This window comes from Jiella avicenniae, assembly GCF_021390325.1.
Lineage (GTDB): Bacteria > Pseudomonadota > Alphaproteobacteria > Rhizobiales > Rhizobiaceae > Jiella > Jiella avicenniae.
Window position 1 is genome coordinate 111,516 of record NZ_JAJUWU010000007.1, and the last position, 168,105, is coordinate 279,620.

The 168,105-nt window shown below is 66.9% G+C and carries 128 protein-coding genes, 3 tRNA genes, 3 pseudogenes and 1 riboswitch; of the genes and pseudogenes, 58 read left to right on the forward strand and 76 right to left on the reverse strand.

From position 1 onward, the window contains the following. Nucleotides 1-162: 162 nt before the first annotated feature. From LZD57_RS08305 to ppdK, 3 genes are all read left to right on the forward strand, one after another. The gene (locus LZD57_RS08305; protein ID WP_233719146.1) at nucleotides 163-699 is read left to right on the forward strand and encodes a DUF721 domain-containing protein; all 537 of its coding nucleotides are present in this window, start codon (nucleotides 163-165) and stop codon (nucleotides 697-699) included. A gap of 131 nt (nucleotides 700-830) precedes the next feature. Beyond that, on the forward strand, nucleotides 831-1,616 hold the full coding sequence (locus LZD57_RS08310) for a DsbA family protein (protein ID WP_233719147.1): 786 nt from the start codon (nucleotides 831-833) through the stop codon (nucleotides 1,614-1,616). Nucleotides 1,617-2,005: 389 nt separating this feature from the next. Further along, nucleotides 2,006-4,666, forward strand: a complete 2,661-nt coding sequence (gene ppdK, locus LZD57_RS08315) for a pyruvate, phosphate dikinase (protein ID WP_233719148.1) — start codon at nucleotides 2,006-2,008, stop codon at nucleotides 4,664-4,666. Between the two features lie 48 nt (nucleotides 4,667-4,714). On the opposite strand, the gene LZD57_RS08320 is transcribed toward ppdK, so the two are convergent. The 14 genes and pseudogenes from LZD57_RS08320 to LZD57_RS08385 all read right to left on the reverse strand — a co-directional run bounded on the left by LZD57_RS08320 (nucleotide 4,715) and on the right by LZD57_RS08385 (nucleotide 21,733). Further along, complete coding sequence (locus tag LZD57_RS08320) at nucleotides 4,715-6,496, reverse strand: SLC13 family permease (protein ID WP_233719149.1); 1,782 nt, start codon at nucleotides 6,494-6,496, stop codon at nucleotides 4,715-4,717. Between the two features lie 310 nt (nucleotides 6,497-6,806). Further along, nucleotides 6,807-8,927: a catalase gene (locus LZD57_RS08325; RefSeq protein ID WP_233719150.1), complete on the reverse strand. Its 2,121-nt coding sequence runs from the start codon at nucleotides 8,925-8,927 to the stop codon at nucleotides 6,807-6,809. A gap of 232 nt (nucleotides 8,928-9,159) precedes the next feature. Beyond that, complete coding sequence (locus tag LZD57_RS08330; RefSeq protein WP_233719151.1) at nucleotides 9,160-9,555, reverse strand: cytochrome C oxidase subunit IV family protein; 396 nt, start codon at nucleotides 9,553-9,555, stop codon at nucleotides 9,160-9,162. Next, a complete protein-coding gene (locus LZD57_RS08335; protein ID WP_233719152.1) occupies nucleotides 9,552-10,226 on the reverse strand; it encodes a cytochrome c oxidase subunit 3 in 675 nt (224 codons plus the stop codon). The genes LZD57_RS08330 and LZD57_RS08335 overlap by 4 nt, the downstream gene beginning before the upstream one ends. Further along, nucleotides 10,219-11,829, reverse strand: a complete 1,611-nt coding sequence (gene ctaD / locus LZD57_RS08340; protein WP_233719275.1) for a cytochrome c oxidase subunit I — start codon at nucleotides 11,827-11,829, stop codon at nucleotides 10,219-10,221. The genes LZD57_RS08335 and ctaD overlap by 8 nt, the downstream gene beginning before the upstream one ends. A 70-nt stretch (nucleotides 11,830-11,899) precedes the next feature. Further along, nucleotides 11,900-12,844 carry a cytochrome c oxidase subunit II gene (gene coxB, locus LZD57_RS08345; protein ID WP_233719153.1) on the reverse strand — a complete coding sequence of 315 codons (945 nt, stop codon included), beginning with the start codon at nucleotides 12,842-12,844 and terminating at the stop codon, nucleotides 11,900-11,902. Next, a complete protein-coding gene (locus LZD57_RS08350) occupies nucleotides 12,837-13,676 on the reverse strand; it encodes a thioredoxin domain-containing protein (protein WP_233719154.1) in 840 nt (279 codons plus the stop codon). Before LZD57_RS08350 ends, coxB begins: the two co-directional genes overlap by 8 nt. Further along, complete coding sequence (locus LZD57_RS08355) at nucleotides 13,673-14,254, reverse strand: hypothetical protein (RefSeq protein ID WP_233719155.1); 582 nt, start codon at nucleotides 14,252-14,254, stop codon at nucleotides 13,673-13,675. Before LZD57_RS08355 ends, LZD57_RS08350 begins: the two co-directional genes overlap by 4 nt. Further along, nucleotides 14,251-15,330, reverse strand: coding sequence for a hypothetical protein (locus tag LZD57_RS08360; RefSeq protein WP_233719156.1), 1,080 nt, complete (start codon nucleotides 15,328-15,330; stop codon nucleotides 14,251-14,253). Before LZD57_RS08360 ends, LZD57_RS08355 begins: the two co-directional genes overlap by 4 nt. A 131-nt stretch (nucleotides 15,331-15,461) precedes the next feature. Next, a pseudogene (locus LZD57_RS08365) lies at nucleotides 15,462-15,875 on the reverse strand (c-type cytochrome); the annotation flags it as partial. A 248-nt stretch (nucleotides 15,876-16,123) separates the two neighbouring features. Continuing rightward, nucleotides 16,124-16,675 carry a DUF3341 domain-containing protein gene (locus tag LZD57_RS08370; RefSeq protein ID WP_233719157.1) on the reverse strand — a complete coding sequence of 184 codons (552 nt, stop codon included), beginning with the start codon at nucleotides 16,673-16,675 and terminating at the stop codon, nucleotides 16,124-16,126. Next, nucleotides 16,672-18,060 (reverse strand): NrfD/PsrC family molybdoenzyme membrane anchor subunit, encoded by a 1,389-nt coding sequence (gene nrfD, locus LZD57_RS08375; protein WP_233719158.1) that lies wholly within the window; start codon nucleotides 18,058-18,060, stop codon nucleotides 16,672-16,674. Before nrfD ends, LZD57_RS08370 begins: the two co-directional genes overlap by 4 nt. Further along, nucleotides 18,057-21,080: a 4Fe-4S dicluster domain-containing protein gene (locus LZD57_RS08380; RefSeq protein ID WP_233719159.1), complete on the reverse strand. Its 3,024-nt coding sequence runs from the start codon at nucleotides 21,078-21,080 to the stop codon at nucleotides 18,057-18,059. The genes nrfD and LZD57_RS08380 overlap by 4 nt, the downstream gene beginning before the upstream one ends. Then, a complete protein-coding gene (locus LZD57_RS08385) occupies nucleotides 21,077-21,733 on the reverse strand; it encodes a cytochrome c3 family protein (protein WP_233719160.1) in 657 nt (218 codons plus the stop codon). The genes LZD57_RS08380 and LZD57_RS08385 overlap by 4 nt, the downstream gene beginning before the upstream one ends. A 509-nt stretch (nucleotides 21,734-22,242) precedes the next feature. On the opposite strand from LZD57_RS08385, the gene pdhA reads away from it, so the two are divergent. The 11 genes from pdhA to LZD57_RS08440 all read left to right on the forward strand — a co-directional run bounded on the left by pdhA (nucleotide 22,243) and on the right by LZD57_RS08440 (nucleotide 32,098). Beyond that, nucleotides 22,243-23,349, forward strand: a complete 1,107-nt coding sequence (gene pdhA, locus LZD57_RS08390) for a pyruvate dehydrogenase (acetyl-transferring) E1 component subunit alpha (RefSeq protein WP_255699840.1) — start codon at nucleotides 22,243-22,245, stop codon at nucleotides 23,347-23,349. A gap of 179 nt (nucleotides 23,350-23,528) precedes the next feature. Next, entirely contained in the window at nucleotides 23,529-25,001 is a 1,473-nt protein-coding gene (locus tag LZD57_RS08395; protein WP_233719161.1) for a pyruvate dehydrogenase complex E1 component subunit beta, read from the forward strand. 21 nt (nucleotides 25,002-25,022) lie between these two features. Continuing rightward, nucleotides 25,023-25,526, forward strand: coding sequence for an SRPBCC family protein (locus LZD57_RS08400; protein WP_233719162.1), 504 nt, complete (start codon nucleotides 25,023-25,025; stop codon nucleotides 25,524-25,526). Nucleotides 25,527-25,541: 15 nt separating this feature from the next. Then, complete coding sequence (locus LZD57_RS08405) at nucleotides 25,542-26,150, forward strand: Uma2 family endonuclease (RefSeq protein WP_233719163.1); 609 nt, start codon at nucleotides 25,542-25,544, stop codon at nucleotides 26,148-26,150. A 21-nt stretch (nucleotides 26,151-26,171) separates the two neighbouring features. Further along, nucleotides 26,172-27,626, forward strand: coding sequence for a pyruvate dehydrogenase complex dihydrolipoamide acetyltransferase (locus LZD57_RS08410; protein WP_233719164.1), 1,455 nt, complete (start codon nucleotides 26,172-26,174; stop codon nucleotides 27,624-27,626). 10 nt (nucleotides 27,627-27,636) lie between these two features. Beyond that, on the forward strand, nucleotides 27,637-28,281 hold the full coding sequence (locus LZD57_RS08415) for an SGNH/GDSL hydrolase family protein (RefSeq protein WP_233719165.1): 645 nt from the start codon (nucleotides 27,637-27,639) through the stop codon (nucleotides 28,279-28,281). 3 nt (nucleotides 28,282-28,284) lie between these two features. After that, the gene (locus LZD57_RS08420) at nucleotides 28,285-28,653 is read left to right on the forward strand and encodes a hypothetical protein (protein WP_233719166.1); all 369 of its coding nucleotides are present in this window, start codon (nucleotides 28,285-28,287) and stop codon (nucleotides 28,651-28,653) included. Between the two features lie 3 nt (nucleotides 28,654-28,656). Continuing rightward, complete coding sequence (lpdA, locus tag LZD57_RS08425) at nucleotides 28,657-30,111, forward strand: dihydrolipoyl dehydrogenase (RefSeq protein WP_233719167.1); 1,455 nt, start codon at nucleotides 28,657-28,659, stop codon at nucleotides 30,109-30,111. Nucleotides 30,112-30,313: 202 nt separating this feature from the next. Continuing rightward, nucleotides 30,314-30,562, forward strand: a complete 249-nt coding sequence (locus LZD57_RS08430; protein WP_233719168.1) for a GlsB/YeaQ/YmgE family stress response membrane protein — start codon at nucleotides 30,314-30,316, stop codon at nucleotides 30,560-30,562. Between the two features lie 104 nt (nucleotides 30,563-30,666). After that, complete coding sequence (gene lipA / locus LZD57_RS08435; protein ID WP_233719169.1) at nucleotides 30,667-31,641, forward strand: lipoyl synthase; 975 nt, start codon at nucleotides 30,667-30,669, stop codon at nucleotides 31,639-31,641. Between the two features lie 10 nt (nucleotides 31,642-31,651). Next, entirely contained in the window at nucleotides 31,652-32,098 is a 447-nt protein-coding gene (locus tag LZD57_RS08440) for a type II toxin-antitoxin system RatA family toxin (protein ID WP_233719170.1), read from the forward strand. 82 nt (nucleotides 32,099-32,180) lie between these two features. Here the strand turns inward: LZD57_RS08440 and LZD57_RS08445 are convergent, their stop codons facing one another. The 3 genes from LZD57_RS08445 to LZD57_RS08455 all read right to left on the reverse strand — a co-directional run bounded on the left by LZD57_RS08445 (nucleotide 32,181) and on the right by LZD57_RS08455 (nucleotide 35,404). Further along, nucleotides 32,181-33,458, reverse strand: coding sequence for an MFS transporter (locus LZD57_RS08445; RefSeq protein WP_233719171.1), 1,278 nt, complete (start codon nucleotides 33,456-33,458; stop codon nucleotides 32,181-32,183). 210 nt (nucleotides 33,459-33,668) lie between these two features. Next, a complete protein-coding gene (locus LZD57_RS08450) occupies nucleotides 33,669-34,145 on the reverse strand; it encodes a CinA family protein (protein WP_233719277.1) in 477 nt (158 codons plus the stop codon). 62 nt (nucleotides 34,146-34,207) lie between these two features. Next, entirely contained in the window at nucleotides 34,208-35,404 is a 1,197-nt protein-coding gene (locus tag LZD57_RS08455) for a bifunctional 2-C-methyl-D-erythritol 4-phosphate cytidylyltransferase/2-C-methyl-D-erythritol 2,4-cyclodiphosphate synthase (protein WP_233719172.1), read from the reverse strand. 133 nt (nucleotides 35,405-35,537) lie between these two features. On the opposite strand from LZD57_RS08455, the gene dusB reads away from it, so the two are divergent. The 8 genes from dusB to hflX all read left to right on the forward strand — a co-directional run bounded on the left by dusB (nucleotide 35,538) and on the right by hflX (nucleotide 46,140). Further along, nucleotides 35,538-36,608 (forward strand): tRNA dihydrouridine synthase DusB, encoded by a 1,071-nt coding sequence (gene dusB / locus LZD57_RS08460; RefSeq protein WP_233719173.1) that lies wholly within the window; start codon nucleotides 35,538-35,540, stop codon nucleotides 36,606-36,608. Nucleotide 36,609: 1 nt separating this feature from the next. Then, a complete protein-coding gene (locus LZD57_RS08465) occupies nucleotides 36,610-37,755 on the forward strand; it encodes a two-component system sensor histidine kinase NtrB (RefSeq protein WP_233719174.1) in 1,146 nt (381 codons plus the stop codon). A gap of 7 nt (nucleotides 37,756-37,762) precedes the next feature. Continuing rightward, entirely contained in the window at nucleotides 37,763-39,208 is a 1,446-nt protein-coding gene (gene ntrC / locus LZD57_RS08470; RefSeq protein ID WP_233719175.1) for a nitrogen regulation protein NR(I), read from the forward strand. Nucleotides 39,209-39,290: 82 nt separating this feature from the next. Then, nucleotides 39,291-41,543 (forward strand): sensor histidine kinase NtrY-like, encoded by a 2,253-nt coding sequence (locus LZD57_RS08475; RefSeq protein WP_233719176.1) that lies wholly within the window; start codon nucleotides 39,291-39,293, stop codon nucleotides 41,541-41,543. Further along, on the forward strand, nucleotides 41,525-42,889 hold the full coding sequence (gene ntrX / locus LZD57_RS08480; protein ID WP_233719177.1) for a nitrogen assimilation response regulator NtrX: 1,365 nt from the start codon (nucleotides 41,525-41,527) through the stop codon (nucleotides 42,887-42,889). Before LZD57_RS08475 ends, ntrX begins: the two co-directional genes overlap by 19 nt. Before the next feature lie 55 nt (nucleotides 42,890-42,944). Then, complete coding sequence (trkA, locus tag LZD57_RS08485) at nucleotides 42,945-44,321, forward strand: Trk system potassium transporter TrkA (RefSeq protein WP_233719178.1); 1,377 nt, start codon at nucleotides 42,945-42,947, stop codon at nucleotides 44,319-44,321. A 184-nt stretch (nucleotides 44,322-44,505) separates the two neighbouring features. Next, the gene (hfq, locus tag LZD57_RS08490) at nucleotides 44,506-44,754 is read left to right on the forward strand and encodes an RNA chaperone Hfq (protein ID WP_233719179.1); all 249 of its coding nucleotides are present in this window, start codon (nucleotides 44,506-44,508) and stop codon (nucleotides 44,752-44,754) included. Next, entirely contained in the window at nucleotides 44,755-46,140 is a 1,386-nt protein-coding gene (hflX, locus tag LZD57_RS08495; RefSeq protein WP_233719180.1) for a GTPase HflX, read from the forward strand. 191 nt (nucleotides 46,141-46,331) lie between these two features. Here the strand turns inward: hflX and LZD57_RS08500 are convergent, their stop codons facing one another. Then, entirely contained in the window at nucleotides 46,332-47,873 is a 1,542-nt protein-coding gene (locus LZD57_RS08500) for a DEAD/DEAH box helicase (RefSeq protein ID WP_233719181.1), read from the reverse strand. A gap of 146 nt (nucleotides 47,874-48,019) precedes the next feature. On the opposite strand from LZD57_RS08500, the gene LZD57_RS08505 reads away from it, so the two are divergent. Continuing rightward, nucleotides 48,020-48,730, forward strand: a complete 711-nt coding sequence (locus tag LZD57_RS08505; protein ID WP_233719182.1) for an alpha/beta fold hydrolase — start codon at nucleotides 48,020-48,022, stop codon at nucleotides 48,728-48,730. Between the two features lie 48 nt (nucleotides 48,731-48,778). Here the strand turns inward: LZD57_RS08505 and LZD57_RS08510 are convergent, their stop codons facing one another. The 4 genes from LZD57_RS08510 to LZD57_RS08525 all read right to left on the reverse strand — a co-directional run bounded on the left by LZD57_RS08510 (nucleotide 48,779) and on the right by LZD57_RS08525 (nucleotide 53,794). Next, nucleotides 48,779-49,342 (reverse strand): hypothetical protein, encoded by a 564-nt coding sequence (locus tag LZD57_RS08510; protein ID WP_233719183.1) that lies wholly within the window; start codon nucleotides 49,340-49,342, stop codon nucleotides 48,779-48,781. A 254-nt stretch (nucleotides 49,343-49,596) separates the two neighbouring features. Then, entirely contained in the window at nucleotides 49,597-51,621 is a 2,025-nt protein-coding gene (parE, locus tag LZD57_RS08515; RefSeq protein WP_233719184.1) for a DNA topoisomerase IV subunit B, read from the reverse strand. 275 nt (nucleotides 51,622-51,896) lie between these two features. Beyond that, the gene (gene glnA, locus LZD57_RS08520; protein WP_233719185.1) at nucleotides 51,897-53,306 is read right to left on the reverse strand and encodes a type I glutamate--ammonia ligase; all 1,410 of its coding nucleotides are present in this window, start codon (nucleotides 53,304-53,306) and stop codon (nucleotides 51,897-51,899) included. Nucleotides 53,307-53,455: 149 nt separating this feature from the next. Next, entirely contained in the window at nucleotides 53,456-53,794 is a 339-nt protein-coding gene (locus LZD57_RS08525; protein WP_083589801.1) for a P-II family nitrogen regulator, read from the reverse strand. A 274-nt stretch (nucleotides 53,795-54,068) separates the two neighbouring features. Between LZD57_RS08525 and LZD57_RS08530 the strand changes: the two genes are divergently transcribed. Further along, on the forward strand, nucleotides 54,069-55,595 hold the full coding sequence (locus LZD57_RS08530) for an NAD(P)H-hydrate dehydratase (RefSeq protein ID WP_233719186.1): 1,527 nt from the start codon (nucleotides 54,069-54,071) through the stop codon (nucleotides 55,593-55,595). Between the two features lie 121 nt (nucleotides 55,596-55,716). Here the strand turns inward: LZD57_RS08530 and LZD57_RS08535 are convergent, their stop codons facing one another. From LZD57_RS08535 to LZD57_RS08545, 3 genes are read right to left on the reverse strand one after another with little or no spacing between them, the layout of a single operon-like run. Next, nucleotides 55,717-57,999, reverse strand: a complete 2,283-nt coding sequence (locus LZD57_RS08535) for a xanthine dehydrogenase family protein molybdopterin-binding subunit (protein WP_233719187.1) — start codon at nucleotides 57,997-57,999, stop codon at nucleotides 55,717-55,719. Continuing rightward, nucleotides 57,992-59,050: an FAD binding domain-containing protein gene (locus LZD57_RS08540; protein WP_233719188.1), complete on the reverse strand. Its 1,059-nt coding sequence runs from the start codon at nucleotides 59,048-59,050 to the stop codon at nucleotides 57,992-57,994. The genes LZD57_RS08535 and LZD57_RS08540 overlap by 8 nt, the downstream gene beginning before the upstream one ends. Next, complete coding sequence (locus LZD57_RS08545) at nucleotides 59,047-59,544, reverse strand: (2Fe-2S)-binding protein (RefSeq protein WP_233719189.1); 498 nt, start codon at nucleotides 59,542-59,544, stop codon at nucleotides 59,047-59,049. Before LZD57_RS08545 ends, LZD57_RS08540 begins: the two co-directional genes overlap by 4 nt. A 293-nt stretch (nucleotides 59,545-59,837) precedes the next feature. On the opposite strand from LZD57_RS08545, the gene LZD57_RS08550 reads away from it, so the two are divergent. Beyond that, on the forward strand, nucleotides 59,838-60,380 hold the full coding sequence (locus LZD57_RS08550; RefSeq protein WP_338034693.1) for a TetR/AcrR family transcriptional regulator: 543 nt from the start codon (nucleotides 59,838-59,840) through the stop codon (nucleotides 60,378-60,380). A gap of 33 nt (nucleotides 60,381-60,413) precedes the next feature. On the opposite strand, the gene LZD57_RS08555 is transcribed toward LZD57_RS08550, so the two are convergent. The 4 genes from LZD57_RS08555 to apaG all read right to left on the reverse strand — a co-directional run bounded on the left by LZD57_RS08555 (nucleotide 60,414) and on the right by apaG (nucleotide 63,837). Then, nucleotides 60,414-61,352: a prephenate/arogenate dehydrogenase family protein gene (locus LZD57_RS08555; RefSeq protein WP_233719190.1), complete on the reverse strand. Its 939-nt coding sequence runs from the start codon at nucleotides 61,350-61,352 to the stop codon at nucleotides 60,414-60,416. Beyond that, nucleotides 61,352-62,446 (reverse strand): histidinol-phosphate transaminase, encoded by a 1,095-nt coding sequence (gene hisC, locus LZD57_RS08560; RefSeq protein WP_420844776.1) that lies wholly within the window; start codon nucleotides 62,444-62,446, stop codon nucleotides 61,352-61,354. The genes LZD57_RS08555 and hisC overlap by 1 nt, the downstream gene beginning before the upstream one ends. A gap of 41 nt (nucleotides 62,447-62,487) precedes the next feature. Continuing rightward, a complete protein-coding gene (gene pheA, locus LZD57_RS08565) occupies nucleotides 62,488-63,282 on the reverse strand; it encodes a chorismate mutase (protein WP_233719192.1) in 795 nt (264 codons plus the stop codon). A 162-nt stretch (nucleotides 63,283-63,444) separates the two neighbouring features. Continuing rightward, nucleotides 63,445-63,837: a Co2+/Mg2+ efflux protein ApaG gene (gene apaG / locus LZD57_RS08570; protein ID WP_233719193.1), complete on the reverse strand. Its 393-nt coding sequence runs from the start codon at nucleotides 63,835-63,837 to the stop codon at nucleotides 63,445-63,447. Nucleotides 63,838-64,053: 216 nt separating this feature from the next. On the opposite strand from apaG, the gene LZD57_RS08575 reads away from it, so the two are divergent. Beyond that, nucleotides 64,054-64,659, forward strand: coding sequence for a CDP-alcohol phosphatidyltransferase family protein (locus tag LZD57_RS08575; protein ID WP_233719194.1), 606 nt, complete (start codon nucleotides 64,054-64,056; stop codon nucleotides 64,657-64,659). 315 nt (nucleotides 64,660-64,974) lie between these two features. On the opposite strand, the gene LZD57_RS08580 is transcribed toward LZD57_RS08575, so the two are convergent. After that, on the reverse strand, nucleotides 64,975-66,174 hold the full coding sequence (locus LZD57_RS08580) for an O-succinylhomoserine sulfhydrylase (protein ID WP_233719195.1): 1,200 nt from the start codon (nucleotides 66,172-66,174) through the stop codon (nucleotides 64,975-64,977). 64 nt (nucleotides 66,175-66,238) lie between these two features. After that, nucleotides 66,239-66,316: riboswitch (SAM riboswitch) on the reverse strand. Between the two features lie 103 nt (nucleotides 66,317-66,419). Between LZD57_RS08580 and LZD57_RS08585 the strand changes: the two genes are divergently transcribed. From LZD57_RS08585 to LZD57_RS08605, 5 genes are all read left to right on the forward strand, one after another. Beyond that, the gene (locus tag LZD57_RS08585) at nucleotides 66,420-67,499 is read left to right on the forward strand and encodes a 2'-deoxycytidine 5'-triphosphate deaminase (protein ID WP_233719196.1); all 1,080 of its coding nucleotides are present in this window, start codon (nucleotides 66,420-66,422) and stop codon (nucleotides 67,497-67,499) included. 168 nt (nucleotides 67,500-67,667) lie between these two features. Next, nucleotides 67,668-68,990 (forward strand): UDP-glucose dehydrogenase family protein, encoded by a 1,323-nt coding sequence (locus LZD57_RS08590; RefSeq protein ID WP_233719197.1) that lies wholly within the window; start codon nucleotides 67,668-67,670, stop codon nucleotides 68,988-68,990. Nucleotides 68,991-69,098: 108 nt separating this feature from the next. Next, nucleotides 69,099-69,175 (forward strand) — tRNA-Pro (locus LZD57_RS08595). Between the two features lie 436 nt (nucleotides 69,176-69,611). Further along, a complete protein-coding gene (locus tag LZD57_RS08600) occupies nucleotides 69,612-69,986 on the forward strand; it encodes a response regulator (RefSeq protein ID WP_233719198.1) in 375 nt (124 codons plus the stop codon). Nucleotides 69,987-70,225: 239 nt separating this feature from the next. After that, nucleotides 70,226-70,978, forward strand: coding sequence for a helix-turn-helix domain-containing protein (locus LZD57_RS08605; RefSeq protein WP_233719199.1), 753 nt, complete (start codon nucleotides 70,226-70,228; stop codon nucleotides 70,976-70,978). Nucleotides 70,979-71,423: 445 nt separating this feature from the next. On the opposite strand, the gene LZD57_RS08610 is transcribed toward LZD57_RS08605, so the two are convergent. After that, a complete protein-coding gene (locus LZD57_RS08610; RefSeq protein WP_233719200.1) occupies nucleotides 71,424-73,070 on the reverse strand; it encodes an ATP-binding cassette domain-containing protein in 1,647 nt (548 codons plus the stop codon). Further along, nucleotides 73,067-74,668, reverse strand: coding sequence for an ABC transporter transmembrane domain-containing protein (locus tag LZD57_RS08615; protein WP_233719201.1), 1,602 nt, complete (start codon nucleotides 74,666-74,668; stop codon nucleotides 73,067-73,069). Before LZD57_RS08615 ends, LZD57_RS08610 begins: the two co-directional genes overlap by 4 nt. A 109-nt stretch (nucleotides 74,669-74,777) precedes the next feature. On the opposite strand from LZD57_RS08615, the gene LZD57_RS08620 reads away from it, so the two are divergent. The 3 genes from LZD57_RS08620 (at nucleotide 74,778) to cydX (ending at nucleotide 77,780) form a co-directional block, all read left to right on the forward strand. After that, nucleotides 74,778-76,373 carry a cytochrome ubiquinol oxidase subunit I gene (locus tag LZD57_RS08620; RefSeq protein WP_233719202.1) on the forward strand — a complete coding sequence of 532 codons (1,596 nt, stop codon included), beginning with the start codon at nucleotides 74,778-74,780 and terminating at the stop codon, nucleotides 76,371-76,373. Nucleotides 76,374-76,401: 28 nt separating this feature from the next. Next, nucleotides 76,402-77,556: a cytochrome d ubiquinol oxidase subunit II gene (gene cydB, locus LZD57_RS08625; protein WP_233719203.1), complete on the forward strand. Its 1,155-nt coding sequence runs from the start codon at nucleotides 76,402-76,404 to the stop codon at nucleotides 77,554-77,556. Nucleotides 77,557-77,648: 92 nt separating this feature from the next. Continuing rightward, complete coding sequence (gene cydX / locus LZD57_RS08630) at nucleotides 77,649-77,780, forward strand: cytochrome bd-I oxidase subunit CydX (RefSeq protein ID WP_233719204.1); 132 nt, start codon at nucleotides 77,649-77,651, stop codon at nucleotides 77,778-77,780. A 256-nt stretch (nucleotides 77,781-78,036) separates the two neighbouring features. Here cydX and fghA read toward each other — a convergent pair whose 3' ends face one another. The 17 genes and pseudogenes from fghA to LZD57_RS08715 all read right to left on the reverse strand — a co-directional run bounded on the left by fghA (nucleotide 78,037) and on the right by LZD57_RS08715 (nucleotide 94,516). Continuing rightward, on the reverse strand, nucleotides 78,037-78,873 hold the full coding sequence (gene fghA / locus LZD57_RS08635) for an S-formylglutathione hydrolase (RefSeq protein ID WP_233719205.1): 837 nt from the start codon (nucleotides 78,871-78,873) through the stop codon (nucleotides 78,037-78,039). Between the two features lie 50 nt (nucleotides 78,874-78,923). Beyond that, on the reverse strand, nucleotides 78,924-79,364 hold the full coding sequence (locus LZD57_RS08640; protein ID WP_233719206.1) for a GNAT family N-acetyltransferase: 441 nt from the start codon (nucleotides 79,362-79,364) through the stop codon (nucleotides 78,924-78,926). Between the two features lie 56 nt (nucleotides 79,365-79,420). Next, nucleotides 79,421-80,530, reverse strand: a complete 1,110-nt coding sequence (locus LZD57_RS08645; protein WP_233719207.1) for an S-(hydroxymethyl)glutathione dehydrogenase/class III alcohol dehydrogenase — start codon at nucleotides 80,528-80,530, stop codon at nucleotides 79,421-79,423. Between the two features lie 265 nt (nucleotides 80,531-80,795). Further along, nucleotides 80,796-81,677, reverse strand: a pseudogene (locus LZD57_RS08650) (aminomethyl transferase family protein); the annotation flags it as partial. 27 nt (nucleotides 81,678-81,704) lie between these two features. Beyond that, nucleotides 81,705-81,881 carry a hypothetical protein gene (locus tag LZD57_RS08655; RefSeq protein WP_233719208.1) on the reverse strand — a complete coding sequence of 59 codons (177 nt, stop codon included), beginning with the start codon at nucleotides 81,879-81,881 and terminating at the stop codon, nucleotides 81,705-81,707. Nucleotides 81,882-81,909: 28 nt separating this feature from the next. Next, the gene (locus tag LZD57_RS08660) at nucleotides 81,910-83,277 is read right to left on the reverse strand and encodes an ammonium transporter (protein WP_233719209.1); all 1,368 of its coding nucleotides are present in this window, start codon (nucleotides 83,275-83,277) and stop codon (nucleotides 81,910-81,912) included. Nucleotides 83,278-83,634: 357 nt separating this feature from the next. Then, entirely contained in the window at nucleotides 83,635-84,759 is a 1,125-nt protein-coding gene (locus LZD57_RS08665) for an aminomethyl transferase family protein (protein ID WP_233719210.1), read from the reverse strand. A 144-nt stretch (nucleotides 84,760-84,903) separates the two neighbouring features. Beyond that, nucleotides 84,904-85,971, reverse strand: a complete 1,068-nt coding sequence (locus LZD57_RS08670; RefSeq protein ID WP_233719211.1) for a heme-dependent oxidative N-demethylase family protein — start codon at nucleotides 85,969-85,971, stop codon at nucleotides 84,904-84,906. 18 nt (nucleotides 85,972-85,989) lie between these two features. Beyond that, nucleotides 85,990-86,949: a PDR/VanB family oxidoreductase gene (locus LZD57_RS08675; protein ID WP_233719212.1), complete on the reverse strand. Its 960-nt coding sequence runs from the start codon at nucleotides 86,947-86,949 to the stop codon at nucleotides 85,990-85,992. A gap of 5 nt (nucleotides 86,950-86,954) precedes the next feature. Further along, entirely contained in the window at nucleotides 86,955-87,530 is a 576-nt protein-coding gene (locus LZD57_RS24140) for a dimethylamine monooxygenase subunit DmmA family protein (protein WP_233719213.1), read from the reverse strand. Nucleotides 87,531-87,703: 173 nt separating this feature from the next. Further along, the gene (gene sugE / locus LZD57_RS08685) at nucleotides 87,704-88,024 is read right to left on the reverse strand and encodes a quaternary ammonium compound efflux SMR transporter SugE (RefSeq protein WP_233719279.1); all 321 of its coding nucleotides are present in this window, start codon (nucleotides 88,022-88,024) and stop codon (nucleotides 87,704-87,706) included. A 134-nt stretch (nucleotides 88,025-88,158) separates the two neighbouring features. Next, nucleotides 88,159-89,466 carry a type III glutamate--ammonia ligase gene (gene glnT / locus LZD57_RS08690; protein WP_233719214.1) on the reverse strand — a complete coding sequence of 436 codons (1,308 nt, stop codon included), beginning with the start codon at nucleotides 89,464-89,466 and terminating at the stop codon, nucleotides 88,159-88,161. A 201-nt stretch (nucleotides 89,467-89,667) separates the two neighbouring features. Next, entirely contained in the window at nucleotides 89,668-90,996 is a 1,329-nt protein-coding gene (locus tag LZD57_RS08695; protein WP_233719215.1) for an FMN-binding glutamate synthase family protein, read from the reverse strand. A 17-nt stretch (nucleotides 90,997-91,013) separates the two neighbouring features. Further along, nucleotides 91,014-91,700, reverse strand: a complete 687-nt coding sequence (locus LZD57_RS08700; protein WP_233719216.1) for a GXGXG domain-containing protein — start codon at nucleotides 91,698-91,700, stop codon at nucleotides 91,014-91,016. A 38-nt stretch (nucleotides 91,701-91,738) separates the two neighbouring features. Continuing rightward, the gene (locus LZD57_RS08705) at nucleotides 91,739-92,668 is read right to left on the reverse strand and encodes a class II glutamine amidotransferase (protein WP_233719217.1); all 930 of its coding nucleotides are present in this window, start codon (nucleotides 92,666-92,668) and stop codon (nucleotides 91,739-91,741) included. A 116-nt stretch (nucleotides 92,669-92,784) separates the two neighbouring features. Then, the gene (locus LZD57_RS08710) at nucleotides 92,785-93,480 is read right to left on the reverse strand and encodes a helix-turn-helix domain-containing protein (RefSeq protein ID WP_233719218.1); all 696 of its coding nucleotides are present in this window, start codon (nucleotides 93,478-93,480) and stop codon (nucleotides 92,785-92,787) included. A gap of 49 nt (nucleotides 93,481-93,529) precedes the next feature. After that, nucleotides 93,530-94,516 (reverse strand): GlxA family transcriptional regulator, encoded by a 987-nt coding sequence (locus LZD57_RS08715; RefSeq protein WP_233719219.1) that lies wholly within the window; start codon nucleotides 94,514-94,516, stop codon nucleotides 93,530-93,532. A 137-nt stretch (nucleotides 94,517-94,653) separates the two neighbouring features. Between LZD57_RS08715 and LZD57_RS08720 the strand changes: the two genes are divergently transcribed. Beyond that, nucleotides 94,654-95,985: an NAD(P)/FAD-dependent oxidoreductase gene (locus LZD57_RS08720; protein WP_233719220.1), complete on the forward strand. Its 1,332-nt coding sequence runs from the start codon at nucleotides 94,654-94,656 to the stop codon at nucleotides 95,983-95,985. A gap of 130 nt (nucleotides 95,986-96,115) precedes the next feature. On the opposite strand, the gene LZD57_RS08725 is transcribed toward LZD57_RS08720, so the two are convergent. Continuing rightward, entirely contained in the window at nucleotides 96,116-98,014 is a 1,899-nt protein-coding gene (locus LZD57_RS08725; protein ID WP_233719221.1) for a flagellar biosynthetic protein FliO, read from the reverse strand. A gap of 288 nt (nucleotides 98,015-98,302) precedes the next feature. On the opposite strand from LZD57_RS08725, the gene cckA reads away from it, so the two are divergent. Then, entirely contained in the window at nucleotides 98,303-100,849 is a 2,547-nt protein-coding gene (gene cckA / locus LZD57_RS08730) for a cell cycle histidine kinase CckA (RefSeq protein ID WP_420844775.1), read from the forward strand. A gap of 63 nt (nucleotides 100,850-100,912) precedes the next feature. Here cckA and LZD57_RS08735 read toward each other — a convergent pair whose 3' ends face one another. Together LZD57_RS08735 and LZD57_RS08740 are read right to left on the reverse strand one after the other, a co-directional pair. After that, complete coding sequence (locus LZD57_RS08735; protein ID WP_233719223.1) at nucleotides 100,913-101,833, reverse strand: pseudouridine-5'-phosphate glycosidase; 921 nt, start codon at nucleotides 101,831-101,833, stop codon at nucleotides 100,913-100,915. A 7-nt stretch (nucleotides 101,834-101,840) separates the two neighbouring features. Beyond that, complete coding sequence (locus tag LZD57_RS08740) at nucleotides 101,841-102,824, reverse strand: PfkB family carbohydrate kinase (RefSeq protein ID WP_233719224.1); 984 nt, start codon at nucleotides 102,822-102,824, stop codon at nucleotides 101,841-101,843. A gap of 132 nt (nucleotides 102,825-102,956) precedes the next feature. Between LZD57_RS08740 and recA the strand changes: the two genes are divergently transcribed. Further along, the gene (gene recA, locus LZD57_RS08745) at nucleotides 102,957-104,030 is read left to right on the forward strand and encodes a recombinase RecA (RefSeq protein WP_233719225.1); all 1,074 of its coding nucleotides are present in this window, start codon (nucleotides 102,957-102,959) and stop codon (nucleotides 104,028-104,030) included. Nucleotides 104,031-104,174: 144 nt separating this feature from the next. Then, nucleotides 104,175-106,838: an alanine--tRNA ligase gene (alaS, locus tag LZD57_RS08750; RefSeq protein WP_233719226.1), complete on the forward strand. Its 2,664-nt coding sequence runs from the start codon at nucleotides 104,175-104,177 to the stop codon at nucleotides 106,836-106,838. Between the two features lie 228 nt (nucleotides 106,839-107,066). On the opposite strand, the gene LZD57_RS08755 is transcribed toward alaS, so the two are convergent. Next, complete coding sequence (locus LZD57_RS08755; RefSeq protein ID WP_233719227.1) at nucleotides 107,067-108,284, reverse strand: NADP-dependent isocitrate dehydrogenase; 1,218 nt, start codon at nucleotides 108,282-108,284, stop codon at nucleotides 107,067-107,069. A 176-nt stretch (nucleotides 108,285-108,460) separates the two neighbouring features. Here LZD57_RS08755 and LZD57_RS08760 point away from each other — a divergent pair, with 176 nt between their 5' ends. From LZD57_RS08760 to murI, 3 genes are all read left to right on the forward strand, one after another. Beyond that, nucleotides 108,461-109,942: a carboxylesterase/lipase family protein gene (locus LZD57_RS08760; protein ID WP_233719228.1), complete on the forward strand. Its 1,482-nt coding sequence runs from the start codon at nucleotides 108,461-108,463 to the stop codon at nucleotides 109,940-109,942. 88 nt (nucleotides 109,943-110,030) lie between these two features. Further along, nucleotides 110,031-110,828, forward strand: coding sequence for an RNA methyltransferase (locus LZD57_RS08765; RefSeq protein WP_233719229.1), 798 nt, complete (start codon nucleotides 110,031-110,033; stop codon nucleotides 110,826-110,828). Nucleotides 110,829-110,857: 29 nt separating this feature from the next. Continuing rightward, complete coding sequence (gene murI / locus LZD57_RS08770; RefSeq protein ID WP_233719230.1) at nucleotides 110,858-111,631, forward strand: glutamate racemase; 774 nt, start codon at nucleotides 110,858-110,860, stop codon at nucleotides 111,629-111,631. An 85-nt stretch (nucleotides 111,632-111,716) separates the two neighbouring features. Here the strand turns inward: murI and LZD57_RS08775 are convergent, their stop codons facing one another. After that, nucleotides 111,717-112,673, reverse strand: coding sequence for a LysR substrate-binding domain-containing protein (locus LZD57_RS08775; protein ID WP_233719231.1), 957 nt, complete (start codon nucleotides 112,671-112,673; stop codon nucleotides 111,717-111,719). Nucleotides 112,674-112,785: 112 nt separating this feature from the next. Here LZD57_RS08775 and LZD57_RS08780 point away from each other — a divergent pair, with 112 nt between their 5' ends. The 9 genes from LZD57_RS08780 (at nucleotide 112,786) to LZD57_RS08820 (ending at nucleotide 120,919) form a co-directional block, all read left to right on the forward strand. Beyond that, entirely contained in the window at nucleotides 112,786-113,820 is a 1,035-nt protein-coding gene (locus LZD57_RS08780) for an ABC transporter substrate-binding protein (protein ID WP_233719232.1), read from the forward strand. Nucleotides 113,821-113,903: 83 nt separating this feature from the next. Then, nucleotides 113,904-114,965, forward strand: a complete 1,062-nt coding sequence (locus tag LZD57_RS08785; protein ID WP_233719233.1) for an ABC transporter ATP-binding protein — start codon at nucleotides 113,904-113,906, stop codon at nucleotides 114,963-114,965. Continuing rightward, nucleotides 114,962-115,819, forward strand: a complete 858-nt coding sequence (locus LZD57_RS08790) for an ABC transporter permease (RefSeq protein ID WP_233719234.1) — start codon at nucleotides 114,962-114,964, stop codon at nucleotides 115,817-115,819. The genes LZD57_RS08785 and LZD57_RS08790 overlap by 4 nt, the downstream gene beginning before the upstream one ends. Beyond that, complete coding sequence (locus LZD57_RS08795; RefSeq protein WP_233719235.1) at nucleotides 115,816-116,616, forward strand: ABC transporter permease; 801 nt, start codon at nucleotides 115,816-115,818, stop codon at nucleotides 116,614-116,616. Before LZD57_RS08790 ends, LZD57_RS08795 begins: the two co-directional genes overlap by 4 nt. Beyond that, on the forward strand, nucleotides 116,616-117,725 hold the full coding sequence (locus tag LZD57_RS08800; protein WP_233719236.1) for an NAD(P)/FAD-dependent oxidoreductase: 1,110 nt from the start codon (nucleotides 116,616-116,618) through the stop codon (nucleotides 117,723-117,725). The genes LZD57_RS08795 and LZD57_RS08800 overlap by 1 nt, the downstream gene beginning before the upstream one ends. Then, complete coding sequence (locus tag LZD57_RS08805) at nucleotides 117,709-117,999, forward strand: (2Fe-2S)-binding protein (RefSeq protein WP_233719237.1); 291 nt, start codon at nucleotides 117,709-117,711, stop codon at nucleotides 117,997-117,999. The genes LZD57_RS08800 and LZD57_RS08805 overlap by 17 nt, the downstream gene beginning before the upstream one ends. After that, on the forward strand, nucleotides 117,996-119,378 hold the full coding sequence (locus tag LZD57_RS08810) for an NAD(P)/FAD-dependent oxidoreductase (protein ID WP_233719238.1): 1,383 nt from the start codon (nucleotides 117,996-117,998) through the stop codon (nucleotides 119,376-119,378). The genes LZD57_RS08805 and LZD57_RS08810 overlap by 4 nt, the downstream gene beginning before the upstream one ends. Nucleotides 119,379-119,412: 34 nt before the next feature. After that, nucleotides 119,413-120,534, forward strand: coding sequence for an NAD(P)/FAD-dependent oxidoreductase (locus LZD57_RS08815; RefSeq protein ID WP_233719239.1), 1,122 nt, complete (start codon nucleotides 119,413-119,415; stop codon nucleotides 120,532-120,534). 40 nt (nucleotides 120,535-120,574) lie between these two features. Continuing rightward, the gene (locus tag LZD57_RS08820; RefSeq protein ID WP_233719240.1) at nucleotides 120,575-120,919 is read left to right on the forward strand and encodes a RidA family protein; all 345 of its coding nucleotides are present in this window, start codon (nucleotides 120,575-120,577) and stop codon (nucleotides 120,917-120,919) included. Nucleotides 120,920-121,170: 251 nt separating this feature from the next. On the opposite strand, the gene LZD57_RS08825 is transcribed toward LZD57_RS08820, so the two are convergent. From LZD57_RS08825 to LZD57_RS08840, 4 genes are all read right to left on the reverse strand, one after another. Further along, the gene (locus tag LZD57_RS08825) at nucleotides 121,171-121,959 is read right to left on the reverse strand and encodes an SDR family oxidoreductase (RefSeq protein WP_233719241.1); all 789 of its coding nucleotides are present in this window, start codon (nucleotides 121,957-121,959) and stop codon (nucleotides 121,171-121,173) included. After that, nucleotides 121,949-122,890 carry a dihydrodipicolinate synthase family protein gene (locus LZD57_RS08830; protein WP_338034694.1) on the reverse strand — a complete coding sequence of 314 codons (942 nt, stop codon included), beginning with the start codon at nucleotides 122,888-122,890 and terminating at the stop codon, nucleotides 121,949-121,951. The genes LZD57_RS08825 and LZD57_RS08830 overlap by 11 nt, the downstream gene beginning before the upstream one ends. A gap of 458 nt (nucleotides 122,891-123,348) precedes the next feature. Beyond that, nucleotides 123,349-123,425, reverse strand: a tRNA-Met gene (locus LZD57_RS08835). 254 nt (nucleotides 123,426-123,679) lie between these two features. After that, entirely contained in the window at nucleotides 123,680-124,513 is an 834-nt protein-coding gene (locus LZD57_RS08840; RefSeq protein WP_233719242.1) for a delta-class carbonic anhydrase, read from the reverse strand. A 374-nt stretch (nucleotides 124,514-124,887) separates the two neighbouring features. Here LZD57_RS08840 and LZD57_RS08845 point away from each other — a divergent pair. Further along, a tRNA-Ser gene (locus LZD57_RS08845) sits at nucleotides 124,888-124,977 on the forward strand. Nucleotides 124,978-125,062: 85 nt separating this feature from the next. Then, complete coding sequence (locus tag LZD57_RS08850) at nucleotides 125,063-126,616, forward strand: DUF6538 domain-containing protein (RefSeq protein ID WP_233719243.1); 1,554 nt, start codon at nucleotides 125,063-125,065, stop codon at nucleotides 126,614-126,616. Nucleotides 126,617-127,512: 896 nt separating this feature from the next. Here LZD57_RS08850 and LZD57_RS08855 read toward each other — a convergent pair. The 6 genes from LZD57_RS08855 to LZD57_RS08880 all read right to left on the reverse strand — a co-directional run bounded on the left by LZD57_RS08855 (nucleotide 127,513) and on the right by LZD57_RS08880 (nucleotide 133,576). Continuing rightward, nucleotides 127,513-128,127 carry a hypothetical protein gene (locus LZD57_RS08855; protein ID WP_233719244.1) on the reverse strand — a complete coding sequence of 205 codons (615 nt, stop codon included), beginning with the start codon at nucleotides 128,125-128,127 and terminating at the stop codon, nucleotides 127,513-127,515. 234 nt (nucleotides 128,128-128,361) lie between these two features. Beyond that, nucleotides 128,362-130,317 (reverse strand): AAA family ATPase, encoded by a 1,956-nt coding sequence (locus tag LZD57_RS08860; protein WP_233719245.1) that lies wholly within the window; start codon nucleotides 130,315-130,317, stop codon nucleotides 128,362-128,364. Nucleotides 130,318-130,526: 209 nt separating this feature from the next. After that, nucleotides 130,527-130,904, reverse strand: coding sequence for a DUF6634 family protein (locus LZD57_RS08865; RefSeq protein WP_233719246.1), 378 nt, complete (start codon nucleotides 130,902-130,904; stop codon nucleotides 130,527-130,529). Then, the gene (locus tag LZD57_RS08870) at nucleotides 130,904-131,272 is read right to left on the reverse strand and encodes a hypothetical protein (RefSeq protein ID WP_233719247.1); all 369 of its coding nucleotides are present in this window, start codon (nucleotides 131,270-131,272) and stop codon (nucleotides 130,904-130,906) included. The genes LZD57_RS08865 and LZD57_RS08870 overlap by 1 nt, the downstream gene beginning before the upstream one ends. Before the next feature lie 193 nt (nucleotides 131,273-131,465). Continuing rightward, a complete protein-coding gene (locus LZD57_RS08875) occupies nucleotides 131,466-132,338 on the reverse strand; it encodes a hypothetical protein (RefSeq protein ID WP_233719248.1) in 873 nt (290 codons plus the stop codon). Between the two features lie 425 nt (nucleotides 132,339-132,763). Continuing rightward, nucleotides 132,764-133,576 carry a hypothetical protein gene (locus tag LZD57_RS08880; protein ID WP_233719249.1) on the reverse strand — a complete coding sequence of 271 codons (813 nt, stop codon included), beginning with the start codon at nucleotides 133,574-133,576 and terminating at the stop codon, nucleotides 132,764-132,766. Nucleotides 133,577-133,986: 410 nt separating this feature from the next. Here LZD57_RS08880 and LZD57_RS08885 point away from each other — a divergent pair, with 410 nt between their 5' ends. Both LZD57_RS08885 and LZD57_RS08890 read left to right on the forward strand, forming a co-directional pair. Next, on the forward strand, nucleotides 133,987-137,214 hold the full coding sequence (locus LZD57_RS08885) for an AAA family ATPase (RefSeq protein WP_233719250.1): 3,228 nt from the start codon (nucleotides 133,987-133,989) through the stop codon (nucleotides 137,212-137,214). Next, nucleotides 137,214-138,572, forward strand: coding sequence for an McrC family protein (locus tag LZD57_RS08890; protein WP_233719251.1), 1,359 nt, complete (start codon nucleotides 137,214-137,216; stop codon nucleotides 138,570-138,572). Before LZD57_RS08885 ends, LZD57_RS08890 begins: the two co-directional genes overlap by 1 nt. Here LZD57_RS08890 and LZD57_RS24145 read toward each other — a convergent pair. From LZD57_RS24145 to LZD57_RS08950, 12 genes and pseudogenes are all read right to left on the reverse strand, one after another. Next, nucleotides 138,562-139,416, reverse strand: coding sequence for an HNH endonuclease (locus tag LZD57_RS24145; protein WP_233719252.1), 855 nt, complete (start codon nucleotides 139,414-139,416; stop codon nucleotides 138,562-138,564). The two genes, LZD57_RS08890 and LZD57_RS24145, sit on opposite strands and share 11 nt — an antisense overlap. 9 nt (nucleotides 139,417-139,425) lie before the next feature. Further along, a complete protein-coding gene (locus tag LZD57_RS08900) occupies nucleotides 139,426-143,460 on the reverse strand; it encodes an Eco57I restriction-modification methylase domain-containing protein (protein WP_233719253.1) in 4,035 nt (1,344 codons plus the stop codon). An 8-nt stretch (nucleotides 143,461-143,468) separates the two neighbouring features. Next, nucleotides 143,469-146,267, reverse strand: coding sequence for a DEAD/DEAH box helicase (locus LZD57_RS08905; RefSeq protein WP_233719254.1), 2,799 nt, complete (start codon nucleotides 146,265-146,267; stop codon nucleotides 143,469-143,471). Next, complete coding sequence (locus tag LZD57_RS08910; protein ID WP_233719255.1) at nucleotides 146,264-151,480, reverse strand: DEAD/DEAH box helicase; 5,217 nt, start codon at nucleotides 151,478-151,480, stop codon at nucleotides 146,264-146,266. The genes LZD57_RS08905 and LZD57_RS08910 overlap by 4 nt, the downstream gene beginning before the upstream one ends. A 471-nt stretch (nucleotides 151,481-151,951) precedes the next feature. After that, a pseudogene (locus LZD57_RS08915) lies at nucleotides 151,952-152,965 on the reverse strand (IS110 family RNA-guided transposase). A gap of 183 nt (nucleotides 152,966-153,148) precedes the next feature. Next, nucleotides 153,149-154,213, reverse strand: a complete 1,065-nt coding sequence (locus tag LZD57_RS08920; RefSeq protein ID WP_233719256.1) for an NAD(P)/FAD-dependent oxidoreductase — start codon at nucleotides 154,211-154,213, stop codon at nucleotides 153,149-153,151. Between the two features lie 37 nt (nucleotides 154,214-154,250). Beyond that, on the reverse strand, nucleotides 154,251-156,170 hold the full coding sequence (locus LZD57_RS08925; RefSeq protein WP_233719257.1) for a LodA/GoxA family CTQ-dependent oxidase: 1,920 nt from the start codon (nucleotides 156,168-156,170) through the stop codon (nucleotides 154,251-154,253). A gap of 67 nt (nucleotides 156,171-156,237) precedes the next feature. Beyond that, complete coding sequence (locus LZD57_RS08930; protein WP_233719258.1) at nucleotides 156,238-157,578, reverse strand: metallopeptidase domain-containing protein; 1,341 nt, start codon at nucleotides 157,576-157,578, stop codon at nucleotides 156,238-156,240. A 63-nt stretch (nucleotides 157,579-157,641) separates the two neighbouring features. Continuing rightward, on the reverse strand, nucleotides 157,642-157,839 hold the full coding sequence (locus LZD57_RS08935) for a hypothetical protein (protein ID WP_233719259.1): 198 nt from the start codon (nucleotides 157,837-157,839) through the stop codon (nucleotides 157,642-157,644). A gap of 57 nt (nucleotides 157,840-157,896) precedes the next feature. Continuing rightward, the gene (locus tag LZD57_RS08940; protein WP_233719260.1) at nucleotides 157,897-158,184 is read right to left on the reverse strand and encodes a hypothetical protein; all 288 of its coding nucleotides are present in this window, start codon (nucleotides 158,182-158,184) and stop codon (nucleotides 157,897-157,899) included. Then, nucleotides 158,184-158,453: a multicopper oxidase domain-containing protein gene (locus LZD57_RS08945; protein WP_233719281.1), complete on the reverse strand. Its 270-nt coding sequence runs from the start codon at nucleotides 158,451-158,453 to the stop codon at nucleotides 158,184-158,186. Before LZD57_RS08945 ends, LZD57_RS08940 begins: the two co-directional genes overlap by 1 nt. Beyond that, entirely contained in the window at nucleotides 158,375-160,363 is a 1,989-nt protein-coding gene (locus tag LZD57_RS08950) for a multicopper oxidase family protein (protein ID WP_233719261.1), read from the reverse strand. Before LZD57_RS08950 ends, LZD57_RS08945 begins: the two co-directional genes overlap by 79 nt. Nucleotides 160,364-160,737: 374 nt before the next feature. Here LZD57_RS08950 and LZD57_RS08955 point away from each other — a divergent pair, with 374 nt between their 5' ends. The 4 genes from LZD57_RS08955 (at nucleotide 160,738) to LZD57_RS08970 (ending at nucleotide 168,081) form a co-directional block, all read left to right on the forward strand. Beyond that, nucleotides 160,738-162,489 carry a tyrosinase family protein gene (locus LZD57_RS08955; protein ID WP_233719262.1) on the forward strand — a complete coding sequence of 584 codons (1,752 nt, stop codon included), beginning with the start codon at nucleotides 160,738-160,740 and terminating at the stop codon, nucleotides 162,487-162,489. A gap of 242 nt (nucleotides 162,490-162,731) precedes the next feature. After that, on the forward strand, nucleotides 162,732-165,146 hold the full coding sequence (locus tag LZD57_RS08960) for a peroxidase family protein (protein WP_233719263.1): 2,415 nt from the start codon (nucleotides 162,732-162,734) through the stop codon (nucleotides 165,144-165,146). A 106-nt stretch (nucleotides 165,147-165,252) separates the two neighbouring features. Further along, entirely contained in the window at nucleotides 165,253-167,637 is a 2,385-nt protein-coding gene (locus LZD57_RS08965) for a transthyretin-like family protein (RefSeq protein WP_233719264.1), read from the forward strand. Between the two features lie 276 nt (nucleotides 167,638-167,913). Beyond that, on the forward strand, nucleotides 167,914-168,081 hold the full coding sequence (locus LZD57_RS08970) for a hypothetical protein (protein ID WP_233719265.1): 168 nt from the start codon (nucleotides 167,914-167,916) through the stop codon (nucleotides 168,079-168,081). Nucleotides 168,082-168,105 lie beyond the last annotated feature (24 nt).

Here is a 168,105-nt window from a genome sequence, read left to right on the forward strand (position 1 = left end):
GGTCCACGAGGGTTCGGCAGGATCTGGTCGCACGGCCCGGCGACGTTGGCAACTGCCAAGAGCGGACCCGGGCGGAACGCTCGATCCGCCGCCTTGCCGCCTTGCGGCCGACGCGCCGCGCGCGCTATGCCTTCGCAGAACTTCGGAGGAAGCGCCGACGGCATGACGGATGGCGACGAATATGAGGAGCGCCGGGCCGCTGCGCCGCGGTCGCGGCGAGGGGCGCGGCCTCTCGCCGAGTTGTCGGGCGAGCTGATGGACCCGATCCTCCGGCGCAAGGCCGGAATGGGGACGGGCCTCGTCGCCGCCTGGTCCGGCATCGTCGGGGCGCGGCTCGCCGAGACCACGCGGCCCGAGAAGCTGCAGTGGCCGAAGGATCGCTCCGACGGCGATCCCTTCGAGCCGGCGACGCTGGTCGTCGCGGCCGAGCCCAAGGCGGCGCTCCGCCTGCAGCACCAGACGAGCGAAATCCTGTCCCGCGTCAACGGCTTCTTCGGCTTTCACGCGGTTGCGAAGATCCGCCTGGTGCAGAAGCCGGTGGCCCAGCCGAAGCGCGATCTTCGTCCGCGGCGCCGTGCCCTCGGCGTCGACGAGAAGGCGAAGATCGCCGACATGGTCGCCCGGATCGAGGATCCGAAGCTGAAGGCGGCACTCGCGGCTTATGCCGAGGCGACGCTCGCGCGGCTGCCGGCAAAGTGACCCGACCGCTGCCCAGGCGAACACAAGGCCGTCACCGACGGCCGTCATGCCACATCCCAGCCTTTAAATTCGCCACGATGTTTCTTAAACCGCAACGCGTCGCCGGCAACGGCAAAGGAGTAGATTCGCCCATGCAAGTTCAGTTCGCGAAACCTCGCGCCGCCCGCCGCCCGATGCGGCGTTCCGCCCTCGCGGCCTCGTTCGCCCTGGCCGGCCTCGTCGCGATCGGCGCTTCGCCCCTCGCAATTTCTTCCGCCGCCGCGGCCGACGACGGCAAGGCGGAGCGTCCGATGCTTCTCGCCCAGGCATCGTCGAGCGATTCGACGGAAGCCGCCAAGAGCGACGTCAAGGTGCCGGAAGCCGAAGGCAAGGTCGACGTCGAGAAGCTGATGGCCGAGCAGGCGCTGCCCGACATCGTCATCGGCGAGGCCGACGCACCGGTCACGATCGTCGAATACGCCTCGATGACCTGTTCGCACTGCCGGGAGTTCCACGAGAGTTCCTATCCGCAGATCAAGAAGGACTACATCGACACCGGCAAGGCGAAGCTGATCATCCGCGAGTTCCCCTTCGATCCGCGGGCGCTGGCCGCCTTCATGCTGGCGCGCTGCGCCGGCGACGACGCCAAGCGCACCGCGATGGTCGACGTCCTGTTCGATCAGCAGCCGCAATGGGCGTTTTCGAACCAGGCCTCGGCAGAACTCCTGAAGATCTCGCGGCTCGCCGGAATGACCGAGGATCAGTTCAAGGCCTGTCTGAACGACAAGGAGCTTCAGAAGAAGGTCGTCGCCGTGCAGCAGGCCGGCGAGAAGGACTTCGGCGTCAACGCCACGCCGACCTTCTTCGTCAACGGCGACAAATATGCCGGCGCGCTCGGCGCGGCGCAGATGGGCGCGGTCATCGACTCCCACATGTGACACGGCGGGCCGCCGCGCCGCGGCGTAAGGGATTGTCGGAACGAAGGGCCGGGGCGGCGCGCTCCGGCCTTTTCCATGTCCGCGTTGCGGCCATCGCCCGGCCGTGGCGAGGCCGGGCGGAGACGAACGTTTTTGCATTGCAGCAATTGGCGGCGGCGGGATTATGCACTAGTGTCGCGGTTCCGAAGTTCGTCACGGGCGGGAGCGCCGCTTCGCGAATCTCGGCGTCGGAAATCACTCGTCACCATCTGAACTGATGTGGGTTTCGGTTTGAAGTTCGGTTCGGTGCCCTCCGCCGACGTGGAAGCGAACTTCGATGCCGCCACACCGGACCGTCGCGGAGCTGCAGGCCAGCCGGAACGACGCTCGTTGAAACGGACCAGCAGGGGATGCCCAAGCGGATCTACACCTTCAGGCAGGGCGAGGCCGAGCGAACCGCCGACGCCGTGGCGGCGCTCGGGCTGAAGGGTGCGAATCTGGCGCTTCTCGCCTCGCTGGAGGCGCCCGTCCCGCCCGGCTTCACCATCGCGACCCATGCCTGGCGGGAGACCAAGGGCGCCGGCGGCGACCTGCCGCAGGCGTTGAGGGCCGATCTCAGATCGGCTGTCGAATGGCTGGAAAGCGTCACCGGGCGGAGGTTCGGGGGCGACCAGCGGCCGCTGCTTCTGGCCGTGCGGACCAGCGCCGGCACTCAGTTGCCGGGCCTTGCCGAGAGCGTCCTCGACGTCGGCCTGACCGACCGGACGGTGGACGTCATCGCCGCCGAGCTTTCCGACAGCGACTTCGCCTATCGCAGCTACCGGCGCTTCATCGAAAGCTATGCGGCGCTGGTCTTCGACGCGGATCTCGCCGAGTTCGAGGATCTCGCTGACCGCGAGAAGGACCGCGTCGGCTGGGGGATCGAGCCGCGCAACGTCTCCGAATGGCGGATGCTGATCGCCCGCTATCACGACTTCCTGGAGCGTGAACTCGGCGCCGTCGTGCCGCAGACGCCGCTCCAGCAGATGGTCGAGGTCGTCCAGGCGAGTTTCGCCAGCTGGCGCAGCCTTTCCGCGGCGAACCACCGGATGCTCCACGCCATCCCGGAAAATGCCGGCCTGGCGATCACCGTCCACGCGATGATCTTCAACGAGCGCAACCAGAAATCCGGCCGCGGCCGGGCGGTGTCGCGCGATCTTTCGACCGGCGCGAAGCGCCTCACCGGGGAGTTCTCCATCGGCGGGCGGATCGAGGCCTTCGACGAACCGCCCGAGCCGATCGATCTCGCCACCTTCGTCGAGCGGGGCGCGCCGTCCTTCGCTCCCGTCCTTGCCGAACTCGCCGGGCACGTCCGCCGGATCGAGGCGCATGCCGGCGACGCGGTCGAGGTCGACTTCATGGTCGGCGACGGCGCGCTCTTCCTGATGCAGTACCGGCCGGCGCGGCGGAGCGCCGGCGAAGCCGTCCGCGTCGCCGTCGAACTGGTCAGCGACGGGATCATCGAACCGCAGGAGGCCATCCTCAGGATCGATCCGGCGTCGCTCGATCTCCTGCTCCATCCGACGATCGACAGGGGCGGAGGCCTGACGGTGCTCGCCAGGGGAATGGGCGCCTCGCCCGGCGCCGCCAGCGGCGAGATCGCCTTCACCTCCGAGCGGGCCCAGGCGATGGCCGCCGACGAGCGGCCGGTCATCCTGGTGCGCAACGAGACCCATCCCGAGGACATCCACGGGATGCACGTGGCCGAAGGGGTGCTGACGATCCGCGGCGGCACCACCAGCCACGCCGCCGTCGTCGCGCGCGGCATCGGCAAGCCCTGCGTCACCGGGGCCGGTTCGCTGCGCATCAACGCCGCGCGCGGCGTTCTCCATGCCGGCGACAGGGTGCTGAAGGAAGGCGACCGGATCACCATCGACGGCTCTTCGGGCGAGGTCATCGCGGGCGAGGTGCGGCTCATCCGGCCGAGCCTTTCCGGCGACTTCGCGACGCTGATGGGGTTTGCCGACGGGGCGCGCCGGATGCGCGTGCGCACCAATGCCGAGACGCCCCACGAAGCGCGCGCCGCCCGCAGCTTCGGCGCCGAGGGCATCGGCCTTTGCCGAACCGAGCACATGTTCTTCGAGGGGGACCGGATCCAGTCGATGCGGGAGATGATTCTCGCCTCCGACGAGACCGGCCGGCGCCGGGCGCTCGCCAAGCTCCTGCCGATCCAGCGCTCGGACTTCATCGAACTGTTCGAGATCATGGCCGGCCTGCCGGTGACAATCCGGCTGCTCGATCCGCCGCTGCACGAATTCCTGCCGAACAGCGACACCGAGATCGTCGAGACGGCCCAGAAACTCGCCGTCGACGAGGCCGTCGTGCGCCAGCGCATCGCCGCGCTCGAGGAGTTCAATCCGATGCTCGGCCACCGAGGCTGCCGGCTCGCGATCTCCTATCCGGAAATCGCCGAGATGCAGGCCCGGGCGATCTTCGAGGCGGCGATCGAGGCCGGCGAGCGAGCCGGCGCCGCGGTCGTTCCGGAGATCATGATCCCGCTGGTCAGCCTGCGCCGCGAACTCGATTTCCTCAAGGCCCGGATCGACGCCGTCGCCGCCAAGGTCATGGAAGAGCGCGGCCGGCGCATCGACTATCTCGTCGGCACGATGATCGAATTGCCGCGGGCGATCATCCGGGCCGATTCGATCGCCGAGGCGGCGGACTTCTTCTCCTTCGGCACCAACGATCTGACCCAGACCGTCTACGGCATCTCCCGCGACGACGCGGCGAATTTCCTCTCGACCTACGTGCGACAGGGCATTCTCGACCGCGATCCGTTCCAGACGATCGACGTCGAGGGCGTCGGCGAGATGATCGCGCTCGCCTGCGAGAAGGCCCGCCGCACCCGGCCCGACATTTCGGTCGGCGTCTGCGGCGAGCAGGGGGGCGACCCCGCCTCGATCGCCTTCTTCGAGGAAACCGGGCTCGACTACGTCTCCTGCTCGCCCTTTCGCGTTCCGATCGCCCGGCTCGCCGCGGCGCAGTCGGCGATCCGGCTGAGCCGGGCCGGCCGGGGGCGGGGGCGGCGCTGAGAGGCCCGGCGAGACGGCTGGACATCGATCGCCCGCCCGGGCGGCTGGTCAGGCCGGGTAGTAGAAATAGATCGCGATCGTCGTCGCGATGCCGACGATGACGTTCATCGGCAGGCCGACCTTGACGAAATCGGTGAAGCGGTAGTTGCCCGCCGCATAGACCAGCGTATTCGTCTGGTAGCCGATCGGCGTCGCGAAGGAGGCCGAAGCGCCGAACATCACCGCGACGACGAGGCTGCGCGGATCGACGCCGAGCTTCGACGCGAGCGCGATCGCGATGGGCGTGACGATTACCGCGACGGCGTTGTTGGTGACGATTTCCGTCAGCAGCGAGGAGAGCGCGTAGATCACCAGCAGGACGACGAGGTGAGGCGCATGTTCGATCAGCGGCGTCACGGCGTCGACGATCATCTGGGCCGTCCCGGCCTTTTCCATGCCGGTGCCGATCGCCAACATGGCGAAGATCAGGATCAGGAGGTCGCCGCGGATCGTTCGCCACGCCTCGTCGGCGTCGATGACCCGGAGCAAGAGGATCGCCGCGATGGCGACGAAGGCGGCCGTCTGGATCTTGGCGATGCCGAAGGCCGAGACGAGGATGACGGCGGCGAGCGCAGCGATGGCGAGGGGCGCTTTTTCGCGGCGAAACCGCCTTGCGCGCGAGACGTTCACGCCGACGAGGTCGTTTTCGTCGGAGATCCGTCCGATCGCCTCGGGCGGCCCTTCGAGCAGCAGCCTGTCGGCCGGTCGCAGGCGGATTTCCTGCAGGCTGGGGCCCGGCACGTGACGATGGCGCAGAACGCCGAGGACCGAGGTGCCCGTGCCCGAAAGGCCGGTCAGCTCCAGCGCCCCGCGGCCGATGCCGCGGCGATGCGGCGCGACGGTGGCCTCGACGACGATGCGCTCCTCGCCGGCGCGATGGGGCTGGCTGCGGGCGATGCGGAACCCGTCGCTGGCGCGCAGCGTCAGGATTTCCTCGGGCGTCGCGAACATCACGATGCGGTCGGCCTTCTGCAGGACGATGGCGGCGACGTCGCGACGCAGCGTCTCGGTGCCGCGGCGAACCGCCACCGTCCGGATCCCGCGGGACGACAAGGCACTCACCTCGCCGAGCGGTTTGCCGATGGCGCTGGCGCCATCGCGGACGACGACTTCGGTGAAATAGCCGTCCTCGCTGTTTTCCGAGATCGCCGCGCCGAGGCCGTCACGCGCCGGCAGCAGCCGCCAGCCGACGAGGGCGAGATAGGCGAGCCCGACCAGGGCCGTCACGAGGCCCACCGGAGCGATCTCGAAGATCGCGAACGGCTCGAGACCCTGGCCACGTGCGACGCCGTCGACGAGGAGGTTGGTCGAGGTGCCGATCATCGAGCAGGTCCCGCCGAGGATCGTGATGAAGGACAGCGGCATCAGCAGCTTGGTCTCGGCGATCTTCAGGGTGCGGGCGATCTCCACGGCGATCGGGATGAGGACGATCACGACGGGCGTGTTGTTGATGAAGGCCGAGGCGAAGATGACTCCGGCGGCCGTGACGAGAAGCGCCGTCGCCGGTCGGTCGGCGACCCGCGTCAGCAACCAGCCGGCCGCCGCGTCGAGGACGCCGGTCCGGATCAGCGTTCCCGACAGGATGAACATCGCCGCGATGGTGATCGGGGCGGGATTGGAGAACACCGAGGCGATCTCCTCGGTTTCCAGATAGCCGCACAACAGGAAGGCGATCGCCCCCGCGCAGGCGACGACCTCGGGCGGATAGCGCTCGAGGGCGAAGGCGACGAAGACGAGGGAAATGATGGCCAGCCCGATCAGGGCCGAATGCTGGGCAAGAAACTCGGCCATGGACAACCGTGAGAGTCGAGATCGGCCAAAGCTGTCGCCGCGTCGGGATTCGGCAAGATGAGCCGGGCTGAAAAAGCGATGGCGGCGCCTCGAGGGCCCGTCCGTCTGTTCGCGAATGAACTTTCCCGGGGAGCGCTTCGGGCGCATGCGCTGGGCGACTGCTCGATGGCATCGACCCTTGCGGTTGTCAGGCTCGACACACGAAAAAGCGCGCCGGCGATGTGCCGGCGCGCTTCTCATTCTATGGCTGCCTCGCCGTGCTTGGACGGCGAGGGGCGCGGGATCGCCGTCGGTCTCGCCGACCGCCGTGTCAGACGGCCTTGACCATCGCCTCGCGCGGCCAGTGGCGGACCTTTCGGCACATTTCGACGAATCTCGCCGCTTCGCTCGCCGCTCCGAGCTTCATGCAGCCCTCGTCCATGTCGGAGGCGATGCCGGCCTTTTCGAACAGCGGCATGGCTTCGGACGAGTAGGCGATGAACTTGCAGTGGGCGAAGGCGTCGGTGACGAAGTCCTTCGCGGTCGGTTCCTTGGCCAGCGTCTTCGCCCCTTCGGCCGACAGAAGTACCGCGACAGCGTCGAACAGGACGGAGGGGCCGCCGTCGACCTTTTCGTCGCCCTTCACCATCGACCCGTCGGATGCCGTCACGCCGCCGATCATCGGGGCGACGATCTTGACCATCGCGCCTTCCGCCTCGGCGGCTTTCTTCAGCCCGCCGAGGAGGTCCGCGTCGACGCCGTCCGAGACGAGGACCCCGATCTTGCGGCCCTTGAAGCTCTCGGGGCCGTTGAGGAGGATCGAGAGGGCCGGGGACTTGGCGAGGTCCATCTTCGTCGGCATGGCCGCCGGAGCCGGTTCCGGCATCGCTTCGAGGCGGAGCCCCGTCGCCACTTTCTTGGCGAGGTCCTCGTCAATGTTGAGGAGATGCGAGACGACGCGGGCGCGGATCGCCGGGGTCTCGACCTTGGACAGTTCGAAGGTCAGCGCCAGCGCCATGTGGCCCTGCTCGACCTCGGTCTGGGAGACGTAGAACTGCCGCGCCTGGCTGTAGTGATCGGCGAAGCTTTCCGCACGGATGCGCCGCTTCTGGCCGCTCACCTCCTCGGGATGGCTCTTGAAGCCGCGCTCCGGATTCTCGCGCGGTCCGCCCATTTCGCCGCCCCAGGAGTTCGGCTCGTAGTTGGCCCGACCCTTGGGATTGTGCATCGCCATGTGCCCGTCCTGCTGGAAGTTGCAGACCTTGGCATTGCGCGGCGCGTTGACGGGGATGTGGGTGAAGTTCGGCGAGCCGAGGCGCTTCAGCTGGGTGTCGAGATAGGAGAAGTTCCGGCCCTGCAGCAGCGGGTCGTTGGTGTGGTCGATGCCGGGCACGAGGTTCGCCGTATGGAAGGCGACCTGCTCGGTCTCGGCGAAGAAGTTGTCGACGCAGCGGTTCAGAACCATCTTCCCGACCCGCTTCACGGGGAGGATTTCCTCGGGGATGATCTTCGTGGCGTCGAGGATGTCGAAGTCGAACTTGTCGGCGAAATCCTCGTCGAAGAGCTGGAAGCCGAGCTCCCATTCCGGATAGTCGCCGGCCTGGATCGCGTCCCACATGTCGCGGCGGTGGAAGTCCGGGTCGGCGCCGTTGATCTTCAGCGCCTCGTTCCAGACCACCGACTGCATGCCCTGCTTGGGCTTCCAGTGGAACTTCACGAAAGTCGACTTGCCCGCCGCATTGATGAAGCGGAAGGTGTGGATGCCGAAGCCTTCCATGAAGCGCAGCGAGCGCGGGATGGTGCGGTCCGACATGATCCACATCACCATCGCCATCGCTTCCGGCGTCAGCGACATGTAGTCCCAGAAATTGTCGTGGGCGGTCTGCGCCTGCGGGAAGCCGCGGTCCGGCTCCTGCTTGGCGGCGTGGATCAGGTCGGGGAACTTGATGGCGTCCTGGATGAAGAAGATCGGGATGTTGTTCCCGACGATGTCCCAGTTGCCTTCCTTGGTGTAGAACTTCACCGCGAAGCCGCGCACGTCGCGGGCGAGATCGGGCGAGCCCTTGTTGCCGGCCACCGTCGAGAAGCGGACGAAGACCGGCGTCTGTTCGCCGGCGCGCTGGAAGAGATCGGCCGAGGTGATGTCCGACAGCGACTCGTAGGGCTCGAAATAGCCGTGGGCGCCGAAGCCTCGCGCATGGACGACGCGCTCGGGAATGCGCTCGTGGTCGAACTTGAAGATCTTTTCGCGGAAGTGCTGGTCTTCGAGCAGCGACGGGCCGCGCGGACCGGCCTTCAGTGTGTTCTGGTCGTCGGCGACGGGGATGCCCTGCTGCGTCGTCAGGGTCGGGACGTCACCGCCTGCGACCTGATGCACTTCGCCGCCCTGACCGCGCTGGAATTCGACGTCGCCGAATCTTTCCGTCGGCCGATTCTCGAAATCATTGGCCATGTCTCTGCCCCTTCGCGATGTTCGTCTTGTGTCGCCCGTCCCGGCAGGGCGGACGTGTTTAGTCTGGAACTGTTCGAAGGGTGGGGCTGTTCCGGCTTGAAATGTTAAATCCGGTCCAGCTGCGATGGGTTGCAGGGGCTCTATCGATCGCGTCGGGCTGGAAAGTCCGGTTCCATAACGATTTTCGTTCACGCATGCGTCATCCGACCGTCGCCGGAATCTCGATGCAATTTTAGTTGGCCGCCTCTGCTTTGGTCTCGGCCTTCACCGGCGTCTGCATCGACGCGCCGAGATCGCCCGGCCGTGTGAGGTAGTCCGCCATGGTGAGGCCGAACAGGATGGCGAGCCACACGACCCCTGCGAGCCCGGCCAGCATCATCACCGCCATTGCGCTGCGCAGATGCATGAAGAAGGTCATGACGAGGGCCGCCATGACGAGGGCGATGGCGAGACAGGCGAGGATGGCAAGGCCGCCGAGGGCGCTCCAGAAGGCCACCAGGACCGACGTCGCGGTGAGGGCGAAGAGGGCGAGGAAGACGCCGAGTTCCGGCATCAGCGGCGGCAGGAGCGAGCGGCGGTCGGCGGCGGGCCGGTTCCCGTCTCTTCCGTGCTGGGTCGCGCGGCTCATGTCGCCCGCCCCATCAGATAGAGCAGCGGCCAGATGAACAGCCACATCAGATCGACGAAGCCCCAGTAGAGCCCGGCGATGCGGATGCGGGAATTGTCGGTGAGCGAGAAGCTCCGGCGGACGGTCTGGAAGAGGATGATGCCCCAGGTGCCGAGACCGACGAGGATGTGGATCGCGTGCAGGCCGGTCATCGTCCAGTAGAGCGACCAGAAGAGCTTGGCCGGCGGCGCGGCGAGCGGGAATTCGGGGCTCGTCGGATAGAGATGGTGGTCGAGGTCGAGCCAGTATTCGTAGCCCTTGGCTCCGAGAAACACGAGGCCGAGGCCGATGGTGACGGCGATCAGCATCGTGACGCTCCGGCGCATGCCGGCGCCGGCCGCCTTCACCGCGAGCGCCGCCGTGAGGCCGCTGGTCAGAAGCAGGGCGGTGTTGATCGTGCCGATGACGATCTCGGTCTCGGCCGCAGCGTCGAGGAAGCCGTCCGGATAGAGCACGGCATAGACGAGATAGGCGGCGAAGAGCCCGCCGAAGAACAGGATCTCGGTCGCCAGGAAGATCCACAGGCCGAGATCGGCAGCCGCGTGCTGCTGGCGCAGATCGTGGAAGTGCGACGCGAGTGCCGGACTGCGAATCGCACGGCCGGGCGTGGAAGGGGCGGCCGCCTCAGTCATCTGACGGCTCCCGCCGCGGTTGCTGCGCCGGGTGATAGTCGTAGACGGAGCCTTCGATCTTCGGATTTGCGAGGAAGTTGTGCTTGGGCGGCGGCGAACCGGTCTGCCATTCGAGGCCCGACGCTCGCCAGGGATTGGACGGGGCTCGCTTGCCCCAGATCAGCGACCAGACGAGATAGCCGAGCGGCATCAGATAGGCTGCCGCGAGGATGACGGCGCCTGCCGAGGACAGGACGTGCCAGACCTGGAAGGCGTCCGGATAGGCGTGGTAGCGCCGCGGCATGCCGATGTTGCCGAGGATGTACTGTGGAAAGAAGGTCAGGTTGAAGCCGAAGAACATCAAGAGCGCGGCGATCTGCGCGGCGGTCTCGGGATAGAGCCGCCCGGTGATCTTCGGCCACCAGAAATGCAGGCCGGCGAAGAAGGCCGAGACCATGCCGCCGACCATGATGTAGTGGAAATGCGCGACGACGAAGTAGGTGTCGTGAAGATGCAGGTCGACCGGCACCGAGGCGAGGAACAGCCCGGTCAGCCCACCCATGGTGAACAGGCCGACGAAGCCCATCGCATAGAGCATCGAGGCCTCGAAGGTGATTTGGCCGCGATACATGGTGGCGATCCAGTTGAACACCTTGATCGCCGACGGCACGGCGACGATGAACGACAGGAAGGAGAAGGTGAGCGAGGCGTACATCGACTGCCCCGAGGTGAACATGTGGTGGCCCCAGACGAAGAAGCCGATCACCGCGATGGCGAGAAGCGCGTAGACCATCGCCGCATAGCCGAAGACCCGGCGACGCGAAAAGCAGGTGATGACCTCGGTGACGACGCCCATGCCCGGCAGGATCATGATGTAGACCGCCGGATGGGAGTAGAACCAGAAGAGGTGCTGGAACAGGATCGGATCGCCGCCGCGGTTCGGATCGAAGATGCCGAGGCCGAGCAGGCGTTCCGTCACCAGCAGCGTCAGCACCATCGCGAGGACCGGCGTCGACAGGAGCATGATCAGGCTCGTCGCATAGATCGCCCAGACGAACAGCGGCATGCGGAACCAGCCCATGCCGGGCGGGCGCATGGTGTGGACCGTGACGATCATGTTGACGCCGGTGGCGATCGTCGAAAAGCCCGAGATGAAGACGCCGATCGCCGTCAGCGAGACATGCGTGTTGGCAAAAGCGGTCGAATAGGGCGTGTAGAACGTCCAGCCGGTATCGACGCCCCCCGACAGCATCGCCCAGACGGCGAAGGTGCCGCCGAGGATGTTGAGATACCAGGACAGGAGGTTGAGGCGCGGAAAGGCGAGGTCCTTGGCGCCGATCATCAGCGGCACGAGGAAGTTGCCGAGCACGGAGGGAATGACCGGAACGAGGAAGAACCAGACCATCACCACGCCGTGCAGGGTGAAGACCTTGTTGTAGCCGTCGTCGGTGAGGAGGTCGCCGGCCGGGGTGAAGAGTTCCAGCCGGATCATCGTCGCCGCGGCGCCGCCGATGAAGAAGAACAGCGTCGTCGAGATCAGATAGAGGATGCCGATCCGCTTGTGGTCGGTCGTGGTCAGCCAGGACCAGATCGAGAAGCGCTCCCCGAGATAGCTTTCCTCCATCAGCCGACCGCCGGGCTTTTCGCCGTCGACGTCGACGTCTCTGTAGGGGATGTCGCTCATCGTTCTGCCCTCATCGGGCCGTCTCCGTCACGGCGAGGCTGCGGATATAGGCGGTGAGGCTCACCAACTCGCCCTCGGTCAGGGCGCCTGCGAAGCTCGGCATGATCGGCGCGAAGCCGGCGACGACGTCGCGCTTCGGCTGCAGGATCGAGTCGCGGACGTAGTCGTCGTCGGCGGTCACCACGCGGCCGTCCGACAGCGGAACCTTTGACCCGTAGACGCCCGCGAGCCGCGGAGCCCGGACCTGCGACGAACCGTAGTGGCAGCCGGCGCAGCCCTTGGAAACGAACAGCTTCTTGCCGTCTTCCTCGAGATCGTCGCCTTCGGGCTGACGGGTCAGCCAGTCGGCATAGTCTTCTTTCGCCATCACCACGACACGGCCGATCATCGCCGAATGCTGGGTGCCGCAATATTCGGCGCAGAACAGCCGGTAGGTGCCGGTCTTCTCGGTGTGGAAGCGCATGCGGGTGGTATGCCCCGGCACGACGTCCTGCTTCAGCCGGAAGGCCGGGACGTAGAAGGAATGGATGACGTCCTGGCTGTTGAGGACGAGTTCGATCGTCTCTCCGGCCGGGACGTGCAGCTCGTTGATCTCGCGCTGACCGCCGGGATGCTCGGCCTTCCACATCCACTGCTTGCCGACGACGTGTATCTCCATCGACCTGGCGGGCGGCACGGCGAGGGCGAAGTCCTGCGAGGCGGCCCAGGCGAAGATCGCGACGAACAGGCCGACCGTGGCGAGCGTCCAGACCGTTTCGAGTTCGCGGGAGAACCAGTTCGGCAGCCGGCTTCGGCCGGCCTTGGAGCCGCGGCGGAAACGCACGGCGAAGAGACCGAGGAGGCTCGCCACCAGCAGCGTGATCAGCCCGGAGATGACCAGAAGGCCGACGAGCTTGCCGTCGGTCGAGACGGCCGCCGAGGTGGCGGCGGGCAGGACGAGTTCGACTTCACCCATGGCGGCCTCCGGGAACCGGCCGCTGTGGCCGGCCCGCCTCCCTGCGGCGCTCGCGCAAAAGCATGAAGCCGACGAAGCCGGCCGCGGCGGCGGCCGTGCCCGAGCATCCGATCATCAGGATTTTGTCGATCAGCGGCTTGTAGCGGCCGGTCTCGGCATCCCAGCCGTAGCAGGAGAGGATCGCCCGCTCGACGAAGCTGCCGGCGGTGCCGTCGGAGGCCTCGATCAGCGCCGAGCGCAGCGTGTCCGGTTCGAGGGAGACGAGATCGAGGGTGCGCAGGATGCGGCCCTTCGTATCGACGAGAAGCGCGCCGGCCGGATGGGCGAACTGGTCGTGCTCTGCGTCGTAGACGGTCCTGAGGCCGGCCGATTCCACGACACGCGCCGTCGTCGCCGGATCGGCGGTGACGATCGCGCTTCTTCCGAGCGTCGCCGCTTCCGCGTTGCGGGCGAGCCAGGCGTCCCTGTCCGCCGCCGTGTCGCGCGCGTCGAAGCCGACGACGAGGGTGCGGTGGTCGAGCCCGCCGCCGTCGGTCAGAGCCCTTTCCGAGCCTGCGAGGACGTTGGCAGCGACGCCGCAGATCGTCGTGCAGGTGAAGTCGACGAAGGCGACGAGGCCGGGCCGGCCGCCGAGCCGGGCGCCGAGCGTGCGGATCTCGCCGGTCGCATCGCTCAGCCGCGCATCGAGCGGCAGGGCAGCGCCGGAGACCGGGAAGAAACCGACCGACGAAAGTTCGTCGCGGGTGAGGCCCGCGACGGCCGGCGCGCAGGCGAAGCCCGACAGGGCAACGGCGGCGATCAGGGCGGACACCTTGCGAAGGCGGCAGGTCATCGTTCGACCCCCGAATTTTCTTTCGGCGGCGGCTGGTAGTTCGGCGTTCCGTCGAAGGCGCCGGAGGGAACGCGTATCTGCTCGCCGGCCAGGCCGGGTTCGTCGGGCGGGGGCGCGCCCTCGATCTCCGGGCTCATCACCCCGGTACGCGCACCCGCATCGAAGGCGATGCCGCCGGACGGACGCTGCGCCGTCTGGGCGCGCATGGCTCTGAGGCCGGCACCGTCGGGCACCGCGCCCTGCGGCAGCAGCGGCGCGTAAGGGTCAGGCCGGGCGGCGACGAGCCGCATCGCCGCGTCGATCGGGATTTTCGCCACTTGCGTCAGTTGCGCCTCGCCGCTCGCGTTCGAGCGCTGGAGATCGACCGTCGGCACGACCTGCAGGCGGGGTTGCGGGAAATCCCTCACGGCCTGCGACGTCATGTCGTTCGGCAGATTGCCGAGCATGAACCAGAAGGCGAAGGCGAGGAGGCCCATGACGATGACGGCGATCGCGAAGGCGAGGGCGACGGCTCCGACGATCGGACGGGCCGAGACGTCCGGGCTGAGCTGTTCGGGCGTCGGGGCTTCGCCGCTCATCGCAGGGCCTCCCGGTTCTCTCGGCCGGCCGACGGCGATCGGGCCGCGAGAGCCCTGACGGTGAGGGCGAGCATCAGGCCGATGGCGCCAACGATGGCGACGAGACAGGCGAGAGTGCTCGCCGCGTCGCGGAAGGGCGGGGCGAATTCGAAGATCAGAAACAGCGCGAGGAAGGCGAGCGCGCAGTCGGCGGCGATCTTCGTATAGGCGGCATCGCGGCGGAGCGCCGTGCGGCTGAGGATCGCGAAGGCGGAAGCGGCGAGGAGAGCGGCGAGGATCGCCACCGCCTTCCAGAGGAATTCGCTGCGCAGCACGTAATAGGCGACCTTTTCGGGCAGGTTTCCGGACCACTGCACCAGGAACTGCATGAACTGCATGTAGACGAGGCCGAGAACCCCGGCGAGGAGCAGCTTGGCGAGATCGTCGCGCGGTCCGGGCGAGCCCCCGGCGTCGGTGACGACCAGAAGGCCGAGGGCAAGGGCGATCTGGGTGATCGCGAACATCGCGCCGAAGGTGGTCGACGACCAGTGCGGTTCCAGCGACATGATCCAGTCGATCGAAGCGAAGTGGATGGTGATCGCATAGAAGGCGATCGACAGGCCGCTGACGAGCCGGTTCTGCGGGCCGATGCCGGCGGCGAGAATGGCGATCACCGACCAGCCGGCGAGAATGATCACTGTCCGGAGGCCGAAGAGCCAGGGGTTGAGGTAGAGGGCGGCGACGTCGGGCTTGTCGGCGAGGCCGGAGCCGGACGCCCAGGGCCAGACGAGCGGCTGCACGAGAATGACGACGAGGCCGAGCAGCGCCACGAACGGCACCGTCGACGCCAGGCCTTCGAACGCCGGCCGGGCGGCCTCGCCCCACCTGCCGCGGGTGAGCCGGTGGGCGTGGACGAGGATGCTCGCGCCCATGCCGGCGGAAATCGCGACGACCCAGCCGGCGACGAAGCCGCGCGCGAGCGCGGCGGGTAACACGAGGGCCAGCGCCACGAGGAGGAGCGCGATCAGCCCGAACAACCGCATGGACACGGGGGTATCGGCGCCGAAATTGCGCCGGATCCAGACGGCCGGGCTCATCGCACGCCCCCTCGACTGCCGGATGGTGCAGGGCCGGCATCGGCTTCGGGACCAGAGCCGTCCGCAGAAGCAGCCGCTCCTGCGCCGCGACCCGCCGGCGTTACCGCCGCCAGATCGTCTGGCGCGCCGGTCTGGGAGATCTGCAGGGCGCGGATATAGGCGGCGATGGCCCAGCGGTCGCGCGGTTCGACCCGCGCCGCATAGGGATACATCACGCCCCAGCCGTGGGTGATGACGTCGACGAAATGTTGCGGGTCGGCGGCGAGAAGCCGCGGCTCCATGTAGGAGGGCGGCTGCGGAAAACCGCGCTGGACGACGATGCCGTCGCCATGGCCGGCGAGCCCGTGGCAGGGCGTGCAGTAGATTGCATACTGCTCCTGTCCGCGGGCGAGCAGGGCTTCGTCGGCGCGCGGGCGTTCGGCGAGGGCAGCGATGCGGGCCGGCTCGCCCCGCGACACCGTGCCGGCGGGGATTTCACGCACTGCGGCATCGTCCGGAAAGGCCGTGGCGGTGGAATAGGTCTTCAGCTTCGGCTGGGTCTCCATGCTCTGCTGCTCGCAGGCGGCGAGGGTCGCGAGGGCAAGGCCGGCGGCAAGAATGGGCAGGGCTCGCGGAGCCGCCGCTGGTTCTGCCGGACACGGTGCACCCCCCTCTGCCTGCCGGCATCTCCCCCTCAAGGGGGGAGATCGATAGGTCGGAGACGTCGCCGCCGCCTGATCTCCCCCCTTGAGGGGGAGATGCCCGGCAGGGCAGAGGGGGGTGTGGCGCACGCAGGCGGTGAATTTGGGGATTCTCATGCCACCCGCTCCCGCACCGACAGGGCGCCATGGTGGCGGAGGAGATCGCTCAAGGCGCGATCGACGACGGGGTCCGACGTGTGGGTGGGATCGAGCTCGACCTCCAGCATGAAGCGCTCGTCGGTGGCGCGCTCGATGCCCTCCCAGTCGAAGACCGGATTGTAGAGCCTGCCGAGGCGGCCGGTGACGACGAGGGTGACGAAGCCGCCGATCGCCGCCGACAGGACGGTGATCTCGAAGGTCGTCAGCATGAAGGTCGGCCAGGCATTGTAGGGCCGGCCGCCGGAGTTGAACGGATAGGCCGCGACCGAGGACCAGTACTGCAGGAAGAACATCGCGGCCGCCCCGACGGCTGCCGCGGCGACCATGACGGTGCGCACCGGCGAAGGCCGCGCGCCCTGCGCGGCGGCGATCTCCTCGATGCCGGGGATGGAATAGGGCGTGTATGTCTCGAAGCGCCGGCCGTTCTGCGCCTTCGTCATCGCCTTGACGGCGTCGGTCAGCGCGTCGGCGGTGGAGAACTCGGCGAGCAGCATCCGCGGTCTCATCGCGCCGCGCCCTCCTTGTGGGCGAGTTCGCGGATTTCGTGGATCGAGGCGGTCGGGATCACCTTGGCGAAAAGGAAGAACAGGAAGCAGAACAGGCCGAAGCTGCCGAGAAACAGCGACCAGTCCCAGAAGGTCGGGACGTAGGTCGAATCGGTGGACGGCAGGAAGCCGTGGCTCAGCGTGTTCATGTTGATCAGGATGCGCTCGAGCCACATGCCGAGATTGATCAGCACGCCGGCGATGAAGATGATCACCAGATTGCGCCGGCAGAGGCGGAACCAGAAGAGCTGCGGCACCGCGCCGTTGCAGGCGAGCATCAGCCAGTAGAGCCACCAGTACTGGCCGGTGAACTGGGCGACGACATGGGCGCGGTCCACTTCGTTGCCGGTGTACCAGGCGTTGAACCATTCGAACGAATAGGAAAAGGTCATCACCAGCCCGCCGAACAGCATGATCTTGGCCATCGCGTCGAGGTGGTTGCGGGTGATGATCGCCTCGAGGCCGAGGCCCCAGCGGATCGGGATGGTCAGGGTGACGACCATGGCGAAGCCGGAGAACATCGCGCCGACGACGAAATAGGGCGGGAAGATCGTCTCCTGCCAGCCGGGCATGAGGGTCGCGGCGTAGTCCAGCCCGACGACGGAATGGATCGAGATGACCAGCGGCACGCCGAGCGCGGCCATGGCGTAGTAATAGGCGTCGAAGGCCCGCCACTGGCGCGAGGAACCGGTCCAGCCGAGGGCGAAGAGGCCGTAGGCGACCTTGACGAAGCGCGTCTTCGCCCGGTCGCGCAGCGTGGCGAGATCGGGGATCAGCCCCGTGTACCAGAACAGCAGCGAAAACAGGATGTAGCAGGCGATCGCGAACATGTCCCAGACGAGCGGCGAACGCCACTGCGGCCACAGATCCATGGTGTTCGGATAGGGCGTCATGAAGTGGACGAGCCAGGGCCGGCCGACGTGAAGCAGCGGGAACAGCCCGGCGATCGAGGCCGCGAAGAGCGTCATCGCCTCGGCGTAGCGGTTGATCGAGGCACGCCACTTCTGCCGGGTGAGGAGCAGCATCGAGGAGATCAGCGTGCCGGCATTGCCGATGCCGATCCACCAGACGTAGTTGGCGACGGCGTAGCCCCAGACGACGTCGGAATTGATGCCCCAGACGCCGACACCTTCGGCAAGCAGCACCCAGATCGACACGAACAGCAGGACGACACCGAGAAACGACACGCCGACGAGCGCCATCCACAACCGCGTCGGCCTGGCGAAGACCGCGCCGGCCACCTCGTCGGTGATCGAGCGGTAGCCCATCTCGGCCGGCATCAGGCCGTCGCGGGTGCGGCCATGCTCGGCGATCAGCTCGCGGCCGGAGAGGGATGCGTCGCTCATCCGCCCTCCCGATCTTCGCCGATCCGGTTGGTCACCTTGGCGAGGTAGGTGGTGCGCGGCCGCGTGCCGAGTTCTTCCAACAGCGCGTAGTGATGCGGCTCGCGCCTCAGCGCGTTGACGCTCGAACCCGCCTCCGAGAGATTGCCGAAGCTGATCGCCTGTGTCGGGCAGGCCTGCTGGCAGGCGGTGACGACCTCGCCCTCGGCGATCGTTCCGTCCTTGCGGATCGCCTCGCGCCGCGCGCCGGAGATGCGCTGGACGCAGTAGGTGCATTTCTCCATCACGCCACGCGCCCGCACCGTGACGTCGGGATTGTGGACGGCATGGACCATCGGGTCCCCGAGATCGGCGAATTCCTGGCCGTTGGCGTAGGCGAAGAAGTTGAAGCGGCGGACCTTGTACGGGCAGTTCGCCTGGCAGTCGCGCGTGCCGATGCAGCGATTGTAGACCTGGACGTTGAGCCCTTCCGAATCGTGGATCGCGGCGCCGACCGGGCACATCGGCTCGCAGGGCGCCTTCTCGCAATGCATGCAGGGAACGGGCTGCGAGGCGGTGGAGACGGCTTCGTCCTCGCCGGTGTAATAGGTGTCGATCCGCAGCCAGTGCATGTCGCGACCGCGGCGGATTTCCGCCGGTCCGACGACCGGCACGTTGTTTTCCGCCTGACAGGCGACGACGCAGGCCGAGCAGTTGATGCAGGCGGTCTGGTCGATGACCATCGCCCATTCGTAAGGACCGCGGGGAAAGTCCGGAAAGAGCGTCGGCGGAACGTCGGTTTCCGTCGCCAGATCCCGCGCCTGTCCCGCGAGAGCCGAGAGCGGCATTTCCTTGACGATCTCGCGGCCGTGCATCTGATGGGTGTGCTGGGTGAGGGCGAGTTCGACCGAGGCGCCGGTGACGCTGACCTCGACGGCCCGCATCCACAGGGCGTCCGTGGTGCGCAGCGGGCCGACATCCGCGCCGATGCCGCGTGCGACCGAGCCGAAGCGCCGACCATAGCCGAGCGTGAGGCCGATCGTGCCGCGGGCGACGCCGGGAACGGCGATGACGGGGATCAGCACGGGGCGAGATGCGTCGCCATTCGAGCCCGCCACGGTGATCGAGACGAGCGCACCGTCGGCGATGCCGAGTGCCGCGACGTCGGCCGGGTTGATCGCCGCGGCGTTGCCCCAGACCTCCTTGGTGATCGGGCGGGGCAGCTCCTGCAGCCAGGCGTTGTTGGAGAACCGCCCGTCCCAGACGGCGGGATCGGGCAGGAAGACGGCCTCGAACGAACCGGTATCCGGTTCGTCCGGCGAGGTCGGCGCGGCCGATCGAGCCGTCAGCGCGGGGGCTCGGCCGGTCTCCGTCCCGGTGCCCTCGATCGTCCCGCGCGCGAGCACGGTTCGCCAGAAGGTTTCGAAGTCGCCGGCGCCGCCGCGTCCTGGACCGCCGGTCGGCCCGCCCGTTCCGGCAGCGGTCTCGCCGCCGGCCCCACCGGTTTCGAAGCGCTCGCGCCAGTTGGCCAGCACGATGTCGTGGGCGGAGCGGTTCACCTGGCCGCCGAGCGCGGCGAGGAGGGAGAGCGGCGAGTGCCCTTCGTACAGTGGCGAAACGAGGGGCTGGACGATCGAAGCAAGGCCGGTCGCGGTGCGGGCGTCGCTCCACTCTTCCAGTGGATGGAGCTGCGGCACGTGCCAGAGGCATTTCTCGCTGGTCTCGTCCTCGTAGAGCGAAAGATGGGCGGTGAATGGCACCTTTTGCAGCGCATCTTCGAAGGCAATGTCCGCGGGCGCCGAATAGACCGGATTGACGCCGAGGACGAAGAGGTCGGTGACCGATCCGTCCGCCATTGCCGCGGTCAGTTCGTCCAGCGCTTCGAGCTTCGATTCCGACCGCCGCGGCGGCAGGATCGACACCGTCCTGCCGAGCGACCCGAGATGGGCGTTGATCCGGTGGGCAAGGGCGTGGACCTCCGGGGGCTGGGCCTCGCCGACGGTCAGGAGGGCGCGTCCGCCGGCCTCTCGCAAGGCCATGGCGGCGGTGTCGGAGAAGCGCGTCTCGCGTGCGGTCAGGTCGCCCGAGCTTTCGCTCCCCGGAACGCCGAGCCGCGTTGCGATGGCCGAGGCGAGGGCGGCGATGCGGCTGCGCCGGCAGGCGAGGCGCTCGTCGGCCGTGCCGCCGGTCGCCGTCAGGACGGGCTCGGCGACGAGGAGCGGCGCCATCGTCGTCGAGCCGGCCCTGACCCTCCGCCTGTCGACGACGCCGCGCGACAGCCGCACCTGCTCGGGGCCGGGGCCCAGAATGTCGTGATCGAGACAGACGAAGGCGCCTGCCTCTGCCGGCATGAGATGCACCCGGCCGGGCTTGCCGAAGGCAGCCTTGACGCCCTGGCGCTGGTTCTCCCGGGAGATGGGTTCGAAGACCGCAAGGCGCATCTTCGGATAGTCGCGCTGCAGGCCCTGCAGCAGCCGCTCCATCGTCGGCGAACCGCTTTCCCCGACGAGCAGCGCGAGGCCTTCGCCGCTGGTCTGGCTCCATTCGGCGCGGCGGGCGACGATCGCCTGAAGAAATGCGTCGTAAGTTGAGAATTCTCCGGCACGGCGCACGAGCGAGGCGCGGCCGGGATCGTAGAGCGACAACACCATCGCCTGATGGAAGGCGTCCGTCGAGCCGAGGGAATTCGGATGGTCCGGATTGCCCTCGATCTTGGTCGGGCGGCCCTCGTGGCTCTCGGCGAGAAGACCCGTGGCGATGCCGTTCAGGTCGAAGGCGGTGGCGAAATACTGCGGCTCGCCGGCAACGAGGCCTTCCGGCATCTCGACATAGGGGACGATCTCTTCATGCGGCGCACTGCAGGCGGCCAGCGGCATGGCGGCCGAAAGGCCGAGGAACTTCAGGACGCTCCGGCGATCGAAGCCTTCCCGCGCGACCTGCAGGAGTTCGCCGTCCTCCATCGGCATCGGGCCGGCCGTCTCGCCGATCACGGCCTCGCGCGGACGATATCGCGGCGCGGCGTGGGAAGCGTCGCCGGCGCTCATCGGTGGCACACGGAGCAGTCGGTCAGATGATCGGGGCGGATGCCGTAATGCTCAAGCAGGATCGCGCCTTTCTCCTTCTGATCGGCCGGCTTCTTCCACGCGGTGTCGTAGATCTCGCTCTCCGGCCTGAGGTTTTTGGCCGGTTCGCGATGGCAGTCGAGGCACCAGCTCATCGACAGCGGCTCGGCCTTGGCGATCAGCGGCATGTCGGCGACGTCGCCGTGGCAGGAGGAACAGCCGACGCCGTTGGTCACGTGTACGGAATGATCGAAATAGACGTAATCGGCGAGGTCGTGGACGCGGCGCCAGTGGATCGGCGTGTTCGTCGCGAGGCTGACGCGGACCGGCGCGAGCATTTCGGCATTCGTCCACAGTTGGGAATGGCAGGTCATGCAGGTCTCGGTCGGCGGCAGACCGGCGAAGGCCGCCTTTTCGACCTGGGTATGGCAATGACGACAGTCGAGACCGAGTTCGCCCGCATGATGGCGATGGGAGAAGGGGATCGGCTGCTGAACGTACGAGCCGACATCGGTGTAGTAGCTCGATCGGACATAGGCGTAGGCCGACAGGGCGGCGAACGCGAAAGTCGTGGCGATCCCGAACAGGGCGACCGGCAAAAACAGGTTTGCGCGCTGCCGGAAAATCTGCGCCAAGCCCCGCCCCCTTGTCCCTCACGAGTTCGGCCGTCGATGTCGAAAGACTAGGCCTCGGCGTCAGGCAGGCAACCGTAAGCGGCCCTGTCTTTTAGACCGTTTCCAGTCGCGGGAACACAATTTCGGCTCATTCGCGACGATCGGCCGAGACAATCGCCTGGCCCGCCCGAAACCCGCTTCTCGTCCGCCCGCAGAAAACTTCCTATTTCCCCGGCCGCAAGCGATGCTTCCGACCGGCCCTCGGGACCGAAAAATCTTTGCCGGGCCTGATGATCTGCCGGGCGCGCAATGGCACCGACGGCCATTGGATCGGGAGGGCTAGCAGCGGAAAGCCACGCTGACGCGCACCCATTGTTCAACCGTTATTCGATTAAAACGGGGTCGTCAGAGCATTTGAACTTTAATGCAGTTAAACGAATTGGGGGCGCTTGAAGCGTCATGCTCCTCCAATATACTCACGTCGCAACGAAAGACGTGGAACGTCGAAACCGCGGGTCAAGGGAGACGTCATGGCGGCCAAGTCAAACAAGTCCGGGTCGGATTCCGCTTCGGCGAAATCGGCGACGACGCGCGAGGGCTCCGCTCGCGAGATCGTCAAGACTCTCGACCATTTCGACGCCCCGAAGCCGGCGACGTTCGGCAAGGACGACGAGGTCCGCGCCTACCGCGACATGCTCCTCATCCGCCGCTTCGAGGAAAAGGCCGGCCAGCTCTACGGCATGGGCTTCATCGGTGGCTTCTGCCATCTCTACATCGGCCAGGAGGCGGTCGTCGTCGGCATGCAGATGGCGATGAAGGAAGGCGACGAGGTCGTCACCGGCTACCGCGATCACGGCCACATGCTGGCCACCGGCATGGAGGCGCGCGGCGTGATGGCCGAGCTCACCGGCCGCCGCTCGGGCTATTCCAAGGGCAAGGGCGGCTCGATGCACATGTTCTCCAAGGAGAAGAAATTCTTCGGCGGACACGGCATCGTCGGCGCGCAGGTGCCGATCGGAACGGGTCTCGCCTTCTCCAACGTCTACAACAAGACCGACGCGATCGCGATCACCTATTTCGGCGACGGCGCCGCCAATCAGGGGCAGGTCTATGAGAGCTTCAACATGGCGTCGCTATGGAAGCTGCCGGTCGTCTACGTCATCGAGAACAACCGCTACGCCATGGGCACCTCGGTCAGCCGCGCCTCCGCGGAGACGAACTTCGCCCATCGCGGCCTGTCCTTCAAGATCCCCGGCTTCCAGGTCGATGGCATGGACGTGCGCGCGGTGAAGGCGGCCGGTGACCTTGCCGCCGAGCATTGCCGCTCGGGCGAGGGACCGATCATCCTCGAAATGATGACCTATCGCTATCGCGGCCATTCGATGTCGGATCCGGCGAAGTACCGCACCCGCGACGAAGTGCAGAAGATGCGCTCCGAATCCGACCCGATCGAACAGGTGAAGAAGCGGCTGACCGAGGATCACGGCATGTCCGAGGACGAGGTCAAGGCGATCGACAAGGAGGTTCGCGACATCGTCGCCGACGCCGCGGACTTCGCCCAGAACGATCCCGAACCGGATGCCTCGGAGCTGTGGACGGACATCTATGCCGAGGACATTCCGCAGGCTGCGGAGTAGTCGCGTCGATCGGGCCCGGCCTTGCCGCCGGGGCCCGGCTGCGAGCTTCTAGCGACGGTTTGGTGCATGGGACATGCATCGCCATTTTGAGGTTTGAACGGGCCGGCAAAGGGGAGTGCTGCGATGCGTCCCCGACAAGACCCGCCTGAGAGGCCTGAGTTTCAGGAGGAAACACCTTCATGCCGACCGAAATCCTGATGCCGGCTCTGTCCCCCACCATGGAGGAGGGGACGCTCGCCAAATGGGTCAAGAAGGTCGGCGACGCCGTCGCTCCGGGCGACGTCATCGCCGAGATCGAGACCGACAAGGCCACCATGGAAGTCGAGGCCGTCGACGAGGGCACGATCGGCAAGATCCTCGTCGACGAGGGCTCCGAGGGGGTGAAGGTCAATGCGCCGATCGCCATCCTGCTCGCCGAGGGCGAGGACGAGAGCGCGATGGAAAACGGCGCGGAGTCGAAATCGCGCGGTGCGCCGGCTTCGGCCGCCGAGGATACGTCGGCGACGCGGGAAACGGACGAGAAGCAGTCTTCGAAAGCCGAGGCGTCCTCCGGCGGCAACGCCGTCGACGACATGTCGGCTCGCCGCGTCCCCGCCGAGGGCAAGACCCATCCCGATCCGGACGATCCCGAGGGCGATCTCGCCCAGGAGATTCCGGAAGGCACGGAGATGGTTTCGGTCACCGTGCGCGAGGCGTTGCGTGACGCGATGGCCGAAGAGATGCGCCGCGACGAGCGGGTCTTCGTCATGGGCGAGGAGGTCGCCGAATATCAGGGCGCCTACAAGATCACCCAGGGGTTGCTCGACGAGTTCGGCGCCCGGCGCGTCGTCGATACGCCGATCACCGAGCACGGCTTTGCCGGCCTCGGCGTCGGCGCGGCCTTCGGCGGGCTGAAACCGATCGTCGAGTTCATGACCTTCAATTTCGCCATGCAGGCGATCGACCAGATCATCAATTCGGCCGCCAAGACCCTCTACATGGCCGGCGGCCAGATGGGCTGCCCGATCGTCTTCCGCGGGCCGAACGGGGCGGCCGCCCGCGTCGCCGCCCAGCACAGCCAGGACTATGCCGCCTGGTACAGCCACGTTCCCGGGCTGAAGGTGGTCCAGCCTTACACGGCGGCGGATTACAAGGGGCTGCTCAAGTCGGCGATCCGCGATCCGAACCCGGTGATCTTCCTCGAAAACGAGATTCTCTACGGACATTCCTTCGAGATCCCGAAGCTCGACGACTGGACGGTGCCGATCGGCAAGGCGCGCATCCATCGCAAGGGCAAGGACGTCACCATCGTCTCCTTCGGCATCGGCATGACCTATGCGGTCAAGGCGGCCGAGGAACTGGCGAAGGACGGCATCGACGCCGAGGTTATCGATCTTCGCACCATCCGGCCGATGGATCTTCCCACCGTGATCCGCTCGGTAAAGAAGACCAATCGCTGCGTCACCGTCGAGGAAGGTTTCCCGCAGAGTTCCGTCGGCGCGCATATCGCCTCCGAGATCATGGCCCAGGCGTTCGATTATCTCGACGCGCCGGTTCTGAAGGTCGCCGGCAAGGACGTGCCGATGCCCTATGCCGCCAATCTCGAAAAGCTGGCGCTGCCCTCGGTCAAGGACGTGATCGATGCGGTGAAGGCCGTGACCTACCGGGACTGACGGGAAGGGAGCCGCGCCGAGATGACGACCTTCGGCTCGCCGGAAGAAAGAGGGCAAGGCACGCTCCTCCTGACGAGGGACGTGTCGAAGCCGCGCGAGCACGTCTGGCGCTGCCTGACCGATCCCAACTGCTTCAAGGTCTGGTGGCGCGAGAACCTCGAATTCGACGCCCGGCTCGGCGGACGCTTCGTCGAGCCGTGGATCGATCCGTCCGGCAAGCACCGTACCACCCGCGCCGAGGTGACGGCGTTCCAGCCGCCGGAAGGTCTCGTGATGGTCTGGGCCGACGAGGACTGGGAGTTCGACACCGTGGTCTCCGTCACCCTGACGCCGATCGACGGCGGGACGCGGGTGACGATCGAGCATCAGGGCTGGGAGAAGGCGGCGGAACCCGATCGGGCGACCTATCTTCTCGACCATCATGGCGGCTGGGGGCGCCATCTCGACAATCTCGCCGCCTTCGCCGAGGATCTGGCTCATGACGACGGCGCGATGCCCGGTGTCGCCGGCGATGGCCGGCATTGAGGAAGGGGAGCTGCGATGTCGACCGCTGAAGCGTTCTCCGGGCCCCGCCACCGGGCCGCGACCTATGCCGACCTCGAGGCCGTCGACCCGCTGCTCGTTGCCGAGATCATCGACGGCGAGCTCGTGACCCATCCGCGGCCGGTGCCGAAGCACGCTATCGCTGCTGCCGAGCTGGCTATGGAAGTCGGAGATGCCTTTGGACGTGGCCGTTCCGGCCCCGGAGGATGGATCATCGTCTCTGAACCCGAATTGCATCTCGGTCGAAATGTTGTCGTCCCGGATATTGCCGGCTGGCGCAAAGAGCGGTTGCCGTCTCTGCCAAGCACGGCCTTTTTCGAGGTCGCCCCTGACTGGGTCTGCGAGGTGCTGTCGCCCTCCACCGAGCGCTACGACAGGAACGCCAAGCGCCGCATCTATGCCGACGCCGGCGTCGGTCGTATGTGGTTCCTCGACCCTCGCGCCGAGTTGCTCGAAACCGTCCAGCTTTCAGATGGCCGGTGGGTCGTTGGTCCGACCTTCGACAACGAGACCGAGGTCTGCGCCGCTCCCTTCGACGCAATCGCCTTCCCGCTGACCATTCTCTGGCCGCTTAACCCGGCCCCCGACACCCAAAACGCGCAGTAAGACGCTTTCGGAGACGCTCACATGCCGATCAACGTGACCATGCCCGCTTTGTCTCCGACGATGGAGGAGGGCAACCTCGCCAAGTGGCTGATCAAGGAGGGCGATGCGGTCTCCGCCGGCGACATCATCGCCGAGATCGAGACCGACAAGGCGACGATGGAGGTCGAGGCCGTCGACGAGGGCAAGCTCGCCAAGATCGTCGTTCCGGCAGGCACGGAGGGCGTCAAGGTCAACGAGGTGATCGCCATCCTCGCCGCCGAGGGCGAGGACGTTTCCGAGGCGGCGAGTTCCGGCGGCAACGGCGGCGGCAAGGCGTCGGCGGGCGACGACAATGGCGGCGCGATGGCGCCCGACCCGAAGGCCGATGCGCCGAAGACGGGCTCGAAGGAAGAGGCCAGGGAGCCGGACATGCGCGGCGACAGCCGGGCCTCCGCGGACGGAGCCGGGAGCGGCTCCAAAGGCACGTCGGCCTCGAAGGCAGGCGCCGCGCCGAGCGACGGCAAGGGCGGCCGCATCTTCGCCTCCCCGTTGGCGCGGCGGCTCGCCAAGGAGGCTGGCATCGAGCTCGGTGCCGTCGACGGTTCCGGCCCGCATGGCAGGGTTGTGAAGGCCGATATCGAAGCGGCGAAGAAGGACGGCGGCGCCAGGAAGGCTGCCGCCGACAAGCCGGCGGACGCGAAAAAGCCCGAGGCAGCGCCGGCGGCTGCGGCGCCGATGGCCAGGGCGGCGAGCGACGAGTCGATCCTCAAGCTCTTCCCGGAGGGCTCCTACGAGAAGATCCCGCACGACGGGATGCGCAAGACCATCGCCAAGCGTCTGGTCGAGGCCAAGCAGACCGTCCCGCATTTCTATCTGACGCTCGACTGCGAGATTGACGCGCTGCTGGCCCTCAGGAAGCAACTCAACGACGCCGCGCCGATGATCAAGACCGATGCCGGCGACAAGCCGGCCTACAAGCTCTCGGTCAACGACATGATCATCAAGGCCCACGCGCTGGCGCTGAAGGCCGTGCCGATGGCCAACGCCTCCTGGACCGAGGGCGGGATGCTCGTCCACAAACACGCCGACGTCGGCGTCGCGGTGTCGATCGAGGGCGGGCTGATCACCCCGATCATCCGCCGGGCGGAAGAAAAGACCCTGTCGACCATCTCCAACGAGATGAAGGACCTCGCCAAGCGCGCCCGTGCGCGCAAGCTGAAGCCCGACGAGTACCAGGGCGGCACCAGCGCCGTGTCCAATCTCGGCATGTTCGGCATCAAGGACTTTTCCGCCGTCATCAACCCGCCCCATGCGACGATCCTCGCCGTCGGCTCGGGCGATCAGCGCGCGGTGGTGAAGGCCGGTGCCGTCACCGTCGCGACGATCATGACGGTGACGCTGTCGACCGACCACCGGGCGGTGGACGGCGTGCTCGGCGCGGAGCTGATCGCGGCGTTCAAGAATTTCATCGAAAACCCGATGTCGATGCTGGTGTGAGAACGCGCCGATGAAGACCATCCTCGCCTATGGCGACTCGCTGACCTGGGGCTACAATCCCGAAACGGGCCTGCGCCACGACTTCTTCGACCGCTGGCCGAACGTCGTGGCGAAAGCGCTCGGACACGGCGTCCGGGTGATCTCCGAGGCGCTGAACGGCCGCACCACGGCCTTCGACGACCACACGGTGATGGCCGATCGCAACGGCGCGCGGGTTTTGCCGACATTGCTCGCCAGCCATCAGCCGCTCGACCTCGTGGTCGTCATGCTCGGCACCAACGACCTCAAGCGTCACATCGGCGGGGGCCGGGTATTCGACAGCCGGCAGGGGCTGGAGCGGCTGGTCGAGATCGTCCGGACCTTTCCCTATCAGCGCGGCTACGAGCCGCCGAAGCTCTTGCTCGTCGCGCCGCCGATGTTCTGCGAAACGACCGAGCCCGATTTCGCGCTGCTGTTCGGCCACGCGGTCGAGGAGAGCCAGCATTTCCGCTCTGCGGTGACCAAGGTCGCGGAGGAATACGGGTGCGCGATGTTCGACGCCTCCGAGGTCTGCGAAACGTCGCCGCTCGACGGCGTGCATCTCGATGCGGAGAACACCCGCCGGCTCGGCGAGGCGCTGGTCGAGCCGATCAGGGCGCTGCTTGAAGGTCACTAATCAATGGTCGTCTACTACATGGACAGCGACCTGCCGGCAGGCGCGATCCCGCGTCAAAGGCAGTACCGAATAATCCGTGACCGATTGAGTGAATCGGAAATTTCAGAAGTACATGCTTATCTCAACGAATTGATCGGCGATAGCGATATCGAGACAAGTAGTTGGATTCCTCGTAAGTCTGATTGGAGCGATACACCTTTGTTCCCAATATATAAAAAGGCAGCGAGAATGAACGAGGAACTTGCTGCCCAATTTTTCGGTATATTGGTGTTTAAAACATTCATGGAGCGGGATGACGAGTGGATAACTGGTCGATTCGAACTGGATGGCGCCCCACTTCCTGGGCGTACTTACTTCAAAAAGAGATACTGACCCATGGCTGACACCTACGACATTCTGGTCATCGGCGGTGGCCCGGGCGGCTACGTCGCCGCGATCCGCGCCGCGCAGCTCGGCTTCAAGACCGCCGTCGTCGAGCGCGAGCATCTCGGCGGCATCTGTCTCAACTGGGGCTGCATCCCGACCAAGGCGCTGCTGCGCTCGGCCGAGATCTTCCACTATGCCGAGAACGCCCAGAACTACGGGCTGAAGATCGCAAAGCCGAGCTTCGAGATGGAAGCGGTGGTCAAGCGCTCGCGGCAGGTCTCCGGCCAGCTCGCCGGCGGCGTCGGGTACCTCATGAAGAAGAACAAGATCGACGTCATCTGGGGCGAGGCGAAGATCACCAAGGCCGGCAAGGGCGGACCGGTCGAGGTCTCCGTTGGCAAGTCGAAGAAGCCCGTCGTCGAGCCACAGAACCCGGTGCCGAAGGGAACGCTGGGCGAGGGGAGCTACAAGGCCAAGCACGTCATCGTCGCCACCGGCGCCCGCCCGCGGGTTCTGCCCGGGATCGAACCCGACGGCGACCGGATCTGGACCTATTTCGAGGCGATGAAGCCGAAGGCGATGCCTAAGAGCCTGATCGTGATGGGTTCAGGGGCCATCGGCATCGAGTTCGCCTCCTTCTACCGGACCATGGGCGCCGACGTCACCGTCGTCGAACTGCTGCCGCAGATCATGCCGGTCGAGGACGCCGAGATCGCCAAGCTCGCCCGCAAGCAGTTCGAGAAGCAGGGCCTGAAAATCCTGACCGACGCCAAGGTCGCCAAGGTGGAGAAGGGCGGCGACGGCGTCTCCGTCACGGTCGAGACCAAGGACGGCAAGTCGCAGACGCTGAAGGCCGAGCGGCTGATCTCCGCCGTCGGCGTCAAGGGCAACATCGAGGGCCTCGGCCTGGAAGATCTGGGCGTCGCCACCGAGCGCGGCTGCATCAGGATCGACGGCTACGGCAAGACGAACGTCGAAGGCATCTACGCCATCGGTGACGTCGCCGGGCCGCCGATGCTCGCCCACAAGGCCGAGCACGAAGGCACGATCTGCGTCGAGAAGATCAAGGGCATGGACGTCCATCCGATGAAGAAGACCGAGATCCCCGGCTGCACCTACTGCCAGCCGCAGGTCGCCTCGGTCGGCCTGACCGAAGCCAAGGCCAAGGAAGCCGGCCACGAGGTGAAGGTCGGCCGCTTCACCTTCAACGGCAACGGCAAGGCGATCGCGTTGGGGGAGCCGGACGGCTTGGTCAAGACGGTCTTCGATGCCAAGACCGGCGAGCTTCTCGGCGCGCATCTGGTCGGCGCCGAAGTGACCGAGCTGATCCAGGGCTTCGTCATCGCCATGGGCCTCGAGACCACCGAGGAAGAGCTGATGCACACCTGCTTCCCGCATCCGACGATCTCGGAGACGATGCACGAAAGCGTCCTCGACGCCTACGGGCGGGTCATTCACCTTTGATGGATTCTCGCAACGCCGGTCGCGCCCGTCCGTCGCCTCGAAGAGAGCGCGGCTGCGGCGGATCGAGTCCGTTCGACGGATCGAATCGTCGGCAATCGGCGCCAAATAGTTTCAAGGAAGGTCCGCGAACCTCTTGCCCGGCTCACCAAGACCCTAACTACTGCGGCAACCTGCCACTCACCCTTCGTTAGGAGTCGTCCAAATGGGTTTTCTCGCAGCAATCATCGTCGGTGGCCTTGCCGGCTGGCTCGCCGAACAGGTCATGAAAAGTGACATGGGCATCATCATGAACATCATCCTCGGCGTTGTCGGGGCCCTGTTGCTCAGCTTCATCTTGTCTCTGTTCGACATCGGCGTGCCTGCCGGCGCGGAGTTTTCCTGGGCCTATCTGATCACCGGCTTCGTCGGCGCCTGCCTCTTGATCTTCATCTTCCGCGCCATCCGGCGCTGACCGGCAATCGACGACCCCTGCGTGGCGCTCAGACCCGCCATGCAGGGCTTTGGCGGGCGTCGAAGCCAATTGCATCGCAAAAACCGGAGGCTTAAGTAGGCTCCATGGTAACGCTTCTCGACACCCGCCTTCCCGCAGCCGACAAGCCGCGGCTGCGCCATCCGGAAAAAGCCCATCGGCCGGACACCGCGGCGAGCCCGCCCAAGCCGGACTGGATCCGCGTCAAGGCGCCGGTCTCCAAGGGCTATTTCGAGACCCGCGAGATCGCCCGCGAGAACAGGCTCGTCACCGTCTGCGAAGAGGCGGGCTGTCCCAATATCGGCGGCTGCTGGGAGAAGAAGCACGCCACCTTCATGATCATGGGCGGCATCTGCACGCGCGCCTGCTCCTTCTGCAACGTCGCCACCGGCATGCCCCATGCGCTGGACGAGAGCGAGCCGGAAAGCGTCGGCCGCGCCGTCGCCAAGATGGGACTCAACCACGTCGTCATTACCTCGGTCGACCGGGACGATCTGCCCGACGGCGGGGCGGAACACTTCGTCCGCACCATCCGCGCGATCCGCGCCGCCGCTCCCGGGACGACGGTCGAGATCCTGACGCCGGATTTCCTCAGGAAGCCCGGTGCGCTGGAGCGCGTGGTCGAGGCCAAGCCCGACGTCTTCAACCACAATCTCGAGACCGTGCCATCGAAATATCTGACGGTACGCCCGGGCGCCCGCTACTTCCATTCGATCCGCCTGCTGCAGCGGGTGAAGGAACTCGACCCGACGATCTTCACCAAGTCCGGCATCATGGTCGGGCTCGGCGAGGAGCGGAACGAAGTCCTGCAGCTGATGGACGACCTGCGCACCGCCGACGTCGACTTCCTGACCATCGGCCAGTATCTGCAGCCGACGAAGAAGCACCACGCGGTGATCCGCTACGTCACGCCAGAGGAGTTCGGCTCCTTCGAGAAGGTGGCGCTGACCAAGGGCTTCCTGGTCGTCTCCGCAAGCCCGCTCACCCGCTCCTCCCATCATGCCGGCGAGGATTTCGAACGTCTGAAGGCCGCGCGGCTCGCCCGCCAGTCGGCCGCCTGACGCGCCCGTCATGCCGAAATTTCAAACGACACGCCACGTTCGCCACTCCGCCGACGAGATGTTCGCGCTCGTCGCCGACGTCGAGAAATATCCCGAGTTTCTGCCGCTCTGCCAGGCGCTCACGGTTCGCTCGGAGCGCGAGAAGGAGGGCAAGCGCCTTCTCGTCGCCGACATGACCGTGGCCTACAAGATGGTCCGCGAGACCTTCACCTCGCAGGTCCTGCTGAAGCCCGAAGAGCGGCGGATCGAGGTGTCCTACGTCAACGGGCCGTTCAAGTTCCTCGACAATCGCTGGGATTTCGTGCCGACCGGTGAGGACAGCTGCGACGTCGAGTTCTTCATCGAATACGAGTTCAAGAGCCGCACCCTCGGCATGCTGATGGGTTCGATGTTCGACTTCGCCTTCCGGCGGTTTGCCGTGGCGTTCGAAGAGCGGGCGGACAAGATCTACGGGTGAAGGCGGCGGGAACCGGATGGCTTGATCCATCGGTTTCGTCGCGAGAAAGCCGGTAATCCGTGTCAAGCCGCGATGATCGCCTTCAGGTCGCCGTTGCGGCCGCGCCGGGACCGTCGCCGTCGCTTTCGGCCTGCTCGACGGCCCAGGCGCTCGCCGCTTCGACGGCGACCGGCGAGGAGGTCGGGATGACGGCGATGTAGCTGTCGGTCTGGCTCGCCGGAACTCCGGGCCGCTGCGTCATGCGATAGAGGGCGTAGAGCGCGATCGCGCCGAAGGTCACGGCGAGGACCAGCCAGAAGGTGAACGGTCCCGCCCATTCCATGGCCCAGCCCGTGACGAGAGGACCGAGGATCGCGCCGAGACCGAAGGTGAAGACGAGGCCGCCCGACGCGGCCGGCATCTGCTCCGACGAGAGGAAGTCGTTCGTGTAGGCCAGAAAGAGGGCGTAGAGCGGCGTGGTCATCCCGCCGGCAACGAAGGCCGAAGCCATCAGCGGCCAAAGACCGGCGCCGGCGATCCATCCGAGAAGACAGGATGCAGATCCGACGAGGGAGACGGCGAAGATCAGCATACGCCGGTCCACGCGGTCCGAGATCCAGCCGATCGGGTATTGCAGCACGAGCGCGCCGGCGAACAGCATCGCGATGAACAGGGCGATCTGGGACGTGCCCATGCCGATGAGCGTGCCGAAGACGGGGCCCATGCCGGACTGTGTCGCGTAGGCGCTTCCCAGAAGGAAGATCCCCACGGTGCCGAGGGGCGATTCGGCGAAGAGAGCCTTCAGGGCCATCGGCCGCGTGACGTCGGTCCTGGGGGCCGGCGCCACAGTGAGGAGGATCGGTGCGAAGGAGATCGAGACGAGGATCGACGCACCGATGAACAGCACCGACGTCCCGGCGTCGCCGAGCGTCAGCAGCCCTTGCGCCCCGATGATGCCGAGCGTCTGGGCGATCATGTAGGCGGAGAGCACCTTGCCGCGGGTCTCGTTGGTCGCTGCGTCGTTCAGCCAGCTCTCGGCCGTCACGTAGACGCCCGACATGCAAAAGCCGATCAGCATCCGCAGCAGGGTCCATGCCCAGGGTTCCGCCAGCAGGGGAAAGGTGATCAGCCCGGCCGACATGAAACTGCCGAGCGCCGCGAAGACGCGCACATGCCCGACATTGCGGATCAGAGACGGGGTGAGACGGGCGCCGGAGAGAAAGCCGACGAAATAGCCGGACGTGACGATGGCGAGAGCCGCCGCCGAAAACCCCTCGATCCCGCCGCGCAGGCCGATGAGGGTGAAATGCATGCCGTTTCCCAGCATGATCAGCACGATGCCGACCAGGAGAGCCCAGATGCTGGATAAGACCTTGATCATCGGGCGCCCTCGATCGCTGACCGGTTGCGTGGACGCCCAGCGTTCGGTCAGCGTTACACTTTTCGTCGTCTCATGCGATGTTTCAATTGCGACCCGGCGATGACGCGCCGACGAATTCGGCGACGGGTCGAGGGCGCGTGCGGACGGATGATTTCCGTCACGAGACGCCTGTTGCCTTCGGCCGGCCCAGCCCGAGGGGCCGCAGCGCCGTCATCGCTCCATCGCTGCAATCAGCATCTGCAGCGCCACCACCACCGATGCCGCGCGGATGCCGGCGCGCCCGAGGTCCCCGAACCGCTCTTCCCGGTGCGTCGTTCCGGCCGGCCCGGCGCAGGCGAAATGCACCAGCCCGACCGGCTTCGTTTCGCTCCCACCGCCGGGCCCGGCGATGCCGGTGATCGAGACCGCGACGGTAACGCCCGCTCGCGTCCGCGCGCCTTCGGCCATTTGCCGGGCGACGGTTTCGGACACCGCGCCATGGGCGGCGAGGGCTGCGGGATCGACGCCGACGAGGTCGATCTTCGCCTGGTTGGAATAGGTGACGAAGCCGCGGTCGAGGACGGCGGAGGAGCCGGCGACGTCGGTGATCGCGCCGGCGACGAGGCCGCCGGTGCAGGATTCGGCGGTGGCGAGCGTCCGGCCGGCGGCGGCGTAGCGCTCGACGACAGCGCGCGCGAGGGCGGCGATTTCGCTGCCGCGATCCCTGAAGGGGCCGGCCGAGGCGCCGTCGGCATCGGTCTTGCCGTCGCTCACTTGACCTCTCCATAGACCACCGAGGCCGTGGCGATCGCCGCGATGCCCTCGCGGCGGCCGACGAAGCCGATCGTCTCGTTGGTCGTCGCCTTCACCGAGACCCGGTCGAGCGTCAGGCCCGTCATCGTCGCGATCGCCTGGCGCATCGCCTCGCGGTGCGGCGCGATCTTCGGCGCCTCGCAGATCAGGGAGATGTCGGCATTCATGATCCGGCCCCCCTTGGCGGCGACGATTTCCACTGCCTTCTCGACGAAGACGTGGGAGGCGGCACCTCGCCACTGCGGATCGCTCGGGGGAAAGTGATCGCCGATGTCGCCGGCGCCGCAGGTCGCCAGCAGCGCGTCGGTCAGGGCGTGGAGGCCGACATCGGCGTCGGAGTGGCCGTCGAGCGCCTGGTCGTGGGCGATCCTGACGCCGCACAGGGTAACGTGGTCGCCCGGAACGAGGCGGTGCACGTCGTAGCCATTGCCGGTCCGGACGTCGATCACGGGCAGTTTCTCCTTCAGTCTCTCGTCGGCGGCGGCGATGTCCTCGCGCGTCGTCAGCTTGACGTTGCCCGCCGCGCCCTCGACCAGCACCACCCTCGTTCCCGCCCATTCGGCGATCGAGGCGTCGTCGGTGAAGTCGGAGCGGCCCGAGCCTGCGGCCGCGTCATGGGCGCCGACGATCGCCTCGAAGTGAAACCCCTGCGGCGTCTGCGCGCCGTAAAGGCCGCTGCGCGGGACGGTCTCGGCGACCGAAAGGTCGCTCGTCGCCCGCTTGATCGTGTCGGCGATGGCAACCGCCGGGACCGCGCCGCCATGGGCGATGGCCGCCGCGATCACCCGGTCGATGGTCGCATGGTCGACGAAGGGGCGGACGGCGTCGTGGATGAGCACGATGCCGGGCGGGCGCCCCGACGCCCGGAGAAATTCCAGCCCGCGCCGAACCGAGAGCTGTCGCTCGGCTCCTCCGGTGACGAGATGGACGCGGGCGGCCTCCGGGCCGAGAGCCCGTTCGCAGAGCGCGCGATCGTCGGCGTGGATGACGAGGACGATGGTCTCGATCCGCGGGTGGCTCTGAAAAAGCGCCAGCGCGTGGGCGAGGACGGCGCGCCCGCCGACGGTCCGATACTGTTTGGGACCCTCCGTGGAGTGGCCGGCCCGCTCGCCGCGACCGGCCGCCACCAGGATCGCCGCGACGCTGTCCGCCATGCCGCTCGCCCTCGCTTCAAATCCTCGGGTGCTGGAACATGAACCGGCGACAGAAAGCAAGCACCTAATTGCTTGTCATTTGAGCATGCTCCGATTAAGTACAGCACAGGTGCTGCAAGAATCGACAGTTGCGATGAACGCTCAAGCTTTAGGCGAATTGGGAAGGCGGGGGGATGGTTCGGCCCCCCTGGTGGTCGGCGGTTGCCGGCTCGCCAACCGCGTCCTGCTGGCGCCGATGTCGGGCGTCTCCGACGTGCCGTTCCGCCGGTTGGCGAGGCGCTTCGGCGCGGGCCTCGTCGTGTCCGAGATGGTCGCCAGCGGGGAATATCTGAAGGGCGACGGCGAATCGACCCTCAGAGCCCTGCGTGACGGGCATGGCATCCATGCGGTGCAGCTCGCGGGGCGCGATCCGGTGGCCATGGGCGAGGCCGCGCGGCGTCTCGCGGACTCGGGCGCGGACATCGTCGACATCAACTTCGGCTGCCCGGCGAAGAAGGTCGTGGGCGGGCTGTCCGGCTCCGCCTTGATGCGCGAGCCCGAGCTTGCCCTCGCCATCGTCGAGGCCGTCGTCGAAGGGGCGGGCGCGGTGCCGGTGACGGTGAAGATGCGTCTCGGCTGGGACCGGGCTTCGATGAATGCGCCATGGCTCGCCGCGCGGGCGGAGGCGGCCGGCGCCCGGATGGTGACGGTGCACGGCCGCACGCGCATGGACTTCTACGACGGTTCCGCCGACTGGAAGGCGATCGCCGCCGTCCGCCGCGCGATCACGGTGCCGCTCGTCGCCAATGGCGATCTCGTCTCGACCGATCGCCTCGGCGAGATGCTGGCTTCCAGCGGCGCCGATGCGGTCATGGTCGGCCGCGGCGCCTATGGCCGGCCCTGGCTCCCCGGCCTGATGGCCGGCGCGACGACGATGGCGGCGCTGTCGCGCATCGATCTCGGCGACTTCGCCGTGGGTCATTACGAGGCGATGCTCGGCCATTACGGCCTGCCGACCGGCATCCGCCACGCCCGCAAGCATCTCGGCTGGTATCTCGATCGCTTCCGGGCGACCGGCGCCGCCGTTTCGCCGGCAGAGCGCCGGGCGATCATGACCGGAACCGACCCGAACGATGTTCGCACGAGGCTGTCTCGCCTCTTCGCCGGCACGACGCTGGCCGAGATCGAGACGGCCGCAACCGCGCCGATGGCGGAGGCAGCCTGACATGTCCCATTCGTCCGAGACCGGACCCTTCATGCTCGATCAGGCGTTCCAGATCCTCAACGCGCTGCCGCATCCGGTGATCGTCGTCGACGAAGCGGGCCGGTTCCGCTTCGCCAATTCCGATGCCGAACAGTTCTTCTCCGCCGGCTCGGCCTATCTCGCCCGCAAGACGCTGCAGGACTTCGTGCCCGGCGACAGCCCGATGTTCTCGCTGGTCGAGCAGGCCCGCGCCGAAGCCGCCCGCATCAGCGAATACCGCGTCGACGTCTCTTCGCCTCGTCTCGGCGGCGAGCGGCTGGTCGATCTCTACGTCTCGGCGATGCCGGAGGCGCCGGAACTCGTCGTGGTGATGATCCAGCAGCGCTCGATCGCCGAGAAGATGGACCGCCAGCTGACACACCGATCCGCCGCTCGGACCGTCACCGGTCTCGCGGCAATGCTCGCCCACGAGATCCGCAATCCGCTTTCCGGCATCAAGGGCGCCGCCCAGCTTCTGGCCGCCTCCGCCAGCGACGAGGACCGGACGCTCACCCGGCTGATCCAGGAAGAGTCGGACCGCATCGTCAAGCTGGTCGACCGGATGGAAGTATTCTCGGACCAGCGGCCGATCGAGCGGTCGGCGGTGAACATCCATTCCGTTCTCGAGCACGTGAAGACGCTCGGCAAGAACGGCTTTGCCCGCGACATCAAGATCCTCGAACTCTACGACCCGTCGCTGCCGCCGGTCTTCGCCAATCGCGACCAGCTGGTGCAGGTGTTCCTCAACCTTCTGAAGAACGCCGCCGAGGCGGTGAAGGGCCGCGAGGACGCCGAGATCCGCCTGACGACGGCGTTTCGGCCGGGCGTCCGTCTCTCCGTGCCCGGCACGAGGGACCGCGTGACCCTGCCGCTGGAATTTGCCGTCGAGGACAATGGCGACGGCGTCCCGGAAGACATCCGCGAGCACATCTTCGACCCCTTCGTGACGACCAAGCCGAGCGGCTCCGGCCTCGGCCTCGCGCTGGTCGCCAAGATCGTGGGCGACCACGGCGGCGTCATCGAATGCGAATCGCAGCCGGGTCACACCGTTTTCCGCATTCTCATGCCGGCCTGGCGCGAGCTTTCCGACCCCGATGCGCTGCGCGACGCGACCGACGAACAAGGCTGAATCATCCATGGCAATGCAGATCATCGTAGCCGACGACGACGCCGCCATTCGCACGGTCGTCTCCCAGGCCCTGATGCGGGCCGGGTTCGAAGTCCGCGTGACCTCGAACATCGCCACGCTCTGGCGATGGATTTCGGCGGGCGACGGCGACCTCGTCATCACCGACGTCCTGATGCCCGACGGCAACGCCTTCGACACGCTGCCGAAGATCAAGAACTCGCGGCCGGAACTCCCCGTCGTGGTGATGAGTGCCCAGAACACCTTCATGACGGCGATCAAGGCGTCGGAGAAAGGCGCCTACGACTACATCCCCAAGCCCTTCGATCTGACGGAACTCGTCTCGATCGTCCGCCGGGCCCTGTCCGAGCCCAAGCAAGGTTCCCGTGTCGCCGCTCCCGACGACATGCAGGAGGCGATGCCGCTGGTCGGCCGCTCGCCCGCCATGCAGGACATCTACCGTGCCCTCGCACGAATGATGCAGACCGACCTGACGGTGACGATCACCGGCGAATCGGGCACCGGCAAGGAACTCGTCGCACGGGCGCTGCACGATTACGGCCGCCGCCGCAAAGGTCCCTTCGTCGCCATCAATATGGCGGCGATCCCACGCGACCTCATCGAATCGGAACTCTTCGGCCACGAGAAGGGCGCCTTCACCGGTGCCCAGTCCCGCACCAGCGGCCGTTTCGAGCAGGCCGAGGGCGGCACGCTCTTCCTCGACGAGATCGGCGACATGCCGATGGAGGCGCAGACGCGGCTCCTGCGCGTCCTGCAACAGGGCGAATACACCATCGTCGGCGGCCGCACGCCGATCGCCACCGACGTCAGGATCGTCGCCGCGACCAACAAGGACCTGCGCCAGCTGATCGCCCGGGGCCTGTTCCGCGAGGACCTGTTCTACCGGCTCAACGTCGTGCCGCTGCGCCTGCCGCCGCTGCGCGAGCGCATCGAGGACCTGCCGGATCTGGCGCGGCATTTCTTCGCAGTCGCCGAAAACGAGGGGCTGCCGCGAAAGACGCTGAGCCAGGGGGCGCTCGACGTCATGCGGCGCTACGGCTGGCCGGGCAACGTGCGCGAACTGGAAAACCTCATCCGACGCCTCGCCGCCCTTTATCCGCAGGACGAGATTTCGGCGGAGATCGTCGAGCACGAACTCACCAACGATCCGATCAAGAGCCCGGGGCTGGAGACGGATGCCAGCAAACCGATCGATCTCAGCGCCTCCGTCGAGCGCTATCTGGCCGAGTATTTTTCCTCCTTCGGCGACGATCTGCCGCCGCCGGGGCTGCACGGGCGGATCCTGCGCGAGGTGGAATATCCGCTGATCGCCGCGGCGCTGGCGGCGACCCGCGGCAATCAGGTGAAGGCCGCCGATCTCCTCGGCGTCAATCGCAATACGCTGAGAAAGAAGATCCGCGATCTCGACATTTCCGTCGTCCGCTCAATCCGTTGACTGGCTTTTTTCAGGGTTTCGTTGCAGTTTAGACACAATCCGTTGCTTTGTGGCAACGGCAATCGAAACTGTTCTGCGAAGCATGACGACACACCAGATCCACGGCGACACCCAGATCCCGTTCCTGATGGAACGGCGCCGCTTCCTGTTGTTTCCCGGCCTACTGGCCGTCGCCGGTGCGTTGATCACCGGCGCGATCTCGTTCGTCGTGCTCATGGGGCTGACGCCGGTCGAGCCGACCGACACGATCGTCACGGTCGCCACCGTCGTCAATGGCGGCTTCGTTCTGCTTCTCTGCGCGCTGATCGGCCGCGAGGTGCTGCGCATGGTGCGGGCCCGGCGGGAGGGGCGGGCGGCCTCGCGCCTGCACGTGCGGATCGTCGTCCTGTTCTCGATCGTCGCCATCCTGCCGGCGCTGCTCGTCGCCATCGTCGCCAGCGTCACGCTCGACCTCGGCCTCGACCGCTGGTTCGGCATGCGGACCCAGGCGATCGTCGAATCCTCGATCTCGGTGGCCAGGGCCTATGTGAACGAGAACGCCCGCAACCTGCAGGGCACCACCCTGTCGATGGCCTATGACCTCGACCAGCAGCGCCAGCTCTTCGATCTCGACCGCGGCGGCTTCCAGGATCTGATGACCGAGCAGGCGCGTGGCCGCTCGCTGCTCGGCGCGCAGGTCCTGCGCCTCGACGGCCAGCCGATCCTCAAGGCCGACGTCGATCAGGGCAAGCCGTTGCCGGTTCCCCCCGCCGACGCCCTGCAGAAGGCGGCCGAGGGCAACCTCGTCTTCATTCCGCCCGGCGTCACCAATCTCGTCGGCGCGATCATCCGCCTGCGGCAGATCTCCAACGCCTATCTCTACACCGTGCGCGCCGTCGATCCCGAGGTGATCACGGCGCTGCGCGAGATGGAGGAGCGCTCGGCCGAGTATTCGAGCCTGCGGGACAACCGCTTCGGGCTGCAGCTCGCCTTCGCGCTGCTCTATCTCGGCATCACGCTGATCGTTCTTTTGTCGGCGATCTGGACCGGCATCGGCGTCGCCGACCGTCTGGTCCGGCCGATCCGGCTCCTGATCGGCGCGGCCGACGAGGTCTCCGAGGGCAATCTCTCGGTCTCGGTGCCGGTGCGCGTCTCCGACGGCGACGTCGGCTCGCTCTCCAACACCTTCAACAACATGATCCTGCAGTTGCGGAGCCAGCGCGCCGAACTGGTCAACGCCAAGGACGTCATCGACGAGCGGCGGCGGTTCATCGAGGCGGTGCTCTCCGGCGTTACGGTCGGCGTCGTCGGCATCGAGCGCGACGGGACGATCTCGATGGTCAATCCGTCGGCCGAGCGGATCCTGGCGGTCTCCGCCGACGAGGTCACTGGCCGCAAGCTCGCCTCCGCCTTCCCCGACATCGGCGGCATCCGTCAGGCGGCCCTGGCGTCCCGCCGGCCGGAGCATCAGGAAGAGGTCAAGCTGAAGATCCGCGAGCGCGAGCGCACGCTGGCCATCCGCATCACCTCCTCCGAAGAGAGCGAGGGCGACCACGCCTCGGTGGTGACGATCGACGACATCACCGATCTCGTCGACGCCCAGCGGACCTCCGCCTGGGCCGACGTCGCCCGGCGCATCGCCCACGAGATCAAGAACCCGCTGACGCCGATCCAGCTCTCGGCCGAGCGCATCCGCCGGCGCTACGGCAAGCGGATCGAGGACGACCGCGAGGTGTTCGATCGCTGCATCGAGACGATCGTGCGCCAGGTGTCCGACATCGGCCGCATGGTCGACGAGTTCTCGACCTTCGCGCGCATGCCGAAACCGACGATGGAACGCATGGACCTGCGCGACGCCTTGCGCGAGGCGGTGTTCATGCGCGAAATGGGCGATCACGGAATCGCCTTCGCCGCCGAGATTCCCGAAACGCCGATGTTCGGCTCCTACGACATCCGGCTTCTGTCCCAGGCCTTCGGCAATCTGGTGAAGAATGCAGTGGAATCGCTCGAGGCGAGCGAGGGCGTCGAGGGCCGGATCGCCATCCGGGCGAAGATCCTGGACGGCGTCTATCGCATCGACATCGTCGACAACGGCCGCGGTTTTCCCAAGGACAATCGCGATCGGCTGCTCGAGCCCTACATGACGACCCGCGAGAAGGGCACCGGCCTCGGCCTCGCGATCGTCCGCAAGATCATCGAAGACCACGGCGGCACGATTACCCTCGAGGACGCACCGGATCAGCCGCAGGGCGCGATGGTGCGGATCGTGCTGCCGGCAGGCGACGACCCGTCGGGTGGAAGCCAACCGAACAATGCTGATGAAAGGATTGGTGAGCCATGGCATCGGACATCCTGATCGTCGACGACGAGGCCGACATTCGCGATCTCGTCGCCGGCCTCCTCGAGGACGAGGGCCACGAGACCCGCACGGCCGGCAATTCGGACGCCGCCATGCAGGCCTTTACCGACCGCGTGCCGCGCCTGGTGTTTCTCGACATCTGGCTGCAGGGCAGCCGGCTGGACGGGCTGGATCTCCTCGACGTCATCAAGGCGCAGCACCCGGAGGTGCCCGTCGTGATGATCTCGGGCCACGGCAACATCGAGACCGCCGTGTCGGCGATCAAGCGCGGCGCCTACGACTACATCGAAAAGCCCTTCAAGGCGGACCGGCTGATCCTCATCGCCGAGCGGGCGCTGGAGACCTCGAAGCTGAAGCGCGAGGTGCTGGAACTCAAACGCCGCTCCACCGACTTCGCCGAGCTGATCGGCAAGTCGCAGCCGATGAACCAGCTGCGCAACGTCATCGAGCGGGTGTCGCCGACCAACAGCCGGGTGATGATCCTCGGACCTTCGGGCTCCGGCAAGGAGATGGTGGCGCGGGCGATCCATGCGGCCTCGCCGCGCGCCTCCGGCCCGTTCATCGCCCTGAATGCCGCGGCGATCACGCCGGAGCGCATGGAGATCGAACTCTTCGGCAACGAGACCCCGCCGGGAACCGAGCGCAAGATCGGCGCGCTGGAGGAGGCCCATCGCGGCGTCCTCTATCTCGACGAGGTCGCCGACATGCCGAGGGAGACGCAGAACAAGATCCTGCGCGTCCTCACCGAACAGACCTTCGAACGCATCGGCGGCTCGAAACGGGTGAAGGTGGACGTCAGGATCATCTCCTCGACGTCGCAGAACCTCGATTCGCTGATTGCCGAAGGGCTGTTTCGCGAAGACCTGTTCCACCGGCTCGCCGTGGTGCCGATCCAGGTGCCGCCGCTCGCCGAACGACGCCAGGACGTGCCGCTGCTGATCGAGGCGTTCATGAAGCAGATCGCCGAGCAGACCGGCATCAAGCCGCGGCGGATCAGCGACGAGGCGATGGCCGTCCTGCAGGCGAGCGAATGGCCCGGCAACGTCCGGCAGCTGCGCAACAACGTCGAGCGGCTGATGATCCTCTCCCGCGACGGCGAGAGCGACGAGCCGATCACCGCCGACATGCTGCCCAACGAGGTCGGCGACATGCTGCCGCGCACGCCCAGCCAGGCCAACGGCCAGATCCTCGCCCTGCCGCTGCGCGACGCCCGCGAGGTGTTCGAGAAGGAATATCTGGTCGCCCAGATCAACCGCTTCGGCGGCAACATCTCGCGCACCGCCGAATTCGTCGGCATGGAGCGCTCGGCGCTGCACCGCAAGCTGAAATCCCTCGGCATTTGATGCGCCGATACGCTATGGCTGCGCCGCGGAATCCGATGGCGATGGAGCGGCCGACATGAAGGTGGTGATCTGCGGCGCGGGGCAGGTGGGCTACGGCATCGCCGAGCGGCTCGCCTCCGAGCGCAACGACGTGTCGGTGATCGACACCTCGCGCACCCTCGTCCAGGCGATTCGCGACAATCTCGACGCGAGAGGCTTCGTCGGCCACGGCGCCCAGCCGGACGTCCTCGCCGAGGCGGGCGCCGAACAGGCCGACATGATCATCGCCGTGACACTGCACGACGAGGTCAACATGGTCGCCTGCCAGGTGGCCCACTCGCTTTTCAACGTGCCGACCAAGATCGCCCGCATTCGCTCCCAGAGCTATCTGCGGCCGCATTGGCAGGATCTGTTCTCGACCGAGAACCTGCCGATCGACGTGATCATCTCGCCGGAGATCGAGGTCGGCGAGATGGTCCTGCGGCGCATCGCGCTGCCTGGCGCAATGGATGCGGTGCGCTTTGCCGACGACAACATCGCCATGGTGGCGATCGAGTGTGCGGAAGACTGTCCGGTCGTCAACACGCCGCTCGACCAACTGACCGACCTCTTCCCCGACCTCAACGCCACGGTCGTCGGCATCTGGCGCGGCGACCGGCTTTTCATCCCCGGCTCCAACGATCACATGGTTCCCGGCGACGTCGCCTATGTCGTCGCCGAGAAGACCCATGTGCGCCGCGCGCTCGGGCTGTTCGGCCACGAGGAGCCCGAGGCGGGCCGCATCGTCATCGTCGGCGGCGGCAATATCGGACACTACGTCGCGCGGCAGATCGAGAAGCGCAATTTCGGCGCGCGGATCCGCGTCGTCGAGGACAATCACGACCGGGCCGTGACGATCGCCGACGGCTTGAAGCGCACCATCGTGCTGCATGGCAGCGGCCTCGACCAGGCCATCCTGAAAGAGGCCGACATCGGCACCAGCGACCTGCTCGTCGCGCTCACCAACGACGATAAGGTCAACATCCTGTCGAGCGTCATGGCCAAGCGCCTCGGCTGCAAGGGCAATCTGGCCCTCCTCAACAATGCCGACTACCAGGGCTTCACCCGGATGCTCGGGATCGACGCCTTCATCAACCCCCGCTCGGTGACGATCTCCCGCGTGCTGCAGCACGTGCGGCGCGGTCGCATCCGGGCGGTCCATTCGATCCAGAACGGCATCGCCGAGGTGATCGAGGCCGAAGCGCTGGAGACGTCCCCGCTGGTCGGCGAGGCGCTGCGCGATCTCGATCTGCCGGAGAATCTGCGCATCGGCGCGATCCTCAGGAACGGCACCTACGTCAAGCCGACGGGCCAGACGAAGATCCGCGCCAAGGACAGGGTGGTCATCTTCGCCGCCGCCGCCGCCGTCCGCCACGTCGAGCAGATGTTCCGGGTCAGTCTGGAATTCTTTTGACGCGTGACTTTCCGACGCGACATGCCAATCTCGTGAGCAGGCGCGAAAATCGCGTCACGATTCGTATCGACCGGGGCTTCGAAGTCGTTCGCTCCTGCGGTATCAATGGAATAACGCCCGCGACCGACCGGCCGCGTTCGTCATCAACCAGGCTGCAGCACAAATCAAAAAAGGACATTTCTGCATGCCAGAGCGGACCCAGCACCTTCAGGACCTGTTTCTCAACACGGTTCGCAAGCAAAAGATTTCACTGACGATTTTTCTGGTCAACGGCGTCAAGCTGACCGGCGTCGTGACGTCGTTCGACAATTTCTGCGTCCTGTTGCGCAGGGATGGCCATTCGCAGCTCGTCTACAAGCATGCGATCTCCACCATCATGCCGTCGCAGCCCGTGCAAATGTACGAGGGCGTGGACGAGAGCGGGAAGGGCTGATTGGCGGAATTTCGGGAAAAGGGGCCGCGCGGACCGGTCGAGCACGAGAAGGTGCCGACGCGCGCGGCCGTGTTCGTTCCGGTCTTCAGGCAGCGGACGGAGAGCGGCGGCACGCCGGGGCTCGAGGCCGTGCGCCGCAGCGACGAGGCGCGCCTCGCCGAGGCCGTGGGGCTCGCCGCGGCGATCGACCTCGACATCGTCGCGAGCGCCGTCGTCACCGGCCAGAAGCCGCAGCCGGCGGCGCTCCTCGGCAGCGGCAAGGTCGAGGAGCTGAAGGGGCTGGTCGCGGCCGAACAGGTCGGCCTCGTCATCATCGACCATCCGCTGACGCCGGTGCAGCAGCGCAATCTGGAAAAGGAACTCGACACCAAGGTGCTCGATCGCACCGGGCTGATCCTCGAGATCTTCGGCCGGCGCGCGCGCACCAAGGAGGGCCGGCTGCAGGTCGAGCTCGCCCATCTCAACTATCAGCGCGGCCGGCTGGTGCGCTCCTGGACCCATCTCGAACGCCAGCGCGGCGGCGCCGGCTTCATGGGCGGCCCGGGCGAGACCCAGATCGAGGCCGATCGCCGGCAGCTGCAGGAAAAGATCAAGCGGCTCGAAAAGGAGCTCGATCAGGTCCGCCGCACCCGCCAGCTTCATCGGGAGAAGCGCCGCAAGCGGCCGCATCCGATCGTCGCGCTGGTCGGCTACACCAATGCCGGCAAGTCGACGCTGTTCAATCTTCTGACCGGCGCCGACGTGATGGCCAAGAACCTGCTTTTCGCCACCCTCGATCCGACGCTGCGCAAGACGGTGCTGCCGCACGGAACCGAGATCCTGTTCTCCGACACGGTCGGTTTCGTCTCGGACCTGCCGACCCATCTCGTCGCCGCCTTCCGGGCGACGCTGGAAGAGGTGCTGGAAGCCGACCTGATCCTGCACGTGCGCGACGTGTCCGATCCGGACACGCTGGCCCAGGCCGAGGACGTGCGCCGGATCCTGCGCGATCTCGACGTCGACACGGAGGACACCGAGCACGTCGTCGAGGTCTGGAACAAGATCGACCGGCTCGACGAGGATGCGCTGCACCGCGTTTCCGCAGCCCGTGCCTCGCTGGCGGAGCCGGGTTCGGCGCATCTCGTCTCGGCGGTGACGGGGGAGGGGACGGAGGCGCTTCTCGCCGACATCGAGCGGCGCATCGCCGGCCATCTCACCGGCGTCACGCTCGACGTCTCGCCGGAGGCGATGAACCTCATCCCCTGGCTCTACGACAACGCCACCATCCTCGAACGCGAGGACGGCGAGGATGGCGTCGTGCATCTGAAGGCGGAAATGACCGCGCAGGCGCGGACCGAGCTTCGCCGGATCGGCGAAGCCACCACCGGTCTCTCGATCGCCGGATAGCAGGGACGGCCGGAACGGCGATCCCCGAGCGCGGCTCGCGATGCGTCGCGGCCGGCACGACCACCATCCACACATACGAAAAAAGCGGCGGCCACATGATGTGCCCGCCGCTTCGAACTCGTGGGGTTCTGGTCAGGCCGCCGGCGCCTCGGCAGCAGCCCTGTCCGCGAAATCGCCGTCCGTCCCGCCGATCAGGTTCCGGTCTGGATCAGCATGAAGGCGGGGATGTCGTCGCCGAAGCCGACCTGTTGCGGGCCGTCGTCGCCACGCTGGCGGTTGTTGTTGCTCTCGGAGCCGCGCTTCGGCCGGCCGCGTCCCGTGCCGGCGGAAGAGCGGCCGTAGCTCGACGGCGACGGCCGAGCCGCCGTCTCCTTGGCGACGGGCAGATCGGCGATGGCTTCGACCGGAACGGCGAGTTCGCCGGCCTCGGCGCGCTCCATCACGGCATCGTTCGGCTCTAGGGCCTCGGCGATTTCCAGCGCGGGCTCCGGCTTCGGCCGGCGCGAACGGCGCTCGCGCTCGGGCTTGTCGCCGCCGGTGGTGGTGCGGCGCGTGCCGCGGCGCTTCGGGCGCTCGTCCTCCTCGGTGGAGGCCGGCAGCTCGGCGACCGTCGGGCCCTGCCATTCGATCGTCGCGTCGAGCATCTTCTCGATCGAGTCGAGATACTTCTTGTCGGACTTGGTCACCAGCGTGAACGCCTTGCCCGAGCGGCCGGCACGGCCGGTGCGGCCGATGCGGTGGACGTAGTCCTCGGAATGGATCGGAACGTCGAAGTTGAAGACGTGGCTGACCTTCGGGATGTCGAGGCCTCTCGCCGCGACGTCGGAGGCGACGAGGAGCTGGATCTGGTTGTCGCGGAAGCCCTGCAGCATCGCCGTGCGGGCACGCTGGTCCATGTCGCCGTGGAGGGCGCCGGCGGAAAAGCCGTGCTTCTCCAGCGAGCGGAACAGCGTCGCGACGTCGCGTTTGCGATTGCAGAAGATAATGGCGTTGGAGAGCTCGTCCTCTTCGCGCAGCAGCCGGCGCAGGGTCTCGCGCTTGTCCCACTCCTTGCCGCCGCTGGCGACGAGCCGCTGGGTCACCGTCAGGGCGGCGGAAGCCTGCTTGGCGACCTCGACGCGCACGGGATTCTGCAGGAACTGTTCGGTCAGGCGGGTGATCTCCGGCGGCATGGTGGCCGAGAAGAACAGCGTCTGGCGGGTGAAGGGGAGCTGCTTGCAGATCCGCTCGATGTCCGGGATGAAGCCCATGTCGAGCATCCGGTCGGCCTCGTCGATGACGAGGATTTCGACGCCCGTCAGAAGCAGCTTGCCGCGCTCGAAATGATCGAGCAGCCGGCCGGGCGTGGCGATCAGGACGTCGGCACCCCGGTCGATCTTCTTGTCCTGGTCCCCGAAGGACATGCCGCCGATCAAAAGCGCGACGTTGATCTTCTGATCCTTGCCGTAGCGCGTGAAGGACTCTTCCACCTGGGCCGCGAGTTCGCGCGTCGGCTCGATGATCAGGGTGCGCGGCATGCGCGCGCGGGCCCGGCCCTTTTCGAGCAGCGTCAGCATGGGCAGGACGAAGGACGCGGTTTTGCCCGTGCCGGTCTGGGCGATCCCGAGCACGTCGCGACGCGCGAGCGCGTGCGGAATGGCCTCTTCCTGGATCGGCGTCGGTTGGGTGTAACCGGAGGCTTCGACAGCCGCCAGCACCTTGGCGCTGAGACCGAGATCAGAGAATAGTGTCAAGCTGGCAAGTCTCTCAAGGAACGAGATGAGCGGCGCGGCTGCGCGCGGGGCAGCCCGTCTGCAAGGGGCGATAGGACTACTGGTCGTCCGAGTCAACCGTTTCCCGACATATGGGCGGGTTCGAAGGGGTTTTGAAGGTCGATTTCATGAATTTTTCGCAAATCGTGATGGTGCCGGGGCTGCTGTCGACCGGCGAGGTCTATCGACCGACAATCGATGCCTTGGGTTCGGATGTCTTCGTTGCCGAAACCCGACTTGACGATACGATCGAAGCCATGGCGCGACGGCTGCTCGACGAGGCATCCGGGCGATTTCTACTTTGCGGACACTCGATGGGTGGCTACGTCGCCTTGGAAGTGCTGCGGCTCGCCACGGAGCGGGTGGCCGGGCTGGCACTGATCGCGACCTCCGCACGGGCCGATATGCCGGAGCAGACGTCGGTCCGCCGCAGGCTCGTCGCAATGGCGCAGGAGCGCGGCATCGAGGCGGCGGCGCAGATGCTCGAGGGCAAGCTGTTCGGTCCGCGAACCGGCAGCGAGGCGCTTCGCCGGCTCAACCTCGCCATGGCCCGCGAAATCGGCGCCGGGGTCTTCGCGCGCCAGCAGGCGGCGATCATCGGACGGCGGGATCAGCGGGCGATGCTCGAGACGCTCGCCGTGCCGACGGTCGTCCTGGCCGGGACGGCGGATGCGATCATCCCGCCGCAGCGGTCGCAGGAGATGGCTGCGGCGATCCCCGGAGCGGAACTCGTCACGCTAGAAGGCATCGGACACATGGTCCCGCTCGAAGCGCCGCGCGAGACCGCAGCGGCCGTCGCGAGGCTGCAGGCGCGGATCTCGGCCGATCGACGCGGCTGAGGGCGAGGGCGGCGGCGCTGCGCCCCGAACCGCTCGCGGCCATCGCGTTCAGTTCGAGGCGGGGCCGAAGACGTAGGGCTGGCCGGGCATGAAGTGCAGCTCGTAGGTCTCGCTGATCTCGCCGTCGCTCGGCACGACCTCGAAGAACAGCGACAGGCTGTTGGGCTCGGCCTCGTTCGGATCGTCGGCGCGATAGCCGACGACCTGGCCGTCCATCTTGGCGATCTCGGGGATCTCGGTGGTCGAGCGGATGGCGAGACCGTCGTGACCGGAGGCGTCGAGCTGCTGGATGAAGAAGTGCGTCTTGGCGTTCTCGCCGGCGGGCTGGACCATCACCGTGCGCCAGACGCCGTGCTCGTCGCCTTCGGACCACGGACCGACGACCTGCACGTCCTGGACGAGGGGCGAAAGCTTCTCGACCGCAGCGGAGAATTCGTCCGACGTCGCCGCGGGCTGCGGGGCGCCGGTCTCGGCGGGCGCTGCGGTCTCTCCACCCGGCTGCTGCGCGGCGGCGGGGGCCTCGGTCGTCGTGGCATCCTGCGCCGGGCTCGCGCCCGAAAAGGCGAGCGAGGCGGCAAGCGCAGCGGCGAGGGTCGGCAGGATCCTGGTCATCGTGTTCACCTTGGCACGGCTCGGCCGTCGTTTGGGGATGCTGGAGCGGGATGAAACGAGCTTGGCTCATCCTCCCGCTCCATCTTCCTACTTGCGCATGATCTTTTCCGAAAACCGGTTCCCACTTTTCGGGATCATGCTCTAACCTCTTGCGCGCGTCGCTTCGGCCCCGCGCGCTGCATGTCGTCAGGGGCACCGCCGAACCACCTGCGAAGCACCCGTCCCGATCGCACGGGCCAGATACGCCAGCGGCGTCAGATGTCGAGGTCTCCGGCGAAGGCGGCGCGATCCTGGATGAAGCGGAAGCGCGACTCCGGCTTGTTCCCCATCAAGGCGTCGACCGCGCCGGAGGTGCCCGCCTCGGGCGTTTCGTCGACGATGACGCGCAGCAGCGTGCGCCGCTTCGGATCCATCGTGGTTTCCTTGAGCTGGGCGGGAAGCATCTCGCCGAGGCCCTTGAACCGGCCGACCTCGACCTTGCGGCCCTTGAACTCGCGCGCGACGATCTCCTCGCGGTGCCTGTCGTCCCGGGCATAGAAGGTCTTGCCGCCGGCCGACAGCTTGTAGAGCGGCGGGACGGCGAGGAAGAGATGGCCGCCGCGGATCAGCTCGGGCATCTCGCGGTAGAAGAAGGTGATCAGCAATGAGGCGATGTGGGCCCCGTCGACGTCGGCGTCGGTCATGATGATCACCCGCTCGTAGCGCAGATCGTCCTGCCGGTACTTCGCCCGCGTGCCGCAGCCGAGCGCCTGGATCAGGTCGGCGAGCTGCTGGTTGGCGGTGACCTTGTCGCGCCCGGCACTGGCGACGTTGAGGATCTTGCCGCGCAGCGGCAGGATCGCCTGGACCTTGCGGTCGCGCGCCTGCTTGGCCGATCCGCCGGCCGAGTCGCCCTCGACGATGAAGATCTCGGCGCCGGCGGCGCCGGTCTGCGAGCAGTCGGCCAGCTTGCCGGGCAGCCGCAGCTTGCGGGTCGCCGTCTTGCGGCTGATCTCCTTTTCCTGCCGGCGGCGCAGCCGCTCGTCGGCGCGCTCGACCACCCAGTCGATCAGCCGCGCGGCATCCTGGGGCGAGGAGGCGAGCCAGATGTCGAAGCTGTCGCGCATCGACTGCTCGACGATGCGCTGCGCCTCGGCGGTGGCCAGCCTGTCCTTGGTCTGGCCGACGAATTCCGGCTCGCGGATGAACACCGACAGCATGGCGGAAGCCGTCTGCATGATGTCGTCGCCGGTGATGATCGCGGCGCGCTTGTTGCCGGAGACGTCCGCAAAGGCCTTCAGGCCGCGCAGCAGGACGGACCGGAGCCCGGCCTCGTGGGTGCCGCCCTCCGGCGTCGGGATGGTGTTGCAGTAGGAGCGCACGAAGCCGTCGTCGGCGGTCCAGGAGACGGCCCATTCGACCGCGCCGTGGCCGGAGATCTTTTCGGTGCGGCCGGCGAAGATCTGCGACGTGACGCGGTGCTCCGCCCCGAGGGTGACGTCGAGATAATCCTTAAGGCCGCCGGGGAAGTGGAACGTCTCGCGCGTCGGCACGCCTGAATCTGCGGCGAGGAGCGAGGGGTCGCAGGACCAGCGGATCTCGACGCCGCCGAAGAGATAGGCCTTGGAGCGCGCCATGGCCATGAGCCGCTCGGGCCGGAACCGGCAATTGGCGCCGAAGATGTCCGGGTCGGGGCGGAAGCGCACCCGCGTGCCCCGCCGGTTCTGGGTGTCGCCGACCTCTTCGAGCTTCGAGGTGGCGATGCCGCGCGAATAGGTCTGCCGGTAGAGCTTGCGATTGCGCGCGACCTCGACCTCGAGATGTTCCGACAGCGCATTGACCACCGAAACGCCGACGCCGTGCAGGCCGCCGGAGGTCTCGTAGACCTTGGAATCGAACTTGCCGCCGGCATGCAGCGTCGTCATGATGACTTCGAGCGCCGAGCGTTCCTTGTATTTCGGATGCGGATCGACCGGAATGCCGCGCCCGTTGTCGGTCACGGCCAGCGTGCCGTCGGCCTCCAGCGACACCTCGATGAAATTGGCGTGGCCCGCCGTCGCCTCGTCCATCGCATTGTCGATGACTTCGGCGAAGAGATGGTGGACGGCCTTTTCGTCGGTGCCGCCGATATACATGCCCGGCCGGCGCCGAACCGGCTCCAGCCCCTCCAGCACCTCGATGTCGGCGGCGGTATAGTCGGCGCCGGGGACGAAATCCTGGGCCGGCTTTCTGGCCGGCGAAGGAGCCTTCGGCGCCGCGGGTTTGCGAGCGGCGTTGCCCGAGAACAGGTCGTCGCTCATCGGCTGAAAAATCCTCGTGTCGTCGTAGGGGACTCGTGCGGCGCCGCGATCATAGCTCCGTGCCTACACTTTCACGAAATGTTCTTCAAGGCGAACGCCTGCCCGATGTGCCGTTCGGCCGGGAAATTCGGCATTTTTCCACGACAAAGTCGCTCGAAGGCCACGCCTCCTCGACGCGGTGCCCGCCCGTTCGCCTTTCTCGAACGAAGAAGGGCGCCCGTTGCCGGACGCCCCTCGACGTTGCGGTTCTGCCCCGAAGCCGGGGCCGGGCCGGCTCAGACGGAATAGTACATGTCGAACTCGATCGGATGCGGCGTCATCTCGTAGCGCAGCACCTCGGCCATCTTCAGGTCGATGAAGGCGTCGATCTGGTCGTCGTCGAAGACGCCGCCGGCCTTCAGGAAGTCGCGGTCGGAATCGAGGCTTTCCATCGCTTCGCGGAGCGAGCGGCAGACGGTCGGGATTTCCTTCAGCTCCTCCGGCGGCAGGTCGTAGAGATCCTTGTCCATGGGCTGGCCCGGATGGATCTTGTTCTTGATGCCGTCGAGGCCGGCCATCAGCATGGCGGCGAAGGCGAGGTAGGGATTGGCCGTCGGATCGGGGAAGCGGACCTCGAGGCGCTTGGCCTTCGGCGACTGGCCGAAGGGGATGCGACAGGAGGCCGAGCGGTTGCGCGACGAATAGGCGAGCAGCACCGGCGCCTCGAAGCCCGGAACCAGCCGCTTGTAGGAATTCGTCGACGGGTTGGTGAAGGCGTTCAGCGCCTTGGCGTGCTTGATGATGCCGCCGATGTAGAACAGGCAGCTTTCCGACAGGCCGGCATATTCGTTGCCGGCGAAGGACGGCTTGTCGCCCTTCCAGATCGACTGGTGGACATGCATGCCCGAGCCGTTGTCGCCATAGACCGGCTTCGGCATGAAGGTCGCCGTCTTGCCATAGGCGTTCGCCACCTGATGGATGACGTATTTGTAGATCTGCATCTTGTCGGCGTTGCGGGTCAGCGTGTCGAACTTGATGCCGAGTTCGTGCTGGGCCGCCGCGACCTCGTGGTGATGCTTCTCGACGGCAACGCCCATCTCGGCCATCACCGTCAGCATCTCGGAGCGCATGTCCTGGCAGGAATCGATCGGCGGAACCGGGAAGTAGCCGCCCTTGATGCGCGGACGGTGGCCGAGATTGCCGGTCTCGTATTCGGTGTCGTCGTTCGACGGCAGCTCGGTGGAATCGAGCTTGAAGCCGGTGTTGTACGGGTCGGCCTTGTAGCGCACGTCGTCGAAGACGAAGAACTCGGCCTCGGGGCCGAAATAGCAGGTGTCGCCGATGCCGGACTGGGAGAGATAGGCCTCGGCCTTGCGGGCGGTCGAACGCGGGTCGCGGTTGTAGGCCTCGCCGGAGATCGGATCGAGGATGTCGCAGGTGACGGCCATGGTGGCCTGGGCGAAGAACGGGTCCATGTAGGCCGTCTCCGGATCGGGCATCAGCACCATGTCGGATTCGTTGATGGCCTTCCAGCCCTGGATCGACGAGCCGTCGAACATCGAGCCTTCGGAGAACATGTCTTCGTCGACGATGGAGGCGTCCATCGTCACATGCTGCATCTTGCCCTTCGGATCGGTGAAGCGCAGGTCGACGAACTTCACGTCGTTGTCCTTGATCTGCTTCAGAATCTCGTTGGCGCTCGTCATGGCCTTCCTTCCCTGTTGAAGAGTCTCTCTGGTCCCGGTCCGGACACCCGCTCGTTATCGCATGGCGGGCTCGCGATCCATCCCGGTCGTCGTCGGTTCGGGCGGCCCGCGAAGGTGGCCGCCCCGATCTTCGGCTGACGCCCGGCGCGTCAGATCGCGTCGGTGCCGGATTCGCCGGTGCGGATGCGGATGGCTTCCTCGATCGGCGAGACGAAGATCTTGCCGTCGCCGATGCGGCCCGTCTGCGCCGCCTTGCGGATCGCCTCGACCGCCGCCTCGACGGTCTCGTCCGCGAGAACGATCTCGACCTTCACCTTGGGAAGGAAGTCGACGACGTATTCGGCCCCCCGATAGAGCTCGGTGTGGCCCTTTTGCCGGCCGAATCCCTTGGCCTCGGTCACGGTGATGCCCTGGAGTCCGACCTCCTGAAGCGCCTCCTTCACCTCATCGAGCTTGAACGGCTTGATGATCGCCTCGACCTTTTTCATCGACTGACCTTTTCAATGACTTCTTCGTTGCAGCGGGCGTCGGGCCCGTCGCAGCCGGCAATGCAGGTGTCGTGCCAACAGACCGGCACCGAAGGCATAAACGAAATAGCGAGCCTGCGGCAGGGGGCAATGGAGCCGACGGCCCATTGCCGTCGTCTCAGGACGATTTTTCGCCGCCGCTTCCCGCCCTATCATCGTGCGCGACACGCAGACGAGTTCTCGGACGAGAATTGCTCAATCGTTGCCCATAATGAGGAAAGAAAAGGCAGGCGATATGGCGCAGAATCGCGCATCGGATGCAGCGTTACTCACTCCCCGCGAGATGGGCGAGGCGGACCGGCGGACGATCTCTGCCGGCACGCCGGGGATCGTGCTGATGGAGCGGGCCGCGACCGCAATCGCCGCGGCCGCGATCGAGCGCTTTCCGGCGGCGCTGCGGATCGCGCTGCTCGCCGGGCCCGGCAACAATGGCGGCGACGCCTATGCCGCCGCCGCGATCCTCTTGCGAGCGGGGCGGGACGTGCGTCTGTTCCACCTCGGCCCGCCGGGGAAGCTGTCGGGCGATGCGGCGATCGCGGCTGCGGCCTATCACGGGCCGGCCGGCGCACTTTCGGAGTTTCGAGCGGAAGCCTTCGACCTCGTCGTCGACGGGCTGTTCGGCGCCGGGCTGTCGCGGCCGCTGGAAGGGGAGGTGGCGGAGGTCGTCACGCGGCTGAAGGCGGCGGCGACGCCGGTGCTCGCCGTCGACCTTCCCTCCGGCATCTCCGGCGAGACCGGCGCCGTTCTCGGCGCGGCCGTCGCGGCGGAGGCGACCGTCACCTTCTTCCGCAAGAAGCCGGGGCACCTCGTCGAGCCGGGCCGCTCCCATTGCGGGGCCGTCATCGTCGCCGACATCGGCATTTCCGACGCTGTCCTCTCCGAGATCGGACCCCGCACCTTCGAGACCGGGCCGGCGCTGTGGCACGAGCGGCTCGTCCTGCCGAGCGAGGCCGGGCACAAATACGACCGCGGCCATGCCGTGGTCTTTTCCGGCGGAGCGAGCCAGACCGGTGCGGCGCGGCTTTCGGCGACGGCGGCCCTGCGGGCCGGGGCCGGGCTGGTCACGGTGTTTTCCCCGGCGAGCGCGCTCCTCGTCAACGCGGCTCATCTGACCGCGGTGATGCTGAAGCGCTGCGAGGACGCGGCAGAGCTCGAGGAGCGGCTCGGCGACGGGCGGTTGAACGCCTTCGTGCTCGGCCCCGGCTTCGGGCAAGCCGAGAACGCCCGGGCCTATGCGCAAGCGGTGCTCGCCGCCGGGCGGCGGCTGGTGCTCGACGCCGACGGGATCACCGCGTTTCAGGACGATCCCGCCACGCTGTTCGACGCGGCGGGCGAGGCGGGGAAGGCGCGCGCGGACGGCGAGCCGGCGCTCGTCCTCACCCCCCATGCCGGCGAGTTCAAGCGGCTGTTTCCCGATCTCGCTGCGGCCGACGACCTGTCGAAGCCGGTCCGCGCGCGGCAGGCGGCGGCGCGATCGAACGCCGTCGTCGTCCTGAAGGGGCGCGACACGGTGATCGCCGCGCCGGACGGGCGGGCTGCGATCAACGCCAGCGGCACGCCCTGGCTGGCGACGGCCGGCACCGGGGACGTTCTCACCGGCATCGTCGCGGCGCAACTGGCGCAGGGAACCCCGAGCTTCGAGGCCGCCGCGGCGGGCGTCTGGATGCATGGGAAGGCCGCGGAAGCCTTCGGGCCGGGGCTGATCGCCGAGGATCTGCCGACGATGCTGCCGCGGGTCTTCGCGCTCCTGGCCGGCGGCTGATCTTCTGGCCGTGGCCGATTGAAGCGCCGAATATCGGCCGCCGGACAACGACGAACCCCGCCGGCATGGACTACCGGCGGGGTTCGTCGTTCTGCGGTGATCCGCGGTGCTTGGGGAAAGCTCAGCGGGCTGCCGCGCCCTCCAGGAGGTCGACGATGTTGATCGGGAATCTGCGGAAGCGGACGCCCGTCGCGTGCCAGATGGCGTTTGCGATGGCGCCGACGGTTCCGGTGATGCCGATCTCGCCGACGCCCTTGATGCCGAGCGGATTGACGTGGGGGTCATGCTCGTCGACCAGGATGACGTCCATTGCCGGAACGTCCGCATTCACCGGCACGCGGTACTCGGCGAGATTGGCGTTCATGATCCGGCCGGAGCGCTTGTCGTGCACCGCCTCCTCGTGCAGCGCGAAGCCGATGCCCCAGATCATCCCGCCATAGAGCTGGCTGGTGGCGAGGCGCGGATTGACGATGCGTCCGGCGGCGAACGCTCCTACGAGCCGGGTGACCCGGATTTGGCCGAGATCCGGGTCGATCGTCACCTCGGCGAACACCGCGCCGTGGGAGAACATCGCCCGCTCCTCGGCACTCGCCGGATCGCGGCCGCCCTGGCCCGCACCCTCGATTTCGGCAAGGCCCGCGCGGGCGAGGATCTCGCCGTAGCTTTGTGACCGGTCCGGATCGTCGGCGCGGTAGAGCCTGCCATCCCGAGCCTCGACGCCGACATTGCCGGCGCCGAAGAGCGGCGAGTTCTCGTCATTGGTCGCAAGGTCGGCGAGCTTGGCGATCACGTCGGTCCCCGCCGCGTGCAGCGCGTTGCCGGCCGTCGCGGTGTGGCCGGAGCCGCCGGCGATGCCGCCGTCCGGCAGCCCGGAATGGCCGGAGCGGAACTCGACGCTGCCGATGTCGAGCCCGAGCCCGTCCGCCGCGATCTGGTGCAGCGCGGTCCATGCGCCCTGGCCCATGTCGGCGCCCGCAGTCTCCACCAGGGCGGTGCCGTCGGCGCGCAGCGTCGCCGTCGCGTTGGCCTGGAACATCGAAGCGGGAAACAGCGCGGTGCCCATGCCCCAGCCAACCAGCCGGCCGGCCTCGTCGCGCATCTGTCGCGGCTCAAGCGGCCGCTTCGACCAGCCGAAGCGTTCCGCACCCTCGGCGTAGCACTCCCGCAACGCCTTGGCCGAGAAGGGTTTGCCGGAGGCCGGATCCGTCTCGGCATAGTTTCTCAGGCGGAACTCCAGTGGGTCGAGGCCGGCGACGAGCGCCGCCTCGTCGATCGCCGATTCCAGCGCCGCCGAACCCGAGGCCTCGCCCGGCGCGCGCATCGGCCCGGGCGTGCCGATGTCGAGCCGCACCGCCTTGTGGCGGGAGGACAACGCCGGTGTGGCATAGAGATCGTGCGAGGCATTGGATGCCGGCTCGATGAAGTCCTCGAAAGTCGATGTCACCGCGGTGGTCAGGTGATCGAGCGCAGTCAGATGGCCATCTGCGTCGACGCCGAGCCGGAACTCCTGCCGCGTTGCCCCGCGGTGGCCGACCGGCCCGTACATCTGGTCGCGCCGCAGCGCCAGCTTCACCGGCCTGCCGAGCATCTTCGCCGCAAGGATGGTCAGGATCTGCGGGCCGACGATGATCGCCTTGGAGCCGAAGCCGCCGCCGAGGAACGGGCTGCGGATCGTGACATTCTCAGCCGGAATGCCGAACCACGCACCGAAGGACCCGGTCGACATCACGATCGCCTGGTTGGGCGTGTCGAGCGTCAGCCTGTCGCCGTCCCATGTGGCAACGATCGCATGCGGCTCCATGGCATTGTGATACTGCCCCGGCGTCTCGTAGCGCGCGTCGACGCGGTGCGACGCCTGGGCCAACCCCGCCTCGACGTCGCCTTTCTCGGCGGTCGGAGGCGAGCCCACACCGACGGCCTGGGGATCGAATGGCTCGACCGTATCGAAATCGATACGCGCCGGCGAGGCATCGTAGGTCGGTGACAGCAGCCGGGCGGCTTCGGTGGCAGACTCGAGCGTTTCGGCGACGACCAGTGCGATCGGCTGGCCGGCATAACGCACCGTGTCGTCCTGCAGGACCTCGGTGCGGAAGGCGAAGGGGTAGGGTTTGGTGTCGGGGTCGATGGCCAATGGCGGCCGGTTCGCCGGCGTCAGCACCTCCACGACACCCGGATGTGCCCGGGCGGCATCGACATTCAGGGACGTCACGCGGCCGCGGGAGATCGTCGCCGCCGCATAGACGGCATGGAGCATTCCCTCGGGATGGTTGTCGGCGGCGAAAGTGGCGCCACCCGTGACCTTCAGGACGCCGTCGCGGCGGGTCATTGGCTGGCCGCTGTTCGAACCGAAGCGGGTGCGGCTCGCAGGCATTGCGCCAGATGGTGTCTCGATCGTATCAGACATGGGCTTTGGCTCCCGTTTCGGAGGCGAAGGGCGAGGCGGGCAGGGCCGGCATGCGCTCCGGCGTGCCGGCCGCGGCCATCGCCAGCACGCGGGCGACGACCCGCTTGCCGAGTTCGATCTTGTAGGCATTGTCGCCGGACGGCCGTGCCTCGGCGAAAGCGGCTTCGGCGGCCTTCTCGAACGCCTCTCTGCCGGGCGCGGCGCCGGTGAGGACGGCTTCCGCGGCTTGCGAGCGCCAGGGTTTGGTGGCGACGCCGCCCAGCGCGATCCGGGCTTCGAGGATCGTGCCGTTCTCGATCCGCAGTGCCGCCGCCGCCGAGGCGAGCGCGAAGGCGTAGGACGTGCGTTCGCGGACCTTGAGGTAGCGCTGGTGGCCGGCGAAGGCCGCGGCTTCGGCGGGGAGGCTGACGGCGACGATCATCTCGCCGGCCTCCAGTACCGTCTCCTTTTCCGGCGTGTCGCCGGGCAGGCGGTGGAAGTCCGTCAGCGGCACCTTTCGGCGGCCGTCCGCCCCCTCGATTTCGACGATGGCGCCGAGCGCCGCCAGCGGGACGCAGAAGTCGGACGGGTGGACGGCGATGCAGTGATCGCTCCAGCCGAGGACGGCGTGCGAGCGGTTCTCGCCGCCGATCGCGTCGCAGCCCGATCCCGGCTCGCGCCTGTTGCAGGCGCTCGCGGTGTCGGCGAAGTAGCTGCAGCGGGTGCGCTGCATCAGGTTGCCGCCGACCGTCGCGGCGTTGCGCAACTGCGCCGAGGCGCCGGACAGCAGCGCCTCGGCGACCGCCGGGAAGCGCTTGGCGAAATCCGGATCATGGGCGAGGGCCGAGTTCTTCACCAAGGCGCCGATCCGGGTCGAGCCGTCCGGCGAGGTCTCGATCCGGCCAAGATCGGGCAGATGGGTGAGGTCGATCAGCCGGCTCGGCCGGGAGACGCCGCCCTTCATCAGATCGAGGAGGTTGGTGCCGGCGCCGAGATAGGCCGAGCCGGGCTCGCCGGCGGCCGCGACCGCTTCGGCGATCGAGGCCGGACGAACGTATTCGAAGAGGTTCATGCCGCGTCCCTTTCCTTGCCCGCGGAGATTTTCGCCCGGGCGTCGAGGACCGCCTCGGTGATGCCGTTGTAGGCGCCGCAGCGGCAGATGTTGCCGCTCATCGCCTCGCGGACGCGCTCGGCATCGTCGCCGGACTGGCCCTCGGAAATCAGGCCGACGGCGCTCATGATCTGGCCCGGCGTGCAGAAGCCGCACTGGAAGCCGTCATGGTCGATGAAGGCCTGCTGCACGGGATGCAGCGTCTCGCCGTCCGCCAGGCCCTCTATGGTGGTGATGGCGGCGCCGTCGTAGCTGATGGCGAGGGCCAGGCAGGAATTGATTCGCCGGCCGTCGACGAGGATCGTGCAGGCGCCGCACTGGCCCCTGTCGCAGCCCTTCTTGGCGCCGGTGAGATCGAGCCGTTCCCGCAGGAGGTCGAGAAGCGTCACGCGGGGATCGTCGAGAACGATTTCGCGTCGCTTCCCGTTGATCGTGAGTGTCAGAGAAAGGTTCATGGGGTTACCTTTCGAGGGATCGGATTTCATGGACAAGCGAAGGCGCCGGCTTTGCAGCAGCCCGAGGCACCGCACGATGCGGCAGGCAAGAGATGGATCTTGCGGTTCTCGCCTTTGTCGGGAACACGCGTTGCAGCGGGTCGGGGCCACGGGCCGGGACACCTGCCGAGTGTAATTATACGGAGGGATCCTCCGCTTTCAAGCCTGGAAGGATTATAATTCGCGAGATGGAGAGACGATCGACGAAAACAATCCGGCGGCCGCGACAGGACTCCATACGAAACCGTGAGAAGTTGCTCGGCGCGGCAGCCGCGGTGTTTCGCGAGACGGGCGGCGAGGGCACATTGGAGGCGGTAGCGCGTCGCGCCGACGTGGGCATCGGCACGCTCTACCGCCATTTCCCCACCCGGGAAGCCTTGTTCCAGGCGGTCTATCGCCGTGAAATCGATCAGCTTGCCGCGTTGGCGCTGAAGCTGGAAAGCTCGGACGATGCGGTCGCAGGGCTGCGCGACTTTCTGCATGCGCTCGTCGGCATGGTGGCGACGAAGAAGGGCATGGGCAAGGCGCTGGCGGTTGCCATCGACGGCAGTTCGGAGATCGCCTGCTATTCCTACGCGACGCTGTCGGTGGCGATGGAGCGGCTGCACGCTGCGGCCGCAGCCGGCGGCCGGCTGCGCGCCGACGTGTCGGCCGAGGACATGCTGCAGACGGTGATCGGCATGTGCCTCGCCCGCCGGGAGGACCACTGGGAGCCGACGGTGCTGCGGATGGTCGACGTGTTCATGGATGGGCTGCGACGCGAGCCGCCGATGCAGGACGAACTGCCGCCGGCCTGAACCGCCGGCTCGCGCTGAAGGAGGGCGACGGTCTCAGCTCCCGGACTTCGTCCCGCTGCCCGGCTCGCGGCCGAAATTCGGCTGCGCCGTGTCCTGGCCCGCCTCGATGATGTTGCGGCGGATCGCCCGGGTGCGGGTGAAGAGATCGAACAGCGTGTCGCCGTCGCCCCAGCGGATCGCCCGCTGCAGGCTCGCCAGATCCTCGGAAAACCGGGCGAGCATCTCCAGCACCGCGTCGCGGTTGGTCAGGAAGACGTCCCGCCACATCGTCGGATCCGATGCGGCGATGCGGGTGAAGTCGCGGAAGCCCGAGGCCGAGAACTTGACCACTTCCGACTGGGTCACCTCTTCGAGATCCGCTGCCGTGCCGACGATGTTGTAGGCGATGAGATGCGGCACGTGGGAAACGATGGCGAGCACCAGGTCGTGATGCTCGGCCGTCATCGTCTCGACGTTTGCGCCGCAGCCCCGCCAGAACGCCTCGACCCTGGCGATCGCCGCCGGATCCGTTCCTTCCGGCGGCGTCAGGATGCACCAGCGATTGCGGAAGAGTTCGACGAAGCCAGCTTCGGGGCCGGAGTGCTCGGTGCCGGCGAGCGGATGGGCGGGCACGAACTGGACGCCGTCGGGCAGATGCTGTGCCATCTGCGCGATCACCGCTCCCTTGACCGAGCCCACGTCGGAGACGATCGCGCCTCCTTTCAGATGCGGCGCGATCTCGCGGGTGACCGCCCCGCAAACGCCGACGGGAACGCAGAGGATCACGAGATCGGCGTCCTCGACCGCCTCGCTCGCCTCCAGGTGGTAGCTGTCGCCGAGGCCGAGCTCCTCGGCCTTGGCCAGCGTCTCCTTGCGCCGCGTGGCGATCGCGATGTGGCCGGCAAGGCCGCTCGCCCGGACGTTGAGAGCGATCGACGAGCCGATCAGGCCGATGCCGATCAGCGCGATCCGCCGAAACAGGGGTTCGCTCATCAGGACGGGCTCTTCAGGAATTCGGCGAGCGCGGCGACGACCCCGCGATTGGCTTCCTCGCTGCCGATCGACATGCGCAGCGCGTTCGGGAAGCCGTAACCCGCCACCCGGCGCAGGATGAACCCTCGCGCCGTCAGAAACGCGTCGGCCTCGCCAGCGCCCTTGCCGGCCTCGTCGGGGAAGTGGACGAGCACGAAATTGCCGACGCTCGGCGTCACCTGAAGACCCAGCGCCTCGATCTCGCGGGTCGTCCAGTCGAGCCATTCGGCATTGAAGCTCGCGGCCTCCTCGATGAAGGCGCGATCGCGGATCGCGGCAGCGCCGGCGGCGATCGCCGCGGCGTTGAGGTTGAACGGTCCGCGCACCCGGTCGAGGGTCTTGACGATCGCCTCCGGCCCGTAGAGCCAGCCGATTCGCAGGGCCGCGAGGCCGTAGATCTTCGAGAAGGTGCGGGTCATCACGACGTTCTCGCAGGCCGAGACGAGCTCGATGCCGGCGCCGTAGTCGTTGCGCCGGACGTATTCCGCATAGGCCGCGTCGAGGACGAGGACGACGTGGCCCGGAAGACCGGCCTGCAGCCGCCGCACTTCGTCGAAGGGAAGATACGTGCCGGTCGGGTTGTTCGGGTTGGCGAGGAAGACCAGCTTGGTCCTGTCGGTCACGCGTTCGAGGATCGCGTCGACGTCAGCCGTTCGATCCTTTTCCGGCGCCACGACCGGCGTCGCGCCGGCGGCCTTGATCTGGATCTCGTAGACGAGGAAGCCATGCTCGGTGTGGATCGCCTCGTCGCCGGGCGCGAGATAGCATTGACAGAGCAGGCCGAGGAGTTCGTCGGAGCCGTTGCCGCAGAGAATGTTCGCGACATTGAGGCCGTGCACCTCGGCGATCGCCGCCTTCAGCTCGCTCGCCTGGCCGTCCGGATAGGCGGCGAGATCGGCCATCGCGCGGCGTGCGGCCTCGATGGCCGCAGGGGGCGGGCCGAGCGGCGTCTCGTTCGACGACAGCTTGTGAAGCTTGATCCCGTCGGGCGCACGGCTCTTGCCGGGGACGTAGATCTCGATGTCGAGCACGCCGTTCTTGGGAACAGGTTTCATCGCCATTGGCCTGGCCTTCGAAAGAGATGTCGTGGCAGCCGTCAGGAACACTGCGGCGCCAAAGGAGCCGCATAACCGCCAATCTGGCGGATGTCGAGGGCGGCTGCGAGGCGCTCGGCAAGGGCCTCCCTCGGCAGATGCGAGGCGACGAGCGCGCTGGTGACGTCCTCGCTCGACAGGCTGGCGACGACGTCGACCTCTCCGCCGGGATCGTCCATCGGACCGCGCCGTTTCACCGCGTAGCACGCGACCTCGGGCGGAACGGGATCGGCGAGCGGCGGCGCGATCACGAGGGCCGGGCTCGCCGCGGGCCGGCCGGCAACGTCGAAGAACGGCAGCCGCGCGACGATCTGGGCGCTTTCGAGTCGCTCCCACCAGGGATCGCGGCTGGCCGCAAGGTCGACGACGCCGAGCCTGTCGTCGCCACCGCTCTCGATCGCCTCGACCACTTCGACCGGCGAGGCGAGCAGGGTCAGGGGAACGGTGAAGCCGAAATAGAAGCGGGCGGTGTCGATGGCGTCGATCGCGTCGCCGCAGGCGAATACTTCGAACGGCGCCTGGAGCGCCGTGAAGGTCGAGATGATCTCGCGCCACAGATGCTCGACGGCGGTCAGGGGCAGATGGCCGGAATGGCGCTCGGCGAGCCGGTGCATCATCTCCGCCTCGCGGCCCGGCCGGAAGGCGGCGCCGTTTCTGGCGGTGCCCTTCACCTTGATCAGTTCGTCGATCACGGCGGCGCGCTGCATCAGCAGCCGGTGCACCGACTCGTCGATCGCGTCGATCTTGGCCCTGAGTTCCAAAAGCCGCGAGGGATCGGCCTTGCGAGGCTCGTTCATCGCCCTCTCCAATGGTTGCGCGACGCTTCTAGACCGCCGCCGCGAAGTTGGCAAAGCGTCCGGCGAACGGTTCGGCGGCTTCGGCAAAGGGCGCTTGGCCAGCCGGCCGATGGGCGGCGAGGACATTGCTGCCGCCGGCCGGCCTGTCGAAGAGAAGCGGCTTCAGTTGAGAATGCGGTCGTCCGACGGCAGGTCGAGCGAAAAGGCGGGGATCTCCACGTCGAAGAGTTCGCCGCCGTCGGAGCGCATCGAATAATAGCCGCGCATGATGCCCGAGGACGTCGAGAGCGGGCAGCCGGAGGTGTAGGTGAAGCTGTCACCGGGCAGGATCACCGGCTGCTCGCCGACGACGCCCGGCCCGGACACTTCCTCGACATGACCGTTCGCGTCGGTGATGTGCCAGTATCGCTGCTCGAGCGTCACGGCGACGTCGCCGTCGTTTTCGATCTCGACCCGGTAGGCCCAGACCCATCGACCTTCGGACGGCTCGGACTGCTCGTCCAGAAAGACCGGCATCACGGTCACGACGATCTGCCGGGTCGTCGCTTGATACATTGCACTCGTCGCCTTTTCGAAACATCGGATCGCGGATCGCCACGATAGCAAAAACCCGTGACGAATTCACCGTTCGGCGGCCGGGTTCCCCGACGTTCTCGGTTTCCCGCTCCCGGCCGGAAAATCGTCGTGCCGATGTTGCGCAAATCGACGGGACGACGAAGTGTGGCCGGGATCGGCGCCCGGCGCCGCATGATTTGCGAAGAAGGACGGCCATTGCTCGACGCGGTTCTGAGACGTCGGATCGACCCGCCGGTGGAGCGGCTGGCGGCGCGGCTGGTGGCCGCCGGCGTGGGGGCAAACACCGTCACCGTGGCGGGCCTCGCGATCGGCTTCGCAGCGGCAGTGGCCATCGCCTTCGGCGCGCCGCTTCTCGGGCTTGTGCTCATCCTTTTGTCGCGGCTGTGCGACGGGCTCGACGGGGCGATCGCCAAGCAGACCAAGCCGACCGATCTCGGCGGCTATCTCGACATCGTCTTCGACTTCGTCTTCTACGGCGTGATCCCGCTCGGCTTCGCACTGCTCGACCCGGCGCAGAACGCGCTGCCGGCCGCCTTGCTGCTTTTGACCTTCTACGCCAACGGCGCGAGCTTTCTCGCCTACGCCATTCTCGCCGAGAAACGGAAGATCACCACCGAGGTCCGGGGGAGGAAGTCGTTCTTCTTCTCGACTGGCCTCGCCGAGGCCAGCGAGACGATCATCGCCTTCTGCCTGTTCTGCCTGTTTCCGGGATGGTTCCCGGTGATCGCGCTGGTCTTCGCGGCGATGACGGCCTGGACGTTTTTGGCGCGGGTGCGGTTGGCGGTGAGGACGTTCGGGTGACGGACGAGCAGGCTCGGTGGGAACACCACGTCACGCTTTCACAGCCGTTCTGCGTCCCCCGGCCCGCACCCTCGCCCTTCGAGGCTCACCCGCTCGGCGAGCGGGCGAGCACCTCGGGACGCGCAGATTTCGCCGCCACGATCGCCGAAGATTGCCGAGAGACTGCAACACGAAAAGCTTGGCGGCCGATCGAAAGACGCGGCAACGGGCCGGTGCGCAAGGAGTAAGGCGCAGCGGTTCTCAAGCCCCTCATCACGAGGCGCCGCCGCAGGCGGCCTCGAAGGGCGAGGGGCGCCAGGCGCCGACCTGGCCGCCTCAGACCGCCGCCAGCGCCCCCTCGATGTCGTCCCAAAGGTCCTCGACGTCTTCGAGCCCGAGCGACAGGCGGATCAGGCCGTCGTCGATGCCGAGTTCGGCCTGCGCTTCGGCGGAGAGGTTCTTGTGGGTGGTCGTCGCCGGATGGGTGACGAGGCTCTTGGCGTCGCCGAGATTGTTGGAGATGAGAATGATCTCCAGCGCATTGAGGAAGCGGAAGGCCGCCTCCTTGCCGCCGGAGACGCCGAAGGCGACGAGGGTCGAGCCCGCCGCCATCTGGCGTCTGGCGATCGCGTAGTCGGGATGGTCCTCGCGGTGCGGATAGAGGACGCGGGCGATCTCGGGACGCTCGGCGAGGCGGTCGGCGATCGTCGCTGCCGCGGCGGTCTGGGTGGCGACGCGCAGGGGGAGGGTCTCGAGGCCCTTCAGCAGCGTCCAGGCGTTGAAGGGCGACAGCGCCGGGCCGGTGTGGCGGTAGAACTGGTGGAGATTCTCGTCGATCCAGTCCTTCGAGGACAGGACGATGCCGCCGAGGCAGCGGCCCTGGCCGTCGATGTGCTTGGTCGCCGAATAGACGACGACGTCGGCGCCGAGTTCGAGCGGCTTCTGGTGGATCGGCGTCGCGAAGACGTTGTCGACCACGAGGGTGGCGCCCGCCGCATGGGCGATCTCGGCGACGGCGGCGATGTCGATCACCTCCAGCGTCGGATTGGTCGGCGTCTCCATGAAGAAGACCCTGGTGTTGGGCCGCACCGCCTTCTGCCACTGGTCGAGGTCGCGGCCGTCGATCAGCGTGCAGTCGACGCCGCAGCGCGCCATGACCGTCTCGACCACGTAGCGGCAGGAGCCGAACAGCGCCCTGGCCGCGACGATGTGGTCGCCCGCCTTCACCTGGCACTGGATGGCGCTGGCGACGGCGGCCATGCCCGAGGCGGTGCCGCGGGCGTCCTCGGCGCCTTCCAGCGCCATCATCCGCTCCTCGAACATGCGGGTCGTCGGATTGGCGTAGCGCGAATAGATGAAGCCCGGCTCGTCGCCGTTGAAGCGGGCTTCGGCGGCTTCGGCGGTCGGATAGACGAAGCCCTGCGTCAGGAACAGCGCCTCGGACGTCTCGCCGAATCCCGAGCGCGTCGTGCCGCCATGGACCATCAGCGTGGCGGGCTTCAGAGGCTTCTTCTTGTCGTCGCTGGACTTCAGCATCGTCTTCTCCGAACAGCAAAAAACCGGCCTTTGCGGATCTCGCAACGCCGGTTCGAAAAACGTCCTCGTCTTCGGATCGGCCCTTTAGCGAGTTGTTTTACGTGGCTGCAAGCCGGCCGGCCAAATCACCACGATGGCTTTGCAAATAGCTCCGATGACGATAGGCGTCAATCCGTGAAAACTCGCGATGCCCGCCAAGCCGGGCGGGCGAACGACGAGAGGACGGCTCGACGGTGGGCGCGACGTTGCAAGGCATTCTACCGGATCGGGAGATCGCGGCGCTGTTTCAGGCAGGCGCCCTGTCGTCCACGCGCGAGCGCGACGGCGACCAGATCCAGCCGGCCTCGCTCGACCTGCGGCTCGGTCCGGTAGCCTACCGCGTCCGCGCCAGTTTCCTGCCCGGTGGCGGGCATTCGGTCGAAGACAAGCTGGAGCGCTTCGCGCTGCACGAGTTCAGCCTCGAAGGCGGCGCCGTGCTGGAGACCGGCTGCGTCTACGTCGTGCCGCTGATGGAGCGGCTGGCGCTGCCGGACCACGTCAGGGCGACGGCCAATCCGAAATCCTCGACCGGCCGGCTCGACATCTTCACCCGCGTCCTCGCCGATCACACCCAGGAGTTCGACAAGGTGCCGGCCGGCTACCGCGGCCCGCTCTATCTCGAAATCTCGCCACGCACCTTTCCGATCCTGGTGCGCGAGGGCTCGCGCCTGTCGCAGATCCGCTTTCGCTGCGGCGAGCCGACCCTTTCCGCCTCCGAATTGACCGAACTGCACGAGCTGGCCCGGCTGACCACGGCCGAGGCGGCCAACATCTCCGATGCCGGCATCGCGCTGTCGATCGACCTTTCGGGCGATGCGGGCACGCTCGTCGGCTACCGGGGCAAGCGCCACACCGGCCTCGTCGACGTCGACCGGCGGGCCGCCTATCCGCTGGCGGACTATTGGGAGCCGATCGCCCGGCGCGGCACCGGCGAACTGGTGCTCGACCCGGACGAGTTCTACATCCTCGTCTCCAAGGAAGCCGTGCACGTGCCGCCGGACCACGCCGCCGAAATGACGCCCTTCGATCCGCTGGTCGGCGAGTTTCGGGTGCATTACGCCGGCTTCTTCGATCCCGGCTTCGGCCATTCGCAGGCCGGCGGCGCGGGCAGCCGGGCCGTCCTCGAAGTGCGCAGCCACGACGTGCCCTTCATCCTCGAAGACGGACAGATCGTCGGCCGCCTGGTCTACGAGCGGATGGCGGCGCGGCCGGATCGGCTCTACGGAGCGGATCTTGCTTCGAATTATCAGGCGCAGGGGCTGAAGCTTTCGAAGCATTTCGTCTGAGAACCGGCCAGTCCGACATCGGCATCAGGCGGTTCCTTTGGGGAAGAGGCGAGCAATGGTTGCGGGATTGTCGCGCCGGCCGGCAATATCGGCGGTTTGGCGGGACGCGGCTTGACTGTCGTTGCAGCCGGTGTATCGGGGCAGCAACGTCGAAAGAGGAACGAGACAGTGACGGCAGCAGAAGTGTGTGTGGTCGGCGTCGGCTATGTCGGGCTGATCCAGGCAGTCGGGCTAGCGAGCTTCGGCCAGAAGGTCGTCTGCGTCGATCTGGACGTCCGCAAGATCGAGATGCTGAAGAAGGGAGTTCCGCCGATCTTCGAGGAGGGGCTCGAGGAAACCCTTTCAACCGCAATCGACGACGGTATGATCTCGTTCACGGCCGACATTGCCGACGCGCGCCGGGCCGATCTCTTCTTCGTCGCCGTCGGCACGCCGACCAGCGAGCGGACCGGCAATGCGCGGCTCGATTATCTCGAAGCGGCGGTCTCCGACATCGCCGAGATCGCCAAGGACGGCGCGGTCGTCGTCGTCAAGTCGACGGTGCCGATCGGCACCTGCGCCGGCCTGCAGCTGCGGCTGGACCGCGACCATCCGGAGAAGCGGCTGCACATCGTCTCCAATCCGGAATTCCTGCGCGAAGGCACGGCGCTGAAGGATTTCTTCAATCCCGAGCGGATCGTCATCGGCGGAGCGGACGAGGCCGCCCGGGAAAGGGTGAAGGCGAGCTACGCGGCCTTCGCCGATCGCGGCATACCGATGATCCTCACCGATACCTCGACCAGCGAGACGATCAAATACGCCGCAAACGCCTTCCTGGCGACCAAGGTCACCTTCATCAACGAGATCTCCGATCTGGTCGAGACCGTCGGCGGCGACATCGAGCAGGTTGCCCGCGGCATCGGCCTCGACAGCCGCATCGGTCCGCAGTTCCTGCGCGCCGGTCCCGGCTATGGCGGCTCGTGCTTTCCCAAGGATACCCTGGCGCTGGCGACCATCGGGCGGCGCCACGGCGTCCAGCAGCAGATCGTCGAGACGGTCATCCGCATCAACGATTCGCGGCGGTTCCGCATTTTGAAGCGGATCGAGGCGGCGATGGGCGACAAGCTGTCCGGCAAGCGCCTCGCGGTGCTCGGCCTCGCCTTCAAGGCCGACACCGACGACGTCCGCGACAGCCCGGCCGTCGACATCGTCCACGCGCTGCTGGAGGAGGGGGCGGAGGTCAGGAGCTACGACCCGGTGGCGAGGTTCGCCGTCGACCATCGCGGCTACAGCCAGTGCGATTCGATCGCCGCGGCCTGCGAAGGCGCGAGCGCCGTCCTCGTCGCGACCGAATGGGCCGACTTCAAGAGCTTCGACTTCAGCACGATCGAATCCGTGGTGGAGCGCCGCTACATCTTCGACATGCGCCGCGTCGTCGACGTCGAAGCTCCCTGGGCGCCCCGCTGGGACATCGAGCGGATCGGCTCGCCGATGCAGCGGGCCACCGCCTGAGCCGCACGACTTCGGCGACGTCTGCGCCGACCTTCCCGGCCTGTCCGACCGCCGGCGGCGCTGAAACATCTTGCGTCGGCCGCTGCCTTTGGATAGGCAGTCACTCGTCGGAGCGTAGCGCAGCCTGGTAGCGCACCTGGATGGGGTCCAGGGGGTCGGAGGTTCGAATCCTCTCGCTCCGACCAAATTCGAAAATCTCCGAACCGGGGCAATCGGCCGCGATGCCGATGGCGGTGATCGCTGCTGGTGACACGGGTTTCCGGACGGCTCCCTACGGTTTCGGCATTTGCAAGGTCTTCGCCGGGAAGGTCGCGCCGTCGTTCTGCGGACGATGGTGAATGCGCCTTGCGGTGATCGCGACGTCGGCGCTCCCCGAAGGTGCTCCCCGAACCCGTGCGATCCGGATGTGACCGGCGCTTGGGCGGGACGGGCGCTCTTCCTTCGCGTCCCCCCGTCGGGCGGGCGCCTCCGCAGCTTCCGACGGCGTGAGCGCGAGGGGCAAGCGGCAAAGGGTTTTCCCGCGTGACCTTGCGCCAAGTCAAAGACTCGCCGGGATTTTTGGTCGATCCTCCCGCCGATTTATCGCCATCTTGCCGTGTCGCGGCCACCGGAGTTCGTCCGATGACAGCTGAGAAGACCTTGGTCCTGGTCGTGGACGACGACGAGGCGGTGCGGGAATCGCTGAAGTTCTCGCTCGAGCTCGAGGGCCTGGGCGTCGGTCTGTGCAAGGCCGGCGAGGAACTCGTCGAGCATCCCCATCTTCCCGTTGCCAAATGCCTGGTCCTCGACTTCAAGATGCCGGAAATGGACGGCATCGCCGTCATCGAGGCGGTCCGGGCGCTCGGCTTCGCGATGCCGGCGATCATCATCACCGGCCATTCGACAGCCGTCTTGCGTCAACGCGCCGCCGACGTCGGAGCCCATGCGGTGCTGCAGAAGCCGCTGATCGGCACGATTCTCTTCGACTGCATCCGGCAGGCGATCCACGTGCATTGAGACCGATCGTCGAGACGCCGACGGGCTTTTCGTCCGTGCCGACCGGAAAGCTGCCGGATCGGAGTTCGGCGGCAGTGGCGAAACGTCGTCGCAAACGGTCGGCCGTGCCCGTCCGATGCGTGTCTCGGCCGGCGCGACGGCGAACCTACGTAGAATCCCTTAGGAGCAAACCGAATTTCGCGCCGCGCCCGGCCGGCTAAGGTCCTCTCGACCGATCGAAGACCCGAGGGGAGCTTTCCATGTCGAGCACCGCCGCCGCCCGCACCGCCATCCCGACCGTTGACGCCGAGTACCGGCCGACCTCGTCGAAGGGGCGTTCTTCGGCGACGTTCGCCGCATTCGGATCGTCGCCGGGGGGCGAGACGCAGCCTGCGGGCGAGAGTCAGGGGCGTGCAGCGGGCACGGCGCTCGCCGGCCAGGTCCTCAGTTTCGCCGAGGGGCGCGAGATCTACGCCGAGGGCGACACCGTCCGCTCCTTCTACAAGGTCATGCACGGCGTCGTCAGGACCTGCCGGTTCACCAGCGACGGCCGCCGGCAGATCGACGGCTTCCATGCCGAGGGCGAGATTTTCGGTCTCGAGACCGGCGGCGAACACCGGCTGTCGGCCGAGGCCGTGACCGATTGCTGCGTCGTCGCCTATCGCTGGTCGGGGCTCGATGCCTTCGACGGCGGCGAAGGCGCCACGGCGTTGACGGTGTTCGGCTTCGCCATGACGTGCCTCAAGCGCAGCCAGGCGCATGCCCTGCTTCTCGGTCGGCGCAGCGCCGCCCAGAAGCTCGCTTCCTTCCTGCTCGATTGGGCGGGCCGCGGCACCGGCGAATGCGTCGATCTCGCCATGACCCGCCAGGACATCGCCGACTATCTCGGCCTGACCATCGAGACGGTGTCCCGGACGATGTCGCAGTTCGAGCGCGACAAGCTGATCGCCCTGCCGTCGAGCCGCCATGTCGTCCTGCGCAATCGTGCGGCGCTGCAGGATCTCGTCGACTGACGCCGGAACCGAGGGACCATTCCGACCCGGAGGGAGACCGACGCCCAGGGCGCATCAAGCCCGTCGATTCCGTCGCTTCTTCCAGATCCTGGAGACCAAGGCTCCTGTCGACCCCCGTCGGGGATGATCGACCGGGGCTTTCCGCGCCGAAACCTTCTCCGGCATTCCGAGCCCTACGTCGCGCTGCGCCGCCTTGCGAAAGCCGGCGCGAGATGGGCGGAACGACGTCTTGCGCCGTCGCGGCAGCGCAAGCCGACGTCCCGATCGCGTCGTCCATGAGCGGCCGGCGGATTGCGCCGGCGTTCCGGATGTCGAAGCAACGTCGGCTTCGAACGGGCAAAGGCTCGTCCGCGTCGGTCTCCGTCGTTCGCCAATTCTCCCTGAATGATGGCATGTCCCCGAGCGCTCGGAACGTGAGCGATCGCGCCGCGTCCGCCGGAAGACGTCAGAGTGGCACGACCGCGTCGCCGGACAGCGGCGGGCGGTGGGCGGCGTAGACGAGGATGCGATCCTTCGCATGCAGCCGCAGGCGGGCGAGGATGCGGATCGCCTGCGCCGCGTCGAGATGTTCGGTCGGCTCGTCCAGGAGGATCACCGACGCCTCGGTCAGGAAAGCGCGGGCGAGATTGAGCCGCTGCGCCTCGCCGAGCGACAGCGCATCCTGGGTGATCCAGGCGTCGAGGCCGCCGCCTTCGGCGATGCGCCGGTCCATCTCGACGGCGGCGAGAGCGGCACGCAGCTCCGCATCGGATGCGCCGTCGGCGAAGAGATTGGCGCGCACGGTGTCGGCGAGGATCGCCGCATCGTGCAGGCAGAGATGGACGCGCCGCCGCCGCGCCGCCGCATCGAGACCCGCGCCGTCGATCGTCACCGTCCCCTCGGCGGGGTCGAGCCAGCCGGCGATCGTCTTCAACAGCGTCGTCTTGCCGGAGCCGCTGACGCCGGTGACGGCGGTCGGGCGACCCCGCCGGAAGGTGAGGTCGAGCACCCGGCCGATCGGCCGGCCGTCAGGCGCGGCCACTCGCAGGCCCCGCAGACCGATCTCGGCGACGGCGGCTGGTGCGGGCGAGTTTCCCGAGGGTCGGGCAATCCCGTCGGTCCAGACCGCGAGATTGGCCCGTGCCGCTTTTGCCTTCACCCGGCCGACGACGATGCGCGAGAGCGCGCCGGCGGCCTCGCCGAGGGCCAGCCAGCCGAAGCCGACGAAGGCCGCCGGCAGCAGCGCCCCGCCACGGGCGCCGGCATGAAAGGCGGCAATCATCAAGGCGGTGACGGCGATCGGCCCGAAGAAACCGGCCGCAAGGTCGAGCGTCGCGACCGCTTCCGCCTGACGGCGACGAGCCGCCTCCGCCGCACGAAACCCGGCAAGGGCCGAGCCGAGGCATTCTTCCCGGCGCCGTTCGGCAGCGAGCGGGACCAGCGCCGCCAGTGCGGTGCCGAGTTCGGACGAACCGGCCCGCCGCGCCGTTCGCAGCGCAGCCTCGCTTGCCGCGATCCGGCCCATGGCGCGCCGCCCGAGCAACAGCAAGGTGCCGACGAAGACGAGGATCGGCGCGCCGGCCAGCGGTGCCGCAAACAGCGTCGCGGCGAAGAGGAGGGCGAATCCGAAGGCCAGCGTCGCGGCGGGAAACTGTACCCGAAGCCGCTCGTCGTCGCGGTCCTCGACATCCTCCAGCCAGTCGGCGAGCCGTTCCTCGCGGGAAAGCTGCCAGCCGGCGGCCCGCGTCGCCGGCGCCTCTGTCATGGCCTCGAAGATCGTCAGACGCAGCGAGACCTGATCGGCCAGCGCCGCCGCGTGGCCGGAAAGCCGCTCGCCGTATTTGCCGAGGGTCCGGGTGAGGGCGAAGAGCCGAACGAGCGCACCCGGCGTGTGGAAGTCGAAGGCGATCGCCGCCGAGCCCGCTCCGGCGAGCGCGACGGCCCCGAGGAACCAGACCGAGACGCTGGCCAGCAAGATGCCGGCGAGAAGCGACAGACCGGCCAGGAAGAAGGCGAGGCGCCAGCGCCCGGCGGAAGCCGCGCGGTCGGTGCCCGAGGGCTCGGGTGCGGCGCGTCCGGGCGCGCCTGCGGCGGGTTCGGCGATGGCGCTCATGCTGCGACGGCCTCCGGCCGGAGTTGCGGGGCGGCGAGGTCGATGCGCGCGTCGGCCAGCGCCGCCAGCGCCGCGTCGTGAGTGGCGACGACGACGAGCCGGGATGCCGCCGCGAGCCTCAGCGCCCTGCGGACCCGCTCGGCGTTGTCGGCATCGAGCTTGGCGGTCGGCTCGTCGCAGAAGGCCGGGCCCGTGGCGAGCAGCATGCGCGCGACCGCGATCCGCAGCCTCTGGCCGCCGGACAGGTTCTCGCCGCCGGAGTGGATCGGGGCGTCGAGTCCGCCGGGCAGAAGCGCGTCGTCGAGAAGGCCGAGGGTCCCGGCCACGGCGGTGAGACCGTCGCGGTCGATCGCATCGGTTCCCCTGACGAGCGCGTCGGAGAGGGTGCCGGCCGCGACGTCGGTCTCGGTCGAGACCCAGCTCACGCGTTCGCCGGCGATCGGTGGTCCAACTGGCTGCGCTCCGGCACCTGTGTCGACGCCGGCGAGCCGCCGGAGCAGCGTGGTCTTGCCGGTGCCGGAGGCACCGGTGATCGCGACGAGGCCGGTCGTCGGCCAGGTCAAGCCGGTGGTCGCGGCGAGCCTCGCGTCGACCGCATCGGGAAGCGCTCGGCCTTCCGCGACCGGGGCGAAGATCCAGTCGAGCGCTTCGGCGGCCGCCGCACCCTCGGCCTTGGCATGATAGAGCTCGGCATAGCGGCGGAACGGCGCGAAATATTCCGGCGCGACGAGGAGGATGAACAGGCTCTGCCACAGCGCCAGATGGTCGAAGCCGGGCACGTTCAGAAGCCCGAGATGACCGAGGCCGAGGAACACCGCAAGGACGGCGATCGACAGCGAGGAGAAGAAGTCGAGGATGCCGGAATTGAGGAAGGCGACGGCGAGGACGCTCATCGTGCCGCGGGCGTAAGCGCCGATCCGCGCCTCCAGCCTTTGCGTCTCGCGCTCCAGCCCGTGATTGGCGAGGATCGTCGGCAGAGCCCGCACCCGGTCCGAAAACTGCGCCGCCAGTCGGCCGAGGGCGGCTTCGCGCGTGTCTGCGCGCTTCTGGATCAGGCCGCCGACGAGGGCGAAGAACACGATCATCAGCGGCATCGCGAGAATCAGCGCGGCGGCGGCCTCCCACGAGACCGGCGCGATCGCGGCGACCGCGAGGAGAGGACCGAGCGCCATCGTCCTCCGCGCGCCGGCATGGGAGACGACGAGCCGGGCGAGGGCGCCGGGATGGCGCTGGATGCCGGCGACGAGCGCGCCGCGCGGCCGGCCCGCAAGGTCGCGCACCGGCATCTCGCAGAGCCGCGCTTCGGCCTGTGAGAGGACCGCCGCGGCGACTCCCGCCTCCGCCCGCGCCGCACGGCGGGCGGCGACCCAGCCCGCAGCGCCGCCGACGAGAAGCGCACCGAAGGCACCGGCGAGCGGCGCCGGCTCCAGCGTTCCGGCTTCGATCATCCGGCCTGCGGTCAGTGCGAGGCCGGCGGCGAAGCCGAGCCGGCCGGTTGTCCGCAGGGCGTCGAGGAGGAAAATGGCGCGGCCGTCCCGGCGGGCGGAGGCGCGCGCGAAGGAGAGGGCCGGGCCGGGGCGATCACGGGAGGACGTCATGGGCCGGCGACTACCGCTCGCACCGTCCTGCCGCATTGCGGCAGATCAAGGCGCCAGGTCGGGGCAGGCATAGACGGGAGGCGACCAACGCGCAAAGGAGCCCGTTATCATGGTCGACCCCCTTCTCGTGGAGTTGTCGCGCCTGCAGTTCGCGCTGACGGCGATGTATCACTTCCTGTTCGTACCCCTGACGCTCGGCCTTTCCGTCCTCGTCGCGATGATGGAGACCGTCTACGTCATGACGCGCCGCAAGATCTGGCGCGACATGACCAAATTCTGGGGACTGCTGTTCGGTATCAATTTCGCCCTCGGCGTCGCCACCGGGCTGACGATGGAATTCCAGTTTGGGATGAACTGGGCATTCTATTCCCACTATGTCGGCGACATCTTCGGCGCGCCGCTGGCGATCGAGGGCCTGATGGCCTTCTTCCTCGAGGCGACGCTGGTCGGGCTGTTCTTCTTCGGCTGGACGAGGTTGAAGCCGGTGACGCACATGGCGGTCACCTGGTTCATGGCGCTCGGCACCAACTTCTCCGCCCTGTGGATCCTGATCGCCAATGGCTGGATGCAGAATCCGGTCGGCGCCTCGTTCAATCCCGACACGATGCGGATGGAGGTCACCGACTTCTTCGCCGTCCTGTTCAATCCGGTGGCGCAGGCGAAGTTCGTCCATACGGTCGCGGCCGGCTACACGATGGGCGCCGTCTTCGTGCTGGCGATCTCGGCCTGGTACATCCTGAAGAACCGGCACGTCGAGCTGGCGAAGCGCTCCTTCGCCATCGCCAGCGCCTTCGGCCTGGCGGCGTCGCTGTCGGTCGTCGTTCTCGGCGACGAGAGCGGCTATGCCTTGACCGAGCATCAGAAGATGAAGCTCGCCGCCATCGAGGCGATGTGGCAGACCGAGGAGGCGCCCGCCTCCTTCACCCTGTTCGGTGTGCCGGACATGGCGACGCGTAGCACCGAACACGCGATCCACATCCCCTGGGCGATGGGCCTGATCGGCACCCGCTCCCTCGATACGAAAATGCCCGGCATCGAGGACCTCGTCGACCGCGCGAAGACGCGTATCCGCGACGGGCTCGTGGCCTATGACGCGCTGGAAGCGATCAAGTCCGACCGGAGCGACCAGGCGGCGCGCGCCACCTTCGAAAGGACCAAGGCCGATCTCGGCTATGCGCTTCTTCTGAAGCAGTATGTCGAAGATCCGCGGACGGCGAACGACGACGAGATCGACCGGGCCGCCTGGTCGACGGTGCCCGGCGTCCTGCCGCTGTTCTCGAGCTTCCGGATCATGGTGCTTCTCGGCTTTGCCATGATCGCCCTGTTCGCCGTCTCGCTGTTCTACACGATGCGCGAGGCGCGGGCGCCGCGCTGGCTCTTCCGTCTGGCCTTCCTGGCGTTGCCGGCCCCCTGGATCGCGGTGGAACTCGGCTGGCTCGTCGCCGAGTTCGGCCGGCAGCCCTGGATCATCGAGGGCGTCCTGCCGACCTTCCTCGCCACCTCCGAGCTCGGGGTGGTCGACCTTCTCGTCACCATCGCCGGCTTCACCCTTCTCTATGGCGGTCTCGCCGTCATCGAGGTGATGCTGATGGTGCGCGCCGTGAAGAAGGGCCCGGATCAGGTGATCGACGATCCGAGCGCACTTTTGCCCGGTACCGGAACGAGCGTCGAGGGCTATCGCCCCTTCGCCACGCCCGCCGAGTGACCCCGTTTCAAGAAGAAGGACAATCGAGATGTTCGACTTTCTCTTCGACTACGCCGTGCTGCGGCTCATCTGGTGGGTGCTGCTCGGCGTGCTCCTGATCGGCTTCGCCGTCACCGACGGCTTCGACATGGGGGTGGGTGCGCTCCTGCCCTTCGTCGCCCGGACCGACGTGGAACGGCGGGTGGCGATCAACACCATCGGCCCGGTCTGGGAGGGCAACCAGGTGTGGTTCATCCTCGGCGGCGGCGCGATCTTCGCGGCCTGGCCGGCGCTCTACGCGCTCAGCTTCTCGGGCTTCTACCTCGCCATGTTCCTGGTGCTGGCGGCGATGATCCTGCGGCCGGTCGGCTTCAAGTATCGGTCCAAGCGGCCCGAGGCCCGCTGGCGGCGGAACTGGGACATCGCCCTGTTCGTCGGCGGCGCGGTGCCGGCGCTGATCTTCGGCGTCGCCGTCGGCAACACGCTTCAGGGTGTGCCCTTCCACTTCACCAACGATCTGAGGCCGATCTACGAGGGAACGCTGTTCGGCCTCTTGAATCCGCTGGCGCTCTATTGCGGCCTCGTATCGCTGGCGATGATCGCCATGCACGGCGCCGCCTGGCTCGCCTTCAAGGCGGAAGGGCCGGTCGCCGACCGTGCGGCGAAATTCGGCGCCAAGCTCGGACTCGCGACTGCCGTGCTCTTTGCTCTCGGCTGGATCCTCGTCGCCTTCGGCCTTCTCGGCGGCTATGAAGTCGTCGGCACCCAGGCCGTCGCCGGGCCGTCCAACCCGCTGCTCAAGGACGTGGTCGTCGCGCCGCAGGCGTGGCTCGCCAACTACGCGGTCCATCCGCTGCTGATCGTCGTGCCGCTGCTCGGCATTGCCGGTCCGCTGCTGGCGGCGCTCGGTTTCGCGACGCGTCGGGACGGGGCGACCTTCGTCGCCTCGGCGCTCGGCGTCGTCGGCATCGTCTCCACCGTCGGCATCTCGATGTTCCCCGTGATCCTGCCGTCGAGCACCAACCCGGCGCAGTCGCTGACCGTCTTCGACGCCTCGTCCAGCGAATCCACCCTGCGTATCATGCTGATCGCCACGGTGATCTTCCTGCCGATCATCCTCGCCTATACGAGCTGGGTCTACAAGGTGCTGTGGGGCAGGGTCCGCGAGGAAGACGTCGAGGCCCCGGGTTCGGCGGCCTACTGAGCCGCCGCCCTCAAACCATGCAGCCGGCGACGGCGGGACGAGTTCTTCGTCCCGCCCAAGCGCCGGACAGTCCCGATCGAGGAGCTCTTCCCATGTGGTATTTCGCCTGGATTCTCGGCCTTGGTCTTGCCGCCGCCTTCGGCATTCTCAACGCCCTGTGGTACGAACTGCGCACCCTCCGTCATGCCGACGAAGCGGAAACGCCGCCGCTGCCGACGCCCTGAGACGCGGCATCCGGCAGGCCGGGGCGAGCGGCCGGGGCGAGGGGGCGGGGCGAGGGGGCGGGCGCGCCTCGACCCCGGCGGCAAGAAGTCGCGACGCGCCTCTTCTCGGGCATCAGGCCGGTCGACGGAGCCGCTCGATCAGTGCCGGAAGCTCGGCGACGACGCCGGTGACGGAAAAGAGGAAGCGGGAAGAGGCGCGAGCCTGAACGTCGGCTCGGAGCCTCGACCATGGCTTGACCGACGAGCCGGACCGTCCTCACCCCAAGCGCCTGGCGTGCCAGCGCAGATGGTCTTCCATGAAGGTGGAGATGAAATAATAGCTGTGGTCGTAACCCGGCTGCATGCGGAGCGTCAGATCGATCCCGGCCCTGGCGCAGGCGGCTTCGAGAAGCTGCGGCTTGAGCTGCTCGGCGAGGAAGCCGTCCGCCTCGCCCTGGTCGACCAGAAGGGCGTCCACCCTGGCGCCGTCCTCGATCAGGGCCACGGCGTCGTGCTTGCGCCATGCCGCCTTGTCGTCGCCGAGATAGCCCGGCAGCGCCTTGTGGCCCCACGGCACCTGGCTCGGCGCGACGATGGGCGCAAAGGCCGAGACCGCCTTGTAGCGGTCCGGGAAGGTCAGGCCGATGGTCAGCGCGCCATGGCCGCCCATGGAATGGCCCATGATCGACTGACGGTCGCTATCGGCGGGAAAGTTCTCGGCGATCAGTCCGGGAAGCTCGTCGGTGACGTAGCTCCACATGCGGTAATGCCTGGCGAAGGGCTGCTGCGTCGCATCGACGTAGAAGCCGGCGCCGAGCCCGAAGTCATAGGCCTTGTCGACGTCGTCGGCGACGTCTTCGCCGCGGGGGCTGGTGTCGGGAGCGACGAAGATCAGGCCGAGTTCGGCGCACAGCCGACGATATTCGCCCTTCTCCGTGACGTTGGCATGGGTGCAGGTGAGGCCCGACAGATACCACACGACGGGCAGCTTCGCCCCGTCGGCATGGGGCGGCACGAAGACCGAAAAGGTCATGTCGGTGCCGGTTTCGCGCGAGGCATGTTTGTAGACGCCCTGGATGCCGCCATGGGCGGCATTGGTCGAAACGGTTTCCATCGTGCTGTCTCCCTCGTGAAGAATTTCGGCGAACGCTGCGCGCGGAGCGTTCAGGATCCGGGCGATCCGGCTCGCCTCATGTCGATATGCGCTATGCCGTCCTCGTCGTAAGGCGCGGAGGCCGCCACGAATCCGTGCCGGCCGTAGAAGGCTTCGAGATGCGCCTGCGCCGACACCACGATGGCGCGGCCCGAAAAGCATTCGGCCGCGTAGCGCAAGGCCTCGGCCATCATGTCGTGGCCATAGCCACGGCCCCTGTAGGCCGCGGCCGTCGCGACGCGGCCGATCCGGACCGCGTCCTCGTCGCGGAGGATGCGCAGGCATCCCGCGAGGTCCTCGCCGACGAACTGGCGCAGATGGATCGCCTGCGGGTCGCACCCGTCGATCTCGGCAAAGACGCAGGCCTGCTCGACGACGAAGACCAGGCTGCGCAGCCGCAGGAGATCGTGCACCTCGACGGCCGTCAGTTCCTCGAACGCGCTCCATCGCAACGCGATCTCCGGCCCGGCGGTTTCAGGCTCTGCGGTCTCCTGGCGGGCCGACACGTTCAGTAGACGACGACGGACCGGATCGACTTGCCCGCGTGCATCAGGTCGAAGCCCTTGTTGATCTCTTCGAGGGTGAGGGTGTGGGTGATCATCGGATCGATCTGGATCTTCCCGTTCATGTACCAGTCGACGATCTTGGGCGTGTCGGTGCGTCCGCGCGCGCCGCCGAAGGCCGAGCCCTTCCAGACGCGGCCGGTGACCAGCTGGAACGGACGGGTCGAGATTTCCTTGCCGGCTTCCGCCACGCCGATGACGACCGAGACGCCCCAGCCGCGATGGCAGGCTTCCAGCGCCTGACGCATGACCGTGGTGTTGCCGGTGCAGTCGAAGGTGTAGTCGGCGCCGCCGCCGGTCAGTTCGACGAGATGAGCGACGATGTCGCCGTCGATCTCCTTCGGGTTGACGAAATCGGTCATCCCGAATTTCTCGCCCCATTCCTTCTTGTCGTTGTTGAGATCGACGCCGATGATCTTGTCGGCGCCGACGAGCTTCGCCCCCTGGATGACGTTGAGGCCGATGCCGCCGAGGCCGAAGACGACGACGTTGGCGCCGGGCTCGACCTTCGCCGTGTTGACCACGGCGCCGACGCCGGTGGTGACGCCGCAGCCGCAGTAGCAGGCGGTCTTGAACGGCGCATCGGTGCGGATCTTCGCGACGGCGATCTCCGGCAGGACGGTGAAGTTGGAGAAGGTCGAGCAGCCCATGTAATGGAAGATCGGCTGGCCCTTGTAGGAGAGGCGCGAGGTGCTGTCCGGCATCAGGCCCTTGCCCTGGGTGGCGCGGATGGCGGTGCAGAGATTGGTCTTGCCGGAGAGGCAGGACTTACACTGCCGGCATTCGGGCGTGTAGAGCGGGATGACGTGGTCGCCCGGCTTCACATAGGTCACGCCCGCGCCGACCTCGCGCACGATGCCGGCGCCTTCGTGACCGAGGACCGAGGGGAAGAGGCCCTCCGAATCCAGACCGTCGAGCGTGTAGGCATCGGTGTGGCAGATGCCCGTCGCCATGATCTCGACGAGGACTTCGCCCTGTTTCGGGCCTTCGAGATCGAGTTCGACGATCTCGAGCGGTTTCTTGGCCTCGAAGGCGACGGCGGCTCTGGTCTTCATGCGGGCAGACTTCCTCGAACGCGGTGGTTGCCGCTTGGTAGCCGTTTCGAGCCGGCTTGCAAATCCCTCAGGTGCCGCGCGAATGCATGACCTTCGCGGGGTTCGCTGCCGGATGAGCCGATGAACGGGATTTTGCGCAAATGAGCGGTCCGGCTGTCAGGTCCGGTCCCTGTCGACAGCGGGCTTGAGCGGTCTCGTTCACGCCGCCTCGGCCGTGACCGCCGCCAACCCCTCGCGCAACCGGCGAGCCGCGCCGCAGCCCGTCTCAGCCGGCGGGGCCTGCCGCCGCCCAGTCGGCGCGGACCCGGCCCTTCTCCGGGTCGTAATGGGGAAAACGCGTGACCGTCGCGCCGATCCGCTTCTGCTGCCCGTCGAGCTTGCCGATCTCGACCGCCGTGCCGATCTCGGCCAGCGAGGCGTCGAGCCGGGCGAGGGCGATCGACTTGCCGAGGACCGGCGAGCGCATGGCGCTGGTCACCACGCCGACGCGCGCCCGGCCGACATGGATGCAGTCGCCGTGGGACACCGCCTCGTTGCCGGCGACGTCGAGACCGACGAAGGTCTTCTGCGGCGACGCCCGCCGCCGCTCGGTCGCCGCCTGTCCGACATAGGGGTCGGCGGATTCTCTTGGAATGGTGAAGCCGATTCCCGCCTCGAACGGGTCGGTCTCGTCGGAAAAGTCGTAGCCGGCAAAAACCAGGCCCGCCTCGATGCGGACCATGTCGAGGGCGGCGAGGCCCAAGGGTTTCAGCCCGAGCGGGCCACCGGCGGCGAAGACCGCGTCCCAAAGCGCCTCGTCGCTCGAGGGGTGGCACCAGATCTCGAAGCCGAGCTCGCCGGTATAGCCGGTTCGCGAGACGACGACGGGCCTGTCGGCGATGCGGCCGATGGTGAAGCGGAACCATTTCAGCTCCTCGGCCGAGGGCTGGTGCGGCGGGGTCTTGAGGATCTGCCGGAGGATCTCGCCGGAGCGCGGGCCCTGCAAAGCGAGATTGTCGAGCTGGGCGGTGGAATTGCGGACGAAGGCCTTGAGGCCGTGCTTGCCGGCGAGTTCCCGCAGCCAGTGGCCGGAATAGTCGTCGCCGCAGACGAGCCGGAAATTGTCCTGCCCGAGCCGAAAGATCGTGCCGATCGGCGGCGGACCGCCGATCGCGGATCATGGCGTCGGGCCGGCTCAGCCCTTGCCGTGGAACTTCTCGAAGTCCCGGCTTTCGTGATGGGTGCCGTACCAGATGGCGGCGACCACGACGGCGACGGATGCGAGAAGGCAGACCATCGTGCCGAAGCCGGAACCGGCGAAGGTGAAGTAGGTCTCGACGCCGTCCCATTGGGTGATGGGCGATGTGTTCATGACTGCGATCCTTGTCTGATGGGAGTTTTCACTCGGCGGGAACGGCGGCCGGGGTGCCGGTCGTCACGGGCGACATGACGGGGGTCGCCGGACGCGTCATGCCCTCCGGATAAGCCTCGATCGGGACCTCGACGAGATCGAGGCCCATGATCTCGACGTCCCGGGGAACGCGCAGATAGCCGGTCGCCTTCATCACGGCGGACATCGCATAGCCGGGGATGAAGCCGAGCGCGCCCATGACGATCAGGCCGACCAGCTGGCCGGTGAGCGACACCGGCGGCATGTCGCCGACATTGGGATATCCGGCAGCGAAGAGGCCGACGGCGAGGACGCCCATGGCGCCGCCGGCGCCGTGGACCGCCACCGCGCCGACCGCATCGTCGATGCCCGCCCGCTCGAGCGCGTTCGCGATCATCGGCGCGACGAAGCCGGCGACGACGGCGATGACGAAGGCGAGCGGCGGATACCAGACGTCGAGGCCCGACGCCGCCGAGATGATGCCGACGAGGCCGCAGGACATCATCCAGAACGGATCGCGGGTCTTCACCCAGCCGCCGATGATGCCGCCGGCAAACGCCATGACGGTGTTGAAGGCGAAGGCGGACAGCGTCGCCGGCTGGCCGAAGATGTTGGTCCACTGGGCGCCGGCATTGTAGATGATGCAGCCGCCGAGGAAGCCGAAGAAGCCGACGATGATCAGCATCAGGCCGACGACGGTCAGCGGTACGGAATGGGCCTTGATGGCGTTCGGCGTGCCGTCGGGATCGTATTTGCCGATGCGGGGGCCGAGATTGATCAGGACGCCGAGGGTGAAGGCGCCGGCGACGAGATGCACGCAGCCGGCAGCGCCGACGTCGTGGAAGCCGAACTCGGTCGTCAGCCAGCCGGCCGGATGCCAGCCCCAGGCCGCGGCGAGGATCCAGACCACCGAGCCGAGGACGATCGCCAGGATCAGGAAGGCGGTCAGGCGGATTCGCTCGATCACCGCGCCCGACATGATCGAGGCCGTCGTCGCCGCGAACAGCGCGAAGGCCGCCCAGAAGACGCCGGTGGCGTTGTCCGAGAGATTCGGGCCCATGGCGCTCGACCAGGGAAGGGCCACCTCCGATCCCTCCGCGATGGTCAGGCCGCTCGGAAAGGCGTTGTAGATCCACCAGCCGAAGAAGAAGAAGGTCGGCACGACGAAGGCGAAGGCGAGGAGGTTCTTGGTGCCCGCCGCGAGCACGTTCTTCGCCCGCGAGGCGCCCATCTCATAGGCCAGGAAGCCGGCATGGATGGTGATCATCAGGGCGGTACACCACCAGTAGAAAATCTCCATGTTGATGGTGTCGGACATCTTGGAGCCGGCTTCGAGCGCCGCCACCTTCTGTCCGAGTTCCATGAGCTGCTGTTCCATGTCGTTCTCCTTGGCTCCAGACCCGGGATAGCGGCGCATTCAAGACTTGGCCGCACGTACTCTGAGGAAACAATTTTTATTCATGCGAGAATTGTGCCAACTGCCACGGCATGGCTTTCGGAAGAAAAATCTCCCGTTTTCGCGCTCATCTGGCGGTGCTTCGGAGAAGGATCGTCCCGCGAAGGCCTGAACGCGGGAACGATCCTCCCGGCGATGGTGGCGGGCCTCGCCGCGGCGGTCTGCAACGGGCGGAATTTCGGCAACCACTGCACAGTTTTCATCCATCGCGTCGGTTTCGGTCGGGAGGGCCTTCTGCCCGCCCGCCCGTCGCCCCGGGCGCTGCGGCGACTGCCGAAATCAGCGCCGTTCGTGCAGGGGATGGGTGCGCAGCCGGAGCGGATCGTAGAACGGGGTGCGCACGACGTGAGCCGGCAGCGCGCCGGCCGGCGAGCCGACCTCGAGCGCCGTTCCGATCGCCGCAAGGCCCGGCTCGACGTGGCACAGCGCCAGGGATTTCATCAGGTAGCGGCTGAAGGTCGAGCTGTTGACGGTGCCGACCTCGCGACCGTCTCGCAAGAGCGCCGTGCCGGGTTCGACGGCCGTCGTCGCGTCGACCTCGATGCCGATCTGGGCGCAGCGGATCTTGCTCTTTCGCCGGACCAGCGCCGCCTTGCCGTGAAAGTCGGGCTTGTCGAGATCGACCGTCCAGTCGGCGCCCACCTCCCAGGGCGTCGTGTCGCCCTCCGGCATGTCGAAGGGAAAGAACAACAGCGCGCCCTCCACGCGGACGATGTCGAGGCAGGCCCAGGAAACCGGGATGACGCCGGACGGCGCGCCGGCTTCGAGGATCAGGTCCCAGATGGCGACGGCATCGCCGCTCCGGCAGAACACCTCGTAGCCGAGCTCGGCCGAATAGCCGCCCCTGGCGATCGAGACGGGAAAGCCGAAGAGTTTGGTTTCGGCGTGCTGGAAATAGGACAGGCCCGGCAGGTCGAGCGGGGTGTGGGCATTGAGGACGGCGAGCGACAGCCGCCCCTGCAGGGAAAGGATGTGGACGTCGTCGTTCTTCGCCCAGGTCGCGTCCCTGCCAGCGAAGAAGCCGCCGATGACGTCTTCCAGGGCACCGCCGCCATGGGAGAGGCGGAACCGGTCCGCGGCGTCGCGATAGACCAGGACGTCGTCGATCAGCGAACCGTTGTCGTCGACGATGTTGGAAATCGCCGACTGGCCGGGCTCGAGGCCGGCGACGTCGGAGGTCAGCATCCGGTCGAGGACGGCGGCGCTTTCCGATCCCGACACGTCGATCATCCGCAGCGCGGTGACGTCGAACAGGCCGGCCTTGCTGCGGACGGCGACGACCTCGTCGTCGGGGTCGCTCGCATAGGTCTGCGGCAGCGCCATTCCGTTCCATTCGCCGTCGAGCTTAGACCCGAGGGCGCGGTGGCGCTCCTCCAGCGCCGAATGCCGGGTGATCTCCACCATGGTGGGGTTCCTCCTTCGGTTGGCGGGCCATGGGAGGCGAGGCGGAATCCGGGCAAAACCCGTCCCTTCGCCGCCGGAGTACCGCGCGTCGTCGTTTGGTCGCATATCGGGGGAGGCCGCCGCGTGACGCCGGCCCCGCGGTCGTCAGTCCGGGAAGAACCCCGGCGAAGTTGGCGCGCCGTCGTCGTATGGCGCCAGCCATTCGAGGGTGGTCGCGCGGTAGTTGGTCAGGCCCTTGTAGTCGGCGAGATCGGCCGGCAGGTCGCGCAGCACCCGGTGGAAGCGGCGCCCCCATTTCGGCACCGTCACCAGTTCCCGCATCTTGATCAGATAGCAGCGGATGGAGAAGACGATCGCGTTGGAGCGTGGCAGCCGCCACAAGGCCTGCAGCTCGACCCTGAGATGCACCTTGTCGCCGACGTTTTCCGGCGTCACCGTGGTGCGGTCGATGCCCCAGCGGTGGTAGTTCTCCGGGCTGGTGTCGAGGCGGGGATTGATCGTCATCGTCCAGTTCAGGCGGCGGATCGGGCGGCCGATCTGCAGGTTGAGCAGGAACTTCAGCGCCCGTTCGAAGATGCCCATGTCATGGGCCCGCGGGACCGGCCCGTGCCATTCGATGAAGTTCATGCCGAGGTCGAAGTCGAGCGACCAGTCGGCCTGGCTGGTGACGATGCCGGCGTCCAGCCAGAGATTGTCGTCGCGCTGGTCGAGCAGGCAGAAATCGCCCTGGCACTGGCGGGTGACGTATTCCATCGGGCCGTAGGGAAGCGTCGCCGCGTCGCCGAAGGTGAAGCGCTGGTCGATGCCGAGCGGCCGGTTGACCCAGTGCCAGCGATCCCCGTCGCGATGCAGCGAAAACCACTGCGGATAATCGCGCGCCATCGAGGTCATCAACAGTTCCAGGAGATCCCATTCCGCCGTGATCATGTGCGGCAGCGACTGGCAGCGCAGGGGATCCTCGGCCAGGACCTTGGCCCGGTCGGCCATTTCGGCGACGTAGTGCTCGTCGATGTCGATCGGGAAGGCGGTGGCCGATTTCGGCGGCCCCGGCATGTGCTGCTCGATGTTCACCGCATACATGTACTGGTCGCGGTCGAAGGGGAACGGGAAGCGGCGGATGGATTCGGGCGAGTTCTCGAAGGTGAAATCGCCGCGAAACGTCTCGTCGCGGAAGAAGGAGGGCGTCCGGCTGAGGTCGAAGGCGAGGGACATCGGATCGTCTCCGTCGGGTCAAAGGTCGAGGACGAGCTCGCGCCCCTTCAGGCGCGACATGCAGATCATGATCTTGTCGCCGGCGCGGCGCTCCTCCGGCGAGAGGAAGTGGTCGCGATGGTCGAGTTCGCCGTCCGCCTCGATGACGTCGCAGATGCATTCGCCGCAGGCGCCGCCCCGGCAGAGATACGGCGCCTCGACGCCGATCCGCTCGATCGCCTCGAGCAGGCTCTCGTGCTCCCCGACCGTGGTCGACTTGCCGGATCGGGCGAGACGGACCGCGAACGGATCGCCCCCCGCCGGCGCCTCGAACCGCTCGGCATGAAGGTTCGCCTCCGGCCAGCCGGCGGCTCTTGCATCGGCGAAGACGGCATCGATCATCCGCTGCGGTCCGCAGACGTAGAGATGGCTGCCGAGCGGCTGGTGCGGGACGATCTCCCGGACCCGCAGCCGCTCCTGGCGTTCGCTGGAATAAAGCCGCATGCGGGACGCATGGCGCGCCTCGAGGTCCCGGCAGAAGGCGCCGGCCGCCTCGGAGCGCACCGCGTAATGCAGCTCGTACGAGGCACCGAGCCGCGAAAGCTCCTCGGCCATTGCGGCGATCGGCGTGATCCCGATGCCGCCGGCGACGAGGACGTGGTGGCGGGCGAGGCGATGGAGCGGAAAGAGATTGACCGGGGCCGAAACGCTCAGCGTGTCGCCTTCGCGAAGCCGCTCGTGGACGAAGCGCGAGCCGCCGCGCGACGTGGGAGAACGCAGGACGGCAATCTCGTAGGCTCCGCCCGCAAGGCTCGGCGCCGTCAGCGAATAGGAGTTGCGCAGGGTGCGGCCATTCGCTTCCAGGGTGACGACGGTGTGGGCGCCGGCCGAGGCGGGCGGCAGCGCCGCGCCATCCGCCGGCTCTAGACGAAGCCGCCTGACATGCGGCGTGACGGCCTCGGCCTCGGTGACGCGGACGGTGTATCGGGTTGCGCTCATCGTCGTCAGAACCTCGATGCCGCAGGCAGGACGCCAGGGGCCTCGGCGTCGGCGCAAACGCCCATGAAAGCCCCGAGGCGGCGGGAATAGTGGTCGCGGACCGTGAGGTTGATCCCGCAATGGCTGCAGGCAAAGGGGGTGACCGCGACCTCGTCCATCATTCCCTTGCAGTGGACGCACTGGACGCGCCGGGTCGCCGGCCCGGAGAGTTCCGTCGTCAGCCCGTCGCCGACGATCCCGCAGGCGACCGCCACCGCGCTCGCCTCGTCGAGGAAGGCTTCGCTCCCGGCGAGATGGACCTGCGTTCCCATCTTCGCCCGGGCGAGGTGAGCCCGAAAGGCGGTCAGCGCCGTCGCGCGGCTCGGATGCCGATGATAGGCCGCGCCGCCGAGCCCGGCGGGTCGGGCGGCGCCTACCGGCGCCACATGCACCACGGTCGCCCGCGACAGAAGTCCGTCCCGTCCGGCGAAAGCCGCCACAACGGCCTCGATGCCGTGGCCCTCCGCGCAGACGAGATGCGCCGAGGCCTGGTCGGCAGGATCGAGCTTGCCCCATATCGGCCGGCTCGTGATCTCGGACACGGATGACGACCTTTCACCAAAAGGAATATTGCTTTCTTGAGAGTACTCAAAATCTATCGTCTGTCAAAACGATTCCGACGCTTTTCGATGCATTTTTACGGATGCACAGAAACTGATCAAAATGCCGCCGGGGAGGGCGTTCACCCGGATGCCAGGCGCGGGGGCGCGCTCGATCAGTCGGCCGAAAGGAACCGCAGGCCGATGATTCCCGCGATGATCAGGGCGAGACAGATCAGGCGCGCCGGGCTGGCGGATTCGCCGAAGACGGCGATCCCCAGTGCGACCGTGCCCACGGTGCCGATTCCCGTCCAGACGGCGTAGGCCGTGCCGACCGGGAGGGTCTTCAGCGACCAGTTCAGGAGAACCAGGCTGACGACGATGAGGATGATCGTGACGACGCTGACGAGCGGACGGGTGAAGCCCTCCGACATCTTCATGCCGAGCGCCCAAGCGACTTCGAGCAGGCCGGCGACGATCAGCACGATCCAGGCGATGGGACGATTCCTCAAAATAGTCGGATCGCCCCGGGCCGGGGCAGGCGGAGGGACGGCGGTCGGCCGATGCCCGAAAATCGCTCGTCGCTTTCCGGGTCCGCGAGCTGGAGCGGCGAGCGGTACCGCTTCGCCGCTCAAACGTCGAGGGTATTCTCCCGCTCCCAGGCGGTGAAATGCCGGCAATAGCCGTTCCACTCGTCGTGCTTCAGCTTCACATAGGCGGCGCAGACGTCCTTTCCGAGCGCGTCGGTGAATTCCTCGTCGGCGGCAAAGGCGCGCACTGCGTCGAGAAGGTTGAGCGGAAGCTTCGGCGCGTCGGTGAGCATGTGGCCGTCGCGATACATGTCGAGATCGCTGTGCGGCCCCGGGTCGGCGTCGGTGCGCAGGCCGTCGAGACCGGCGGCGATGATCGCCGCCTGCAGGAGATAGGGGTTCGCCGCGCCGTCGGGCAGGCGGAGTTCGAAGCGGCCCGGCCCCGGCACGCGCACCATGTGGGTGCGATTGTTGCCGGTCCAGGTGATCGAGTTCGGCGCCCACGTCGCGCCGGAAGTGGTGCGCGGCGCGTTGATGCGCTTGTAGGAATTGACGGTGGGGTTGGTGACCGCCGGCAGGGCCGGCCCGTGCTTCATGATGCCACCGAGAAAGGCTCTGCCCTTGGCCGAGAGGCCGAAGGGCTGGCCCTCGTCGGCAAAGGCGTTGACGCTTCCGTCCTCGTTCCAGACCGAGACGTGGCAGTGGCAGCCATTGCCGGTGAGGCCGGCGAAGGGCTTCGGCATGAAGGTGGCGCGCAGCCCGTGCTTCTCGGCGATCGAGCGGACCATGAACTTGAAGAAGGAATGCTTGTCGGCGGTCTTCAGCGCGTCGTCGAAGGCCCAGTTCATCTCGAACTGGCCGTTCGCGTCCTCGTGGTCGTTCTGATAGGGCTGCCAGCCGAGCGCCAGCATGTGGTCGCAGATCTCGGCGACGACGTCGTAGCGGCGCATGAGGGCCTGCTGGTCGTAGCAGGGCTTGGTCGCCGCATCGAAGCGGTCGGAAATTTCGCCGCCCTCGGCATCGAGCAGGAAGAACTCGGCCTCGACGCCGGTCTTGACCCGGTAACCTTCCCTCGCGGCGTCGTCGACGAGCTTCTTCAGGACGACGCGCGGCGCCTGGGCAAGCGGTGCGCCGTCCATCACCAGGTCGGCGGCGACCCATGCGACGTCGGGCTTCCAGGGCAGCTGGATGACGCTGCCCGAGTCCGGCATGGCGAAGAGGTCGGGATCGGCGGGGGTGAGATCGAGCCATGTCGCAAAGCCGGCAAAGCCCGCGCCATCCCTCTGCATCTCGCCGATCGCCTGGGCCGGCACGAGCTTCGCCCGCTGTGCCCCGAACAGGTCGGTGAAGGAGATCATGAAGTATTTGACGCCGTTCTCGGCGGCGAAAGATGCCAGATCGCTGCTCATCGGTCCCCTCGCGGTGCTGTCGTCATACCGACGGGCAGGACGCCGAAGCCTCCGCCCGTCGCGTTCGATCGCGGTCGCCGGCTCCGGGCCGCAGGCTCGAAGACGATCGCGATGCCGAACCGGGAGGCAAGTTCGATGCCTCCCGGTCGCATGTGAAAGGACGCCGCCTCCCCAGGCGTATTCGGTCTCGGCTGCGAGGTCTCAGAGCCCCGTCCTGCCGGGTATCCAGGTCGTTCCCGCCAGCGGAACCTCCGCCATCGCCGCCGCCTCGATGGTCAACGCCACGAGGTCCTCCGGCTCCAGATTGTGCAGATGGTTGTGGCCGCAGGCCCGCGCGATGGTCTGCGCCTCGAGCGTGATGACCTTCAGATAGTTGGCGAGCCGACGGCCGGCGGCGACCGGATCGAGCCGTGAGGCGAGTGCCGGATCCTGGGTGGTGATGCCGGCGGGATCCTTACCCTCGTGCCAGTCGTCATAGGCGCCCGCCGTGGTGCCGAGCGCATTGTACTCGGCCTCCCAGCGCGGATCGTTGTCGCCGAGGGCGACGAGGGCGGCCGTGCCGACGGAGACCGCATCGGCCCCTAGCGCCAGAGCCTTGGCGACGTCGGCGCCGTTGCGGATGCCGCCGGAGACGATCAGCTGCACCTTCCGGTGCATGCCGAGATCCTGCAGGGCTTTGACCGCCGGACGGATGCAGGCGAGGGTCGGCAGGCCGACATGCTCGATGAAGACGTCCTGGCTCGCTGCGGTGCCGCCCTGCATGCCGTCGATGACGACGACGTCGGCTCCCGCCTTCACGGCGAGCGCGGTGTCGTAATAGGGCCGCGATCCGCCGACCTTGATGTAGATCGGCTTTTCCCAGTCGGTGATTTCCCGCAGTTCGAGGATCTTGATCTCGAGGTCGTCCGGCCCCGTCCAGTCGGGATGGCGGCAAGCCGAGCGCTGGTCGATGCCCTTCGGCAGCGTGCGCATCTCGGCGACGCGGTCGGAGATCTTCTGGCCGAGCAGCATGCCGCCGCCGCCGGGCTTGGCGCCCTGGCCGACGACGATCTCGATCGCGTCGGCGCGGCGAAGATCGCTCGGGTTCATGCCGTAGCGCGAGGGCAGATACTGGTAGACCAGAAGCTCGGAATGGCCTCGCTCCTCGTCTGTCATGCCGCCGTCGCCGGTGGTGGTCGAGGTGCCGGCGATGGTCGCGCCGCGTCCGAGCGCCTCCTTGGCGGGGCCGGACAAGGCGCCGAAGCTCATGCCGGCGATCGTCACCGGGATCTTCAGCTCGATCGGCTTTCTGGCAAAGCGGGTGCCGAGGGTGACGGAGGTGTCGCAGCGTTCCCGATAGCCCTCCAGCGGATAGCGCGACATCGAGGCGCCGAGGAACAACAGGTCGTCGAAATGCGGCACCTGCCGCTTCGTGCCGCCGCCGCGGATGTCGTAGATGCCGGTGGCGGCCGCGCGCCGGATCTCGGCCATCGACGCGTCGTCGAAGGTGGCGGACTTGCGCGGCGGGGTCGGCGGGTTGTGATAGCTCATGGGCTGAAACTCCCGCCTCAATAGGCGTCGGCATTGTCGATGTTGAAGGTGTAGAGTTTTCGGGCCGAGCCGTAGCGGCGGAATTGCGCCGGCTCGACCTCCGCCATGCCCGCCGCGGCGAGCAGCCGCTCGAGGGTTTGCAGATGCTCCGGCCGCATCTCCTTTTCGACGCAGTCGGCGCCGAGGCTCTTCACCTTGCCGCGCACGAACAGCTTCGCCTCGTAGAGCGAGTCGCCCAGCGCCTCGCCGGCGTCGCCGCAGACGACCAGGTGGCCGGACTGTCCCATGAAGGCCGACATGTGGCCGACATTGCCGCCGACGACGATGTCGATGCCCTTCATCGAGATGCCGCAGCGCGAGGAGGCGTTGCCTTTGATGACAAGGAGGCCGCCGCGCCCTGTGGCGCCGGCATATTGCGAGGCGTCGCCTTCGACGACGACGCGGCCCGACATCATGTTTTCCGCAACGCCCGGGCCGGCCGAGCCGTGGATGGTGATGTCGGCGGCCGCATTCATCCCGCCGCAATAATAGCCGACGGAGCCGTGCACCGCGACGGTGACGGGCTCGGAGCAGCCGACCGCGACGGCGTGGCTGCCGCGCGGATTGCGGATCTCGAAGGCCCGGTCGTTGGTCTTCGGGGTGACGGCGTGAAGCGCATGATTGAGGTCGCGCAGCGGCGTCGCCGCGAGGTCGAAGGCTGGCATGGCGATCGGATCCCTTGGGGAAAGGCGTGTCGGTCGGATCAGGCGGCGAGCATCGCCTGGCCGGCGGCGCCGTCCCGATCCCAGAAATAGACCGAGGCGGGCTCGGGCTCCCAGACACGGGCAGCGTCGATGCCGGGCAATCCGACGAGTGCGCGGTATTCGGACCCGAAGGCGACGTAGCGCTCGGTCTCGGCCATCACCGCGGGCTTGCAGGCGATCGGATCGCGCAACACGCCGAAGCCGGTCTTCGTCCCGACGACGAAGGTGAAGAAGCCGTCGAGGTCGTCGAGCGCGCTGGTCAGCGCCTCGCCGAGGTTGCTGCCGGCCCGCATGCGGGCGGTGAGATAGGCGGCGGCGACCTCGGAATCGTTTTCGGTCTCGAAGCCGATGCCCTGCCGGAGGAGGTCGCGCCGCAGATTGTTGTGGTTCGAAAGCGAGCCGTTGTGGACGAGACACTGGTCGTCGCCGGTGGAGAAGGGATGGGCGCCGAGGGTCGTCACCGCCGATTCCGTCGCCATCCGCGTGTGGCCGATGCCGTGGGTGCCGCGCATCGAGCGGATCGCAAAGCGGGAGACGACGTCCTTGGGAAGGCCCGTCTCCTTGTAGATCTCCATGGTCTCGCCGACGCTCATGATCCGGAACGTCTGCGGTGCCGCGGCGAAGGCGGCGCGCAGCGCGTCGACCTTTTCGCGGTCGATCTCGATCACCGCGTGGCTATCCTTGACGGTAATAGGGGCAGACTTGCCCGCCACGTCACGGACGAGAGTTTCGAGGACCGGAAACTCCGTGCGAGGCGCGTCGGACTGGACGGTGACCTTCATCCGGCCGGGGGTGGCCTTGCCATAGATCGCGATGCCGGCCGAGTCGGGCCCGCGATCGGTCATCGTGATCAGCATGTCGGACAGCATCTCGCCGAGCCGATCTTCGAGAGCGCGATCCTTCAGAAACAATCCGACGATGCCGCACATGACCACGCTTCCCTGTGACTTTCGATGCAAGGAAGCCTGACAGAGCGATTTGCGTTCGTCAACTGTGAAGAAAGAGTTTTTCTCCAGAAGGGTTGTTCAGGCGCGGGGCAGCCCCCTCATTCGATCCGGCCGCGCTGCGGATAGCAGATGATCGAAAGATAGCGCGCCGGCAGCGCGACCAGTTCCTCGGGCCCGTGCGGCGCGTCGGCATCGAAGAAGAAGCTGTCGCCGGGCCGCATGTGGTAGCGGCTGTCGGCGTGGCGATAGATCACTTCGCCTTCCAGCATGTAGAGGAACTCCATGCCGTCGTGCTGGAAGGTCGGGAAGACGTCGGAACCGGTGGTGAGGGTGATCAGATAGGGCTCGACGGTGACGCCGCTGGAGTTGTTGTCGATGTGGCCGAGGAGATTGTACTGATGGCCGGCCCGGGTGCCGCGCCGCTCCAGCTCGACGCCTTCCCCGGCTTTCACGAAGACCGCGTTGCGGACCTCCTCGAACCGGCGGAAGAAGGCGGTCAGCGGCACGCCGAGGGCGCGGGACAGCGCCTGCAGCGTCGTCAGCGAGGGCGAGATGTTGCCGTTCTCGATTTTCGACAGCATGCCGAGCGAGATGCCGGTCGCCGAGGCGAGATCGCTGACCGTGATCCCGAGCGTCTTGCGGAAGGCGCGAACCTCGTGGCCGATTGCCGCCTCGAGGTTGTTCTCCTTGGCCTCACGGACGGCATGCGGATCCTGTGTCAGCGCGGGCTGTCCGCCGGTGCTGCCGGAGTCGGCTTGGGCGGATTTCGCGGGCTTGGCGGCGGGTCCGGACATGGGGTACTCCTGCTGGTCCTCCCGCAGTTATCCTCGGGGTGAATGGATTTCAACTCTCAGGAAAGCCGGGGCCGCTTTTCCGCAGCTTCGACGGTGAAAGACCGGTTTCCGCCCGGATCACCCGGGCGAAATGCGAAGGGCTGACGAAGCCCGTCGCCAGAGCGATCTCGGAGATGTCCAGCGGGCTCTGGCGCAGAAGGCGAATCGCGTGGCGGACGCGGATCGCCTGGTAGACCTGTGAAAAGCTCCTCCCGAGATGGCCGGCGAAGAGGCGGTCGAGCTGGCGCACCGATACTCCGGCATAGCGGGCGATCTCGCTTCGCGACAGCGGCGCCTCGATGACCGCCTCCATCCGCTCCAGCGCGGCGAGGAGCGCCGGCCGATGGACGCCGTAGCGTTCGGCCAGCGCGGCGCGCTGCGGCGCCGAGGCTTCGCCGATCTCGGTGTGGAGGAACCAGTCCGACACGCGCCGGGCGAAGGCCGGCCCCATCCGCTCGCCGATCAGCGCATGCATCATGTCGAGCGGTGCGACGCCGCCGCCGCAGGTGAGACGGTCCCGGTCGAGCACGTAGCGCGCCGGCCGTGGCTCGAGGTCGGGAAACGCCTCCTTCAGGGCGGCGGCATGCTCCCAATGGATGGTGAAGTCGCGTCCGGACAAGAGGCCTGCGGTGGCGAGCACATAGGCGCCGCCGGAAATGCCGCCGAGCCGGGTGCCGCTCCGCGAGAGCCGCCGCAGGGCCGCATGGATCTGCGGCACATTCCAGTCGGCCGGCCGGCCGCCGGCGCAGACGAACAGCATCGAAAGCTCCGGCGAAGCCATTGCCACCGGGTCGGTCGCGATGCCGATCCCGCCTGAGGATATGACTTCGCCGCTCTCGGCGCCGAAATGGCGGATGCGATAGAGTTCGCGGCCGGCGAGGAGATTGGCGGCCCGCAACGGCTCGGTCGCGCTCGCAAAGGACATCATCGCAAAGCCCGGCAGGAGCACGAAGCCGATCGACTGGGCGGCAAGATCCGGAAGTGGCGAATGGGGCATCTGTCTCTCACCGACGCTTCGACGCCTCTTACAGACTAGCCCTGCGCGGTGTCGAAGCCCACCCTCCAACCCGGAAAACCCGCGTCGCCCGCCGTTCGGCGATGCTGCGGCCGTTTGCAACGAAGGAGAGCCCGATCATGCCCGGACCGACACCCGACCCGGTGGAAAGCGACGCCACCCTGCCGAAGGAAGTCGACGTCGTCGTCATCGGTGGCGGCATCGTCGGCACCTCGACGGCGCTGGAACTGGTCGAGCGCGGCTTCTCCGTGGCGCTTCTGGAAAAAGGCGTGATCGCCGGAGAGCAATCCAGCCGCAACTGGGGTTGGGTCCGCATGTCCCGGCGCGATCCGCGCGAGATCGACCTGATGGCGGCGTCGATCCGCATCTGGGAAACGCTGGGGGAGCGCGTCGGCGCCGATCTCGGCTATCGCCAGTGCGGCATCGTCGTGCCGTTCCACTCCGAGGATTTCAAGCAGCAGAATCTCGACTGGCTGAAGCACATCGAGGGCAAGCAGATCCGCGTCGGCCCGGTCGATTCGGGAGAGATCCGGGCGATGCTGCCGGAGATGGAACTCGCCTATGACGGCGGGCTCTACTCGCCGACCGACGGGCGGGCCGAGCCGCAGCGCGCCGCTCCCGCCATCGCCCGCGCCGCCAGGGCCAGGGGCGCGAGCATCCTCACCAATTGCGCGGTGCGCCGGATCGACGTCGCCGGTGGTCGGATCGCCGGGGTGGTCACGGAAAAGGGGCGGATCGCCGCCGGACGGGTCGTGGTGGCGGGTGGCGCCTGGTCGCGGCTCCTGCTGCGCGGCATCGACGTGACGCTGCCGCAGCTGAAGGTGCTCAACTCCGTCTGCCGCACCGAGCCGGTGCCGGACGGCCCGGAGCTGACGGTGCGCGGGCCGGACTTTTCCGTCCGCAAGCGCGCCGACGGCGGCTACACCGTCTCGACGCTCGCCTCCAACGTCTACGATCTGACGCCCGACAGCTTCCGCTTCCTCAAGGCGTTCGTGCCGGCCTTGAAGATGGAGTGGTCGGCGCTTTCGCCGCGCATCGGCAAGCGGTTCGTCCGCGAGTGGCGGGACATGCGCCGCCGGGCGGACGACGAGATCTCGGCCTATGAGGAGACCCGCATCCTCGATCCCGAACCGAACGTCGCCATGACCGACGCCGCGCTCGCCCGGCTGGCCGCGGCCTTCCCGGCGTTCCGGGGCGCCAGGATCGCCCAGCGCTGGGCGGGGCTGATCGACGTGACGCCGGACGCCGTGCCGGTGATCTCGACGGTGGAGAAGCGGCCGGGCCTCGTCGTCGCGACCGGCTTTTCCGGGCACGGCTTCGGTCTCGGTCCGGGGGCAGGGCGGCTCGCCGCCGATCTCGTCGCCGGGGCGAGCCCGATCGTCGATCCGGCGGCCTTCCGCCTGTCGCGGTTTTCCGACGGCTCGAAGATCGTTCCCCTGACCGGGGTGTGACGGCCCACGCCCGGAACGCGATGTCCGGGCGCCTGGGTCGACCTGACGCTCATGGCTGCTCGGGGCAGGGGCCACGCCGGCCTCGATGAGGGCTCTGCCGGTGTGGCGGACGCCTCGAAGAACGGCCCGATCAGGCCTTGCGCTGTTCGCTCGGACCGTCGAGGTCGAGCTCGCCGAGAAGCCGCTTCATCTCTTCCTCGAGATCGATTTCCTGGGACGCCCGCGCCTGTCTTTGCGGCATCGCCGGAGCGGCGACGGGAGCAGGCGCGCGTTCAGCCGCGGCCGAGGGGCGCCCTGCGCCGTCGGAAGCGCTCGCCGGTGCGGGAGCGGGGTTTGCCGCGGGCTTGGTGGCGGGGACCTGCGACACGGCAGGCCGAGGCTGCGGCGCTGGACGGGCCTGCGCAGCCTCGGTCGGCGCCGGGTTGCTTTCGGTCGCGGTGGATGCGGCGGAGGCCTGCGCGGGGGCAGCGGTCGCTTTCGCGTGATCGGGGGCGGCGGGCGTGCGGGGCTGCGGGGCCTGACGCTGGTCGGCTTCGCGCGGCGGGGCTTTCGGGCCGGTGGGCGCCTGAGCTGCCTCAGGCGGCTCGCCGCCCTTTGCCGCCGGGGCCTCGGCCGCGTCGGCTTTTGCCGGGCCGCCGGGCGTGGCTTCGCCGGTTCGTTGCGGCGCTGCCGCTGGAGGGGCGGCGGCCGGCGACGGCCGGGGAGCCTCGGCCGCCGTGGCGGCGGCTTGTTCCGCAAACGCCGCGTCGATGTCCTCGCTCAGCTGCGAGGTGAGATCGGCGGAGAGAAAATCCTCGATGCTGCGGCTTGCAGCCTCGCGGCTGCCGGCTTCGGCCCTGCTCTCGCCGGGGCGCGCCGATGCCGGCGGTGCAGGCGAAGCCACGGGCGCGCGCGGCGGCGTATCGGTTCGACCATAGCGCCGCGACTGGATGGCGCTCGCAAAGCTGCGGACGGAGAGCGGCCGCCCGTCCTCGCCGGCGCTTGCCGCCGGGCGCGCCGCCGCCCTTCGCTCCGCGGCCACTTCGCTCGAGACTTGGCGATCGGCGCCTGCCCCCACCGGCAGGGAGCGGGGGGTGGGATCGATCGTCGGCGCGGCGACCGGCGTCGGCGTGCCGCCGCCGGGACCGGCATTCCCGTTCCGACGCGGCGCCGGCTCGGCGACCGGGGCAGGCACCGCCAGTTCGGGCTCGATCCCGCTTTGCGGCCGCATCGCGGGTTCGAGCGAATCGCCGTCCGCCTTCGACCGCAGCGTCGGCGTGGCGCGCGAAAACGCCATGGTCGAGGGATTGAGAGCCGGCGGCTCGCTCGGCTTCAACGGCACTTCCACCGACGGAACGGGGGCGGGCTGGCGGATGGGGGCGGGCCTGCGTGTCTCGACCGTCTGCGTCTGTCCGGCGCTTGCCGTCCCGTTGCTTTCCCGTGGTCTGGTTTCGGCAACGGGGAAGTCCTCCGCCGCGCGGGGTGTCGGCTGCGGCGGCGTTTCTGCGCGTGGGCGCTGGGCCGGCGCCGGGCGCGGCTCGGCGGCGATCACGGGGTCGGCGCGGGGTGCCGCCTGCGGCCAGCGTTCCGAGGGCAAAGGCACCCGTTCCGTGGAAACGGCCCCATGGTCTCCGTTCTGCCGCGACGCCGTCATGGGCGGCGCCGCGGGTTCACGTCGCCCGGATGCCGGTGCGCCCGCCGCCGGAACGTCGAGCCGCGCGTCCTCGGAACGGCTCGGCCGCGGCGAGGCGGGAAGGCGGGTGATCGAAGCCTCGACGAGGAGGTCGGTCTGTCCGCCGACGAGAACCAGATGTTCGACGTCGTCCCGTCGCACCAGCACCAGCTTGCGCTTGTCGTCGACGCGGGTGACGTCGACGATCTGCAACCGCGGCGCCCGCATGCGGGGCCCGAGCGTCGTGCCGTTGGCCAGGAGACGCTTGGCCAGCAGCATGACGACGATCGCCAGAATGCAGACCATCGCGGCGACGATTGCCACCCAGACGATCGGAGCGAGACTTGCTCCGAACAGATCGACCATCCATTGCGGCATGGTTGCGATATCTCCTCAACAGGCCGTTCGGCATATGCGGGTCCCGTAAACAGCGGTGACGCATAAATGCAAGGCGGGCAAGCCTTTTGCCGGTCCGACCCGGCTCTTCGGCCGAGTTGCCGTCCCCGGCGTGCTTTTGGGGAGAGCATCGGATCGGCGCAAGGAACGAATGCGAGCCTCGCCCCATCGGCGTCGGCGGCTGCGATGAAAAGGCCGGTCGACGCTCGATTCGTCTGTGGGTATCCTCCACACTCAACCCGAATCGTCGGGCAAGAGGGGCAGATAGCGATGAACGGAGCGGCTCAGGGGATGATCGACAAACCCTTGATCGACCGAACGGCGGCGGCATCGGGCGTCCGGCGGCTGTTGTTGCTGGGCGGGGCGTTGATCCTCGCCGGTGCGAGCCTTGCCATGTTCGGCCGCAGCTATGGCGAAGTCGCGGTCTTCGTCATCTTCGGCATTCTGTCGATGATCGGGATCGCCGCGATCTTCGCATCGGCGCTCGGTCTCCTGCGGTTTTCCAGCCGGGCGAGCGATGGCGGCATCGCCAAGGACTTCCTCGACACCGCCCGCACCGGCCTGTTGATTCTCGATCGGCGCGGCCAGGTGGTCTATGCCAACCGCGCCTATGGCGACCTGACGGGGGCGACCCGGCCGGGCGAAGTGCGCAGCCTCGAACGCCTCCTGGCCCGCGAAGCCGAAGCGACGGAAGCGATCTACCATCTCGCCAATCTGGCGCGGGACGGACGCGCGGGGCAACGGGAGTTTCGCCTAGCCCACAGTCTCGCGCCTGCGGCGCAGGGCGAGGCCATGCCGTGCTGGTATCGGGTGACGGTGCGCCCGCTGCCGAGCCGCGGCGGCCAGATGCAGGCCTGGCAGATCCTCGACATCACCGCCGACCGCAAGCACGAGGAATCATCGTTCCAGGACCTCCAGCACGCCATCGACTATCTCGACAAGGCACCGGCCGGCTTTTTCGCGTCCGATGCGGAGCACCGCATCGCATACATCAACGCGACCCTCGCCGAGTGGCTCGGCCTCGATCTCGCCGACGTCAAACCCTATCAGCGCTCCTTCGTCGAGTTTCTGGCGCCGTCCTGCCGCTCGCTCTACACCGAACGCTCCAAAGCCAATGCCGAGGGGATCGATGACATCGATCTGATCACCGCCTCGGGCCGAAGCCTGCCGGTTCGGCTGCTGCGCCGCCCGGTCGGCGACGACAGCGCCGCGCCGGGGATCGTCCGCACCCTGGTTCTCGACCGCAGCGGCGAAAACGACGCGGCGACGCCGGTCGAACTCGCCGAGGCGCGCTTCACCCGCTTCTTCAACTCCTCGCCCATGGCGATCGCGACGCTCAACCCGGCGGGCCGGGTGGTCCGCTCGAATCCGGTGTTCCGCAGGCTCTTCGGCGCCGAGGCGGCGGAAGGCGCGGCCGGCTTCGCCTCGGCGATCCGCGAAGCCGGCCATGAAGAGTTTCGCAAGGCGCTCGCCGAGGCCGAGACCGGCCGCTCCGGCATCGCCCCGGTCGACGCCGAAGTCGCGGAGGAGAGGCCGCGCACGGTCAGGCTCTATCTCAGCTCGGTGCCGAGGGTCGGCCCGGACGGCGACGAATGCGCGATCCTCTACGGCGTCGACATCACCGAGCAGCGGGCCCTCGAAGACCAGATCGCCAAGAGCCAGAAGATGCAGGCGATCGGCAATCTGGCCGGCGGCATCGCCCACGACTTCAACAACGTCCTGACGATCATCACCGCCTCGGTGGATTTCCTGCTGCTCAACCACCGCACCGGAGACCCGTCCTTCCAGGATCTTCTGCTGATCAAGCAGAGCGCCAACCGGGCCGCCTCGCTGGTGCGCCAGCTGCTCGCCTATTCGCGCCGCCAGACGATGCGGCCGAAAATGCTGAACCTGACCGACGTCGTCGCCGACATGCACCTCCTCCTGAAGCGCGTCAGCGGCGACCACGCGCAACTGGAGCGCCAGCACGCCCGCGACCTCTGGCCGGTCATGGCCGACATCGGCCAGTTCGAGCAGGTGATCACCAATCTCGTCCAGAACGCCCGAGACGCGATGCCGAACGGCGGCAAGATCACCATCGCCACGCGCAACGTCAGCGCCGCGGAGACGGCCCAGTTCGGCTATGCGGAGCTCGTCGACGGAGACTACGTCCTCGTGGAAGTGGCCGACACCGGCAGCGGCATGCCGCCGGAAGTCGCCGAGCGGATCTTCGAGCCGTTCTTCACCACCAAGGAGATCGGCAAGGGAACCGGCCTCGGCCTGTCCATGGTCTACGGCATTATCAAGCAGTCGAACGGCTTCATCTACGTCGATTCGACGCCCGGCGAAGGCACGACCTTCCGGATATTCCTGCCGCGCTTCGTCCCGGAAGAAGCGGTCGGACAGGGTCCCGAGATCGCCGCCGCCGCGGCTGCGGGGGCTGCCGGCGCCAAGATGGATCTGTCCGGCACCGCGACGATCCTCCTCGTCGAGGACGAGGACAACGTGCGGGCGGTCAATTCCCGCGCGCTGACGATGCGCGGCTACGACGTCAAGGAGGCGGCGTCGGGCGTCGAGGCGCTGGAGGTGCTGGAGGAACTGGATGGCGAGATCGACATCGTCGTGTCCGACGTGGTGATGCCCGAAATGGACGGGCCGACGCTGCTGCGGGAAATGCGCAAGACCCGGCCCGACCTCAAGTTCATCTTCGTCTCCGGCTACGCGGAAGAGGCCTTCGCCAAGAACATGCCCGAGGGGGAGAAGTTCGGCTTCCTCGCCAAACCCTTCTCGCTGCGCGAACTCGCCGTCGCCGTGAAGACCATGCTGAACGAGGGCTGAGGGCGATTTCCCTCGGGCCGGCCGCGCGGAGCAGGCCCGTGCAGACCGCGTGAGTGCCGGACTTCACCGCGTTGCGAGCGCCACGGCGATCTCGCCGGCGAGTTTCGCATTCGCCTCGATGAGGGCGATGTTGGCTTCGAGCGAGCGTCCGTCGCTGAGTTCGACGATGCGCCCGAGCAGGAAGGGCGTGACCGCCTTGCCGACGACGCCGGCCGCGGTCGCATCGGCGAGTGCCCTGTCGATCCAGCCCTCGATGGTGGATCTGGGAATGGCGTGTTCGGCCGAAAGCGGATTGGCGACGAGCATGCCGCCGTCGATGCCGAGATCCGCACGGGCCTTCTGAAAGCGTGCGATCTCCTCGGCCCGGTCGAGCCGGAGCGGCGCCTTGTGGCCGGATTCGCGCGACCAGAAGGCGGGAAGCTCGTCACTGCCATAGGCGACGACCGGGACGCCCTTCGTCTCGAGATATTCGAGCGTCAGGCCGATATCGAGGATCGCCTTGGCGCCGGCCGAGACGACGATCACGTCGGTGCGGGCGAGTTCCTCGAGATCGGCCGAAACGTCGAGGCTCGATGCCCCGCCGCGATGCACACCGCCGATGCCGCCGGTGGCGAAGACCGAAATCCCGGCGGCTCTGGCGGCGATCATCGTCGCCGCGACGGTGGTCGAGCCGGTCCGGCCGAAGGCGACGGCAAAAGCCAGGTCCGCCCGCGACAGCTTCAGGACCCCGGCGGCTTCGGCGAGAGCGGCGAGTTCGTCTTCCTCCAGCCCGATCCGTAGCACGCCGTCGAGGACCGCGATGGTCGCCGGCTCGGCGCCGGCCGCCCGCACCGCGGCCTCGACGGCGAGGGCCGTCCGGAAATTCTGCGGATGCGGCATGCCGTGGGTGACGATCGTCGATTCCAGGGCGACGAGGGGCGCTCCGGCGGCCTTTGCGGCGGCGACGCGGGGAGACAAAACGAGGGGCGGGGTCTTGGCTGGCATGTCGGCTTCACGTCCGTGGCGTCGGGTCGGTCAGATGGTCGTAGAGGCGTTCGATCTCGGCGGGCAGATCGTCCGGCGGAAACGCCGTGGCGCCGACCCGCAGCGAGGCGGCGGCGATGCCGCGCCGGGCGCTCTCGACAAAGCTCGTTCCGCCGAGATGCGCCGCGGATGCGACGGCGGCCAGCGTGTCGCCGGCGCCGGTCACGTCCCGCGGGCGAACGATGGGCGGACGCTGAAACACCAGCTTGCCGGCGTCGAGGACCACCGCCTCCAGCGCCCCGTCGGAGATCACGGCACGGCGTGTCCCGAGTTCGGCGAGCAGTTCGGCGATGAGGCCGAGATTGGTCGCCGCCGTCACCTCGACGAGAGCGGCTGCCTCGGCGCGGGAGACGAACAGGGCGGAAAGGCGCGGCAGCACGCCGAGAAGTCGCCGGACCTTGGCCGGCGATACGCCGATGGCCGAAACCGGCCGCTCGCCCGCGGCCTCGACGGCTGCGGCGATGGTCGCGGCGGGCAGATTGGCATCGATGATCAGCGCGTCGGCCGCGGCGATCGCGTCCCGGACGTTGCGCCGCTTGAGGAGCTTCGGCCCGAGAAGCTCGTAGAGTGCCATGTCGGCGACGCCGGCGACGAGTTCGCCGTGATCGTCGAGAACCGCCGTATAGGTCGGCGTCTTGCGATCGAGGAACGTCGCACTCAAATCCCGCAGCCCGCAAGCCTCGATCTCGGCGGCGATCCGCCGGCCGTCGGCGTCGCCGCCTCGTGCCCCCACAAAGGCCACCGGGCAGCCCATCGCCCGCAGCGCGACGGCGGCGTTGAAGGCGGAGCCACCGGGCGAATCGGCCAGAACGCCGGGATTGGAGGCGCCGGGATGGAACGGCCCGTCGGCTTTCGCCCGGCGATCGACATGCGCGGCGCCAAGCAGCAGGAACGCGCCACGGTCCGAAGGAGAAACCGCGCCGGGGTTCATGATTTCTTCACGGATGGACATTCGGCGAGGCGATTCGGCGCGCAGAACAAAACGCGATCACACGCTTGCACGATGAGAACAAATACGGTACGGATGAAGAAAGCTCGTACATGTTGCACCCCTTACCGGCGCGTGAAATAAGGTCTCGTCACCATGGCACAAAATGCTCTCCGTCTCGTCGAGGATAATTCGTTGGACAAGAACAAGGCTCTCGATGCGGCTCTGTCGCAGATCGAACGCGCCTTCGGCAAGGGCTCGATCATGCGGCTCGGCCAGAACGACAAGATCGTCGAGGTCGAAACCGTCTCCACCGGCTCGCTCGGGCTCGACATCGCGCTCGGTATCGGCGGTCTGCCGAAAGGCCGGATCATCGAAATCTACGGCCCGGAAAGCTCGGGCAAGACGACGCTCGCCCTGCACACCATCGCCGAGGCCCAGAAGAAGGGAGGCATCTGCGCCTTCGTCGACGCCGAACACGCGCTCGATCCGGTCTATGCCCGCAAGCTCGGCGTCGATCTCGAAAATCTCCTGATCTCCCAGCCCGATACCGGCGAACAGGCGCTGGAGATCACCGACACGCTGGTGCGGTCCGGCGCGATCGACATTCTCGTCGTCGATTCCGTCGCGGCCCTGACGCCGCGGGCCGAGATCGAGGGCGAGATGGGCGATTCGCTCCCCGGCATGCAGGCCCGGCTGATGAGCCAGGCGCTGCGCAAGCTGACCGGTTCGATCTCCCGGTCGAAATGCATGGTCATCTTCATCAACCAGATCCGCATGAAGATCGGCGTGATGTTCGGCTCGCCCGAGACGACGACGGGCGGCAACGCCCTGAAGTTCTATGCCTCGGTTCGCCTCGACATTCGCCGGATCGGCTCGATCAAGGATCGCGACGAGGTCACCGGCAACCAGACCAAGGTGAAGGTCGTCAAGAACAAGCTGGCGCCGCCCTTCAAGCAGGTCGAGTTCGACATCATGTATGGCGAGGGCGTGTCGAAGACCGGCGAACTGATCGATCTCGGCGTGAAGTCCGGCATCGTCGAGAAGTCGGGGGCCTGGTTCTCCTACAACAGCCAGCGGCTGGGGCAGGGGCGCGAGAACGCCAAGGGTTTTCTGCGCGACAATCCGCAGGTCGCCACCGAGATCGAGACGTCGATCCGCCAGAATGCCGGCCTCCTCGCCGAGCAGCTTCTCGATGACGGACGCGACGACGACGCCGTCGAAGACTGAGCGCCGCCGCCGATCCGGCCGTGACCGGAGGTCCGATGGACAGGACGGGCCGGCCTTTGTAAAAGGCCGGCAATCCCGCCCGCCGTCCGAACATCGAGGTCCGTCGGCGCGGTCTTTCCGTCCTGTCTTGCGAAGGTCTCGCTCATGAGTGGCGTCAACGAAATCCGGTCGGCTTTTCTCGGATATTTCGAGAAGAACGGACACGAGCGGGTTGCCTCGTCGCCGCTGGTGCCGCGCAACGACCCGACGCTGATGTTCACCAACGCCGGGATGGTGCAGTTCAAGAACGTCTTCACCGGCCTCGAAAAGCGTCCCTACGACCGGGCGACGACGGCCCAGAAGGTGGTTCGGGCCGGCGGCAAGCACAACGACCTCGACAATGTCGGCTACACCGCGCGACATCACACTTTCTTCGAGATGCTGGGGAATTTTTCCTTCGGCGACTATTTCAAGGACCGGGCGATCGAGCTCGCCTGGAACCTGACCACCAAGGAATTCGGTCTTCCGAAGGAGCGACTCCTCGTCACCGTCTTTTCGGAAGACGACGAGGCGGCGACCCTGTGGAAGAAGATCGCCGGCCTCTCGGACGAGCGGATCATCCGCATCCCGACGTCGGACAATTTCTGGACGATGGGCGAGACCGGCCCTTGCGGTCCCTGCTCGGAGATCTTCTTCGACCAGGGCGAGAGCGTCGCCGGCGGCCCTCCGGGGAGCCCCGACGAGGACGGCGACCGGTTCCTGGAGTTCTGGAATCTCGTCTTCATGCAGTTCGATCAGGTCGACGCGGCGACGCGGCTCGACCTGCCGCGGCCGTCGATCGACACCGGCATGGGTCTCGAACGCATGGCGGCGATCCTGCAGGGCGTTCATTCGAATTACGAGACCGATCTCTTCAAGGTGCTGATCGGCGCCGTCGAACGGGCGATCGGCTCCGAGGCGGTCGGTGACAGGCTGGCGAGCCACCGGGTGATCGCCGATCACCTGCGCGCGACGTCCTTCCTCATCGCCGATGGCGTCCTGCCGTCGAACGAGGGCCGCGGCTACGTCCTGCGCCGGATCATGCGCCGGGCCATGCGCCATGCCCGGATGCTCGGCGCGCAGGAGCCGGTGCTGTTCAAGCTGGTGCCGACGCTGGTCGCCGAGATGGGGCGGGCCTATCCCGAACTCGGCCGTGCCGAGGCGCTGATCGCGGAGACGCTGAAGCTCGAGGAGAAGCGCTTCCTGCAGACGCTCGATCGCGGTCTGACGCTTCTGGCCGACGCGACCGAGGGCATGTCGACCGGCGAGCGCCTGTCCGGCGAGACCGCCTTCAAGCTCTACGACACCTACGGCTTTCCGCTCGACCTGACGCAGGATGCCCTGCGCCAGCGCGGCATCGAGGTCGACCTCGACAGCTTCAACACCGCGATGGAGCGCCAGAAGGCCGAGGCGCGGGCGAGCTGGGCCGGTTCCGGCGAGGCCGCGGCCGAGAACGTCTGGTATCCGATCCGCGAGCGCGTCGGCGCGACCGAATTCCTCGGCTACGGCACCGAGCGCGCAGAAGGCGCGGTCGTCGCTCTGGTCAAGGACGGCGCCGAGGTGCGGGAGGCCGGCGAGGGCGACGAAATCTCGGTGGTCGTCAACCAGACGCCGTTCTATGGCGAATCCGGTGGCCAGCTCGGCGACACCGGCGTCATGCGCGGCGAGGGCGTCGAGATCGCCGTCACCGATACCCGCAAGTTCGCCGAGGGCCTTTTCGTCCACCGCGCTCGCGTCACCCGGGGGCGGGTGACGGTCGGCATGGCGCTCGATCTCGAGGTCGATCACCGCCGGCGCACGCAGATCCGCGCCAACCATTCGGCGACGCATCTGCTGCACGAGGCGCTGCGCGAGGTGCTCGGCAGTCACGTGGCGCAGAAAGGCTCGATGGTGGCGCCAGACCGGCTGCGCTTCGACTTTTCTCATCCCAAGCCCATCGAGGCGGCGGAGATCGCCGAGGTCGAGCGGCTGGCCAATGGCATCATCCTGCAGAACGCGCCGGTCGAGACACGGCTGATGGCGGTGGACGATGCGATCGCGTCGGGCGCGATGGCGCTGTTCGGCGAAAAATACGGCGACGAGGTTCGGGTCGTCTCGATGGGCGTCGCCGAAGAGGGCGAGAAGGCCGGCAAGGCCTATTCGGTCGAACTCTGCGGCGGCACGCATGTGCGCGCGACCGGCGACATCGGCCTCGTCCACGTCGTCGCCGAAGGCGGCGTCGCGGCCGGCGTGCGCCGGGTGGAAGCGCTGACCGGCGATGCGGCGCGGGCCCATCTCCTGGAGCAGGACCAGCGCGTCCGCCGGATGGCGGCGGCGCTGAAGGTGTCCCAGGGCGACGTGGCGGACCGTCTCGACGCGATCGTCGAGGAACGCCGCCGGCTCGAGCGCGAGTTGGCGGAGGCGAAGAAGAAGCTCGCCCTCGTCGGCGACGGCGGCGGGTCTTCCTCCGGTGCCGCGCCGCAGGAGGTGGCCGGCGTTTCCTTCGTCGGACGCGTTCTCGAAGGCGTCTCGCCGAAGGACCTGAAGGGCCTCGTCGACGAAACCAAAGCTCAGATCGGCTCGGGTGTCGTCACGCTGGTCGCCGTCGCCGACGGCAAGGCCTCGGTCGTCGTCGGCGTGACGGCGGATCTCACGGGCCGGTTCGATGCCGTCGAACTCGTCAGAGCCGCGAGCGGCGCGATCGGCGGCAAGGGCGGCGGCGGACGGCCCGACATGGCGCAGGCCGGCGGCCCCGAAGGCGACAACGCCGCGCAGGCGGTCGCCGCGGTCGAGGCGGCGATGGCGGGCTGACGCCCGCCAGCCGGTTCCGACGGCTTTCGTTCCGCGGCCGGGTCGATCCCGGCTTGGTTCCAGGTGTCCTGGGTGGTCCGTCTCGCTGCCGCCACGGGCCGGGGATGGGCGCGCTGCGGGCGGTCGACGGCCTCGATCAGGATCTGGACGCTGCTCCTCGCTTGAAACGAAAGGCCCGCCGCGGATGAACCGCGGCGGGCCTTTCGTTCGCGTTCCGGTTCGGGGAGGTTACGAGGCGGCCATCGCCTTCTTGAGGTTCTCGTCGATCTTGTCGAGGAAGCCGTTGGTCGTCAGCCAGGACTGGTCGGGGCCGATCAGGAGCGCCAGATCCTTGGTCATGAAGCCGCTCTCGACGGTGTCGATGCAGACCTTTTCCATCTTGGCGGCGAATTCCGCGAGCGCGTCGTTGTCGTCGAGCTTGGCGCGATGGGCGAGGCCCCGCGTCCAGGCGAAGATCGAGGCGATCGGGTTGGTCGAGGTCTCCTGACCCTTCTGGTGCTGGCGATAGTGCCGGGTCACCGTGCCGTGGGCCGCCTCGGCTTCGACGGTCTGGCCGTCGGGCGTCATCAGGACGGAGGTCATCAGGCCGAGCGAGCCGAAGCCCTGGGCGACGATGTCCGACTGGACGTCGCCGTCGTAGTTCTTGCAGGCCCAGACATAGCCGCCCGACCACTTCAGCGCGGCGGCGACCATGTCGTCGATCAGGCGGTGCTCGTAGGTCAGCTTCCTGGCGTCGAATTCGGCCTTGAACTCGGCGTCGAAGATCTCCTGGAAGATGTCCTTGAAGCGGCCGTCATAGGCCTTCAGGATGGTGTTCTTGGTGGAGAGATAGCAGGGAACGTTGCGCTGCAGGGCGTAGTTGAACGACGCCCGGGCGAAGTCGCGGATCGACTCGTCGAGGTTGTACATGCCCATGGCGACGCCGGCGGCCGGGGCGTCGAACACCTCGTGCTCGATCGTCTGGCCGTCCTCGCCGACGAACTTCATCGTCAGCTTGCCCTTGCCGGGGAATCTGAAGTCGGTGGCGCGGTACTGGTCGCCGAAGGCGTGGCGGCCGACGATGATCGGCTTGGTCCAGCCGGGAACGAGCCGCGGCACGTTCTTCATGATGATCGGCTCGCGGAAGATGACGCCGCCGAGGATGTTGCGGATCGTGCCGTTCGGCGAGCGCCACATCTTCTTCAGGCCGAATTCCTCGACGCGGGCCTCGTCCGGCGTGATCGTCGCGCATTTGACGCCGACGCCGTGCTTCTTGATGGCGTTGGCCGCGTCGACGGTGACCTGATCGTCGGTCCCGTCGCGATGCTCCATGCCGAGGTCGTAATATTCAAGGTCGATGTCGAGATAGGGATGGATCAGCTTGTCCTTGATGAACTGCCAGATGATCCGGGTCATCTCGTCGCCGTCGAGTTCCACGACCGGGTTTGCGACCTTGATCTTCGCCATGGGGTGCCTTCCTTGGAGAGTGAGAGGGGCCCGGCATGCGCCGGTGCCGTCAACGGATGGGTGATCCATTGCCCGGCCCTATAACACCCGACATGGCAGACGCAAAGCGAGAGGGAGACGGGCAGGGTGCGTCGCAGCATCGTCCGGCGGGGACCGAGCGGATTTCGGGTTGAGCGATGGTAGCCGAAGTGCGGATCGAGGCGGCTTGCGGCCGTCTCGTCGGGCGGCGGCACGGCGATGTCGTGCGTTTCCTCGGGATCCCCTACGGCGAGCCGCCGATCGGGCAGAGGCGGTTCGCAAGGCCTGAAGCGAAGGCGGCCTTCGCTCGGCCCTTCGAAGCCTTCTCCTTTGGTGCGGCCGCGCCGCAGCGCCGCGCGATGCCTGCCCCGATCGGCAGGATGGCGGGCCTCGTCACCGAGTTTTCCGAGGACTGCCTCAGCCTGAACGTCTGGACGCCGGACGTTCGGGGCAAACGGCCGGTGCTGGTGTTCATCCATGGCGGCGGATTCATCATCGGCGCCGGCAGCCAGTATCCGGGGGACGATCTGGCGGCGCGCGGCGACGTGGTGGTGGTCACCCTGAACTACCGGCTCGGGCTTCTCGGCTTCAATCCCTTCGCCGAGGTCTTTCCGGGCGACGAGCGCTTCGCGGCGAATGCCGGCCTCCTCGACCAGCGGCTGGCGCTTCAATGGGTGCGGGAGAACATCGCGGCCTTCGGCGGCGATCCGGGCCGCGTGACGATCGCCGGCGAATCGGCGGGCTCGGTCTCCGTCGCCTGGCATCTGGTGACGAAGGGATCGCAGCCCTTCTACGCCCGCGCCATCATGCAGTCCGGGACGCTCAGCCTCTTCTATGGCCGGGACCGGGCGCGGCAGATCGGTGCGGAGCTTCGCCGCGGCATGGGACTGTCGCACGGTCCGGATCCTTTGTTCGCGCTGTCGCCGAAACGGCTGCACGATGCTGCGGCGGCGGCCGTGGAAAACCACACCGGGGTGATTTCCCGGCCCCATGTGGATGAATGTGAGCTCGGCTCGGCGCTTCCCGCCGCGCTGGCGAAGGCGGCAAAGCCGGTGCCGTTGATCATCGGCACGACGCGGGACGAGTTCTCCTTCTTCACCGACCTGCCGCTGCTGCCGATGAAGACGGGAAAGGCCGAGATGACGGCGATGGTGGCGCGCTTTGCCGGGCCGCAAGCGGCAGAGCAGATCGCCGGGCTCTACGCCGACGATCGGCGCGGGCGCATCGCCTTCGGCACCGATCTGGTCTTCCGCATGCCGACGATCGCCTTTGCGGACAACCATGCGGCGGCCGGGAATGCGGTGTTCTCCTATCGCCTCGACTGGGAGGCGAAGGGACCGCTCGCCCGGCTCGGCGCGACCCATTCGGTGGATCTGCCGCTGATCTTCGCCGATTTCATGCGGCCGTTCCGCGCCGTCTATCTCGGCCTTCTGCCCGATCCGCGCCGCCACGAGTTGGCCGTGCGGATGCGCGACCACTGGCTCCGCTTCGTGCGGGACGGCCGGCCCGGCGCCGACTGGCCGGCCTATGCGCCGGAGGCGAGAACGACGATGATCTTCGGCCTGAAGGACCGCATCGTCGCCGACCCGGAGGCGGCGCGACGGGCGGCGTGGCAGGGGATCGACGGGTTCGCGACGTGAGCGGCGGGGATCGTGCGGCTTGGCTCGTCGGACGCGACACGGTATCGAGCGGGCCGAGCGCCGCCATGTTGCCGCGCGATCGCCGCCGATGAAGGAGTTTTCAGTCTTGGACGACGAAACGTCCCGCCGCGCCGGTTTTGCCATCGTCCTCGTCGAGCCGCAGCTCGGCGAAAACATCGGCATGGTGGCGCGCGCCATGGCGAATTTCGGTCTCGCGGATCTGCGCCTGGTGAACCCGCGCGACGGCTGGCCGAGCGAGAAGGCCCGGGCCGCCGCCTCGCGGGCCGATCATGTCATCGATGCCGTCAGCCTCTACGACACCGTCGAGGAAGCGACCGCGGATCTCAACTTCGTGCTGGCGACGACGGCGCGGGCGCGCGACAGCTTCAAGCCGGTGCGCGGGCCGGAAGAGGCGGCGGCGGATCTGAGGCGCCGCGCGGCCGAGGGGCAGGGCACCGGCATCCTGTTCGGCCGCGAGCGCTGGGGCCTCAACAATCATGAGGTCGGCCTTGCCGACGAGATCGTCACCTTTCCGGTCGATCCGAAATTCGCATCGCTCAACATCGCCCAGGCGGTGCTCCTGATGAGCTATGCCTGGCAGGCGGCGGGCCGGGGCGGCGATCTTTCTCCCCGCTTCGAGGCCAAGCTGCCGGAGCCGGCGACCAAGGACGACCTCTTCCGGCTGTTCCACCATCTTGAGGCATCGCTGGAGCGGGCCGGTTATTTCTTCCCCGAGCCGAAGCGGGAGGTGATGACCCAGAATCTGAGGACGATGCTGACCAAGGCCAACCTGTCGGAGCCGGAAGTTCACACCCTGCGCGGCGTCATCAAGGCCTTCGACTACGAGGCGGCGCAGCTTCGCAAGAAGCTCGGAGACGCCTCGTGAACGCCGAGGCGCCCCGCGGACACAGACCGGTGCTGGTCCTGGACAGCGGAATCGGCGGGCTGACGGTGCTGCGCGAAGCGCGCGTGCTGATGCCCGAGCGACGCTTCGTCTATGTCGCCGACGACGCCGCCTTCCCGTATGGCAACTGGGAGGAGGCCGCCCTCAGGCAGCGTCTCGTCGCGCTGTTCGGCGGCCTCATCGCCGAGCACGACCCGGTCGCCTGCGTCATCGCCTGCAACACCGCCTCGACCCTGGCGCTCGACGCATTGCGCGCCGCCTATCCGCAGATGGCCTTCGTCGGCACCGTGCCGGCGATCAAGCCGGCCGCCGAGCGCACCCGATCGGGCCTCGTCTCGGTGCTGGCGACGCCCGGCACGGTGAAGCGGCAATATACCCGCGACCTGATCGACCAATGGGCGACGAAATGCGAGGTCCGGCTGGTCGGCAGCTTCCAGCTCGCCGCTCTCGCCGAGGCCTACATGCGCCAGGGGCTGGTCGAGGAAGAGGCGGTGCGGGCCGAGATCGCACCGTGCTTCGTCGAAAAGGACGGTCGGCGGACGGACATCGTGGTGCTCGCCTGCACCCACTATCCCTTCATCGTCAACCGCATGCGCAAGATGGCGCCCTGGCCGGTCGACTGGCTCGATCCGGCCGAGGCCATCGCCCGGCGCGCACTGTCGATCCTGCCGGTCATTCCGCTCGAAACGCCGATCGAGCGCCATGTCGACGTGGCGGTCTTCACGTCCGGCCACGGCGATGCGGTGACGCGCCGACTGATGCAGGGGTTCGGCCTGACGGCATGAGGCTTCCACCCCGAGGCGGCCGGCGTGCCGGAAGTACGGCGGATGGCAGGAGAGGGAGGCGCAACCCCCGAGCTCGACCGCATGGTCAGACCATCGGGACGACCGGCTGCGGCGCCTTCGGGCCGGGACGGGGCCGGCCCATTTCGTCCTGAAGCCGATGGATGCGCATCCTGATTTCGTCGAGGAAGCTCGCCGCCAGCATTGCCATCGGCTCGCCGCGCGGGGTGATCAGCCACGAGGTCATCTGGACCTGTTGCCGCAGCCGCCTGAACACCAGCCGGCCGTCCCGTGCCCCGGCCGCGGCGAGGGAGGGCACGACCGAAATGCCCGCCCCTTCCGCCACCATCTCGCAGGCCGCATCCGCCATCTGCACCTCGGCGACGGGGTTCATCTTCGCCCCGGCGCGGTGGAAGGCCGCCTCGATGACCGGGTAGGAGAGATCCTCCCGGCCGAGAGCGATCAGGCGTTCGCCATCGAGATCCGCGACGTCCACGCTCTCGTGCCCGGCGAGACGATGGTCGGCCGGCAGAGCGAGAAACAATTCGACCTCGACGAATTTCTCCGCCTGCAGCGACGCCGAGGCCGAGGGCAAGAGGCCGATGCCGAAATCGGCCTTGCCGGTGACCATCGCGTCCTCGATGCTGCGCGAGGTGCGGCTGAACAATTGCAACCGCACCTGCGGGCTGCGCGCCAGGATGGTGGCCGCAGCCTGGGGCGCGACATGCATGCTGAGGCCGGGAAAGGTGACGGCCGAGACCTCGCCGCGCTCCAGATTGCGGATCGATTCGGCGAGCCGCGAGATCCGCAGCATCCCCGCTTCCAGCTTTTCGGTCTCGGCGAACATCTGCCGCGCCTCGGCGGTCGGCTTCAGCCGTCCCTGTCCGCGCTCGAACAGGCTGAAGCCGCACGCTTCCTCGAAGCCCTTGAGAAGCTTGGTGACGGCGGGCTGGCTGACGAACAGCCGCTCTGCCGCTTCGGTGACGGATCCGGCCTTCATGATGGCGTTGAAGGCGCTCAACTGGCGGACGTTCGGCGGTGCCACCGCGCAACCTCATAACCCATTGGAATGAGTCTATCCTTTAATTTCATTTGCGCGGAATGGGAAACGCCTAAACGATAGGCCTGCACGAAAACAGGCAACGGCAGGGGTCCCCATGAAGAAACGCATCCTCATGCTCGCTGCGGCGGGTTCGCTCATCGCGTCCGTCGCCGCCCAGGCGCAGACCAAGACACTGACGGTCGGCGGCTATGGCGGCTCCTTCGAGACCTTGATGAAGGAACTGATCATTCCGCAATTCGAGAAGACCCACGACGTCACCATCCAGTTCGTCGCCGGCAACTCGACCGAGAATCTCGCCCGCCTCCAGGCGCAGAAGGGCAACCAGGAACTCGACGTCGTCATCCTCGACGACGGCCCGATGTACCAGGCCGACGCGCTGGGCTTCTGCGCACCGCTCGACGAGGATGTCGCTTCCGACGACATCTACGACCTCGCCAAGATCGGACCGAACTCGATCGGCGTCGGCTTCGTCGCCACGGGCTTCACCTACAACGCCGACTGGTTCAAGGAGAAGGGCTGGGAGCCGCCGTCGAGCTGGAAGGATCTGGAAGATCCGAAGTTCGAGCAGATCCTCTCGATCCCGCCGATTTCCAACACCTACGGCCTCCACACCCTCGTCATGATGGCGCGCCTCAACGGCGGCGGCGAGAAGGACATCGATCCGGGCTTCACCGCCATGGCCGACGACGTCGCGCCGAACGTCCTCGTCTTCGAGCCGTCCTCCGGCAAGATGTCGGAACTGTTCCAGTCCAAGGAGATCGCCCTGTCGATCTGGGGCTCGGGCCGAACCAAGTCGCTGGCCGACACCGGCTTCCCGGCAAAGTTCGCCTATCCGAAGGAAGGTGCCGTGGCGCTGATGCTCGCCGCCTGTCCGGTGGTCGAGAGCGACGCGCCGGAAGCCGCCCAGGCCTTCGTCAAGTATCTCCTCGATCCGGAGATTCAGGTGAAGCTCGGCGACGCCATGGGCTCCGGCCCGGTCAACAAGAAGACCGAGCTGCCCGAGGAACTCGCTGCGGCGCTGCCCTACGGCCCCGAGCAGATTTCCAAGCTGGTCAAGGTCGACTGGGACGTGATCAACCCGAACCGGCAGGAGTGGACCCAGCGCTGGGCGCGCGAGGTCGAGCGCTGATCGCGGCAACCGCCTGAACACCGATCGGAGTGGGCTCCGGCCCGCTCCGGTTCCGCGGCGCGATGGAACGATCGAAACGAGACATGGCTATTCTGGAACTACGCGATCTGACCAAGCGCTTCGGCGAGACGGTCGCTGTCGATCGCTTCACCCTGTCGGTGGAAAAGGGCGAGTTCGTCTCGCTGCTCGGGCCGTCCGGCTGCGGCAAGACCACGACGCTGCAGATGATCGCCGGCTTCGAGACCCCGACCGGCGGCTCGATCGCCCTCAACGGTCGCGACCTCTCGAAGGTGCCGGCGCGGGCGAGAGGCCTCGGCATCGTCTTCCAGACCTATGCCCTGTTCCCTCACATGACGGTCGAGGAAAACGTCGGCTTCGGCCTGGAAATGCGCAAGGTGCCGGCGGACGAGCGCAAGCGGCGGATCGCCGCGACCCTCGACCTCGTCCACCTGTCGCATCTGGCGACCCGCTATCCCCGCCAGATGTCCGGCGGCCAGCGCCAGCGCGTCGCACTGGCGCGGGCGCTGGTCATCGAACCGGAACTCCTGCTCCTCGACGAGCCCTTGTCCAATCTCGACGCCAAATTGCGCGAGGAAATGCAGCTCGAACTCCGGCGCATCCAGCAGGAGGCCGGCGTCACCACGCTGCTCGTCACCCACGACCAGTCCGAGGCGATGGCCTTGAGCGACCGGATCGCGGTCATGCAGGGCGGCCGCCTGATCCAGGAGGCGACGCCCTTCGAGGCCTATGACCGGCCGACCAACGGCTTCGTCTCCTCCTTTCTCGGCAAGAGCAACGCCATCGACGCCCATCTCGAAGCGGGCGGGGCGGGCACGACGCAGCTTCGCTGCGGCGACATCCGTCTCGACGCTCCGGCGTCGTCGCATGGCCCCGGGGCGGTGCTGGTTTCGCTCAGGCCGGAGCGGATCGAATTTTGCGGGGCGGGCGAGGGGATCGTCTCCGGGACGGTCGTCGAGCGCGTCTTTCTCGGCGACCAGTGGCTGTTCAAGGTGAAGACCGGGCTCGGCGAACTCCTCGTCGTGCGCCGCAACAGCGGCCGGCGCGAGCCCGAAGTCGGCGAGACCGTGCATCTGTCCTGGCAGGCCGAGCATCTGCGCCTCCTCGAGGCGGGGTCGGCGGCATGAGCGGCGAGCGCGCCCGTCCGTGGCTGCTGAGCGCCCCGGCACTCCTTCTCTTCGCCGTCATGCTCGTGACGCCGCTCGTCATGACGGCGATCCTGTCCTTCAACAGCTTCGACTTCTATGGCGGGATCCAGCCGACTTTCGGCCTCGGCAACTACGCCGACGTGCTCGGCGACGGCTATTTCTACGAGATCTTCGGGCGCACCTTCCTGATCGCGCTCGCCACCACCGTGATCTGCGCCCTGATCGGCACGCCGCAGGCCTATTTCCTCCTGCGCATGCATCCGTTCTGGCGCTCGGTGATGATCCTCGTCGTGCTCGGCCCGCTGCTGATCTCGGTAGTGGTGCGGACGCTCGGCTGGGCGATCCTCCTCGGCAACAACGGCGTCATCAACGAGGCCCTGCGCAATCTCGGCCTGATCGAGCGGCCGTTGAAGATGATGTACACCTCCGGCGGCATCGTGCTGGCGCTCGTCCACGTCATGGTGCCGTTCATGATCCTCGCCGTCTGGGCCGCGCTGCAGCGCCAGGATCCGGCGACGGAGAAGGCGGCCGAATCCCTCGGTGCGAAGCCCATCACCGTGTTCCGGCGGATCGTCCTGCCGCAGGCGATGCCGGGCATCCTGTCCGGCTCGCTGATCGTCTTCTCGCTGTCGGCGAGCGCCTTCGCGACGCCGGCGATCCTGGGCGGACGCCGCGTCAAGGTGGTCTCGACGACGGTCTACGACGAGTTCCTGAACACGTTGAACTGGCCGCTCGGGGCCGCCATCGCCATCATCCTCCTCGTCTCGGTCCTCGCCATCATGGTCGCCTGGAACCGGCTGGTCGAGAAGCGCTTCGCGGGGGTGTTCCAGTGATCCGGAACGGTCTTCTCGCCAAGCTCTTCAGCCTCGTCTTCGCCGCCTTCATGCTGGCGCCGCTCGTGGTCGTCGTCGGCGTCGCCTTCACGCCGGAAGGCTTCCTGGAGTTTCCGCCGAGCGGGATCTCGCTGCGCTGGTTCCAGGCGATCCTCGACAATCCGGACTTCATCGACGCGGCGATCGTCAGCCTGCAGCTCGGCGCCGCCTCGGCGACGATCGCGACGGCGATCTGCATCCCGGCCGGCCTCGCCATCGGCGGCGGCCGGTTCGCCGGGCGCGACGCGCTGCAGGCGCTGTTCCTGTCGCCGCTGACGGTGCCGACCGTGGTGCTCGGCATCGCCTTCCTGCGCTTCCTGTCGATGATGGGGCTGAACGGCACCTTCGGGGGCCTCGTCTTCTGCCACGTCGTCATCATCGTGCCCTTCGTGCTGCGGCTGGTGCTCGCCTCCGTCACCGGCCTCGACCCGTCGATCGCCCGGGCCGCCACCTCGCTCGGCGCCGACGGCTGGACGGTGTTCCGGCGGATCACCCTGCCGGCGATCATCCCAGGCGTCGTCGGCGGCTGGGTCCTCGCCTTCATCACCAGCTTCGACGAACTCACCGTCACCGTCTTCATCGTCAATCCGGCGACGACGACGCTGCCCGTCAAGCTGTTTTCCCACATCACCCAGACCACCGACCCGCTGGTCGCCTCGGTCTCGACGGTCGCCATCCTGTTCACGGTCGCGCTCATGCTGATCGTCGACCGGATCTACGGGCTCGACCGTCTGCTCATCGGAGAAGGAACCCGCTGATGTCGAGCGACGCGCTCGTTCTCGGCGGCGGCCTCGTCGGCGCCGCCACCGCCTATGGTCTGGCCAGAGAAGGCCTCGAGGTCACCGTGCTCGACGAAGGCGACGTCGCCTTCCGCGCCTCACGGGGCAATTTCGGTCTCGTCTGGGTGCAGTCGAAGGGCGACGGCTATCCGGACTACGCCATCTGGACCCGCCGCAGCGCCGATCTCTGGCCGAGCCTCGATGCCATGCTGAAGGAGGAGACCGGCGTCTCCACCTTCTACGAAAAGCCCGGCGGCCTGCATTTCTGCCTTTCCGACGAAGAGATGGAGAAGCGCAAGGCTCTGATCGCCCGGATGCACAACGTGCATGGCGCGGCCAGTTACGGCGCCCGCGTCCTCGACCGGCAGGAAGTGCGGGCGATGATGCCCGAGATCGGCCCGGACGTCGTCGGCGGTACCTATTGCGAGCACGACGGCCATGCGAGCCCGCTCTATCTCCTGCGCGCGCTCCACGACGGGTTGAAGCGCCGCGGCGGCCGGGTCGTCACCGATGCGAGGGCCGAGACGATCGTCCGCGACGGCGAGGGCTATGCCGTGACGACGCGGGCGGGCACGTTCCGCGCCGGCCGGATCGTGCTCGCTGCCGGTCTCGGCAACAAGGCGCTGGGCAAGGAGGTCGGCCTCGACCTCGACATCGCGCCGCTGAAGGGTCAGATCCTCGTCACCGAGCGGACGAAGCCGCGCCTTTCCATGCCGACCCACGTCGTCCGCCAGACCGGCGAGGGCTCGATCATGATCGGCGACAGCCACGAGGACGTCGGCTTCGACGTCTCCTCCTCCTCGGACGTGATGGCGACGCTCGCCGCACGGGCGATCCGCATGTTCCCCTTCGTCAAGGATCTCAGGATCGTCCGCTCCTGGGCGGCGCTCCGGATCATGAGCCCGGACGGCTACCCGATCTACGAACAGTCCGGGAGCCATCCGGGCGTGTTCTCGGTCAACTGCCATTCCGGCGTGACGCTCGCCGGCTCCCATGCCCTGGCTTTGGCGCCGATGATCGCGAAAGGCGCGCTCGGCGAGGAGCTCGCCGCATTTTCTGCAAGGAGGTTCGATGCCCCAGCGAATTGACGGGAGCGGCGAGACGATCCGCTTCACCTTCGAGGGCCGCGAGATCGCGGCGCGGGCCGGCGAGACGCTGGCCGCCGCGCTGATCGCCGCGGGCGAGACGACGACGCGCGCCTCGGTGGTGTCCGGAGCGCCGCGCGGGCCTTACTGCATGATGGGCGTGTGCTTCGAATGCCTGGTCGAGATCGACGGCGTGCCGAACCGGCAGGCCTGCATGATCGTCGCGGAGCCCGGCATGTCGGTCAATCGCCAGAAGGCGGACGAGGTGGCGGCATGAACGGCTACGACGTCGTCATCGTCGGCGCCGGGCCGGCGGGCATGGCCTGCGCGAGCGAGGCCTGCAGCGCCGGGCTGTCCACCCTCGTCCTCGACGAACAGCCGCGCCCGGGCGGCCAGATCTTCCGCGACATCGAGGTATCGGATCGCAAGCGCCGGGCGCTGCTCGGCAAGGACTATGGCGAGGGCGCACGGATCGCCGGGGCGTTCAGGGCCTCGGGGGCCGAATACGTTCCGGGCGCCGTCGTCTGGAACATCGACAGCGCCAAGCGCATCGACTACTCGGCCGGCGGGCGCTCCCACAGCGTCGAGGCGAAGAGCCTCGTCGTCGCCACCGGCGCCATCGAGCGGCCGACGCCGATGCCCGGCTGGACGCTGCCGGGCGTCACTACCGTCGGCGCCGTGCAGATCCTCTTCAAGACCTCCGGCATCGTCTTCGAGGATGTCGTCCTCGTCGGCTCCGGCCCGCTGCTCTGGCTTGCCGCGACGCAGCTGATCGCCGCCGGCTCTCCGCCGAAAGCCATCGTCGAGACCGTGCCGAAAGCCCGCTACCGGGAGGCTGCCCGACACTTCGGCAAGGCGCTGCCCGCCTGGCGCTATCTCGCCAAGGGTTTCGCGATGATGCGGGCGGTGAAGAAGGCCGGCGTGCCGGTTCACCGTGACGCGACGGACATCGCCATCGAGGGCGAGACGGTGGCAGCGGCCGTGACTTTTGCGGCCGGCGGCAGGCGGCAAAGGATCGAGACGGCGCATGTCGCGCTGCATCAGGGCGTCGTGCCGAACCAGCAGATCACCCGGCTTCTCAACTGCCAGCATCGCTTCGACGAGAGCCAGCGCGCCTTCCTGCCCGTCGTCGACGAAAGCTTCGAGACGTCGGTTCCCGGCGTTTTCGTCGCCGGCGACGGTGCCGGCATCGGCGGCGCGAAATCGGCGGAGATGCGTGGGCGGCTGGTCGCCATGCGGATCGCCGAGAAGGCCGGCCGGCCGGCCGGGGAAGCTGCGAAACTCCGTGCCGAAATCGCGAAGGACGCTGCCGTGCGGCCGCTGCTCGAAGCGCTGTATGCGCCTTCGGCCGACATCCTTTCGCCGGCCGATACGACGATGGTCTGCCGATGCGAGGAGATCACCGCCGGGCAGATCCGCGAGGCGGTGGCGCTGGGCGCGCCGGGGCCGAACCAGGTGAAGTCGTTCCTCAGGGCTGGCATGGGGCCCTGCCAGGGGAGGATGTGCGGCCTCGCCGTCAGCGAGATCATCGCCGCGGCGAAGGGCGAGACGCCTTCCACCACAGACTACTACCGCATCCGGCCACCCTTGAAGCCGCTGCTCCTTTCGGAACTCGCCGGGCTCGGCGCCGAGGAGCCGCGCGAGGCGGCGGAGTAGCATCCAGCGCCGAACATCCCGAAAGGCATGGCTCATGACCAATCGCACGGCCGATCTCGTCGTCATCGGCGGGGGCATTCACGGCTGTTCGGCGGCGCTTCAGGCGGCCATGCGCGGCCTCGAGGTCGTCGTCATCGAGAAGGACACGGTGGCGCGCCACGCCTCGGGCGTGAATGCGGGCGGCGTGCGCCGGCTCGGCCGCGCCTATGCCGAGGTGCCGATCTCCCAGCGTTCGATGGAGATCTGGCACCGGATCGAGGAGCTCGTCGACGACGACTGCGGCTTCCAGCGGGCGCCGCAGATCAAGGTCGCCGAAACCGACGCCGATCTTCGGGACCTGAAGGATCGCGCGGCGCATCTTCGCGCCATGGGCTTCGAGCACGAGGTCGTCCTCGATCGCGACGAACTTCGCGCGCATCTGCCGGCGGTCTCCGAGCATTGCGTCGGCGGCCTCGCAAGCCTGGAGGACGGTTTCGCGCTGCCCTATCAGACGACCTTCGCCTTCCAGCGCAAGGCCCGCTCGCTCGGCGTGCGCTTTGCGGAAAACTGCCGGGCGCAGCAGGTCGAGCGTATCGGCTCCGATTTCAGGGTGACGACCGAGCGCGGCGTCTTCACCGGGCGGAAGCTCTTGAACTGCGGCGGCGCCTGGGCCGGCGAGATCGCAAGGCAGCTCGGCGAACCGGTCGAGGTCGAGCCGACCGCGCCGATGATGCTGGTCACCTCCCGCATGCCGCGCTTCTGCAGCGCCGTCGTCGGCAACCAGAGCCGGCCGCTCTCCTTCAAACAGATGCAGAACGGCACCGTCGTCATCGGCGGCGGCCGGCGGGGCCGGGCCCTGCCGGACACCAACGTCTCCGAACTGATCTTTTCGGAACTCCGCCAGACCGCCGAGACCGCGATGGCGATCTTCCCGATCATGCGGCAGGCGACCATCGTCCGCTCCTGGGCCGGCATCGAAGGCCGCATGCCGGACGGCATCCCGGTGATCTCGCCGTCATCGACGGAGGAGGGCGCCTATCATGCCTTCGGTTTCTCGTCGCACGGCTTCCAACTCGGTCCCGGCGTCGGCGAGATCATGGGCGAGCTGGTCGCCACCGGCGCGACCAACGCCCCGATCGCGCCTTTTGCGATCACCCGTTTCACCCCGGGGCCCTGAGGCTTCCGGATAAAACCTCACGCATAAAAGGAATTCCCGCGTGATCACCCGCCACATCCAGACCAAGATCAACCACCGCGTCGTCGAGCACAATGGCGTCCTTTATTTCGGCGGCCTCGTCGCGGACGACAAGTCGAAGGACATGAAGGGCCAGACCGCCGAGATCTGCGCCAAGATCGACGATCTCCTCGCCAAGGTCGGCTCCTCCAAGGAGAAGCTCCTGACGGCGATGATCTATATCTCCGATTTCGCGGCGAAGGACGGGATGAACGAGGCGTGGCTCGAATGGCTGCCCGCCGAGCACCTGCCGACGCGAGCCACCATCGGCGTCGCCGAACTCGGCAAGGACGTCCTCATCGAGGTCGTCGTCTCTGCAGCGAAATAATCTTTGCTGCACCACGGCAGTCGGCGCGCCCGGGCGGAAGGATGCCCGGGCCCGCTTTCGTTTCTGCGGTAATTTTGGCGGGCCGGATCGCCGCGGACCCTTTGCTGCAGCCCCGACGGATCCAGGCAAACGTCCGGCGCCCAGCCGTGGCGTCGCCGACGAAGTCGTCATGCCGCCGGTGAGCCCGATCCCGCGGCGGACCGATGCGTGACACGAGGCAGGAGCGGCCGTGCCGGCCTTCTGCGGGAAGATCAGACCGACTTGATCGCGCCGCCGTCGCAGCGGACGACGCTGCCGGTGACGTAGGCGGCCCGTGCACTGACGAGGAACGCCGCGACGGCGGCGAACTCTTCGACCGTGCCGTAGCGCTTGGCCGGAATGGACTGGCGGGCGCTCTCGCGGATCGCGTCGATCGGCTTGTCCGACCGCTTGGCATTGGCGGCGTCGAGCTCGTCCACCCGGTCCGTGTGGATGCGGCCCGGCAGCAGCATGTTGACCGTGACGCCGTCCGCCGCGACCTCGTTCGACAGCGACTTGGTCCAGCCGACCAGCGCCGAACGCAGGGTGTTCGAATAGGCGAGATTGGGGATCGGCTGCACGACCCCCGAAGAGCCGACCGTCAGGATGCGGCCGAAGCCGGCCGATCGCATGGCCGGCAGGGCGCGGGTCGAGAGGTCGACGACGCGCGCTACCATCATCTGGAACTGGGCCTGCAGCACCTCCACCGACATTTCGGTGGCGCCGCCCGGAGGCGGGCCGCCGGTGTTGTTGACCAGAATGTCGATGCCGCCGAGAGCCTTGTCCGCCGCCTCGATCATCGTCTCGGCGAAGGCCGGATCGGCGAGGTCGGCGGCGACGCCGTGAGCCTTGCCGCGACCCTTTGCGTTGATCGCCGCGGCATTGGCTGACAGCCGGTCGGCGCTGCGCCCGCACAGCAGCACGTCGGCACCCTCGGCGGCGAGCGCTTCGGCGATGCCGAGGCCGAGGCCGCGGGAGGAGGCCAGCACCAGCGCCCGCTTGCCTGCGATCTCAAGATCCATGGGAAAGCTCCTTCACCTTGTCCTCGGTGCGGGCGATCAGCCGCATCAGTTCGGCTTCGTCGGTGGCATCGAGCCGCGGCCCCGGCGCGCGCGTTGCCGCACAGGCGATGGCGCCGCGATGCTTCAGCACCGCCTTGCGCACCGCGAGACCGTAGCCCGGCTGCTGCTCGTATCTGAGGATCGGCAGATAGGCGTCGAAGACGTCCTCGGCCCTCTCCACGTCGCCGGCCTGGTGGGTGGCGACCACCTCGACCAGCATTTCGGGATAGGCGAAACCGGTCATCGCGCCATCGGCGCCGCGGGCGAGCTCCTGGGGGAGGTACAGACCGCCATTGCCGCAGAGGATCGACAGGCGCGGCGTCTCGCTGGTGCCGGATCGATTGCGCACGGCGGAGACCTTTCTCAGGCCCGGTGCATCCTCGTGCTTCAGCATGACGATCTGCGGACAGTCGCGGGTGAGGGTGAGGATCGTCTCCACCGAGATCGGCACGCCCGTCGTCTGCGGATAGTCCTGGAGGCAGATCGGGACGTCGGGTCCGAGCGCCTCGCAGACCTGATGGAAATAGCCGCGCACCCGGTCTTCGACGGCAGGGCCGGGGGTCGGCGCGACCATGACGCCGGCGGCACCTTCGTCCATGGCGAAGCGGGCGAGGCTCGAAAGGTTGTCGAGGCCGGGGCTCGACACGCCGACGACGACCGGAACCCGCCCGTCGACGCGCTTCAGGATCCGGCTGGCGACGGCGCGCGCCTCTTCGCCCGTCAGCTTGTTGGCCTCGCCCATGATGCCGAGGATGGTCATGCCGTCGACGCCGCAGCCGAGATAGAAGTCGGTGAGGCTGTCGATGCTCGCTTCGTCCACGGCGCCGGTCTCCATGAACGGCGTCGCGGCGATGATGAAGACGCCGCGCGTGTGGCGGTCGATGAACGTCACTGTGTCATTCCCCTCGTGGAATCTTCGAACCTGTCTTCGGTCGACATAGGCGGAAGAACGGCTTCCGCATCGGCTTCGGAAGAGGATCGGGGCAAGAAATTCCCACCGTCGAGAGCGGGCGCGCCGCCGTGCGACGCTGGATGGTCCGTTACCACGCCCACGCCGGCCGTTTCGCGTCGCCGCACGCCGCAGGAGGTGGCCAACGCCGAGCCGATCCCTGCGGGCGCCGAAGCCGCCCATCTCACCCGCCACGTCGTCGGCGGCGGCGGGATGGCGGGTGACCATCGTTCGCCGCCGGCCAGGCGAAATCGCCTCTTGAGAGAGCGCCAGCAACGGGCGAGGGGCGTCGAGGCCCGGATGCTCGCGAAGGGCGGCACGTCGAGAGCGACCGTGAATCGACGCGCGAACGAGAACGCCGGGCAGGACGGCGTCGGACAGGGCCGGACACACTGGAAAACTGGTAGCGGGAGAGGGACTTGAACCCCCGACACGCGGATTATGATTCCGCTGCTCTAACCAACTGAGCTACCCCGCCGCCGGGCCGCTTCGCTGCGGCGACGCGGCGATATACGAAGCCGAAGCTCCGTGTGTCAATGGTCTTTTGCCGGAGCCCAGGCGTTCGCTCGAAACTGTGGCCGGGCTCGCGATTGGCCTGATCTCGGCGGCGCTTGCCTCCAAGCGATTGCCCTGTGCCGGAGCCGCGCCGGTCCGGTCGGCCGGGCTCCTCCGCCGCGCGAGCGGCCTGGGCGGTGATCGCCGCGTGGCGGACCCACGGGATCGCGAACGGCGTTACTCGACGCTCAGCGGCTGGTCCCAGCGCGTCACCGCGACGGCCCGTTCGATCGGCGACAGAAGCTGCGGGTCGGTCACCAGCTGGCGGACCCCGTGGGCGTGGCTCTCGTGGAAGACGTTGTCCTTTTCGGCCCAGCGATGGAGCGAGGAAATGTCGAGCCTGGCGCATTGCGGTCGCACGCTCCAGGTGACCTGGAGGGGCGAACAGGTCGCCTGGTCGTATTTCGGCCCGGTGGTCGAGCCGAGGTAGACCACCGGTGTCCCCGTGCCCTGCGGCAAGGCGGGCGGCTGGTGGTATCCGGCGCCCTCCTTGCTGTGGGAGGCGAAGGATTCGAAGTCGAGCGCCGCGGGATCGTTGACGACCAGGAAGGTCTGCGCCTCGACCCTGAGGGCCGGGTTCGAACAGCTCTTGCTGAGGCAGGAGCCGAGACCTTCGCCGGGGCCGACGTCGCAGGAGGAGAAGACCCAGTGGACCTCGATCGTGTCGCCCGGCTTCACCCCCTTGAACGGGCCGAAGCCGTGGGCGGGATCCTCGAGTTCGTCGGCGCTCAGCCGGTCGCTGTCGTTGCACTTGTAGCCGCCATGCTCGCCGCCGCCGGCGGAGATCGAGAAGCCCGACGCCTTGTGTTCGGCATTGGCGTGGAGGTGGAGGTTGCAGAGATTGAGGCTGTCCGCCGCGGGGGCGCGGGCGAACACGCGGGCGTTCAGCCCCTCGAAGGCGCCGACGTCGCGCGGCGACTGCGGCCCGAAGCCGGTGCAGATCCCGCCTTTCGCGTCGCCTTCGGCGGAGGCGGTCTCGTGCCTCGCATCGCTCGCGGCAGCGAACGGCACCGATGCCGAACCCGCAACGACCGACAAGCCAAGAACCCAAGCAAAGCTGACGATTTTCATGCAAACGCCCTTCGATTACGCGTCCCGTGAAGCCGACCGGGACCGGGCTACGGCATCGCCCTTAGAAAACCGTTGAACGGGAGGACGATTCTGTCTCGGTCGACTGATGTTCTTCCTGGATCGATCTGCCGGCGAAGCTTCGCTTTTGCACGACGACTGTCGCGAGCGCGGCGAAGCACCCGGCCATGGCGGGTGGACCCGACGCTCGCGCTTCCGCGCAAAGGCGAGAATCACGCCGCGCCCGGCTTTTCCTCAAAGAAGCGACCCGGATGGGGTTGCAAAAAACCCATGCCCGAGCCTATGACAGCGCCATCGGAGAGGTGGCCGAGTGGTCGAAGGCGCTCCCCTGCTAAGGGAGTATACCGGAGACGGTATCGAGGGTTCGAATCCCTTCCTCTCCGCCAATCAGCTTCTAAGTCATTGATTTCATTTTACGCCTCATAGCGTAAGGGTTTCGCAATCGCCGCGTGGTACACAAAGGTGGTACACATGGTGTTGCAGATGGCCCGTCCTTGGAAGCATCCGAACAGCGGCGTCTATTATATTCGCGTCCGCGTGCCGACCGATCTGGTCGGCCTCGTCGGGCGGAGACTCGAGAAGCAGTCGCTTCGGACGAAGGACGTCGGCGAAGCGCGGGTGCGCTTTTCGAAGTCGATGGCCGAAATCACCGAACGGTGGTCGAATCTTCGGGCTGGCCTCGTTCGTCCGACTTACGAGCAGATGAACGCCTACAGCTCGGACTTCTTCAAGACCTACTGCCAGGAGATCGAGACTGGCCGATGGTCGCCATTCTGGGACGAGGCCTTCGGAGCGATCGCCGCCCAGTTCATCGAGCAGCCTGACGACGTTGCCGTCCATCAGGAGTTCCGACGGCATTGCGGTGACCAGATCAACACGTACTTCACCAGCCGCGGCATCCGGATCGCTCCGGAGATGCAGGGTGCTGTTGATCTGCGAATCGCGAAAGCGATTGTCGATGCCATTGGGGTCCGCACGAGACGCATCCTCGAGAACGATTATGCGCTCGATCAAACGGAAGCCAAGTATCAGCGTCCCGCGTCAGCCGCCTCGAAGTCGAGCCTGAAGCTCGAACAAGCCTTCGAGACCTATGCCGACACGGTCAGCCTGTCGGCTGCGACACGAAAGCGCTGGCTGCCGGCACTTCGTACGCTGACCGCACATAGCGGCGTCGACGATCTTGCGCGGATTACCGACACCCATGTCAGCGGCTGGATCGAATGGCTGCGTTCAGAAGGCAAGGCACAGCGGACGATCAAAGATGTTTATCTCGCCTCGGCCAAGGCGTTGTTCCGCTACTATGTCGGCGAGCGGAAGCTGTCCGCCAATCCGATCGAGGGCTTCAGCGTCAGGGTCCCGAAGCGGCGGACGCTTCGAGGGCCAGGGCTGACCGACGCTGAAGTCGAGATGATCCTCCACGGCACGCGGCAGACGCCGCCGGCCAAGCTCGCACCCTGCCATGTCGATGCCAGGAGATGGGTGCCTTGGCTTGCTCTCTACACCGGCGCCCGCGTTAACGAGTTGACCCAGCTTCGGAAAGCAGATGTCGCTCTTGTCGACGGCATCTGGTCGCTGACCATCACGCCCGAGGCCGGTAGTGTGAAGAACTATAAGGTCCGGGTGGTGCCGCTGCACGAGCATCTGATCGACCAAGGGTTCGTCGAGTTCGTGCATAGCTGTCGACGGTCGACGCTCTTCTATACGAGTGACCACAAGTCCGGGAAAGCGGTGCTCACACCGTACAAGAAGATGGGCGAGAACCTCGCAGCCTGGATCCGCGAGCTCGGCGTTTCTGATCCAAACGTCGCCCCGAATCATGGCTTCCGCCATCGGTTTAAAACCGTCGCGCGTCGCGTTGGGATGGACGCTGAGGTCCGGGACTATCTCCAAGGTCATGCGCCCAGGACTGAGGGCGAACAATACGGCGAGTTTCCGACCACGATCCTGAAGTCCGCGATCGACCTCATTCCGGTTTGTGAAGACGCGGCACCTCTTGCAGCACGCGAGAATATCGAGACACCCTGATCACCAGGTCCTTTCACGAGCTCAACTGCGATCGTGGCGCCGGCCGACAGGAGTCCCACGAAATACCGACACGGCCTCTCACGCAGGATTTTCGAGACCCCCCAACTGCCCCGTTAGTCCGACACCAGGTAACACTTTTCCGAAGATAGAAAACACCATTCACGCTTGCGAAAACAGATTGTAATCAGCTTCCTGCGATGACGTCGTCATTGAATTGACAATGACGACGTCATCTTCCTAGGAGCAGGAGGACGAACGCTAGAATCGTTGTTGTCATATGCCGGAGGGGCCAATATGGACAGGGCAAAAAAGCGAATACGAGAACGGAGCGCCTCATCTCGATACCGTGAAAAGAAGCGTGTGAACGGTATTCCGGCTGATAATCGGATTGACCGTGAGATCGCGACGCTATTACTCGGCGACGTCCTCCGGCCTGGTGGCGAAGCAATTGATCAGAGTGTGCTACGCGAGCTCATCAAAGCAGTGGCGAACAGGTGCACGGCGGCGGCCGAACCGGACGTCGACGAGGCAGCGATAACCACAGCCGTACGTCGACGGATCGACCATTTGCTCCAAGAGAGGTCGTTTGAGGCGAACGGTTTGACAAAGGAAGTGGAGTCTCCGTCGGAATTCCACTAGCGGCGACTGGATCTCTTATGACCGGCGTAGGTGAAGCCGTGTTCTAGAATGCTGAGAGTGGCGTAAGGCCAAGAACATGCCTTTCCAGCGCCAGTTCGGAGAGGGCATCGTCGGTTACATTCGATCATGCATCCCTGCTTCGGCAAGGATGCGCCCGACGCCATCTACTTCATCAGGCCGCTGCTGCCAGCGGCATGAAACCTGCAGGCGTTCCGCTTATTGGAACCGGCGAGCCCGTTCAGGCAACCGGCACTACCTCAAGTATGCGACGTGACGCCGGAAGCTCCAAGATCGCGAGGTGAGAAGGGCGGGTTAGTTGTCCGCCCCGATGCCGGCTCAGGGAGAAAGATCGGCGATGACGGGCCATTGGTAGAGGGGGGCGCCGAATGGGCGACGTTCTCCTCGGAAGCGTTCCGGCTGAGGGCGATTGCTGGAACCTCTTCTTCGACTATGAGAGAAGGAATACCGTCTGCCTGCCGATGCCTGTCGCGCTTCGTTTCATCCATCCCCTCGACCGTCCCCCCCGAGACCTTGGCGGATGCGCGGTTTCGAATGGGGTCGAATTCAGAGGCTTCGTCCGAAGCCCTCACGTGCTGAACTTCGGTCACTTTCTCGGCATTCTCATGGATGCCGAGCAGGTTTTCGATCATGGTCCGGACGTCTGCGCTTCGGACCTTGATCGATGCCTCCTGAAGGATGGCCTCCGCCGTCGGCACATCGCCCCTCTTCAGCAGAGAGGTGGTCGCTTTGCCGATTTCCGTGATCGCGCGGATCTGAATTTCGCGGACAGCCTGCGTCAGCTTCGCCGCTGCCGCCCTTGCGCGCCTTTCATGCGTGATCTTTTTTTCGGTCAGCGCGGCGATGCTGGTCATCAAACGATCTCCTATGCAGTCTCGAATGATGGTTAATGATTCGCTAAGTCGAGTCAAAAGAATTCTTATCTATCTGATTGTAGTGGATTTTTTTCTCCCTTGGTCCTGTGCAGAGAGCGTCTTTCGTCCTCTTCGAGAGTGTGGTCGATCTACGACCGAGACGTCGAGCTGGGATCAAAACGCGCGCGATCCGCTGATGCTGTTTGCATCACTGTCCTTTCGTGAGGCAGAAGGTCAGGTGCAGAGAAAGCCCTTTCCGGCCGCGAACCACCGGAGTGTCTCTTTTGGAAGCACCCTCGTCTCAATAGCTAGGCTCGCGAGCGAGAGGATGGCGTCTCGATTCTTGAGGACCAGAATCGTCGCTTCTCCGTAAAGACGCCGGAGGCGTGCCTCGATGGTCCCGCGTTCGGAGGCGCCCGGCGCGAGAAATGCCCCGAGCCCGAAAGTTCCTTCGATTTTTCGAAGGATTGTCGCCGCCGCATCGAGATCGCCGTGTGCTCCGGCGGACGGCACCCCCAGAATGATTTCTTCTGCGGCTCGGCCACAAAGGAGCGGCAGGAGCTGGCGTTCGAAGTCCGTAAGGCAGGCTTCGTCGGAGCCCCTGGCGTAGAGCACGGATCCCGCGATACCATCTCGTGCTACGAGCGACAGGCACTCCGGCAAAATGCCCGCGAGCATCATCGCGATGGCGTGTCCGGATTCATGAACAGCGATACGCCACACGATAGCAGGACTGCGGTTCTCAGGAGGCAGGGCGAGGTCAAGAAGATCGCGTGCCGTGACAGAACGCCCCTCGCGTCGCGCGATCCTGTTCGCGTCACGTGCGATCCGGGCGACATCGGCACCGGTCAGGGTGCCGGCAAGCGCGGTTGCGACCCTGCCTATTTCTGATTCGTCGGCGTCGGGGACATAGTCTCGCAGGATCCCGCCGAGCGCCTCGGTATCGGGCATGCCGATGAAGAATCTCCGATCCAGGCGCCCAGAGCGCATGACTGCTGGATCGAGTCCGCGATCGTCATTGCAGGCGCCGATCAAGACCACGCCTGAGGTTCGCAGACTACCGTCCGCACACTCCAAAAAAGCATTCACGATCGGGCGGAACCAAGCAGCATGGTCGGATCCGGGATATGCATTGCGGCTCGGCATTGAGTCGATCTCATCGACGAACAGGATGCACGGCGCGATCTCGACGGCCTTGTCGAAGCTGGCCCGCATCGCCTTGATCAGCGTGCCCATATGCGCTTCACCCGACGCCTGCCATTGGGCATAAGACGTCGCTATCAAAGGGACCCCGCAGGTCGCAGCGAGAGCAGTTGCAAACCGTGTTTTTCCGGCCCCAGGTGGACCAACTAGCAGCGCTCCGCGATCGACATCGTCCCAATCGAGCCGGCCCGCCTTATAAGCTTCGATATCCCTAGCGAGATCGAGACCCCATGTAGCCGCATCGCCATAGCCATGTGTCGTGGACAGATGGGGCTCGGTGGGATGGAGCGGCTCGATGACAGACGGCGTCCGCCAGGTCGTCGCGGAGGATGCCCGCGACGACCGGGCTTCACGCGCGGCCCTTTCTCGATCTGCGCGATTATGTTGTCTTTCTTCGAGCCAACGCGCCACGCGCAGGCGCCGCAGCCAAGCCACGGCGTCAGCGGGGGTTGAAGCGCGGCTGACCGCGATCGGGAGAAACGCAGGATCGATCCGCATTGGTCGGAGCGGGCGCGGTTGGCTTGGCCAGATCGCCTGCAACAGGGCCTCTAGATGCTCCAGCGGACACAGATCAATCCGAACGTCAGCGAGTAGCGCTGCAAGGCCGCCGGTCGCCTCTCCGCCGTCTTCGAAAATCACGACGTGAGACCAAGAAAGTCTCCTCAGGATGGACGCGGAATTCGCCCGGTGCGCTCGCAGGTCCTGCGCGGTGCGAATTTCGAGGTTCTGACCAAGGAGCGAGGTCGTTGCGGCACCAGCCGCGTCGACCCACTCGCTGTCGAGCTTGACGATCGCGCAGATCTTGCGCCCGGTGCGTTCGTGCTGCGCGGCGAAGTCCGACAGCGGCTGAAGCGCCCTTTCGCAAAGCCACTGTGCGGGTGCCGTGCGTGGATCGGCCTTCACGATGGGCTTCGTCGTCTCGGATAGATCAATGGAGAGATCGTCCAATCCGACCGAACGCTTGGAAATGCGAGAAAACTTACTCAAAACGGCTCCTTCGCTTTGATATTCGGCTTCGCCGTGTATGGCGGACCTCGGTCCCGACCTGTCGGGCGAGCGTTAATGGCCCGGGCGGTCAGTGATTTCGCTAGCTCTGCGGTTCGCGCAGCCTATTGGTCGACCGCACGGCTGGTGCGCTGCATGTCAGATGAAAAACGACGTGATGGCGGACGGACAATGTCGCCATGGCCGCACGGTTACCTGTCAACGCCGGATGAGTGGACGCTGCAATTAAGGGATGCGCCGAACTGATCGAAGCACAAGCCGTCGACGCGCCACAGTCGGGAATACGACCGAACCCATCGAGCTTGCGGATCGATGGCGTAAATCCGCGAGGTCACAGCCCTACCCGGTCCCACGAGCGGATGCCCGGTTACGATCCCGGCCAGTCGAACCGCGACAGGATCGGCGACGAGAACGACATCGGAGATGAGCGGCGCCGCGGCGAGTTCTTCGGGCGTCGGACCACGCTCCGCGGCGTACCGGTGGAGATCATCGACGAGGTTCTGGAGCGTCCGCCGATCTTCGGCCTCGGCGCCAAGAAGGATGCCGGGTGCCTGATATGGTGTAGGCATCACTGCTCCTCCTTGACGCTGCTTCCGGCCGTATCGGACGAAGCCAAATCGGCGTCCGAGTCCACACGCAGGTAGTCGAGGACAAGCCGGGCGGTCGGATCGCCTTCGTCCGCATAGCCCGCGACGTATCGGATCAGGCGCCAGTGTTCGCCCGGCGAGAGGACGCCGAGGTGGCAGAGGCGAATGGCTGCACCGATGATGGTGGCTGGATCGAAGGCGAGAATATCTGCGGTCGGGCGATCGTCGTCGAAGTCCTGCTCGAAGGTCTCCGCAGTGGCCGGGCCGCGCGAGGTGAGACGCGTATGCGCGTTGCGATCGGCCGCACGCACATGGTCGGGTTCGCCGTCGTTGTTGTATCTGCTGGTCATTTCGTGTGTTCCAATGACGAAAAGAGGCTGGTCTGGGCGGGCGCCAGAGGCGATCGGGCTTGGTCCGGTTTCCCTTCGAATAGAAATGCCGGGATCGACCGCCAGGACGGCTTCACGATCCGGCAGCGAATGCCGGATCGTGGGGCAGAGGTCGTGGAAAGCGCTGTGCGTGGACCGGCGCTTTGACGCCTTGCTAGTGCATGCGGCGCAGGCCGCTCTGGCGTCGGCGCTCGGCGATGCCGATGAAGCGCGAGAGATCGACGGGAGGTAATGAAAGCCCTGCGTTGCAAGCGTCCCGTCCCGTAGTCTTGCGATCCTGATCAACGGCGGCGCCGCTCGATGCGCCCCCATCGCGGTCGTCACCTTCGTCCACGTCCGTCGGGCCGGTGTCAGGAGAGAGCGTTGCGGCAAGCTGGCGGATCGCCGGTCCCATCCGGTGGAGGAGCGCGGCGCGGACGGTCTCATCAAGGTGGTCGAGAAAGCGTCGGGAGGGGACACCGAATGCTGCGTCGATCTCGTCGGGCCCCACGGTCATGGTCGGCTCGTGGCCGGTTTTTCCGTAGCGATCGATGACGCTTACAGAGACGCTCGCGACGTCATAGCCTGCGGCCAGTAGTGCTCGCCTTGCGGTGAGGGCGACGATACGCAGGCGGTTGATGGTCTCCGCGCAACGCGTCCCGGAGAAAACGCAGCCACCACGCTTGACCTCATGGATTGACGCGTGTCGCGTGGTCTCGTCGATGACGACGAGATCAGCGGCCCATGTCCCGATCACGTGCAGGTCGTGCGGCAGGGTTGCCACGACATTCCGCCTGTTTGCCGTGACGAGCTCGGTCGCGGCTTGTGTCATCGGCAACGGATACTCGCGCAGCACGGTCAGCGCCGGATCCTGACGCAGGACTTCGGCGATCACGTCCGGGATCACCTTTCCGACGCGGCTGATGACCGAGCGCAGCATGCTCGCCAGAGACGACATCTCGCCGAGCATGGGATCGGGACCGAGGCTTTCACCCACCGCGATCGCGGCATTGACGATCTCGAGTGCGGTCGTTTCGACGAAGGCCACGACCGGATCCGTCCCAGCGTTGCCGGGCACGGCACAGTGCCGGAAAGGCCCGGCGTTGAAGGGGGCGCAAGGATCGACGCGGGAGTGGCCGGTCCCGTCGGTCTGACTGGTTTGAGCCTCGCGATCGCGATCGGCGAAACGATGGGAGCGGGAAGACGAGGATTTGTGCGTACGAGCCATAGGAACTCCTGCCGGCGAGGCCGGACTCTAAGGGAATAGGAGATAGACCACGCCCGTTCGCACAATCGGTCGCGATCGTGCGGGAGCTGTGTCTGTTGAGGTGGGAAGCGGCGACCGGGGTCGGGTCGCGGACGGCGTCCGTGAGCAGCGCAAGCTACTTCAGCGAAAGCCCGATTGCCTTCGCTTGGATTTGCGGCTTGGGGGATCGGAAGCCCAAGGGGTGGTTTGATCCTCGCCGCACGGCCTTACGGGCGTGTCCGCGTGACCGTCAGGCCGGAGGCCGTATCGACGAGGCGGACAAGGCCGATTGCCGAGAGCTTGGCGCAGAGCGCGGACAAGTACTCGTCACGCGTCGGACACGTGGCGCGATCGAGGTCGAGCATACGGTTCCCCGCGGCGTCGCAAGTCCGCGAAAGATCGAGGCGGCACAAGAGCTGCCGGCTATCGCGGATCTCCTCTGGAGAAAAGACCGGACCGTAGGCCGCCGACGGCAAAGCCGGTACGCTGACCTCAGCAGGTTCTGCGAGGTGCTGCTCCACCGCGGAATCTTCGTCGTCGCGGAGCTGAAGACGGGCGGTGCAGTGCTGTCCCCTCTGGGACAGGTCGCGCATGTCCGGATTGTCACCGGAGACCAAGGAGCGCGCGTCGGTGGAGGAAGAAGCGCTGTCGCCGCCGCCGTGCGCGTCCTGCGCCGTGCCCATCAACCACCGCTTCATGTCCTCAGGAAGATCGTCGATCTCGTCGATCCGCCGGATCGGACCGAGGCCGGTGACGTAAGGGCGCCCGGCGACGACGCGCGTGCCGATCTCCGGCCATTCCGGCTGGATGCGCGAACTGCGGCTGAGGCCGTTTGCGAGGTCGTGGGGGGTACGGACGCTATCGTTGGACATGAATGTGTCCACGTCTCGCGCGCCGGGATCGCTCGCCGGACCGACAATGGTGTCCGGGGACGAGGCCACGCTGTCGGAGTGTGCGACCTCCGAACCGTCGATGCAGGGATAGAAGGTGAAATTACGCTTGCACGGTTCGTCCGTGCGCGCCAAAAGGCACTTAGCCATGCTGATCCTCTCATACAGGTCAGTTGTGGTCAGGTCGCTGGCGGGACTGCAATCCATGCCGGCGGCCGCTCCGAGCGGACGCCTGCGACATCACCTATAGTCGGACGCGGGATTGCGACCGATAATGACAACGTGGGACACGGGCGGCGCAAAGTCTAGTCGCCGCGGCGAGGCGTTGCTAACACGGTTAATGCCACGTCTTCCGATTGCTTTGGATCCTTGACAGCCCAGCAGGCTATTCACGCCGAAGTTGCCCGAACGGGGCGTAGCAGGTGTTCCAAGGCCGATGGGCACTGCCGTCAGAAGTGTCGTTCGTAATTTTCACCGAAATCGTAAGACGGGTTCAAGCGGTCGAACAGACGCGACTGGTGCATGAGCGTAGCGAGTTGCCTGAGTTTGGAGACATTTGAATGTGGGAGAATTTCGAGGCTCGCCTCGATGAAAATGACCGTGACCGGCCTCTGCCGCTGCGCCGGGCGCTTTTCGACGTGTTTCGCGGCTCGGGTCTCCGCCCGGGTGATGGCGTCACCAAGAAAATGGCTTCCTTTGAATTCAGCGCGGGTAAGCGCCTCCTTTGGGAAATTCAGAACCCGGTCAACGTCTTTCTCCACGTAAAGTGGTTCGATCGCGCCGAGGCGAACGGCTTCGTCGGCGAACTGCGGCCGTATCAGAGTGGCATGAAGGACGGCGGGCGGCATTCCGCCCTCAGCCGCGACTGGTCCTTTGGCGACGCTGACTGCTTCGTCTTGCGGATCGAGAACGCGGAGGCCCTGCGAAGACTGCTGGGGGCGTTATTGGAATTCGACAATGCCTTGGTTCTCGATCCGGCGGCGGTCGTGCGCTGGATCGAGCGGCTGCGCCATTTCTTCCCCGCCCTCGATGGTTTCGATCGACCCGATCCGCAGTTCGACGAGGCCGAGCGGAGCTATAAGCTTGACGTTGCAGTCGAACTGAAGACCGCGGTCACGCAGTCCAGATCCGATCAGGAGCTGGCTGATGCTGTCAACACCGCCCTCGGCAAAAGCAATCTGCTGCAGTGGCGCACCTATTGGCCGATGTCGCCTAAGGGCGATGCCGATCGCGAAAGGCTCTGGCCGGCCTTGCGCGAGCTCCTCAATGCGGCACTTGGTGCAGCAGACGGTCACCCTGTGGCTCTCGAAGCCTTTGCAAACGTCTGGATCGCATCCGTCCCGGATGCCAAGCCGGATGCAGCCCGCCAGATCGGCGAATTCCTGTTCCTCCATCTCGCCCCCGACGCGGGCATCTATATCCGCCATTCCGTGCGCCAGGATCTCTGGCTGGAAGCTGTGGGCAGTCGGTTCCCCGATCATACGTCGATGGCTGACACCTATCGCGACGAATGGCGCTTCATGGAGGCGGTGCGCCGCGCTTTCGCGGCTCAGGGGCTGGCGCCACGCGACATGATCGATGTGCAAAGCGCGCTTTGGGTCGTCCATAACTACAAGGAGGAGGATGTGGAAGCCTTTTCGCGCGACGCGATCGAGGCGGCAATGGACGCCTTTGACGGCTATCCCGAGTCAGGCGAGCACGCCGCCATCTTCGGTAGTTTCGGAGAGCCCCGCGATCTTTGGGTGAGGTCGACCAAGGATCGTCCGAACCGAGTTTATCCGACGAAGCCGATCGTCGCCTATCTCCTCGGTCACACCGACATTCACGGGGGATGGAACAGGCCAAGCGGGCCGGCCGCCCGTCTTCATAACTCCGGGTACATCATAACCGATCACGCTGACCGTCCCCGCCCGATCCCGGATCGCGAATTCCTCGTTCGGGGAGCTGATCGTATCCGGTCGTGCGCTCGCAACTACTATGTCGCACCGGCTCGCGAGAAAGGTGCAGCGGAGGTCGCGATCCGCGCCGGCGACCTTGGGCGCGATATGGCTCTGCACGATCGTCATCCAGCGATCTGTAGCGCGCTCGGGAGCGAGGAATTCCAGCGAGATGCCCAGGTGTCGCGGCCGACGCATACATTGCCCAATCCCAGCATTACCACCGTCTTCACCTATCAGCTCGCCTCGGCGGAAGGGCAAGAGACTATGACCTTTGAACCCGCTATCGAAATGGCGAACACCACCAACCTCATCCTCTACGGCCCGCCGGGAACCGGCAAGACCTACGCCACGGCCTGGGAGGCGGTGCGCCTTTGCCTGGGCGACGCCGCGGCCGAACCGCTGCGGGGTGACCGACATGACCTGATGACCGAGTACCACCGGCTCGCGAAGGAAGGCCGGATCGAGTTCGTCACCTTTCACCAGTCCTTTTCCTACGAGGATTTTGTCGAGGGGCTACGTCCAACGACGACAGCCAATCAAGAAGGCGACGATGAGGACGCCAGCACTTCAGGCGGTTTCAGCCTCGATCCCCATGACGGCGTATTCAAGGTCATCAGCGAGAAAGCACGGCTCGACACCGGCGACGCGCCAGCTAAGCGGCTCGACCGCTCACGCTCGATCTACAAGATCGCGCTCGGCCAACGCGACAGCCAGGAAGACCGCATCCGTGAAGGCCTGGACAGCGGTCTAATCCATCTCGGCTGGGGTGGCGATATCAACTGGTCCGACGAACGCTTCGACGATTTCGAAGAGATCCGCAAGACATGGAACGAGCAAAAGGACGCTCAAGCATCCGGCAAGGATCCCAATATCGAAGTGCTGTACGCCTTCCGATCTGGCCTGCAGATCGGTGACTATGTGGTCATCTCTGACGGTCGTGACAGCTATCGCGCATTCGGCCGCGTGAGTGGCGAATACTATTTTGACAGCGACGCTGAATTCCACCCGCATCGGCGGAAGGTCGAATGGATTTGGCGTAACGACGATGGAGCTAAACGCGCGCCTTTTTACAGCCGCAACTTCCGCCGCCAATCGGCCTATCGACTTGATCCGAGTCAGATCGACTGGGACGCGGTCGAAGCAGTGGTAATCGATCCGAATGCCGAGCTGCCGATGTCTAGTGCACGGCCACATGTCTTGATCATCGACGAGATAAACCGGGCCAACATCTCCAAGGTCTTCGGTGAGCTAATCACCCTGCTCGAGGTCGACAAGCGGCTTGGCTGCAAGAACGAGGTCAGGGTCCGGCTTCCCTATTCGGGAACGAGTTTCGGCGTGCCGGCCAACCTCCACATCATTGGCACGATGAACACGGCGGATCGTTCTATCGCGCTGCTCGACACGGCCCTGCGCCGCCGCTTTACCTTCCGCGAACTGATGCCAGACGTCGAAGAACTTCGCCAAGCGATGGCGGCTCGCCAGCTCGATGCCACCAATCTCGACGGGATCGATATATGCAAGCTGCTGCAAACTCTAAACGAGCGGATCGAATATCTCTTCGATCGCGAACACCAGATCGGCCACGCCTACTTTACGGGCTGCACCACACGGGCCGATGTCGAAGACGTCATGCGCCATAAAGTCATTCCGCTGCTGGCGGAGTATTTCTATGAAGACTGGTCGAAGGTCGCCGCAGTGCTCGGCGATGGCGATGGGACCAGAGGTTCGCATTTCCTCGAAGCCAAACGGTTGGTGGCACCAGCCGGCTTCGCCGATGATGAACTGGGTGGGGACAAGCTGCGCTGGAGCGTGAAGGACGCTTTCGATTTCTCGGACTTCTCGGCCTGATGCCGGCCTATACGCTTCGTGAATGGGACAAGCTCGCCCATGGCGAGGGCGAGGGGCAGATCGCGGTTCACCATGCCGACCGGCTGGCGGGGCTCGCCGCCCGCTCGAGCTTTGCCGGGCGCGGCGGCAGCGGGGTGCTCGAACATGGCCGGCACGCCTTGCGCGCCGGCGGCGTGGTCGGGATCCTCGCGGCGGGCGATGCAAGCCTGGAGATCCTGCCGAAGATCGATGCGGCACCCGGCGAGACGACCGATCGCCAGAATGCGGCGATCCGCAAGCGCCTGGTGCATATGCTGGCCGTCGCGCTCGATCTGAAGATCGATCTCGGCGTCATTACCGATCTCGCCTGGCAGCGTGAAACCCTGCTGGAAATCCTGGTCTGCATTTTTTGCGACAAGCTGACCGAAGCCCTGCGCAAGGGCATGCCGCGCCGATATGTGGGCTGCGACGACGACTTGCCGACCTTGCGTGGTCAGCTCGACGTGACCCGCCAATTCACCCAGCATGCGGTCAACCCGTCGCGGCTTGCCTGCCATTTCGATCTACTGTCCGACGACATGCCGCTGAACCGGATCATGAAGGCAGCCGTGTTGCATCTGTCTCGCCTCTCGCGGCGCAGCGCCAACCAGAAACGCCTGCGCGAGCTCGCCTTCGTTTATTCCGACATCGCCGATATCCCGGTGTCCGCGTTGCGGTGGGATCAGGTCGTCATCGACCGCACCAACCGATCGTGGAAGGAGCTGTTCGCCATGGCGCGGCTCTTCCTTAACGACCGCTATCAGACGACGACAGGAGGACGGGGCGAAGGCACCGCCATGCTGTTCGAGATGAACGCGTTGTTCGAAGAGTATGTCGGGCGGCTGATCGTTCGCGCACTGGCGGGGACCGAGCTGACGGTTTCCCTGCAGGGCGGTCGCCTTTCCTGCCTGAGTGTAGAGAATAGCGAACGCGGCCTATTCCAGACCAAGCCGGACATCCTGATCCGCCACGGGACACGAGTCGTCCACGTCATCGACACCAAGTGGAAGCGGATATCCTCGCGGATCGACGATCCCAAGCAGGGCGTGTCGCAGGGCGATGTCTATCAGATGATGGCCTATGCCCAGCTTTACGGCGCACCGCGCCTGACGCTGCTCTACCCCCACCATACGGGGCTGGGTGCCGAAGACACGGTCCACGGGCGTTATCGCATCACCGGGCAGGATACGATCCTGGAGACGGCGAGCATCGATGTGGCGAACGGCGCCGGCATGCTGATGCGGCTTCGGCGTCTGCTGGTCGGGGAAGCAAGCGCCGGCCAGACTCCCGATCAGGAGCCTGCAGACAATGCGTTCTTGCAACCAGTTCTTAGCGGATGATGCCGGCCGCGCCGGCTGCCTTCCCATCGGGTTCGCTTTGCGCCATCACCCGCTCCAGGTGCCGCGCGAGGCGTTCGGTGGTCTTTGGCTCCGTCCGGCGCAGGCGCATCGTCGGATCGAGGCCGAGGCGGGTGCCGTCCGTTTCGGTTAGGCGCGGCGAGAAGCGGATTTTTCCATGCTCATCGAAGCCGATCAGATGGGCGTCGAAAGCGGCGTCGATATGGGCAGCCAGCAGCAGGCCGTTATGGACGTCGAGCCGCTCTTCGTCGCCGCATTCGGCCCAAGGGATGATGTGGCTGGCGCGCAGGAGCCGCGGGTGTTCGACATCGGTCACGGCGCAGCGGCGCGACCAGTGGGCCATCAACGCCTCGCGGAAGACGTCCTGTCCGACGCGCTGGACGACGAGGCGCTCGGCTTCCGTCGTTCGCGGCAGGTCTTTCGCCGCCTTGCGGAACTGGTCCAGCGGCGTGTCGGGAAGCGAGACGCCGAGCTCGTAGACCCGCTTCAGCCCGTACATCAGCGCGGTGAGATGGCGGAAGGCGTAGCGCTTGAGCCCCGGCCCCGCCATGTCCACGCTTGGCCAGCCGATCTCGGCGGTGATCCCGGGGGAGGCCAGAGCGGCGTAGAAGCGGCCATGGGTGTTCTCGGCGGCAAGCCAGAGCCGACCCGGAAAGTCGGCGCTGTCATAGGCGAGCCAAGCACCCTCGCGCCCGGCCGGCAGGCGGAAGCCGCTGCGGTAGGTGGCGTCCCCGCACTCATACTCGACCGCCGGGCTCGGCGGCGTTTCGAGGTTGTAGGGCGGGGCGAGAGCCTCCGGCGCGTCCTCGGCTGATCCTTGGGGCACGGCCACGAATCAGGCCGCCGCATCGTCGGCCCGCTCGGGCAGCGTCGCTTGCGGTGCCAAATCGGGCACGGGCTCGGCGGGGTTAAGGTCGAGGCTCGCGAAGGTGCCGTCCTTAGTGAAGCGATCCCAGGCTTCGAGTACGAGGCGGCGGGTGCGGTATTCGCCATACTCGCGCATCTCGCGGTTCTTCAAGACGCGAAAGGTCTCGGAGGGGTAGTCAGGCCCCTTCACGTCGGCCGGGTCGAGCACGTAGCGCAGCTCGTCGCGGGTCAGGCCATAGGCAGCGGCGTAAAAGGCATCGAGTTCGGCGCGGAGCAGCGCCCGGCGGTCCTCTTCCCAGACGAAAGGCTCGCCGTCATAGCCGAGGTCTTTTGCGAAAGGCTGCATGGACCAGGAGGTGTAGGTGAGTTCGAGTACGCGGGGCGTGATGAAGGCGCGGCGGGATTCAGTGTAGAATTCCTGATCCTTGACTGGCAGTTGCTTTACAATGAAGTAGTTAAAATGTAGTCTTCCCATTTTCTGCCGCGCCACGTAATCGAATACGATCGACGACAGATTGGCATAAAGTCCTAGTAACGTAAATTTATTTGCGTTTTCGCAAAATATAAGCGGCATACTATTTCCGACTGCAGACAATGGAATAAGCGTTGGAATGAAGCTCCTTTCCGTAATGCTTGTAGATATGTCCCGAAAACCAAGGAGATAAGGCGTCGTCGAAATGGGCATTCGAGAGACGGCGATCTCCCACTCGACCCAGTAAAAGGGCAAGGGGTTAAATTTGCGATCAGCGTAGGAGGCTAAATCCGTGTCGGGCAGAACACGGTAGCCTCTTTCAATTTGGTCGGCTGAGTACCCAGCCGCACGGTGATTGTACAAATCGCACATCTTCGCTTCATACAATGGAAGAAACCGCACGGATTCTGAGTTTCCTTCGTAAATCCACTCAATTCCACTTAGGTGAAAGCCTTCTGATTTCAAAATTTCAGCGTTCTTGAAGAGCGATGAATCGTTAGACATGTCGAAGTGGCGAAGAAATTTGATACCCCACGGATCGCCATTTTCAATTCCATCGTGCACTAAGACATCTGAATTATCATATATCTTCGCAGTGACTAAGGCGTCCACTTTAGAGCGAAAAACTGGTGCCGTTTTTGTATTTGGGTTCATGCGAGAAATTGATGCAGCGCTTATCTCGAAGATCTTTGCTCGATCGCTCAGATCTGCAGTCTCAGTAATAAAAAATGCAAATTCTGCGCTTAGGGACCCAACGCCTACAGTGAGCAAAGAAAATTTTGTGGTCCGATGAACTGCCGGGAATATCCCAAGTCTATTTTCAAAATCAAATAGCGACACGAGTCGGCAGTTTGAGACAATACTCTCAAAAAACGGCGCGGTCGTCGCATCAGTCGCAATGCCCGTCGGCACGATGACGCCGGCGCGGCCCTTGCCCTCCGACAGCCGCGCGAAGAGTTCGGCAAAGAGCGCATAGGTATTGACGTCACCGCGCCCGGTGAGCGGAAAGCGCCCGCCATCCTCGCCTGGCACGCGTACGAAGGTCGAGACCGCTTCCGCCTCCCGCTTGGCGAATGTGAAGGCGTCGAAGAGCTTGCGCTCTGGCGTCTCGGGCTCCGCCTGCTCCAGCGCCTTGATCAGCGTCTCGCGTGCGGCCTTGTTCGGCGCGCCGGCGATCTCCGGCGAGCGGGCCGCGAAGAACTCCTGCTCCTGCAGCTTGATCCGCTCCCAGGGCGGATTGCCGAGAACCACGTCGAAGCCGGCGGGCGTCTCGCCCTTCGGCGCCATCACGTCCGGAAACTCCAGCGGCCAGTGGAAGGCCTTTGCCGTATAAGCGAGCCTGTCCGCTTCGGCAATAAGGGGCCCATAAAGCTGCCGGCCGGCGAGCGCCTGGCGCAGATGCCCGGTCGTCGGGATCGTCACCGCCGCCTCGTTCGCCGGCAGGGCGCCGGTCTTCGGTGCCAGGAAGGCCGCGACATAGAGATCGCAGGCTGTCTTCAGCCGCAGCCAGTCTGCACCGCTGCGCAGTTCCGCATAGCGCTCGCGGCGCTTTCGGATGTCGGCGAGGCTGTTTTCGGGCAGCGCGCGCAGCGCAAGGCCCTGTTTCGCCAGCACCGGCGCCGCCGGCATCTGCCCGCCGCCGCGCTCGAAATCGAGCGTGCCCTGCTTGGCCCTGGTCTCGGCCTTGTTGCGCTTGGCGTAGTAGCTCGCGACCGTCTTGTCGTCGCCGGCGAGGGCCTTGTAGGCGGCGTCCGGAATGTCCCTGGCCAGATCCTCGAAGGCAAAGACGCCGAGCAGCGAGTCGCCAGGGCGGATCTGCGCGTCGAAATAGCCGAGCGGATAGCCGGGATCGACGGTCTCGATCCACAGCGCCACCTTGGTCAGCTCCACCGCCATCTCGTTGCGGTCGACACCGTGGATGACGCGGCGGGCGACGTCGCGCATGGCATGGCGATAATCGGCGGCCGACGGCGTTCCCTCCGCCCGGTGGCGGGCGAGCCGGGTCGCGATGCGCCGCGCGGCGGCAAGCAGGAAATGGCCGGAGCCGCAGGCCGGATCGATGACGGTCAGCGACAGGAGTGCCTCGGCCGGATTGTCGGCCTCCGCCTCGGTGCGGTCGAGGACGGGATCGAGCGCGGTGTCGAGCAGCGCCTGGACGAGGCTGTCGGGCGTATAATAGCTGCCCGTCGTCTTGCGCTGGTTGCCCTTCTGCTCGGCCGCGGTGCCGGCAAATTGCAGGCTGCGCCCGTCCGGCCCGGGCTGGGGCTGGAGTTCGAGGAGGCTCTCATAGACCGAGCCGAGTTCCTCGGTCTCCATCGCCCGCCAGTTGACCGGCACGACGCCGCCGCTCTTGTGCTGCGAGGTCAGCCAGCCGAGCTTGTGGATCGCCGCCATGAAGGCGCGGTTCGGCAGCTTGGCCTCGCGGAGATCCGGCATCAGCCCGCGCTCGAACAGGCCCCCAAGGGCCGGCAGGCCGAGCATGGGCTCGCCGCGGGACAACGCCGCGAAGACGACCTTCATGCCCTCGAAGCGGTCGTGATAGCGGTCATAGGCCGAGCGGCGGACGGCGCGGTCGCGCAGGTGGGCCATGGAATAGCCCCGGGCATAGAGTTCGCGCGCGGTGTCCTTGGCGTCGTGGGGGTGGAGAAGCCCTCGATCCTCGGCGACCATCAGGAAGATCAGCCGGTAGATGAGCCGCAACAGCTCGTTGAAGAATTCGGTGTAGGAGAGGGCGCCTGTCTGCAAGCGTTCGCGCAGGGCGGGGTTCTCCGCAAGGAAGCCGGTGCCGAGTTCGCGCAGGGCGTCCTGGACCTGACCCGCCAGGCGCTCGCGGGCGGCCTCGCCCTCCTTGCCGCCCTGTTCGCGCCACCGCTCCAGCGCGCAGTCCGTGACCGGCGACCCGGCTTTGCCGAAGCGGGTGCGCTGGATCAGCAGCCAGAGGGCGGAGAAAGAAGCGAGATCCTCATCGCGAAAAATGTGGGTGAGATCTGCCTCGACATAGGCAGGCCGGGTGAAGGAGGCGTTGTCGCGCATCAGACGCAGCGTGTCGCCGTTGAGAGCAAGGCCCCAAAGCGCATCGTCGTCGCCGTTGAGGACGTCCTGAAGGGCGAGAGCCGCCGAACGCTTGCGGTCGACGGAGAGCGTGTCGGAGGCGCGGTCGAGGGCGTCCGAGCGCGGGACGACGGTGATCGGCACGCGCCCTTCGCCTGCGGCAAGCGCGACCGGAAGCGTGCCATGCTTCAGGTCCGAGAAGCCGAAGACCTCGCGCATGAAGCTCTCGGCGAAGCGAACGGTCGCGGCCATGGACGGATTTTCGGCCCGGGAGAAATCCTGCCAGTGGCGCTGACCGATGCGGAAATAGCGGGCGATCTCGTCGCGCAGCTGTTCGCCCTTCGGTGCGCCGTAGTCCTCGGGCTTCTGGTCGCCGGCCTCGAAGCGGACGAGCTTGGCGACCATCGCGGCCGCGATCAGATTACCCTCGATGGTGAGGGCCGGAAATGCGGACAGGTCGGTCGGTGTGCGGCGGGCCATGCGTGTGATCAGTTCTGTTCGGGAATGAGCGTGAAGAGGCCGATGACGTCCGGCGGTAGCACCGGCTCGACCGTGACCCGCGAGGGCGTGCCGGCGAGCCCGGCGGTCGCCTGGCGCACACGACCGTGGTCCTCGGCGAGCGCCGCGGCGCGGTCGCGGACATGGGCGGCGATGACGCCCTCCATCAAGGCAGGAAGCTCCGTTGCGGCGCGCTCGACCATGCGCTCACGCGCGATATCGGCAAGGTCCCGTGTTGCCTCCGCCGCAAGGAGGGCGCGGGCTTCAAGGCCGGTCGCGACGATGGCACCGTCCGCAATCGCGACGAGGCTTGCCTCTTCGGCGAGGAGCAGGTGTTGGGTCTTGCCGTGGACGGTCAGCTGGAAACGCAATCTCAGAAGAGCGACGAGCGTCCTTTTGTCCACTGCCCGCGTCGGCCAGGCGCCGCGTCGACCGATGCCGAGATCGGGCATCGACTGTGGGTCGAGCGCGCCTTCGAGAAGCGCCTCGGCAAGCGTCGCGGTCAAGGGATGGGCTCGGGAGAGAAAGGCCGTACCGGCGGAGGCCGGCTCGCTGAGCGAAAGCCGCTCCTCGTCCTGAAGTCCCTTTTCGAACAGGCGCTCCCGCAGGGGGCGAGCAAGATCGGCGACATGGGCGGCCGTGTATTTCGGCCGTGCCTCCAGCGGCGCATCGAAGCGCTTCATCGCCGCGGCGACAAAGGTCTGGGCATCCGCGGCATTGCCGAGAAGCGTCGAGGCGCGATCCCATTCGGGCCGGACTTCCTCTGGCTTCATGGCATTCTGGGCGAAGCGGGCGCGGGACTTCCTCTCGTTTTCCTCTGCGTCGCGCCAGCGGCTCTCCATCAACTTTTCGCCCTCGTCGGAGACGAGATCGAGGGTCATCTGGCGGGGATCCTTGCGGCCGCGAAGCCGGATCATCGCGCTCATCAAGGCGTCGGTGACAGGGCCGTGCTCGTCGGGCAGTGGAACCGTGACACCGGTCGCCTTGCGGATCGCCTCGGCCTTGCGGATGACGACTTCAAGGACGGCACCGTCGATCGCACTGTCGGTCGCATACATCATCGCCGAATAGACTTCCGGCGCCGACTGACCGTAGCGATTGACGCGGCCCTCGCGCTGCTGGTGACGGGTGGGGTTCCACGACAGGTCGTAGTGGATGACCGCGTCGAAGACCTGCTGCAGGTTTATGCCCTCCGACAGGCAGTCGGTCGCGACGAGCAGGCGCTGCTCGGTCTCGCCCATCGCCTCGACCCGGTCCCGGCGTTCCTCCGAGGTGAGCTGGCCGGTGACGGCCTGGACGTCGTGCTTCGGGAAAACCTTGCGCAGATGGGCCGCGACATGATCGGCCGTCGCGATGTAGCGGCAGAAGACGACCGGCTTGGCGCCCTTGTTGATCAGCGGCTTGAGAAGATCGACCAACGCCTCCAGCTTTGGATCACGCGCCTTCCGGAGCCGCTCGGCCGTCTCGATCAGGCCCTTCAGTGCCGGATCGCCTTCGGTTTCGAAACTCGCGACGGTCTCGCCGGCGGGGAGCGCCGGTTCAAGGTCGACGGCGTCCTCGTCGTCACCGTCCTCGTCGTAGACCTGTGCCTCGATCCGTTCAGCCTCATTTGAAGCCCGCGTCCTCAGCGCGCTGGCCGCCGCCGCCGGGGAAGAGCCGACGCAGCGCATCAGGGCAAGCGTCCCCCAGAGCGCCAGGCGGCGCTCGCGACGGCCTTCGCCGGCCTTTTCGACGACGCCAAGGCAGTAGTCGATCACCGACTCGTGGAAATCGCGAGAAGCGGAATCGAGGTCGTAGGGGAACTCGCGGGTGTTGTGCTTCGGGAAGACGCGTTCGTCGTCCCAGCCCCCTTCCTCCAGATCGCGGCGTCGTCGCTGGACGAAATGCCGGGCAAGGCGCTGGCGGTAGGCCTGGTCCTCGAACTGCATGGAGGCGAAGCTGGGATCGATCAGCGCCAGGAGCCGCGCGAAGGCCTCTTCGTCGCCGCTGTGGGGCGTCGCCGTCAGCATGATCAACGCCCGCTCCTTATCCGCAGCGAGATCGGACAAGAGGTCGTAGCGCTGCTGCTTGGATCCTTGCTTTGTGCCGACGCAGGCATGGGCCTCGTCGACGATGACGAAGTTCGGGCAAGCGCGGGCGAAGGCGTCGCGGCGGCGTTCGGCCTTGATGTAGTCGAGGCTGACGACCGTGTGGGGATTGGCGTCGAACAGCGTCTGGGAGGCGGCGAGCCCGCGTTCGAGTCGCTTGGCCGAACTCGCGGTGACGGCGACCGTGTCGATGCCGAAGCGCTCCTTCAGCTCCTCGGTCCACTGCTCGACAAGATGGGGCGGGCAAAGAACGGCGAAGCGGTCGATCTCGCCGCGATCGATCCATTCACGCAAGATAAGGCCGGCCTCGATCGTCTTGCCGATACCGACGTCGTCGGCGATGAGGAGGCGCGGCACCGGCTGGCGCAGCGCCATCAGGAGTGGCACCAGCTGATAGGCACGCGGCTCGAAGGTCAAATGCGCCGCGGAGCGGAACGGTCCGGCCCCTCGTCGCAGCGAAAGACGAAGTGCATCGGACAGGAGCGCGGCGATCGCCTGGAGCGCGAGCGGCCCCTCGCTCGGCAGATCGAAGTGGGCAGGTTCGACCGGCAGCGCTTCGAGCGCCGGGGCAAGATGTACGATCTCCATCTCGCTCCCCGACAGGGGACGCAGCACAAGCAGGTCTTCGCTTGCCGAAGGAAGCGCGATCCACTCGCGGCCGCGAGCCCGAACGAGATCGCCAGGGTTGAAGCGGATCGTCATGTCTTCACTCCGAGGAGAGATTTCAGTTCATCTGGCACGCCGGCGCCAGCATCCTCGGGAAGCGCCGCAAGGCTCCAGCCGGCCCGGTCGGCGGCCGCCCGCAAGGCATTGTCGATGGGTTCAGGATGGGCTGCGACAAGATAGTCGGACCAGGAATAGGCGCATCGTGTGCCGCCGATGTCGGCCTGAATCTTGTCTGGTGCTGGGAGGCCGGCTTGGGCGAAGGCAGCGGGCCAGCCGGGCCCTGGTTCATGCGCCGCTGCTTCGACTTCGACGGGATAGGCGTCCTCTCTTCCTGCTGATGAAGTCAGTTTGGCGCGACCAAAAGCAAGAAGCAGAGCGAGCGCTTCGGAATTTCTCCGATCGATCAGCTCCTGTTCGGGCTGATTGTAATAGGAGAGGAGGCACCGGTAGCAGCCATGGACGCAGCGCGCTTCGGTTTTATCGACGAGGTCGTCGGGGTCTCCGGACGCGAGGGCTCTATCGACGTTCTCGTAGTGCATGAGGTCGAGGACGGCGGCCACAGACCGGCGCAGGCCTTCCGGATTTAGGATCAGGTTCTGAAGGACACCTGCGCCACCTTCCGTCGCTTCGTATGTCAGGATCGCACGTCGCTTGTTGCGAGAGGGAAGCGGCTCTCCCTGGATCTCGCTTTCTTCTAGTTGAAAGGCGACCTGGATGCCGCGAACTAGTGCGTGCTGAACCGTTGCATGGACACAATCATCATATTGTTCCGGCCGGGCGAATCGGATGAGAAGCGCGTTTTTGGTGTCTTCGACAAAGGGCACGACACGCTGGGCGCCCTTCGCCTCGGGGTCTGCGGCTGGGGCATCGTCGTCCTGCTCATCGAGTCCAGCGACCCACCGTCCTGAGCGCGGATTGAGCCCATACCCGAGGATCGACTGGTTCTTGCGCCGCCGTAGTCCCTTGTTGACGCGCATGATGCGCGCGCCGTCAGCATATTGAAGCGTTGCGAAGGGGCCCTTGGCGTCGCCGTCGAAAAGCTCGGCCTGCGTGTAGTCTATGACACCGTTGCGCTGCGGCCAGGAATAGACGCTCTGAATCTCGAAGCCCTCGCGGACCCGCTCCTCGTCATTGGCCGTGATGCGTTCGTTCACCTCGGTCTCGACACTCTGGATGCGAAGAGTTCGCTTGATCTCTTCGGCATCGGCCAGTGAGGCGTTGCAGGCATGGCAGCGCTCCATGCCTCGATGATGTGCGGCGCCACATGAGTTGCAGACGGTCAGTTGGCTGGTGCGAATCGTACTGCCGTCGGAATCTCGATCGCCTGCCTGCAGTTTGACGCCAATGACCCGAAGCGCTTGGCCCTCGTGATAGATCAGGCTGCGCGGTCCGAACTCGGCGATTGCCAGAAAGCGTGGTCGCTGGAGATAGGTGGTTCCGCGCCCACCGATTTGCTCCGCGATCCGCGCATAAACGGGCAAACGCGGGAAGTTGTAGCCGGGAAGGAACCCCTCAGTCGCGAGATAACGATAGACGTAGAAGTCCGATGACTGGCCGACATCGCTACTCATCAGATAGGCGATCTCGGCGTTCAGCTCACGCTGGAGTTCGGAATTCTCCTTGCGATCCTTGGCCGAGAGTGCCGCCATTTCGGATTTCTGGTTGGCCTCCTTCAACCTTCTGCTGGTGCTGTCGTATAGACCCCGCCAGCGTTCGAAGGCCCTGTCGAATTCGCCTGGCGCCTGCGCTAGCGTTGTCTCGACGAAATTTCCACGGTCGGAGAGTTCGTCTGGGATGACGATGTGCTTAGTATCCAGAATGCTGTCGAGCACGCGTCGCATGGTGGGTGCGACGTAGCGTCTCTGATTGGGATCATGGATTGCCTCCTCAAGTTCCGGCTCTAGCGGCAGCCCATCCGCCTCGATGGCGATATTGTCCCTAACCCCTGATACGGGTTTAACCGACAGATGCGACAGCCAGACGGCGTTCAGATGTGAGCGAACGAGATCGACATTCGTGATGTCGATCGCCGGCGCTCGGACGACGCCTGCGACCATGTCGATGCGGCGTTCGAAATAGTACTGATCGTGCGGGCTCTGTGCGGCGCAATAAGTGGTGACGAGCGCCGCCTGTCCCGAGCGCCCGGCCCGGCCGGCGCGCTGGGCGTAGTTGGCAGGCGTTGGCGGCACGTTGCGAAGATAGACCGCGTTCAGTTCAGAGATGTCGACGCCGAGCTCCATCGTTGGCGAACAAAAGAGCGCGGGGAGGAAGTCCGGTCGCTCGTTCTTTTCGCGCATCTCGACGAGCTTAGTGTCGAGCTTGGTCCGATCGTTGACGCCGAAACGGAAGCGCTCCTCCCGCCATTCACGGGTCGCATTGTCGACCTGCGCGGTGTGTTCACGAGCTTCGAGCGATAGCGTTGAGACATCCAGTCTCGCAAGATCGTCTGCAATTGCCTCATAGTGCTCAACAAAGAAGCCGTTGACGCACTCCGTCTTCTCGCCCTTTTTGAGAACCAGGGCATCCGGCATCAGCTGGAACGCCTTCTGGCCGCCGACGCCGGGCACCTCCCTGACATAGCCCTCGCCGGCAAGGGAGGTGAGCAGATGCTCTGTCAGTTCCGACAGGTCGTCGAGCTTTAGTCTTGGTAGATTAAACCGACGCAAAGTCTCGTTCAGGCGACGACCGATCCGGCTTCGCGGCCCGGCACTTTGGATCTGGGCTGCATCCCGGCGGCCAATGTCGTCGCGCCGCGGAGGGGCCGGCATGAGGATGCAGGCCGACCGGAGATCTTCCCTCCTGTCGATTGCCCAGGGATGGGTCAAATTCTCCCGCGACCGTCGGGACAGGGCGTCGAGTTCGACTTTAGCAAGAAGCTCGCTGGCGATGGCAAGTCCTTCCAGCATTTCACCTAGAAGAACCTCGAAAAGGCTCGCTCGAATTGGCGTGGAGAGCTGCGCAAGCACCGTTCCCGAAAAGACTTCGTCTCGGCTCGAGAAATCCCTCAGACCCACAAAATTCGCCGTCATGAGGCCCAAGCCGGTTAGGTTAGGATTGGTATAGCGCCAACCCCGCCGCAGATCCGTCCAGAGTCGATAAGCGAGGATGTCCCGCAGTGCTCGCTCAGCTGTCTGAGAGGCACCGATACCCACCTCGGGTGACAACATCCAGAAGCGGCGCCGAGTCCGCTCACTTCCTGAAAAGCCGAAGGCCTTGGCCAGCGCTCTACCGAAGTCTTCGGGTCGCAACCCATCCTCTCCGGCAGTCTGGAGTGCGCGAAGAATGGCACCGCGCAGAAGGCTTACGAAGACGAAGTCGTTGAAGTGACCAGCCTGGAGCGCCGCGTCTTGCCGGTTGTCGGTAAATCCGAGAATCTTACGCTTGCTTTCCTCGGTCACATCTCCGGAGCGATTCATCCACTGAAGCGTTGCCGTGGTGATCGAGGTGGTAGCGCTCGACCTGCCTTCCCCAGAAAGACCCCCGAGCTTATTGCGTTCGCGTCTGGCTGTTGGCTGATCGCTGCAACGCAGGCAGAAGCGATAGGGACCCGGCACGAACCAGAACGGCGCGCCGACGGCATCGACGCTCCCGCTGGGCATGATCGTCGTACGGATGGGGATCTGCTTGCGCCGTGCGGATTTCAGCCTCGCTCCCTTCGCGCCCTGCTCGATCCAGGTGTCGGGAATGCCCTCTGTATCGTTCGCGAAGTCCGGCACGTCGTCGTCCGGACAGAGATAGCCGGATCGTTCGTCATCGTCTTCCTCGGCAAGGGGAACCTGATCAATGTCCCTCGGCAAAAAGCGTACCGAACCGTTCCGGACTTCGCGCCTCACGACGTGATATTCCTGACCGCACACTCGACAGAAGCGCGTCGGATAGAGCCGAGCTTCGCGGTTGTCGGGATCATGGGTTTGCGCCGAAACGCGCACGGGTCTGTCGCCCTTGTATAAAGTCGTATGAAGTTCGCCCGCACCTGCGACAAACCGATTAAGACGAAATGCCATGAATGCTGCTTGGCTTGTCGCGTCCCCACCGCGTTCGCAGTCCGGGCGCGAGGCGAGGGTCATGAAGTTCTCAATCGCCGACTGGCAGGTGGAAAGTTCGATTCCCGTCTCGTCGGAGAGGTCACTTGCAATTGCGTCGAGCTCGGAAGGGCGTCGCCGGCGATACTCGGTCCCACCTTCTAGCCCGACGTGCAGTTCGAGCCAAACGGCCAGAGGGTGAAATTTCAGCACCGAGTCCGGCGCCGGATCGGGCAGGGGCGAACGCACAGCCCCCGCAATTTCGCGGATCGCGTCCTCGAGCTTAATCCGCTCGTCAGTCGCGCGGCGAAGTGTTTCGTCCACGATGTCTGAGGGAGAAAACTCGACACCGAAGATTTTAGAACCAACGGTGGCGACCGCACGAGCCTTGTCGTCCTGATTGCCGGTGCTTTGCATCGTCGCGGACGTGCCAATGCACAAGGGCTCCTGATCCCCCTTGCAGCAGCGGTTCTTCAATCTTCGAACGAGTACGGCGACGTCGGCGCCTTGCCGTCCGCGATAGGTATGAAGTTCATCGAGAACAATGAAGCGCAGGCCATTGGCATGTTCGAGGAGCACGCGGTCGGTTTCGTCGCCACGCGTCAGCATCATTTCGAGCATCATGTAGTTGGTGAGGAGGATGTCTGGCGGATCCGCACGCAGTTTTTCGCGATATTCCGCATTGTCTTGGCCGGTGTATCTGGCCGCGCGTGGCTTGAGACCGTCAGGCAGTTTCGCAGCACCGAGATACTTCTCTATCTCCTCGGCCTGACTGTTAGCGAGCGCGTTCATCGGATAGACGATGATCGCCTTTATCGCCTTTGGCTTTCCCGCGAGTTTCGCCCGTATGACGTCGTCGAATATCGGAACGAGGAAGCACAAGGACTTGCCGGAGCCCGTACCGGTCGTAACGATAAAAGGCTTTCGGCTCGCTGCCTTAGAGATCGCCTGCGCCTGATGGCGATGGAAGGTGAAGGGGCGCCCGCTCTGCGTCTGGAAGATCGTAGCCGTCTCGGGTGCGATCAGTCCTTTGGCCGACAGCTCGTTGGCATCTTCTCCCGACTCATATCGCGGATTGATGGCAAGTAGAGGGGCGGGCCAAAAGGTCTTGCTATCATAGATTTCATCCACCCCGCGCTTCAGATCCTCGGCTCGGATCGTCGTGAACGAGCGCGAGAAGCTCTCATGTCGCCCGATAACGTAGCGATCCAATTCGAACGCCTGCATGATTCGCTCCCTCTTCGCCATTCGAGGATAGCTGGAGCCATTCACAATCTACAAGAGCAGGGCCATCCACCGGCTTGAGCGGAAATCGATGAGAACACGCTCAAAGTTCCTGATTTGATTTGGATGCGGGTGATGCCCTAACCTTACGTTGCGGGATGCTTGATAGGGGGCTGGGATGGATATCGAATTCGCTCGTGAGGAGGGTCGATGTCCCCTGTTTGGCATGCGTAATCTTTGGTGTTTCGGCGGCGGGGTCTTCGATCGGACGTGTGTCAGGCCTCTCGATGTGGCCTTGATGACGCCACGGGCCGGTATGCTGTTCGTAAAGCGGGGTTCACATCGGCATGCGCTCGAGCCCCGGGGCTGAATGTCCCTGCCTTGAACTTCGAAGTCTGTGTCGCCTACTCCTCGTCGATCGCTCACCCCGGCCTTGGGGCCATGCCGTGCCTTGTTCCCCTGAGGGGCTTCAGGTCACGCCATCCGGTAATCTTCCTTCTTCATGGTGATGGCCCAGATCATGCGCGCCATCTTGTTCGCGAGCGCGACAGCAGCGACCATCTTCGGCTTGCGCGCGACGAGATCCGCGAGCCAGCGGTTCGCACTCCCACCCTTGCGGACCACCCACCGGATCACACTCATGGCGCCGACGATGAGGAGCCGCCTGATGTCGGTCTGGCCCATTTTACTGACCGATCCCAGCTTGGACTTGCCGCCCGTCGACCGCTGCCTGGGCACGAGGCCCAGCCAAGCCGCGAAGTTTTGCCCGCTGTCGAACGTGTCGAGGTCCGGCGCGAAGGCCGCGACGGCGCCAGCCGTTGCCGGCCCGATCCCAGGTATGGTGCAGAGCCTTCGAAGTTCCGTGTCCGTCTTCGAGGCTGCCTCAAGTTCATCCGCCAGCCGCTCAATCACCTCCGTGAGCTGCGCGATCTGCCCAAGATATATCGCGCCCATCTCTCGCACGACGGCAGGCAGATCACTGGCCTTGTCGGCGAGCGCATCCTCCAGCACTTTGAGGTTCGCCGGCCCCTTCGGCGCCACAAGTCCGAACTCGGCCAGATGGCCACGAAGCGCGTTGATCAGTTGCGTCCTTTGCCGCACCAGGCACTGGTGGGTACGGAAGGCGACTGCACGGCCCTGTGTCTCGGAGCTCTTCACCGCGACGAAGCGCATCGAGGGTCGCGATGCCGCCTCCGCAATCGCTTCGGCATCCGCGCGGTCATTCTTCTGGCGCTTGACGAAAGGCTTCACGTAGACGGCCGGAACCAGCCGGACCTCGTGGCAGTGCGCCTTCGCCACCCGGCCCTAGTGATGTGACGTCGAGCAGGCCTCCATCGCCACCACGCAAGCCGGTTCGCCGGCTTGTAATGCCATCAAACGCGGCCGCGACAGCGCCCGATTGTAGCGAACCGCCCCATCCGTTCCGACGGCGCATACATGTAAGCTTCCCTTTGCCAGGTCGATCGCGAACATGCTGATCTTCGTCATTTATGCGCCCTCCGCTTGGTTCCTATAGAACCGTCATCGCATATAAGATGCCGCTGCGTGGGGGCATCCACCGCATCAGTTCAGGGGAGCACGACCGTCGAGCGTCTCCGGCGCTTCTATGCGCGCACGGGCGCGAACGCGGCGGTGCTGCCGGTCCTTTCCGGCCCCTGACGGCCGCTGTCCTCAGTCCGCTGCCATGATGCGCCAGAACGCCCCGTTCTCGCGGGCGCTCCGGTAGGTGCGCAGCGCCTCGCGGTCGAGAGCGACCGCCGTCGCCTGCTCGGCCTCGGCATAGCGGCCGAACGCGGCACTGTCGCCGGAGTGGTGCGCCGCGACCGCGTCCGCTGCCGCGATGCCCGACTGCAGCGCCCGTGCGATGCCGCCGCCGGTGACCGGATCGAACGCGACGGCGGCATCGCCGACGCCGAGCCATCCGGCCCCGGCCGGCGGCGCGAGCTGCTGCGGGCCGCAGGGAACGAGACGCGGAGCCGCCCCCTCCGGCAGCCTCGGGGCGGGCAGGCGAAGCGACCGCAGCGCTTCCTGCCAGGACGCCGCGCGTGACGCAGGGCGCGCGAGAGCGGGCTCGCTCAGGCACACGAGGACGGAGACGAGCGACTCATCGGCGAGGCGGACGGCATAGCACCAGCCTTGAGGCCCGGAGGCGATGGAGAACGCGCCACCGTCGGCGCACGCTTCGGTCGGAACGCCACGGTGGTGGAGAGCGACGAGGTCGGGGCCACGCCGGCGCTCGGCACCGACCCGTCGGGAGCACGCCGCGCCACGGCCCGTCGCGTCGACGAGGATGTCCGCCGCGACGGCCAGCGCCCACCCGCCGTTCCGGAAGAGGGCGAGCCATCGGCCGCGGTCCCGGGCGACCTCGACAAGGTGGCCGACGGGGAGGGTGCGGTCCGGCGGGACGAGCGCGGCGAGATCGGCGTCGAACACGGCGCGGTCGAGGGCGAGACCGGGGCCATCCGGGTTCGACACAGCGTCGCGGCGGAGGAAGGCGCGCGAACCCCACGCGACCCTGAAGGCAGCGCAAGGGCGGTGGGCGGGCGATTGCCACACCCCCTCGGCGCCGAGCTGGCGCAGCAAAGGCCTCGCCTCGGGCGCGAGGTGCTCGCCGTACCCGCGCGCCGGCGATGGGCGGCGGGCGATGAGGAACGGCACGCCGTGCCGGGCGAGGGAGAGCGCCGTCGCACATCCCGCCGGCCCGCCGCCGACGACGAGAACGGCGGTGTCGTGCACCGGTAGGTTGCGAGTGGTCATGGTCGGGAGGCGCCGGTCAGGCGCCTCTGCGCTGGCGGGCGCCGGCGAAGAGTGCTCGTTCTGCCTCGCTCCGCCACCCGGCGGCCTGCGCGCGCCGGTCGGCCGGCGTCGCGGGAGCCGGCTCAGCGGCGGCGCGAGCGGCTTCGGCAAGCCCCGCCATGCTCGGCGGCACGCGCGCGACGTAGATCGCATCGGGGAAGTCCGGGTCGTCAGCCGGCCCTGGCCGCCGCTCGACGACACCCATCGAGGCGAATTGGTGGACCATCAGCTCCATGGAATCCTCGGAGCCGACGAGACTGTCGTACCAGCTCCGCCGCCGGTGGAAGGCGTCGAGCCGGTCCTCCCGCGGTCGGCCAGCGTCCATCACCACGGCGTAGTCATCCTCCGAGAGGACGTGGTTCGGCACCGCCGCCGGCCAGAACGTCGGCAGGTAGGGATCGGTGCGCGGATCGTAGCCCGACCGGCAGCCAGCGGTATCGGCCTGCCAAGGCAGCGCCATCCAGCGGGTGAGGTCGCCGGGACCCTGACCCTGCAGCGGCCCGGCGACGGCGAACACGTCGGCACGGTCGAGCCGGTCGCCAAACTCCTGCCGCGTCGGCGCGTCCGCGCGGCGGATCCGGAAGGGCGCGCTGTAGACCGAGAGGTGGCGCATCGGCCACGTCAGCTCGCAGCCAGGATGGAAGGCGTCGGCGAGGCAGAAGTGGAGCGGCGCGCGGTTGAGCATCGCGGGCTGCGCTGCGACCGGCAGCTCGTCGATCGTCACTGGGTGCGCCGCATCAGGATCCCAGTCCGCGACGAAATTGCCGCGCACCCACCGCTGTAGCCAGCCGAACGCCTCCGGGCCGAGCGGCAGGTGGGTGAGGGGATCGGTCGCGGCAAAGCTCCCGAACGCGTCGCCGTAGATCCACGGCCAGTCGTTCGCGTTGGTCGCGGCAGGGGTCGGCGCTCTGAAGGCGTACGCGATCTCGCGGCGGAGCTGGGCGAAGGTGTCGTCGGCGCCGTGGATGCGGGAAAGGCGTCCCACCACCGCCGGGTCGGTGAAGTCAAAGGGGCCGCTGCGGCCGAACATCGCCGCAAAGCCCTTGTTCACCCACTGGAGCAGCGTCAGACGCGAGAGGATCGGCAGGATGTGCCGCGAGAACGAGACCTCCCGCGGCGTCTCAAGCCAGCCCGCCCCGCGCCAGAGCTCCTCCTGGAGGTCGAGGAGCGTCCGCCAGGCGACGATGTCCGGCGCGTAGTTCGGCGGCGCGACGGCGACCCACGCGCCCTCGCACGGGATCTCGCGGCCGCCGATCCGCACCGTGGCGTCGACCGGACCGTCCGAGACGTCGTCGTACCAGCCGGTTGCGTTGGCGAAGCCGTCCTCCTCGGACGAGTTGAACACCGGAAGCCCTTCCGGGGAGGCGGAGACCCCCTTGCCGGAAAGGACAAGGAGCCGGCCGTTCGCCGCCGCCCTCGCCTCGCCGAGCGTCACGTCCACCGGGTCGCCCTTCCAGCGGAAGGCGCCCGTCGCGGTCGCGCGCTCGCCCGCAGAGCCCGCGACCTCGATCGGCCCCGGGTCGATGCGGAGGTCGTCGCGCGAGGCGACCGGGTAGTCCGGGTTGCGGCGGAGGACTCTCAGCCCGGCGGCTTGGGGGAGGTCCATCGCGGCGCTGAACTTGTACCAGCCGGCCTTCTTCGCCGCGAGGTGTACCGTCCAGACGATCTCGTCGCCGGGCGCTGTCAGCTCGCGCACGACGTTGCCGGCCGCGTCGTAGCCGTAGACGCGGAATTCCACCGCCTCGCGCTTCAGGAGCCCATCCGCGTCGTGCATCTCGCCCGCGGCACGGGGCGGCGGCGTCTTCAGCTGCGGCGCGAGGACGTGCTCCTCGCCGTTGCCGATCCGGGCGATGCCGATGCCGGGGTGAATGGCGGCGCGGACGATGGTGTCGGTCATGGGCCCTCGGCGCGTTCGACGGGACGATATTCAGGGCCGCGTGTGACGGCCGGCTCCGGGAGGCCGCTTATCGTGCGACCTCCGTCTCGATCTCCTGCAGCATGTCGACGGTGAGCTCCTCCACCGGGAAAGGCTCGGCGGAGGATTCGGCGGACGCCATCGCACCGGAGAGCGACAGCGACGAGCCGATGGAGCCACCGTTGTAGATGATCTGCGCCCACTCGTTCGACGTCGGGGCGAGGATGTTGCGGATGTTGTCGTCGTTGATATCGACCGCGACGGGGGCCCTCTCGACGGTGCCGTCGACGTCCCAGTCGATCGACGCGTGCGCCGGCACCTCGGTGAAGACGTCGGAAGGCGAGTTGAAGATCGTCCGGTAGCCGAGGAGCGACGGGTTGCGGCCGAGGCCGTTGTTCTCGTCGAGCGCGGTCTCGCTGAGGCCCGGCAGGGCGAACCGCTGGTACTCGAACCGCGATTCCGCGAAGAACGGCACCCCGCGCGTCTGGAACGAGTAGTTCATCACACTGAGGTGGTTTGGCTTGAAGCCGACGTGATCGCTGCCGCCGTGGGTGAGGCCGAGGTTGTGACCGAGCTCGTGGATGAACGTGCCGACCTTCTGGTCTGGTGTCCCGCCCGGCGTCGGCCAGCGTCCGAGGGTGACGACGAAGTCGGATGCCGGAATGCCCATCGAGCGGCCGCTCGAGGTGGTCGCGTCGTAGCCGTCTTCCCAGATCATGTAGTGGAAGAGCGGGGCGAGGTTGGGGTCGAAGTGCGCCGCCTTGATCGCGAAGAACTCGGAAACCACCGGCCGGAGGTCGCTGTCGTGCGGGACCTCGTTGCCGTCGACGAGGTGGATTGCGATGCCGGGCAGCCCGTCGGGGTTGGGGACTGGCGCGCCGGCGAAGGACTCGACGATGCGCCGCTTCTCCGCGTCCGTCGGGCGGAAGTCGACGGACGCGCCGCCGGTGTTGCGGACCATGAAGTCCATCTCGACGAAGATGTCCCGATGGAGCGGCGAGGCGCCCATCGCGCGGAGATCGATGCCGTTCACCTCGTGCACCTCCCAGCCGTCGAGGAGGGCATCGCCGTCGGTGTCGGGGTTGATCGGGTCGGTGCCGAGCTGCGCCTCCTCGCTGTCGGTGAGGCCGTCGCCGTCCCGGTCGACGTCGGCGGGTGCAGCAGCCGCAGCCTCCGCTTCCGCGAACGGATCGATGTCGGCCCGCTCGGAGGTGAGCGAGCGCGACGCCATCCCTTCCGGCACGGCGAACGGAGCGCGGGAGAGCTCGCCCGCGATCTCGGCGTCGGCCTCGACGCTGATGCCATTCTGGGCCGACGCTGTCCCGAACGGTGCCGCGTAGGCGAGGAGCGCGGCGGAAGACGCGGCGAAGGGTGCTATGCGAAGCTTCATCCTGAAATCTCCTGTGTTTCGCGCCAGTTGGGCGCGAGCGCGGTCGGACCGCCGATCCGGCGCCTAGGGCTGCTTCACCGCGATGAACGACGCGACGTAGCCGGCCTCGGCCGGGCCGTGCGGGTTGACCCTGATGACGGTGCCGACGAGGGAGGGGATCTGGTCGAACCCGTTTGGCCAGCGGCGCGCGAGCCGCGCGTCGTAGTCGTAGCGCCAGCCGTCCGTCTGCGTCCCCGGGCGGCCATGGCCGACGATGCGCACCGCGACGCCGTCCGCGTTCTCGCTAACGATCCCCTCGAGGTCGAGACCGCCGGAGCCCTAGTCGATCACGCCTTTGAAGCTGTCGCCGGAGGCGGGGGCGAACTCGAACGCCGCCTCGGCGAAGAAGAGGGCGAGCGCGCGGCCAGGGTCATCGCCGATCCGCTCCGGATAGTTGTGGAAGCTGCGGTAGGTCCACGTGCCGGCGAGATCGGCCGCGGAGTAGGCCGCGTCGTCCTTCTTCTGCGCGGCGACGTGCCCGGCGGCGAGGGCTGCGACCGCAGCAAGCGCGATCGCGGCAAGGCTGACAGCCGGGCGTCGCGGCGGAACGGTTGTCGGTCGGGTCATCAGTGGTGTCCAATGGCGATGCCGCCATCGCCGTCGGTAATGCCGATCCGCACGTTCTGCATCATGCCCTGATCCTCGTGGTCGAGGATGTGACAGTGCAGGACGAAGTCGCCGATGTAGCGCTCGTAGCGGGTGCGAAAGCGCACGAGATGGCCAGGCAGCGTAAAGATCGTGTCCTTCCAGACGCCCTTCAGGTTTGCGTACTGCGTCTCGTCCGGATCGCCTGGGCCGCTGACGTCGACCCAGGTGGAGCGGTCGCGCGGATTGATGTCCGGGTGCTGCGCGTCCGGCTGGACTTCAGGATGTCGACGATCTGGAACGGGTTCACGTGGATGTGGAACGGGTGCCCACCGCCGCCGAGCGAGGTGAGGAGCCACTCGTCGACGCCGCCGAGGGCGAGCGGGCGGTCGATCACGTTCGCGTCGTAGGGCTTGGCGTTCCGCACGACAAAGCCGCCGGTGGCGAGGTCGACACCGAGTTCGCCGATCTCGAAAGCGATCTGTGCCATCCCCGGCCGCAGATCGGCGTTGTAGATCCGGAAGGCGACCGACTGGTCGCCGGTCAGCTCGCCATCTTCCACCGGCCGGTGCTTGACGAACGCGGCGAGCCGCCCCTTGCCGAGGTCGGCGACCACGGCGCTCCGCGCCGGCTCGTCGAGACGCGCCTCCGTCGCCTCGACCATGCCGTCGACGATCCGCTCCTCCGCGCTGCCGGTCACCGGCGCTGCCGCCTCGGCGACGTAGATGCGCCCGATCAGCACGCTCTCTGTGCCGTCGGCGTTCAGCGCCTCCGCGTCCTCGACACGTCCGTTGATGAGGCAGTACCAACCCGGCGCGTCGAAGCTGACGAGGACGTCCTCCCGGTAGCCGGGCTGCAGCCAGGTGTCGGTCCGCTCGTCGAGGGTGGGCCGGGTCAGGCCGTCCGTCGCGAGGCCGTAGACCGGCACGCGGTCGCCGTCGCAGTTCTCGGCGACGAAATCGTCCCGCTCGTCGCGCGCGATGTCGGCGTAGGGGACCGGCTGCGACGGATCGGGGCCGGTCATCCGCCGGACGCGCAGCTTCACCGAGGCGCGGACGCCGCCGTGGATGAGACGCCAGCGCTCCACGGCCCCGGCGGTCGCGTCGGGGAGGCGGGGCGCCACCGCGCCGTTGATCGCGGTGTAGCGGCCGGAGTTCTGCCAGCTCGCCGGGGTCAGCTGGTCGAACGCGGAGACCGGCCCCGGTTCGACGCCGCCGACGTCGCCCGGGTCGCAGCGCCACGTTCCGTCGGCGTCCGTCTTGATCTGCCCGGCCGCGTCGCGGCAGGCGTAGGCGATCTGCTGCAGGAGGAGGATGCGGTCGCGCACCGGGGCGAGCCCGTCCGCGTCCGACGCGGGGAGGAGGAGGTCGACGTCGCCCGGCACCGCCCAGCCGCCCGCGGCGTCCCGAACCGGCGCCCGGTTGCCGCGGATCACGAGCGGCCCCGCCATCCCGCTCGACACCTGCGGCGCCGTCGAGCCGTGGAGATGGGCGTGGTACCAGAACGTGCCGGCCGGGTGGTCGGGCGGGATGTTGTACTCGTAGGTGAACGACACGCCCGGATTGATGCTGATGAGGACGTTGTCGCTGTTGCCGGCCGGGCTCACCCACAGCCCATGGCTGTGCATGTTCGTCCGGTTGAAGTTGACGCAGCTCGGCACGTTGGGGTCCGTCGTCGTCGCGACACAGGGGCCGCCGCCTGGCAGCACCATCTCCGGCACCGTCGGCAGCTCGTTGTGGAGCGTCAGCCGGAACGTGCGGCCGGGCTCGATGTCGACGACGGGCGCGACCAGCGGCACCTGCCCGCCGGGGTCGTCGACGGCGCCGACATAGGCCCTCAGGCGGACGTCGTCGCTGTCGCCGGTCTGCGGGTTGAAGAGGCTCGCGGTCACGTAGGCGAGGGAAAGTTCGTAGCAGATCTCGCCCGGAAGACAGGACGTTCCCGGCGCCGGGGCCGCCTCCCTCATCGCCGTGGGTGGCATGCCGTGCGCCGGAGCGTCCTCCGTGACGGCAAGTCGGTCGACGCTGCGTGTTGCGGCGAGTGGCAGGTCGCGGATCGACGCCTCGTCCTGCGCAGTGGCGCCTCCGACACCGCCGAGGAGTAGTGTCGCGCCGAGAGCGGCCACGCCGCGCGTGCGATGTCTGGTTCGTCGTGAGAACACGGCCATTCTCCCAAAATGTCGGGCCGCCGGGCGGTCCGACGGAGGAAAAAGATGCAACAAACAAAGCAAGCCAAAACTTTCTCTAGGGAAGCAACACCTGCGACAGGTTGTCAATCTCGAAAAACGTTGTATGGTTGTGATCGAAAAGAGAGGTGCCTGAATGCCGCTGGCCTTTGCTGCATGCAGTGGGGCAAGGGTTCAGGAGTGTGTGGAACCCTTATACATACAAGCTCTCTGTGTAGAGGCTTTATACATAAAAGCTCTCTGTTGCAGAGGCCGGATCGCCGACAAAGGGTATTCTTATCGAGCTGCGATGAAAGTCGGAGGCCGATGTCGATTTGCTCGGGCGCCGGACGCTTCTGGAGGAGGCATCGATGGTGCGGAAGAAGGCGGTTGTGGCGCTCGTGCTCCTCGCCGCGAGCAGCGGACCGGCCCTGTCGCAGACCCACGTCCGCGAGTCGCTGACGACTTTCTTGCAGGACGACGAGAAGATCGCGAGCCTCCTCAAGGGGGTTGCTGTGATGAAGTCGCGCGACGACGCGCCGAAGGACTCCGCCGAGTACCGGACCAGCTGGGAGTACTGGGCCGCGATCCACGGCTACGCCGGTCCGGAGACGCGGACCATCGAGAGCTTCAAGGAGCTCCTCGCCCAGAGGGCTCCCGACGTCGCGCCGTTCCTAAGCAGTTTCTTCACGGGGCTCGCGGACAACACGCCCCCCGACGCGCTCGCGGAGGAGGTCTGGGCGACGTGCCAGCACGGCACCGACCAGTTCCTTGCCTGGCACCGGATGTACCTCTACTTCTTCGAGCGCGTGCTGCGTGCCGCATCGGGCGACGAGACGTTCGCCCTGCCGTACTGGGATTACACGAACCCCGGCTCGCCCGGCGACGAGCCGTGGCGGATGCCTGCGTTGTTCGTCGTCTCGCAGCTCCAGGGCGAGACGGGCCCCGTTCCTAATCCGCTGTTCGAGCCGCGTCGGACGGCGGGGTTCGGCTCGACAGTCGAACTCGACACTGCACAGACCGACATCGATCCAATCCTCGCCCTCGACGACTTCCTCGACTTCCAATCGACGCTCGACGGCACCGTTCACGGCTACGTCCACTGCGCAACCGGCAACGGCTGCCTCGCGCCGCGGATGGGCATCGTGCCGTTCGCGGGCGCCGACCCGATCTTCTGGCACCACCACTCCAACGTCGACCGGATTTGGTCGTGCTGGCTCGATCGGCACGGCGCCGACACCTTGTCGCCGGCCGATTCGGACTGGATGAAGACGACGTTCGCCTTCGTCGACGAGACGGGAGCGCGGGTGGAGATGGCGGTCTCCGAGCTCTTCGATCCGAAGGGTCGAATCGACTACCGCTACGACGCCGTGGACGCCGCGGCCTGCTTCCGCGACCCTCCCCAGGTCCTCGTGGCCGCGGCCGGCTCGCGCAACGCGGCAGGATCCGGCGCCGGTAGCGCAGCCGCAGCGGAACCGGCCGCCTCCCCGCGCGTCCTCGCCCGTGACATCCGCCTCGTCGAGCGGTCGACGGTGGTGCCGATGGCGGCCGCCGGCGCGGCGAACCCGGCCGCGGCGGGCGAAGCGCGGGCGGTGGGACCGCGGCGGACTGTGCTGCGCCTCAACGACGTGCAGGCCGAGGGGCAACCCGGCGCGACGATCGCCGTGGAGCTCGTCTCCGCCGCGGACGGACGCCGGGCGCGGGTCGGCACAATCGCGTTCTTCGCGCTGGAGAGCCACGAGGGGGGCCACGCCCACGGCGGCATGTCGCGCAGCTATGCGTTCGAACTGACGGGCGCGCTCGGCGACCTCGGTGTCTCCTCGCCAACTGACGTGACGGTCGTACTGCGGGCGGAGAGCTTCCTTCCGACCGTCGTCGCCGCCGGACCGGCCACGCCGCCTGCGGCAGCAGCGGTCGACGCCGACGCGGTGGCCGCAGCGCTTGGCGACCTCGACGCAGAGGCTTTCGGCCGCCTACGTACGGAGGCCGAGGGCGCAGCCCTTGATTCGGTCGCCGCAGCAGGAGCGCCGCCGCCGGGCACGGAGGCCGTTACCGCCGCAGACGACCTCTTCCGCAGCGCCAACATCACCGTGCGCGAGATCGTGCTCGACGTCCGCGAGTAGCCGCGGGCGACCGCTCTCCCTCGTGGCGCCATTGAAGGCTTCCGCTTCCGGTCTGTCAGAGTTTCGCCGGACAGTTCTTTGAACTATACGCATGTTCTCAAGATGATCAAATTGACAACGCGAGGAGATTCATTACTTTACAAGTCTATATTGTTGGTAGGTAGAACGTCGGCGATCCGCAGTTTAGGAGGTCGTGCCGGTGCGAGAATCTTTTGATTCTCTTTTGGTCGCGGAGGCGAGCTATGCTCTTGAAGTTCATTGCAATGGGTACTCTTTGTGTTGCAGGCCCTGCAATTGGGCAGACGCTGCAGCCGCAGGGGCCGGACACCGTCGTTGCCAGCCGTGATGATCTCGCGCGGGCGCTCATCGGTCTCGCGGATGCCATGGGCGGCGAGACGCCCGAGAATGCGGAAGCGAGCGGGGCGGATGCTGAGTCCCCGGTCGACGATGTCGCGATCTCGACCGAGGCGCTCAACGCCCTGTCGAGCGGCCCGATTGACGCGCAGGCGCGCGCCCTGATCGTAACGAACCTCCAGGCTGCGGGGCACGGCACCAGCGCGCGGCTCCTCTCGCAGGCGCTCGAGACGATGAGCGAGACCCCGGAGAGCGCGATCGCGAAGCTGGTCGCAGGCCGCTTCTGCCGGATCATCTGCGCGGAGCAGAGCCCGCTGCGCCGCTGCCGGCAGGAACCGCTAGCGCTGCCGTCCGCCGAGGTCGCCGGCCCGGCGGCGCGCAACGCGTGCGACCCGCACGAGATCGCCGAGATGGACGAGTGGCGGCCGATCTTCGGCGCCAACAGAAGCGCCGAACACATGGGCAGTGCGTCGGCGCTCTACGGCGACGGGCCCGACAACCCGAACATCCCCTCTGGTTACACCTTCCTTGGCCAGTTCATCGACCACGACATGACCGCGACGCTCGTGGCGCTCGGCCAGGTCGAGAATGTCGTACAGACCGCGGTCGCGATGGCCGGTCCGCAAACTGCCGGGGAAGTGAACCAGCGAGCGGGAGGCGCCGCTTCGCTGACGGACGCGGCGGCGCTCTTGCTCTCGGCGGCGGTCGCGAAGTCGATGGACCCGACGGCGGAGAGCCGAGGCGGCAGCGGTGAACTCGAGATCTCCAACGGCCGGTCGGCCGACCTCGACCTCGACAGCGTCTACGGACCCTACTCGAGCTATGAGTCGATCATAGACGCCGTAGTCAACGGGGAAGCGTTCGCCGTGTCCGGTTTCGAGCGGCGGGAGGGCGTGCCAACAGGCCGATTCGCGTTCCACGTCGTTCGTTCGCCGGGCGGATACGACAGCCCCCCGTCCTACGACGCGAACGGCGAGACGACACAGCCCCGGCTAGAGAGGGCGCCACTCACGGGCTTCGACTTCCCGCGCGCGTCCGATCTCGCCGCGACGGTGATCGACCCACGCAACGACGAGAACAAGGTGATCGCCGGCATCCATACGATGTTCGAGTTGATGCACAACGACTGCGTCGACTTTTATACGCAGCACCAGGGCAGGAGCACGGCCGACGCGGCAACGCGGCTGACGATCCCCTCCGCCTACAACCGCTGCCGGCTTGAGGTGCCTATGGTGTACCAGACGGTGCTCCTGACGGACTACCTGCCGCGCACCCTTGACGCCACGTTCGCCGGCGACCTTCTCGGCGCGAGCAGCGTCAATCCGCAGGACAACGAGCTCCCGCAAGCCGCCGGCAGCATCTCCGCGCAGCCGGTCATCGATGCGCTCCGCTTCTACGAGGTCCCGCCGAGCCATACGACGCAGATCCCGGAATCGTTCGCCGTCGCCGCGTTTCGCCTCGGCCACAGCCAGCTCCGTTCCGGCTACGCACTGCAGAGGGACACCTTCAATGAACAGGGTGACTACATCGGCGGAGCGGGCCGCAAGCTGTTCGATGCCGCGACCGGTATGAGCGACCTCAGCGGCCGCCAGCCGATGGCGCCGGAGACGGTCGTCGACTGGTCCCGATTTTTCCAACTTGGCGGCGAGCCGCTACGCTCGAAGGCGATCGACCTCAAGCTGCCGTCCGAGGTGGCGCACATGCCCGTCAAGGCGTTGCCGCCGGAGCCGCGTCCAGGCGAGGTGCCGGACGTGCGGACAGACACGCCGAGCGAGCAGAACCTTGCGCGCCGCAATATCCTGCGCGCCGCGGCGCCGACACATCGACCGGCCGGCCCGGAGGGTCCTGAGGTCGACTACGGCGGCGTCGGTCTGCCGCCGGCGGAGGACTACGTCGCCTTCCTGTCGCTGCAACTCGACGGTTACGACGGCGAGCCGGTGTTCACGGAGGTTCGCGACACCCTCGGTGTGCCGGAGGGGCACCCGATCCCGCTTTGGCTCTATGTGCTTGGCGAGGCGCAGAACCAGAACGGCGGCGAGCGCCTCGGGACCATCGGCAGCGTCATCGTGGGCGAGACTATCGCCGGCATCATCGCCTACGACGACCAATCTGTCCTCAATGCGCCACTGCCGAGCGAGGGCCCGGTGTGGGAGCCCATCGCGACGGTGCGGGACGAGAAGCGCTACTCGATGCCGGACGTCGTGCGGCACCTCCAAGCGCACGTCTGCCTCAGCGAGGGAGGTGAGCGGATGCCGGTCCGGCTCGTCTCCGAGCCGGACGCTGCGACCGCGACCTGTTCGTAGGGGCGGCGACCGGAAGGCCCGACTGCGGGGCGGCTCAACGCGGGCCACCCCGAGCACCCGTTCCGCGCGGCGCTCGCACGGGAGGAGGCCGTGATCGGCTCTTCCGGTGCGCCGTGGCCCGCACAGCCCGGAGGTTGACATGCGATGGGGTTTCCTCGCGCCGCTCGGCGCCATCCTCCTCTGTTCGCCCGCGATGGCGCAGGACGGGGACGCGGCACAATCCGCCGGCGTCGACATACCGACTGATCCGACCCTCGTGTCCGTGCAAGCGAGCATCGTCGATCCCGACCGGCTTGGCGCCGACGCCGCCGGCGAGATCGTCGTCTCGATCGTTGCCCAGGCGGACGTCGGCGAGAGCATTCTCGAAGTCGCCTACGGCGGCGTCGCCAACGGACGAAACCTCGACAGCTTCGCGCAACTGTCGCCGAGCGAGCGCAGCTACGCCGGCGTCGCCATGAACCAGCGGTACAGGCGCAACCTCGGCGACATCCGTCAGGGGCAGCCGGTCGCTGTCTCTCTGCCGCTCGCCGTTGCGGGCGAGGGGCGCGGCTATGTCGCAATCAGCATCCTGCCAGGAGCGGGCAACCCGTCGATCTTCGCCGAGAGCGCGACGATCCACGTCCTCGCGCAGGACGGCCGGGCGTTCGCCGGCGGCGAGAGCTTCCAGGGGCTCGAGGAGCAGCGCATCCTCGCGGTCCCAGCGATGCCGCCCGGCGTGCCGGAACCGGCAATGCGGGCGCGCGCGATGGAAGAGTCGGCGGCAAGCAGCGCCGCGGAGCGAATCAGGAGCCTGCGCCAGAGCGGTGCGACGACGGAGGTCGAGCGCCGGATCGAGGAGCCTGCCGGGGTCCTGCCGGCACCGAGCCTCGCGCCTCCGCCGCTGCCGCTGGAGCGGCAGGCCCCCGCGGCGGTGCCGCTGCAGGACGCCGCCCCCTTCGTGCCGACGCCGCAGGATCGCAGCGACGCGGGAGGAGAGGTCACGATCAGCGGGGTCCTCTCGTTCACGGACGTCGTCGGCGGGACGCATCCGGTCACGTTCGCGAGCATCACCCTCGTCGACGCCGAGCCCAGCATCGACCGCGACATCGCCGTCGCGGAAACCGACGCGGAGGGCCGCTTCACCTTCAGCGTCAGCAACCGCGACACCGACGGGACGGGGATCGACCCCTACATCATCGCGAGTGCGGCCGGCGCGACGGTGGAGGTGGTCCGCTTCGACGACGGCGACCCCCACAGGATCGCCTCCGTCCTGACGGCGGACGCCGAAGACCTGCCGGACGGCACCGAGCTCGTCATCAACCTCACCGCGACGAACGACACCGGCCTTCCGAACAACGTCGCTTTCGAGGTGTACGAGGCGGCGAACAAGCTGTCGCGCTTCGTGGAGGGTCTCGAGCAGGAGCTTCCTCCGCTTGTGACGATCCGCTATCCGCGCGTCGTCAACGGCGTCGCGACGGACAGCTCCGACTACTCGAACAGCGTCATCCGCCTCGGCGGCTCCGACGCGCACGACTGGGACAACATCATGCACGAGTACGGTCACCATCTTCAAATGGTGTACGCGCTCGCGGACAGTCCCGGCGGCCCCCACAGCATCAACGAGAACCTCTGCCTGTCGCGCGGCAAGGGGCCCGGGATCCGCCTTGCCTGGGGCGAGGCGTGGCCGACCTTCTTCGGGACGCTGGCCCAGCGGGCGATGGGACTCGACAGCCTCGGCATCCCCGACGTCGGCGACACACGCTACATCGACACCAAGCCGACCCTCTCCGCGCTCGAGTACGACCTCGAAGCCGAGCTGCCGCCGGGTTCGAGCGGCGGCGAGGGCAACGAGTTGACGATCCAGCGCGCGCTCTTCGACATCTACGACGCGTCGGCGGAGGACCCCCTCGAGAGCGACCCGGCGCTTCTCTGGCAGGCCGCCCGCGCCGCCCGTCCGACCTCGCTGTCGGAGTACATGCCGTACCTGCAGTCCGCGCTCGGCGACGGGAGGATCGGGCCGCTCGGCGGGGTCCTTGTGCATCACCGCCTCGCGGCCGGCCTCAAGGCGCCCGCCGACGGGCACATGGTGGAAGAGCCCCGCGCGGTGACGTTCGAGTGGAGCACGACGACGGCGTGCGGCGGCAACGGCGCCGAGGCGGCTGTCCGCGTCGTCGAGCCCGTCGCGGGATCGACGGTGTGGCAGTCGCCGTTCGTGGCCGGCTCGTCCTACACGCCGACCGAGACGGAGCTCGCGTCGATCTTCGACGGGGGCCACGCCGAGCTCCTGTGGCTCGTCCTCAGCCGCGATCCGGCGACGCCGCAAACCGGCGCCTACGCGAGCGCGGTGCACCGCATCGGGAGCGACGTCGTTGTTGAGGTCGCCACCGGTTCGGATGCGGCGTTGTTGGCCGCGGAGGCCGTCGCCGAGCCGTCGTTCGCGGACCGGGCGGCCGTTGCTCCGGCGCCGGCGATGTCGGTCGAGACCTCGTCGTTCATCCGCGTCATGGAGTAGGCGCGGGTGGACAGCCTGCGACGAAGCTGTGATGCCCTCGGAGGTCCGCGTAGTCCGCGAACTCAACAAGCTCGTCGCCGAGCGCGGCAGGCCCAGGGAGATCGTCAGTGACATGGGACCGAGCTGCCCTCCCGCGCCAGCCTCAAGTTGTAGGAAACCCGCGGGATCGAGGAGCACTCCATCGGCGTTAGCCGTGGGATTTCAGGACCTGGTCTTTCAGATCGTGGGGCCATTCTGTTTCGCCGGACCTCTCGCCAGCAAACTGCATCGTCGCCGATGACGGTTCGCAATGCCTGCCTGATTGGCGAGCAGGCGGCCGCTCAGTCCCGAGTGATCTGCGCGGAGGGCTGGAGGAAATTAGCGGCGATGGACGAAAGAAGCGATGCAGGAAACGGCAGCCCCGATGGCTCGGTTGTGCATCAGCAGGTGTCTAAATTTTTCTGATTGGCTGGTCCGGCGGGGGGGGGG

Bases quoted from the DNA above. Each gene is read 5' to 3' on its own strand.
- LZD57_RS08305 (WP_233719146.1), top strand. From the start codon at position 163: ATGACGGATGGCGACGAATATGAGGAGCGCCGGGCCGCTGCGCCGCGG.
- LZD57_RS08310 (WP_233719147.1), top strand. From the start codon at position 831: ATGCAAGTTCAGTTCGCGAAACCTCGCGCCGCCCGCCGCCCGATGCGG.
- ppdK (WP_233719148.1), top strand. From the start codon at position 2,006: ATGCCCAAGCGGATCTACACCTTCAGGCAGGGCGAGGCCGAGCGAACC.
- LZD57_RS08320 (WP_233719149.1), bottom strand. From the start codon at position 6,496: ATGGCCGAGTTTCTTGCCCAGCATTCGGCCCTGATCGGGCTGGCCATC.
- LZD57_RS08325 (WP_233719150.1), bottom strand. From the start codon at position 8,927: ATGGCCAATGATTTCGAGAATCGGCCGACGGAAAGATTCGGCGACGTC.
- LZD57_RS08330 (WP_233719151.1), bottom strand. From the start codon at position 9,555: ATGAGCCGCGCGACCCAGCACGGAAGAGACGGGAACCGGCCCGCCGCC.
- LZD57_RS08335 (WP_233719152.1), bottom strand. From the start codon at position 10,226: ATGACTGAGGCGGCCGCCCCTTCCACGCCCGGCCGTGCGATTCGCAGT.
- ctaD (WP_233719275.1), bottom strand. From the start codon at position 11,829: ATGGAGGAAAGCTATCTCGGGGAGCGCTTCTCGATCTGGTCCTGGCTG.
- coxB (WP_233719153.1), bottom strand. From the start codon at position 12,844: ATGGGTGAAGTCGAACTCGTCCTGCCCGCCGCCACCTCGGCGGCCGTC.
- LZD57_RS08350 (WP_233719154.1), bottom strand. From the start codon at position 13,676: ATGACCTGCCGCCTTCGCAAGGTGTCCGCCCTGATCGCCGCCGTTGCC.
- LZD57_RS08355 (WP_233719155.1), bottom strand. From the start codon at position 14,254: ATGAGCGGCGAAGCCCCGACGCCCGAACAGCTCAGCCCGGACGTCTCG.
- LZD57_RS08360 (WP_233719156.1), bottom strand. From the start codon at position 15,330: ATGAGCCCGGCCGTCTGGATCCGGCGCAATTTCGGCGCCGATACCCCC.
- LZD57_RS08370 (WP_233719157.1), bottom strand. From the start codon at position 16,675: ATGAGACCGCGGATGCTGCTCGCCGAGTTCTCCACCGCCGACGCGCTG.
- nrfD (WP_233719158.1), bottom strand. From the start codon at position 18,060: ATGAGCGACGCATCCCTCTCCGGCCGCGAGCTGATCGCCGAGCATGGC.
- LZD57_RS08380 (WP_233719159.1), bottom strand. From the start codon at position 21,080: ATGAGCGCCGGCGACGCTTCCCACGCCGCGCCGCGATATCGTCCGCGC.
- pdhA (WP_255699840.1), top strand. From the start codon at position 22,243: ATGGCGGCCAAGTCAAACAAGTCCGGGTCGGATTCCGCTTCGGCGAAA.
- LZD57_RS08395 (WP_233719161.1), top strand. From the start codon at position 23,529: ATGCCGACCGAAATCCTGATGCCGGCTCTGTCCCCCACCATGGAGGAG.
- LZD57_RS08400 (WP_233719162.1), top strand. From the start codon at position 25,023: ATGACGACCTTCGGCTCGCCGGAAGAAAGAGGGCAAGGCACGCTCCTC.
- LZD57_RS08405 (WP_233719163.1), top strand. From the start codon at position 25,542: ATGTCGACCGCTGAAGCGTTCTCCGGGCCCCGCCACCGGGCCGCGACC.
- LZD57_RS08410 (WP_233719164.1), top strand. From the start codon at position 26,172: ATGCCGATCAACGTGACCATGCCCGCTTTGTCTCCGACGATGGAGGAG.
- LZD57_RS08415 (WP_233719165.1), top strand. From the start codon at position 27,637: ATGAAGACCATCCTCGCCTATGGCGACTCGCTGACCTGGGGCTACAAT.
- LZD57_RS08420 (WP_233719166.1), top strand. From the start codon at position 28,285: ATGGTCGTCTACTACATGGACAGCGACCTGCCGGCAGGCGCGATCCCG.
- lpdA (WP_233719167.1), top strand. From the start codon at position 28,657: ATGGCTGACACCTACGACATTCTGGTCATCGGCGGTGGCCCGGGCGGC.
- LZD57_RS08430 (WP_233719168.1), top strand. From the start codon at position 30,314: ATGGGTTTTCTCGCAGCAATCATCGTCGGTGGCCTTGCCGGCTGGCTC.
- lipA (WP_233719169.1), top strand. From the start codon at position 30,667: ATGGTAACGCTTCTCGACACCCGCCTTCCCGCAGCCGACAAGCCGCGG.
- LZD57_RS08440 (WP_233719170.1), top strand. From the start codon at position 31,652: ATGCCGAAATTTCAAACGACACGCCACGTTCGCCACTCCGCCGACGAG.
- LZD57_RS08445 (WP_233719171.1), bottom strand. From the start codon at position 33,458: ATGATCAAGGTCTTATCCAGCATCTGGGCTCTCCTGGTCGGCATCGTG.
- LZD57_RS08455 (WP_233719172.1), bottom strand. From the start codon at position 35,404: ATGGCGGACAGCGTCGCGGCGATCCTGGTGGCGGCCGGTCGCGGCGAG.
- dusB (WP_233719173.1), top strand. From the start codon at position 35,538: ATGAACGCTCAAGCTTTAGGCGAATTGGGAAGGCGGGGGGATGGTTCG.
- LZD57_RS08465 (WP_233719174.1), top strand. From the start codon at position 36,610: ATGTCCCATTCGTCCGAGACCGGACCCTTCATGCTCGATCAGGCGTTC.
- ntrC (WP_233719175.1), top strand. From the start codon at position 37,763: ATGGCAATGCAGATCATCGTAGCCGACGACGACGCCGCCATTCGCACG.
- LZD57_RS08475 (WP_233719176.1), top strand. From the start codon at position 39,291: ATGACGACACACCAGATCCACGGCGACACCCAGATCCCGTTCCTGATG.
- ntrX (WP_233719177.1), top strand. From the start codon at position 41,525: ATGGCATCGGACATCCTGATCGTCGACGACGAGGCCGACATTCGCGAT.
- trkA (WP_233719178.1), top strand. From the start codon at position 42,945: ATGAAGGTGGTGATCTGCGGCGCGGGGCAGGTGGGCTACGGCATCGCC.
- hfq (WP_233719179.1), top strand. From the start codon at position 44,506: ATGCCAGAGCGGACCCAGCACCTTCAGGACCTGTTTCTCAACACGGTT.
- LZD57_RS08505 (WP_233719182.1), top strand. From the start codon at position 48,020: ATGAATTTTTCGCAAATCGTGATGGTGCCGGGGCTGCTGTCGACCGGC.
- LZD57_RS08510 (WP_233719183.1), bottom strand. From the start codon at position 49,342: ATGACCAGGATCCTGCCGACCCTCGCCGCTGCGCTTGCCGCCTCGCTC.
- parE (WP_233719184.1), bottom strand. From the start codon at position 51,621: ATGAGCGACGACCTGTTCTCGGGCAACGCCGCTCGCAAACCCGCGGCG.
- glnA (WP_233719185.1), bottom strand. From the start codon at position 53,306: ATGACGAGCGCCAACGAGATTCTGAAGCAGATCAAGGACAACGACGTG.
- LZD57_RS08525 (WP_083589801.1), bottom strand. From the start codon at position 53,794: ATGAAAAAGGTCGAGGCGATCATCAAGCCGTTCAAGCTCGATGAGGTG.
- LZD57_RS08530 (WP_233719186.1), top strand. From the start codon at position 54,069: ATGGCGCAGAATCGCGCATCGGATGCAGCGTTACTCACTCCCCGCGAG.
- LZD57_RS08535 (WP_233719187.1), bottom strand. From the start codon at position 57,999: ATGTCTGATACGATCGAGACACCATCTGGCGCAATGCCTGCGAGCCGC.
- LZD57_RS08540 (WP_233719188.1), bottom strand. From the start codon at position 59,050: ATGAACCTCTTCGAATACGTTCGTCCGGCCTCGATCGCCGAAGCGGTC.
- LZD57_RS08545 (WP_233719189.1), bottom strand. From the start codon at position 59,544: ATGAACCTTTCTCTGACACTCACGATCAACGGGAAGCGACGCGAAATC.
- LZD57_RS08555 (WP_233719190.1), bottom strand. From the start codon at position 61,352: ATGAGCGAACCCCTGTTTCGGCGGATCGCGCTGATCGGCATCGGCCTG.
- hisC (WP_420844776.1), bottom strand. From the start codon at position 62,446: ATGAAACCTGTTCCCAAGAACGGCGTGCTCGACATCGAGATCTACGTC.
- pheA (WP_233719192.1), bottom strand. From the start codon at position 63,282: ATGAACGAGCCTCGCAAGGCCGATCCCTCGCGGCTTTTGGAACTCAGG.
- apaG (WP_233719193.1), bottom strand. From the start codon at position 63,837: ATGTATCAAGCGACGACCCGGCAGATCGTCGTGACCGTGATGCCGGTC.
- LZD57_RS08580 (WP_233719195.1), bottom strand. From the start codon at position 66,174: ATGCTGAAGTCCAGCGACGACAAGAAGAAGCCTCTGAAGCCCGCCACG.
- LZD57_RS08600 (WP_233719198.1), top strand. From the start codon at position 69,612: ATGACAGCTGAGAAGACCTTGGTCCTGGTCGTGGACGACGACGAGGCG.
- LZD57_RS08605 (WP_233719199.1), top strand. From the start codon at position 70,226: ATGTCGAGCACCGCCGCCGCCCGCACCGCCATCCCGACCGTTGACGCC.
- LZD57_RS08610 (WP_233719200.1), bottom strand. From the start codon at position 73,070: ATGAGCGCCATCGCCGAACCCGCCGCAGGCGCGCCCGGACGCGCCGCA.
- LZD57_RS08615 (WP_233719201.1), bottom strand. From the start codon at position 74,668: ATGACGTCCTCCCGTGATCGCCCCGGCCCGGCCCTCTCCTTCGCGCGC.
- LZD57_RS08620 (WP_233719202.1), top strand. From the start codon at position 74,778: ATGGTCGACCCCCTTCTCGTGGAGTTGTCGCGCCTGCAGTTCGCGCTG.
- cydB (WP_233719203.1), top strand. From the start codon at position 76,402: ATGTTCGACTTTCTCTTCGACTACGCCGTGCTGCGGCTCATCTGGTGG.
- cydX (WP_233719204.1), top strand. From the start codon at position 77,649: ATGTGGTATTTCGCCTGGATTCTCGGCCTTGGTCTTGCCGCCGCCTTC.
- fghA (WP_233719205.1), bottom strand. From the start codon at position 78,873: ATGGAAACCGTTTCGACCAATGCCGCCCATGGCGGCATCCAGGGCGTC.
- LZD57_RS08645 (WP_233719207.1), bottom strand. From the start codon at position 80,530: ATGAAGACCAGAGCCGCCGTCGCCTTCGAGGCCAAGAAACCGCTCGAG.
- LZD57_RS08655 (WP_233719208.1), bottom strand. From the start codon at position 81,881: ATGAACACATCGCCCATCACCCAATGGGACGGCGTCGAGACCTACTTC.
- LZD57_RS08660 (WP_233719209.1), bottom strand. From the start codon at position 83,277: ATGGAACAGCAGCTCATGGAACTCGGACAGAAGGTGGCGGCGCTCGAA.
- LZD57_RS08665 (WP_233719210.1), bottom strand. From the start codon at position 84,759: ATGGTGGAGATCACCCGGCATTCGGCGCTGGAGGAGCGCCACCGCGCC.
- LZD57_RS08670 (WP_233719211.1), bottom strand. From the start codon at position 85,971: ATGTCCCTCGCCTTCGACCTCAGCCGGACGCCCTCCTTCTTCCGCGAC.
- LZD57_RS08675 (WP_233719212.1), bottom strand. From the start codon at position 86,949: ATGAGCGCAACCCGATACACCGTCCGCGTCACCGAGGCCGAGGCCGTC.
- glnT (WP_233719214.1), bottom strand. From the start codon at position 89,466: ATGAGCAGCGATCTGGCATCTTTCGCCGCCGAGAACGGCGTCAAATAC.
- LZD57_RS08695 (WP_233719215.1), bottom strand. From the start codon at position 90,996: ATGAGCTATCACAACCCGCCGACCCCGCCGCGCAAGTCCGCCACCTTC.
- LZD57_RS08700 (WP_233719216.1), bottom strand. From the start codon at position 91,700: ATGCCAGCCTTCGACCTCGCGGCGACGCCGCTGCGCGACCTCAATCAT.
- LZD57_RS08705 (WP_233719217.1), bottom strand. From the start codon at position 92,668: ATGTGCGGCATCGTCGGATTGTTTCTGAAGGATCGCGCTCTCGAAGAT.
- LZD57_RS08710 (WP_233719218.1), bottom strand. From the start codon at position 93,480: ATGTCCGGACCCGCCGCCAAGCCCGCGAAATCCGCCCAAGCCGACTCC.
- LZD57_RS08715 (WP_233719219.1), bottom strand. From the start codon at position 94,516: ATGCCCCATTCGCCACTTCCGGATCTTGCCGCCCAGTCGATCGGCTTC.
- LZD57_RS08720 (WP_233719220.1), top strand. From the start codon at position 94,654: ATGCCCGGACCGACACCCGACCCGGTGGAAAGCGACGCCACCCTGCCG.
- LZD57_RS08725 (WP_233719221.1), bottom strand. From the start codon at position 98,014: ATGCCGCAATGGATGGTCGATCTGTTCGGAGCAAGTCTCGCTCCGATC.
- cckA (WP_420844775.1), top strand. From the start codon at position 98,303: ATGAACGGAGCGGCTCAGGGGATGATCGACAAACCCTTGATCGACCGA.
- LZD57_RS08735 (WP_233719223.1), bottom strand. From the start codon at position 101,833: ATGCCAGCCAAGACCCCGCCCCTCGTTTTGTCTCCCCGCGTCGCCGCC.
- LZD57_RS08740 (WP_233719224.1), bottom strand. From the start codon at position 102,824: ATGTCCATCCGTGAAGAAATCATGAACCCCGGCGCGGTTTCTCCTTCG.
- recA (WP_233719225.1), top strand. From the start codon at position 102,957: ATGGCACAAAATGCTCTCCGTCTCGTCGAGGATAATTCGTTGGACAAG.
- alaS (WP_233719226.1), top strand. From the start codon at position 104,175: ATGAGTGGCGTCAACGAAATCCGGTCGGCTTTTCTCGGATATTTCGAG.
- LZD57_RS08755 (WP_233719227.1), bottom strand. From the start codon at position 108,284: ATGGCGAAGATCAAGGTCGCAAACCCGGTCGTGGAACTCGACGGCGAC.
- LZD57_RS08760 (WP_233719228.1), top strand. From the start codon at position 108,461: ATGGTAGCCGAAGTGCGGATCGAGGCGGCTTGCGGCCGTCTCGTCGGG.
- LZD57_RS08765 (WP_233719229.1), top strand. From the start codon at position 110,031: ATGAAGGAGTTTTCAGTCTTGGACGACGAAACGTCCCGCCGCGCCGGT.
- LZD57_RS08780 (WP_233719232.1), top strand. From the start codon at position 112,786: ATGAAGAAACGCATCCTCATGCTCGCTGCGGCGGGTTCGCTCATCGCG.
- LZD57_RS08785 (WP_233719233.1), top strand. From the start codon at position 113,904: ATGGCTATTCTGGAACTACGCGATCTGACCAAGCGCTTCGGCGAGACG.
- LZD57_RS08790 (WP_233719234.1), top strand. From the start codon at position 114,962: ATGAGCGGCGAGCGCGCCCGTCCGTGGCTGCTGAGCGCCCCGGCACTC.
- LZD57_RS08800 (WP_233719236.1), top strand. From the start codon at position 116,616: ATGTCGAGCGACGCGCTCGTTCTCGGCGGCGGCCTCGTCGGCGCCGCC.
- LZD57_RS08805 (WP_233719237.1), top strand. From the start codon at position 117,709: ATGCCCCAGCGAATTGACGGGAGCGGCGAGACGATCCGCTTCACCTTC.
- LZD57_RS08810 (WP_233719238.1), top strand. From the start codon at position 117,996: ATGAACGGCTACGACGTCGTCATCGTCGGCGCCGGGCCGGCGGGCATG.
- LZD57_RS08815 (WP_233719239.1), top strand. From the start codon at position 119,413: ATGACCAATCGCACGGCCGATCTCGTCGTCATCGGCGGGGGCATTCAC.
- LZD57_RS08825 (WP_233719241.1), bottom strand. From the start codon at position 121,959: ATGGATCTTGAGATCGCAGGCAAGCGGGCGCTGGTGCTGGCCTCCTCC.
- LZD57_RS08850 (WP_233719243.1), top strand. From the start codon at position 125,063: ATGGTGTTGCAGATGGCCCGTCCTTGGAAGCATCCGAACAGCGGCGTC.
- LZD57_RS08855 (WP_233719244.1), bottom strand. From the start codon at position 128,127: ATGACCAGCATCGCCGCGCTGACCGAAAAAAAGATCACGCATGAAAGG.
- LZD57_RS08865 (WP_233719246.1), bottom strand. From the start codon at position 130,904: ATGCCTACACCATATCAGGCACCCGGCATCCTTCTTGGCGCCGAGGCC.
- LZD57_RS08870 (WP_233719247.1), bottom strand. From the start codon at position 131,272: ATGACCAGCAGATACAACAACGACGGCGAACCCGACCATGTGCGTGCG.
- LZD57_RS08880 (WP_233719249.1), bottom strand. From the start codon at position 133,576: ATGGCTAAGTGCCTTTTGGCGCGCACGGACGAACCGTGCAAGCGTAAT.
- LZD57_RS08885 (WP_233719250.1), top strand. From the start codon at position 133,987: ATGTGGGAGAATTTCGAGGCTCGCCTCGATGAAAATGACCGTGACCGG.
- LZD57_RS08890 (WP_233719251.1), top strand. From the start codon at position 137,214: ATGCCGGCCTATACGCTTCGTGAATGGGACAAGCTCGCCCATGGCGAG.
- LZD57_RS08900 (WP_233719253.1), bottom strand. From the start codon at position 143,460: ATGGCCCGCCGCACACCGACCGACCTGTCCGCATTTCCGGCCCTCACC.
- LZD57_RS08905 (WP_233719254.1), bottom strand. From the start codon at position 146,267: ATGACGATCCGCTTCAACCCTGGCGATCTCGTTCGGGCTCGCGGCCGC.
- LZD57_RS08910 (WP_233719255.1), bottom strand. From the start codon at position 151,480: ATGCAGGCGTTCGAATTGGATCGCTACGTTATCGGGCGACATGAGAGC.
- LZD57_RS08925 (WP_233719257.1), bottom strand. From the start codon at position 156,170: ATGACCGACACCATCGTCCGCGCCGCCATTCACCCCGGCATCGGCATC.
- LZD57_RS08930 (WP_233719258.1), bottom strand. From the start codon at position 157,578: ATGAAGCTTCGCATAGCACCCTTCGCCGCGTCTTCCGCCGCGCTCCTC.
- LZD57_RS08940 (WP_233719260.1), bottom strand. From the start codon at position 158,184: ATGACCCGACCGACAACCGTTCCGCCGCGACGCCCGGCTGTCAGCCTT.
- LZD57_RS08955 (WP_233719262.1), top strand. From the start codon at position 160,738: ATGGTGCGGAAGAAGGCGGTTGTGGCGCTCGTGCTCCTCGCCGCGAGC.
- LZD57_RS08960 (WP_233719263.1), top strand. From the start codon at position 162,732: ATGCTCTTGAAGTTCATTGCAATGGGTACTCTTTGTGTTGCAGGCCCT.
- LZD57_RS08970 (WP_233719265.1), top strand. From the start codon at position 167,914: ATGACGGTTCGCAATGCCTGCCTGATTGGCGAGCAGGCGGCCGCTCAG.